This window comes from Pantoea sp. DY-17 (assembly GCF_019795975.1).
Lineage (GTDB): Bacteria > Pseudomonadota > Gammaproteobacteria > Enterobacterales > Enterobacteriaceae > Pantoea > Pantoea leporis.
In genome coordinates this window covers 1,946,211-2,176,896 of record NZ_JAIMIG010000001.1, presented here as the reverse complement: position 1 = coordinate 2,176,896, position 230,686 = coordinate 1,946,211, and the positions used below count along the sequence as shown (strand labels likewise).

Sequence of the window (230,686 nt, the reverse complement as noted above, 5' to 3'; positions counted from 1 at the left end):
TCGGCCTGAAAGTCAATGCCGGCCACGGTTTGACTTACCACAATGTGCAGCCGATTGCTGAATTGCCGGAAATGCACGAGCTGAATATTGGCCATGCGATTATTGGTCGCGCGCTGTTCAGCGGTTTGGCCGATGCGGTCAGCGAAATGAAGCTGCTGATGCGGGAAGCGCGTCGCTAATGGCGATTCTCGGGCTCGGCAGCGATATCGTAGAGATCGAGCGCATTGCTGGCGTCATTGAGCGCTCCGGCGACCGTCTGGCGCGTCGCGTATTAAGCGAAGCCGAGTGGCAGCAATATCAGGCGCACCAGCAACCGGTGCGCTTTCTGGCTAAGCGTTTTGCGGTGAAAGAGGCGGCAGCGAAAGCGTTTGGCACCGGCATCCGCGGTGGCCTGGCCTTCAATCAGTTCGAAGTGTACAACGATGCGCTGGGCAAACCGGGATTACGTTTCTTTGAGCAGGCCAGGGTGATTGCCAGCCAGCTCGGCGTGAAGCATGTGCATGTGACGTTAGCGGATGAACGCCATTACGCCTGCGCAACGGTGATTATCGAGAACTAAGGGTGCAACACCACGAACTTCTCCCACAGCGCCTCGCGGCTTTCCGGGTGCTGTGGATCGGTAATGATGGTGTTATCAATCGGACAGACGCTTTGGCAGGTCGGCACATCATAATGGCCCACGCACTCGGTGCAGCGGTCGACATCAATTTCATAGATCGCGTCGCCTAAGCTGATTGCCTGGTTTGGGCATTCAGGTTCGCACATATCGCAATTGATGCATTTGGTGGTGATGAGCAAGGCCATGGCAGAAGTCCAATAACAGCAGAAAAGGCGCGGGTATTATACGCGCCTGATCTCATCAGACCAGCTTTTTCACCAACGCTTCGCTGTGGCGAATGTGGCTGGAGGCGCGTTCAGGATCGTTTTGTACCAGCGCCATAAACAGCAGATCGGTCAACGCCAGCTGCGCGCTGGTCGACGAGATCGCCGCACTGCGCGTGCTCTGCTCTTCCGCCACGGTGTAGAGGCAAACCGTGGCGCACTGCTGCAGAGCATTCGGCGTAAAGCCGGTAAAGGCCAGCACATCGGCACCGACCTGCGCCGCCTCCTGCGCCGCCAGATTGATTTCGCGACGTTCGCCAGTATAGGAAATCGCCAGCAGTACATCGCCCGGCGCCATCGCTTGCACGCTGGCGAGCAAAGCGTGCATATCCTGCTCCGCCACCGCATTGATGCCGATCTTCATCAGCTTCCACGAAAAATCTTTCGCCACTAAACCGGACGCGCCGATGCCAACCAGCAAAATCCGATTGGCATTTTTCAGCAGCTGCAAGGTTTGCAGCAGCTTCTCTTCGCTGTTGATGTCCAGCGTGGCGCGGATCGCCGAGATCTTTTCGGTCAGCAGCTTTTCGCCGACCACTTTCAGCGGATCGTCGCTGAGAATATGGTTATGCACGGTAATCGCATCGCGATCGGCCATCGATTCGCTCAGCGCTAGCTTCAGCGCTGGAAACCCTTTGTAGCCCAGCTTCTGGGCAAACTTCACCACGCTGGACTGGCTAACGCCCGATTCCTCAGCGAGTTTTTGTGAACTGAGATGCCGTGCACGATCCGGCTGCGACAGCAAAAAATCCGCCAGCCGGCGCTCATTTAGCGCCAGTCGAGGGTAGAGCTGACGAATGCGCAGCAATGAACTCATGGTTCGATCCTTAATTCCTTTATCCGCAAACAGCGCGTAAACGCGAAGAATAAACTATTCAAATGGCATTGTAGTCACTGGAATTAAAAATAGCAGCTTTCGCCCTGAACGCCGAAGCTGGCTACACTGTAGTGCAGAAACCACGAAGGATAGAGAAGGAGTGCTGTTTGACAAAGGGTACACAACGACGCGTGGTATTTTTCGATCTCGATGGCACGCTGCATCAGCAAGACATGTTTGGCACCTTTATGCGCTATCTGCTGCGACGTCAGCCGATCAATCTGCTGCTGGTGGTGCCGCTGTTACCGGTGATTGGTCTTGGCATGCTGATCAAAGGCCGCGCCGCACGCTGGCCAATGAGTTTATTACTGTGGGCGATTACTTTTGGCCACAGCGAAAAACGTCTGCGCCAACGCGAGGCGGAATTCGCTGAGTGGTTCCGCCAGCGTGTTACTGCGTTTCCGGTGGTGCAGCAGCGACTCACCGACTATCTCAGCAGCAGCGATGCCGATGTCTGGCTAATTACCGGTTCGCCGCAGTCGCTGGTGGAGCAAGTCTATTTCGACTCGGCCTTCCTGCCGCGCGTACAGTTGATTGCCAGCCAGATGAAACCGGGCCGCGGCGGACGTTTGCTGTCGATGCGCTGCCTCGGCCATGAAAAGGTGGCACAGCTGGAGGAGAAAATCGGCACGCCGCTGCAACTGTATAGCGGCTACAGCGACAGCAAACAGGACAACCCGCTGCTGTTCTTCTGTCAGCACCGCTGGCGCGTCACGCCGCGCGGTGAGCTGCAACAACTGGAATAACGCTTCGATTCCGGCAGCAGCATCGCTATAATGCGCCGCCTTTATTGCCCGCAGGAGTTGCCCGGTGAACCCACAAACTGATGAATATTGGATGCGTTATGCGCTGGAACTGGCGAAGCGCGCGTGGGAGCAGGGCGAAGTGCCGGTTGGTGCGGTGCTGGTGCAGGGCGACAAGGTGATTGGCGAAGGCTGGAACCGGCCGATTGGCCAGCACGATCCTACCGCACATGCCGAGATCATGGCGCTGCGTCAGGGCGGCAAAGTACTGGAAAACTATCGTCTGCTGGATACCACGCTGTATGTCACGCTGGAACCCTGCGTGATGTGCGCCGGTGCGATGGTGCACGGCCGCATCACGCGGCTGGTGTACGGCGCTAAAGATGAGAAAACCGGCGCGGCCGGTTCACTGCTGGATGTGATTGGTCATCCCGGCATGAATCATCTAATTCAGATTGATTGCGGTGTGCTGGCGGAAGAGTGTGCCGGGATGCTGAGTGACTTTTTCCGCATGCGTCGCGAACAGAAGAGGGCGCTGCGTCAGGCGCAGCGCACCGGTTAATTCATCGCAATTTTCGGTTCGACCGCCGGGTAACCGGCGCCTAACTCCGCTTCCAGTGCCGACTGCTGCGCTAAACGCTTCTCCTGTTCCTGCAAATATCCCACCAAACTGATCTGATATTTACGGATATTCTCCACGTAGTTATAAGCTTCGTGGCCGCGCGCGTAGCCGTAGGTGGTTTGCATGTAATAGCGCTTCTGGCTCAACATCGGCAAACGCAGCTTCACGTCGGCCCAGCTGTCGGGATTGCCGCCCTGTTTCGCCGTCAGCTTGCGTACGTCCAGCATGTGCGCATAGCCCATGTTATATGCCGCCAGCGCGAACCAGATACGTTCATCTTCAGGAATCGTTTCCGGGACTTTCTCCATCATGCGCTTGAGATATTCGCTGCCGCCGCGAATGCTCTGTTCGGGATCGAGGCGATCGTTGACGTCAAGGCTGTCGGCGGTATTACGCGTCAACATCATCATGCCGCGCACGCCGGTTGGCGATGTGGCCTGCGGATTCCAGTGCGACTCCTGATAAGAGATCGCCGCCAGTAAACGCCAATCCATGCTGGCGGAATATTTCTCAAACAGCGGTTTGATATCCGGCAGCGTGTTATCAATGGCGCGCAGGAAGGTGCGGGTATCAACGTAATCGAAGGTGCCTACGTGGCCGAGATACTTTTCTTCCAGCCGCGCCATCGTGCCTTCCTCGCCCATCTGGCTGTAGAAGTCGAGCATCGCCGCACTCAGGCTGTCGTCTTCGTTACGCGGTAAATACCAGGTGACCGGCTCTTCGTCAGTCACATCAAACGCCACCGCCAGCTGCGGATGAATGCGCTGCAGCAGGCCGATGGTGACCGAATCACCCACCGTGTAATCGAGTTTGCCGTCAGCAACCGCTTCAAGCAGCGCTTTCTGACCCTGATCGGTGGAGATGGCCCAGTCGAGATCGGGATAGCTGTCAGCTTTGGCGGAACGTAAAGTTGACAGATATGCCGAACCGGACTGCACAATCAGGCGGCCTTTGAGATCGCCGAGATTCTTCGGACGAGGCTTATCGATGCGGTACACCAGCTGCTGCGACACCGAATAGTAGCTCGGGCCACTTTGGTAGTGCGCGAGGCGCTCGCTGTTGTAGATCAAGCCGGCCGCCAGCAAATCCGCTTTACCGTCATCGAGGTCGTCAAACAGATCGCCGAGATTAGGACGCACCTCAACTTCCAGTTTTACGCCAAGGTAATCGGCGAAGCGCTTCGCCAGCTCGTAATCCATACCGGCTGGTGCATTGTTAATGGTGTAGTAAGTCAGCGGAGAGTTAACGGTACTGATGCGCAGCACTCCGCGTGATTTGATCTGTGATAGCGCGTCTGTTCCGCCCCCGTACCACGGGATTGAAGGCCACAATGCTAGCGCAAGTAGCACGGTGATCAGACCGATAAACAGATAGTTTATTTTTAGGCGTTTCAAATAGTTGTCTCGTAATGGCTCACAGGCCTCTGTCTTTTAAAGGCAGTATTTATGTTGTTTTAACTCCCAGAGCGAGGGGCATTTTGCGCAACAAAAAGGGGCAGGGCAACTTTTATAGCAAGAATTGTGCAAAATTCAGCCAAACGCCAGGCGCCAGAATTTATGCGCAAACGGTTTCGTAACCCGAGCTGTTTCTCTATAATACCGCCCGTTTTCCCCCTGTTGCGCCCAATGAAGCGTCGCCCGGCACTTCAAAGACGAGAGATCTTTAATGATGGAAATTCTGCGTGGTTCGCCCGCTCTGTCGGCATTTCGTGTAAACAAACTGCTGACCCGCTTTCAGGACGCTCACCTTCCGGTGAGTGATATTTACGCCGAGTACGTCCATTTTGCCGATGTTAGTGCACCGCTCAGCGCGGATGAGCAAGCCCGCCTGCAACGCCTGCTGAAATACGGTCCTTCTCTCGCCGAACATGCGCCACAAGGGCGTCTGTTGCTGGTAACGCCGCGTCCCGGTACCATTTCACCGTGGTCATCGAAAGCCACCGACATCGCCCATAACTGCGATCTGCCACAGGTCTTGCGTCTTGAACGCGGTATGGCCTTCTATGTGCAGGCACCTGAGCTGACGGAAGCACAGTGGCAGCAGCTGGCGAGCCTGTTGCATGACCGCATGATGGAAACGGTGTTCGCTGATCTCAACGATGCGCAGCAGCTGTTTGCTCACCATCAGCCGCAGCCGCTGAAAAGCGTTGACGTGCTGGGCGCAGGCCGCAGCGCGCTGGAGCAGGCCAACACCACGCTGGGTCTGGCGCTGGCCGATGATGAGATCGATTACCTGCTTGATGCCTTTACTAAGCTGGGCCGCAATCCAAACGACATCGAGCTCTACATGTTTGCGCAGGCAAACTCCGAGCACTGTCGTCACAAGATCTTCAATGCCGACTGGATTATCGACGGCGAAAAGCAGCCGAAGTCGCTGTTTAAAATGATCAAGAACACCTTTGAACACAATCCTGAGCACGTGCTGTCTGCCTATAAAGACAACGCTGCGGTAATGGAAGGTTCTGAGGTTGGCCGCTTCTACGCCGATGCGCAGAGGGGCGAATATGAGTTCCATCAGGAAGCCGCACATATCCTGATGAAGGTCGAAACCCATAACCACCCAACTGCCATCTCTCCATGGCCGGGTGCCGCGACCGGTTCCGGTGGCGAAATTCGTGACGAAGGCGCAACCGGACGTGGCGCGAAGCCCAAAGCCGGTTTGGTCGGTTTTTCGGTATCGAACCTGCGTATTCCAGGCTTTGAACAGCCGTGGGAAGAGGATTTCGGTAAGCCGGATCGCATCGTCACCGCGCTGGATATCATGACCGAAGGCCCATTGGGCGGCGCGGCGTTCAACAACGAATTTGGTCGTCCAGCCCTGAACGGCTACTTCCGTACCTACGAAGAGCGCGTCAACAGCCACAATGGCGTAGAGCTGCGCGGCTATCACAAGCCCATCATGCTGGCGGGCGGCATCGGTAACATCCGTGCCGATCACGTGCAGAAAGGCGAAATCGTGGTCGGTGCCAAACTGATCGTGCTGGGTGGCCCGGCCATGAACATCGGTCTGGGCGGCGGCGCGGCATCGTCAATGGCGTCAGGCCAATCGGATGCCGATCTCGACTTTGCGTCAGTACAGCGCGACAACCCAGAGATGGAACGTCGTTGCCAGGAAGTGATTGACCGCTGCTGGCAGCTGGGCGAAGCCAACCCGATTCTGTTCATCCACGACGTCGGCGCGGGCGGCCTTTCGAACGCCATGCCAGAGCTGGTGAGCGACGGTAATCGTGGCGGTAACTTCAACCTGCGCGACATCCTCAGCGATGAGCCAGGCATGAGTCCGCTGGAAGTATGGTGTAACGAGTCGCAGGAACGTTATGTGCTGGCGGTCGCGCCGGAGAAACTGGCGCTGTTCGACGAGCTGTGCCAGCGTGAACGCGCGCCATATGCGGTCATCGGTGAAGCCACCGAAGAGCTGCATCTGAACCTCGCCGACAGCCATTTCGACAATAAGCCAATCGACATGCCGCTCGACGTGCTGCTGGGCAAAACACCGAAGATGACGCGTGATGTTGCCAGCCAGCAGGCCAACGGCGAAGCGCTGCAGCGTGACGGGATTAGCGTAGCGGATGCGGTGAATCGCGTGCTGCACCTGCCGACCGTGGCGGAAAAAACCTTCCTGATCACCATCGGTGACCGCAGCGTAACCGGCATGGTGGCGCGCGATCAGATGGTAGGACCGTGGCAGATTCCGGTCGCGAACTGCGCCGTCACCACCGCCAGCCTCGATAGCTATCACGGTGAAGCATTCTCGCTTGGTGAACGTGCACCCGTCGCATTGCTCGACTTCGCGGCTTCAGGTCGCCTCGCCGTCGGTGAAGCGCTGACCAACATCGCCGCAACCTCCATTGGTTCGCTGCAACGCGTTAAGCTCTCTGCGAACTGGATGGCCGCCGCCGGTCATCCAGGCGAAGACGCGGGCTTGTACGCGGCGGTTAAAGCGGTCGGCGAAGAGTTGTGTCCCGCGCTGGGTATCACCATTCCGGTGGGCAAAGACTCGATGTCGATGAAAACCCGCTGGCAGCAAGGTACTGAGCAGCGCGAAATGACCTCGCCGCTGTCGCTGGTGATCACCGCCTTTGCGCGCGTGGAAGATGTGCGTCGCACCGTGACGCCGCAGCTGCAGGCGGATCAAGACAACCTGCTGCTGCTGGTGGATCTCGGCAACGGCGCGAACACCCTTGGCGCGACTGCGCTTTCACAGGTTTATCGTCAGCTGGGCGACAAGCCTGCCGACGTGCGTGATGCTACGCAGCTGGCGGGCTTCTTCAACGCCATTCAGGCGCTGGTGGCCGAGCAGAAACTGCTGGCTTACCACGACCGTTCCGACGGCGGCCTGCTGGTCACGCTGGCGGAGATGGCCTTCACTGGTCATTGCGGTATCGAAGCCGATATCGCCGCGCTAGGCAGCGATGCGTTAGCCGCATTGTTCACCGAAGAGCTGGGCGCGGTGCTGCAGATCAACGCAGCGGATCGTGCAGCCGTCGAGAAGGTGTTCGCTGACCACGGTCTGAGCGCTAACCTGCACGTGATTGGTAAAGCCCTGCCAGGCGATCGCTTCGTGATCCGCTCTGGCGACAGCGCGGTGTACAGCGAAAGCCGTAGCACGCTGCGCACCTGGTGGGCAGAAACCACCTGGCAGATGCAGCGTCTGCGTGATAACCCAGCCTGTGCCGATCAGGAGCATGAAGCGAAGAAAGACGATAACGACCCAGGTCTGAACGTCCATCTGACCTTCAAGCCAGAAGAAGATGTTGCGGCACCGATGATTGCGACGGGCGCACGTCCGCGTGTGGCAGTGCTGCGTGAGCAGGGCGTTAACTCACACGTAGAGATGGCCGCCGCCTTCCATCGTGCGGGCTTTACTGCAGTTGACGTGCATATGAGCGATCTGCTGGCGGGCCGTCGCGGTCTGGAAGAGTTCCAGGCGCTGGTCGCCTGCGGTGGCTTCTCGTACGGTGACGTGCTGGGCGCGGGTGAAGGCTGGGCGAAATCCATCCTGTTCAACGGTCGCGTGCGTGATGAGTTCGAAAACTTCTTCCATCGTCCACAAACGCTGGCACTTGGCGTGTGTAACGGTTGCCAGATGATGTCGAACCTGCGCGAGCTGATTCCAGGAAGCGAGCTGTGGCCACGCTTTGTGCGCAACCAGTCCGAGCGTTTCGAAGCGCGTTTCAGCCTGGTTGAAGTGGCGGCGAGTCCATCGCTGCTGCTGGATGGCATGGTCGGATCGCATATGCCAATCGCCGTATCACACGGTGAAGGTTTTGTCGAAGTGCGTGACGGCGCGCATCTGGCACAGCTGGAGAGCAAAGGTTTGGTGGCGCTGCGCTTCGTCGATAACTTCGGCAAAGTGACAGAAAGCTATCCGGCTAACCCGAACGGATCGCCTAACGGCATCACTGCGGTAACCAACGAGAGCGGACGCGTCACCATTATGATGCCGCACCCAGAGCGTGTGTTCCGTACCGTGAGCAACTCCTGGCATCCGGCAGAGTGGGACGAAGACAGCCCGTGGATGCGTATCTTCCGCAACGCGCGTAAGCAGTTGGGATAAGCAAAACAAAGGCCGCTAAATAGCGGCCTTTTTTATTCTGCGCTTTTTGCAGGTCCACCATTCATGGCGACCTTACTGAAATCCGCATAATCTTCAAACTGTCGGAAAATAACGACAATCCCGCCAATACGTTGTCGTCAAAAGGTGACATTTAACCCATTGATTTATATAGCCAGTAAATTACCACGACAAACACGTTGCTAATCAGCGACACTTTTCACAGACCGTCCGGTCCGCTTTTCTCTGGGAGAGCGCTTCATCTCAGGCATTTCTCTGATAATAAACGCTATTTATTTATTGGCACGATACTTGCTATAATCCCTACGTGGCTCATTCACCTGTTTATGATTGCCCCGCTTCAGCGGCTGAGCTCATAAAAACCGAATGACGCACCAAACGGAGCCTGTCGTCCACCTCACCGATAATCGTTTGCTTTGCAACGTTATCAAACATCGGGCGCAACGTTGAGTTAGGCTCCACCTATTTTGCAAGCGATGCTGCGGCGTCGCTCTCACGGCAGGCCAAAAGGCCTGCCGTTTTCATATCTGGCCTTTCTTCCGTTTTGATACTTCGCTAGCATGCCTGCAGCTCACATTTAAGGAAGCGCGGTTGTGATGAAATGGCGTCTGTTTCCCCGATCCCTGCGGCAGTTAGTGTTAATGGCTTTCCTGCTGGTACTGCTACCGTTGCTGGTGCTGGCGTGGCAAGCGTGGGAAAGTCTTTCGGCGTTAAGCAACCAGGCGGCGGATACCAACCGCAATACCTTTACCGATGTGCGTCGCAGCGAAGCGATGGCGCGTACCGCGCTGGAGCTGGAGCGCAGCTACCGCCAATATTGCGTGCTCGGCGATGCGTCGCTGGCGAAGCTGTATCAAACGCAGTGGACGCGCTACGGCCAAATGCTCAGCAGTCACGCCGCCAGTTTGCCCGATCTGCCTTCCTTCAAAGTGCTGCAAACCACCTTGCCTTCACTGCAGCAACTGCAGTGCGATAACGGCAATCCCGAGGCGCAAGCCGCCAGCGCGCTGGAGCGCTTTTCCGATACCAACACGCAAATGGTGCAGGCAACGCGTGAAGTGGTGTTTTCGCGCGGCTTACAGCTGCAGCGTGAAATCGCCGATCGCGGTCAGTTTTTTGGCTGGCAGGCGCTGATTCTGTTCCTGATTAGCCTGGTGCTGGTTTTGCTGTTCACGGGGATGATCATCGGTCCGGTGAAGCGGGTTGAACGCATGATTAATCGATTGGGCGAAGGTAAGGCGCTGGGCGATAGCGGCAGTTTCCGTGGTCCGCGTGAGATTCGTTCGCTGGGGCAGCGCATTGTCTGGCTGAGTGAGCGATTAAGCTGGCTGGAAGAGCAGCGCCACGAATTTTTGCGCCACCTGTCGCATGAGCTGAAAACGCCGCTTGCCAGCCTGCGTGAAGGCACTGAACTGCTGGCCGATCAGGTCGCTGGGCCACTCAATGCCGAGCAGCAGGAAGTGGTGGCGATTCTCGATACCAGCAGCCGTCATTTACAGCGGCTGATTGAGCAGTTGCTCGATTATAACCGCAAGCTGGCCGATGGACCGATGGCGCTGAAGCCTGTGGCGCTAAATGAGATCATTGATTCGGTAGTAAAAGTGCACTCGTTGCCAGCCAATGCGCGTGAGATGACCACCCACGTTGATCTGCAAGTGCATCACTGTCTGGCGGAAGCGACGCTGCTGCAGCGGGTGATCGATAACCTCTATTCGAACGCCGTGAACTACGGCAGCGAATCCGGTAACATCTGGCTGCAGAGCCAGCAGAAGGGCAACCAGGTGTGGATTGAGGTGGCAAACACCGGCACACCGATTCCGGCTGAAGAGCAGGCGATGATTTTTGAGCCCTTTTATCAGGGCAGCCAACAGCGCAAAGGGCCGGTCAAAGGCAGCGGGCTGGGCTTAAGCATCGCCAAAGATTGTCTGCGCAGGATGCACGGCGATCTGCAGTTGGTAACGCGCAAGGATGCGGATGTCTGTTTTCGTATCATTCTGACGACCAGCGCCGGGAATGCCTGATTAATGAAATTAACCCTATTCAAACTTGTGGCCAGTGCAGTGCTGGTTTTCGGCCTCAGCGCCTGCCAGGCACCGTCACAAGATCGTATGCAGCATAATGGCGTTAGCGTGCCTGAACCGGAGGTACGCCTGCCGGATTATCTGGCGACCGATTGCCAAAACGTGTGGCAAATCGAAACGCCAGCCGCCGCAGGCAATCCGCTCTATTGGCAGCGCGCCATGGATTGCGCCGAGCGCTTATCGCCGGCCGAAGCGCGTGCAGAAGCGCGTCGTTGGCCGGTGCAAGGCTGGGCGCGCGCCTTCAAGCAGGGCATCTTGCTCGCGAACGGTAACGTCACGCCAGTTGAGCGTCGTGATTTCGTCACCACTTTAGACGGTTACAGCGCGGCTTATCCGGCATCGGTGCGTCCGCTGCTCCAGCTGTGGCGCAGCAATCAGGCGGCCCAACTGGAGCTGAGCGAAGCGCGTGGACGCTACGCCGCTTTGCAGCAGAGTAATGACGCGGAGATGGATAACCTGCGCCAGCAGCAAACCAAAATGCGTCAGTCGCTGGCCGATACCCAACGCAAGTTAGAGCGTTTAACCGACATTGAACGCCAGCTGTCGTCGCGTAAAGCGCCTGATAGCAGCGACACATCGCACGGCGGCAGCGATGTGCAAAGTGAGGATCAGTAACCATGAAACAAGCCGCACGTTTATTGCTGGTGGATGATGATCCGGGCTTATTGAAACTGCTCGGCATGCGTCTGAGCAGCGAAGGCTATCAGGTGGCGACGGCCGCCAGCGGGCCGGAAGCCCTGCGCCATCTGCAGAAAGAGAAAGTCGACTTGGTGATCAGCGACCTGCGCATGGACGAAATGGATGGTCTGGCGCTGTTCGGCGAAGTGCAGAAACGTCATGCGGGCTTGCCGGTGATCATTCTCACCGCGCACGGTTCGATCCCGGAAGCGGTATCCGCCACGCAACAAGGCGTGTTTAGCTTTCTGACCAAACCGGTCGATCGTGACGCTTTGTATAAAGCGATAGATGAAGCGCTGGCCCAGCGCGCACCGATCAGCGATGACGGCTGGCGCGAAGCGATTGTGACGCGCAATCCACAGATGCTGCGGTTGCTGGAGCAGTCGCACATGGTGGCGCAATCTGACGTCAGCGTATTGATTAACGGCCAAAGTGGCACCGGTAAAGAGGTGCTGGCGCAGGCGATTCACGCCGCCAGCCCGCGCGCCACCAAGCCGTTCATCGCCATCAACTGTGGTGCGCTGCCGGAACAACTTTTAGAGTCCGAACTGTTTGGCCACGCTAAAGGCGCCTTTACCGGCGCGGTCAGCGCACGTGAAGGTCTGTTCCAGGCGGCGGAAGGCGGCACGCTGTTTCTTGATGAGATTGGCGACATGCCTCAGGCGCTGCAGGTGAAACTGCTGCGTGTGCTGCAGGAGCGCAAAGTGCGGCCGTTAGGCAGCAACCGCGATCTGGATATCAACGTGCGGATTATTTCCGCGACGCACCGCGATTTGCCCAAAGCGATGGAGAAGAAGAGTTTCCGCGAAGATCTCTACTATCGTCTTAACGTGGTGAATCTGAAAATTCCCGCGCTGCACGAGCGCGCTGAAGATATCCCGCTGCTGGCGAATCATCTGCTGCGCCAATCCGCCGATCGCCATAAACCTTTCGTGCGTAGCTTTTCGGTGGATGCGATGAAGCGGCTGGTCAGCGCCGCCTGGCCGGGCAATGTACGTCAGCTGGTCAACGTGATTGAACAGTGCGTCGCCTTGAGTACCGCGCCGGTCATCGGTGATGCCCTGGTTGAACAGGCGCTGGCGGGGGAAAATACCGCGCTGCCGACTTTCGTCGAAGCGCGTAATCAATTTGAGCTGAACTATCTGCGTAAACTGCTGCAGATGACCAAAGGAAATGTCACCAACGCTGCGCGTCTGGCTGGACGTAACCGCACTGAATTCTATAAGCTGCTGTCGCGACATGAATTGGACGCCAGCGAATTTAAAGAGTAGCTTGCTGCGGCAGCGTCAGGAACAATTATACTAACGGTATCCGTCCATCATGGAAGGAGTAAAAAAGGATCTGTCATGAAAAAGATCGATGCAATTATCAAACCATTCAAACTCGATGATGTACGTGAAGCCTTAGCTGAAGTGGGCATCACCGGGATGACCGTCAGTGAAGTGAAAGGCTTTGGTCGTCAGAAAGGTCACACTGAGCTGTATCGCGGCGCTGAGTACATGGTCGATTTTCTGCCAAAAGTGAAAATCGAAATGGTGGTAGGTGACGATATCGTCGATACCTGCGTAGAAACCATTATGAAAACCGCGCAGACCGGCAAAATCGGCGACGGCAAAATCTTTGTCTTTGACGTGGCGCGCGTAGTGCGTATCCGTACCGGTGAAGAGGACGAAGAGGCGATTTAAGCCCCTTCGCGCATTGCCTGTAAAAGCCTGCCTTGCGCAGGCTTTTTTGTTTTACAGCACCTTGTGCGGGCCAAATACTTCGTAGTGGATGCGATCGGCATTGATGCCGGCATCGACCAGTTGACGTGCGACAAACTGCATAAACGGCAGCGGACCACAGATCCAGAACTGACGATCGGACTGGTTCAGCGCGGAGGACACGCTCGCCAAATCCATCAAGCCCTGCGCGTCGTAACGCCCGGCATCGGCACTTTCTGGTTGCCGATACCAAACGTGGCTGGTGAAGTTTGGCAGGCGCGCGCCAAGGGATTTCACCTCTTCAGCAAACGCATGCTGCGAACCGGCTTCCGCAGCGTGTAGCCAGTTAACCGCCGCCGGATGTTGCTGCTGCGCCAGAGTAGCCAGCATCGCCAGCATGGGAGTTTGGCCGACGCCAGCAGAGATCAGCGTAATCGGCGTAGCGGCTTCAGCCTGCAGGATGAAATCACCGGCTGGTGCCGCGCATTGCACGATATCGCCCACCTGCGCACGATCATGCAGCCAGCCCGATACGCTGCCCAGCGCTTCGCGTTTAACCGCGATGCGATAAAATTGCCCATTTGGCTGGTGCGTCAGCGAATACTGGCGATGCTGAATATTTTCACAGCCTGCCGGTTGTAGGCTGATGGCCAGATACTGCCCTGGCAGAAAGGTTGCCACCGGCTTACCGTCGTTTGGCACCAGTTCAAAACTCTTGATCACCGAACTCTCCTGATTGATAGCGCGAATACGGAAATCACGCGCACCGCGCCAGCCGCCGGTTTTCTCTTCGGAGGCCGAATAGATGGCTTCTTCACGCTGGATAAACACATCGGCCAGCACGCCGTACGCTTTGCCCCATGCGGTCAGCACTTCTTCACCCGGATGCAGCAGCTCATCAATCGTCGCCAGCAGGTTTTCACCCACAATCGCATACTGCTCGGGCTGAATGTTCAGGCTGGCATGCTTCTGCGCGATTTTCTCCACCGCCGGCAACAGTACGGCCAAATTTTCCAGGTTGCTGCCATAAGCCACAATGGCGTTAAACAACGCTTCCCGCTGATTGCCGCTGCGCTGATTGTTCATGTTGAATACGTTTTTCAGTTCAGGATGTTGCGTCAGTAAACGTTGGTAGAAATGGCCGGTCAGCTGCGGTCCAACCTGGGCAATGGCGGGCAAAGTCGATTTGATGGTAGCGATGGTTTGCGCGTCGAGCATGGTGAAATCCTCAGAGTGAATTTAAACATGTATTTTAAATGCATCTTATGGGTAATCGAAGCGCCTGTAAATCCCTTGTTGTGATTAAGGATTAAGCAAGAAAGGTGCGGGCTGGCGCGCAAAGCTGAAATTCTTTCGCCATGAAAGTGAGCAAATTTCGTGATTTTCTGGCTTGCAAAAAAGCGTAAAAAACCCGTTCCAGCGCCATGCCAATCGTTTGCGCAAAAAGAGGGGATTGACGCTACCGTCACCTGTCAAAACCGTTTACACTGTTCGCCTTCGCCCCCTAGCCGGGGCCTAAACTGCCGTTAAAAAGTTAGCTGAGTCAGGAGAGTCCGGATGTTAAAGCGTGATATGAACATTGCCGATTATGATGCCGCGTTGTGGCAGGCTATGGAGCAAGAGAAAGTGCGTCAGGAAGAGCACATTGAACTGATTGCTTCTGAAAACTACACCAGCCCACGCGTAATGCAGGCCCAAGGTTCACAGCTCACCAACAAATATGCCGAAGGCTATCCGGGCAAACGCTATTACGGCGGATGTGAATACGTCGATATCGTTGAGCAACTGGCGATCGATCGCGCTAAAGAGCTGTTCGGCGCAGATTTCGCTAACGTACAGCCGCACTCCGGTTCTCAGGCCAACTTCGCGGTTTACACCGCGCTACTGCTGCCAGGCGACACCATTCTGGGTATGAACCTGGCGCACGGTGGTCACCTGACGCACGGTTCCCCGGTAAACCTGTCGGGTAAGCTGTACAACGTTATCCCTTACGGCATCGATGAAACCGGCAAAATCAACTACGAAGAGCTGGCTGAGCTGGCACAAACCCACAAGCCAAAAATGATCGTCGGCGGCTTCTCTGCTTACTCTGGCGTGTGCGACTGGGCCAAAATGCGTGAAATCGCAGACAGCGTTGGCGCCTACCTGTTCGTCGATATGGCACACGTTGCGGGCCTGATCGCCGCAGACGTCTATCCGAACCCAGTTCCTCATGCCCACATCGTGACTTCAACCACCCATAAAACCCTGGCGGGTCCGCGCGGCGGCCTGATCCTGGCGAAAAACGGTGACGAAGAGCTGTATAAAAAACTGAACTCCGCGGTGTTCCCGGGTGGTCAGGGCGGTCCTCTGATGCACGTGATCGCCGGTAAAGCGGTGGCGTTCAAAGAAGCGATGGAGCCAGAGTTCAAGACTTATCAGCAGCAGGTGGCTAAGAACGCGAAAGCGATGGTGGAAGTTCTGCTGGAGCGCGGTTACAACATCGTTTCCGGTGGTACACACAACCACTTGTTCCTGATCGATCTGGTCAGCAAAAACCTGACCGGTAAAGAAGCCGATGCCGCTCTGGGCCGCGCCAACATTACCGTGAACAAAAACAGCGTACCTAACGATCCGAAGAGCCCGTTCGTGACCTCTGGCGTGCGTATCGGTACCCCAGCGGTGACGCGTCGTGGCTTCAAAGAAGCTGACGTTCGCGAGCTGGCTGGCTGGATCGCTGACGTGCTGGACAACATCAACGACGAAGCGACCATCGAACGTACCAAACAGAAAGTGCTGGAAATCTGCAGCCGTCTGCCGGTGTACGCGTAAGCTTTACGCTTCTCGATGCAGTGCAAAAAAGGATGGTGCAAGCCATCCTTTTTTATTGCCGTCGCAGCAGTGCTCTGACAAAGTAGCGCCCACTCGTGCTGCTCAGCAGCATTTTTGCTGGAGGGAATATGGCAATCGGCTCCGCCAAATGGCTCGGTTTGGGCTACTTCACTTACTTCTTCTGTTACGGCATTTACCTTCCTTTCTGGAGCGTGTGGCTCAAAGGCACCGGACTCGATGCAGAAAAAATCGGTCTGCTGCTGGGGTGCGGCATGGTGGCGCGCTTTGTCGGCAGTTTGCTGATTGCCTCGCAGGTAAAAAACCCCTCACAGCTGATCACCGCGCTGCGCCTGCTGGCGCTGATGACATGCCTGTTCGCTATCGGTTATTGGCTGGGACAACAGTGGATGTGGCTGCTGTTCGTGATGATCGGCTTCAACCTGTTTTTCTCACCGCTGGTACCGCTGAGTGATGCGCTGGCCGCCACCTGGACGCAGCAAATTGGTCTGACATATGGCCCGGTTCGTTTGTGGGGCTCGCTGGCGTTTGTCATCAGCTCTGCCTTAACCGGGATGCTTGTCACGGCGTTCTCATCGCAGGCGATTCTGGTGCTGCTGTCACTGGGCGCGATCGGCATGTTAGGTGGGATGATGTTAACGCCAGCGACGAAGCCGCAGGGTAGTGAACGTCAGACGTCAACCGATGGTGGCTGGCAGGCATGGCGTGATTTGCTGCGCGAAAATGCGGTGTGGCGTTTCATGTTATGCGTGACATTGTTGCAGGGCGCGCATGCGGCTTACTACAGCTTCAGCGCGATCTGGTGGCAGGAGAGCGGTTATTCCGCGTCGATTATTGGCTACTTGTGGTCGCTGGGCGTGGTGGCTGAAATCATCATTTTTGCTCTCAGCAGCCGACTGTTCCGCCGCTGGAGTGCGCGCGATCTCCTGCTGTTATCAGGCGTGTGCGCCATTATCCGCTGGACAATGCTGGGATCCAGCACCGCGTTGCCGTTGCTGATCGTGGCGCAAATTCTGCACTGCGGCAGCTTTACCGTCTGCCATTTAGCGGCGATGCGGTTTATTGCCGCGCGCAAAGGCGCGGAAGTGATTCGTCTGCAATCGCTCTATTCGGCGCTGGCCATGGGCGGCGGTATTGCGGTGATGACTATGATTTGCGGCGTGCTGTTTACGCATCTGCAAGGACATCTGTTCTGGGTGATGGCGTTAGTGGCGTTGCCGGCGCTGTTCCTGCGTCCGCGCGCCGCTTAACTCTCCAGCAACTGGAGAATACGCTGCTGCTGATGACGACTCAGCGGCAGCTCCGCCTGTATTAGCGGCGGTGAGAACAGCGGCAATGAAATGGCATACGGCGTGATCACCAGCGCGATGTCGCGCGGCGCGCCTTCACGCTGAAAATGCACGATGTCCTGATAGCTGATGTTAATTGGTAGCAGCGTCATTTCCCGCAGCTGCTGCTCCAGCAACTGCTCAAGCGCCGCATCCGCGCCCGTCAGCAGCAGCACCTGCTTTTCCTGCAATGCACTCTCCTGCATCAACCAGGCACCAAATAACACCGCCACCAGACTTATCTCTTCAGCACTAAAGCGCGTGGCAAAGTTACGGCTGAAATGCTCAAGTGCGCGTTCCGTGGTACGCAGCAGACGCGGGTAGAGTCGTGCGACATCCAGCGCCACGCTGTTATCGATGCCGATGGCAAAATGGCTGCGATCCAGCGCCTGCGCCAGATGCGTAAAGAGTTGCTGAGTGAGTTCGGCGCGATTTCTGAAGGTGGTTTGTGCCAACTGCTCAAAGCGCGCAATCAGCGCTTCCACGGACTGCATCAGTTTTACCGCCTGCGGATGCTCCAGCTGCGTAGCGGTTGGCGCGTGAATCAGGCTAAATAGCAGCGTCCAGAAGTCGGTCTCGCTTACATCCGGCGCTAAGTGGCAGCGCTTCTGCCAGTGATGGATGACGTCGTCGGCGGCAGCTCGTTCGACTTTTTCCGCCAGCCACGCGCGCTGTCCGTCATTGAACAAGGCGTTTTGGCGCTGGCACAGCGCATACTTCATGAAGATTTGCAGAAACAGGCGGTCGCGCGCGCTGAAGTCGCGCGCCAGACGCAGGCTGCAGTGCTGAATCAGCGCCTGCAGGTTGGTTTCATCCCACAGCGCTTTCTCGATTTTCAGAACTTTCAGGCGCTGACGCAGCACCGGGGCAAAATGCTCGCAGACAAAATCCTGCGACAAACGCAGCGCGCGTCGCAGCCAATGGATCAGGCACAGCCGCCTGTCCAGTTCCGTCCCGTGAATGCGGAAGCTGCCATCGACCATCTGGTGTAGCTCCAGTTGATGGTAACGCTGTATCTCCTCTCCCACATCCGCGATATCCTGTCGGGCGACAACAGGCGCCACGCCATTCAACTGGCAGAGCTTTTCAAGCGTCAACGCGGGAGCGGGCAGAAATAGCAGCAGTAACAGATGACAACGACGCTGGGAACGGCTGAAGAGTGGTGCAGAGGAGGGTGCAGAACTCATCAATGGTTTATCCGCAGGTCACTTTTGAGCTAAGAATAGCTAACTCCACGCGGTAACCTTGCACTTTGTCGTGACTTTTGTTCAGAGCTTTAGGGCGGGTCACAATTTTTCTGGGCCACTCTACACTTCACTTTAAAATTGTTACTTTATAACACATGAAAATTGCACTCATTACGTTTACGCTGTTGTTCAGCACCGCAGCCTGGTCACATCCGCATAGCTTCATTGACATGAAAACCGAATTCATCAGTGACAACCAACATCTTAGCGGCATGAAAATGGTGTGGACCATGGATGAGATAACCTCCGCCGATCTGTTATACGACGCAGGTAAAGCCAAGCCCGGCGATGTGGTGTGGAAAAAGCTGGCGGCGCAGGTGATGGCAAATGTGCTCGGTCAGCACTATTTCACCGAAATATGGCAGGACAGAAATCGGGTCAAGTTTCTCAATCTGCCGAAAGAGTACAACTTATCGCGCAACGGCAACAAAGCGGTGCTGGAGTTTATCGTGCCGTTTGGCGAGCCGCAGTTATTGAGCGCGAAGCAGTATCGCATTCAGACTTTTGATCCCAGCTACTTTGTTGATATGTATTACGATAATCCACAGGCATTAACCATGGACGACACCGTTAAATCGCATTGCCAGATCGATCTGCATACGCCGAAACCGGATGACTCGCTGAAGCAATATGCGCTGTCGCTGGATAAAGCCGATGCGCCGCCAGAGGATATGGATCTTGGCCAGCAATTCGCCCAAACGGTGACACTGACATGTCACTGATTTCGCTTCCCTCCCGTTCACGTCGTTTATGGCCGCTGTGGCTGATGGCGGCGTTATTGCTGCTAGCGGGCGTGCTGCTGTGGCAGCACTGGTCGCAGATTTTGCTGCAAAGCGTGCTGTGGCAAAAAATCCTCAATCGCGAAATGACGCAGCTTTTGCAGCAGGTGGCTGAACAACCGCAGCATGCGGGCGTGACGCTGATGCTGTTCAGCCTCGCTTACGGCGTGCTGCATGCGCTGGGGCCGGGACACGGCAAAGTGGTGATCACTACCTTTCTTGCCACCCATCCGGCAAAGTTGAAAACCAGCATGAAGCTAACGTTGTTGGCTGCTTTGCTGCAGGGCGGCGTGGCGATTGGTTTGGTGACGCTAATGCTGGTGGTGCTGCAAACCTCGTCGCGTCAGATGCATCTCGGCAGTTACTGGCTGGAGAAGGGCAGTTATCTGTTAGTCGTCGCGCTGGGTATTTGGGTCGGTTGGCGTGCATTGCGATCGCTGCGTCAGCAATGGCGTCCTCAGCCAAAGTTGCAGATCCACGCTATTCGCCCAGCGCATCAGCACGATGAACACTGCGGCTGCGGACATGCGCATCTGCCCAGCGCTGCGCAGATGGACCAGGCGGTTAGCGCTAAAACGCAGACGCTGGTGGTGTTTTCCATGGGGTTGCGGCCCTGTTCCGGCGCCATCATGATGCTGCTGTTTGCCAAAGTGATTGGTGTGTATGCGTGGGGCGTCGCCTCTGCCGTGGCGATGGCGGTGGGCACTGCTGTGACGGTTTCGGCGCTCGGCTTGTTAGTGCAGCGCTCCCGTCTGCTGGCTCAGCGCTTAGGGCAGGCCGGCGGTGCTCATCCTGCGACCAGGCTGCTGGTGCCGCTGCTCGCCATGTTAGGTAGCGTGCTGTTAATCGTTGCGGGCGTTGCATTATGGCAAAGTGCCGCGCCGGGCATCGGCGGTGGAATTCGTCCTTTCTGACATTAAGGATATTTGGGTAGTGTAAATATTCCACTGTTGCAAGTATTCTCCCCCTCAACAGTTAATTAAATATCTCCGCTTAGCGCGCTGGTGAAAATAGATTTCTCTGTCTAAGCTCAATTACACCAGTCAATATCCTGGTGGATTAGCAATTATAAAATTTCAGCGAAATATTCTGCGAGGAGAAAACGATGCCTGAAACTCGGATTAATAATGGCAGCGTAGATACGGTGCACGACGTGCATGGCGGCCTACCATTAAAACGTATTTCATGGAGCGCAGTATTTGCCGGCGTTATCGCTGCGCTAATCATTCATATTTTATTGGGGATATTGGGTACAGCGATTGGTGCAACAACCATTGATCCACAACAGGAACAAAATCCGCTGCAGCATCTGGGAACCGGCGCGTTAATCTGGACCGGCGTGAGTATGCTGATTGCCATGGGCGTAGGTAGCTACGTTGCGGGGCGTCTGGCGCAGCGCGAAGGGGCGATGCATGGTTTGTTGATGTTTGGTGTTAGCACCATTTTGACATTATGGCTCGCGATTACCCTGGCGACTGGCGTTATTGGCGGTGCGTTTAATATTTTAGGCGCCGGCGTAAATGCTGTTGGTAATGGAATTTCCGCAGCGGCGCCATCACTGACCAATATGGCAAAAGAGAAGCTGCAGGAAAGTAATATCAATTTAGATGATTTAAAAAACGAATTACAAACTACGCTGCGTCAAACCGGCAAGACAGAATTACAACCTGAGAATCTGCAAAAGGATGTAAATAACGAAGCCAATAACGCGCAAAATCAAGCAGAGCAAACGGCACAAAATCCACAGAATGCTGATAATGATCTGGCTAATTGGTTGAAAGGCGTTATGAATCGTCACTCAGATACATTGCAAGCTGCCGATCGTGATGCGCTGAAAAATATTATCAAAGCGCGCACCGGTAAAAGCGATCAAGAGGTTGAGCAGATTGTGACTCAAACCGAGGAGAGCTATAAAAAAGCCGTGCAACAGTACCAGGAGTTGAAACAGCAGGCGGAGCAAAAAGCCCGTGAAGTGGCTGAGCAAGCGGCGGCCGCAACGGCGAAAGCGAGCTGGTTCACCTTCTTTATGCTGGTGATTGAAGCGGTATTGGCAGCATTGCTGGGGCGCGTGGGTCGCAGGACGCAACCGCGTCAGGTATTAAGCCACGAACGTCGGTAACAAAAAAAGGCGGCTGATTCAGCCGCCTTCTCGCTTCTAGCGCTTCAGCGCTTCACTCAACTCTTCACGCATCGATGCCAGCATTGCTTTCACTACGCGTGGGTTACCCGCAACGATGTTACCTGACATCACGTAGCCGTGGTTGCCGGTAAAGTCAGTCACCAGGCCGCCCGCTTCACGCACCAGCAGCTCGCCCGCCGCAAAATCCCACGGCTTCAGGCCAATCTCAAAGAAACCATCAACGCGACCTGCAGCGGTGTACGCCAGATCCAGCGCCGCCGAACCGGTGCGACGGAAATCAGCGCACTGGGTGAACAGTTTGCCAACGATGTTGATGTAAGGCGTTGCGTGCTGCTTCAACTTGAACGGGAAGCCGGTCGCCAGGATGGTGCCATCCAGATCGCGCGCCGTGCTGCCGCGCAGGCGATAGCCATTCAGCTGAGCGCCCTGACCGCGTACGGCGGTAAAGAGTTCGTTGCGCATTGGATCGTAAACCACAGCCACTTCGGTGCGGCCTTTGATGCGCACAGCGATAGAAACGGAGAAGTGTGGTAAACGTTTGATGAAGTTGGTGGTGCCATCCAGCGGATCGATTACCCATTGAATGTCTTGATCTTCGCCCGCCAGCTCACCGCTTTCTTCGGTGATGATGGTGTGTTTCGGGTACGATTTACGAATTACTTCGATAATCAAACGTTCTGCGTCACGGTCAACATTGGTAACGAAGTCGTTGCTGCCTTTCTGGCTGGCTTCGACAGCGTCCGGGGTTTCATAATTCTTGGCAATTAAATTTCCGGCCTTGCGCGCGGCGCGCACGGCTATGTTGAGCATCGGATGCATCGGTATCTCTCGCTGGATGTTAAAGAACGGGGAAAACGGCGCGGAGTATATCAGCGTGTTCAGCAAATGTCCTCTTTTTATGTTAGGATGCGCGCCATCATTTCCCTGACCGCCTCTAATTATGCTGCAGAATATCCGAATCGTACTGGTAGAAACGTCGCACACCGGCAACATGGGCTCCGTCGCACGCGCGATGAAAACCATGGGCTTAACCAACCTTTATCTGGTCAATCCGCTGGTGAAACCCGATTCACAGGCCATTTCCCTCGCCGCCGGTGCCAGCGATGTCATTGGTAATGCGCGCATTGTCGATACCATGGATGAAGCCATTGCCGGTTGTAGTTTGGTGGTTGGCACCAGCGCACGTTCACGTTCACTGCCGTGGCCCATGTTGGATTCACGCGAGTGCGGCATTAAAAGCGTGGAAGAGGGCCAGCAGGCGCCGGTGGCGTTGGTGTTTGGCCGCGAGCGCGTGGGCCTGACTAACGAAGAGTTGCAGAAATGTCACTATCACGTCGCGATTCAGGCGAACCCGGAATACAGCTCACTGAATCTGGCGATGGCGGTGCAGATCATCGCTTACGAAGTGCGCATGGCCTGGCTGGACGCGCAGGAAAAAGCCGCGCCGACGGAAGAGCCTGTCGAATCACCGTATCCGCTGGTTGACGATCTGGAGCGCTTCTATCAGCACATCGAACAGATGATGCTGAACAGCGGCTTTATCCGTGAAGGCACGCCAAGCCAGGTGATGAGCAAGCTGCGTCGTTTATATACACGTGCGCGCCCCGAACGCGACGAACTGAACATCCTGCGCGGCATGATGGCATCGTTCGAAAAGCGCAAAGGTAATGTGGATAATAGTTGAGTAAAACAGTTGGTTAAATAGTTGAGCAATTTACTTGGTTAAATAGTTGACCGTTTTACTCAGGAATGTCAGACTGGCGTCAATTCTTCAGATAACCCGCCGATAACCGGACGGACGCTTACGAGGTTGTATGCTATGAGACTGACATCCAAAGGACGTTATGCCGTAACCGCTATGCTGGACGTTGCACTGCACTCCAATGAGGGCCCGGTGCCGCTAGCTGACATTTCTGAGCGTCAGGGCATCTCTTTGTCCTATCTGGAGCAGTTATTCTCACGTCTGCGTAAGCACGGCTTAGTGGCCAGCGTTCGTGGTCCAGGCGGCGGTTATCTGTTAGGCAAAGATTCAAGCGCGATTGCTGTGGGCGCGGTTATTACCGCCGTTGACGAATCTGTCGATGCCACTAAATGCCAGGGCAAAGAGGGCTGCCAGGGCGGCGAGCGTTGCCTGACCCACGTTTTGTGGCGTGATCTGAGTGAGCGCATCAGCGACTTCCTCAACAACATCACGTTGGCGGAATTGGTGAATAATCAGGAAATCCTCGAAGTGGCCGATCGTCAGAATACCGTCGACAATCGTCGTTTCCAGCAGCATCGTGTGCAAGAAACCATCAACGTTAATCTGCGCGCTTAATCAGTTCTCCTTCGGCCTTTCCTGTTCATACGGGCGAGGCCGAATGTGCTATAAAGACGTATGATTTTTTATACGGAGTTTTAGCGCAATGAAATTACCGATTTACCTGGATTACGCAGCCACTACGCCTGCGGATCCGCGTGTTGCCACCAAAATGATGCAGTTCCTCACAATGGATGGCACTTTCGGTAACCCCGCGTCCCGTTCCCACCGTTTTGGCTGGCAGGCTGAAGAAGCTGTTGATGTGGCTCGCAATCAAGTTGCTGAGCTGGTCAATGCCGATCCCCGTGAAATCGTTTTTACCTCCGGCGCGACCGAAGCGGACAACCTTGCGATCAAAGGTGCCGCGCAATTCCATCAGGCGCGCGGCAAACACATTATTACCAGCCAAACCGAACACAAAGCGGTGCTTGACAGTTGCCAGCAACTGGCGCACGAAGGCTTTGATGTCACCTTCTTACAGCCGGGCAGCGACGGTATCGTTACGCCGCAGATGCTCGAATCTGCACTGCGTGACGACACGGTGCTGGTATCGCTGATGCACGTCAATAATGAAACCGGTGTGATTCAGGACATCGCCGCACTCGGCGCGCTGTGCCGTGCGCGTGACATCCTGTTTCACGTTGATGCCACGCAAAGCGTCGGCAAATTGCCGATTGACGTCACTGAACTGCCGGTGGATTTGATGTCGTTCTCAGCGCACAAGCTGTATGGACCGAAAGGCATCGGCGCGCTGTGGGTGCGTCGTAAACCGCGTCTGCAAATTGATGCACAGATGCACGGTGGCGGTCACGAGCGCGGCATGCGTTCGGGCACGTTGCCGGTGCATCAGATTGTCGGCATGGGCGAAGCCTACCGTATTGCGCGTGAAGAGATGGGCAGCGAAATGGCGCGTCTGGCCGAGCTGCGCCAGCGTCTGTGGCGCGGTATTAGTCAATTGGGTAACGTGAACCTCAACGGTTCGCTGGAGCAGGGCGCTCCGAACATCCTCAATATTAGTTTTGCCCACGTCGATGGCGAATCGCTGATTATGGCGCTGAAAGATTTGGCGCTGTCATCCGGTTCCGCCTGTACCTCGGCCAGTCTCGAACCTTCCTATGTGCTGCGCGCGATGGGCGTTGAGCAGGAGCTGGCACACAGCTCGCTGCGTTTTTCGCTCGGACGCTTCACCAGCGCAGAGGAAATTGAGTACGCTATCGAGCTGGTTAACAAAGCGGTAACACTCTTGCGGGCACTTTCGCCTGCGGCAAACGCCCGCTAATTCATGCACCCCTTGCGCCGGTTCTGGCGCAAGGTGACACCTAACGCAAACGGAGCCACGCGATGACAACACAACCGATGATAATTACGCTCAGCTCCCAGGCCGCCGATGCGCGCTGGGGTGACAAAGCGCTGCTGAGCAGCAACGAAAGTGGCATGACCGTACACCTGACTGGCGCAGACGCGCTGATGAGCATCCAGCGCGCGGGGCGCAAGCTGGACGGCCAGGGCATTCGTCACGTCTCGCTGCAGGGCGAAGGCTGGGATGTGGAAAAGTGCTGGGCGTTCTGGCAAGGCTATCGCAGCCCGAAAGGCAAACGTCAGGTCGAGTGGCCGGAATTCAATGAAGACGATCAGGCTGAATTTGCACGTCGTCTGAAGATTGTTGACTGGGTGCGCGACACCATCAACCTGCCGGCGGAAGATCTTAGCCCGGAACAGCTGGCGCACAACGCGGTTGATCTGATCAACGAAGTGGGCGGCAAAGCAGTCAGCTATCGCATCACCAAAGGTGACGATTTGCGTGTTCAGGGTTACGCCGGTATCCACACCGTGGGCCGCGGCTCCACGCGCGCACCGGTGTTGCTGGCGCTGGATTTCAATCCAACTGGCGATGAAGATGCGCCGGTTTACGCCTGTCTGGTCGGTAAAGGCATCACCTTTGATACCGGCGGTTACAGCCTGAAGCAGAGCGCTTTCATGGACTCAATGAAGTCTGATATGGGCGGCGCGGCAACGCTGACTGGCGCACTGGCGCTGGCGATTTCACGCGGTCTGAATAAGCGTGTGAAGCTGTATCTATGCTGCGCAGACAACATGGTCAGCGGCAACGCGTTCCGTCTGGGCGACATCATTCGCTATCGCAACGGTAAAACCGTGGAAGTGATGAACACCGATGCGGAAGGTCGTCTGGTGTTGGCCGATGGCCTGATCGATGCCAGCGAGCAAAATCCTGAACTGCTAATCGATGCGGCAACGCTGACCGGCGCGGCGAAAACCGCGCTGGGTAACGATTATCACGCGCTTTTTACCTTTGACGATGTGCTGGCGGAATCGCTGCTTGGCAGCGCAACCGGCGAAAACGAAGCCTTCTGGCGTCTGCCTCTGGCCGAGTTCCATCGCAGCCATCTGCCTTCAAACTTTGCCGATCTGAATAACATCGCTAGTCCGTCACATGCGGCAGGTGCCAGCAGTGCGGCGGCGTTTCTGTCGCATTTCGTCAGCAAATATCAGCAAGGCTGGCTGCACATTGACTGCTCCGCGACGTACCGCAAAAGCGCGGTGGATCAGTGGTCCGCGGGTGCGACCGGTTTGGGTGTGCGCACCGTCGCCAATCTGTTACTGAAATAATCCTCATCACGGCAGGCGCAAGCTTGCCGTCTTTTTTGGAATACGATAAATGAGTAACCGTCTTGAAGAGGTGCTGAAGCTGGCGGCCACTGAGCCTGCGCACCGTCCGGAATTTTTCCAGCTGCTGCTGGAAGCCGATGTGTGGGTGCCAGGCGAAAGTCCCGCCGAACAGTTTGATGCGACTTCGCCGGTCGAATTACAGCATTGGGAAAAAGAGGGTGGCGGCAGCGTGATCCCGTTCTTCACCTCGGAAGAGGCGATGGGCGAGGCCATCAAAGATGAACAGCCTTATCTGCGCATGCCGGTGCGCACGCTGTTTGAAATCACGCAAGGCGAAACGCTGTTCCTCAATCCGAAACTGCCTGCGGGTAAAGAGTTTTCGCCGGGTGAAATCGCCCATTTGATTGGCGAAGAGGGCAGTGCGCTGAGCCAGCAAACCGTGCTGGAAGGTGGTCATGCGTTGCTGTTGTCCGAAGTGGCCGAGCCGCCAGCGCAGATGATTGATTCGTTAACGCAACTGTTTGCCAAGTACAAACAGGTACGCCGTGCTTACATCGCCAGCATTCGTGAAAGCGCCAGCGAAGCACCGAACCTGCTGATTGGTATCGAAGCTGATAGCGATATCGATGAGATTATTCAGGCGGCGGGCGGTGTAGCGACGGATACGCTTGCGGATGATGCGCCCATTGATATCTGTGAAGTGGTTAATGAAGATCGCGGCGTGAGCCACTTCTTTACTGCCCACATCACGCCGTTCTATGAACGTCGCTGGGGCAGTTTCCTGCGCGATTTTAAGGGCAGTCAGCGGATTATATAATGCGTGGTCGCCATTGATGGCGACCTGCTATCACTTCTCGATCGGTAAATCGTCGCGGCTGCCCCATTCGCCCCACGAACCGTCGTACAGCGTCACATCCCGCACACCCAGCGAGGTGAGCGCCAGAATCACCACCACCGCCGTGACACCCGAACCGCAGCTGGCAATCACCGGCTGATCCAGTTTTACCCCCGCCTGAGCAAACAGATCGCGCAGTTCCGCTGCCGGTTTCAATTCACCATTTACCACTAAACTGTTCCACGGCACGTTCAGGCTGTTGGGAATATGCCCGCGCAGCAAGCCCGGACGCGGTTCATCCACTTCGGCGTTAAAACGGTTCGCCGCACGGGCATCGACAATCTGCGCACCGCCTTCGTGGCTGATCAGCAGCACATCGGTCAGACGTTTCACCTGTGCGCTATCATAAGTCGCTTCGAATTCACCCTCCGGCAAACTAACCGGTCCGGTGGCGACATCGAAACCGGCTGCCTTCCAGCCCTGTAATCCTCCGGCCAGAATCGACACGTTTTCGCAGCCAAAGGCGCGCAGCATCCACCACGCACGCGGAGCCGAAAACAGGTTGCCTTCGTCATACACCACCAGATGTTTGTCCTGGCTGACGCCCAATTCGCGCATTGCCACCGCAAAGGATTCGGCGCGGGGCATCATGTGTGGATAAGCACTGGTGTGATCGGACAAGGCTTCAATATCGAAGAACGGCGCATTCGGCAGATGACCAGCCAGATATTCAGCCTGCACATCACGTACGGCTTCCTGGCCAGGCGGTAACATGCGGGCATCAAGCACCTGCAATGTTTCCTCGGTGTAATGTTCTTTCAACCAATCAGCGGACACAAATATGGCTGTCATAGCAACCTCTTCTCAGCAAACGGGAAACGACCAGTCTCCGGGAATGTGAACGCTATCTCAAGGGTGTGATTGCTAAAGTTGGCGGGTTGATGTGAAATTGCGCGGAATGACGTTTTCTTAACTTCTGGGACTGGTGAGGGAATTACCATGGCAAAACGTTTTAACCGGCTGCTGCTCAGCGCGCTGATCGGTGCTGGATTACTGGGCGGCGGGACCTTGACGAGTCACGCGGAGGAAGCGGCAGCCGCAACAGCAACGCAGAAATCGCTGTCGGTTATCGATCTCTCCGAGCTGCAACTTGACGGCGCCGCCGCGCTGGTGTTGACCTTCAACACGCCGCTTGAAGCGAAGCAGAATTTCGCTGCGCGCGTGCAGATTATCGATGAGAAAAGCGGCAAGGTTGATGGCGGCTGGGAGCTGGCGCCAAACGGTAAAGCGTTGCGTTTTCGTCATCCTGAACCGTCGCGCAAGTTGACGGTTAATGTCGATGCCGGTCTCAAAGCAGCCGATGGCAGCACCTTATCGAAATCTTTTAGCCAATCGCTCACCACGCGCGATATCCAGCCGATGGTGGGTTTTGCCAGTCGCGGATCGCTGCTGCCGCTGCGTCTGACGCAGGGATTGCCGGTGCTGGCGCTGAATGTGAATAACGTCGACGTCGATTTCTTCCGCGTGAAAAGTGCCTCGCTGGCCGATTTTCTGGCGCAGTGGAATTACGGCAACAATATGTCGTACTGGGAATCACGCGAGCTGCTGAAAAATGCCGATCTGGTTTACGGCGCCCGCTTCGATCTTAATCCGGCACGCAACACGCGCGAGAAAATGCAGCTGCCGCTGGGCGATGTCGATGCGCTGAAGCAGCCGGGCGTTTATCTGGCGGTGATGAAACAGGCCGGAACCTACAACTACACGCAACCGGCGACACTGTTTACGTTGAGCGACATCGGTTTGTCGCTGCACCAATTCCCTGAACAGCTGGAACTGTTTGCCCAAAGCCTGACCAATGGCGCGCCACTTGATGACGTTAGCGTGCAGCTGCTGGATGAGAAAGGCAAACAACTCGCCAGTGGCACCAGCGACAGCTACGGTCATTTGCGTTTACCGGCGAATGCTAAAGGCAAGCTGCTGCTGGCGACACAAAAGGACCAAACCTCGCTGATCGATCTTAATCGTCCGGCGCTGGATCTGGCGGAGTTCCCGATTGATGGACCGCAAGGCTACGACAAACAGTTGTTCGTATTTGGTCCGCGCGATCTCTATCGTCCGGGTGAAACGGTGATCGTCAACGCGCTGCTGCGTGATGCTGATGGCAAACCGTTGCCGCCGCAGCCGGTGAAAGCCGACGTGGTGCAGCCGAATGGCGAAGTGTCGCAGACCTTTGTCTGGCAGCCGGAGAACGGCATCTATCAACATCGCTTCGCGATACCGGCTTCCGCAATGACCGGCGAATGGACGCTGCGTATCAACAGTGGCGACAACCAGCCGCGCAGCTGGCCGTTCCACGTCGAAGATTTCCTGCCGGAGCGCATGGCGCTGGATTTGACCAACAGCGCGCAGCCGGTGGCGCCGGATGAGGACGTCACCTTTGTTGTTGAAGGCCGCTATCTGTACGGCGCGCCGGCTGCGGGTAACGAGCTGCAAGGGCTGCTGTTCCTGCGTCCCGCGCGTGAAGCGGTGGCCGCGCTGCCCGGCTATCAATTTGGCGACATCACTGAAGAGCTGAAACGTTCGCTCGATGATGTGGATGAGAAGCTGGATGAGAGCGGCAAGCTGCAGCTTAACGTTGAGAGCAGCTGGAAAGAGATCCATTCACCGCTCAATCTGATTCTGCAAGCCAGCCTGCTGGAAACCGGCGGCCGTCCGGTGACGCGCCGCGCGACTCAGGCGATTTGGCCGGCAGCGGCGCTGCCCGGCATCCGTCCGCTGTTTAGCAGTGAATCGGTATATGACTATCGCAGCGATCGTTATCACGATGAGCCGACCGTGGCAGAAAACAGCCTCGCGGAATTCGACGTGGTCTACGCCAATCCGCAGGGCGAAAAACTGGCGGCGTCAGATCTTGATGTGCGCCTGATCCACGAACGCCGCGACTATTACTGGAGCTTCTCTGACAGCGAAGGCTGGCAATCGCGCTTCGATCAAAAGGATCTGCAGGAGGATCAGCAGCGCATCTCTATTGCGGCGGGCGGCAGCCAGAAAGTGAGTTTCCCGGTGGAGTGGGGCACCTATCGCCTGGAAGTGCATGCCGGCGACAACATCATTAGCAGCGTACGCTTCCAGGCCGGATATGGGTGGCAGGACAATACCAACGGCACCGGCGCGCTGCGTCCGGATCAGGTCAAACTGAAAATTGATAAAACCGCCTATCAGGCGGGCGACATCGCACACGTACAGGTGGAGTCGCCTGCTGCCGGCAAAGGCTATCTGATGGTGGAATCCAGCAGCGGCACGCTGTGGTGGCAACCGCTGGAGGTTCCGGCGGGCGGCGCAACCATTGATGTACCGATTAGCGACAGCTGGAAGCGACACGATCTTTATCTCAGCGCCATCGTGGTGCGCGACGGCGACAAGGCCAGCGGCGTCACGCCGAAGCGCGCGGTGGGGTTACTGCATCTGCCGATGGCGACCGAAGCGCGCCGCCTCAGCTTAGCGCTCGACGCGCCGGATAAGATCCGTCCTGAGCAGACGCTAAAAGTGCAGATCAAAGCCAGTCGTGAAGGTGGCGCATTGCCGAAGCAGGTTCAGGTATTACTCTCGGCGGTGGACAGCGGCGTGCTTAACATCACTGACTACAAAACCCCGAATCCGTGGGAAGCGTTCTTTGGCCGCAAGCGTTATAACGCCGATCAATACGATGTGTTTGGTCAACTGATTGAAGGCGGTGGCAAACTGGCCGCGCTGCGCTTTGGTGGTGACGGCGACGATGCGGATGCGCTGTCGCGCGGCGGCAAAAAACCGGTCACTGACGTGCATATTGTGGCGCAGCAGTTGCAGCCCGTAACGCTGGATGCCAATGGCGAAGGTACGCTGGAACTGCCGATTCCGGCGTTTAATGGCGAACTGCGTTTGATGGCGCAGGTGTGGAGCGACGACAGCTTCGGGTCGGCCGATCGTAAGCTGGTGGTTGCCGCGCCATTGATCAGTGAACTGGCGACGCCGCGCTTCCTGGCCAGCGGCGATCAATCTACGCTGGCGCTGGATCTCACTAACCTCACCGATCAACCGCAAACGCTGAAAATCAACATCAGCGCCAGCGGCCAGATCGCCCTGAACGGCAACATCCCTGCCAGCGTGCAGCTGGCGCAAGGCGCGCGCACCACCTTGCAAATTCCGGTCAGAGCGCTGGGCGGCTTCGGTGAAGGCGAGGTACAGGTCAGGGTTTCCGGCATGAGTTTGCCGGGCGAAACGCTGGCAGCGAGCGAGCGTAAATGGAAAATTGGCGTGCGTCCGGCCTATCCGGCACAAACGCTGAGTTTCGATAACGTGATGCAAACCGGTCAGAACTGGCAGGTGATGGCCAGCGCCTTCAATGGCTTGCAGCAGGATACCTTGAGCGGACAGCTGTCGCTCAGTAACCGTCCACCGCTGAATATCGCCAGCTATATCCGTTCGCTGTACGCCTATCCTTATGGCTGCCTTGAACAGACCGCCAGCGGCATTTGGCCGTCGGTGTTCACCAATCATGCGCAGCTGACGGCGATGGGCATCAAAACCAGTAACGATGAAGCGCGTCGCGCCTCAATTGATACCGGCATCGCGCGTCTTGCCGGCATGCAGCGCGGCAACGGCAGCTTTGGTTTGTGGAGCAAAGAGAGTCAGGAAGAGTTCTGGCTGACGGCTTACGTCACCGATTTCCTGCTGCGCGCCAGCGAAGCCGGTTACGGCGTACCGGATGGCGTGATTACCCGTGCCGACGAACGTCTGCTGCGCTATCTGCAGGATCCCGCGCAGATCGAAACCAGCTGGAGCAGCGATGCCGATGGCTTGCGTTTCAGCGTGCAGGCTTATGCCGGATTGGTGCTGGCGCGTCAGCAGCAGGCGCCGCTCGGTGCGTTGCGTGCGCTGTATGAAAAGCGCGATCGGGCTAAATCGGGCCTGGCGATGGTGCAGCTTGGCGTGGCATTGAAGCTGATGGGCGATCAACAGCGCGCACAACTGGCGCTGGCGCAGGGCATTGGCCTGGAACGTAAACCCAACAGCTGGCTCGGCGATTACGGCAGCCCGGTGCGCGATCGCGCGCTGATTCTGTCGCTGCTGACAGAAAACCAGCTGCTGCCGGAGATGCAAGGTCCGTTGTTGATCGAGCTGGCAAAAGCCGTGCATGGACAGCGCTGGTTCTCGACCCAGGAAAACAACGCGTTGTTCCTCGCCGCTCGCACCTTGCAGCAGCACAAAGGTGAAAGCTGGCAGGCGACCCTGCAGGGTAAAGCGGAACCGCTCAGCAGTGATCAGCCGCTCAATATTGGCATGACGGAAGATCAGCTGCGTCAGGGCGTGTCGGTGAAAAGCGACAACACGTCGCCGCTTTACGGCACGCTGAATGTGGTGGGGTATCCGCGCACCGCACCGTCGCCGATGAGCAACGTGCTGCAGATCCGTCGTGAGTACTTCACGCTGGAGGGTAAGCCGGCGGATCTCACCAACCTGAAAAGTGGCGAGCTGCTGGTGGTGCGGCTTAACGTCGCGGCCAGCGAGCGCGTCAGTGATGCGCTGGTGGTGGATCTGCTGCCTGCCGGACTGGAGCTGGAAAACCAGAACCTGAGCGACAGCAGCGCCAGTTTAGGCGACAGTGCCGACGCGCTGAAAGAGAGCATGATGGATATGCAGCAAGCCAACATCAAGCACATCGAATTCCGTGACGACCGCTTTGTCGCCGCGCTGGCGCTCGATGGCTACACGCCGGGCACGCTGCTGTATCTGGCGCGAGCGGTGACGCCGGGCAGCTATCGCCTGCCGCCGCCGCAGGTGGAATCGATGTATGTGCCGGAATGGCGCGCGATTGGCAGCACGCCGGAAAAACTCAATGTGCGTTAAGCATTGATGTCTGGAAGTAAGCGACTAAAGCGGTGGCGCTGGCTGCCGCTTTTTTTACTGCTGCTGCTGGCCGCGCTGTGGCTGCTGGATCGCCTTACACCGCTACCGCTGCATGAGTTACAGCCGGCGCGCGTGGTGGTGGCTGAGGACGGTACGCCGCTGTGGCGCTTTGCTGACCCGCAAGGCATTTGGCGCTATCCGGTGACGCTGGAGGATGTCTCGCCTTCCTATATTGAGGCGCTGCTGACCTACGAAGATCGCTGGTTCTGGCATCATCCCGGCATCAATCCGATGGCGATTATGCGTGCAGTCGGGCAGAACGTGCTGCATCACGGCGTGGTCTCCGGCGGTAGCACGCTCACCATGCAGGTGGCGCGGCTTATTGATCCGCAACCGCGCACCCTGCGCGGCAAAGTGGTGCAGGCGTGGCGCGCGCTGCAGCTTGAATATCATCTCTCAAAACGCGACATCCTCACGCTGTATCTCAATCGCGCCCCTTTTGGCGGCACGGTTGAGGGCGTTGGCGCGGCGAGCTGGATGTGGCTGGGGAAACCGCCTTCGCAACTTACCCAAGGTGAAGCGGCGCTGCTGGCGGTGTTGCCTCAGGCACCAAGCCGCCTGCGTCCGGACCGCTGGCCTCAGCGCGCCGAAGCAGCACGCAATAAAGTGCTGGATCGCCTCGCGCAATATCACGTCTGGTCAGCGCAGGATGTCGCCGATATCAAACAAGAAGCGGTGTGGCTGCCGCCGCGCCAAATGCCGCAACGTGCGCCGCTGCTGGCCCGGCGCCTATTGTCGCTGTCACCCGACAACAAAATCACCTCAACCATTGATGTGTCGCTGCAGCGCGAACTGGAGAATCTGGCGACGTCGCTGAAAAACAACTTACCGCCGCGCACCTCGCTGGCGCTGCTGGTGGTGGATCACCAAAACATGAAAGTGCGCGGCTATGTCGGATCGGTGGATTTCAATGACGACAGCCGTTTTGGTCATGTCGATATGATCTCCAGCGTGCGATCGCCGGGATCGGTGCTGAAGCCTTTTGTCTATGGCATGGCGCTGGATGATGGGCTGATTCATGGCGAATCACTGCTGCAGGATGTGCCGCGCCGCTTCGGTGACTATCGTCCCGGCAACTTTGACTCGGGCTTTCACGGGCCGGTGAGCGCCAGCGCTGCGCTGGAGCGGTCGCTCAATCTCCCGGCGGTGCAGTTGCTGGATGCGCTGGGGCCAAAAAGTGTCGCCGCGCGCTTGCGTAACGTGGAATTGAATCTGCGCTTTCCCGCTGGCGCAGAGCCCAATCTGTCGCTGGTGCTGGGCGGCACCGGCGCGCGCATGGATGAGATTGTGGCGGCCTACAGCGCCTTTGCCCGTCACGGCAATGCGGCGCAGTTGCGCTGGCTGACAACACAGCCGCTGCAGGAGAGGCCGCTGTTGTCGCCGGGCGCGGCATGGATTGTGCGGCGCATTCTGGCTGGCGCGGCGCAACCTCCGGCCAGCGGCGCGGTGGCGGAGATTGCGCCTTTGGCGTGGAAAACCGGTACCAGTTACGGCTACCGTGATGCATGGACGATTGGCATCACGCCGCGCTATCTGATTGGCGTGTGGGTTGGGCGGCCGGATGCCACGCCGGTCGCCGGGCAATTTGGTTTTGCCTCGGCGGTGCCGGTGATGAATCAGGTCAATAATGTGCTGGCGGGACATATGCCGGTGAGCGGTGCGCCGCGCGATCCGCGTCCGCTTTCGGTCAGCGCCATGAGCATTTGCTGGCCTGGCGGTCAGCCATTGCCTCCCGGCGACGAAAACTGTCGCCAGCGTCGTCAGAGTTGGGTGTTGAATCAAACTGTGCCACCGACGCTGCTGGCGCCGGGGCAGGAAGGCGTCAATGGCTTGCGTCAGCGCTACTGGCAGAACAGCCGGGGATGGCGTGTGGCGGCCGATTGCCCGGATGCACAAAGTCGGGAGCGCCTGATGTGGCCGCTGCCGCTTGAACCCTGGCTGCCGGTTGCTGAACGCCGTGCGCAGCGCTTGCCGCCGATCGATCCCGCTTGTCCGCCGCGCAATCAGGGCAATGCGCCACCGATGGTGATTACTGGTGTGATCAACGGCCAGCGCGTACAGCCGCTGCCGGGTAAAGTAGTGCTGGTGATGCCGGTTGCGGTGCAGGGCGGGCAAGGTGAGCAGCGCTGGTGGTTCTTAAACGGAGAGCCGCTGGAGCGGGACGCGAATGATAAGAGTGCGGCGCTGGTGCTGGATGAGCCGGGCAGTTATCAATTGGTGGTGATGGATGAAGCGGGGCAACTCTCATCGGTGGCCTTTACGCGCGGTTGAGTGCATGGATATGGCATACTTTTTGCCTGCGCGCCCCGACAAAAATCAATTATTTTCAATAATTCCGCCAATCGCTAATAGGCAACGCGCTGCGATATCCCTATAATCGGCGCGTTTTCTTACCGGGAGGAGCTCCCGGATTCTTCAGGATGCTAACTAGAGGTCAACATGGCAATCGAACGTACTTTCTCAATCGTGAAACCAAACGCCGTCGCTAAGAACGTGATTGGTGCAATTTATAACCGTTTTGAAAGCGCGGGCTTCAAAATCGTTGGCGCAAAAATGCTGCACCTGACCAAAGAGCAGGCTGAAGGCTTCTACGCTGAGCACAAAGGCCGTCCATTCTTTGATGGTCTGGTTGAATTCATGACTTCTGGTCCGGTTGTGGTTTCTGTACTGGAAGGCGAAAACGCCGTTCAGCGTCACCGCGATCTGATGGGTGCAACTAACCCAGACAACGCGCTGGCAGGGACTCTGCGTGCGGATTACGCGGACAGCTTCACCGAGAACGCGACCCACGGTTCTGACTCTGCTGAATCTGCAGCACGCGAAATCGCGTACTTCTTCGCAGAAAACGAAGTCTGCCCACGCACTCGCTAAGTGCGTTGATGGCCTGAGCGGACACCCGTCTTTACAGCTGTTCAACCTCTGTAAAACGGTTCCCCTGGCATCATGCAGCAGATGTAGTACAATTATGCGCCCTTGTTGAGCCAGCCTCAGCGAGGGCGCTGTTTTTTTCCTACTATTAACCAGAGCCGTAACGTGTAACAACGAGGCCAGAGAACATTATGTCCGAACAGATTGTGACGCCGTCGTCCGCTTCCCCCGTGGTTGTTTCCCCAAAAAATGAAAAAATTAACCTGCTGGATCTTAACCGTCAGCAGATGCGCGAATTCTTTCTTGAGATGGGCGAAAAGCCGTTCCGTGCCGATCAGGTCATGAAGTGGATGTACCACTACTGCTGCGATGATTTCGAGCAGATGACCGACATCAACAAAGTGCTGCGCGGTAAGCTGATGCAGCGCGCTGAAATCCGTGCGCCGGAAGTGGCGGAAGAGATGCGTTCCACCGATGGCACCATTAAATGGGCGATTCGCGTGGGCGACCAACTGGTTGAAACCGTCTATATCCCGGAAGCGGATCGCGCAACCCTGTGCGTCTCCTCGCAGGTAGGCTGCGCGCTGGAGTGCAAATTCTGTTCGACGGCGCAGCAGGGCTTTAACCGCAACCTGCGCGTATCAGAAATTATCGGCCAGGTATGGCGCGCCGCGAAAATCATCGGTGCTGCGAAAATTACCGGTCAGCGCCCGATCACCAACGTGGTGATGATGGGCATGGGCGAGCCGCTGCTGAATCTGAACAACGTGGTGCCGGCGATGGATATCATGCTGGACGACTTCGGTTTCGGCCTGTCAAAACGTCGCGTTACGCTGTCAACCTCAGGTGTGGTGCCGGCGCTGGATAAGCTGGGCGATATGATCGACGTAGCGCTGGCGATTTCACTGCACGCGCCGAACGATGCAATTCGTGATGAGATCGTGCCGATCAACAAAAAGTACAACATCGAGACTTTCCTTGCGGCGGTCAAACGCTACATCGGCAAGTCCAACGCCAATCAGGGCCGTGTGACCATCGAGTATGTGATGTTGGATCACGTCAATGACAGCACCGACAACGCGCATGAACTGGCGGCACTGCTGAAAGAGACGCCGTGCAAAATCAACCTGATTCCGTGGAACCCGTTCCCGGGCGCGCCGTATGGCCGTAGCTCCAATAGCCGTATTGACCGCTTCTCCAAAGTACTGATGGATTATGGTTTCACCACCATCGTGCGTAAAACCCGTGGTGATGATATCGACGCCGCTTGTGGTCAGCTGGCGGGCGATGTGATTGACCGTACCAAGCGCACGCTACGTAAGAAAATGGCGGGCGAAGCCATCTCTGTGAAGGCGCTCTGAAAGCCAGCGCCTGCTGATATTCAGCGGGCGTAACTCATGTCAGTCTCTCCACATATTTTTCATGGAGAGACTGAAATGCGTAAAGGATTACCCGCCGCGATTCTGGCTGGCTTTGTTGTAACCGGTTGTGTCAATCACCCTGCAAAGCAGAGTGCAGCGGATATCCGTTTGCAGCTCGGATTGCATTATCTGGCGGTGAAGGATTATGCCGCTGCACAGCGCAATTTATTGCGTGCTCAGCAGGCAGCGCCGAAAGATTATCGCGTGCCGTTGGCCCTGGCCCGTGTGGCGCAGGCGCAGCAGAACAGCGCACAAACCCGCTGGCACTATCAGCGGGCGCAGCAGTTAGCGCCGCTGAATGGTTATGTGGCTAACAATTACGGTGCGTTTCTCTGCGGTTTAAGGCAGTATGACGAAGCGCATCAACAGTTTAAGCTGGCAATTGAGGCGCAGGAAATCGATGCTCGTCAGGATGCATTCCTGTTTTCGGGCTATTGTTACCTGCAGGCTGATGAGAGTGCCGCAGCGCGCGAGCAGTTAGGTTACGCGCTGGATGCCGCACCGGAGCAGGGCAGTCAACTGCTGAGGGAAGTGGAAAGGCGGCTTGAACAGCAGGAACAGCAGTCGGTTCCGCTGCTTTTAGAAGTGTACCACCAGCGTTTGCCCGCAACGGCAGAGAGCCTGTGGTTACAGATACGTTTCGCCGCGCAACAGGGAAACGCTGCTGACGTTACACGTTATGGCGACCGGTTGGCGCGAAGTTTTCCACAATCGATACAGTACCAGCGTTATTTAGCTAATGAATACTGAAGCCACTCAAGAGAATTCTGCAGTACATTCCACAGGTGAACGCCTGCGTCTGGCCCGTGAGCAGATGGGGCTGACCCAGCAAAACGTCGCTGAACGCCTGTGCCTGAAACTTACTACCGTGCGTGATATTGAAGAGGATAAGTCACCTGCTGATTTGGCTTCGACATTCCTGCGCGGTTACATTCGCTCCTATGCCCGTCTGGTGCATGTGCCGGAAGATGACCTGCTGCCGATGATGGCAAAACAGGCTCCGGTGCGCGCTGCCAGGATCGAGCCGATGCAGAGCTTCTCATTGGGTAAGCGTCGTAAAAAGCGCGATGGCTGGCTGATGATCTTCACCTGGTTGGTGATTTTCGTTGTAGTCGGTTTGACCGGTGCGTGGTGGTGGCAGAACCATAAAGCGTCACAGGCTGATTTGGTGTCGATGGCCGATCAAAACGGCAGCGGCGACAATAGCCAGTCCATTCCGTTGGGCGACAACAGCACCGACAGCAATGCCGATGCGGATACTAATGCTGCCGGTACGCCAGTCGATAACGGTGCTGGCGCAGTGACCACGCCTGAAAGCAACGCCGCTGCACCTGCGTCGAGCATGAGCAACAATGCGCAAACCACCGGCAGCGACAACGCCGTGGTTTCGCCAAGCCAGGCTCCAATTGATACAGCGCCGCCAGCAGCGACCTCTCCGGCGCCAGCCAACAGCGTTCCTGCTGGTCAAATGCCTACCGCGAATGCGGCAGTCAGCCAACCGGCAGGCGATCCGAATGCCATCGTAATGAACTTCAAAGCCGACTGCTGGCTGGAAGTCAGCGATGCGACCGGCAAGAAGTTGTTCAGCGGTTTGCAACGTAGCGGCGGTAAGCTGAGTTTGTCCGGAACGGCTCCGTATCGTCTGAAAATTGGCGCACCGGGTGCGGTTGACGTGCAATATCAGAATCAGCCCGTTGATTTAAGTCGTTTTATCCGTAATAACCAGGTTGCCCGTCTGACGCTGGGTGCGCAATAACGCGCAGCGCGCTTTCCGGGTAATTGTGGAGAGAGAATATGCATAACGAAGCACCCATCATCCGTCGCAAATCAACACGGATTTACGTCGGCAAGGTGCCAGTTGGCGATGGTGCGCCCATCGCCGTTCAGTCAATGACCAACACCCGCACCACTGACGTGGACGCCACCGTTAACCAGATTCGCCAGCTTGAGCGCGTCGGGGTTGATATCGTGCGCGTCTCCGTTCCCACTATGGATGCGGCTGAAGCCTTCAAACTGATTAAGCAACAGGTCAACGTGCCGCTGGTCGCGGACATTCACTTTGACTATCGCATCGCACTGAAAGTCGCTGAATATGGCGTGGATTGTTTACGTATCAATCCAGGCAATATCGGTAACAATGAGCGTATTCGCCAGGTGGTGGATTGTGCGCGTCATTACAATATTCCGATCCGTATCGGCGTTAATGCCGGTTCGCTGGAAAAAGATCTGCAGGAAAAATATGGCGAGCCAACGCCGCAGGCGCTGCTCGAATCCGCGATGCGCCATGTGGATCACCTTGATCGCCTCAATTTTGATCAGTTCAAAGTGAGCGTCAAAGCCTCTGACGTCTTCCTTGCCGTTGAATCCTATCGTTTGCTGGCGAAAGCCATCGATCAGCCGCTGCATCTCGGTATCACCGAAGCGGGCGGCGCGCGTGCGGGTTCCGTGAAATCGGCGATCGGTTTAGGTTTACTGCTGGCCGAAGGCATCGGCGATACGCTGCGTATTTCGCTGGCGGCCGATCCGGTTGAAGAAGTGAAAGTCGGCTACGATATCCTCAAATCTCTGCGCATCCGCTCCCGCGGCATCAACTTTATTGCCTGCCCGACCTGTTCGCGTCAGGAGTTTGATGTCATCGGTACGGTCAATGCGCTGGAAGAGCGGCTGGAAGACATCATCACACCGATGGATATTTCCATTATCGGTTGCGTGGTGAACGGTCCGGGTGAAGCGACAGTTTCTACCCTCGGCGTGACCGGCGGAGCCAAGAAAAGCGGCTTCTACGAAGATGGTGTGCGCCAGCGCGATCGTCTCGATAACAACGACATGATCGACCAGCTGGAAGCGCGTATTCGCGCTAAAGCCAGCATGCTGGATGAAAGCCGCCGTATCAACGTGCAGCAGCTGGAAAAATAATCGTGGCGCGCGCCAGTCGCGTGCCAGTTTGTGATTGAACCTGTGCGGTTTCATCCTCATAAGGTATGATGCCGCTCAGGTTTTTTTGTCTTAAGAGATTCTAACGTGGCGAAGAATATTCAAGCGATTCGCGGGATGAACGATTACCTGCCGGCGGATACCGCGATTTGGCAGCGTATTGAAGGCACCCTTAAGCAGGTGCTGGCCAGCTATGGTTACAGTGAAATCCGTCTGCCAATCGTTGAGCACACCCCGTTGTTCAGCCGCGCGATCGGTGAAGTCACCGACGTGGTTGAGAAAGAGATGTACACCTTTGAAGACCGCAACGGCGAAAGCCTGACGCTGCGTCCGGAAGGCACAGCAGGTTGCGTGCGCGCCGGTATCGAGCACGGTCTGCTGTACAATCAGGAACAGCGTCTGTGGTACACCGGCCCGATGTTCCGCTACGAGCGCCCACAGAAAGGTCGTTATCGCCAGTTCCACCAGATGGGTGTCGAAGTCTTCGGCCTGCAAGGCCCGGACGTAGATGCTGAGCTGATCATGATGACCGCGCGTTGGTGGAAAGCGTTAGGTATTGCCGAGCACGTTGAGCTGGAGCTGAACTCTATCGGTTCGCTGGACGCGCGTGCCAACTATCGCAGCGCGCTGGTAGCATTCCTTGAGCAACATCAGGACGTACTCGACGAAGATTGCAAACGCCGCATGTACACCAATCCACTGCGCGTGCTCGACAGCAAAAATCCTGACATCCAGAAACTGTTAAACGATGCGCCAACGCTAGGCGAATTCCTTGATGAGGAGTCACGCGAGCACTTCAGCGGCCTGTGCGCCTTGCTGGACGACGCGGGCATTAACTATCGCATTAACCAGCGCCTGGTGCGCGGCCTCGATTACTATAACCGTACCGTGTTTGAATGGGTGACCAGCAGCCTCGGTTCGCAGGGCACCGTGTGCGGCGGCGGACGTTACGATGGTTTAGTTGAACAGCTGGGTGGACGTGCCACGCCAGCGGTCGGTTTTGCCATGGGTATGGAGCGTCTGGTGTTGCTGGTGCAAGCAGTTAATCCAGAATTTGAACCGACGCGCATTGTTGATGTCTATGTTATCGCTTCGGGGCAGGGCGTTCAGTCCGCCGCGATGCAACTGGCGGAAAAACTGCGTGATGCTGATCCGGCACTGAAGATGATGACCAACTTTGGTGGCGGTAACTTCAAGAAGCAGTTTGCCCGTGCAGACAAGTGGGGCGCACGCATTGCGCTGGTGCTGGGCGAAGATGAAGTGAAAGCGGGCCAGGTTGTGGTGAAAGACTTGCGTACCGGCGATCAACAGACGCTGGCTCAGAGCGACGCCGCTGCGACGTTGCGCACACTGCTGCAGTAAGCGCAGCACTGCAACAGCCATTTTAAAGAGAGGGATTGCGTGGAAGTTTACAGCAACGAAAACGAACAAGTTGACGCGCTGCGTCAGTTCTTTGCCAACAATGGCAAATTTCTGGCCGTTGGCGTAATCATCGGTATCGCTGCGCTGGGTGGCTGGCGTTTCTGGTCCAGTCATCAGGAAGGCACCGATAAAGCGGCATCAGCAGAATATCAACAGCTGACCAGCGCGATGCAAGCGGACAAGCCTGATTCGCTGGAAGCGGTCGCCACTTTCGCCAGCGAAAACAACAACACCTATGGTGCGTTGGCTTCGTTGGATCTGGCTAAGCAGTATGTTGAAACCAATCAGCTCGATAAAGCTATCACTCTGTTACAGAGTGGGCTGAAAGATACCAAAGATGCCAACCTGCAGGCGGTGATTAACCTGCGTCTGGCTCGCATTCAGTTGCAGCAAAGTCAGGCCGATGCCGCACTTTCTACCCTTAACAATGTTAAAGGTGATGGCTGGACAGCCATTGTGGCGGACATTCGTGGCGAAGCACTGCTGAGCAAAGGCGATAAGCAGGGCGCGCGTGATGCCTGGAGCAAAGGTGCTGAATCGCAGGCCTCTCCTGCGCTGAAGCAAATGCTGCAGATGAAGATGAATAACTTAAGTTAAGCCAGTCAAGAGAGCGCACATGGAATTACGTAAATACCTGCTGCCAGGGCTGATTTCAGTCACTCTGCTCAGCGGTTGCTCGCTGTTCAGCGGCGAAGAAGATGTAGTGAAAATGGCCCCGCTGCCTAAAGTGGAAAACCAGTTTACGCCGCAGACCGCGTGGAGCACCTCGGTTGGCGATGGCGTTGGTGATTTCTATTCCAATCTGCATCCAGCCTGGCTGGACGGTACCGTGTATGCTGCGGATCGTTTTGGTGTGGTTAAAGCGCTTGATGCCAGCAATGGTAAAGAGAAATGGAAAGTCGATCTCTCTGAGAAAACCGGCTTCTTCTCGAAAAACATCTCGGCACTGCTCTCTGGCGGCGTCACCGCCAGCGGCGATCGCATCTACATCGGTAGCGAACGTGGTCAGGTATTTGCGTTGAATACCAGCGATGGTGGCATTGCCTGGCAGACCAAGGTCGCCGGTGAAGCGCTGTCGCGTCCGGTGGTGAGCGACGGTTTAGTGCTGGTTCACACCAGCAACGGTATGTTGCAAGGCCTTGATCAGAGCACTGGCGTGATCAAATGGACTGTTAACCTTGATATGCCTGCGCTGTCACTGCGCGGTGAATCAGCCCCGACCGTGGCCTTTGGTGGCGCAATTGTGGGTGGCGATAATGGCCGCGTGAGCGCAGTCATCGTCAATCAAGGTCAGCTGATTTGGCAGCAGCGTATTTCGCAGCCAAGCGGCGCCACGGAAATCGATCGCCTGAGCGACGTCGATACTACGCCAGTCGTGGTAAACGGTGTAGTTTATGCGCTGGCGTATAACGGTAACCTCACCGCGCTGGAACTGCGTTCTGGTCAGGTGCTGTGGAAACGTGAGATTGGCGGCGTGAAAGACATGGTGGTGGATGCGGGTCGTATCTACCTGGTCGATCAGGATGACCGTGTGATTGCCCTGAATGCTGACGGTGGCGTAGCCATTTGGCGTCAAAGCGATCTGCTGCATCGTAATCTGACCTCGCCGGTGCTGTTCAACGGTTATCTGGTTGTCGGTGATAGCGAAGGTTATCTGCACTGGATTAACACCCTTGACGGCCGCTTCGTGGCGCAGCAGAAACTGGACAGCGATGGCTTCCAGACTGAACCGGTGGTTGCCGGTGACAAGCTGCTGATCCAGGCGAAAGGCGGAGAAGTTTACGCCATCACCCGTTAAGGATTTGGCTCTGCGGGAACCCGTTTCCCGCTCGCTTACACGGCTCCTGATTCGTCAGGGGCCGTTTCGTTTTTAGTCAGGCATGGTATTCTTTGCGCTTCAGCCTGACGCCTGGCGTCAAATGTCGTTATAATCACGCCATTCGGGCGAATTATTTTAAAAACTGAGGCAAGTGTTATGGTACCTGTGGTCGCGCTGGTTGGGCGTCCCAATGTGGGAAAATCTACGCTATTTAACCGTTTAACACGCACACGTGATGCGCTGGTGGCGGATTTTCCTGGACTGACTCGCGATCGCAAATATGGTCGCGCCGAAGTGGAAGGGCGCGAATTCATTGTTATTGATACCGGCGGTATTGATGGCACCGAAGAGGGCGTAGAAAACCGCATGGCGGAGCAGTCGCTGCTGGCGATTGAAGAAGCCGATGTGGTGCTGTTTATGGTGGATGCGCGCGCGGGCGTGATGCCGGCGGATCAGCAAATCGCTAATCATCTGCGTGCCCGTGAAAAAGCCACTTTTGTTGTCGCCAACAAAACTGACGGTATCGACCCGGAAGCGGCGGTGCTCGATTTCTATGCGCTGGGCTTAGGCGAGATTCACGCCATTGCAGCTTCGCATGGCCGCGGCGTTAACAGCCTGCTGGAAACCGCACTGTTGCCGTGGATGGAAGAAATCGTTCCAGAAGTCGAGCTCACTGAAGAAGAAGAGAACGCTGCTTATTGGGCCGATTTAGAAGAAGAGAGTGAGAAGGCGCTGGAGGAAGAGGAAGAAGAAGATTTCGACCCAACCACACTGCCAATCAAACTCGCTATCGTTGGCCGCCCGAACGTGGGCAAGTCAACGCTAACTAACCGCATTCTTGGCGAAGACCGTGTCGTGGTCTTCGACATGCCGGGCACCACGCGCGACAGCATCTATATTCCGATGGAACGTGACGGACGTGAGTATGTCCTGATTGATACCGCTGGCGTACGTAAGCGCGGTAAAATCACCGAAACCGTCGAAAAATTCTCAGTTATCAAAACGTTGCAAGCTATCGAAGATGCTAACGTGGTGATGCTGGTGATTGATGCGCGTGCCGGAATCTCCGATCAGGATCTCTCGCTGCTCGGCTTTATCCTGAACAGTGGGCGCTCACTGGTGATCGTGGTCAACAAGTGGGATGGCATGACGCAGGAAGCCAGAGATGAAGTCAAAGAGATGTTGGACTTCCGCCTGGGCTTTATCGATTTTGCGCGCATCCACTTTATTTCCGCCCTGCACGGCAGCGGCGTCGGCAACCTGTTCGAATCGGTGACCGAAGCGTACGACTGCTCCACCAAGCGTGTGGGCACCGCAATGCTGACGCGCATCATGACTATGGCCGCCGACGATCACCAACCGCCGTTGGTACGGGGTCGCCGCGTGAAGCTGAAGTATGCGCACGCCGGTGGTTATAACCCGCCAATTGTGGTGATTCACGGCAACCAGGTGAAAGATCTGGCTGATTCCTATAAGCGTTACCTGATGAACTACTTCCGTCGTTCACTCAACGTTATGGGGACGCCGATTCGCATTCAGTTCAAAGAAGGCGATAACCCGTACGCGGGCAAACGCAACCTGTTGACGCCAACGCAGCAGCGTAAACGTCAGCGTCTGATGTCGCATCTGAAGAAGAACAAGCGTTAAGATGAGAAGGGCCCAACAGGGCCCTTTTTTTTCACCTGTAACTTGCAGTGGCGCCATTTATGGCGACCGCCATCCAAAGCGCAGAGGATAATGGATGAACTTTTCCTGCCCAACCTGTCAGCAACCACTCACTCTTAGTGAAACCGGTTTTGACTGCCCCAATTGTGAACGTCATTTCGATCGTATCGCCTTATGCCCGGATTGCCATCGGCCGTTACAAGTGCTGAAAGCCTGTGGCGCTGTCGACTACTTTTGTCAGCACGGCGACGGTCTAATCTCGAAAAAGCGCGTCGAATTTACGCCTGCCTTCATCGCAGATTAAAAACTCCGGATTCCACGCCTAGAGTTATTAACAAGTTACGCCTGGATTTGTAGCAAAAATGCTATTAACCAGTGACTGCTGCGTTATGGATATTCACTTTTTATTGTACCAGGTGGTACAATTCTGCCGCCTTGTCGCGAGAATCACTCTCACCTACGTTGTGTCCTCGCTCACAAGCGCCGAATCACGGGCATTGCACCCGTATCAATAGATATAAAATAAAGCGTAACGGAATAGTTCCTGTCTCCCGCTGCGGCTGGGGCCTTGTCATCGGCTGCCACAGATTTATCGGCGCCAGCGCTTTATTTTTTCAGGAGAGTTTTTGTTATGGCAGAAAATTCCGCTCGTCCCGGCAAAGGGCTGAGCATCTGGTCCGTACTGTTTGGCCTGGTTTTGCTGGCAATCGGCTTGTTCTTCGCAATCGGCGGCGGCAAGCTGGTCGCGCTGGGCGGCAGCTGGTACTTCCTCATCGCCGGTATCGTTATGTTGCTGTCGGCCATTCAGTTCTTCCGTCGCAAATCATCCGCCGTCACCCTGTTTATTCTGGTGTTTGCTGGCACGCTGATTTGGTCACTGTTTGATGCAGGCCTGCATTTCTGGCCGCTGGTCTCGCGCTTGATGGTGCCGGCCGGCTTGATGCTGTTTGCATTCCTCACCTGGCCAGCCCTGCGTAAAAGCGAAGGCAAAAGCTCCCTGGCAAAAGTCTCTTATGTGCTGTCTGCGGTGATCGTGGTGGGCATGGTGGCGACTTTCGTGCAGATGTTCCAGCCGCATCCTACCGTGGCATTTGACGGTAAACAGCTGCCGCTGATTCCGGTCGATAAATCAAAACCTCAGCAAGACTGGAGCAGCTACGGCCGTACGCCGGGTGGCGACCGCTTCGCTGCCATCGATCAGATTACCCGCGACAACGTGAAAGACCTGCAGGTTGCCTGGACTTTCCACACTGGCGATACGCCAATCAGCCCAACCGGTAACGGTGCGGAAGATCAGCAAACCCCGCTGCAGGTAGGCAACACGCTGTTCCTGTGCACCCCGCATAACAATGTGATTGCGGTTGCCGCAGACAGCGGTAAGGAAATCTGGAAACGCGAAATCAACGCGCAGGCAGAAGTGTGGAACCGCTGCCGTGGCTTAGCCTATTTCGATGCGACTAAACCGCTGCAGCAGCCAACCGAGCCGGGTTCAACGCCGGTTACTGCCGCTGTGCTGCCTGCTGGCGACACCTGTCAGCGTCGTATTCTGATGAACACCATTGATGCGCGTCTGATTGCTATCAACGCCGACAACGGTGAGCTGTGCGACACCTTCGGTACGCACGGTGTGGTTGACCTGAAAACCGGTCTGGGCAGTGCGCCAGATCCGCAATATCAGCTGACGTCACCGCCAGCGATGGCCGGTACCACTGTTGTTGTGGGTGGTCGTGTCGCCGATAACGTACAGACCGACATGCCTGGCGGCGTGCTGCGTGGTTTTGACGTCATCACCGGTCAGATGCGTTGGGCGTTTGATCCAGGCAATGACGACCCCAATGCGGTGCTGATGCCGGGTAAAAATTACACCCGCAGTACGCCAAACTCGTGGGCGCCAATGTCTTACGATCCGGCAATGAACACCGTGTTCCTGCCGATGGGTAGCTCGTCAGTGGATCTGTGGGGTGCGAACCGTACCAAACTGGATCACACTTACGGCGCATCAATTCTGGCGTTGGATGCCACCACCGGTAAGCAGAAGTGGGTTTATCAGACCGTGCATAACGATCTGTGGGACTTCGACCTGCCAATGCAGCCGAGCCTGGTCGACTTCCCGATGAAGGACGGCACTAACAAGCCAGCCGTCGTTATCGGCGCGAAAACCGGCATGATCTGGGTGCTGGACCGCTTGACCGGCAAGCCTTTGACCAAAGTTGAAGAGCTGCCGATGCCGCAGGGTCACATCCCGAACGAGCAGTACACCAAAACTCAGCCGCACTCTGTGGAAATGCCAAATATCGGCAACCAGAAAATGACGGAGTCGGATATGTGGGGTGCAACACCGTTTGATCAGCTGGCGTGTCGTATTGCCTTTAAAGGTATGCGTTACGATGGTCTGTTCACCGTGCCGGATACCGATAAATCCCTCAGCTTCCCAGGTTCACTGGGCGGTATGAACTGGGGCGGTATCTCGTTTGACCCGAACAACCAGTACATGTTCGTTAACGACATGCGTCTGGGCCTGTGGGTACAGATGATCCCACAAGACACCAGCAAAACGGCGGCCAGCAACGGCGGTGAAGCCATCAACACCGGTATGGGTGCGGTTCCGCTGAAAGGCACACCGTACGCGGTGAACAAAAACCGCTTCATGTCGCCGCTGGGCATTCCGTGCCAGGCTCCGCCGTTCGGTACGCTGTCAGCGATTGATATGAAAACCCGTCAGATCGTGTGGCAGGTGCCGGTGGGTACGGTAGAAGATACCGGTCCGTTTGGTATCAAAATGCGCGCGAAAATGCCAATTGGTATGCCGACCTTAGGCGGCACGCTGGCAACGCAGGGTGGCCTGGTGTTCATCGCGGGTACGCAGGATTACTATCTGCGCGCTTTCGATAGCTCAACCGGTAAAGAAGTGTGGAAAGCACGTCTGCCAGTCGGCAGCCAAGGCGGTCCAATCAGCTACGTTTCGCCGAAAACCGGCAAACAGTACATCCTGATCTCCGCAGGCGGTGCACGTCAGTCGCCAGACCGTGGTGATTACGTGATTGCTTACGCGCTGCCAGACAGCAAGTAAGTTAAAAAAGGAGAAAGGCCGACATCATGATGTCGGCCTTTTTTTTATCACCCTCCGTGGCACATCTCTTCCTTTAAGGCACCTTAATTACTGCTGCTTAGAAGGGCGACGGCTTTTTTGACCTCCTTTTCTTCCAGCTTCCCTGGCTCTTTCAGGATCGTTTCTGAAATTACCCCCACTGACTTTGCCGCCAGCGCTACCGGCTTCCCTGGCGCGCTCCGGGTCCTCTGCAAAGTTCCCGGCACCACCTCGTTGCTTTTTTTGTGTCATAGCAGAGACCTCATCTAAGGGTGTTTTCTTCGACGTGGACTAGCTAGCCACATAATGAGTATAGTCAATCAGTTACGCTCTGCCTTGAGAGATCTCCGATAACCTATTCACCGTCTCGCCACAGCGATTGCAGCTCGGGGGGCGCCAGTTGTTCGGGAATTAAAATCACGAAACTTCCCGCTTCGCGATGGGTAGCATAGGTGATTTGAATGCGGTAGTAGCGCTGATCGCCACGACCGACATTTGCCGCCTGATCTTCCGTTTCTCCCAAGGGCATTACCTGTTCCAGCACCTCGCAGACGCGCTGCTTTTGCGGTTCCGGCAGTTCCCCCAGCGCAAAGCGCCGTTCGCCGCGCAGTTTAGGGATAAAAGCGATTCCGCCTTCCCGCGCCAGCTCGATGATTGCGTCATCGGTCAGTTGGATGTCCATGTTACGCCTACCTGCTGCCAGGCGGATTGGATCTTTTCCGCCACTGAGCTGTTGAATCGTTGATTGGCGTGCTGCACGGTAAAGCGCGCAAAGGTGCTGAAATCGGCATCCTGTGGCAGCGTTTTGTCGCACAGCGTGTCGTACCAGACTTGACCGGCCTGTTCCCACGCAAAGCCGCCCAGCGCTTTGGCGGCGAGGTAAAAAGCGCGATTGGGAATGCCAGAATTGAGGTGCACGCCGCCGTTGTCGTCACGCGTTTCGATATAGTGCGCCATATCGGCCGGTTGCGGATCTTTACCCAGCACCGGCTCATCGTAGGCCGTTCCCGGTGACGACATCGAGCGCAATCCGCGCCCGTTGATGCCCTGCGCCAGTAAACCTTCGCCGATAATCCAGTCGGCCTGATCGGCGCTCTGCTTGAGGTGAAATTGCTTCACCAGCGAACCAAACACGTCAGACATCGATTCATTCAGCGCGCCTGCCTGTTGGAAATAGATCAATCCCGCTTCGGTTTCTGTCACGCCGTGCGTCAGCTCGTGCGCCACCACATCCAGCGCGATAGTAAAGCGATTGAAAATCTCGCCGTCGCCGTCACCAAACACCATCTGCTGCCCGTTCCAAAAGGCGTTCTGATACTCCTTGCCGTAATGCACGGTGCCATCGAGCTTCAGGCCTTTATTGTCCAGCGAGTTGCGTTGGTAGATTTGCCAGAAGAAATCGTAGGTAATGCCGAGATAGTTCCAGGCTTCTTCGGCTGCAACATCACCATTTCCCGGCTGGCCTTCTTCGCGCACCAACGTGCCGGGCAGATTTTGCGTTCCTTCGGCGTCATAGATAGCACGCAGCACCGTGCCTGGCTGAGCGGTGGCGGTGCTTGCTGGTTTAGCGTTATGTTCGCCCATCAGGTGCTGGACGTGGGTGAGGGTGCGGCGCGCGTAGTCTTGTTGCGCGCCGGAGCAGTTATCAATGATATTGCGCAGAATGTAGGGAGGAATAACGCTGTAAGACATAAAAAAACTCCTGGCCATTGAGGTACATGCCAGAAGTATAGTTTTCCCGCTATGAACGCGCTTTGCGGCTCCGGGATTTCTGCGGTTCGAGTGCGGTAACCTGGCTTTCCACCCAGCCATCGTCCAGCCGGGTGCGCAGCAAGTCGCCTTTGCTCAGCTGTTGGGTTTTCTTCACCACCTGACCCTGGGTGTCGGTGGTTACGCTGAAGCCACGCGCCAGCGTCGCCAGCGGGCTCACGCCTTCCAGCTGTGCCGCCAGCGTGCCAAAGCGCTGACGATTGTGATTGAGCTGCTTCTCCATGCCCTGCTGTAAGCGATAGTGCCATTGCTGGAGCTGCTGCTGAGCGCGCAGAATACGTCCCTGCGGCTGCTGGGCGTTAAGGCGTTGCAGCAGGCGATCCTGCTGACGATTGGCCACGCGCATGCGCTGGTCCATTGCTTCACCGAGACGGCGCTGCAGCTGGAAGAGCGCGGTTTGCTGGCGTGCCAGACGCAGCTGCGGATGCTGCTGCTGTAAGCGGTGCTGAATGCGCGTGAAGCGACGCTGCTGCTGAGCCAGATAGAAATCCATCGCCATCTCCATGCGCTGCTGCTGCGACTGCAAACGGCGCAACAGTTCAAGCTGATTACGGCTCACCAGTTCTGCCGCAGCAGATGGCGTTGGCGCACGTAAATCCGCTACGAAGTCAGCGATAGTGACATCGGTTTCATGCCCAACGGCGCTGACAATCGGCAGGTGGCTGGCAAAAATCGCCCGCGCCACGCGCTCGTCATTGAAGCTCCACAAATCTTCCAGCGAACCGCCGCCACGACCGACAATCAGCACGTCACACTCATCGCGCTGGTTAGCCAGCTCAATGGCACGCACAATGCCAGCCGGCGCATCCACGCCTTGCACCGCGGTGGGATAGATAATCACCGGCAGTGAAGGATCGCGTCGATGCAGCACGCGCAGCACGTCGTGCAGCGCCGCGCCGGTGGCGGAGGTAATCACGCCCACCTGACGCGCCGGATCCGGCAGCGGCTGTTTGAACTGTTGATCGAATAAGCCTTCCGCGGCTAAACGCGCTTTCAGCTGCTCGAATTGCTGCTGCAGCAAGCCTTCACCGGCCGGATGCATGCTTTCGATAATCAGCTGATAATCGCCGCGCGGCTCATACAGCGTGATGCTGGCGCGCACTAACACTTGCTGGCCATGTTGAGGACGGAAGGTGACGCGACGATTGCTGTTGCGGAACATCGCGCAGCGCACTTGTGCGCCATCATCCTTCAACGTGAAGTACCAATGACCGGAAGAGGGCTGAGTGAAATTTGAAATTTCAGCGCTGAGCCACACCAGGCCCATCTCATTTTCCAGCAGTTGGCGCACCGTGGTGTTCAGGCGGCTGACGGTAAAAATATTGGCGGTTGGCGGTAGCGACATGTGATGTAGATCAAATTTTAAATCAGAGGGTTAATCGACTGATACTACATTGCTTGCCCCGAGGATCAAGACTTTTTCTGAAAAAACACTGGAGGCAATCGGTTTCGGCCTGTATAATGCCGCGGCAATATTTTATCTGTTTTAATCGCCCCCAGGTGGAGATATTGCAATGTTAAGAATCGCTAAAGAAGCCCTCACATTTGACGACGTTCTGCTCGTTCCCGCTCACTCCACTGTCTTACCGAACACCGCTGATCTCAGCACTCAACTGACGAAAAACATCCGTCTGAACATCCCCATGCTCTCCGCTGCAATGGACACCGTGACCGAAGCCGGTCTGGCAATTGCGCTGGCGCAGGAAGGTGGTTTGGGCTTTATTCACAAAAACATGTCAATTGAGCGCCAGGCGGATGAAGTTCGTAAGGTGAAAAAACACGAAAGCGGCGTCGTTACCGATCCACAAACCGTGCTGCCAACCACCGCGCTGGCGGCGGTGAAAGAGCTGACCGAACGTAACGGCTTCGCCGGCTACCCGGTCGTGAACACCGACAACGAGCTGGTAGGCATCATCACGGGCCGTGACGTGCGTTTTGTTACCGACCTGACCTTGCCGGTTTCCGCGGTGATGACCCCGAAAGAGCGCCTGGTAACGGTGAAAGAGGGTGAAGCGCGCGAAGTTGTGCTGCACAAAATGCATGAAAAACGTGTTGAGAAAGCGCTGGTTGTTGATGACAGCTTCCACCTGCTGGGCATGATCACCGTTAAAGACTTCCAAAAAGCCGAACGTAAACCTAACGCGTGTAAAGATGCGGAAGGCCGTCTGCGCGTAGGCGCTGCGGTTGGTGCCGGTGCGGGCAATGAAGAGCGCGTTGATGCGCTGGTTGCTGCCGGTGTTGACGTGCTGCTGATTGACTCATCACACGGTCACTCTGAAGGCGTGCTGCAGCGTATTCGTGAAACCCGTGCAAAATACCCGAACCTGGAAATCATCGGCGGCAACGTTGCCACCGGCGCAGGCGCATTGGCGCTGGCGCAGGCCGGCGTGAGCGCGGTGAAAGTGGGGATCGGTCCTGGCTCAATCTGTACCACGCGTATCGTCACTGGTGTTGGCGTGCCACAGATCACCGCGGTATCTGATGCAGTTGCCGCGCTGGAAGGCACCGGCATTCCGGTTATCGCTGATGGCGGTATTCGCTTCTCTGGCGACATCGCTAAAGCGATTGCAGCAGGCGCAGCGGCCGTCATGGTCGGTTCTATGCTGGCCGGTACCGAAGAGTCTCCGGGCGAAATCGAGCTGTATCAAGGCCGTTCGTTCAAGTCTTATCGCGGTATGGGTTCACTGGGCGCGATGTCTAAAGGCTCTTCAGATCGTTACTTCCAGAGCGATAACGCCGCTGACAAACTGGTACCGGAAGGTATCGAAGGCCGCGTGGCCTATAAAGGCCGCCTGAAAGAGATCGTGCACCAGCAGATGGGCGGCTTACGCTCTTGCATGGGCCTGACGGGTTGCCAGACCATTGACGATCTGCGCACCAAAGCGGAGTTCGTGCGTATCAGCGGCGCGGGCATCAACGAAAGCCACGTGCATGACGTGACCATCACCAAAGAGTCACCAAACTACCGCATGGGTTCATAATCCCGTAAAATTTAGCGCCCGGCACCCGCCGGGCGCTTTTATTATTAAGTCCATCCCAATGGAAACGCCTCAATGACGACTGAAAATATTCATAAACATCGCATTTTGATCCTCGATTTTGGTTCTCAGTATACGCAGCTGGTTGCGCGCCGCGTGCGCGAGCTGGGTGTTTACTGCGAACTCTGGGCGTGGGATGTCACCGAAGAGCAAATTCGCCAGTTTAACCCGAACGGCATCATTCTCTCTGGCGGTCCGGAGAGCACCACCGAGCTGAACAGCCCGCGTGCGCCGGAATACGTGTTTAACGCGGGTGTGCCAGTGTTGGGCGTCTGCTACGGCATGCAGACCATGGCGATGCAGTTGGGCGGCAAGGTTGAAGGCTCTAACGAGCGCGAATTTGGTTATGCGCAGGTTGAAGTGCTGACTCAGAGCGCGCTGGTGCGTGACATCGAAGATGCGATTAGCGCAGCAGGTAAACCGCTGCTGGACGTTTGGATGAGCCACGGCGACAAAGTCACCGCCATCCCAGCCGGTTTCGAAACCGTTGCCAGCACCGAAACCTGTCCGTTTGCCATCATGGCTAACGAAGAGAAGAAATTCTACGGCGTGCAGTTCCACCCGGAAGTGACGCACACGCGTCAGGGCCTGCGCATGCTTGAGCGTTTCATTCGTGACATCTGCGGCTGTGAAGCGCTGTGGACGCCAGCCAAAATCATCGAAGATGCGGTTGAGCGTATTCGTCAGCAGGTTGGCGATGACAAAGTGATTCTCGGTCTGTCTGGCGGCGTGGACTCTTCTGTGACCGCGATGCTGCTGCATCGCGCCATCGGCGAGCGTCTGACCTGCGTGTTCGTGGATAACGGCCTGCTGCGTCTGAATGAAGCTGAGCAGGTGCTGGAAATGTTCGGTGACCACTTCGGTCTGAACATCGTGCACGTTGCGGCAGAAGCGCGCTTCCTCGATGCGCTGGCAGGCGAGAACGATCCCGAAGCCAAACGTAAAATCATCGGCCGCGTATTCGTAGAGGTGTTTGACGAGCAGGCGCTGCGTCTGGAAGACGTGAAGTGGCTGGCACAAGGCACCATCTATCCTGACGTGATCGAATCGGCGGCTTCTGCCACCGGTAAAGCGCACGTGATCAAATCGCACCACAACGTGGGCGGTTTGCCGAAAGAGATGAAGATGGGCCTGGTGGAGCCGCTGAAAGAGCTGTTCAAAGACGAAGTGCGTAAAATCGGTCTGGAACTCGGCCTGCCGTACGACATGCTGTATCGACATCCGTTCCCAGGTCCAGGTTTGGGCGTGCGCGTGCTGGGCGAAGTGAAGAAAGAGTACTGCGACCTGCTGCGCCGTGCAGACGCTATCTTCATCGAAGAGCTGCATAAAGCTGACCTGTACAACAAAGTCAGCCAGGCGTTCACCGTGTTCCTGCCAGTACGTTCTGTTGGCGTGATGGGCGATGGTCGTAAATATGATTGGGTGGTTTCACTGCGTGCGGTGGAAACCATCGACTTCATGACAGCGCACTGGGCGCACCTGCCGTACGATTTCCTCGGCCGCGTCTCTAACCGCATCATCAACGAAGTGAACGGCATTTCCCGCGTGGTTTATGATATTTCAGGTAAACCACCTGCGACGATTGAGTGGGAATAACCCCGCGTCCGGCATAGACCGGCAGCGAGTGGCAAGAAATACCCGGAAGCCCGCGTAATTGCGGGCTTTTTGCGTTTTCAACCTCGCACTATCTGGCAAGTTTTCACATCGCCAGGCCCCGTTTTAATGGCATGGTAGATGGTACAATCTGTAACCTAATACCATGTTAGGCACTCGATACCATGTCGTTCCTAACCAGTTAGACATGGTATCTATTTAAATTAATATATTGATTTATATTATTTGTATTGGTTTGGTGCAATGAGGGGGGAGTATGGTGTTTTCTAGATGAAACTCGACCGTGATCATGCTGACCGATACCAAGCTGCGTACATCAAGCCGAAAGACAAACTCTACAAAGTGAACGACCATGACGGCCTCTATGATGCCAGCACGCCTGCGGGGTCGATTTCATTCCGCTACAACTATTCGATCCACGGTAGGCTGGATACTATCAAGCGAAGGCCATTGCTTTATTTCAGCATGCTGCCATGAATACAGGAAATTCGACCATGAGTGAAGAGTGGATTCTCCAAACCAAGGAAACCCGCAGGGTATTTTCTAACGCGGCGTGGGTTCCTTTAAGAGCGTCAGTTGAGAGCAAGAAAGGGGATCTAAAAGAAGTAGGCTATGTCAGTGAATATTTCGGCTGTGGTTCTGTTGCATTCCCGTCAGAGCATCGCCAGCTAGTTGAGGAACGTCTTGGATGGAGCGACATAGGTATTGGGCACACAGTCGCGCCTTATGCATACGAAGATGGATATTATGTGTCCATTGAGCAATATCAATACAACGATAAAGAGCCAATAGGTGTCAATCTAGTTTTTGAACACCCGCAACCTGTTGTTGGTGGTAGAAAATGGATACTAAGCCCTGATTTGGTAGTCGCGCTGCACTTGATCAAAGAGGGGGGCAACTGGGTCAGGCCTGAAGAAAATTTCGTTGTGGTAGCTCGCGAGACAGTTAGTGAAGATGGCGACCATTGTCAGATAGAAATAAAACGAGAATTTTTACTCGACTATCTAGCGGCCAGAAATCTGTCGCTCCGCCTTTCATACTACCGACAACGGGTAGAAAATGTCCCCGTATTTGAGGACAGCGCATATTCAAATTTGCAGCCTCACGATGAGGAAAGAGATAACGGTAAATTCACCCTAATCGTTCGCAAGCTTGATGAAGTCTTTGGGGGAAGCTGGGCGATGTTTCGAGCCTGGCGAACGGACGTAGATGAGGGAGAAGACGCCCCTGTGATGGGCCCTGAGAATGACTCGAACACAGACTATGAAAGTTCAAAGGGGCATCGTGGAGGATATAAAGGTGTACGGGTAGAAGGGGAGTTTTGGCGTGAGGAATGGATAGACCACCAATCAAAAAGCCCACGCGTTCGTGGAGATGCAGATCCGAACCTCCCGCAATTCATCGTGGAAACCGATGGAACGCGAATGAGATCAGCAGAGCTTGATAACGAGGACATAGGCCGCTGGCTATGGTTTCGGGTCAGCGTCGTGAATGAGCTTCTCAATAGTCGAGGATTTAAGTTGGCGTGGTATACGGCTGAAACTGGAGCTATTAATTCCACATCAGGATATAAAACGCATTTCGGGATAAACAGTTCGGATCTTATCACCGTATATGCTTATGACATCGCACGACTCGCCCCATGGGAGCAGCATGTTTGGGCGGGGCATAATGTAGCTCCTGAAGGGAAGGTTTCAAGCGAGCTACTGGACGCGCATGTGAGGGCGAAACCGGCACCCACATATGCGGTTGAAGAAATGTTTTTTGGAAGCATGAGGCTTTTGGAAGATGGCTTCAGGCATAAATACGAAATATCGCCGTTCACCCATGATATTGATGACTCCGAAGTAGGGCAGCAAATATCCAGGTTTGCAAGCAAAGACAGAGCGACCCTACTCAGATTAGCCAAGGACATCATTCGCGTATTCTCGGACAGGCTCAACGTAACCGAGCTACGCAAGCTTTCTACACACCAAGATAAAGGCAAGCTCGGCTCAAACAAGTTACTCCAAAGTATTTTGGCTGAGAAAATTGGAGACGACAAAGCCAAAAGAGTATTTGCTGAGATTGCCGGTGTATATGATATGCGAGTGGGAGATGCACACCCTACAGGCTCAAAGATAACAGACGCGATCAAGCTCGCGGGCGTCGATGAAGAAGACTCGCCATTGCGGCAGGGAGAGCAACTCATTCACAACGTTGGGCGATCGATCTGGCACATAGGGAAATTCTTGTTCGGCGAGACTGATGAGTCGGACAAGTAGCAATGACTGCTTCTGGCAGTTTTCTGTCAGTCCTGACAAGCGGTACTGCCAGAAACGGAAGGATTTTAGTGGCTGAGCAAGCTATTCTCCAGGCTGAGGGCATCCGTGAACTATAGGTGATTGATGAAAGACCGTAGTCACGACGGGGCAATGGTCGAACTTTTCCAGACCGATCCATCTTATGCGGCGTAGTTGCTGGCGGGAAATGTTCAGGATGGTAGCCCGGATGAGTTGTCCACCTTGAAGGGGCAACTATCGGTTGCGTTCGCCGCGAGAGAGGTTAATTCGACTTTTTGAATTTACTGGGTATGGTATTTCTCATGGTGTTTAGATTCTTTCTTGTATTAACTCCTTGCTATATAAATGTTTTAATTTTTTAATAATGATCGAGTGAGGGTAAGGTTATTATTTAATATTCTGATTTTCATGTGTTTTTTGGATGCCATTAATGATGTTTCCTGCATTATCAATGGCATTTTTCATGGTATAAGGCCGACGCTGAATCGAAGATATAGCAAATACCATTTGACCGTACCAGCAAATGCCATGGTATCGACAACCGGGTGCATTTCAGCGCTGTGCTAATGCCATCGATGCCCGCTTTTGGTCAGAACCGCTCTCTAGACCCAAGCCTTCTGATCGTTAAATATGCGCCAGAGGAGCACCTCGTGATCGAAATTGTGAACAAGACAGCCGCCGCTTGGAATCGAAGTCTCCATATGGGTGAATAAAGTTTGCGGAAAACACGCTGAGAAAATAGAAAAGCTTCAATGACGGAACATAGCAATGGCGATTAACGGAGAGCACGGTGTTAGTGCAGTCACCGTGGATGAACTACTCAAGCAAGGCCTTCGGATACCGAACTATCAACGTCCATACAGTTGGGAAGTATCGACCGCTCTACAACTGGTGGATGATCTCAGCGAAGCTCTTCAAGATACCAAACGAAAAGAGATTCCCTATGTTTTGGGTGCAATCATTCTTCACGATGATGGTGAGTATCTCAATGTAGTCGACGGACAGCAACGTCTGCTGACTTTGCGAATGATTCTTGCGGCCTTAGATCCGATAAATCATCAGATTTCGGTGTCTGGTAACAGCGAAACCCCTGTCTCTTTGGTTTGGATGGAGCTTCAAAGGCGCCTGTCGCATTTGGAAGATAAAAAAGAATTTTTGGATTTTACCTGTCACAAATGTCAGTTGGTGCGCATTGTGACGGACGATATTGATGAGGCATTTCGTGTCTTTGATTCCCAGAACTATCGCGGCAAACCGCTTGCCCCTCACGACTTACTCAAAGCACACCACCTGCGCGAAATGCACGATGAGTCCGCTGCTATGAAAGTGGCTGTCGTTGAGGCTTGGGAAGCCGTAAAAGATGAGGACCTGGACAGGCTTTTTTCTACTTTTTTATACCGGATATCCAAGTGGTCACGAGGCGAAAGCTCGCTCGAATTTGCTATTCGGGACATCGGCATGTTCAAGGGAATTTCATCACGATCCCTCAGATCATTTTCGCCAAATCTGCGATATCACCTTGCAGCACAAGCCGCTATGCCACTTCTAAGTGCATGGGCATTGTCCTCTACACATGATGTACGAAATGCCGGGCGCAGCCGCTTTCAGCTTGATGCCCCGATAATCGCTGGGCGCTCATTTTTCGAGATGGTGACATTCATGCTTGACGAATTGAAGATACTGGAGAAAGAGGTTATCGATAGAGGTTTCAAAAACTTTGGCCCATCTCAAAGTCGCTACCGCTATGTGTACGAATTGTTCATTGCCGCATTGCTTTGCTATACAAACAAGTTTGGCGATGAAGATGTGGATGAAGTGCGAAATAGGTTATTCGCATGGGCATATGCCTTACGGGTCGAGTTACTTCGTGTGCAATTTGTATCTGCTGACAACCGAGCGCGAGGTAAAAACGATGCAAATAAATCGCCTTTTGTTTTGCTACGCAACGCGATGACTGGAAGTGTTGTCCGCAAACTTTCAATAACAAGTCAGCCATACAGCGATAACCACGAACAGGAACTCGTTGCTTTTATTAAGGGGCTGCAATGAGCAAGAATGAGTTGAAACCCGAACTGCTAACTGTCGGCAAGCTATTCACGGACAATTATCTAATTCCTGTTTATCAACGGAACTATGCTTGGCGGGCCGAACAGATTGAGCAACTTATCAGCGATATTCAAGACTCGGTGGTTGGGGGCCAGGACGACTATTTTCTTGGGAACCTTGTTGTAATCAAGCGGGGTAGAGAGGACGAGTTCGAAGTCATAGATGGACAACAACGACTTACAACCCTCTATCTGCTTCTGACCTTCCTGGAGCAAGACGGTGAGGGTGAGAAGCCGTCGGTTGGCCATGCAGGCCACTTGCAATATGAGTCGCGCGCACGGGCAACAGAAGCCTTGCGGCAAGTAGCACAGGAGGCGGCTAAGGAGCACGTCCGACCGCATGGCTCCACGAGTAATGCAGATGCTGGCATCCATGAAGGCTACAGCATCATCAATCAGTTCTTCAAACAAAATGAAGCCCTTAATCGCTCACGCGAAAAATTCTACGATTTCTTGCTAACGAAGGTGACTGTCGTTCGTGCCTCGCTGCCACCCAATACCGACCTCAATCGCTACTTCGAGATCATGAACACTCGTGGGCAGCAACTCAAGCAGGTTGATATTGTTAAGGCTCGCCTGATGAGCAAGCTGCCCAATCAATATGAACGCGAATGCTTCGCATGGATTTGGGATGCCTGTGCTGACATGGATTCTTATGTCCAGATGTCTCTGACCCGTGGTGACACCAGTTTGCGAAACAAAGTATTTGGCGATGAATGGTCCTGGCTGGAGATGACTAGCTTCGCGTCGCTAATGGAAAGTCGTCCGCAATCCGGCATCAATTCATCAAGGCAATCCTCCGAAGGGGTATCGTTGTCCTTGGATGAGGCGTTGTTAAAATACGCTAAAGAGATCGAGTCAAATTCCACTGAAGACGAGGGCAACGAGCGGTTTCGTTCGACTATTGAGTTTCCGGCCTTTCTGCTACACGTTCTAAGAATTATGAAAGGCGATGAGGTCGAAAATGAAGGCCAGCTTGACGACAAGCGCCTCATCAAGTCATTTGACGACGCCGTAAATAATGTACCCGATGCTAAAGCCGATTGGGTGCGTAGCTTTGCATTCATGCTTCTCAAGTGCCGCAACCTCTTCGATGGCTTCATCTTGAAGCGTCAATTCACGGCGAACAACGGTGACGATGGCGATTGGTCTCTCCAGCGATTGAAGAAAGGCGGCGCGGACAAGAAGCCAACCCCGACGTACATCCATGTTTTCTCGGCCAGTAATAGAAACTTAGAGGAGGACGGCGGTGCTGACCCACATACCCGAGATGTGTTGCTGCTTCAGTCCATGCTTCGGATTACCTACACTTCTCCGCGAACAATGCACTGGATTACTAAAGTTCTTCTCTGGCTATCCGTTAAAGCCCCTCAAGACGCGAAACATGCGGATCTTGCCGATTTGTTGAAGGGGTATGCCCGTAGTAAGGTCAAAGAGACATTCCCCTTCGAGGAAGATCAGCAACCAGAAGGGTTTGGTATCAGCCGTATCGTCTTTTCGTATCTTGACTATCTTCTGTTGAGCGATTCCTCAAAACGAGATTTCAAATTTCAGTTCAGAACTTCCATTGAGCACTTTTATCCACAGAATCCGGACAAAGAACAGTCTGGCGCGGTTGTTTCAGGTTCTAGCCTTAACCTGCTTGGCAACCTCGCGCTCGTAAGCGTCAGCGCTAACTCAAAATTCAGCAATAGCCTTCCCAGAGTGAAGGCCGAAAGCTTCAAGGATACGATTGAACTTCAAAGTCCCAAGCTTAAGAGAATGGCGGAAATCACTCGAAATACAAGCTGGGACGATCAGCAGATAACAGCACATCATGAAGAGATGGTGACATTGCTTCGTGATGATGTAATTCTGGTGGAGGCAAGCGGAAGATCCTACCCGGGACGTTGACTTCTATGAATAACCGCTTTTGGACGAATGTCCCTTGTGGAGTGCAAGTTGTCAGTCTAAAAGCGTTTTGCGTCGGGCGACACGATCAGTACAGCTCCAAGGTTTTCTTACCATGGTATTTTGTGTGATATCGACATGCAGTGAAAATGCTATTCTATTGATTTTATAGTGCTTTAATGTGGCATTGATCATCGAGTGGGATAAATCCTGCTTTGATTACTGCGTAAAAACGAAGCCCGCTTAATTGCGGGCTTTTTTTTCAAACCTTCTGATGGCAAATCATGCGGCTAAATGTATCGCATAGTTCGTGAATACAAACGCCCCCGTTTCGATGCAAGATAGCGAGTAATTTTTACTCATCAGGATGCCGTCGATGTTGCCTTTCAAAGCCGTACTGATCTCTTTTCTTTGCATCATCTTGCTTTCATTAGGCGCGAGCTTGGCGCAGGCAACGCGAAGCGGTGAGCTCACCTCTGAACGCGGTGGCTGGGCATCAGCAAGGCGCGATTCGGCCGGTATCGCACCGGATCCGCAGCGTTATGCGGCAGAAGCTATCGTGCAGGTTTATGCTGCGCCGACTTATGGCTGGAAGGGCGCGGTGGCGGTGCATCCGTGGATTATCTTCAAGCGCGCCGGTGAAACCCGCTATAACCGTTACGAAGTGATTAGCTGGGGCAGCGGCGATAAAGTGCGTCGTAACAGCAATCTTCCCGATGGTTATTGGTACGGTGCGAAGCCGCGTCTGCTGGTTGACCATCGCGGCAGTAGCGCAGAAGCGATGATTCCGCAGATCGAAGCGGCCATTAAATCCTATCCCTGGCCGACCACGTATCACGCCTGGCCGGGACCCAACAGCAATACTTTTATGGCGCATATAGGCCGCGAGGTTCCGGCGTTGAAGTTGGATCTACCGGCTAACGCGCTCGGCAAAGATTATCGCTCGCTGCTTAATCCGGTAGGTTTACCACCTTCAGGTCGCGGCGTGCAGCTTTCCCTGCTGGGCGTGTTGGGTGTGACGGTTGGCGCGGAAGAGGGGCTGGAAGTGAACTTGCTGGGATTAAACATGGGGCTGGATTTCACACCATTTAGGCTGCGTCTGCCGTTTATCGGCGGCATCGGTCAGAATAATGTGCAGCGAGACAATCCCTAAAAATGGCCCCGATTTGGGGCCATTTTTTTAACAGACGCCGAAATCGCCGTCTTCGTGATACAGATTCACGCTATCGGCTCTGACTTCAATTTCACGCTTGATGTGATCGTCAACGCGAGCGCACCACAGCATATCGCCTTCCACGCGCAGCACCTGCATCTTTGGGCCACCGGTCTTAGACTGCACAAAATCATCCACGTTAAACATGCTTCTTCTCCGTCAGGTCAGTGATAACAACAGAGTCTATATGCACTTCAGGCGCTGTGCGCTTGATTTTGTGCGCTGTCTTCCAGCACAAAACTGAATCAAAGCGCGTTGAGACCGTTCTAGTTATTTTCTGCAGCATTCGCCGCTGAAATAGTATCGAAACACTTCGCGGTTGTCAGTTGACAACTTATTGCGGTGAGCATAAGGTAGCCAGCGATGTCAGAGAGGAAGCGGCATCCGCATAAAGCGGTCGAAGGAGCTTTGCGATATGCAGAAGCGAGAGGTTGGAAGATTGCAGTTGGCGGTCACCATGCGTGGGGCAAGATGTACTGCCCAGATAATTCGACAGAGTGTCGATGTGGGGATTACTGCATTACCTGCATCTGGAGTACGCCAAAAAATCCCGAAACGCATGCCAAACTGTTACGGCGCGTGGTGGATAACTGCAGTGAAAGCCCTCAGCGGGTTAAGTGACGAGGAGTGAAACATGGAATTTGAGTTTACGCTGCGTTTTCAGCTCAATGATGAGAGCGACATCGATGAAGTGATCGAACGGCTCGGTTCGCAAGGCTGCACTGATGCGTTAATTGGCGCGGGTGTGGCGGGAAAATTAAGCATGACGTTCTGCCGCGAAGCCAGCACTGCACAGGACGCGGTGCGCAGCGCGTTGGAGGATGTTTTTGAGGCATTGCCAGATGCGGAACTGATTGAAGCCGCGCCAGATTTAGTCGGGCTGACGGATATCGCAGAGTTGATAGGAGTTTCGCGGCAGAACATGCGTAAGCTGATGCTCAGCCATAGCCCGCAGTTTCCGCGCCCGATTCATGATGGAAAAACAGCCATATGGCATTTAATCGATGTGCTGGAGTGGTTAAATCAGCGTGGTTCAACGCGGGTCAATCCAGCAATGAGTGAACTGGCGCGCGCAACGTTGCAACTCAATTTACAGCAGATGCTGCAACGTTACGCACACTGTTTAAAGCCTTAATGATGCAGCAAAAATATCGTCGCCAGACCAAGGAAGATAAAGAATCCGCCGGTATCGGTGATCGCGGTGATCAGCACGCTAGAGCCAACGGCGGGATCGCGTTTCATTTTGGTCATGATTAACGGAATCAGCACGCCCATCAGCGCGGCCAGCAGCAGGTTCAGCACCATCGCCAGCATCATCACGCCGCCGAGTTGCAGGTTGTCGTACATCAGCCAGGTGACGCCGCCCATAATGCCGCCCCAGAACAGGCCGTTAATCAATGCCACGCCGAGTTCACGCATGATCAGAAACGAGAAGTTACCCGGTTCAACCTGATGCAGCGCCAGCGCACGCACAATCATGGTAATGGTTTGATTGCCGGTGTTGCCGCCGATGCCGGCGACGATTGGCATCAGCGCCGCCAGCGCAACCAGCTGCGATATGGTGGCTTCAAACAGGCCAATCACGCGCGAAGCGACAAATGCGGTACACAGGTTAACCGCCAGCCAGGCCCAGCGTTTGCCCACCGCTTTGCGCACCGGCGCAAACACGTCTTCGCCCTGGCTGATACCCCCCATTTTACGGATGTTGCTTTCGTTCTCTTCGTTCACCAAATCGACCACGTCTTCAATGGTGATACGGCCAATCAGTTTGCCTTGAGCATCGGTGACCGCAGCGGAGATCAGGTTATAACGTTCAAACGCGCTGGCAGCGTCTTCCGCTTTATCGTTGAGCTGAAACGTGGTGGGATGCGAATTCATCACTTCTGCGACCAGCATCTTCGGTTTGTTGAGCAGAATATCAGTGAGCGTTAACTCACCTACCAGTTGATTCTGTTCGTCGGTGATAAAGATCTTATCGGTGCCGTCAGGCATTTTTTTGCCTTTACGCAGATAGCGCTGCACCGTGGCTAAGGTCACGTCAGAGCGCACCGTCAGGATATTGAAATCCATGATCTGCCCGACGCGATCGCGATCCAGCTCGATCACGCTCATCAGTCGCGCGCGCAGGCTAGGTTCAAGGGTGGTGAGCAGACGTCCGGTTAAATCGCGCGGCAGGTAGCGCGCCAGATATACCTGATCGTCGATATCCAGCGGCTCGATGGCGTGCAGAATATCGCGATCAGACATTTCTTCCGTCAGGCTGGCCCAAACGGTTTCTGAAGCCTCAACCAGGACGTGACCTCGCTGTGCCGTCGGCACTAAACGCCACAGCGCCTGACGCTCTTCTTCCGGCAAGGCTTCGAGGATGTCGGCTAAATCCGCGGCGTGCAATTGCTGCAGCTCAAGCTCTAATTCATGACGCCAGTCGGTGATATCACGCAGTTCGGCGGCATTCAGATCGACGGATTTATCCAGCAGAACATCAACCAGATCGTGCTCGTTGAGGAGCAGGTTGAGAATGTGATGACGGGTTTCAGCTAATTTTTGTGAATGCGAAGCAGACATAACGCGTTCCTTGTGTCTGTAAAGTCAGCTCACAGTGTAGCGCGTTGCGGGTAACAGGACGTAAAAAGCAGCATTGTCTCAAAGGACAATGTTTAGCAGCGACAGCCGACCCGCAAATTATTTAGCGCGAATCACTGGTGCTCAGCGTGACCGGTTCAGGGATGGCTTTCTTTTGCTGATGATGCTCGATGGCACCGGGAATGATGAAAAGCAGGCGGCCGAACAAAATTAAGAAGCTGACCAGTAAAACAATGCGGGTCATGGTGCCAGTTTTGGGACGTCTTCGTGCAGAGATAGCGCTGTTCACGCGGGGTGGTTCCTGTAAATGCCCGATGGGCGGAGGCAATATTTAGTCACACTTAGATCGCTAAAGCAATCGCTGTGTGAAAAATGAGCGAAAAAGGTTCAGCGCACTGATCGACATCAGACAATCGAATGGCCGCACAAAGCGGCCGTTAATTCAGTAACTGGCTTTCTGCGCCAGCAGCGTGGCGAAACGGGTTTTAATGCGGTTACCGTTTTCATCACGACGATGCAGTTCACCGACCTCTTCGTTGTATTTCACAATATGCCAGTTGCGGTAATAGTGGCTGAGTTCACCGGATTTAAACGCAAATGGGAAGTTTTGCGTATTGGGATAATCATCGGTATCCATCGCCGCCACAATCAGGTTGTAGCCATATTTACGCGTGCTGGCCTGCATATCGGCAATCAGCTGCGGAATGGTTGCCGGCTGCAGGAACATCATCACCACGGTCGACAGCACAAACTGATAGCTGCCGTTGAAGCGCACGCTATTCAGATCGCACAGCTCGGTGTGAATGTTCTGTAGATTCTCTTCCGCGATGATGCTGTTCAGGCGCTCCAGACTGGCGGGATTGCTGTCCCAGGCCGTCACGTCAAAGCCATGCTGATTGAGAAACAGACTATTGCGGCCCTGGCCGCAGCCCAAATCCAGTGCTTTCCCTACTTCAAGATGAGGCAGGGCCGCCAGCACTTCAGAATGGGTCGGCGTGAGGCCGTATTTTTCAGCGTAATAATTATCGGGGCGTGTCGTCATAACCAGATTGCGGGCCAGCTGCCCGCATTACTCCTCTTCTTCCAGCATCAGTTTCCAGCCGGTGACATCATTCCAGTAAGCTTGCTCGCGCTCCAGATCCAGCTGCACCAGCGTATTCTGGCTCAGGAAGCCGGCAGGGAAGGTCAGCGTCCAGTGGCCGTCGTCGGTGCTGAGCTTGAGCGAATCCGGTTTGGTGGTCGCCTGGCGCTGATTATTCAGCAGCGTGCCAAGACGCAGCAGGAATACCATCGGCAGAAACTGTTTCTTTTTAAACAAGGTGAAACGCGGCATCTCATCCTGCTTCACCGCTTTGCGGTGATAACGTACCAGCGTGGCCAACAGCATCTGTTGATCCTGATTAAAGCCCGGCATGTTGGAGTTCTGCAGGATGTAAGCCGAATGGCGCTGCATGCCGCTGTGATTGATGGTCAATCCCACTTCATGCAGCAGCGCGGCCCATTTCAGCAGCGCCGACAGTTGTGGATTGGCTTGCTTGGGATTCTGCTCCTGCCACTGCAAATAGAGCTTCTCGGTGGTTTCCAGCACACGGCGCGCCTGATCGCTATCAATCGCATAGTGATTTGCCAGACTTTGCGCGGTGCGGCTGCGAATGTCCTGATGACGGAAACGGCCTTCCATCTCATACAGCACGCCTTCACGCAGTGCGCCGTCAGAGAGACGCAGTTCGCGAATCGCTAACGCATCAAACACGCCACACAAAATCGCTAAGCCCGGCACAAACACCGCTTTACGCTCTTCCGACAAGCCCGGCAGGCTCAGCGCATTAAACGACTTATGCTTCAGCACTTCGCTGGTCAGCAATTCCAGCGTTTCTGGCGTAATCAGCTTTTCTTTTTCGCCCATCGCTAGCAGCACTTCGCAGGCCGCTTTAATGGAGCCCGACGCGCCCAGCGCATATTGCCAGCCGTGCAAACGATATTGCCACGCCATGGTTTCCAGCTTTTGCGCAGCGGAGAGGCGCGCGCGGCGGAAGTTTTCTGGCGTAATTTCGCCTTTGGGGAAGAAGAGATTGGCGAAGCTGACGCAGCCCATGCGGCGGCTCTCTACCAGCTGCGGCTCAAAGTCTTCCCCAATCACCAGTTCGGTGGAGCCGCCGCCGATATCGATCACCAGCTTGCGGCCTTTTTCCGGCTGCGTGTGCTCCACGCCCATAAAAATCAGACGCGCTTCTTCGTTGCCGGAGATCACTTCGATCGGATAGGGAATCACCTCGGCCGCGCGCTGCAGAAACTCCTCCGCATTGCTGGCGATACGCAGCGTGTGCGTGCCGACGATCGTCACGTTGGCGGAACTGAAGCCCTGCAAACGTTCGGCGAACAACGCCAGACAGCTCAGCCCGCGCTCGATCGCTTCTTCGCTCAGGCGATTATGCGCATCCAGTCCATCGGCGAGATGCACGCGCTGTTTCAGGCGTCCCAGCACTTGCAAAGCGCCATCCACCACGCGGGCAATGACCATATGGAAGCTGTTCGAGCCGAGGTCGATTGCCGCGAATTCCTGAGGTTTCGGCGTACTTTTATGTGAGATTGGCATAGGCGTTATTCGGGTTGTTCCAGTTTCTTGATGTAGTCATAAATGGCCAGTTGCGAACGCACCTTTTTACGGTTGCCGCGCGGCACATAACGATTACTCAGCTCTTTATCGACGATGCGGGCTTTCACCGTATCACTAAACAGAATGGCGATGATGTCCAATATGCGCTGCTTCACGCGGGGATCAAGAATCGCCACGGCAACTTCAATGCGGTGATCAATGTTACGCGTCATCCAGTCCGCGGAAGAGAGGAACACCTTTTTCTCACCGCCGTTCTCAAAAATATAGACGCGGTCGTGCTCGAGATAGCGGTCAACGATGCTGGTAATGCGAATATTTTCACTGATGCCCGGTAAATCGGGGATCAGCGAACACATGCCGCGCACCAGCAGATTCACTTTCACGCCTGCCGACGAAGCAGCGTAAAGTCGATCAACTAAACCATTATCCACCAGGTTGTTGATCTTCAAAGTAATGCCAGCAGGATTGCCTTGCTGCGCGTTGGCGATCTCGGCATCAATGAACTTATACAGCACGTCGCGCGAGTTCTGCGGTGACACCAGCAAATGCTCGAAAGTGACCGGACGATACGGATTCTCAATGAAGTTGAACACGCGACGCACTTCATTGGTGATGCGCGCATCGGCGGTCAGCAATGAATAGTCAGTATAAATGCGCGCGGTTTTTTCGTTGAAGTTCCCGGTACCGATATGCGCATAACGCACCACTTCTTCGCCTTCACGGCGCGAAATCAGGAACAGCTTGGCGTGAATTTTCAGACCCGGCGCGGAGAAGATCACATGCACGCCCGCTTCGGTCAGGCGTTTCGCCCAGCGGATGTTGGCCTCTTCATCGAAGCGCGCCTGCAGTTCCACCACCACCGTGACTTTCTTACCGTTATAGGCGGCGTGAATCATCGCATCCATGATGCGCGAGTTTTTCGCTACGCGGTAAATATTGATCTTAATCGCCAGCACGTTCGGGTCGAACGAGGCCTGACGCAGCAGCTCCAGCACATGCTCAAAGGTGTGATACGGATAGTAGAGCAGCACATCACGATTGCGGATGGCGTCGAAGCCGTTGCGGAAGCCGTCAAAGCCGATGTGGCGAATTTGCGGCAGCGGACGGTTCTCCAGATTGCTTTTACCAACGTTCGGGAAGCCGATGAAATCTTTGAAGTTATGGTAGCGGCCGCCGGGCACTATCGAATCGTAGTTCGAAATCGACAACTTATGGCGCAGCATTTCCACCATCGCATCCGGCATATCGCGCTGATAAACAAAACGGACCGGCTCGGCATTGAGACGCTGCTTCAGGCTCGACGACATCAGCTCCAGCAGGCTCGATTCCATCTCTGTAACCAGATCGTATTCGGCGTCGCGCGTCATCTTCATCGAATAGGCGTTCAGCGTATCGTAATCGAAGAAGCCTTTGAAAATTTCATCGAGGCAATAGCGCAGGATGTTATCCAGCAGAATCATTGGCTTGCGCCGACGTGGCGACTCAGCCGGCAAGTTTATAAAGCGCGGCACTTTATCAGACGGGATCTCCAGCAGCGCATAACGAATATCGTCGCCGCGAATGATCTCCACCGCCAGATAGGTGTAATCGTCTTTCAGGAATTCGATCAGATCGGTGTCATGGTTAATCAGAATCGGCGTAACGTGCTGGCGTAATTGATGTTTGAAGTAGTAGCGCAGCCACTCTTGCTGATTCGGTGACAGTTGACGTTCGTTAATCAGGAAGATCTGATTACGCGCCATTTCCAGCAGCAGATCGTTGTAGAGCGCATCAAACTCCTGATCCGATTTCTGCACCCGCAGCTGAATTTTCTTTAACAGATGCCGCAAAGAGGTCGGTTTGCCTTGCTCTTCGCTGATCAGAATTCGCCGCTTGAGATCGGCAAAGCGCACTTTATAGAACTCTTCGAGGTTATTGGAGTAAATCCCGAGGAAGCGCATGCGTTCAATCAGCGGATTACTTTTATCCGAGGCTTCCTGTAACACACGTTCATTGAAGCTTAACCAGCTTAATTCTTTTTCTATATACAGCTTATCCTGACCCATTCTGACTCCGAGATGCTGATGCTGGACGGAATGTCCGGCGGAAAAGACGCAAAAATGCGTTACCGCTCAGTGTCCGTCACCATTATGGCGAGAGTATGGCAGGCTTGTCCAACGTCAAAGGTTGTCTTATCAATCAGCTACGGGCAACATAGCGACTTGTTTCCACCGGTAACCTGGCCTGCATGAGCATAAATCGTATTCCCGTCCACTTTAGCGACCGTCGTCGACGCGCCACTGATAATTTAGTGCGCCGCGTCGTCACAGCTTGCGGCGTGGGAATTTTGCTGCTGATGTTACTGCTGTTCTTCTGGTTGATCTGGGTGGTGTTGCCGCTGTTTAGCGCGCCGGGAATGCATGCCACCACCAATATTCAGCTGTGGGACAAAAACCCAATGCTGGCGATGGGCAGCGACGGCCATTTAGGCTGGCGCATCAGCCGCAACGAAGCGCGCTTTATTCCGCTTGATGGTCAACCTGCCGCACCCGCACTGGCGCTGAATGGCAAGCCCGATGCGGCGATCGCAAGCTTTGATAACCGCAGCGTGCTGCTCAATATGCAGGGCGAACTGCTGTTAATGCAACCGGTTATCCGCAACGGCAGCGGCGAATGGGGCTTCCCGCTCGGCGATCGTCCACTGCGCTTACCGCAAGGCCCGGTCAGTAACATGGCGTTGACGTCGCTCAACGACCATCAATGGTTGATCGCGGCGCAAACCGCAGCTGGCATCAGCTTGCTGACGCTGGAAAATCAGCAAAAGGTGAATCAGATCCTGTTACCGCAGCAGCAGGCCGATCATCTGCTGTTGTCACCGGATGGCTCTTTGCTTTACGCCAGCAGCGGGCGTTTGCTGCGCGTGTGGCAAATCACATCTGATGGCGCACAGTTACGTGAAACGCAAACCCTCAATCTGCCGCCGCAAAGCCTGCATATGCTGGCCGGTGGACGCACCTTGCTGATTCAGGATGCGCAAGGCGTACAGCAATGGTTCGCTATCGCCAGTGATCAAGGGCCGCGCTTACAACAGATTCACACCTTCAACGGTAGCCAGCAGGTGCGCGGCATTACGCCGGAGCCGCAGCGCCGCGTGTTTGCCACTTACGATGCGCAGGGCAAGGTTCAGCTGTTCGCCAGCAAGCAGCAGGGCGCGATTTTAACGCGTCAGCTGGCACCGGGCATTCAGGCACTGGCCTTCGCGCCGCACGGTGATGCCTTGATCATTGAACGCGCCGGGGAATGGCAACAGTTTGCGCTGGATAACCCGTGGCCGGACTTCACCTGGCGCAACCTGTGGCAAAAAATCTGGTACGAAAACTATCCGCAGGCCGATTGGGTATGGCAATCCACCGCGGCGGGCGACAGCTATCAAGCCAAGTTCAGCCTGATGCCGCTGGTACTGGGCACGCTGAAAGCCGCCTGTCTGGCGCTGCTGTTTGCCACGCCGCTGGCGCTGGCCGCCGCGATGTACACCGCGTGGTTTATGTCGCCGGGTTTACGTCGCTGGGTGAAACCGGCGATCGAAATGATGGGCGCGCTGCCCAGCGTGGTGATTGGTTTAATCGCTGGCGTGTGGCTGGCGCCGCACATCAGCACCGCGCTGGTTGGCGTGCTGCTGCTGCCGCCGGTGTTGGCCGCGACCTTATTATTGTGCGGCGTGCTGAGTCCGCGTTTGCCGGCCAGCTGGCGACGTCCTGGTTTTGAAGTGATTCTGCTGCTGCCACTACTGTTAGTGGTGACCTTGCTGACGCTGTGGCTGCCGACGCTGTTCTGGCCGGAGATTGGCGAGCGTTTAGCGCATTACGAACAGCGCAACTTATTAGTTGCTGCGCTGGCGATGGGTTTTGCACTGGTGCCGCTGATTTTCACCCTATCGGAAGATGCGCTGTTCAGCGTGCCGGGCGCGCTGGGGCAGGGCTCGCTGGCGCTGGGCGCCACGCCGTGGCAAACCCTGACGCGTGTAGTGCTGCCGGGTGCCTCGGCGGGCATCTTCGCTGCCTTGATGATTGGCTTTGGCCGCGCCGTCGGCGAGACGATGATTGTGCTGATGGCCACCGGCAACACGCCGGTTAGTGAAGGCGGCTTATTTGCTGGCCTGCGTGCACTCTCCGCCAACATTGCCATTGAGATGCCCGAAGCCGCAGCGGGCAGCGCGCATTATCGCATTCTGTTCCTCAGTGCGTTGTTGCTGTTGATCTTCACCTTGGTGATCAACACCATCGCCGAGTTGATTCGTCAGCGCTTGCGCCAACGCTATAGCCAGCATGAGGGCCACGGATGACGGCGATAAAACAAAACGATCGCTGGCGCTGGCTCACCGCCGGCGCCGTCGCGGTTTGCCTGCTGGCGTTTACCTTGCTGATTGGTTTGCTCGGCTGGCAGGGCGTGCGTGCCTTCTGGCCGCAGCCGGTCGATCAATATCAGTTCCAGCCGCCGCAAGGCAGCCCGGTGATGGTGCTGGGTGAAACCTTGCAAAAGCAGCAGCAGGGCGAACAGTGGCGCTATGTGGTGAAAACCGGCAACCGTGATTTTGCCGCGCCGGATTTCCGCGTGCTCTACAGTCAGAGCGAGGCGAAAACCCGTCGTCCTGCTGATGTGTTGGTGCTGCAGCGCCGCAACGGCGGCAACGCCTATGGTTGGCTGGTGGAGCTGCGCCAGGATAACGAAGTCATGACCGCTCAAAGCCGCGATGCCTTGCTGCATCAGCGTTTGCAGCAGGTACATGAGCAGCTGCGCCAGGCGAGTAACATCCGCCGCATTGAGATGGCGCGCCTTAATGCACAGCTGGAAAGCCTGCAGCAGCAGGCCGATGAGCAGCAGCGTAACGGCCGTTTCAGCCTGGAGGTGCAGTCTGAGTTTGATGCCAATCGCACGGCGTTACAGCGCCGCTTTAACGCGCTGGCGCAGCAGTTAACTCATCTGCAGCACGAAAGTCAGCGCGATACGCTGGTGCTGCGCGATGTGAACGGCGTGGATCACACCATCCTATTGGCGCAGGTGGTGGATGCGTGGTATCCGAATGCCATGACCTTAACCAACAAAACGCTGCACTTCTTCGGTCAGATTTGGCAATTCGTCAGCGATTCACCGACTTCCGGTGGCGGCGAGAGCGGGGCGTTTCCGGCGATTTTTGGCACTGTGCTGATGGTGCTGTTGATGTCGATCATCGTCATGCCGCTCGGCGTCATCGCGGCGGTATGGCTGCACGAATACGCCGGACGCAATGCGTTGACGCGGCTGGTGCGCATCGCGGTGGTGAATCTTGCGGGCGTGCCGTCAATTGTCTACGGCGTGTTTGGCCTCGGTTTCTTTGTCTGGCTGATTGGCGGCACCCTCGACCAGCTGTTTTTCTCCAGCGCCTTACCCAATCCGACTTTTGGTACGCCGGGATTGCTGTGGGCCGCGCTGACGCTGGCGCTGCTGACGCTGCCGGTGGTGATCGTTGCCACCGAAGAGGGATTGTCGCGCATTCCGGATAATCTGCGTCAGGGATCGCTGGCGCTGGGCGCAACGCAGGCGGAAACGCTGTGGCGCGTGGTGCTGCCGCTGGCGGTACCGGCCATGCTCACCGGCTTGATTCTGGCGGTGGCGCGTGCGGCTGGAGAAACCGCGCCGCTGATGCTGGTGGGCGTGGTGAAGATGGTGCCTGAGCTGCCGGTTGATGCGGTGTTCCCTTATCTGCACCTCGATCGCAAATTCATGCACCTCGGTTTTCAGATCTACGATTTGGCGTTCCAGAGCCCCAACATCGATGCTGATCGACCGCTGGTTTACGCCACCGCTTTGCTGCTGGTGGTGATCATCCTGTCGCTCAATCTGCTGGCGATGGCGTTGCGCCATCGGCTGCGTGAGCGTTACCGGATTATGACGCACTAAAAAGGTTTCTGATGACGCCCGATTACGACATTGCCCTTAGCGTTAATCAGCTGTCGCTGTGGTATGGCGAACGCCAGGCGCTGAATAACATTGATCTGCAGATTCCGAAGAACCGCATCACGGCGTTGATTGGTCCTTCCGGATGTGGCAAATCGACGCTGCTGCGCTGTTTCAATCGCATGAATGATGTGATCGATCGCTGCCGCATTGAAGGCGAGATTCTGCTCGGTGATTACGCGGTGATGCAGGCGAATCAGGATCTTCCCGCGCTGCGTCGCCGCATTGGCATGGTGTTCCAGCGGCCGAATCCGTTTCCTAAATCGATCTACGAAAACGTGGTTTACGGCCTGCGCTTGCAGGGCGTGCGCGATCGTCGCGTGCTGAATGAAGCCTGTGAGCGTGCGCTGCGCGCGGCGGCGTTGTGGGGCGAAGTGAAAGATCAGCTGGGGCAGAACGCGTTAACGCTCTCTAACGGCCAACAGCAGCGTTTGGTGATTGCGCGCGCCATTGCCATCGAGCCGGAAGTGTTGCTGCTGGATGAGCCCACTTCGGCACTTGATCCGATCTCAACGCTGGTGATCGAGGAGTTGATGACCACGCTGAAGCAGCATTTCACGCTGGTGCTGGTGACGCACAATATGCAGCAGGCGGCACGCGTGTCGGATTACACCGCGTTTATGCACAACGGTCAGTTGGTAGAGTTTGACGAAACCGACAGAATCTTCACCTCACCGAAAGCGCGGCGAACCGAAGATTATATTACGGGAAGATTTGGTTAAAAAAGTCTGCGATTTGTAGCGGCGCAATTTATTGCGCAATGCCCGGATGGGCACGATGTTGCCATCGAAATGCGCGATAAATCGCGCCGCTACGGAATATGCATAACATTCAATCGTGAGCATAGCCTTGCGTCGGTAATAACTGACCATCCAGCCATGCTTTACCTTCACGCATCTGCAAACGCCCATCAACAAACCAGCTGATCACCAGCGGATAGATCGCGTGTTCCTGATGCTGCACGCGCGCGCTGATCTCGTCTTCGCTGTCGCCAGCAAACACCGGCACACGCGCTTGCAAAATAATGGGTCCGCCATCCAGCTCGTCAGTGACAAAATGCACTGAGGTGCCATGCTCCTCGTCGCCGTTTTCCAGTGCCTGACGATGTGTGTGTAAGCCCGGATATTTCGGCAACAGCGACGGATGAATATTCACCAGACGATCGTGATAGTGCGCGACAAAAGCGCTGCTGAGGATGCGCATATAACCGGCCAGCACCACCAGATCCGGCGCGTAAGCATCAATCTCCTGCATCAGCTGGCGATCAAAGGCTTCGCGGTCGGCAAAATCACTGGCGGCTAACGCAAGTGACGGGACATTGGCTTCCCGCGCGCGCGTTAAACCAAACGCGCTGGCTTTATTACTGAAAACGGCAGCGACGCTGCCGTTGATACGCCCGCTTGCGCAGGCGTCGAGGATGGACTGAAGATTGCTTCCGTTGCCGGAGATCAGTACAACCAGTTTTTTCATGGATTGATAACCACACGCTCTTCGGAATCAGATGCTTTAATCACACCGATTTTCCACGCTTTTTCGCCTGCGTCGGTCATCAGCTGTACCGCTTTATCGGCTTCTGCCGGGCTCAGCGCAATCACCATGCCCACGCCGCAGTTAAAGGTGCGGTACATTTCGTGACGGCTAACGTTGCCTGCCTGCTGCAACCAGCTGAACACTGACGGCCACTGCCAGCTGCTCTCTTCCAGCACCGCCTGGGTGTTATCTGGCAACACGCGCGGGATGTTTTCCCAGAAGCCGCCGCCGGTCAGATGCGAAATCGCATGCACATCAACCTGTTCGATCAGGCTAAGGATGTTTTTCACATAGATGCGGGTTGGCGCCAGCAGGTGATCGGCCAGTGATTTGCCATCCAGCTGTTTGGTGGCCGGATCGGTCTGGCTGACTTCAAGAATCTTGCGCACCAGTGAATAACCGTTCGAGTGTGGGCCGCTGGAACCCAGCGCGATCAGCACGTCGCCGTCCTGCACTTTCGAACCGTCAATGATCTCTGATTTTTCCACCACGCCGACGCAGAAACCCGCCACGTCGTAATCTTCGCCGTGGTACATGCCCGGCATTTCAGCGGTTTCACCGCCGACCAGCGCACAACCCGACTGCAAGCAACCTTCGGCGATGCCGGTGATCACCGATGACGCGGTATCCACATCCAGCTTGCCGGTCGCGTAATAATCGAGGAAGAACAGCGGCTCAGCACCCTGAACAATCAGGTCGTTAACACACATCGCGACCAGATCAATGCCGATGCTGTCGTGGCGTTTGAGATCCATCGCCAGACGCAGCTTGGTGCCGACGCCATCGGTTCCGGAGACCAGCACCGGCTCGCGGTACTTCTGCGGCAGCGCACAGAGCGCGCCGAATCCGCCCAATCCACCCATGACTTCCGGGCGGCGGGTTTTTTTCACTACGCCTTTAATACGGTCAACCAGATCGTTACCAGCATCGATATCAACACCGGCGTCTTTGTAGCTGAGAGAGGTTTTGTCGGTCACTGCGGAATCCCCACGCGAGTTGCGGTTGGTGGCAAAAATTAAGCGCGGCAATTCTAACAGCGCAGGCAAACGTTTGCGAGTCCCATCTCATGCTGCCTTTGCATCGCCTCAGATTTTCGCCAATCCTTAGATGACGCAGGCTATTGACCGATGACAAGTGGCGCAGCAGCGAAAAGGCGGTATAATCCGGCGATTTTTTTTTAGCTCAACTCAATTCCGGGAGAACAATCATGAAGATCGTGGAAGTCAAACACCCGCTGGTCAAACATAAACTGGGCCTGATGCGTGAGCATGATATCAGCACCAAGCGTTTCCGCGAGCTGGCCTCGGAAGTGGGCAGCTTGCTGACCTATGAAGCCACCGCCGATCTGGAAACCGAGCGCGTCACCATCGAAGGCTGGAATGGTCCGGTTGAAATCGATCAGATCAAAGGTAAAAAAATCACCGTGGTTCCGATTCTGCGTGCGGGTCTTGGCATGATGGAAGGCGTGCTCGAGCACGTTCCCAGCGCGCGCATCAGCGTGGTTGGCGTGTATCGTGATGAAGAGACGCTGGAGCCGGTTCCTTATTTCCAGAAGCTGGTTTCGAACATCGAAGAGCGCCTGGCGCTGGTGGTCGACCCGATGCTGGCAACCGGCGGTTCGATGATCGCCACCATCGATCTGCTGAAAAAAGCCGGTTGTACCAGCATTAAAGTGCTGGTGCTGGTGGCCGCACCTGAAGGTATTGCCGCGCTGGAGAAAGCGCATCCGGATGTGGAGCTCTACACCGCATCTATCGATCAGGGATTGAACGAGAAAGGCTACATCATTCCTGGACTCGGTGATGCCGGGGACAAGATTTTCGGAACCAAATAAAAGAAACCAGCCGGCCAGAGAGTCGGCTTTTTTTTGGCAGAAACACAACATTGTCATCCTCGAGTTATTCGAGCCAACGCAGCCATGGCTCGAAGAACGAAGAGGATAGGGGAAAATAATGACTCGTCGTGCAATCGGCGTTAGCGAACGCCCACCGCTGTTACAAACCATTCCACTCAGCCTACAGCACCTGTTCGCCATGTTCGGCGCAACCGTGCTGGTGCCGATTCTGTTCCACATCAACCCGGCCACGGTGTTGCTGTTTAACGGCGTCGGAACGCTGCTCTATCTGTTTATCTGTAAAGGCAAAATCCCCGCTTATCTCGGATCGAGCTTTGCCTTTATTTCGCCGGTGCTGCTGCTATTGCCGCTGGGTTATGAAGTGGCGCTGGGCGGCTTTATTCTCTGCGGTTTGCTGTTCTGTATGGTGGCGCTGATCGTCAAGAAAGCCGGTACCGGCTGGCTGGACGTGATGTTCCCACCGGCAGCGATGGGCGCGATTGTCGCGGTTATCGGTCTGGAACTGGCGGGCGTGGCGGCGAATATGGCCGGCCTGCTGCCTGCTGACGGCACATCGCCAGACAGCAAAACCGTAATCATCTCAATGGTGACGCTGGCGGTCACCGTGTTTGGTTCGGTGCTGTTCCGTGGTTTCCTCGCCATCATCCCGATTTTAGTCGGCGTATTGGTCGGCTATGCGCTCTCTTACGCGATGGGCATTGTGGACTGGACCGCGGTGGAAAATGCGCCGTGGTTTGCGCTGCCAACCTTCTACACGCCGCGTTTTGAATGGGTGGCGATGCTGACTATTCTGCCAGCCGCGCTGGTGGTGATTGCCGAGCACGTGGGTCACTTGGTGGTCACCGCGAATATCGTGAAGAAAGATCTGATCCGCGATCCGGGTCTGCACCGCTCGATGTTCGCTAACGGTTTATCCACCATGATCTCCGGTTTCTTCGGCTCCACGCCGAACACCACTTACGGCGAGAACATCGGTGTAATGGCGATTACCCGCGTGTACAGCACCTGGGTAATTGGCGGCGCGGCGATCTTTGCCATTCTGCTTTCGTGCGTCGGCAAGCTGGCGGCGGCGATTCAGGCGGTTCCTGTGCCGGTGATGGGCGGCGTATCGCTGCTGCTGTACGGCGTAATTGGCGCGTCCGGTATTCGTGTGCTGATCGAGTCTAAAGTGGATTACAACAAAGCGCAGAACCTGATCCTGACCTCGGTGATCCTGATCATCGGCGTGAGCGGTGCCAAAGTGCATATCGGCGCGGCCGAGCTGAAAGGCATGGCGTTGGCGACTATTGTAGGCGTCAGCCTGGCGCTGATCTTCCGTTTAATCAGCGTATTGCGCCCGGAAGAGGTGGTGCTGGACGCTGAAGAGAAGCGCGAAAGTTAAGGCTGCAAGCCGGGCAGGGAAGCCCGGTTCATCTCCGGCAAAGATCGTGATAAACTTGCGCGGTTTTCTGCCCGCTCATCCGTTGAGGTACTTCTGAACACGCCGGCACAGCTCTCATTGCCACTCTATTTACCCGATGATGAAACCTTCGCCAGTTTCTGGCCGGGGGAAAACACGTCTCTGCTGGCGGCGCTGCAAGGCGCACTCTCTCAGCAACACGGTAGCTATCTCTATTTCTGGTCGCGCGAAGGCGGTGGCCGTAGTCATCTGCTGCATGCCGCCTGTGCGGAGCTCTCGGCGCGCGGCGAAGCGGTGGGCTATGTGCCGCTGGATAAGCGCACCTGGTTTGTGCCGGAAGTTCTGGAAGGCATGGAGAATCTGGCGCTGGTGTGCATTGATAATATCGAGTGCATCGCGGGCGATCCGGAGTGGGAAATGGCGATCTTTGATCTCTACAACCGCATTCTGGAAATCGGTAAAACGCGTTTGCTGATAACCGGCGATCGACCGCCGCGCCAGCTCAATCTTGGCTTACCGGATCTGGCTTCACGTCTCGACTGGGGACAGATTTACCGTTTGCAGCCGCTTTCTGATGACGACAAATTACAGGCGATGCAGCTGCGTGCCGGATTGCGTGGTTTTGAGTTGCCGGAAGATGTCGGGCGCTTCCTGTTGAAACGCCTCGACCGTGAGATGCGCACGCTGTTTGATACGCTGGATCGTCTCGATCGCGCCTCCATCAGCGCCCAGCGCAAACTCACCATTCCTTTTGTTAAAGAAGCGCTGGAGCTTTAGATAATCTCCAGCACCGCTTCGGGTGGACGACCAATACGCGCCTGTTCGCCCTTGATCACAATCGGGCGTTCGATCAGTTTCGGATGATCCACCATCGCTTGCAGCAGATGAGCCTCGCTTAACGCGCTATCCGCTAAAGCCAACTCTTGATACAAATCCTCTTTACGACGCATCAGTTCGCGCGCGCTGTGCATGCCGAGCTGTTTCAACAGACGTTTTAGCGTGGGGACATCGGGCGGCGTCTCAAGATAAAGCACCACATCGGGCTTGACACCTCGCTCCTGCAACAGCGCCAGCGTTTCGCGGCTCTTGCTGCAGCGCGGGTTGTGATAAATGCTGACCATCTTCTTATCCTTTTTGATAAACCTTAAAACGCTTCTGCAGTTCACGGAACTGGTCGATACGTGCGTCATAGCGCGCTTGTTTCAGGCTGCCGAGCGGCACCTGCGCGCTGGCGCTGCTCAAGGTGGAGATCGCCTGATCGAGCTGGCCGTTGAGTGCCAAACCTTCCGCGCGCGCCGAAAGTTCTTCATCGCGCAAACCCTGCGCCGCAGAGGCCTGCGCCAACAGATCAAAGGCGTTAACATCGTCTGGATGGGCAAAGGTGTAGCGATTGAGGATGCGGCTGGCGTTGGCGGGCTGCTTTGCTTCGACATAGGCATTAGCCAGATTCAACTGCAACACCGGATTGCTGTTGCTGCCTTTGGCGCTGCTGAGCATGGCGATCGCCTGCTGCGGCTGATTCAGGCCGATGTCGATGTCGGTCATGATATCAAGGAACCAGACGTTATCCGGCTGCTTCGCCAGCAGCGGGGCGATCACCCGTTTGGCGCTATCAAAGCTTTTGGCCTGCAGGAACTGTATCGCTTTGCCGTACTGTGCCGCCTGCTGCTCGCGCACGTTGCCTTTGGCGTATTCGTTCAGCAGGTCATCGGTCAGCTGATTGCGGCCAGTGGCGTACATGCCGAGCGAGCGCACTTTCGCCATGTAGAAATCCTGCGACGACTGCACCACCACCGGACGCATCTGGTTGGCGCGGTTACGCGCATCGGCAAGTCGGCTGTCGGGTAACGGGTGCGTCAGCAAAATTTCCGGCGGCTTGGAGGAGAAGCGGCTCTGATCCGCCAGCTTCTGCAGAAAAGTCGGCATCGCTTGCGGATCGAATCCAGCGCGTTGCAGAACCTGAATACCGATGCGGTCAGCTTCCTGCTCGTTGCCCTGGGTAAAGCTGATAATGCCTTGCTGCGCACCCGCCAGCGTACCGGTCAACGCCGCCATGCCGGCTTGCGGGCTGGCCATTGCCAGCAGAATCGATCCCAATGCGCCGACCCAGGTCAGCGGCGCATTGCGTCGCTGCTCTTCCATGGCGCGCGCCAGATGACGCTGCGTGACGTGCGAGATTTCGTGCGCCATCACCGACGCCAGCTGGCTTTCGTTATCGGTATAGCGGAACAGCGATGAATGCAGCACCACGTTGCCGCCAAAGAAGGCGAAGGCGTTGAGTTCGTCGTTCTGGATCAAAAAGAAGTGGAATGGCGTGCGCACCGAGTTGGCATGCGCCACCAGTCGCTGACCAAGCTCGTTAATGTATTGATTCAACAGCGGATCGTTAATCAGAGGCGCACTGGCGCGCAGCTGGCGCACGTAGAAGTCGCCCATCTGCAGTTCCTGATTAATCGAAAGCGTTGAACCTGCTGTGGTGCCCATGTCGGGCAGCGTATCACTAACGTCAGCGCGCGAACTCAGCGCAGGCGTCAGCAGCAGCGTAGGAATAAGGGCCGCCAGCACTGATTTTTTCAACCGGTTAAACATGCCTTGATCCTGTAAAAGTCACCCGAAATTGGACAGGTAAGTGGTTCAAATGTTCTGCACTATTTTTCCCTTTGCGGAACGCGCTCTATCTTAACCAGACTGCGGCGACAAGCAAACGATGAAGATTCATGCGCTTTAAATGAAAAAAGGGTTACAGCATGACGAAATTGCAGCAAAAAATTGAATAGCACGCCGCGATTTAAACAGGCTTCTTCACTCGTAAAAGTTAAAGTTACGTAAAGTTGCTCAAAATTATTGAATTTGGCATGAACTTTTCCAGGTTTACTCTGAAAAGCGGCGGCAAATGAGCGGTGTTGGCCCGCTTTATCCATCAGCGTTTTTAATCGTGAAGGCGACGCGCAGAGCATGCTACACAGTTATCATCGGACGGATTTTAAACGCACGTAAACTTATTCCCCCTGTATTAGGATAACAATTTCACGGCCACGCATTTCTCAACTCCTGCCAAAGCGACAATCGAAACCCTTTTTCAATTAACCTTGCTAATTATTTTTCACGCAATGAAAACGTCGGACAGCCCGTCACTACAGGACTTTTGCCTTGCTCACGCTGTGGTATAGATAAGGCACTTTATTCAAACGGACTGTGAATTGACGCGCAGTGTAAGCCGGAGAGTTTTTATGCGTTCTGTAGTTTCATACGCCCTTATCGCAATTGTCGGTGGCTTTGTTGGCGCCACCGTGAGTAAAGGTGATGACCTGTATCAGCGTGTTGTCAGCCATTTCTCCTCTGCACCCGCCGATCCCGACGGCTTCTGGAGCACGCCCGCCGTCGACGGCTACGGCAAAATCCATTACGAACCGGATGCGGCTTTCAAACCGGTGGTCGGTTTAAGCAACAAAGTGGTGTTTCAAATTACCCGCAGTGAAGGGGAGATGACGCGCCCAAATCTTGGATTGGAGCGCGTAGCGCGCGTGGTCAATCTCTATATCGCTTCGGGCGTGCCCGCTGACGACCTGCACTTTGTGGTATCGGTCACCGGTGATGCCACGCCAGCGATGCTGGATAACGCACATTTCCAGCAGTTCTACCAAGCGGACAACCCCAATCTGGCGCTGATCGGCGCACTGAATAAGTTGGGCGTGAAGGTTTCCGTATGCGATCAGTCGGTGGCGTTCCATCACTTCCCGAGAGAGTGGATTGACCCATCGGTGATTCATGCACTCTCCAGCCCGACGACCGTGTCGACGCTGGAAAATCAGGGTTATGCACTCTTACAGATGTAAATTTCAGGCACAGGAGAAGTGAAATGCGTCCAGCATCCTATATCGTTATTGCGGCTCTGGCAGGGTTTGTCGGCGGCAATGTATTACAGCTCCCCGATTTGGTCGACAAGGTTAGCGACAAATTTGCTGACAAGAAAAGTGAACCGGCTGATTTCTGGAGCACGCCGGCGATCGACGGTTACGGCAAAATCCACTTTGTGAATGTGCCGGACTACAATCCGGCCACCACGCCAGGGTTGAGCAATAAAATCGTCTTCCAGATCAACCGTAATGAAGGCGATGTGCGTCAGCCGAACCTTGGGCTGGAGCGCGTGGCACGCGTCACCAACCTCTATTACGCGGCGGGCGTACCGCTCGATCAGCTGAAATTTGTGGTGTCGATTAACAGCGATGCGGTTCCTGCGGCGTTGAATAATGAGCAATTCCGCAAAACCTACGGCACCGATAACCCCAATCTCAAGCTGATTGATGAGTTGAAAAAAGCTGGCGTGAAGGTGACCATTTGCGATCAGTCGGTGGCTTTCCATCAGCTGGAGCGCAACTGGATCGATACGCGCGTCACCCACACGCTGTCGAGCGGCACCACCGTGGCGTCGCTGCAGAACGAAGGTTACGCCTTCCTGATGCTCTGATTTCTGCCTGACAGCAGTTCGCGCTGCTGTCATCCCGCTGTCATTTATCCGCGATGTTGCTGTCACAGTTCGCCGCTACTTTAAGCGCCAATGAGATCGATCTCATTGGCACTTTACGAGGCGAACATGTCCGATTTAATCAGCGTGGCCAAACTGGCTGGCGTTTCTCGCGCTACCGCCGCCCGCGCATTCTCTGATCCGCATCTGCTGCGGGCTGACACGCTGGAAAAGGTGTTGAGCGCCTCTGAGCAGCTCGGCTTTCGCCCCAATCACATTGCCCGCCAACTGCGTACCCAAAGTTCAACCACCTTCGGCGTGCTGCTGCCGTCGCTGCTGAATCCGATCTTCGCCCGTCAACTGCAAGCGATGGAGCGTCAGGCGCGTGCCGCCGGTTACGGTCTGCTGGTGGCAACCAGCGATTATCAGCCCGAGCGGGAAGCGGCGATGGTGGAGCACATGCTGAACCAGCGCGTTGCCGGTTTGGTTCTTACCGTCGCCGACGCCGACAACAGCGCCATCCTGCATACGCTGCATCAAGCCAGCATGCCGTTTGTCCTGACGCATAACGTGCCGCAAGCCACGCACTGGCCCGCGATTTGCGTCGATAACCGCCAGGCGATGCAGCAAGCCACCGAACATCTGCTGCAGCTCGGACATCGCCACATCGGTATGGTGGCCGGTCCTATGCTGCAATCGGATCGCGCCCGTCTGCGCTATCAGGGCTATTGCGATGCCATGCAGCAGGCCGGATTGCGCGCGCTGCCGGTACTCGAAATGCCCAGCCATACCCAATCTGATTTCGCGCTGCTGCAGCCGCAGCTGAGTGGCGACACGCCGCTCAGCGCGGTGATCTGCACCAACGATCTGCTCGCCATCAGCCTGATTGGTGCTGCGGCGCGCGCCGGAGTGCGCATTCCGCAGCAGCTGTCGGTGATGGGTTTTGATGGCATCGATATCGGCGAGCAGATCGCGCCGTCGCTGGCGAGCGTAAGCCAGCCAGCTGACATGCTCGGCGCCGGGGCGATCGACATGCTGTTACAACAAGCCAGCCGCGGCACGCGCGTGCTGCCACATCGATTAAGGCTCGGCGCCAGTATCGCCGCGCCAGCAACCTCTTTTTCTTCCATTGCCAATATCAGGGAACCATCATGAAAAAAGTCACAATGATTGCCGGGGCGCTCGCACTGTCCGCCGGTTCGCTGTTCAGTTCGCTGGCGCAGGCCGCCGATACGGCGATTTGCTACAACTGTCCTCCCGAATGGGCGGACTGGGGAACCCAGCTTAACGCTATTGCTAAAGACACTGGCATTCAGGTGCCGCAGGACAATAAAAACTCCGGCCAGGCGCTGGCGCAGCTGGTGGCGGAGCAGGGCAATCCGGTGGCAGATGTGGTGTATTACGGCGTCAGTTTTGGCATCCAGGCGGATAGCGCCGGTGTCATCAGCGCCTATAAGCCCGCGCATTGGGACGAGATCCCAGCGGGAATGAAAGATCCCGACGGCAAATGGGTGGCGCTGCACTCCGGCACCATGGGCTTTATGGTTAACCTTGATGCGCTGGGCGGCGCGCCGGTGCCGCAATCCTGGGACGATCTGCTGAAGCCTGAATACAAAGGCATGATCGGCTACCTCGATCCGGCTAGCGCCTTTGTCGGTTACGTGGCGGCCGTGGCGGTCAACCAGGCGAAGGGCGGCAACATGCAGGACTTCACACCCGCGCTGACATGGTTCAAAAAACTCCAGGCTAACCAGCCGATCGTACCGAAGCAGACCGCCTACGCGCGCCTGATCTCCGGTGAGATTCCGATCCTGCTCGACTACGACTTCAACGCCTACCGCGCCAAATATAAAGATCACGCCAATGTCGCCTTTGTGATCCCGAAAGAGGGCACGGTTACGGTGCCGTACGTCATCAGCCTGGTGAAGAACGCGCCGCACGCAGACAACGGCAAGAAAGTGATCGACTACGTATTGTCGGATAAAGGTCAGGCGATTTGGGCTAATGCCTTCCTGCGTCCGGTACGCACCTCGGCGATGTCCGCTGACGCTAAGAAATTCTTCCTGCCAGACAGCGACTATGCGCGTGCGCAAACCGTGAACTATCAGCAGATGGCCGATGCGCAGAAGGCCTTCTCGGCGACATACCTGAGCGAGATGCGTTAATGTCGATGGCTGACACGCTGGCGGCCTCGCGCCGCCAGATACCGACGCAACCGGGCAGCCGCTGGTTGTGGCTGACGCTGCCCGCGCTGCTGTTCTTTTGCGCTTTCTGGCTGCTGCCGTTTGCCCGCCTGCTGCAAATCGGCATGCAGAACGATCGCAGCACCCAGCACAGCGGTTACTGGACGGTGATCACGCAGCCGCACTATCTGCTGAGCCTGCTGAACACCGTGCTGCTGTCGCTGGCGGTGACGCTGGTGACGTTACTCATCGCCGCTATCGTCGGCTGCTTTCTGGCACGCCAGCGCTTTGCCGGGCGCGGCACCTTGCTGGCGTTGCTGACCTTTCCGCTGGCGTTTCCCGGCGTGGTGGTGGGTTTTCTGGTGGTGATGCTGGCTGGACGTCAGGGATTGCTGGCGCAAATCAGCATGAGTTTGCTGCATGAACGCTGGACGTTGGCCTATTCGCTGGCGGGCCTGTTTATCGGTTACCTCTATTTCTCACTGCCGCGCGCCATCCTCACGCTGGTAGCAGCCAGTGAAAAACTCGATCGCTCGCTGGAAGAAGCAGCGCGTTCGCTCGGTGCCAGCCAGTGGCGCATCACCTGGGACGTGATTGTGCCCGGCCTGCAACCGGCGCTGCTCTCTACCGGCGCGCTGTGCTTCGCTACCAGCATGGGCGCTTTTGGCACCGCCTTTACGCTCGGCACCGATTTGGCGGTGCTACCACTGACCATTTACGGCGAGTTCACCAACTACGCCAACTTCGCCACCGCCGCCGCGCTGTCAGTGTTGATGGGCGGATTCGCCTGGCTGGCGCTGATGCTGGCGCGCCGTCTGGCGCAGGCTAAGGAGGCGCAATCATGAAACGTCGTGGACTGTTTAGCCTGCAACTGCTGATCACCGCCATCACCGCGCTGTTTATGATCGTGCCGGTGGTGCTGTCGATGCTGGCGGGCGTCACCAATAACTATTTCATCGGCCTGCGCAGCGGCTTCACGCTGAAGTGGGTGGAGCAAGTGTGGCAGATGTACGCCGATACTTTCTGGCTGTCGCTGCTGGTCGCGCTGTTCTGCCTGCTGGTTACCTTGGTGATTGGCGTTCCCGCTGCGTGGGGATTGCTGAAAGCGCCGGGCCGCTGGGCGGCGCGTATTGAAGAGTGCTTGATGCTGCCGGTGGCGCTGCCCGGTCTGGCAACCGCGCTCGGCATCATTCTGCTCTACGGCCAGTTTTCCGGCTTGCGTGATAGCTGGCTGTTCATCCTGATTGGTCACGTGCTGTTTACCTTGCCGTTTATGATGCGGCCAGTGCTGGCGGTGATGCAGGCGGTGGATATGCCGCGCCTGGAAGAAGCCTCGGCCAGCCTCGGTGCCAGCTTGTGGCAGCGCTTCTTTACCGTGGTGGTGCCAAACTGCCGCAACGGCATTCTTGCTGGCGCGTTTATGGTGATCACGCTGTCGGTGGGTGAATTCAACATTACATGGATGCTGCACACGCCGCTGACCAAAACCTTGCCGGTTGGCCTTGCCGACAGCTATGCCTCAATGCGGCTGGAAGTGGGCTCCGCCTACACGCTGATTTTCATTCTGATGATTCTGCCGCTGCTGCTGATGCTCAATGCCGTGAATCACTGGCTTAACCGCGCGGTTTCGCGCCAACACAAGGAGGTAGCATGAACCCTGCGGCCGTTACCGTGACGCTGCGCGGCTGCGCACGTCACTTTAATCATCATCAGGCGCTGCAACCGCTTGATCTCACGGTGCATGCCGGCGAAACGCTGGTGCTGCTGGGGCCGTCCGGCTGCGGCAAAACCACTACGCTGCGCATTATCAGCGGGCTGGAGAGCTGCGATGTCGGCGGCGAAGTGTGGTTTGACGATCGCAACGTTACCGCTTTACCGATTGAAAAACGCAACGTCGGCATGGTGTTCCAGAACTACGCGCTGTTCCCGAATCTCAATGTGGCCGGGAACGTAGCGTACGGCCTGAAAGTGCAGGGCGTGGCGCGTGCCGAACGGGAAGCGCGCGTACAGGAGATGCTGGCGCTGGTGGATCTCACCGCGCTGGCGCAGCGTAGCATCGACAAACTCTCCGGCGGCCAGAAGCAGCGTGTGGCGCTGGCGCGCGCGTTAGCCGCGCAGCCCAAAGTGCTGCTGTTTGATGAGCCGCTGGCGGCGCTGGATGCGCGCCTGCGCGATCGTCTGCGTCTGGAGATCGGCGCGCTACTGAAGAAGCTGGCGATCACCGCCGTTTACGTAACGCACGATCAGCAGGAAGCGATGGCGCTCGGCGACCGTATTGCGGTGATGGAGCAGGGACGTTTGGTGCAGATCGATACGCCGCAGAAAATTTATCAGCATCCGGCGTCAAAATTTGTCGCCGATTTTGTGGGCGCGATTAACTGCGTAGATGTGGATACACGCGGCCATCCGCAGCGCTTTTGCCGCCCGGAAGATGTACTGCTGGCCAGCGATGAGCGTTATCCGCGCCAGGGTTTTATTGTTGCCAGCACCTTTCTGGGCGCGTCGCAGCGGTTGATGATCGACATCGGGCTGGCGACGCCCATTCAGGTGGATCGCCACGCGCGTGAAGCCTGGCATGCCGGACAAGCGGTGAGCTGGACGCTGGCGCAGGACGCCGCGCTGCAGTTTTCTTAATGTCATTGACTCAGCGCTGGAATCAATTGCCGCACAATTCGTAGCGGCGCGATTCATCGCGCAATAAATTGCGCCGCTACGAACCGTAAGCGTTGTGATAGCCGTGGTTGACAAATATTACGCTGCAATTTTTGCAGCCGGAGAAACTTTATTGTGTCTGAAACATTGACGCTCATCGCGCAAATCAGCGATTTACACATTAAGGCCAACGGCCGTTTATCCTACAAAAAAGTCGACACTCAAGCCGCGCTACTGCGGGTGATTGAGACGCTAAACCGCCTTGCGTCGCGCCCCGACATGGTGGTGATTACCGGCGATCTGGTCGATTTCGGCACCGCGGCAGAGTATCAAACGTTAAAGCAGGCGCTGCGCCAACTGCAGCTGCCGTTTCTGCTGATGCCGGGCAACCACGACGATCGCCAGGCGCTGCGTGCGGCGTTTCCGGATCATTACTATCTGCAGCACGGAGCAACCCTGAACTGGCAGATGCAGGTGAAAGGCGTGCAGCTGCTGGCGCTCGATTCCAGCGTGCCACAGCAGCCGTGGGGCTATGTGGATGAAGCGCAGTTGCGCTGGCTTGATGAGCAGTTGCAGCGCCAGCCGCAGTTGCCGACGCTGGTGATGCTGCATCATCCGCCGTTTCTTTGCGGCATCGAACATATGGATAACCAGCCGCTGCGCAATCCGGCGGCGCTGGCGGCGATTATTCAGCGCCATCCACAGGTGGAACGCGTGCTGAGCGGCCATCTGCACCGCTCGGTGCAGGCGCGCTTTGCCGGTACGCTGGCGTGCGTGGCGCCGGGTGTATCGCATCAGGTGGCGTTTGATCTCGCGGAAAATGCACCGGCGAATTTTGTGCTGGAGCCGCCCGGTTTTCTGCTGCATCGCTGGCATGCGCAGCAGGGCATGAGCACGCATTTGTGTGCTATCGGCGATTATCCCGGTCCGTGGCCGTTTTACGATGCCAACGGTTTGATCGATTAGCGCCAGCGTAGAGAAAGAATTGTGTGTGGCTGACAGGATGCTTCGTGCTCAATTTGCGTTGTGGGTGTACAATCGCCCGTTAGCTCACCAGGGCAAGTGCATCCAACTATAACAAGACTGTCAGGCACACATATCGATGAATCTATTCACTAAGGTCGTTGCGCTATGCTAACGCGCCTGCGGCCAAAAACTGACCTGCGCACGCTGATCGCGCTGTTGGCGATCACCAGCATCGTCATCACACTTGCCAACACGCTGTACGCCACCTGGCGCGTACAACGTATGGTCCTGATCGAAAGCACCCTCGAAGCCAATCGCGCTTACGCCACTAAACTGGCGGCGACGACGGAGGTCTTCTTTCAGCTGGCTCAGTCGCAGCTGCACTACAGCGCGACGCAGCTGGGCAATGATTTTGATGATGCCGATTTGGCGCAGCAGGAAGTCAATCGCCTGCGTGAGCAAACTAATAGCTTTAACTCGGTGGCGGTGGTGGACAGCAACGGCATCGTGAAAGCCATTTCACCCGAATCGCTGATGCTGAAAGGCATGCAGCTCACCAGCCAGGCTTCGCGTGAAGCGCTGGCGCAGCGTCAGCCGATGGTCAGCAAACCCAGCATCTCCGCCGCCAATAATCTGATTGTGTTTGTCTCCTGGCCGATCTGGAGCAAAGACGGACGTTACCTTGGCTACGTCGGCGGCACCATCTATCTGAAGAAGAAAAGCATCCTCAACGCGCTGCTCGGCGAGCAGTTCTATCGCGATGGCACGCATGTTTACGTGCTGGATCGCAATAATCAGGTGCTGTACCACCAGAATACCCAGCTGATTGGTAAAAGCGTGCCGGGCATCGTTAGCGATCGCCAACGCGAGGAGAAAACCAACGGTGAAGTGCAACTGACGGAAGAGAACGTGCCTAAGCTGGCCGGTTACGCCATCGTACCCACCACCGGCTGGATGGTGGTGGCGTTGAAACCCACCGATGTGACGCTGGCGCCGCTCACCGGCTTGCTGCTGAAAGTGTTGAAAAACTCGGTGCCATTTGCGCTGCTGACCTTGCTGGTGGCGGTGATTCTGGCGCGTCTGATTGCGCTGCCGCTGTGGCAACTGGCGCGCAAAGCCAGCCAGATGGATTCCCAGGGCGTGTCGAACGAGATTGGCGGCATTCGCGCCTGGTATTTCGAAGCGGCGCAGGTCAAACGCGCGCTGCTCACCGGTATTGGTTTAGTGCAGGATAAGATTGGTCGCCTGAAATCGGAAGTGCAGAGCGATCCCATGACCAATCTGCTTAACCGTCGAGGCCTGAGCGCGGTGCTCGACTACTTCGCCACCATGCGCCAACCGTTCTCGGTGCTGGCGCTGGATATCGATCATTTCAAACGGGTCAACGATACCTTCGGTCATGATGTCGGCGATGAGGTGATTAAACATGTGGCGCGAACCTTACGCAGCAGCGCCCGTCAAACCGATGTGGTGTGCCGTAACGGCGGGGAAGAGTTCCTGATGTTGCTGCCTGCGACGTCGGTGGAAGACGCACGCATTCTGGCCGAGCGCGTGCGCATCAGCATTGCAGAAAACTGGATTGATCAGGTTGGCAATGTCACGCTGTCGGTGGGCATTGCCGACTGGCAGCCGGAAAGTGGTTCGCAGGAGCAGAGCCTCAAGCAGGCCGATGCCGCGCTTTATCAGGCGAAAAATGCCGGACGCAACTGCGTGATGATCTCCGGTCAGGATGCATTGGTCAGCAGCATTACGCATTAACGCTCCGGGTGCGGCCTGCGCACCCGTTTATCTCAGGCTGACTTCAGATAATCCAGCACGATGTCGTGGTGATTGGAGGTTTTGAAATCGTCGAACACTTTCTCAACTTTGCCGTTGGCATCAATCAGGAAGCTGATGCGGTGAATGCCGTCATAGGTTTTGCCCATAAAGGTTTTCTCGCCCCAGACGCCAAACTGCTCGCACACCTGATGATCTTCATCCGATAACAGCGTGAAGTTCAGCAGCTCTTTATCGGCAAAGCGTGACAGCTTCTCCGCTTTGTCGGTGCTGATACCCAGCACAACAACGCCTTCAGTTTTCAACTCATCCATGTTGTCGCGCAGACCGCAAGCCTGCACGGTGCAACCCGGCGTCATGGCTTTCGGATAGAAATAGACCAGAACGCGCTGTCCCTGGAAGTCGGCCAAATTTACTTGTTCGCCGTCCTGATCGGGCAAACTAAATTTCGGTGCGGTATCACCGGCTTTCAGTGGATTCATCACAACTCTCCATTTTTTTACATGCTGTGGGTAATACACCATCAAGAGCAAAAGTGCCAGGTGGTGTTTACCGTCAGGGTTATTTCACCACACGGTTTGCCGCAGCGGCAGAGTGTGTGGCGAAATAACCCGGAGCCTGATTAAACGGTGCTATTAGCATCGTCGGTGACACTATAAAGACGAATTGAGCCTTGTGCATGCAGTTCTTCGCACAGCTGATTGAAAGCCTGCTCGATGGGCGCACTGAATTGATTGGCCGGGCTGTGCGCCGTTATTTGAATATAGAGCGTCGGTGCCACGCCATCCTGCGCCGGTTTAATTCTGGACACCAGTTCGGCAATATTCATCTGATGTTTATCGAACAGATCGGTGAAGCGCTCAATGATATGCGGTGAATCCGGCACTTCGATTTGCACCCATACGGTGGCGGGCATCGGTGGCGTGGCGCGCGCATTGGTACGCTTCATTACAATCAGCAACTCCAGCTCGGCACCTTTCATCGGCAGCGTTGATTCAATCAGGGTGATCGCGTTCCAGCTACCGGACAGCAGCATGATAAAAGTGAACTCATCGCCCAGCATCGCTAAACGGCTGTCCTCGATATTGCAGCCGCAGCTGCTAACGTGACGGGTGATGGTATTGACGATACCCGGACGATCAACGCCCAATGCGGTGATCACCAGATGGTGAGGCTGTGACTGCGACAAAATGGCATTTCCTGTACGTTCGCTAATAACTATAAGGTAAACATAAAAAAAACTGCTGACAAGCGCGGGAATGGCGTGGCTCGCTTGCTTTTCTTTCAATGTAAAACGTAACATGAGGCACTTGTTTGTCGAGGGGATAGCCCATGTTCACCGGAAGTATTGTTGCGCTCATTACGCCAATGAATGAAAAAGGTAATGTCTGCCGCGAAAGTTTGAAAAAACTGATTGATTATCATGTTGCCAGCGGCACCGCGGCGATTGTTTCTGTTGGCACCACCGGCGAATCAGCCACGCTCAGCCATGACGAGCACGGTGATGTGGTTATGCAAACCCTGGAACTGGCGGATGGCCGTATTCCGGTTATCGCCGGCACCGGCGCAAATGCCACGGCTGAAGGCATCTCTCTGACCAAACGCTTTACCGGCAGCGGTGTGGTGGGCTGTTTAACGGTCACGCCTTATTACAACCGTCCGACGCAGGAAGGTCTGTTCCAGCACTTTAAAGCTATTGCGGAAAGTACCGATCTGCCGCAGATGCTGTATAACGTTCCTTCGCGTACCGGTTGCGACATGCTGCCGGAAACCGTCGCGCGTCTGGCCGAAATTAAAAATATTATCGGAATCAAAGAGGCCACCGGGAACTTATCGCGTGTCTCACAGATCCAAGAGCTGGTTAATGATGAGTTCATCATCGTCAGCGGCGATGACGCTACGGCGCTGGACTCCATGCAACTGGGCGGCAAAGGCGTAATTTCGGTCACGGCTAACATTGCAGCGCGTGAAATGGTTGAACTCTGTGCCTTAGCGCAACAGGGCAAATTCGCCGAAGCGCGTCGCCTGAATCAGCGTCTGATGCACCTGCACCAGACGCTTTTCTGTGAACCCAATCCAATCCCGGTGAAATGGGCAGCAAAACAGCTAGGATTAATCGCGGATGACACGCTGCGCTTGCCAATGACGCCACTGACCGAAGCCGGTCAGACGAAAACGGCGCAAGCGCTGATTAAAGCAGGTCTGCGATAATTTAGGGAGAATCAATGAGTTATTCAGTTAAGCGCTCGACGCTGGCAACGGTAGTGGGCCTTTCCACCCTGATGCTGCTCACAGCGTGTTCCAACGATCAGCGTTATAAGCGCCAGGTCAGCGGGGATGAATCTTACCTGCAGGCGCCTGAGCTGCATGATTTAAAAGCCCCAGCGGGCATGATTCTGCCGTTGCAGAATGGCGATTACGATGTTCCGCACAGCGTGGCGAAAGGCGCGGTTGGCAAAGAGCTGGATATTCGTCCGCCAGCCCAGCCGCTGGCGCTGCTGAACGGCACGCGTGCGCAGTTCACCGGTAACACGGGCGTGCTGGCCGTGGAAAGCAGCCGCGGTTCTATCTGGTCGCAGGTTGTGGGTGTGATTCAGTCTTACAAGTTCCCGATTGCCCAGCGTGATGACGCTTCGCAACAGCTGACCACCGATTGGGTGCAGTGGAACCGTGCTGACGAAGATAACCAGTATCGCGGTCGCTATCAGATCAGCGTGCAGAATCAGAGCTATCAGCAAGTGCTGACCGTACGTTTGCTGGAACTGCAGCAGTCTGGTCAAGCCGTTACTTCTCCGGCACAGATTCAACGCTATACCGGCCAGATGTTGAACGACATCAGCACCGGTCTGGATAAAGTGGATTCTGCCAGCCAGGATGCGGCGGCCAACCGTGCCACCGGACAGATTGATGTGCAGAGCGGCGCGGATGACACCGGTTTACCGCTGTTGATTCTGCGCGCACCGTTTAACGTCACCTGGCAGCGTTTGCCAGCGGCGTTGAAACGCGTGGGCATGGAAATCACAGATGACAACCGTTCGCAGGGCAGCCTGAAAGTGACCTACAAACAGCCGGGCAGCGGCGTTTGGGATCAGATTGGCGCCAAAGATCCAGAACTGCCCAACGGCGATTACAAGTTGCAGGTTGGCGATCTGGATAACCGCAGCAGTCTGCAGTTCATCGATCCGAAAGGTCACGTGCTAACCCAGGCGCAGAACGACGCGCTGGTGCAGGTGATTCAAGGCGCGCTGAAATAAATTGCCAAAGGGCCGGAGATTCTCCGGCCTTTTTGTTTTGGATTTGGCATAATAGCGCCCGGCGAAGTAAACGATTGCGTCACGCAATCGGCGCGCGGTGAAACACCGCTGAACACGGGTTCTTTCATGTTTGGAGTTAACAAGATGCAAAAGCGAGCTGAGTTGTATCGCGGTAAAGCGAAAACCGTATACAGCACCGATAATCCGGATCTGCTGGTACTTGAATTCCGCAACGATACGTCAGCAGGAGACGGTGCACGAATCGAGCAGTTTGATCGCAAAGGAATGGTAAACAACAAGTTTAACCATTTCATCATGACCAAATTGCAGGAAGCGGGCATTCCGACCCAGATGGAAGCGCTGCTGTCGGATAATGAAGCGCTGGTGAAAAAGCTGGAGATGGTGCCGGTGGAGTGCGTGGTGCGCAACCGAGCGGCAGGATCGCTGGTAAAACGTCTGGGTGTGGAAGAGGGCATTGTGCTCAATCCACCGCTGTTTGATCTCTTCCTGAAAGATGACGCCAAACACGACCCGATGGTCAACGAATCCTATTGCGAAACCTTCGGCTGGGTGAGCAAAGCGAATCTGGCACGCATGCAAGAGCTGACCTTCAAAGCCAATGATGTGCTGAGTAAACTGTTTGATGACGCAGGTTTGATCCTGGTCGACTTCAAGCTGGAGTTTGGTCTGTTCAACGGCGAAGTGGTGCTGGGTGATGAGTTCTCGCCAGATGGCGCGCGTCTGTGGGACAAAAACACCATGGATAAAATGGACAAAGACCGTTTCCGTCAGAGCCTTGGCGGCCTGGTTGAAGCTTACGAAGAAGTTGCACAGCGTTTGGGTGTGAAGCTGGATTAAGTCCTATTTGCACCGGCCCGTAGCGGCGCGATTTATCGCGCTCTTTTACGGTCGGTGCACCTTCCAGACATTGCGCGATAAATCGCGCCGCTACAAATTCCTTCCTCCTTTATCACACCATTTCTCTCATTCTTACCGTGCTGTCACTACAACACTGGTGCTTACCGCTGCCGCCAACTAAAATCATGCCAAACATGTTTAAAGGAGTTAGACCATGCGCTGGCAAGGGCGTCGTGAAAGCGACAATGTAGAAGATCGACGCAATGATTCACCTGGCCTTGGCGGCGGCGGGGGACGGCAAATCCGCATTCCACGCGGCAAAGGCGGCCTTATCTTGCTGGTGGTGGTCGCTGTTGCCGGCTATTACGGCTACGACCTCACCGCGTTATTGGAAGGCGGCGGCAGTGTCGCGCCAACGTCGCAGCAGCGTCAGGTAAACACCGCACAGAGCAACGAAGATGCCAAATTCACTTCGGTGATTTTGGCGACCACCGAAGATACCTGGAGCAAGCTGTTCCAGCAGATGAACAAACAGTATGTGCCGCCGAAGCTGGTGATGTATCGCGGGGCAACGCGCACCAACTGCGGCACTGGCCAATCGGCGATGGGGCCGTTTTACTGTCCTGCCGATCAAACTGTGTATATCGATTTGTCATTCTACGATGACATGAAAACCAAACTCGGCGCCGGTGGCGACTTTGCGCAAGGCTATGTGATTGCGCATGAAGTGGGGCATCACGTACAAAAGCTGCTGGGCATTGAGCCAAAAGTGCGTCAGATGCAGCAGGGCGCGAGCCAGGCGCAGGCGAATCAGCTGTCGGTGAAAATGGAGCTGCAGGCGGATTGCTTCGCCGGCGTTTGGGGCCATTACATGGAGCAGCAAAACGTTCTGGAAGTGGGCGATCTGCAGGAAGCACTCAACGCGGCTGAAGCGATTGGCGACGATCGTCTGCAGCAGAAAGGTCAGGGCCGCGTAGTGCCGGATAGCTTCACCCATGGCACCTCTCAGCAGCGTTACACCTGGCTGAAACGCGGTTTCGATAGCGGCGATCCTGGCCAGTGCAACACCTTCGCTAGCAAGTGATCTTCCTGGTTGAACAAACGGCGGCGATGCAGCGTGCAGGCATTCGCCGCCTTTGCGTGATAGCGGGTGATGCGGAGTGGGCGCAGCAGCAGGCCACAGGTTGGCACACCGCGCTGCCCGGCGACTGGCTGACGGTGAGCGACAGCACCGATTTCTCGCACGCCGTTGCGCCCGCGGCTTTACGCACCTTGCTGGGGCGTGAATTCCAGCATGCGATATTTGATGCCCGCCGCGGTTTTCACGCCGAAGCTTTTGCAGCACTGGCTGGAACCTTACGCGCGGGCAGCTGGTTATTGCTGTTAACGCCTGATTGGGAAAGCTGGCCCAGGCAGACCGATGCCGACAGCCTGCGCTGGGCGGATGTCGCTGAACCGATCGCCACGCCGCACTTTATCCACCATCTGCAATCGCTGATGCGGCAAGACGCGCAGGTGATGTTGCAATGTCAGCATCAAGCGGTGCGTTATCCTGTGGAAACGCATCTGCCCAACTGGCGCTGTCAGGCGCCGCAGCAGCAGATGCAAATCCTTGAACAGCTTGAAGCGATGCCGCCGGGCGTGGCAGTGATCACCGCCGCGCGCGGTCGCGGCAAATCGGCGTTGGCCGGCATGCTGGCGCAGCGCAATCAACACTGTTTAGTCACGGCGCCGGCCAAAGTCTCCACGGCGGTGCTGGCAGAATTCGCTGGTGAGCATTTCAGTTTCATGGCTCCCGATGCCGTTCTCGCGCAGGAAGCGACGCCTCAGGCGCAGTGGCTGATTGTCGATGAAGCGGCCGCCATTCCCGCGCCCATCCTGCAACAGCTGGTGCAACGTTTCCCGCGCGTGCTACTTATCACCACCGTGCAAGGTTACGAAGGCACCGGACGCGGCTTTATGCTGCGCTTCTGCGCCACCTTGCCGGATGTGCGCCTCTTCCAGCTCGACGAGCCGTTGCGCTGGTCGCCGAACGATCCGCTGGAGCAATGGCTCAGCCAGGCATTGCTGTTTGAAGAGGCGCAGGAGAGCCGCGCAAGCGGTGAGATCGCGATTTATCCGGCAACGCCGGAACACAACATAACGGCGCTGGAAGCGGGCTATCGCCTGCTTGCCAGCGCGCACTATCGCACCTCGCCACTGGATTTGCGGCGCATGCTGGATGCGCCCGGCATGCGTTTTTGGTTGGCGGGTGCAGCCGAACAGGTAACCGGCGCGTTGTGGCTGGTGGAAGAGGGCGGATTGGATCAACCATTGGCTGACGCGGTGTGGGCCGGTCATCGTCGGCCGCGTGGCAATCTGGTGGCGCAATCGCTGGCGGCCCATGCCGGTTTCGCGCAGGCGGCAACGCTGCGCTCACTGCGCATTAGCCGGATTGCGGTGCAGGCGTTACAGCGTCAGCGTGGGATCGGCAAAGCGCTGGTGGCCACCGCACGACAGCAGGCGCAGAATTGTGATTATCTCTCGGTGAGTTTTGGCTACACCGAATCTTTGTGGCGCTTCTGGCGCGCCTGCGGTTTTACGCTGGTGCGGATTGGCTCGCAGCGCGAAGCCAGCAGCGGCTGCTATGCCGCGATGGCGCTGCTGGCAATCTCTGCGGCAGGTGAAGCGCTACAACAGCAGGCAGCGCAGCGCCTGGCGCGTGATTGGCCGTGGCTGCAAGCGATTATAGATTTACCGTTAACGCTGGTAAGCGATGCCAGCCAGCAGCTAAACGAGGATGACTGGGCGCTGCTGGCCGGCTTTGCCTGGGCGCAGCGCCCGTTCGAAGCCAGCTACGCGGCGCTACAGCGGCTGGTGCGCCAGTCTCCTTCACCGTTGTTGAATGCCATCCTGCTGCAAAAACAGACGCTAACCGATGCCGCGCAACATGCCGGTCTCAGCGGGCGTAAAGCCTTGATATACCAGCTGCGATCGGAAGCTGGCGCAGCACTGATTCGCCTCAATCCCGACGCGGCGCAGCGGCTGCGTTCATTGCAATAAATCCATTATCTCGTTCAAATTTTCCCGATATCTCTGTGCCAGCAGCGGCGTATAGTGATTTGAGGAGGATCTTATGGCACTACGATATGTAATTGTTCAGCAACCCAGCAGTGCAGCACAGCTGTTTCTGCTGTATCACGGCATCAACGACAACCCGGATTCGATGGCGCAGATTGGTAGCTGGTTCGCGAAAGCGTTCCCGCAAGCGCTGGTGGTGTCGGTCGGCGCACCTTACGCGGGCAGCGTGCCGCAAGGACGTCAGTGGTTTGCCGATATTCCGCCGCACGATCGTTCGGAACAGCAGGGCGTGGATGCGATCATGCCAGAGTTCGTGGCATCGGTGCGTCACTGGCAGCAAGAGAGCGGCGTGCGTGCCGAAGCCACGGCGCTGGTGGGCTTTTCCCAGGGCGGCATCATGGTGCTGGAAGGCATGAAAGCGCAGCCGGATTTGGCGGGACGCGCGATTGTGTTTAGCGGCCGCTATGCCACGCTGCCGTTGCGGGCCAGCACGCGTAACACCATTCATCTGATTCATGGCGATTACGACGAACAGATCCCGCTGCAGCACGCCGAAGAGGCGAAGCAACGTCTGATTTCGTTGGGCGGCGATGTCACGCTGGATGTGGTGGAAGATTTACCGCACGCGATTAACGATCGCAGCATGGAGCTGGCGCTGAATCATCTGCGTTATACCGTGCCGCGTCGTTACTTCGATGAGGCGCTGAGCGGTGCGAAGCCGGGCGATGATGATGTGGTGATGATGATGTAGCAGGATGCATAACGGCGCGAGTTATCGCGCCGTTTGCGATATGACGATTATTTCTTTTTCGGCCAGTCGTCCTCGTCATCCCATTTATCGTTGAAATCACGATGCGGCGGTAACGTCGGTTTGTTGTCCATGAATTTTTTATGGTCGATACGTTTTAGGTCTTTGTAAACGTTCATCAAAATACCAACCATCAGCAGGATCACCAGGATCCACCAGTACTCTTTAAAGAATTCCATCCCCTTTCTCCTTCGCGCTTAGGCGATCAGCTGTTCCATGATGCGCTGATACATACGGCTCAGCATCTGCAAATCTGACGCTTTCACGCACTCATTGATCTTATGAATGGTGGCGTTCACCGGGCCCAGTTCCACCACCTGCGCACCCATGCGCGCAATGAAGCGCCCATCGGAGGTGCCGCCGGTAGTCAGCAACTGCGGCTTAATTTCATTATAGTGCGCCACAGCGTTCACCACGGCATCCACCAGCTTACCGCGTGATGTCAGGAATGGCTGGCCGGAAACATTCCACTCCAGCGTATAGCGCAGCTGATGACGATCGAGCAGCTCCGCCACGCGATCTTTAATCATCTGATCGGTCAACTGCGTGCTGAAACGGAAGTTGAACTGCACAAAGAATTCGCCAGGAATTACGTTGTTGCTGCCGGTTCCGGCCTGCACGTTGGCGATCTGCATGCTGGTCGGCGGGAAGAATTCGTTGCCTTCATCCCACACGGTTTCTACCAGCTCATTCAGCGCCGGCATGGCGCGATGCACCGGATTATCCGCCAGATGCGGATAGGCTACGTGACCCTGCACGCCGTGAAGGGTGAGATTCGCGGTCATCGAGCCGCGACGGCCATTCTTCACCACGTCACCCACAATCTCGGTGCTCGACGGTTCGCCGACCAGGCAATAATCCATGCGTTCGTTGCGCGCCATCAAGCGCTCAACCACTTTCACCGTTCCGTTAACCGCGCTGGCTTCTTCATCGGAGGTAATCAGAAACGCCAGACGACCTTTATGCTGCGGATTAGCGGCCACAAAGCGTTCCGCTGCCACCACCATCGCCGCCAGCGAACCTTTCATATCGGCGGCACCGCGGCCAAAAAGCATGCCGTCGCGGATGCTGGGTTCAAACGGCGGGCTGATCCAGCGGTTGGCGTCGCCCGGCGGCACCACATCGGTATGACCGGCAAACGCCAGCGTTTCGCCCTGGCCGCGCGTTGCCCAAAAGTTCAGCGTATCGCCAATGTGCATTGGCTCAACCGTGAAGCCAATGGCTTCCAGACGCGTAATCAGCAGCGCCTGACAACCGGCATCATCCGGGCTGAGTGACGGGCGACGGATAAGCTGCTGAGCCAGCTCAATAACCGGACAGAACATGTTATGACTTCTCCTGGATAAAGGCGGAATAAAGGGAATCTTTGAAGCCGACCAGCAGATCGCCATTCGGCGCGGCTAACACCGGACGCTTGATGATGGCAGGCTGCGCCAGCATCACCGCTTTGGCGCTGGCGGCATCGTTTACCGCGTCGCGTTCGGCTTCCGGCAGCTTGCGCCAGGTGGTACCGCGCGTATTCAGCAGCGCCTCATAACCGAGTTGATCGATAAACGATTGCAGCAGCGCGTCGTCAATGCCCTCCACGCGATAGTCGTGAAAACAGTAGTTGATACCGGAAGACGCCAAATAGTTGCGTGCTTTTTTAATCGTGTCGCAATTTTTAATTCCGTACATCACCCACTGCGCTGTCATCGCTTATTCCCGTTGAGTAAAAAATAAAGCGCGAGTTTACCACAGCGCTCTAAGGGCTGTGAGCGCTGACGGTGAAAGCCGGCCTTATTCACCCATTTTTCATGACCCTTAAGCCGTTATAAATTTTATTACTTAGGGCCAGGAAGCGCTTTCACTTACGCACTTAATAATTGCCTGCGACATCATTAAGCTACTAAGGATTATCCTAAACGCAGATTTCTGCTACCCGATTTAAGTCAGCCATTTTTCCTGCCGCATTATAGAGTTGCTGAAATGTGCGTCAGTACGCAATTTCAAAAGATTGAAGCTTTTCTACGCTTTTGCCGATAGTGATAACAGGTGGAAACGTATTCACCACCAGAAAAAAACGGCGTAGAATTGCCGCTACAATAAGAGAGGGTTTTATGGTCGACACCGAAATGGGAAACTGGAAAGAATTCATCGAAGCGATGTTACGTAAGTAACGCGTGAAGAGAAAAGCATGGCACTTCCCAACTTGCTGTAATTCTTACCACACACAACAATAAAGCCGCCATGGATGTTCATGGCGGCTTTTTTATTCATTTAACCGCGCGCGATGAATCACGCCGCGACAAGTGTGTGCACTTGATATGCGCGGAACCTGATGTCCGCACAAGCCTTAGCGGCGCAATAGCATGCTCAATCGTGTGGCTTCTCTTTTAGCGGGAAGCGGCGGCGTACCACCACAAAGAACAGCGGCACAAAGAAAATCGCCAGCACGGTGGCAGAAATCATCCCGCCCATCACGCCGGTACCCACCGCGTGCTGGCTGCCGGAACCGGCACCGCTGCTAATGGCCATCGGCAGCACGCCGAAGATAAACGCCAGCGAAGTCATCAGAATCGGGCGCAGACGCTGACGCGAGGCTTCCAGCGTCGACTCCATCAGCTCGCGGCCTTTACTGTTGATCTCATTGGCGAACTCGACAATCAAAATGGCATTCTTCGCCGACAAGCCAATCACCGTGAGCAAGCCCGCCTGGAAATAGACATCGTTCTCCAGCCCGCGCATCCAGGTTGCCACCAGCGCGCCCACCACGCCGAGCGGCACCACCAGCATCACTGAGAATGGAATTGACCAGCTCTCATACAACGCCGCCAGACACAGGAATACCACTAGCAGCGAAATCGCATACAGCGCCGGCGCCTGCGAACCGGATAAGCGCTCCTGATAGGAGGCGCCGGTCCACTGGAAGCCTACGCCCAGCGGCAGCTGCCCAACCAGTTTCTCCATCTCGTCCATCGCGGTACCGCTGCTGACGCCGTTCGCCGCTTCACCGACAATCTCCAGCGCAGAGTAACCGTTGTAGCGCTCCAGACGCGGTGAACCGGTTTGCCAATGGCTGGTGGCGAAGGCGGAGAAGGGCACCATGCTGCCGCTGTTGTTACGCACATACCACTTATTCACGTCTTCCGGCAGCATGCGGAACTCTGCCGCCGCCTGCACGTAGACTTTCTTCACGCGACCGCGATCGAGGAAGTCATTAACGTAGGTTGAGCCCCACGCGGTGGTTAAGGTGTCATTGATGGTGTCCAGCGACACACCAAGCGCCTGCGCTTTGCGCTGGTCGACATCAATCTGCAACTGCGGACTGTCGTCGAGGCCGTTGTGACGTACCCGCGACAGCGCCGGATTGCTGTCAGCCATCTCCAGTAACTTATCGCGCATTGCCATTAGTCGCGTGTGGCCGATGCCACCGTGATCCTGCAACTCCATATCGAAGCCCGACGAACTGCCCATGCCGGTAATCGCGGGCGGGCTGCTGGCGATAACGCGCGCTTCGTTGATCTTGTGGAAGGCTTTTGTCGCACGCTCGATGATGGCGAAAGAGGTGCGATCGCTGCCCGGACGCTCCTCCCAATCTTTCAAGCGAACGAACAGGCGCGCGACGTTTTGACCGTTACCGCCAGGACCCGCTCCGATGGTGGAGAACACCGAAACCACATTGTCTTTCTCCTGGGTCATATAATAATTCTCGACCTTCGCCACCACGTTCGAGGTTTGTTGCAGCGTCGAACCGGCCGGCAATTGCACCTGCGTCAGGAACACGCCGCGATCTTCCAGCGGCAGGAACGAGGTGGGCAGACGAATAAACAGGAACGCCATCACGCCGATAATCGCCAGATAGAGCAGCAGCCAGCGGCCGCCTTTACGCAGAATTTTGGCGACGCCGCGCTCGTAACGTTCCGCGCTGGCGTTGAAGGTGCGGTTAAACCAGCCGAAGAAGCCACGACGACCGTGATAATGGCCTTGCTCCAGCGGTTTCAGCAGCGTGGAACAGAGCGCGGGCGTCAGAATCATCGCCACCAATACCGACAGCACCATCGCCGAAACGATAGTGATTGAAAACTGGCGATAGATGGCGCCGACGGTGCCGCCGAAGAACGCCATCGGCACAAACACCGCCGACAGCACCAGCGCAATGCCGACCAGCGCGCCCTGAATCTGGCCCATCGATTTACGCGTAGCGGCGCGCGGCGACAGACCTTCCTCGCTCATGATGCGCTCGACGTTTTCCACCACCACGATAGCGTCATCCACCAGCAAGCCGATGGCGAGCACCATGGCGAACATCGTCAGGGTGTTGATGCTGTAGCCGAAGGCGTAGAGCACCGCAAAGGTGCCGAGCAGCACCACCGGCACGGCGATAGTTGGAATTAGCGTGGCACGAAAGTTTTGCAGGAACAGATACATCACAAGGAACACCAGCAGGATCGCTTCCAGCAGGGTCTTCACCACGTCTTTAATCGAGGCCTTAACGAACGGCGTGGTTTCGTAAGCGACTTTGGCTTCCAGCCCGTGCGGGAAGTAGTGCGACAGCTCAGCAATACGCTCACGCACCAGTTTGTCGGTGTTCATCTCATTGGCGCCGGAAGCCAGCTTAATGCCGAGCCCCGATGCCGCCTGACCATTGTAGCGGCTGAGGAAGTCATATTTTTCCGCGCCCATCGCCACATCCGCCACATCGCCGAGCGTCACCACCGAGCCGTCGCTGTTGGTTTTCAGCGTCACTGCTTTGAACTGCGCCGGGGTTTGCAGCATCGACTGCGCATTCACCGTGGCGTTGAGCGCTTGCTTGTCCACCGACGGCAATCCGCCTACCTGACCCACCGCTACCTGCGCATTTTGCGATTCAATCGCGCTCACCACGTCTTCGGTGGTCAGCGCGTAGGCAATCAGCTTGTTGGGATCGAGCCAGATACGCATCGCATATTGCGAGCCGTAAGCATCCACCTGGCCGACGCCATCAACACGGCTGAGCGGATCCTGAATGTTACTGGCGACGTAATCTGAAATATCCTGTTTGTCCATGCTTCCGTCGGTAGAGACGAAGGCAATCATCAGGATATTGCTGTCACCGGTTTTATTCACCGTCACACCTTGTGACTGTACCGCCGCAGGCAATTTACGCAGCGCACTTTGCAATTGGTTTTGCACCTGCTGGCGCGCTTCGTCGGGGTTGGTGCCAGCGGTAAAGGTGAGGGTGATCTGGGCCTGGCCGGTGTTGCTGCTGTTGGAGGACATGTACATCAAATTATCGATGCCGGTCATGTTCTGTTCGATAACTTGCGTAACGGTGTTTTCCAGCGTTTCCGCGGATGCGCCGGGATAGTTGGCGGTGATACGCACGTTAGGCGGCGCGAGGTCGGGATATTGCTCAACCGGTAGCGAGACGATCGCCAACGTACCGCACAGGCAGAGCAGAATAGACAGAACCCAGGCAAAAATGGGCCGGTCGATAAAGAAATTCGACATGAAACCGACACTCCTCAACTGCGTATTTTTTACTTTTATTATGATGAGCGCGATGCGCGGACGGCGTCACGCTGGCGGAGTGCAAACTGCTCTCTCGAAAGACTCCTGCTGCAGACACTCTACGCGGCACAAATTAGAGAATCGTGAGTAAATTATGGAGAAAGTGTAAATATAGTGACGGTTTTTTGTGCGCGACTACAGATGTCGGCTTTCGAGCCACAGTACCGTAGCGGCAACGCGCGAACGGACATCCAGCTTACGCAGCAAGTTGCGAATGTGCACTTTTACCGTCTCTTCGGAGATATGCAAGGTGGCAGCAATTTCCTTATTCGATAAGCCACGCGCCACTTCCTGCAGCACATCCAGTTCGCGTTCGGTGAGCTGTTTGAACGGATTTGTCGTCGGCTGGCGCGTCGCCAGATAATCGGCCACCACCTCGCTAAACACGTTTTCACCTTTAGCGCCGCGCATCACTTGCGCCAGCAGTAGTTCGGGTTCGCTGTCCTTGAGCAGATAGCCATCGGCACCAGCATCCACCATCGCATAAATATCACTGCGCGCATCGGAAACCGTCAGCACCAGAATCCGTGCGGCGATGCCTTCGTTACGCAGCGCTTTCAGCGTGTCCAGCCCGGACATGCCTTTCATGTTGAGATCCAGCAGAATGACATCCGGCGACAAACGGCGTGCTTCGGCCAGCGCTTCAGTGCCATTATTGGCTTCCGCTACCACGTCTAGCCGGGGCTCCAGCGCCAGCAACTGGCGAATACCACGGCGCATCAGTGGATGATCGTCAACGATCATAATAGTCAGGGAAGGGTTAGCCATAATATCTCCAGTATCAAAGGCAACTTTTTTTCATTAACGCATCTGCCGTAGCGGCGCAGTTTATTGCGCGATGAATCGCGCCGCTACAGCAGGTGCGCTCTATAATCTGTCAGCTCAACCGGTGCGTCGGGCGCGGTGGAAAACGCAGCGTGACGCGCGTGCCTTGCGCCTGCGGGGTGATCATCAGCGTGCCGGATAATCGCGCGGCGCGCTCCGCCATGATGGTGAGACCATAATGTCCTGGCGGCTCTTCGAGGCTGCTGATGCCGCAGCCATCGTCTTCGATGGTCAGTAAGTGGTCCTCATCAGCGACACGCTGATAGTGAATCTGAATATTGTGCGCCTGCGCATGGCGAATCGCGTTGAGCAGCGCTTCGCGCGCAATCTGCAGCACATGCACTTGCTGCTGCGCATCCAGCATCTGCAAGCCGGGCTGATAATCGAAGTCGATTGCCGCCTGCGATTGCTCCTGCAGCGGCGCAATCATCGCCTGCATCGCCTGCACCAAATCAGCCTGTTCGATGGTCAGACGGAAGGTGGTCAGCAGTTCGCGCAGCTGCTGATAGGCTTCGGCCAGCGCGCGATCAAAATCAGCGATAATCGCCAGCGCCTGCGGTTGCGACCCATCGACATTGCGTCGCAGCAGCGCCAGCTGGATGCGCAGGAAAGAGAGCGACTGCGCCAGCGAATCGTGCAATTCCCGCGCAATGGTGGCGCGCTCTTCTATTAATAGCATCTGCTGATACTGCTTTTGCGTCTGCCAAATCCACAGTGCGCGCGCCAGCATGTTCGCCAGGCTCTGCATCAGTTCGTCGGCGGGCGGTGCGCGGTGGGTTTGCCAGCACAGTTCGCCCAGCCGCTGCTCTTCCTGCATCAACGGCAAATGCTGCCAGCTCACCTCATCCGCCGCCACACCGGCCTGAAACTCAATCCCTTCGCTGACAATTTTCAGCACCGTCAGCGCTTCACGGCGCTGTACCAGACGCAGCAATCCCTGAAACAGTTCGGGATTGGGTGGGCTGCTGGTGAGAATTTGTGAGCTTTCATACAGTAGAGAAAGTGTGCGATTGGCCTGGGTGAGATCTTCGGTTTTATCACGCACCGCGCACTCCAGCAGGCGATAGTGCGAATGCAGCCGTTCGGCCATGGTAGTAAAAGCCTGCGCCAGCACGCCCAGTTCATTCGGCTGTTGCACCGGCAGCGGCGGAAAAGCGAAATTCGCCTGCTCAACATATTGGCTGGCGGTCACCAGCGCGTTGAGCGGTCGCACCACGTTGCGGCGGATAAAGCGAATCGTCCACAACGCCAGCGCCACAATCGCCAGAAAACCGAACAGGCTGCTGGCGGCCACCAGATGCATCTTCAGTTCAGCATAATGCTGTAATGCCAGCACGAAGCGGTCGATCTCGCTGACGTAGCCCGCGACACGCTGCTGGTAGATTTGTGCTCGCCTGGGCTGCAACGTTTCCTGCAGCATCGGCCAGCTGTGACGCAGATAGCGATAGCGGCTACTCACTTCAAGCGGTACCCACGCGCGCTCCAGATGCTGCAGCGCCGGGGATTCCAGCGTTTGCCGGTAGAGTTGGATGTGATGATCCAATTGCTGCGGATCGCGCGTGCTGTCCCACGCCAGACGATATATCTGCATGCGCAGCGATCCGGCGACATTCACCGCTTCGGCATCGCGCAGGCTGCTGGAGAGCGTCATCAGCGCCAGCCCGGTGGTCAACAGCGACAGCAGCACAATCACGCTGAGTGCGCGCGCAATGGTACGAGTAACGGGACGTTTCACAATCACAGTAATAACCCTTGTAAGAGCGGGGGATTATAGGGCAGCCGTGCGGTGACGGCGAGTGAGATCTCGTCACATCAGGTTACTTTTAACAGAGAAAACCCTTTCTCTTTACCTTTCTCTAAATAACCCGCGCTAAGCTGGCGAATTATTAAACGGCTTTACGGCTTGCTCAACCTGGTTTTCATTCCCTGCGTGATAATAAGTCCTGTAACGCTTAACCCTTAACGGAAGACAACAGGAGCATCACATGAAGAGACGTTATGCCGTTCTGACTGCTGCACTGCTTGCCACCGCAAGTTTCTCGACGCTGGCGGCCCAGCCCGTAAGCGCCACGCAAGCGCAAAACCTGCAAAGCGCGGGCACCGTTTCCATCAGCGGCGTACGCGGCTCGCTGGATGACGCAACGCGCCATCTGTCGCAAAAAGCGCAAGAGGAAGGTGCCAGCGGCTATCGTGTTATTGGTGTACAAACTCCGGGCGACTCCAGCCTGTGGAGCGGCACCGCAGAGATTTATCGTTAATTCCCTCCAGTAGTTATCCCTGTAGCCATCCCTTTACCGGTCAGCCCTCTGGCCGGTTTTTTTGTGCACCGCGACGGATTATTACAATTCATCTTGTGCAGCCTGGCGGTATTTTTTGCTTCGTTCTTGCAGAACGGGTAGGATTCATCGCCGTAAATTCCCAGCCCGCCACGCGACATCGTTCCGCCGCTGTGACACCGGGTTTTTACCCCATTTCGCACCGCCATACGCAATCGTTTGGTTACGCGGTGATTGATGGTCAGGACAAACAGGATAGCTATGAAATCAACTAAAAAAACCGCAGCCGAACAACGCGCTGCGAAAAGACGCTGGCTCAACTCGCATGACAGCGGTTACCACAAAGCAATGGGTAACCGCCAGGTACAAATGATCGCCATCGGCGGTGCTATCGGTACCGGTCTGTTCCTCGGTGCTGGCGCGCGCCTGCAAATGGCCGGTCCTGCACTGGCGCTGGTTTATCTGGTGTGCGGTATCTTCTCCTTCTTTATCCTCCGAGCGTTGGGCGAACTGGTGTTACATCGTCCTTCCAGCGGCAGCTTTGTTTCTTATGCGCGTGAATTCCTTGGGGAAAAAGCGTCTTACGTTGCGGGCTGGATGTATTTCGTTAACTGGGCGATGACCGGTATCGTCGATATCACCGCAGTCGCGCTTTATATGCACTATTGGGGCGCGTTTGGCGATGTGCCGCAGTGGGTGTTTGCGCTAGGCGCGCTGGCGATTGTCGGCACCATGAACATGATCGGCGTGAAGTGGTTCGCCGAGATGGAGTTCTGGTTCGCGCTGGTGAAAGTGCTGGCTATCGTGGTGTTCCTGATTGTCGGCGTGGTGTTCCTCGGCAGCGGTAAACCGCTGGACGGCAATACCACCGGCTTCCATCTGATCACCGATAACGGCGGTTTCTTCCCGCACGGCTTGCTGCCAGCGCTGGTGTTGGTGCAGGGCGTCGTGTTCGCCTTCGCCTCGATTGAGCTGGTAGGTACCGCAGCAGGCGAATGTAAAGATCCCAAGACCATGCTGCCAAAAGCCATCAACAGCGTGATCTGGCGTATCGGCCTGTTCTACGTCGGTTCCGTGGTGCTGCTGGTACTGCTGCTGCCGTGGAATGCCTATCAGGCGGGGCAAAGTCCGTTCGTGACCTTCTTCTCCAAACTGGGCGTGCCTTATATCGGTAGCGTAATGAACATCGTGGTGCTGAGCGCCGCGCTGTCGAGCCTCAACTCGGGTCTCTATTCCACCGGCCGTATTCTGCGCTCCATGTCGATGGGCGGTTCTGCGCCACAGTTTATGTCGAAGATGAGCAAGCAGCAGGTGCCGTATGCCGGCATTCTGGTCACCGTTGCCGTTTACATCATCGGCGTGGTGCTGAACTACTATGTGCCGTCGCAGGTGTTTGAAATCGTTCTGAACGTGGCGTCACTCGGCATCATCTCGTCGTGGGCCTTTATCGTGGTGTGCCAGATGCGTCTGCGCAAAGCGATCAAAGAGGGTAAAGCTGAAGATGTCAGCTTCAAGCTGCCGTGGGCGCCGTTCACCTCCTGGTTGACGCTGCTGTTCCTGGTGAGCGTGCTGGTGCTGATGGCGTTCGACTATCCGAACGGCACGTACACCATCGCCTCTATTCCCCTGATTGCCGTGGTGCTCGTGTTGGGTTGGTTTGGCGTGCGCAAACGCGTTAATGCCGAAGCGATGAAAGAGCACGAACATCATGCTGACGACCAGGATGATGTATCGCCGAAACTGGCGGACGATAACGCGCGTTAATCGTAGCGATTCTCATCTACGGGGGCCTTTTGGCCCCCGTTTATATTTCAATTCCCCTTCACTTGATCCCACGTCGGGATTTACCCCTTTGGGGTGATATAGCCCTCTTTAGCGTCAGGTTATTTTACGCACCATCTCTCTTTCCCCCGTTTAAGGTGAACCGATGGCGCTGTCGCGACGTGAACTCTTTACCGGGCAGCGCGTAGCGTCTGCTGACGGCATCGCTTTGCCATGGTGGCGGGGAGAGAAGGGTTGTGATGGCTGCGGCACATGCGTCTCGGCCTGCGAAACCCGCATCATCCGTCTGGCTGTCGGTGAAGTGCCGCACCTCGATTTTCTGCAGGGCGAATGCACGTTTTGCGCCGCGTGCGTGGACGCTTGCCCGCAGCCGCTGTTCCACGCGCGTGAAACCGAGCCGTTTCCACAGCGCATTCGCATCGACAACCGCTGCATCACCTTCCTTGGCGTGAACTGCCGCAGCTGTCAGGAGAGTTGTGAACAGCAAGCCATCCGTTTCCACCTGATGCCGAACGGCATCGCACAGCCTGAAACCCTTCCGCAGCATTGCACCGGTTGCGGCGCCTGCATCGCGCCTTGCCCGGTCTCAGCCACAGGATTACATCATGAACCATGAAAACAGTTGGCACGTCTGCGGCCTGGTGATTCAGGCGCGGCCGGCGTCGATTCCCGCCGTAAAAAGTGCGCTGCTGGCCTTTGCCGATTGCGACATCGCCGCGGAAGACGCCGCGCGCGGCACGCTGGCGGTGACGCTGGGTGCGACGGATAGCGCCGCGCTGCTGCGCAATATTGAAGAGAGCCGCAACATCGCTGGCGTGTTGGCGGTATCGCTGGTCTATCACCAGCAAGACGAAATTGAAGAACCTTGTAAGGAAGCATCATGAGCATAAGTCGTCGTGATTTTATGAAGGCCAATGCGGCGGCTGCTGCTGCAACGGCTGCAGGACTCACCATTCCCACCGTCGCCAAAGCCGCGACCTCATTGGCTGCGCCAATTCGCTGGGAAAAAGCGCCGTGCCGATTCTGCGGCACCGGCTGTGGCGTGCTGGTTGGCACCCAGGATGGCCGCGTAGTGGCGTCGCAGGGCGATCCGCAGGCAGAAGTGAACCGCGGTCTCAACTGTATCAAAGGCTATTTCCTGCCGAAGATCATGTACGGGAAAGATCGTCTGACCCAGCCGCTGCTGCGCATGACCGACGGTAAATATGCTAAAGAGGGCGAGTTCACCCCGGTCAGCTGGGATCAAGCCTTCGACATCATGGAAGAGAAGTTCAAAGCGGCGCTGAAAGCCAACGGCCCGGATTCGGTTGGCATGTTCGGTTCCGGTCAGTGGACGGTGTGGGAAGGTTACGCGGCCTCCAAGCTGATGAAAGCCGGTTTCCGCACCAACAATCTCGACCCTAATGCGCGTCACTGCATGGCTTCAGCGGTGGTTGGCTTTATGCGCACCTTCGGCATGGACGAACCGATGGGCTGCTACGACGACATCGAGCAGGCCGACGCCTTTGTGCTGTGGGGCTCGAACATGGCGGAGATGCATCCGATTCTCTGGTCACGTATTACCGCGCGTCGTCTCAGCAGTGAGAACGTCAAAGTGGCGGTGCTTTCCACCTATCGTCATCGCAGTTTTGAGCTGGCCGACAACGCGATGGTGTTCACACCGCAGAGCGATCTGGCGATCCTCAACTTCATCGCCAACTACATTATTCAGAACAACAAGGTCGATAAAACCTTCCTGCAGAACCACGTGACGCTGCGCAAAGGCGTGACCGACATCGGTTACGGTTTGCGCCCCACCGATCCGCGTCAGGCTTCAGCGAAGAACCCGGACAGCGGCGAATCCACGCCGATGAGCTTTGACGAGTTTGCGAAGTTTGTCTCTGAGTACACGGTGGAAAAAGCCAGCGTAATGAGCGGTGTGGAGAAAGATCAACTCATCGCCCTCGCCGAGCTGTATGCCGATCCGAAAGTCAACGTGGTGTCGTACTGGACCATGGGCTTCAACCAGCATACGCGCGGCGTGTGGGCCAATAACCTGTGCTACAACCTGCACTTATTGACCGGCAAAATTTCACGTCCGGGCACCGGTCCGTTCTCGCTCACCGGCCAGCCGTCGGCGTGCGGCACGGCGCGTGAAGTCGGCACCTTCTCACACCGTTTACCGGCGGACATGGTGGTTAATAATGACAAACACCGCGCTACCGCCGAGAAGCTGTGGAAGCTGCCGCAGGGCACGGTGCCGGCCAAAATTGGTTTGCATGCCGTGGCGCAGGATCGCGCGCTGAAAGATGGCAAGCTCAACGCCTACTGGGTGATGTGTAACAACAACATGCAGGCCGGTCCCAACCTGACGCAGGAGCGTATGCCGGGCTGGCGCGATGAGCGCAACTTCATCGTGGTTTCCGATCCCTATCCCACCGTCAGCGCCTTGTCGGCTGACCTGATTCTGCCCACTGCGATGTGGGTGGAGAAAGAGGGCGCGTATGGCAACGCCGAGCGTCGTACTCAGTTCTGGCATCAGCAGGTGAAAGCGCCGGGGGACGCGAAATCCGATTTGTGGCAGCTGGTGAACTTCTCTAAACGTTTCAAGGTAGCGGAAGTGTGGCCGGAAGCGCTGCTGGCGCAGAATCCGGAGCTGCGCGACAAAACGCTGTTTGATGTGCTGTACGCCAATGGCCAGGTCAACCAATTCCCACTGAGTGAAGTGGCAGATGACCAGTTGAATGATGAAGCGCGCGAGTTTGGCTTCTACATCCAGAAAGGCTTGTTCGAGGAGTACGCCAGCTTTGGACGCGGTCACGGCCACGATCTTGCGCCGTTCGATGCTTACCATCAGGCGCGCGGCCTGCGCTGGCCGGTGGTGGATGGCAAAGAGACGCGCTGGCGCTATCGCGAAGGTTACGACAGCTACGTCAAAGCCGGTGAAGGCGTGCGTTTCTACGGTAAGCCGGATGGTAAAGCCACCATTTTCGCGCTGCCCTACGAAGCGCCAGCCGAATCGCCGGATGAAGAGTACGACCTGTGGTTCTGTACCGGTCGCGTGCTGGAACACTGGCACACCGGCACAATGACGCGTCGCGTGCCGGAGCTGCACCGCGCAGTGCCGCAGGCGCTACTCTATATACATCCGCTGGATGCCAAAGAGCGCAATTTCCGTCGCGGCGAGAAAGTCCGCGTGGTGTCGCGTCGTGGCGAAACCCTTGCCACCGTGGAAACGCGCGGTCGCAATCAGCCGCCCAAAGGTCTGGTATTTATGCCGTTCTTTGATGCGGGCGTGCTGGCCAACAATGTCACGCTGGACGCCACCGATCCGCTGTCGAAGCAGACCGATTACAAAAAATGCGCCGTCAAGCTGGTTAAAATTTAAGGCAGGATGCAATGAAACCCTTAATCACACTTGTTACTTTGGCCGCCCTGATGCTGGGCGGCACGGTTTACGCCAACAACGGCGTCGATCTCAATCAGTCACCGGAAGTGACGGCCACGCAGCAGGGCACCATTCATCAGCCCAAAGAGCAGAGCCGCAAGCCGTTGAACTACGTGAATCAGCCGCCGGTGATCCCGCATAGCGTCGATGGCTATCAGGTGACGAAAAACGTGAACCGTTGTCTGCAGTGTCACGGCACGCAGAGCTATCTCACCACCGGCGCGCCTCGCGTTAGTCCAACGCACTTCACCGATCGCGATGGACTGGTGAGCAGCACCGTGTCGCCGCGTCGCTACTTCTGCCTGCAGTGTCACGTACCGCAAACCGATGCCAAACCGGTGGTGGAAAACACCTTCAAACCGGCTGACGGCTTCGTTAAGTGAGGACATGATGAAAGAGAAACTTCTGCGCATCTGGTGCTGGTGGCGGCGTCCGAGCCGTCTGGCGCTCGGTACGCTACTGATTCTGGGCTTTGCTGGCGGCATCATTTTCTGGGGCGGCTTCAACACCGCAATGGAGATGACCAACCGCGAGCAGTTCTGTATCGGCTGCCATGAGATGCGTAATAACGTCTATCAGGAATATATGCAGACGGTGCACTACAACAACCGCAGCGGCGTGCGCGCCACCTGTCCGGATTGTCACGTGCCGCACGAGTGGGGCCCGAAAATGCTGCGTAAGATCCAGGCGAGCAAAGAGGTGTATGCCAAGATTTTTGGCATCATCGATACGCCGCAAAAGTTCGAGGATCATCGCATCAAGCTGGCGCAAAACGAGTGGCGCAGGATGAAAAACAACAATTCGCAGGAGTGTCGTAACTGCCACAACTTCGATTATATGGATTTCACCGCGCAGAAGACCGTGGCCGCGAAGATGCACAGCAAAGCAGTTGAGGAAGGGAAAACCTGTATCGATTGCCACAAAGGTATCGCGCACCATCTGCCCGATATGAAAGACCAACCCAACGGTTTTTGAGGCCTAACAACGCGGCATGAATTGGCGTAATGCCGATCACTACCGCAGCGCATCAAACCACTGCACAATCCGTAGCGGCGCGATTTAACGCGCAACCCATTGCGCCGCTACAATCTCTGTGCACTGAGCCAGGAGCGCCCATCACGGCGACCGGCCTCACAATTCAGATAGTTTTCCCCGCCGCTTCGGCCTATCATCTCAGGCTCCCTCAATTTAGCAGTGGAGTGGTTATGTCGTTAAAGATCAACATCATCAAAGACAAGTTGCTGTCAGAAAACTGGTTTGTGCTGCGCAACTTCACCTACGAACTCACCCGCAACAACGGCGAAGTCGTGCGTCACAAGCGCGAAGTGTACGATCGCGGTAACGGCGCCACCATCCTGCTGTACAACACTAAAAAAAATAGCGTGCTGCTGGTGCGTCAGTTCCGCATTGCCACTTATGTCAATGGCAATGAAAGTGGCGAGTTGATTGAGACCTGCGCCGGGCTGCTGGATGACGACTCGCCGGAAGATTGCATCCGCAAAGAAGCGATAGAAGAGACCGGCTATCAGGTGGGTAAGGTCGATAAAGTTTTTGAAGCCTACATGTCGCCGGGCGGCGTGACTGAACTGATCCACTTCTTCGCCGCGGAATACAGCGATGCACAGCGCGCAAACAAGGGCGGTGGCGTTGAGGATGAAGAGATTACCCTGCTGGAGCTGAGTTTCCCGGAGGCGCTGGCGATGGTGAAAGATGGCCGCATTCGTGACGGTAAAGCCATTATGCTGCTGCAGCATGCGCAGATTGCCGGTTGGTTGCAGGCGTAAACATAATCTCCTAATCGCACAGTTTCGTAGCGGCGCGATTCATCGCGCAATAAATTGCGCCGCTACAGCAATGTGTGGCCATTTTGCCTTACACACACTCTCCCAACGTTTCCGGGACACATTGCGGATACGCCTGCAATCTTGCCAGCGCTTCGGCATACGAAGGCATCGAGTGCGCTGCACCGGAGCGTTCCACACACAGCGAAGCATAAGCTGAAGCAAACAGCGCCGCCTGCGGCAGTTCATCGCCGGAAGCCAGCCGCGCCGCCAGTGCGCCATTAAACGCATCGCCCGCGCCGGTGGTATCCAGCGGCTGAGCCGGGAACAGCGGAATACGCAGTGGCGGCTGGTCTGCTACTGACAGCAACGCACCGCAAACCCCCAACGTAATAATCACCTGACGCGCCCCTTTGCGATGCAGCTTCTCTGCCGCTTGCTGCGCGCTGGCGAAGTCGGTGACCTTCACGCCGGTCAGCTGCATCGCTTCGGTGCTGTTAGGCGTCAGCAAATCCACTTTTGCCAGCAGCGCATCGGTGACCTTCTGCCACGGCGCAGGATTCATAATCACAAAGGTGCCACCGGCGCGCGCGTTGTCGATCATGCGCTGAATGGCGCTGAGATTATTCTCCAGCTGCACCAGCAGAATATCGGCTGCCGCAACGGTGGGTTGGCAGCGCGTCACCTCGGCGGCAGTTACGGTGGTGTTCGCGCCGGGATAGACCGAAATCATGTTCTCGGCATCATCACCGGCGACATAAATCAGCGCATTGCCGGTCGGTTTCTCCTTGCAGGTAAACAAGGTAATGGCATCGAAACCGGTCTTTTCCAGATGGCGACGCGCAAACATGCCGAAGTCATCATTACCAATCTTACCGATGTAGTGCACGCGCGCGCCGGCGCGCAGCGCGGCAGTTGCCTGGTTGGCGCCTTTGCCGCCCGGTCCCATCATGCTGGTATGGGCGGTGAGCGATTCGCCCGGCATTGGAAAGCGGTTCATCACCGCGACTACGTCGAGATTGAACGAGCCAAACACACACACTTTTCCTTTCATCATGCACTCCTGAACAGACGTTCGGCGGCTAAACAGGCACCGCGACAACCGGTGTGATCGGTGGATTGGCTAAACACGATCTTCAAACCCTCACGCGTGGCGGGAGGACGAAGATGCTGCTGAATCTGGCTGCGCAGCTGTGCCAGCGGGAAGTCCGCCATCGCCAGCACGCCGCCGCCCAGAATCAGGTATTCCGGATCGAGGATGTTCATCTCGGTGGCAATCAGTTGCGCCAGCCGCTGTACAAAAGCCTGCAGCTCCGGATGCTCACGATGCTGGGTAAACAGCGCCGACATGTTGGTATCCGGCACATGGGCGCTCGCCCAGCGACTCAGCCAATGGCCCGACGTCACGGTTTCCGCACAGCCACGATTGCCGCACGGGCAGGGCAGATCGTTGCCGGCAACAGGCACATGACCCAACTCTCCCGCGCCACCGTGTTGACCATGATAAAACTGGCCGTTAAGCCACAGGCTGTTGCCCATGCCGGTGCCGGGATACAAACCCACCGCGCTGTCGGGCAGCTGCTCCAGCTGCAGTAAATCCCATAGCATCAGATGGTTAACATCTTTGTCCATCGCCACCGGTACGCCAAGGCGTTCGGTGAGCCGCGCGGCAACCGGTTGCTGGTCCAGCGCCTGAATAAACGGCAGCGAAATCACCTGCTGGCGGTCGCGGCTGAGAATGCCGGGTAATCCGAGCATCACGCCGCTAACTGGCTGCTGCTCCAGCGTTTCGCTGATTAACTGGCCCAACGCGTTAAGCGCATCAGGCTGCTGCGCCCAGCTGGCCGTCGGCACTTTACGGAAGCTCGACCAAACGCGCTCCTCTTCCATCAGCTGCAGACGTGTGCCGGTGCCGCCAATGTCGATACCGAGCCAGCATTTTTTCATGCGGATACCTGCGCCAATCCCTGAGCCTCATCAATGCTTTCGCGCATCATATTCCAGGCGGTTTCCAGATCGTCGTGAATATTGAACAGACCGGAGGTGCCGACAATCAGCACTTCTGCGCCCGCACCAACCAGCGTGTTGTAGGTGCGGGTATTGCAGGAACCGTCAATCTCAATCAGATATTGATAGCCGTTGGCCTGCTTCAGCGCTTTCAGCTCCTGTACCTTCTGCACCATTTCCGGAATAAACGGTTGTCCAGCGTAGCCGGGATCCACCGTCATCACGGTGATCTTATCCACCAAATGAATGTAGTGGTGGATAAAGGAGACCGGCGTGGCGGGGTTGAGCACCACACCCACTTTCTTGCCGAAGCTGCGGATCATATTGATCACCCGGAATGCATCGCGGTTGATGGTTTCAGCGTGCGGGCAGATGTAATCGGCGCCCGCTTTGGCAATCACTTCAATGAAATCGGTGGGCTGCTCGACCATCAAATGCACATCCAGCGCCACTTTGGTGAACGGGCGAATCTGCTCAATAAAGAACGGTGACAGCGTGATATTTTTCACGTAATGACCATCCATAATGTCGATATGCAGGAAGTCGGCGCGGGAGTCCAGCACGGCGAGCTGGTGCTTGATCTCCATCAGATTCATACACATCAACGACGGGGAGACTTGAATACGCATCATACTTCCTTTTTTTCGGTCAAAGGGTTAAGCGCCGCCGCCAGTTTGCTGAGCTTGACGGCACGATGTTCGTTAAAGCGAGTTTTGAATTGTTTGAAGGCCAACACCACAATCAGCACCGCGCCCCACATTGCCAGGCTAACGTGCTGGCTGATGTTCATCAGGTTGAAGCCGGTGGAGAGCACTTGCAGGGCGATCAGCGCCAGCACCACGCCGGTCACGCGACCAAAGCCGCCATTCGGGTCGGTGCCGCCAAGGATGATGGCCAGCACCGTCAGCAGCAGATACGCATCGCCGTAACCCATACGCGCCGAGTTGAAGCGCGCCATCATGATCAAACCGGCCAACACGCACAGCAGGCTGGAGATGACGTACACCAGAATCACCATGCGATGCGTATTGATGCCGCTAAACCAGGTGGCGTTGATGTTGCTGCCGCCCATGTAGATGCATTTACCGGCGCGGGTTTTGCCGAGGAACAGCGCCAGCAGCGCGGCGGCAAACAGGAACACCCACAGCGGCAGTGGAACGCCGAGCAGCGTGTTGGAACCGAGCGCCTGCACCACCGACGGCATGCCGCTGACGGCCGCGCCTTTGGTCAGCCAGATGCCGATGCCGTTCAGCGTCATCATGGTCGCCAGCGTCACCAGAATCGGGTGCGCACCGATGCGCGTTACCATCACGCCGGTAATCACGCCAATCAGCGCGGCAATCAGCATCGCGCCGATGATGGCGATGAACAGCCACAACAGTTGCATACCGGTTCCCGCATCGGCGGGCAGGGCGCGCATCAGCGTCCAGGCGATAAACAGCGCCGTCAGGTTGGCGGTGGCGATGATTGCCAGATTCAGTCCGCCGCTGAGAATGGCGATAAACATCGCCAGCGTCAGCAAGCCCAGTTCGGGCAGCTGAAATGCCATGCTCATAAAGGTCGAATCAGTGAGAAAGCGGCCCGGCAACATGACGGTAAAGATCGCCAGCGCCAGCGCGATTAACAGCATCAGGCCGATATTGGTGCCGTCCGGACGCAGAGCAGAGAGTGATTTCATGTTGATGCGGCTCCCGTTAGACGAAACTGACATCAGTTTCTTTACGTTTTTTGTAGTGAGTCACGGCAATAGCCACCATGATCACGCCGCCCACCACGATGTTCATGAAGTAGTTGGAGACGCCAATCAGGTTGAGGCCGTTCTTCAGGATGGCGATAAGAAAGACACCCATCAGCGTGCCGCTGACCGTGCCTTTGCCGCCCATCAGACTGGCACCGCCCAGCACCGTGGCGGCCAGCACATCCAGCTCGCCGCCGACCAGCGCATTTGGCACCACTTCACCCATGCGATAGACCTGCACCAAGCCGCCAATCGCCGCCATGGCACCCAGCCAGCCGTAGGCGAAGACATGAATCAGACCGACGCGAATACCGATGCGGCGCGCCGATTCCGCATCGCCGCCCACCGCATATAGTTGGCGACCGAGATTGGTTTTGTTCAGCAGCAGCGCGGTGAGTCCGGCAATCACCAGCATGGTCACCAGCGGCAAGCCAATCTGGAAGCTGTTGCCTTGCCAGGTGAACGGCAGCACGCTGCGCAGCGTGATCCACCAGTCCGGCAGCGAATAGAGGCTTTTGCCGCCGGTTACCCACATCAACAGGCCAAACAGCAGCGACTGCATGCTGATGGTGATGATGATCGAGACGACGCGCAGCGTGGTGATCAGCAGGGCGTTGATCACGCCAAACAGCGTGCCGCACACCACCGCCAGCAGGATGCTGAGCAGGGCGTTATCAAACTGGAACTGCACAAACAGCGAGGCGATCAGGTATTGCACCACCGACGCCACCGCAGCAAAGGAGATATCGATGCCGCCGGTCACCAGCACCACAAACAGGCCGAGGGCAAAGATGCCGGTCACGGCGTAGCTTTCTGCCAGATCCAGCAGGTTTTGCACCGTCAGGAACTGATCGCTGGCGGCAGAGAAAAACACAATGAACGCCAGCAAAACCCAGGCCAGCCAGCCCTGGCTGGAGCTCGGACGTAAACGAGAAAAATCAGGCATTAATCACCTCCGCCAGCTGCTGTTGCTCAACGGTATCGGGTTGGTATTCGGCATGAACGGTGCCATCACGGAAGTGCAGGATGCGGTCGCAGTTGTACCAAACCTCCGGCACTTCGTCGGAAATCAGGATGATCGACAAACCCTCTTTCGCCAGCAGATGAATTAGCTGATAGATGCTGGCTTTAGCGCCGACATCCACGCCAACGGTGGGCGAATCGAGGATCAGGATGCGCGGCTGGGTCAACACCCATTTCGCCAGCACGATTTTCTGCTGGTTGCCGCCGGAGAGCGTGGAGATGGCCAGATTGGGATCGGCAACACGCACGCCAAGCTGCTGAATCCACTGCAGGATCAGCTTGTTCTTGCGGTATTCATCAATCAGGTGGAAACGGTTTTGCAGCTTGTCGAGGATCGGCAGCACCATGTTGTCGGCCACCGATTGTTGCTGCACCAAACCCAGGGTTAAGCGATCTTCGGAGACGTAGCCGATGCCGGCTTTGATCGCATCTTCGTGCCCACGGAAGCGCACCGGTTTGCTGTCGAGCCAGATCTTGCCGCTGTCCGGTTTGGTCATGCCAAACAGCGACAGCGCCAGTTCGGTACGGCCAGAGCCGAGCAGGCCGCACAGGCCCAGCACTTCGCCCTGATAGAGTTTGAAATTAACGTCATGGTATTGTCCGGCGCGCGTCAGTTTTTCGACTTCGAGGATCAGGCGATCGTCATGGCGCGTCGGCGTTTTCAGCTGATAGTCGAGTTTCAGGCCGGTCATCAGCTCGGTCAGATGGTGCGGCGTCATCGCTTTGGCGGGCCAGCAGCCCATTTTGCGGCCGTCGCGGATCACCGTCACGCGATCTGAGATCTCCAGCACTTCATCCAGTCGATGGCTGACAAACACCACGCAGATGTTTTTGTCTTTCAGGTAACGTACGGTGCGCAGCAGCTGATTCACTTCGGTGCGCGTCAGCGACGCCGTCGGCTCATCCATGATCACCAGCCGCGCATCGGCGACCAGCGCGCGGCAGATCGCCACCTGCTGACGCTGCGCAATCGACAGCGACGCCACTTTCTCATCGAGATCGAGTTCAAACTTCAGTTCATCAATGATGCGCTGCGCGGTTTCACGCAGTTTGGCTTTGCGGTGCCAGCCGAGCAGGCTATTTAGGTTGTGCTCGAAGGCGATGTTTTCCGCCACGCTGAGGTTGGGGAACAGCGACAGATCCTGATAAATCACCTGGATACCGAAGTCACGCGCCTGGCGAGTGGTCAGACGCGGAAAGCTCGGGCCTTCGCCCAGCGTGATGCGGCTGCCGCTATCCGGGGCGTGCACCCCGGAAATGACTTTGATTAAGGTGCTCTTGCCACAGCCGTTGGTGCCAGCGAGACAGTGCACTTCGCCAGCCAGTAAGGTCAGCGAGATATCGCTCAGTGCGCGGTTGCCACCAAATGTTTTCGACAAGTTGTCGAGCGCGATCAGCGTCTGTGGGATCACCTCATTCATCATTACAGCCCCATTTTCACCAGTTTTGGCAGGTTCTCTTTGTCCAGGCTTTCGGTGTTGTTGCCGAGGATGGTGTGGGTCGCCTCGTCAACTTTCACTTTGCCCAAACCCTCGATAGTCATTCCGTCGGTGATTGGCTCTTTCTTCTGCATCATGTCGGCGATACGTACGAACACTTCGCCTGCGGTTTGTGGATTCCAGATGTAGCCGCCTTTGATCGCGCCACGCTGCACCAGCGATGCGCCCTGGCCAGGACTAAAGGCGCCAATTACGCAGACCTGATCGATCTTGTTACGGTTCATCACCGCGCGACCGGCGCCAATCGGACCTTGTGAACCAAAGGCCATAATCCCTTTCAAATCCGGATATTTGGACATCAGTTCGTTAGTGGTGCGAATCGAGTCATCCAGCGACTCGCCGACGCCAAACTTGTCGGTGACCATCTGCATCTTCGGATAGTGTTCTTTTTGATAATTCAGCGCGGCGTCGGTCCACTGCTGGTGCAGCGGCACGGTCAGGCTGCCGACGTACATGGCGTATTTGCCCTCTTCATGCATGCATTTCGCCAGCGCTTTCATATGGTTGATGCCGTGCGTCGGCGCATCCACCAGTTCGAAGTCCCAGTTAGCGCCTTTCTGATCCGGCGATTCGTGGGTGATTACTTCAATGCCGGCATCACGGGCGCGCTTCAGCACCGGTTCCAGCACTTTCGGGTCATTCGGCACCACGCCAATGATGTCGACCTTCTGGGCAATCAAATCTTCGATAGCGCGCACCTGCAGAGCCGGATCGGCCGCCGTTGGTCCCACCATCCACGCGTCAATGCCGCGTTTCGCTGCTTCACTCTTGATGCCCGCTTCCATGGCGTTGAACCACGGAATACCGCCAATTTTCACCACGATGCCCATGCGTAATTTGTCAGCAGCCTGCGCGCCGGAGGCGGCAAACAGGGCGAGCAGAGAACAGGCGATAAGATGTTTTTTCATAAAGACTCCGATTTAATTTTTTATTAGCTGCATCGAATGGCTGCGCTGGGAGCAATCAATAATATTGACGCCGTTCCACGCTAATTCTTGTTCCAGCTCTTTGTCTTTTAATTGGTCAGTAATGAGAAAGTCCACATCGCGATAATGACAAATACGCGCGAATGAGGGCCGCAGGAATTTACTTCCGTCCAGCAGCAGATGTTTTCTTTCCGCTGCTAATAACATTTGCTGTTTTAAATGTGCGTTGTTTTCGTTACCTTCACGTAAATAACCGTCATTGCCTAAACTGCTACAGGAGAAAAAGATCTTATTGATCTGAAATTCCCTGAGCGGTTGCTCGGCGACGACGCCGTGGAAATCTTCATAACGGTCAGAATATTCTCCCCCCAGACAGATGGTGCGGATGCTGCCGCGCGCCGCAAGGGTTTGCACAATCCTGATGGAATTGGTTAATACCGTTAATTCAATATCCGGCAGCTGTCGCGCTAAATACCAGCAAGTGGTGCTGCTATCGAGTAATATACAATCGCCGGGGCTAATGAAATCGAGTGCGCGTTTGGCAATAGCCATTTTTGCATCAACATGTTCATTGACTCTCTGGCGGAAAGATAATTCATACTCGTTAACACCTCGCGTATTTCCCTGAATGTTGGCGGCCTGTCGTTTTGCGGGTACCGCACCACCGTGACTGCGTTGTAACAGACCACGTTTCTCCAGCTGCGTTAAATCACGCCGAATAGTTTCTTGTGAAACCTGACATAACGTGACTAATTCAGCGACAATGACCCGACCATTTAAATTTAATTCGTCAATAATTCGCTGCTGTCTTTCAATCGGCAACATAACTAACCTCCGATGGCTATAAATTACTGGATAGCGCATTTGGAAAGTGTGGGCCGCGCACGAGTCCACAGTCACCAAAACGCCTTAACTGATTAGAGTGATCTGGATCTGTCTTATATGTAAATGAGATGTCTGGTTATCAAAATTAAGTGATATGTATCACATAAATAAGCCTAATGGCGCGAAATCCGCGTTCTACGCGCGTTGCAAATCCAAAACATGGATTTAACCTAACATGACCGCTTATGACCGTTTGTGTGTATTTGACCGTTTTGTGATGAGTTAACAAGAGTCCGACGAATCCGATTGAGCAGTAATCGGTCAAAACGGATGATGAGCGCTTGCCCCATCCAGTACCCGTTCGCCACAGGTGACGGCTTTTTCAGCGGTTAACCTCGCTTTTAGGGCCGGCTCACAATTTAGGCCTGCTGACAGCGTTCCCGTTGCGCTATTATTTTCTTTCAAGGAATTTGGGGACCGATTTTTTGATGTCGTATTGGATGAATTTACTGCTTTTATTGCCCTTTCTTTTTGTCGCGTGCGTTCAGGCTCAGCCACTGCAAAAGTCATTTTCCGACTGGCAACTGACCTGTAACAACGCGGCTTTTTGCGTGGCACGCAGTTTTCCCGGTGACAACGGCTTAGTAATGACGCTCTCACGTCATGCTGGCGTCAACGATCGTCCCTTGCTGCGTATTGATTACGGCAGCGCCTACAGCGGTGAGCTGCCGGGCGGCCCGCTCAAGGATAACCTGCTACTCGATCAACGCCGTCTCACACCAGACCTTAAACACTGGACGGTGGAACCGCATCATCTGGCGACCAGTAATGCTATCGCCATCGACGAGTTTCTGGCGCAGACGCTGGATGCGCAAAATCTGCAGCTGACCTATAAAGCCAACGCCACCATTCCGCTCAGCGGTATGAAGGCGGCATTACTGTTGATGGATGACGTGCAGGGCCGCGTCAACGGTGCCAGCGCCTGGGTGAAGCGTGGCGACCGCGTGCAGTGGGATGTACCGCCGCAGCCAGCGTTGCCGGCGTTACCTTCGCCATTACCGCCGCCGCCGCCGCTGACGCAGGAAGAGACCAGCGGTTTAATTGATTTTGGTACCTGGCGGGTGAATACCGATAACTGCTCGCTCGATCCACTGCGGCGTGAAGTGAGCGTGTCGCCGCTGACCGACAGCAAAGCGCTGCTGCTGATCAGCTGCGAAACCGGTGCGTATAACGTGATCGATCTGGCCTTTGAAGTGACGCGCACGCAGCCTTATGTGTCGCGCGGTCTGAGCTTAACGCTGCCGTTTACGCCGCCGTCACGCGGGGATAATCAGCTGGAGTTGGTGAACGCGGAATTTGATGCCAGCCATGGATTGCTCTACACCTTCAGTAAAGGACGTGGTTTGGGGGATTGCGGCGTGGCAACGCGCTGGCAGTATGACGGCAACGAGTTTGTGCTGGCGGAGTATGCGGAAGAGAAGACCTGCGATGCGTGGCACAGCAGTGAGGATTGGCCAACACTCTGGGTCACTGAATCGCAAAATCCGGCGCAGTCGCGTTAATACCACGTGCAGCATTAAATCATTGCACATTCCGTAGCGGCGCGATTTATCGCGCAATGAATTGCGCCGCTACAGCCTGCACCACAACCCAGTTAGCGGATGGCTTGCACCGTCATCGGTGAACCCGATTGATTGCCCACCAGCTCGGTCAGCATATTATTCACGCCATCGCTCATCGGGGTGAAACGCGTTAACGGCGAGCGAGTCACCACCACAAACACGCCGACGTTGTGCTGCGGCACCATCGCCATATAGGTAATGAAGCCGCCGCCGCCACCGGTTTTCTGAATAATCCCCGGACGACCTTCCTTCGGCCCCATATAGACCCAACCCATGCCCAGCGCATCGGCGCGGCCCGGCACATCCATGCCTTCCACTTTGGTTAGCTGGTCACGACGATAAATCAGCGTTTGCAGGCGATCAATTTGCGGCGTGCGGTGATTCACCGCCGAGTTAAGGAACTGCTGCATCCAGCGGCCCATATCGTCTGGCGTTGAGTAAACGCCGCCGCTGCCGATGGCCGCCAGCGTGTTGTTACACGGACTGGCACCTTTCTCGGCAATCATCAGACGCTGACACTGATCCGGTGACGGCGTAAAGGTGGTGTCTTTCATGCCCAGCGGACGCGTTATCAACTGCTGGAACAGTGCTGGATAGGGCATGCCCGCCGCTTTGGCGAGCGCATCGCTCAGCAGATCAAAGCCCAGGTTTGAATAGGCGGCATTGGTGCCTGGCGCGGCCTTTAATGCCGCTCCGCTCAGCCACTGCCAGCGATCGGACCTGGTCGGCCAGACAAACACCGGACGATGCGGTTTACCGCCGGGCTGCTCGCGCGGCAGGCCGCTGGTGTGGGTGGAGAGGTTAATCAGGCGAATCGGCTGGCCGTTATAGCTTGGCACGCGCGCGCCAGGCGGCGCGTATTTGCTCAGCGGATCGTCAAGACGCAGTTGACCGCGTTCGGCCATCTTCACCATCACTTCGCTGGTCATCAGCTTGCTGAGCGAGGCAATACGAATCACCGAATCGGGCTGCGGACGCACGTTGTTGCCGGGGCGCGTATCACCAAAGCTGGCGAAAACCCGCTGATTGCCATCAATCGCCACCAGCGCCATGCCGGTTGCGCCGCTGCCATAGAAAATGTGCTCGGCGTAGCGATCAACAATTTGCGATGCCAACAGCGGATCGGGCGACGACTGCGCCATGCTTTTTAATGGAAGCACAGTAACCATTAAGGCCAGTAAAAAAGGAGTACGTTTTTTCAACGGGAAAGCGTCCGCTATAAGAATCGGAGGAAAGCTTATAGTAATCAGTTTGCGCGAGGCGTGAAGGGGGCAGGGCGGATTTTTTTCTGTTTCAGGCTGTGATCAAAAAATGGCCCTTACGCCAAAAAGACGCAGGGCCAGATCGATTAGTGCGGCTTGAGTAAAGCTTCAGTATGGCTGACGATGTTCTCGACGGTGAAACCGAATTCCGGGAACAGTTTGCCGGCGGGGGCTGACTCACCAAAGGTGGTCATACCGACAATCGCGCCATCCAGACCAACATACTTGTACCAGTAATCAGCAATACCGGCTTCGACCGCCACGCGCGCTTTCACGCCGGATGGCAGCACCGATTCGCGATACGCGACATCCTGCTTATCAAACACGTCGGTGCTCGGCAGCGAAACCACGCGAATCTTATGGCCAGCAGCGGTGAGTTTATCCGCCGCGCCCAGCGCGATTTCAATCTCCGAACCGGTGGCGATGATGATCGCATCCGGCGTGCCGTTGCTGTCCTGCAGCACATAGCCACCGCGTGCAATATTCGCCACCTGCTCTTTGCTACGCTCTGGCTGCAGCAGGTTCTGACGCGACAGGATCAGCGCGGTTGGCCCATGATGGCGCTCAACGGCGGCTTGCCACGCCACGGCGGTTTCCACCTGATCGCACGGACGCCACACACTCATGTTTGGCGTAACGCGCAGGCTGGCAATCTGCTCAACTGGCTGGTGTGTCGGACCATCTTCGCCGAGGCCGATGGAGTCATGCGTATACACCAGCACCTGACGCGCCTTCATCAGCGCCGCCATGCGCACCGCATTACGCGCGTACTCGACGAACATCAGGAAGGTAGCGGTGTATGGCACGAAGCCGCCGTGATGCGCGATGCCGTTGCCGATCGCCGTCATACCAAATTCACGTACGCCGTAGTGAATGTAGTTACCGGCAGTATCCTCTTTGATCGATTTTGAGCCCGACCAGATGGTGAGGTTACTGGGTGCCAGATCCGCTGAGCCGCCGAGGAATTCCGGCAGCAGCTTGCCAAACACTTCCAGCGTATTTTGTGAGGCTTTACGGCTGGCGATTTTCTGTGGATTAGCCTGCAGCTCTTCAACAAACTTCTGCACTTCGCTACTCCAGTTAGCCGGCATTTCACCGCTCAGACGACGGGTAAACTCCTGCGCCAACTCGGGGTGTGCCTCTTTATAAGCTGCAAACTTATCATCCCAGGATTTCTCGCGCTGCGCGCCCGCTTCTTTGGCATCCCACTGCTGATAAATCTCTTTCGGGATCTCAAACGGCGGATAGTGCCAGCCCAGTTTCTGCCGCGTCAACGCCACTTCTTCTTCGCCCAGCGCCGCGCCGTGCGACTCCTCTTTACCGGCTTTGTTCGGCGAGCCGAAACCAATAGTGGTGCGACAGATAATCAGTGACGGCTTGTCGGTAACGCTTTGCGCCTCTTTAATCGCCGCAGCGATCGCTGCCGAATCGTGGCCGTCGATACCTTCGGCGCTACCGATGACGTGCCAGTTGTAGGCTTCGAAACGTTTGTGCGTGTCGTCGGTGAACCAGCCTTCGGTTTCACCATCGATGGAGATGCCGTTGTGATCGTAGAAGCCAATCAGTTTGCCGAGGCCGAGCGTACCGGCCAGCGAGCTCACTTCGTGCGAGATGCCTTCCATCAAACAGCCATCGCCCATAAACACGTAGGTGTGGTGATCGACGATGTCGTGGCCGGGACGGTTAAACTGCGCCGCCAGCGTGCGTTCGGCAATCGCTAAACCTACCGCGTTGGCCAGGCCCTGGCCGAGCGGTCCGGTGGTGGTTTCCACGCCTGGCGTGTAACCGAGTTCGGGATGCCCCGGCGTTTTAGAGTGCAGCTGACGGAAGTTTTTCAACTCTTCCATCGGCAGGTCGTAGCCGGTGAGATGCAGCAGGCTGTAGAGCAGCATCGAGCCGTGACCGTTGGAAAGAATAAAGCGGTCACGATCGGCCCACGCCGGATTGTTGGGATTGTGTTTCAACACATCGCGCCATAACACTTCGGCGATATCTGCCATGCCCATCGGCATACCTGGGTGCCCGGAATTTGCTTTTTGTACCGCATCCATGCTGAGTGCACGAATTGCGTTAGCCAACTCTCTGCGTGAAGACATAAGGTTCTCCCTTGTGATTTGGCGATAGCGGATGAGCCAATGCCCATCCGCCATAAGAGTGAGTGCGGATTACAGACGAGAAGAGAGCACGTCTTCCAGCTTCTGCTGGTCGACGGCGAACTGACGGATGCCGTCTGACAGTTTTTCTACCGCCATCGGATCCTGATTGTGTTCCCAGCGGAATTCTGCTTCTGAAAGTGAAGCCGGCTGATGGAAACCTTCGGTTGATGGCTCCAGCTTACGCTCCAGCGGCGCGTCGCTATTGGCCAGCTCTTCCAGCAGGTTAGGGGAAATGGTCAAACGGTCGCAGCCGGCCAGCGCCTGAATCTGTTCCACTTTGCGGAAGCTGGCGCCCATGATGACGGTGCTGTAACGGTGCTTCTTGTAGTAATCGTAGATACGGCGCACAGATTTCACGCCCGGATCTTCATCAACCACATACGGATCCATCGGTTTGCGGGTGTTGTACCAGTCGTAAATACGGCCAACAAACGGCGAAATCAGGAACACACCGGCTTCGGCACAGGCTCGCGCCTGAGCGAAGGAGAACAGCAGCGTCAGGTTGCACTGAATGCCGTTTTTCTCCAGCTCTTCAGCGGCTTTGATGCCTTCCCAGGTTGACGCCAGTTTGATCAGAATGCGTGAGCGGTCGATGCCGTGCTCTTCGTACAGACGCACCAGCTTCTCGGCTTTGGTGACACACATGCCACGATCGAAGGAGAGGCGCGCATCCACTTCGGTCGAAACACGGCCCGGTATGCTTTTCAGAATTTCCATACCGAGGTTGATCGCCACTTTGTCGCTGGCGTTGATGATTTGCGTCTCTTTGCTGCCGCCCTGTTTTTTCGCGTAGTCGATGGCGTCATCAATCAGATGTTTATAACCCTCAAGACCGGCGGCTTTCAGAATCAATGAGGGGTTGGTGGTCGCGTCTTCTGGATTGTAATGGCGAATGGATTCGATATCGCCGCTGTCCGCCACCACGGTGGTGTATTGTTTCAATGCATCTAGCTGGTTCATCACTTAACTCCTTGATTAGCAATAATGTGGGCAAAGGTGTTGCACCCATTCCTGTTAAGTATTGGTCCAACACAGTGCTACAGACGTTACACGAAGAAAATGCGTTTTCTCTGATTGTGGCGTCGTGGCGCTTAAGAGGTGCGATAGTGAAAGGAGGACTGGCCTAAACGGTTCAGCTACGCTTTTTGCCATCAATAAGGATAGCAGGCTGTGCCGATCCCGCAGGCGAAGCGGTGGCAATCCGTGCCTTTCAGTCTGTGCGTTCTTTGAGCGCCTTCACCCTCTTTTGTGCCGCACATTCCTATACTGAATGCCTATTTAGCGATGCCAAAGGATGCCCAATGGACGATCAACTCAAGCAAAGCGCGCTCGATTTTCATCAATTTCCCACGCCCGGAAAAATTCAGGTTTCACCCACCAAACCGTTAGCCACGCAGCGCGATCTGGCGCTGGCCTATTCGCCCGGCGTCGCTGCGCCATGTCTGGAAATTGCCGCCGATCCGCTGGCGGCGCGCAAATACACCGCGCGTGGCAATCTGGTGGCGGTGATCTCCAACGGCACTGCGGTGCTGGGGCTGGGTAACATTGGCGCGCTGGCGAGTAAGCCGGTGATGGAAGGCAAGGGCGTGCTGTTTAAAAAGTTCGCCGGCATTGACGTGTTTGATATCGAAATCGATGAGCGCGATCCCGATAAGTTGATAGAGGTGATTGCCGCGCTGGAACCCACTTTTGGTGGCATCAATCTGGAAGATATCAAAGCGCCCGAGTGTTTCTATATTGAGCAACAGCTGCGTGAGCGCATGCAGATTCCGGTGTTCCACGACGATCAACACGGCACGGCGATCATCTGTACCGCGGCGGTGCTCAACGGCTTAACCATCGTCAAAAAAGCCATTGGCGATGTGCGGCTGGTGGTCTCCGGCGCGGGCGCTTCGGCGATTGCCTGTCTGAATCTGCTGGTGGCGCTCGGCATGCAGCAGCACAACATCGTGGTGTGCGATTCCAAAGGCGTGATCTATCGCGATCGCGAGCCGAATATGACGCCGACCAAAGCCGCATATGCGGTGGCCGATAGCGGCGCACGCACGCTGGACGAGGTGATTGGCGGCGCGGATATCTTCCTTGGCTGTTCCGGCCCCAAAGCGCTGACGCCAGAGATGGTGCAGAAGATGGCGCAGGATCCGCTGATTCTGGCGCTGGCCAATCCCGAACCGGAAATCATGCCGCCGCTGGCAAAACAGGTGCGGCCCGACGCGATTATCTGCACCGGCCGCTCTGATTTCCCCAATCAGGTGAACAACGTGCTGTGCTTCCCATTTATCTTTCGCGGCGCGCTGGATGTGGGTGCCACGGCGATCAATGAAGAGATGAAACTGGCGGCGGTCCATGCGATTGCAGCGCTGGCACAGGCGGAACAGAGCGATGTGGTGGCATCGGCGTATGACGATCAGGATTTGAGCTTCGGCCCGGAATACCTGATCCCCAAACCTTTTGATCCGCGTTTGATTGTGCAGATTGCGCCTGCGGTGGCGAAAGCGGCGATGGAATCCGGCGTTGCCACACGACCGATTAAAGACTTTGATGCTTATCGTGAGCAGCTCACCGAGTTCGTCTACAAAACCAACCTGTTCATGAAACCGATCTTCTCGCAGGCGCGCAAAGATCCAAAACGCGTGGTGCTGGCCGAAGGCGAAGAGGTGCGCGTGCTGCACGCCACGCAGGAGTTGGTGACGTTAGGGCTGGCGAAGCCGATTCTGATTGGCCGGCCGAATGTCATCGCCATGCGCCTGCAAAAGCAGGGTTTAAAGATCGAGGCCGGTAAAGATTTTGAGATCGTCAATAACGAGTCCGATCCACGTTTCAAAGCGTACTGGAACGAGTATTACCAGATCATGAAACGGCGCGGCGTGACACCGGAAACCGCCCAGCGCGCGGTGATCGGCAACCCCACGTTGATTGGCGCGATCATGGTACATCGCGGTGAAGCCGACGCGCTGATCTGCGGCACCATCGGCGATTATCAGGAACATTATGATGTGGTGGAGAAAGTGTTTGGGCTGCGAGAGGACGTAAAGGTGGCGGGCGCGATGAATGCGCTGCTGCTGCCGAGCGGCAATACCTTTATTGCTGACACGTACGTCAATGAAGATCCCAGCGCGCAACAGCTGGCGGATATCACGCTGCTGGCGGCGGAAACGGTGCGGCGCTTTGGCATTGAACCGCGCGTGGCGCTGCTGTCGCACTCCAGCTTTGGCACCTCAAATGCGCCGGGCGCGCGCAAAATGCGTGACGTACTCGCGTTGATTCAGCAACGCGCCCCGGACCTGGAGATTGACGGCGAAATGCACGGTGATGCGGCGCTGGTCGAGAGCATTCGCCGTGAACTGATGCCGGACAGCCCGCTAAAAGGCACCGCGAATTTGCTGATTATGCCGAACGTCGAAGCGGCGCGTATCAGCTATAACCTGCTGCGCGTTTCCTGCTCCGAAGGTGTCACGGTGGGACCGGTGTTGATGGGGATCAGCAAGCCGGTACATGTTTTGACGCGTATCGCCTCGGTGCGGCGCATCGTGAATATGGTGGCGTTAGCGGTGGTGGAGGCGCAGACCGAGCCGTTGTAAATGAGGTTTTTTTGAACAGCCCGGAGCGGAAATCAATTGTGCTCCGGGCATGAAAACGTTTTAACGCCGTTTTACCGATGCAACAATCCGCTCTGCCATTTTCTCAATTTCTTTTTTATCCATCGGTGGTCGATCTTTTGCCTGTACGCTGTACTGCATCACATAAACCAGCAAGTCTGGCTGAACGTTTCTGGCATTATGATCCCCGCGTACATACGCGACATAACCATAATCAACCCGGCCATCTTCAAATTCGGCTTTAGCAAATGTTCCTAATCCTTTGCGTCCATCCATTTCAATGGTGCGCCACTTAGGGCTGATTAATTCTTTATTGATGGAACGCCATTGATACTGCCAGTTCCATAGCCAGGTCACATATTCTTTGGCATCCAGCTTAGCCTCTTCTCCCGCATCAGGTGTCATACCAAGATCTTGGATAAATATTGAAATATCTTGATGATCTTTTAGCCGATAGGTGACGGCCATATTGTGCGGTTCCTGACCAGAATCATCAGCAATAAAACCGTAGGGAATACAAAAACCTTGTTTATTTGGGACTTCATATAGCTCACGAGGGCTAAAACGGCTTAGCAGAGATTTAACCTCAGGCTCTTTTTTATGCCACTGATTTTCTGCAGTTTGTGATTTATCCTCTTTATATTTGTCTTTTAAGACCAGAATTGATACAGGCGATTTCCACTATTGGCCTGTATGGTATAACCTCTAATTTGATAAATAGCAAATGCATGATTATAGTCATTTATTAAAAAACCATATAGACGGTGAAACTCATCATCAGGCGTGAGTGGTTCATTAAGGACTCTTAAGTCCTCTTTCTCTCATTCTCTCTTTCCCTTCTTGATATGGCAAGGAATTCATAATCACTTCGGACTTTGTCTTTGTAAGCTGAAAAATCAATTGATTCATGAGACTTAGAAGAAATACCTAGCTTATATTTACCATAATAAAATTCTGAAAACTGTGCCTGAACTCTATCATTACCATTTTCATAAACAGCATCACCGAATGTGATTACAGGCTTTCGTGTTCGCTGGATTAAAATACCATAATCACTTTTAAGCTCTCTGGGAGGGTGGGTGAGATTTTTAACAGCATACAAAGCAACTTCCAATCCTTCGGGAAGCTCCACCTGATAATAGCCAACACATTCCTTCATCCACTCCTGTCCCACAGCATTATTTGAAACCAAGGAGCATAGTACCAATAACGGGTAATATATTTTTCTCACGAAAGCCTCTCTTCACTTTCAACTATTTCATTCATGGTAATTTTCTGTTCATTACTTCCTGAATCATCCCTCTGAGAAATGAGCCTCATATTGTAAGGGATAAGGTTATCTTCACCGGTAGTCCAACCTGTTGACAGGGCAGCGAAGTATCCCTTTATTTCATCAAGTCGATATCGATTCAGGAATATATTTTTTTGTATGAAAGCCAAAATATTTCTGAAAATGGCATGTTTTCTCTATTAGATAGACTGTTTTTTTGATTGGCTTTCATTACTGGCCAGATTGACGCTGGAACGTCACCGTCTTCTTGCGCAGGTCTGTTATCATCAGAATAGTTTTCTCCGGTGCCCTTTTCTGGCTTAGGCATATTACAGGGAATAAAATTGAACACAGCATTAAAAATCCTGGCATTATCTTTCGCTATCGCTTGAATCTTTTCCCATATCGCTTTCAGCGCCGGTTTATCCAGTGCTTTTTCACACTCAGCAGCCGCGCTGCCCATCCACTTACGCCACGCTTTCTGGCGCAATTCCCTGGCAAACGTGCGGCACGGCTCAGGTGTGCCGCTGCCATCGAGATCGTGAACGCTGTGATCCATATCGGCTATCGTCACCGCCAGCTCAGAATCGCCATCGCCCAGCAGGCTGCGGTCGTTGATGCTGGCGCTGCCCACCAGCACCCATCGATCGTCTACGATCATCAGCTTGCTGTGCACGTAAATTTGCTCGGTGACTGGCTGGCCGTTCAGCTCACCGTGATCGCGCATATTCAGTAGGGTGACAAATTCGTAGCAAGCCTCAATGTCGATATCCAGATAGCCGTCGCCGCACACCTCTTCCAGCTTAGGTATTTGCAGGTGCCACTGTTTTAGTGGCACCTGCATTTCTTCTAGTTGTTGTTTCACCCACAGGGTGCGGCGGATGCGGTTTATTAGGCTATGCGAGCCAAACACCAGTGACTGCCGCGTCAGGTGAATCTGCGCCACGATGGTGGGATCGTCCAGCCGGCCTTCCGGATAGACCGGTAGCATAATGTAGACGTGAAACGGCATCGGATTGAACGAGATAATGTGGCACTTTATCTTGTTGTCTAACCACTCAGCCACCTGATTTTCGGGGGCGGGCTTGTCAGGAAATCTGCGCGTAATAAAAGCTCCGGCAGAGGGTGTTATGCTTTTTGCCACCGGACTTAGCGCCTTCGGGCCCTTTATCGAAGACTCGCCAAATGCCGAAACGAAAAACTGGTTCTCGATATAAATATAATGATCAGCCTTGTCGATCAGCAGCTTCATCGCCTCCATTACGTCATGCTGCGTTTTGCTCTCCGGCGGCTGCCCGCGCAGCGGCCGTTTCTGCTCGCTCCGACACATCTCCTGCGATGCGCTGCGTAATACCTGAACGTGGCAGGAGCCGACTCTCTCAGGTCGCGTGGCCGGGATGTGCAGTTCTGGAGTCTGTGTCAGCAGTAACGATTTGGGATAGTTCGGTGGATAGCTGTTCCAGCGCAGAACAAAGTTGGCTATCAGGTCATACACAGCTGGGCCTTCAATCTCCACCTGATAATCCTGCCACGGCATGCGCGGCTGGATTTTTGCGTCCAGATAGGTGCTTTCTTTAGCCTTGCCTGGCGACTGGCTTTCACGCCGCGTTAGTACCGCGTCAATGATACGCGTCACGCTAACGGCCTCGCGCTTTTTCGCCTGTTCGCGTGCATTGGGATCGCGATCTAATCGCGGATCCGCATGTGGCGTCGCGTACTCTTCCATCGGGTTATAGCCCCGGCCCGCAGCCATCACGGGGACACAGGGATTGTACATGTTCATCCCCTTACGGCCTGCCGCATCAGCCTGCATGCCATAGTTGTCATCGTATCGACCGTAGGCAAGGTCGATGCCGCCGACAAACGCCAGTCGCTCATCAACAATGACGCATTTCTGATGATGAGAGAAAAACTTGCCGGATTTTGAACCGGCGCGCAGCAACATGCTGTTGACGGAAAATATCTATTAGCGCTTTTTAATCGACGCAACTATATGTTCTGCCATTTTCTCCAGTTCTTCGTGATCGAATGGGGGATGGACTGTAGCCTGAGTACCCTTACGCATGACGAAAAACATAATGGTTGGTTCATCCGGGGTTTTGCCTTTGACGTAAGCAACGTAGCCATAATCGACAGATTTATCGTAACGGGTGAATTTTGCAAAAGCGGCTACGGCTTTGCGACCATCAATTTTTGGATAGCTAAACCCTTTCCCATAAAGCTTTATATCCCGGAATTTTACCCCATAAATACGGTTCCAGAACTCAGTAACATATTCTTTCTCGTTCATATCAAATTTTGGCCGATTATTACCTGGGCCAGGATCTGATGTCAGAGTTTGAAAGAGGATCGTCACATCAGGATGATCTTTTAACCGGTAGGTAACAGCCATATTGTGTGACTCATGACCGGAATCATTAGCTATGAATCCGTAAGGGATGCAGAAGCCTTGTTTAGCTGGGACTTCGTATAAATCGCGAGTGCTGAAGCGGCTTAGCAAAGATTTAACTTCAGGCTCTTTTTTATGCCACTGGTTTTCTGCCTTTTGAGATTTATCTTCGAGATAATTATCTCTTTTTGACCAGAACTGATAAAGTCTTTTTCCACTGCTAATGTGAAGGATATAGTCTCTGAATTCATAGGCAGAGAATGCATTATTATAGTCTTTAATTAAAAAGCCATGGAGTCTGTTGAATTCATTTTCTAGTGTGAGTGGTTCATCGAGAACTCTCAACCTTCTTTTTTCAATCTGTCTTCTGGAGTTAATATTAAAATCATAATCACTTATAACCTTTTTTTTATATTCAGAGAGATTTATTAGATTTGATTCTTCAGAAAAAATAACTAGATCATAATTATCATAATTAAAATATGAAAATTGAGCCTGGACTCTATCATCACCAGACTCACGGGCTTTAACGCCAAAAGTAATTACTGGATTACGTGTGCGTTGTACTAAAATGCCAGAGCGACTTACAGGTTCTTTGGGAGGATGAGTAATATTTGTTATTACGTAAAGCGCTGTTTCAAGCCCGGCAGGAAGTTCCAGTTGATAATAGCCAACACATTCATTTTTCCATTCTTGCCCAGCTGCATTAGTAGAAACTAAAAGGCACAATGAAAATAAATAGACGTAAAGAAATTTCATGAGGCCACCTCATCACTCTCATCATTTTTATTTATGGCAACCGATCGGTTTTCGTAGTCCTGCGTGTAATGCTTGGCAATTAATCGCATATTATAAGGGATTAGATTGTCCTCTCCTGATGTCCAGGCAACTGCAAGTTCTGTGAAGTAGCCTTTTATTTTTTGTAACCGATGATTGTTTCCAAATCGTTTTTTATTGTATTCTCGCCAAAAAAAATCAGAAAATGGCATTTTTTCACTGTCAGTAATTGAAATTTTTTTATTGGCGGCTTGCGTCGGCCAAATTGGAACAGGAGTTTTATCGACTATTACTCTCGATTCCATTCTTTCTAAATAATTGTTTTTTTCGAGGTTTTTGATTCGAATTCATTGCGGGGAATAAAATTAAAAACATCTTCATAAATATCTGAATTGTCTCGAGCTATAGACTGCATTTTTTCCCAGCTTGCTTTCAGCGCTGGTTTATCCAGTGCTTCTTCACATTCAGCCGCCGCGCTTCCCATCCACTTACGCCACGCTTTCTGACGCAGATCTCTGGCAAATGTACGGCATGGCTCAGATGTGCCGCTGCCATCGAGGTCATGAACACTGTGATCCATATCGGCTATCGTCACCGCCAGCTCAGAATCGCCATCGCCCAGCAGGCTGCGGTCGTTAATGTTGGCGCTGCCCACCAGTACCCAGCGATCGTCAATGATCATCAGCTTGCTGTGCACGTAAATCTGCTCGGTGACTGGCTGGCCGTTCAGCTCACCGTGGTCGCGCATATTCAGCAGCGTAACGAACTCATAGCAAGCCTCAATATCGATATCCAGATAGCCGTCGCCGCACGCTTCTTCAAGTTTAGGTATCTGCCTATGCCACTCTTTTCGTGGCACTGCCATCTCTTCCAGTTGCTGCTTCACCCACAGGGTGCGGCGGATGCGGTTTATCAGGCTGTGTGAGCCAAACACCAGCGACTGCCGCGTCAAATGAATCTGCGCCACGATGGAGGGATCGTCCAGTCGGCCTTCCGGATAGACCGGTAGCATAATGTAGACGTGAAACGGCATCGGATTGAACGAGATAATGTGGCCTTCAATCTTATCTGCCAGCCACTCCGCTATCCGATTTTCAGGCGCGGGTTTGTCCGGAAATCTGCGTGTTACGAACGCGCTGGCTGAGGGATTTATGCTCTCAGCCACCGGGCTCAGCTTACTATCCGGAGGAATTGAAGACTTCCCAAACGCCGAAACGAAAAACTGGTTCTCGATATAAATATAATGATCAGCCTTGTCGATTAGCAGCTTCATTGCATCCATCACGTCATGTTGCGTTTTGCTCTCCGGCGGCTGCTCGCGCAGCGGCCGTTTCTGCTCGCTCCGACACATCTTCTGCGATGCGCTGCGTAATACCTGAACGTGGCAGGAGCCGACTCTCTCAGGTCGCGTCGCCGGGATGTGCAGTTCTGGAGTCTGTGTCTGCAGTAACGATTTGGGATAGTCCGGTGGATAGCTGTTCCAGCGCAGAACAAAGTTGGCTATCAGGTCATACACAGCTGGGCCTTCAATCTCCACCTGATAATCCTGCCACGGCATGCGCGGCTGGATTTTTGCGTCCAGATAGGTGCTTTCTTTAGCCTTGCCCGGCGACTGGCTTTCACGCCGCGTCAGTACCGCGTCAATAATGCGTGTCACGCTAACGGCCTCGCGCTTTTTAGCCTGTTCGCGTGCATTGGGATCGCGATCTAATCGCGGATCCGCATGTGGCGTCGCGTACTCTTCCATCGGGTTATAGCCCCGGCCCGCAGCCATCACGGGGACACAGGGATTGTACATGTTCATCCCCTTACGGCCTGCCGCATCAGCCTGCATGCCATAGTTGTCATCGTAACGACCGTAGGCAAGGTCGATGCCGCCGACAAAAGCCAGTCGCTCATCAACAATGACGCATTTCTGATGATGAGAGAAAAACTTGCCGGATTTTGAACCGGCGCGCAGCACGTGAAATGCCCGACGTCCGACATGACTGTTAAGAGCAGCAAAAACGCGTTCGGTGGCGGCCGAGTAAGTTTCCATTGGGTAGGGATCTTTCCAGGGCATGATGTACACCTTGAGCGACGGTGCGGCCATCACCGCCGCCAGTAGTGAATCGACTAGCCTCACACCGTCAGCCAACTGGGCATCCCAGTTGACTTGCCAGCCAGTGATGTAAATGGTTTTCTGCGCCTGTGTAAAAGCTTCCAGCAGCGCAGCAAAATACTCTTTGCCGCCGAGGTGCGCTTTCACACGATTGCCAGCTGTGAACTGTGCAAAACCATTGTGCACCCAGTGATTCATCGTCGCCGTGGCGATGTGGCTGGTATCCTTGTCTTCATCGAAGTAGACCGCACAGCTGTGCGGATAATCGTTAAAACTGTCGCCTGACATATTATTTCTCCTCCTTGAGGACCGACGGTGAAGCCTCTGTTTGCTGTTCTTTGCGAATGCATTGCGTGAACGCTGAGAAGGGAACCTCGCTGCCGCTAGCCCGGTTAAACGCACGGTGATAACCCAGTGCATCCAGTGCGCAGGCCTCTTTCACCGCCTCGTCTGCCGTAGATGGGATGATGCTTAGCCGTACGCGCAGCACGCGCTGTCCACTCACTAGCCATAACCGATCTGCATGTTGTTTCGCCAATTCAGCCAGATGCGTTTGTTGCTCCGCGGATAGCAAACGGCCCTGAGAGTCGGACTCTCCACGCATAACAATTTCATCGGTGCTCATCGCCTCACTTTTAGACTGCGCGATGACAATTTGCCAACTACGCTGAGCATGGGCATGACCAGCCGAACCCGGTGCATCGCCCAAATAAATTAACGGGTTAAGCGCGCGGCGACCTGCTTGTTCTGCAAACCGGTCTGCCAGCGGCATCACCGGCATTTCGACCGGCATCTTCCGCGCCACCGCCTTGTGCGTGCGCATAGTCTTGCGCGCATACTTTGCCTCGGTGCCGTACTCAATCCGCCCGGCTTCCAGCTTCAGGTAACTGCCGCCGCCTATCAGCACGATGCGTTTCTTGCTGGCGAACAGTATGTCCTGCTCCGCGCTCATGCTCAGCTTCTTCGCTGCCATGATTTTCATCGCCGCATTCTGCGCTTCAACCTTTATCGGCCCTTCACCCGCAATCAGACTCAGCTTATCTTGGTGCGCAAACAGCCCGACTTTTTCGCCCGCCATCAGGTTGACGTTGCCCATCGCCCCGGCGCTGATGTCACCGCCCGCGTTGATGTGGATGTTCTCCGCCGCCGCCATCTGCAGGTGCTCGCCACTGGTGAATGCCACGCCTTCGGGAGCCGAGAAGTGAATCAGCTCGTTCAGCGGCTGCAGGCGCTTGCTGAACATCTCACGCTGCACGTTGATATCGACAATCAGCGCGTCAACCTGCTCCTGCACCAGCTTCAGCTGCTCGATTTGTTTAATCGCAATCTCGATTTCGCGCAGCGTGGTCGCCATGTCCAGCACCTCGCCCACGCCTTTGGTCTGGCCATCGGCGGTGACGAATAAACCTTTCGCCACGCGTATCACACCGTGTTCGTCGGTGTGCAACTCAAAGCCGCTGCCACGCGGTTTGTCCTGCTTATCGGTGATGTGGCCCTGATTAAGCTGGGTTTTACCATATTCAGTAGTGAGCGCGATGTGTTCCGCGCCGCGCTTGTCTTCCATGCGCAGTTCATTTCCGGCGGGAGTGCGCAGAATGTTCTGGCTGCGGTTGTCGCGGCTGACGACGTCGGGATGTTCGGAATCGTGAAAGGCGTGCGCGATGTACGGGCGGTCCGGGTCGCCGCCGTCAAAGGCGATGCCAACTTCGGTGCCCTGAATCAGCGGCGCGTGGAAGCCATAATCTCGTCCGGCATAGGGTTTTGCCAGCCGCACCCACAGGTAGCTGTAGCCTGATTCGCTGAACAGGCGGTCAACGTCCAGCTTCACCCGGTAGCGTCCCGTCTCGTCGAGATGGGCGTAGATATCATCGGCGTTGCGGCTTTCAACACGAGCCGGATGGGTGCCGACAATTTCAGGACGCGGCACAGTCGCCGGGCGGAAGCAGAAAGCCTCGGTGTACGGCATGCCCCAGACGGAAACGTGCAGGCGCGAATCGCGCGACGCGATGAAGGTGACCAGCGTCATCACCACACCGTTTTGCAGCGCGCGGATAACCTTGCCCTGCGGCTCCAGCACCGCGCCCGGCGTCAGGTGCGAGGCGTTGCTGAACAGGTGCACGTAGTCGGCACGCTTCAGCTCGCGCTCGTGGGCGATGCGCGCGTAAAACCGTCCTGACTCGGTTTCGTCCTCTTCACCGGGATTCAGATATGGGCCGATATAGCGATAGTGCTCGCCAGTGGTAGTGGCACCGCTGCTGACAGCCGCATCAGCGTCGCCGGGCTCGCCCGCCTGACGATAGTTGTAGTCGCGCACGCGCACGCTGCCGGTGACCACGTTATGCCAGGTGCGCACGCCCCACACCGACTCACGTGCGCCGTCGTGCAGGCCCGAAAGCTCGGCGTACGGCAGCGCCACGTCAAACTGATAGCCCTGCTGCGAATCGGCGAAAATCAGCGTTTCCTGTTCGGTGACCGCGTTCATCTCCGAACGGAACCAGATGCCGACTTCAGACAAAATGCGCTGCAGGAATTGCAAATCACTCTCCTGCCACTGGGTAATCAGCTCGCGCGCCGGGTACTCGCGCGTCAGGCGGAAATCAAAGTCCGGCCCTTCAAAACCGTGCTGGCGCAGCAACTGTTCCGCCAGCTCCGGCACGCTGAGGTTCTGAAACACCCGGCTCTCGCAGGTGAGCTTCATCAGCGCAAGGCGCGATTCAAGAATGACGCGATAGTGCGTCTGGTCAGCGCTCTGGCTCAGCCACTCCATGCGGGTGATGACGCCGTGCACCACCTTGCCGCTGCGCATCCTCAGGTTGGCGAATTTGTTCAGCAGCTCGTCTTTAACCGGCAAATCGGTGGTGAACTCAATGTCCCAGCGGAAGGGCTCGCTCAGCGCCTCGCGGCCGCGAAAGCGCAGCACGTCAGGGCGCACTGACGTGTTGTTGATGGTAAGGGTGTAAAGCGAGAGTGAAGCCGTGGCAATGAAATCTTTCAACGTGGCACCTTCCTGGTTCCGTTTAGCCGTCAGATGACGGTTAATCCACAAATTGAGAAGGGTGATTCTGTGGTAAATAATCAGGATGGGCAACTACTTTATTGTGTCTTTTGTGCGCAATGAGTAGATGTAATAAGTTGATTCGATAAGAAGTATGGGATTTAACAGCGCGAGATATCGCGCTGTTAAAGGCAGGTCGATTTTATTATTTTGATGTTGGCTTCAACCACTCTTTCACCGGCAGGAAATCGCGGTACAAGGCGGCTTCGGGGGAATCGGCTTCTGGCTGATAATCGTATTCCCAGCGCACCAGCGGTGGCATCGACATCAAAATGGATTCGGTGCGACCGCCGGTTTGCAGGCCAAACAGCGTGCCGCGATCCCACACCAGATTGAACTCGACGTAGCGACCACGACGATAGAGCTGGAACTGGCGCTCGCGATCGCGCCACGGCAGCGCTTTGCGTCTGGCCACAATCGGCAGGTAGGCGTTGGCGAAACCGTTGCCGACTGCCTGCATGAAATCGAAGCAGTAATCGAAATCGGGCGTGTTCAGGTCGTCATAAAACAGGCCGCCGATGCCGCGCTGCTCGTCGCGATGCTTGAGGTAGAAGTAATCGTCGCACCACTTTTTGTAGCGCGGATAAACCTCCTCACCAAACGGCTGGCACAGATCGTGTGCGGTTTGATGCCAGTGCAGCGCATCCTGTTCGAAGCCGTAATATGGCGTGAGATCGAAACCACCGCCAAACCACCACACCGGATCGGCGCCCGGTTTTTCCGCGATAAAGAAGCGCACGTTGGCGTGGCTGGTTGGCACGTAAGGATTGGATGGATGCACCACCAGCGACACGCCCATCGCTTCAAAGCTGCGGCCAGCCAGTTCGGGACGATGCGCGGTGGCGGATGCGGGCATTTGATCGCCGTGCACGTGCGAGAAGTTTACGCCGGCCTGTTCAAATACCGCGCCATCACGCAATACGCGACTGCGTCCGCCGCCGCCGCCGGGACGTTGCCACTCATCTTCGGCAAAGCTCGCCTTGCCATCTTCCGCCGCTAATTGGGCGCAAATATCATCTTGCAGCGCCAGCAAAAAGGCTTTGACGCGGGAAATATCGGGATTGCTCATCAGTCACTCGTTCCGGAAATTTGCCGCGATTCTACCACAGGATGAAGGCTATGCTTCGCGACGATCGACCTCATCGAAGTAGCGGGCGATGCCGTCGGCAATGGCGCTGGCAATTTTCTGGCGGAACGCCTGCGTGCCAAGCAGCTGCTCTTCACGCGGATTGGTAATGAAGGAGGTTTCCACCAGCACCGAAGGAATCGACGGCGATTTCAGCACCGCAAATGCAGCCTGTTCGGTGTGCTGGCTGTGCAGATGATGCACCGGGCGAATCTGATCGAGGACGTGTTTACCCAGCGTCAGGCTGTTGCGAATGGTATCGGTCTGCACCAGATCGAACAGAATCTGGTTGAGGTAATGATCTTTATCCTGCACCTCAGCGCCGCCCACTTTGTCGGCATCGTTTTCACGCTGCGAAAGGTAACGCGCCATCGCGCTGCTGGCACCGCGATTGGAAAGGGCAAACACCGATGCGCCGTTAGCATCCGGGCTGGTGTAGCCATCGGCGTGAATCGACATAAACAGGTTAGCGCCGTGCTGGTGGGCGATTTCGACGCGCTGATAGAGCGGAATAAAGTGGTCGCTGTCGCGCGTCAGGCGCACTTCGATGCGTGGATGCGATTGCAGCAGCGTCTTTACGGTATTGGCGATCGCCAGCACAATGTGTTTCTCTTCCGAGCCCTCTTCGCCGACGGCGCCGGAATCGATGCCGCCGTGGCCGGGATCGATCATCACGATGCGTTTGCCGTTGCTGGCAGGTTTCGGTGGCGTATGACGCGGACTAACGCGCAAATCGCTGTTCTGTTCTTTGGCCTGCACCGCACGCGGTGATAACACCGCCAGCGCTAAACCGGAAAGTATCAGTTGGCGACGATTGGTAAGGCGCTTAAGCAGTGAAATCTTCTTCATTTACGGGTCCATGGCAGGTAAATCCTGCCCCGTGTTATAGCGTAACAATTGCCAGGCGGCGACCTCGCAACTATTTCAAGTGTTTACTTTCTATTGCAACGCACTAACAACGATGTCGCGCTTTTTTTGCTCCGTTGTCACGCGTGAGGGTTGCGCCTGGCAAAGAATGCGTGATAATCAGCGAATTGTGCCTAACAGCAGGGTAACGTCGATGGAAATCCGTTCTTTCCGCCAGGAAGATTTTGAAGAAGTGATCACGCTCTGGGAGCGTTGCGATTTGTTACGCCCATGGAACGATCCGGAGCTGGACATTGAACGCAAAATGAACCACGACGCGGAACTGTTTCTGGTCGCGGAAGTCGGTGGCGAAGTGGTCGGTACGGTGATGGGCGGCTACGACGGCCATCGCGGCTCCGTCTACTATCTGGCGGTGCATCCTGATTATCAGGGCCGTGGCTTTGCCAATGCGTTGATGAATCGTCTTGAGAAGAAGCTGATTGCGCGCGGTTGCCCAAAAATCAATTTGATGGTGCGCGAAGAGAACGATCAGGTGGTGGCGTTTTACGAAAAGCTCGAATACGAGCCGGTGGACTCGCTGCTGCTGGGCAAGCGTTTGATTGAAGATCGCGAGTATTGAGGGTCGGTTTGAAATACCTTCCCGAAGAGTACGATGCGAAAGGGCAGCTGCGGCTGCCGTTTCTTTTCTGGCTGATCCTGTTATTGCAGGCGCGCACCTGGCTGCTGCTGGTGATGGCGGGCGCATCACGCCAGCAGGGCAATGATTTGCTGGCGCTGTTCTATCCCGACCGCCAAAGCTTCTGGCTGGGGCTGGCGTTAGGCATTCCGGCGGCTATCGGCTTATTGCTGACCGGCTATCGCCAGCGCTGGCCGCGCCTGTGGCAAAGCTGGCGTCATGTATTGAGCGCATCGCTATTTGTCAGCCTGCTGTGGCAGGGTTCCAGCCTGCTGCAAGGCGCCTTTCCCGACTCGCCGCTGCCGCTGTTATTGACGCTGTTTGACCTGCTGGCGTTGTTCTGGCTGCAAACGCAACCTCGCCTGCGCGACTGCTTTCTGCCGGAACATCAGCAGGTCGAATAAACTTTTTGCCGGTTTGTGACTCCAACAGGCACGCCAATCGGCTTAGCAGATCAAGGAGTTTTCATGAAAGTTGTTCGTCACGCACTGCTGGTTAGCAGCATGGTTCTGGCCGGCTGCGCCAGTTCGGGTTCCTCTGGCAGCGCGAGCGATAGCGAAAGCCATTGGTACAATCCGCTTAGCTATCACTGGTCGGCGCTCAATCCACTCGGCTGGTTTGGTGGATCGCTGGAGGTCACAGAGCAAGGCGTTGCGGGCCTGACGAGCACCACTTCAATGTCGGAAGACGCCATCCATAAAGCGCTGAACGGCGATTACAAACTGCGTCAGGGCATGCGCACGCAGAATGGTCAGGTGGTGGATTTCTGGCAGGCGCTGGATGGCGACAACGTTAAATTGGTGATTAACGGCAGCAGCAGCGTGGAGCGCATCGAAGTGCAGGATGCCGATGCCAAAGCGGCGGACGGCAGCAAGATCGGCGATCTGTTCAGCGACAAGTTCAGCAAAGCCTTTAACAACTGCAAAATGGCCACCGGTCTTGATGCACGCGATGTTGAGTGCCGTGCGCCGGGCAGCCAGCACATCTCCTACATTTACAGCGGTGAATGGCATGGCCCGGAAGGCTTGATGCCGTCGGACGATACCCTGAAAAGCTGGAAAATCAGCAAGATCGTTTGGCAGCGTTAAACCAGATAAAACTTGCTTAAAAACCCGCTCAAAGAGTGTGGCTTTCCGGTATGATGCGGGCGAAAAAATATCGTCTAACCTTCATGCCGGAGAGCATAGCAATGTCTCAGTTTCAGAGCGGGATCCTGTTGGAGCACCGCCGTTTCGCCATTTGGCTCGAAGCCCGCGTCATGGGCGATCTTGACGCGCTGCGCCAGGGCAGCAAATTCTTCTTACAGCAGCTTGCAGCGCTGCAGACGCAATTCAGTGATGCCGGATTGGGCGCGGTGATCGCCTTTGGTGATGCGCTGTGGCGCGATCTGCAAGGCAACGCTTCTGCACCTGAACTCAAAGCTTTCGCCGCGCTTGGTAAAGGCATTGCGCCTGCCACGCAGCGCGATTTGCTGATCCATATTCAATCTCAACGACACGACGTGAACTTCGCGCTGGCTCAGGCGGCACTTAGCGCCTTTGCCGCTGCGGTCAATATCGAAGAAGAGACGCACGGTTTCCGCTGGATTGAAAATCGCGATCTGTCGGGCTTCGTTGATGGCACGGAAAATCCGCAGGGCGAAGCGCGCAAGGAGGTAGCGATTATCAGCGCAGGCGCGGATGCGGGCGGCAGCTATGTGTTTACCCAGCGCTGGGAGCACAACCTTAAGCTTTGGAACCGCATGGCGGTGGAGAAACAGGAAGCGATTATTGGCCGTACTAAAGAGACGGATGAAGAGTTGCCGGGCGATCAGCGTCCTGCGACATCGCATCTCAGCCGTGTCGATCTGAAAGAAGAGGGCAAAGGGCTAAAGATTCTGCGCCAGAGCCTGCCATACGGCAGCGCCAGTGGCACGCATGGGCTGTACTTCATCTCTTACTGTCATCGTCTCTACAATATTGAGCAGCAATTGCTGAGCATGTTCGGCGAGCGCGACGGCAAGATGGACGCCATGCTGCGCTTCACCAAACCGGTTAGCGGCAGCTACTTTTTTGCGCCGTCGCTGGATGCTTTGCAAGCGCTGTAACCTCTATGTATTAAGGTCAACCTGGCGCGATTCATCGCGCCGCTACGGATATCAGCCCTTATTTGTCGCGGCGCCATTTATTGCGCAATGAATCGCTTAATGCCGATTTACATTTCCATTCGCCGCATAAACTCTCCCGCCGTCTTATGCCTTTTTAGACTTTGAAATCCCTAAACGATATATAAAACCGTTACAGCTTTCCCCTGAGTTATAAATACACTGACAGCATCTAATGGCATTGGCTTAACTGTCGTCTTTCAGGGTGCAGCATGACACTTCCGATTTCGAAAAAATGGCTTGGCGGTATCGCGCTGTCGTGTGCTTTAGCCGGTGCGGCGCAAGCGACCGAGTTGCTGAATAGCTCTTACGACGTTTCGCGCGAACTGTTCGTTGCCCTGAATGCACCCTTTGAAAAACAGTGGGACGCTGCCCATCCTAATGACAAGCTGACCATCAAGCAGTCGCACGCCGGTTCTTCTAAGCAGGCGCTGGCGATTCTGCAAGGGCTGCGCGCCGATGTGGTGACCTACAATCAGGTGACCGATGTGCAGGTGCTGCACGACAAAGGCCAACTGATTCCCGCTGACTGGCAACAACGTCTGCCAAACAGCAGCTCACCGTTTTACTCCACCATGGCGTTTCTGGTGCGTAAAGGTAACCCAAAGCAGATTCACAGCTGGGCCGATCTGGCGCGCGATAACGTGAAGCTGATTTTCCCTAACCCAAAAACCTCGGGTAACGGCCGTTACACTTATCTCGCCGCGTGGGGCGCTGCCGATCAGGCGGATGGCAAAGATAAAGCCAAAACTGAAGCCTTTATGGCGAAGTTCCTCAAGAACGTGGAAGTGTTTGATACCGGCGGTCGCGGTGCGACCACCACCTTTGCCGAGCGCGGTCTGGGCGATGTGCTGATCAGCTTTGAATCGGAAGTGAATAACATCCGTAATCAGTACGGCAAAGACGACTACGAAGTGATCGTGCCAAAAACCAATATTCTGGCGGAGTTCCCGGTGGCGTGGGTCGACAAAAATGTCGAGCACAACGGCACCGCAGACGCGGCCAAAGCCTATCTGAATTATCTCTACACGCCCGAAGCACAGAAAATCATCACCACTTACTACTATCGCGTGAATAACCCGCAGCTGATGGCGGAGCAGAAAGATCGCTTCCCGCAGACAGAACTGTTCAACGTCAAAGACGCCTTTGGCGGCTGGGATAACGTGATGAAAGTCCATTTTGCCAATGATGGCGAGCTGGACAAATTACTGGCAGCGGGGCGCGGTTAATGTTCGCGCTCGCTCAAAAACGTGTTTTGCCGGGCTTTGGATTGAGCCTCGGCACCAGCTTACTCTTCACCTGTCTGATTCTGCTGCTGCCGATCAGCGCGCTGCTGATGCAGCTGTCGCAGATGACGCTGGCGCAATATTGGGCGGTGATTAGCCATCCACAGCTGATCGCCGCGTATAAAGTGACGATTCTGGCGGCGGGCGTGGCCTCGCTGTTCAACGCCGTATTCGGCATGCTGATGGCGTGGATTTTGACGCGTTATCGCTTCCCCGGCCGCACGCTGCTGGATGGTTTGATGGATCTGCCGTTTGCGCTGCCGACTGCGGTGGCAGGTTTAACGCTGGCGGGCCTGTTCTCGGTCAACGGCTGGTACGGTCAGTGGCTGGCGCATTTTGATATCAAAGTCTCTTACACCTGGCTCGGCATCGCTGTGGCGATGGCCTTTACCAGCATTCCGTTTGTGGTGCGTACCGTGCAGCCGGTGCTGGAAGAGTTAGGTCCGGAATATGAAGAAGCCGCGGAAACGCTGGGCGCAACGCGCTGGCAGAGCTTCCGTCGCGTGGTGCTGCCAGAAGTGGCGCCGGCATTGCTTGCCGGCACTGCGCTGTCGTTTACCCGCAGCATCGGTGAGTTTGGCGCGGTAATCTTTATCGCCGGCAACATCGCCTGGAAAACGGAAGTGACCTCGCTGATGATTTTCGTGCGTCTGCAGGAGTTTGATTATCCGGCGGCGAGTGCCATCGCCTCGGTGATCATGGCGGCTTCTTTGCTGCTGCTGTTCGCGATTAACACCTTGCAGAGCCGCTTTGGCCGTCGCTTAGGAGGCCACTGATGGCGGAGATTTCACACATCAATCACGCCGACCGCCAGCCAATCAACTGGGGCAAGTGGCTGCTGATTGGCATCGGTGCGCTAGTTTCCATCCTGCTGCTGGTGGTGCCGATGGTTTCCATCTTCTGGGAAGCGCTTAACCAGGGTTTGGTTGCCTCGCTGAGTAACCTGAAAGATGGCGACATGCTGCACGCCATCTGGCTGACCCTTTTAGTGGCGCTAATTACCGTACCGGTCAATATGGTGTTCGGTACGCTGCTGGCGTGGCTGGTGACGCGCTTCACCTTTCCCGGCCGCCAGCTGCTGTTGACGCTGTTTGATATCCCGTTTGCGGTGTCGCCGGTGGTTGCCGGGTTGATGTATCTGCTGTTCTGGGGCGTCAACGGTCCTGCCGGTGGCTGGCTGGATGCGCATAATATTCAGATTATGTTCTCCTGGCCGGGCATGGTGCTGGCCACCATCTTCGTTACCTGTCCTTTTGTGGTGCGTGAGTTGGTGCCGGTGATGCTGAGCCAGGGCAGTCACGAAGATGAAGCGGCGGTGTTGCTCGGCGCATCCGGCTGGCAGATGTTCCGCCGCGTGACGTTGCCGAATATCCGCTGGGCGCTGATGTACGGCGTGGTGCTAACCAACGCACGTGCGATTGGCGAATTTGGTGCGGTCTCGGTGGTTTCGGGATCAATTCGCGGCGAAACCTATACCTTGCCGCTTCAGGTTGAATTACTGCATCAGGATTACAACACCGTGGGCGCCTTTACTGCCGCCGCGCTGCTGACCCTGATGGCAATCGTAACGCTGTTTCTGAAAAGCGTGGTGCAGTGGCGATTAGAGCATCAGCAGAAGCGCCTACAGGAGGAAAATCATGAGCATTGAGATTAAACAAATCAACAAATCGTTTGACCGCACGTCGGTTCTTAACGACATCTCTCTGGATATTCCTTCCGGCAAGATGGTGGGGCTGCTGGGGCCATCCGGTTCCGGTAAAACCACGCTGCTCCGTATCATCGCTGGGCTGGAACATCAGAATAGCGGACAGATCCATTTCAATGGCAAAGACGTCAGCCGCATCCATGCGCGCGATCGTCAGGTGGGCTTTGTGTTCCAGCACTACGCGCTGTTCCGCCACATGACGGTGTTCGACAATATCGCCTTTGGCCTTACCGTTCTGCCACGTCGCGAACGTCCAGGTGCTGCTGAGATCAAACAGCGCGTTACGCGTCTGCTTGAGATGGTACAACTTTCCCATCTGGGCAACCGCTTCCCGGCGCAGTTGTCGGGTGGACAGAAGCAGCGTGTAGCGCTGGCGCGTGCACTGGCGGTAGAACCGCAAATCCTGCTGCTGGATGAGCCGTTTGGCGCGTTGGATGCGCAGGTGCGTAAAGAGTTGCGTCGCTGGCTGCGTCAGTTGCATGAAGAGTTGAAATTCACCAGCGTATTCGTGACCCACGACCAGGAAGAAGCGATGGAAGTGGCGGACACCGTGGTGGTGATGAGCCAGGGCAACATCGAACAGGTTGGCACGCCAGATGACGTATGGCGCGATCCATCGACGCGCTTTGTGCTGGAATTCCTTGGCGAAGTGAATCGCTTTACAGGCGAAGTACATGGCTCTCAGTTCCATGTGGCCGCGCATCGCTGGCCGCTGGGCTACACGCCTGCGCATCAGGGCGAAGTTGAACTGTTCCTGCGTCCGTGGGAAATCGATATTTCACGCCAGAGCAGCCTGGAAACGCCTTTGCCGGTGCAGGTGCTGGAGATCAGCCCGCGCGGCCACTTCTGGCAGTTGGTCGTTCAGCCGAGCGGCTGGCAGGGCGAGGTGTTCTCCGTGGTGTTCGACGGCGATCACCATGCGCCGATGCGTGGTGAACGCCTGTTCGTTGGCCTGCAACAGGCGCGAATTTACCATGGCACTACGCCGCTGCGCCCGGTTGCCTTTGCCGAGAGCGCCTGATATTTTTGACACTCCTTCGGGCGGGACTTTCCCGCCCGTTTTATTTGCCCCTCTTTCGTCTGGAATTAAACCGTGACCACACTGGAAAATACCATCGGCAATACGCCGTTGATAAAGTTGCAGCGGCTGACGCCTGATAACGGCAGCGAGATCTGGCTAAAGCTGGAAGGCAACAATCCAGCCGGTTCCGTCAAAGATCGTGCGGCCTGGTCGATGATTCATCAGGCGGAGTTGCGCGGTGACATCAAACCGGGCGATACCTTAATTGAAGCCACCAGCGGCAACACCGGCATTGCGCTGGCGATGATCACCGCGATGAAGGGCTACAAGCTGCGCCTGCTGATGCCCGATAACATGAGCCAGGAACGCCAGGATGCGATGCGCGCCTACGGCGCTGAATTGCTGCTGGTATCGCGCGAGCAGGGCATGGAAGGGGCACGCGATTTGGCACAGGCGATGGCCGATCGCGGCGAAGGACGCGTGCTGGATCAGTTCAACAATCCCGATAATCCGCTGGGCCACTATCTCACCACGGGCCCGGAAATCTGGCAGCAAAGCGCTGGCCGCATGACGCATTTTGTCTCCAGCATGGGCACCACCGGCACCATTACCGGCGTTGGGCGTTACCTGAAAGAGTTCGCGCCGGCGGTGCAGATAATTGGCCTGCAGCCGCAAGAGGGCAGCAGCATTCCCGGTATACGTCGCTGGCCTGAAGCCTATCTGCCCGGCATTTTCCGCCCGGAGTTAGTGGATGAGGTAATAGATATGGCGCAGCGCGAGGCGGAAGAGACCATGCGCGCGCTGGCGCAGCGTGAAGGGATCTTCTGTGGCGTCAGCTCTGGCGGTGCGGTGGCGGGCGCATTGCGTATCGCCACGGCGCAGCCAGGCAGCGTGGTGGTGGCGATTGTGTGCGATCGCGGCGACCGCTATCTCTCCACCGGCGTTTTCCACTGATCCCACTTTCCCACCGATGATTTGGCCTGCGCGTACTGTGATGGTGCGTCCAGGCCATTTTTGTCTATAGTCTTCGTAATAATCGTCTGACGTAAGCAACGTAAGGATCGCGTAAAACCGGCTGCGTTCGTTGTAGACTCAGGACAAAATAGCGGCAATTTACACGAGAGATAACGATGAAAATTCTGCTGGTTGATGATGATGTAGAACTTGGCACCATGTTGAGCCAATACCTGATTGCTGAAGGTTTTGAAACACAACTGGTTTTAACCGGTAGCGCCGGTGTGGAAGGCGCGTTATCGGGCAACTATACCGCAATGATTCTCGACATCATGCTGCCTGATATGAGCGGCATCGATGTTCTGCGCCAGGTGCGGCAGAACAGCCGGTTACCGGTGATTATGCTGACGGCGAAAGGCGACAATATTGATCGGGTGATCGGCCTGGAAATGGGTGCGGATGATTACATGCCGAAACCGTGCTATCCGCGTGAACTGGTGGCCCGTCTGCGCGCCGTGCTGCGTCGCTTTGAAGATCAGACTCCGCTGCCGGATAAGAAAGAGCTGCTACGCTGGGGCGATCTCAGCCTCAATCCCGCCACGCGTATCACCGAATGGCAGGGCAAAGCGTTCGATCTGACGGCTTCAGAGTTTAACTTGCTGGATCTGCTGCTGCGTGCGCCGGATCGCGTGGTGTCGAAAGATGAGCTGTCGGAAAAAGGCCTTGGCCGTCCGCGCGAAGCTTACGATCGTAGCGTTGATGTGCATATCAGCAACATCCGTCAAAAGCTGGCTGCCTTAACCGCCGACAGCGTCAACATTGAAACTGTGCGCAGTATTGGTTATCGCATTCGATGAAACACAGCTATCGCGGCCGCATGTTCTGGAAGATTTTGCTGGGCTTCTGGATTGTGTTTGTCATCATCAGCCAACTGTTGTGGCTAGGCTTTACGCTCTCCGGTAATCGACATGAGCCGCCAGAGCTGGTGGCGATTCGGCGTATCGTTAATCTGCAAATGGCGTCAGCGGTTTCAGTACTGGAGCGCGGTGGTCCCAGCTCGCTTGATGACATGATGGCCGACTGGGAACCGAACGATCGGCAATTCTTCTCGGTGATCCAGCACGAAAAGCCCGCTGCGACGCCCAACAATGCGCCGCCAGAAAGCATCAACGAACCCTTTCAGGGACCGTTTCCTGATGTGATTGTGCGCTGGGTAAAAGGGCAGGATGGCAAACAGTACGAGCTGCGTTACGACGTTAAAGGTCTGCGCGAAGACAGCTCAATGGGCGGCGGCCGCCCGCGCCGCATCCTGAATATCCCCGAACCGATGTTTACCTTCGCTGGCGCATTGGGGCTGCTGTTTAGCCTGTTGCTGGCGTGGAACCTGACGCGACCAATGCGGCAGCTGCGTGAGGGCTTTGCGCGCGTCTCCAGCGGTGATTTGTCGGTACGGCTCTATCCGGTGATGCGCAAACGCCATGATGAGCTCTCGAACGTTGCGCAGGATTTTGATGCGATGGTCGAGCGCCTCGATACGCTGGTGAAAGCGCGCGAGGAGCTGCTGCATGATATCTCCCACGAGCTGCGTTCACCGCTGGCGCGCTTGCAGCTGGCGACAGGCCTGGCGCGGCAGACGCCGGAATCCGTCGAATCCTCGCTCAATCGCATTGATGAGGAAGCCCGACGCCTCGACAAGATGATTGGCGAGCTGCTGACGCTTTCGCGTGCTGAGCACGAAAGCATGCCGGGGGAACAATATTTCGACCTTACCGGCCTGCTGCATGCGGTGGTGACGGATGTGCGCTACGAAGCGCAGATTCCCGGCGTGATTGTCGATTTTCAGGTGGATGAGAATGCGGATTACACCGTTCACGGCAATGCGGAACTGATTCGTCGTGGTGTGGAGAATGTGCTGCGCAATGCGCTGCGATTCTCGCACAAAGGGCAGCACATCAATGTGCGGCTGCAGGCGGAAAATCAGTGGCTGGCAATTAGCGTGCGCGATCAAGGGCCGGGCGTGGACGATGAGAAGCTTTCGAGCATCTTCGATCCTTTTGTACGGGTTAATTCTCCGCTGATGGGCAAAGGCTACGGTTTGGGGCTATCGATTGTGCGTAAGGTGATTCTGGCGCATCACGGTGAAGTTCAGGCGGTAAATCGCCCGGAAGGTGGTCTGGAGTTAACGTTAAGGTTACCGCGCTGGAAGCAGGAATAAGGCTTAGTGCAGTCGGTCAGGACAACGGGGCAGATCGTAAAGACGGCATAAACCGTCCCTGGGCCTCGGCTCGCGCCTTCCCTGGCGCGAGACGCTTTACTCCTCTGCCCCGTCGTCCCGACCTCTTCCCGCATTGTGCGCGTTGAAAGATGCAAGAGTAGGGCAGACTGAAACAAAAAACGGCACCCTTTGGGTGCCGTTTTGCAATTCTCACGAATCAGCCGAAGCTTACTTTTTAATGCGGATAACCGGAGTCTCGCCCACAGTTACCTGACCGGAGAGTTTGATCAGGTCTTTAATCTCGTCCATGTTCGAGATTACAACCGGCGTCAGCGTGGATTTCGCTTTCTCTTCCAGCAGTGCCAGATCAAACTCGATCACCACGTCGCCTTTCTTAACCTTCTGGCCTTCTTCAGCGATGCGTTTGAAACCTTCACCTTTGAGCTCAACCGTGTCGATACCGAAGTGAACAAACAGTTCGATACCGTTATCAGACTCGATTGAAAATGCGTGGTTAGTTTCGAAAATCTTGCCGATAGTACCATCAACCGGTGCAACCATTTTGTTGCCGGTTGGTTTGATTGCGATACCGTCACCCACGATTTTCTCAGCGAATACCACATCAGGTACGTCTTCGATATTTACGATTTCGCCTGACAGAGGCGCAACGATATCAATAGTGCCTGACGCGCTCTCTGATTTTTCGCCAAAAAGTTTAGAAAACAAACCCATGATCTTCTCCTAAGCAGTAATTTGAGGCTAGCGTCCGTGGATCAGCAGAGCGTTTTTTCTTTAATGAACTTGTTGACCAAATTCATCAAATCATCCGCTGTTGGTTGATCCAGAGCCTGCTCCGCCAATGCCTTCGCATCTTCGAAATTAGTATTACGAATGATTTTCTTGATGCTTGGGATTGAAATGGCGCTCATGCTGAATTCGTCCAGCCCCATTCCCAGTAACAGTAGTGTAGCACGTTCATCACCAGCCAGCTCACCACACATGCCGGTCCATTTCCCTTCGGCATGTGATGCGTCGATCACTTGCTTAATGAGGCCAAGAACAGACGGCGTCATTGGGTTATAGAGGTGTGAAATCAAATCATTACCACGATCGACCGCCAGAGTATACTGCGTCAGGTCATTTGTCCCAATACTAAAGAAGTCGACTTCTTTCGCCAGATGGCGAGCAATCACTGCGGATGCTGGCGTTTCAACCATGATGCCGACTTCGATGGTCTCATCAAAGGATTTGCCTTCTTCACGCAGTTGCGCTTTCAACAGCTCCAGTTCGCCTTTCAGAATGCGAACTTCTTCTACTGAGATGATCATTGGGAACATGATGCGCAGTTTACCGAATGAGGATGCACGCAGAATCGCGCGCAGCTGCGCATGCAGAATCTCTTTACGGTCCATGGCGATACGAATCGCGCGCCAGCCGAGGAACGGGTTGTCTTCTTTCGGCAGGTTCATGTAAGGCAGATCTTTGTCGCCGCCGATGTCCATGGTACGCACGATAACCGCCTGCGAACCCACGGCTTCAGCCACGGCTTTATACGCCTGGAATTGTTCTTCTTCGGTTGGCAGTGAATCACGGTCCATAAACAGGAACTCGGTACGATACAGGCCAACACCTTCCGCACCGTTGCGTTCAGCACCGGCAACATCACGCACGGTACCGATGTTAGCGCAGACTTCAACCTGATGGCCGTCCAGCGTAATGGCTGGCAGATCTTTCAGTTTCGCCAGTTCATGCTTTTCAGACAGATATTGAGTCTGAATTGCTTTCAGTTCTTCCTGCACGTCATCAGTTGGATTGACGTAAATTTTGTTGTTCACGCCATCAATGATCAGGAAATCACCGTTTTTCACGGTGGCAGTCACGTTGCCGGTGCCGACAATCGCAGGCAGCTCAAGCGAACGCGCCATGATCGAGGTGTGAGATGTACGCCCACCCAGATCGGTAATAAAGCCCAGCACCTTTTTCAGGTTCAGCTGTGCGGTTTCTGACGGCGTTAAATCTTTCGCCACCAGAATAGATTCGTCAGCAATCGCACTCAGGTCGACAATGTGCAGACCGAGAATGTTCTGCAGCAGACGCTTACCAATATCACGTACGTCAGCCGCACGCTCTTTCAGGTATTCGTCATCCAGCTCTTCCAGTGCAACGGCCTGGCCTTCAATCACGGTGTGAGCAGCGGCGTCCGCGGTAGCATGGTCTTTCTTGATGAGGTCGATGATTTCCTGCTCAAGCTCTTCGTCTTCGAGCAGCATGATGTGACCTTCAAAGATCGCCGCTTTCTCTTCACCGAAGGTTTCACCGGCTTTAATGCGAATGGCTTCGAGCTGTGAAGCAGCTTTGCTGCGTCCATCGAGGAAGCGCTGGACTTCCTGCTCAACCTGATCGTCAGTAATTTTTTTACGGCTGATGACGATCTCATCTTCCTTCAGCAAAAGTGCGTTGCCGAAAGCGATACCCGGTGATGCTAAAATGCCTGAAATCATAACCCTACCTTTTAATCACGATGGCTCATTGACCCGATGCGTCGCCACTGTCGCGGAGCAGTACTCTAAAGATGCAATAACGCGGACAGATTGTCCGCGATCAAGATATTTGCACTCAATGGGGCAAAGGGGTCGGTTTAGTTGCGAACTGAGCCGGTTACTCCAGCTCAGCCATCAGCTTGACCAGGTGCTCAACCGCTTGCTGCTCGTCTTCACCTTCAGCAGACAGCGTAACAACCGTACCTTGAGTCAGACCCAAAGTCTGCAGTTTAAACAGGCTTTTCGCGCTGGCAGATTTGCCATTAGAGGTCACATTGATTTCTGACTTAAAAGCCTTTGCTTCTTTGACGAACTGGGCTGCAGGACGAGTATGAAGGCCGTTAGGTGCGGTAATGGTAACTTCTTGCTGGAACATTCTATTTCCCCAACTTTATCAGGTTTGGTGTTATGGATCTAAAGTCTAGCCTGGAGCCGTAACTTTAGCCTGTGTAGGTGCGCTGGTATGGCTTTAAGCTCACCATAAAATGCGCTCGAATGAGTACGTCATTAACAGTGACAGATCAAAAACTGCACGAATGCGTCACTCTTCTCATTATGCCGTGATTCGCCGTTTCGCCAAATCAGTAAATCGATTCAGCTTGATCCACTTCAAAGGCGGATTAATTTCAGGCACCGAAATAATTGGAAGCTTAAATACCAGAGCCGCATCACTGAAAGCAATCTGTCGGGTGATAAAAGTGAGATCTGCACCACAAAAAAGCACCCATTCGGGTGCTTTTTTCGTCAGTTTCAGACTTTCAGCATCACTGCTGGAGTTCTTTCTCAGTGAAGAGATCGGCAAACAGCGCGGTACTTAAATAACGTTCGCCGGAGGAGGGCAGAATCACCACGATGTTCTTATTGGCGAAGGCTTCATCTTCTTGCAGCTTCAGCGCGGCAGCAACGGCAGCACCTGAAGAGATACCTGCTAAAATACCTTCTTCTTCCATCAGCTTACGGGCGGTGCTAATGGCTTCTTCATTGGTGATCGCCACTACGCGGTCGATCAATTCCAGATCAAGGTTGCCTGGAATGAAGCCGGCACCGATGCCCTGAATTTTATGTGGGCCTGGTTTGATCTCTTCACCCGCCAGTGCCTGAGCAATAACCGGTGAATCGGTTGGCTCAACGGCAACGGTAATCAACTCGGTCTTGCCTTTGGTATTCTTGATGTAGCGGCTCACGCCTGTCAGCGTACCGCCGGTGCCCACGCCCGCAATAAACACGTCCACTTCGCCGTCGGTGTCTTCCCAAATTTCTGGACCGGTGGTTTTTTCGTGGATTTCCGGGTTGGCTGGGTTGCTGAACTGCTGCAACAGCACATATTTGTCCGGATCGCTGGCGACAATCTCTTCCGCCTTCGCGATGGCACCTTTCATGCCTTTAGGACCTTCGGTTAGCACCAGGTTAGCTCCCAGCGCTTTCAGCAGCTTGCGGCGCTCAATTGACATGGTTTCTGGCATGGTTAGCGTCAGCTTGTAACCGCGCGCTGCGGCGACGTAAGCCAGCGCAATACCGGTGTTACCGCTGGTTGGTTCAACCAGCTCAACGCCCGGCTTCAAAATACCGCGTTTTTCCGCGTCCCAAATCATATTGGCACCGATACGGCATTTGATGCTGAAGCTCGGGTTGCGCGACTCGACCTTAGTCAGAATGCGGCCGTTACCGATGCGGTTCAGTCGAACCAGCGGCGTATGACCAATTGTCAGAGAGTTGTCTTCATAGATCTTACTCATAGCTCGTCCTTAACTGTATGAAATATTGGGAACCCTCAGAGCATACCTTTTCTAATGATGTGCGGAAGGAAAGAAATCGCATATCTATATAGCGCACAACCATAAGCCTTACGCAAAAATGCATAAGACGATTTAAAGCTTTAGCGGCGCGCATGTTGTGCATGATAACGATCCACCCACATGGCCGTTGCACCGCATACCGCAACCGGCAGAATCGCCAGATTGATAATCGGGATCATGGTGAACAGGCTAACCAGCGCACCAAATTGCATATTTGCGCTTTTGTGCTGGCGCAACGCCTGGCGCATCTGCTGGAAACTCACCTTGTGGTTATCAAATGGGTAGTCGCAATACTGCACGGACAGCATCCACGCACTGAATAAAAACCATAGAACGGGCGCCACCGTTTGTCCAAAGCCGGGGATAAAGTGCAGCAACAGCAAACCAAGCGCACGCGGCAAATAGTAGCCGAGCTTCTGAAACTCTCGCTTCATGATGCGCGGTATGTCTTTTATCAGGCCCACCCAACCGCTATCTGGTAATGGCGTTCCGGTCAATCGCCCTTCAAGCTGCTCGGCGAGCAAGCCACAGAAGGGCGCGGCAATCAGATTTGCCAGAGTCGAAAAGAAGTAACTGAATACCAACACAATCGAAATCACTGAGAGCGGCCATAGCAGATAACTCAGCCACTGCAGCCAGTCGGGGATATGTGACATTAAAGCCGGGATCCACTGCCCCAAGCGCTGAAACAACCAGATAAAGGCACCGCCAAGTAGCACGATGTTGATCAGTAGCGGCATGATGACATAGCGACGAATGCCGGGCAGGCGCACCAGTTTCCATCCTTCAGCGAAGTAGTGAACACCATTAAATGTTGAGACCGAATTTCCTGCGGGCATAGCGAGGCTTTCTCCTAAATATAGCGGCGCGACCATCATAACCTGGCTTTTTATCGGCTTCAGGCAGTGTTTGCGCGAAAAAACAGCAAAAAAGCGTGGGGCAGCTATCTAATTTGTCAGAAAATACTGCACAGACTTGCACTTGTTTAGCTGGGCAAATACAGTTAGAGGATAAAGTTTGCCGTGGTGGCAAGGTATTGGAACAACAGAGAATACAATGATGCAGGATTTGCGTCTGATATTAATCGTTGTTGGCGCGATCGCCATAATAGCGCTGCTACTTCATGGACTGTGGACCAGCCGTAAAGAGCGCTCCTCCGTGTTTCGTGATCGCCCGCACAAACGTCTGAAACAGCGCGAAGAAGCCGATGAAGATCAGCTGAGCGAAGAAGATGATGGCGTCGGCGAAGTCCGTGTACGTCGTCATCGTGATGCGGATGAAGAACCTGAATTCACTGCACGTCCAGCGAGCGCGCCGCGTGCCCCTGAACCTGTACGTCAACCGGCATCACGTCAGGCTGACCCATTATTAGGCGATCCGCTGCTGGATGACGAGCCAGACGTGCGTAAGCCGGCTGCGCCGCAAGCGCCAGTGGCGAAGCCAACGGCAACGCCTGCACCACTACCGATTCAGGCCGATCCTTTGCTGGATAACGAACCGCTTTCCGCGACTCAACCTGCACCTGAATTCCTCGCCGCAGAAGAGCCAGAATTCGAACCTGAAGCGCCAGTTGCACATCAACCAGAAGCGCCACAGCCAGCGGCTGCTGCGCCTGGCAGTAAAAAAGAGGCCGTATTAGTGCTGCACGTCGCTGCACATGCGGGCGGCGAACTGAACGGTGAAGCGCTGTTGCAGGGCATCCTGCAAGCCGGATTCCAGTTTGGTGAAATGAACATTTTCCATCGCCATCTCAGCCCAGCCGGTAGCGGTCCGGTGCTGTTTAGCCTGGCGAACATGGTGAAGCCGGGTTCATTCGATCCGGATCAAATGGGGAATTTCTCTACGCCTGGCGTCTCGATCTTCATGATGGTGCCGTCGTACGGCGATGCGAATCAGAACTTCAAGCTGATGCTGCAATCCGCGCAGCGTATCGCTGATGATGTAGGCGGCGTGGTGCTGGATGATGAGCGTCGCATGATGACGCCGCAGAAGCTGGAAACCTACAAAACGCGTATTCGCGAAGTTATCGGTTAATCGCCGCTAGCTGAGTCAAAACAAATATAACCCCCGCCTGTCGGGGGTTTTTTATCGGATAAGAGACTATGAAATCGGTTCAGGAGCAGATCACCGCGCTGCGCACCACGTTACGTCACCACGAATATCTCTACCACGTGATGGATACGCCGGAAATTCCGGATGCAGAGTATGACCGATTGATGGTTCAGCTGCGCGAGCTGGAAAGCGCACATCCTGATTTGATTACCCCTGATTCACCCACCCAACGCGTGGGCGCGGCACCGCTGGCCACTTTTGAGCAAGTGCGTCATGAAGTGCCGATGTTATCGCTGGACAACACCTTTGATGAAGCGGGCTTCCTTGCCTTTAATAAACGCGTGCAGGATCGCCTTAAAAGCACTGACGAATTGACTTACTGCTGCGAGCTCAAACTGGATGGTCTAGCCGTGAGCTTGCTGTATGAAGATGGCCTGCTGGTGCGTGCGGCGACACGCGGAGATGGCACCACCGGCGAGAACATCACGGCGAATGTGCGCACAATTCACGCCATTCCGCTGCGTCTGCATGGCGATAACATTCCCGCACGCGTTGAAGTGCGTGGCGAAGTGTTTATCACCGAAAGCGGTTTTGAAAAGCTGAATGAAGAAGCGCGTCGCACCGGCGCGAAAGTCTTTGCTAACCCACGCAACGCCGCCGCCGGTTCACTGCGCCAGCTCGATCCACGCATCACCGCTAAACGTCCACTGACCTTCTTCTGCTACGGCTTTGGCCTGCTGGAAGGCGGTGAAATGCCTGCCAGCCATTGGCAACGTCTGCAACAGTTTAAAGCGTGGGGATTGCCAGTCACCGATCGTATTCGTCTGGCTCACAGCGCTGATGAGGTGCTGGCGTTTTATCGTCAGATTGAGCAGGAGCGCCCGTCGCTTGGCTTCGATATCGATGGCGTGGTTATCAAGGTCGATTCTCAGGCGCTGCAGGAGCAGCTCGGCTTTGTGGCGCGTGCGCCGCGCTGGGCTGTGGCCTTTAAATTCCCGGCGCAGGAACAGATGACGTTCGTGCGCGATGTCGAATTCCAGGTGGGCCGCACCGGCGCGATTACGCCCGTCGCGCGTCTGGAGCCGGTTCAGGTTGCGGGCGTTGTGGTAAGTAATGCAACGCTGCACAACGCCGATGAAATTGCCCGACTGGGTTTGCGCATTGGCGACAAGGTGGTGATTCGCCGCGCTGGTGACGTGATTCCGCAAGTGGTCAACGTGGTGGAATCGGAGCGCCCGACAGAGACGCGTGAAATCGTCTTCCCAGGTCATTGCCCGGTGTGCGGTTCAGACGTTGAACGCGTGGAAGGTGAAGTCGTGACGCGCTGCACCGGCGGCCTGATTTGTGGCGCGCAGCGTAAAGAAGCGCTTAAACACTTCGTTTCGCGTCGTGCGATGGATGTCGATGGCATGGGCGATAAGATCATCGATCAGTTGGTGGAGAAAGAGTACGTCTTAACGCCAGCCGATCTGTTCCGCCTTACTGCCGGTAAGCTAACCGGACTCGATCGCATGGGCCCTAAATCGGCTCAGAACGTGGTTGATGCGCTGGAAAAGGCCAAATCCACCACGCTGGCACGTTTCCTCTATGCGCTGGGTATTCGCGAAGTGGGCGAAGCCACTGCCGCCAACCTTGCCAATCACTTTGGCGAGCTGGAAAAGGTGATGAACGCCGATCTCGATGCGCTGATTGAAGTGCAGGATGTCGGCAAAGTGGTAGCGACGCATGTGCGTAACTTTATGGATGAAGAGAGCAACCGCGCCGTTATTCGCGATCTTACTGAAGAGATTGGCGTGCACTGGCCGCAGGTTGAAGTGGTCAATGTCGAAGAAATTGATAGTCCATTTGCCGGTAAAACCGTGGTACTGACCGGCTCTCTGTCGCAGATGAATCGCGATGATGCCAAAGAGCGTCTGGTAGCGTTGGGCGCTAAAGTGAGCGGTAGCGTGTCGAAGAAAACCGATTTGCTGATTGCGGGTGAAGCGGCCGGTTCCAAGCTGGCGAAAGCGCAGGAGCTCGGCATTTCGGTGATCGACGAAGCGGAAATGATTCGCCTGCTCGGAGCGTAACGTGGATAAACAGCAACTGGTTGAAATCGCCAACACCGTGATGCCGTTCGGCAAGTACAAGGGCAGAGCGCTGATTGATGTGCCGGAGGAGTATTTGCTGTGGTTCGCTCGCAAAGATGAATTCCCGGCCGGTAAGTTAGGCGAATTGATGCAGCTGACGCTGACCATCAAGATCGAAGGGCTGGAAGGTTTAATCAAACCGCTCAAGCGCAATGAATAACAAAACGGCCCGCTTTTGCGGGCCGTAATATTTAGGACTTCTGCGCTTCTACTTGCTGCTGCGCCAGCTGTTTTTCATTGCCGGCTTTATAGCGCTGGGCAATGAAAGAACACACCATTAACTGCACCTGATGGAAAATCATCAGCGGCAGCACGATTATCCCCACGGAACTGGCTGGGAACAGGATGTTGGCCATCGGGACACCGTTCGCCAGACTCTTTTTCGAGCCACAGAACAGCACCACAATCTCGTCCGCACGGCTGAAGCCAAACAGGCGCGATGCCGCCAGGTTAATCGCCAGTGCGATAAACAGCACCAGCACGCTGCCAACCAGAATCCACAGCAAGGTATCCACGCCCACGCGATGCCAAATGCCGTTCACCACCGCTTCGCTGAAGGCGGAGTAAACCACCAGCAGAATCGAGGTTTGGTCGGTTTTACCAATCAGGCTGCGATGCTTCTCGACCCACGCGCCAATCCAGCGACGCGACAGATGTCCTAAAACAAACGGCACCAGCAGTTGCAGCATAATTTTGCCAATCTGCTCCAGACCGTTGCCCGGCATTTCGCTATGCACATTCATCACCAAATTCACCAGCAGCGGCGAGACAAATACGCCGAGCAGGCTGGAGGCTGAAGCCGCACAGACCGCAGCGGCGACGTTGCCGCCCGCCATTGAGGTGAAGGCGATTGAGGATTGCACGGTCGCTGGCAGAATACACAGATAGATAAAGCCGGTGTAAATCTCCGGGCTGACGTTAACCGGATGCCACCAGACAATCAGCAAACCAATAATCGGGAAAATCACAAAGGTGCTGCACATAATCCACAAGTGCAAACGCCAGTGGCTGCTGCCGGCAATGATCTTCTCGCGCGACAGTTTGGCGCCATGCATAAAGAACAGCAGGGCGATGGCGGCGGTGGTCAGATATTCGAAGATATCGACAAAGACGCCTTTGGCAGGAATAAAGCTGGCCAGCAGCACGGTAATGATGAGTTTAATCATCATCGGATCGAGGCGTAAAAATCCCATTGTTAAAATCCGGTTAAATTTAGAAAAATGATGGTGCTGATTGTGCGCCTGCTGGGTTTAGAAATAAAATTGATTTATTGCATCAATCTATGAGCGATATCGATGAATTACACCTTACGTCAGTTGCGTACCTTTGTCGCGGTGGCGCATCACGGCAGCTTCAGTCTGGCCGGCCAAGCGATTGGTTTAAGTCAGTCGGCGGTCAGCCATAGCATTAAAGAGCTGGAAGCGGAAATGGGCGTGCGCTTACTCGATCGCACTACGCGGGAAGTAATGCTGACCGAGGCGGGGCAGCAGCTGGCCACACGGCTTAATCGTCTGCTGGACGACCTCAATACCACCGTGTTGGATGTGCGCAGCTATGGCGAACAGCGCAGCGGCACGGTGCGTGTTGCCGCCAGCCAAACGCCTTCTGCCCATCTGATGCCGCAGTGCCTGGCCAGCAGCCAGCAGCGCTATCCGGATATCCGCGTCATCCTGCATGACCGCGTACAGCAATGGGTGCTGCAAAGCGTACGCAATGCGGAGGTTGATTTTGGCATTGTAATTGGCCCGCTCAACGACACTGATTTCGACAGCGAAGAGATTCTGCAGGAGCCTTTTTTACTGCTGTGTCATGAAGATGACGAGCTGGCGCAAATTGAACAGGCGCAATGGTCGATGCTGGCCGGACGCAATATGGTGCTACAGGATTATGCTTCCGGCAGTCGCGTGTTAGTTGATGCCGCGCTGCAACAGCTGGCGTTGAGTGTGCATGTGGTGCAGGAAATCGGTCATCCCGCTACGCTTTATCCGATGGTGGAAGCGGGAATTGGCATCAGCATTCTGCCTGCGCTGGCCTTGCCGTTGCCGTCAGGACGCAAACTCACGGTGCGGCGTCTTTATCCGGAAATTAATCGCAGCCTGATGCTGATAAAGCGCAAAAACCGCTCGCTGACACCCGCCGCAGAAGCGATCTGGCAGGAAGTGCGCCAGCAGGCAGCCCTGCTGACGCAACAACGCATGCTAAAGCCGGCGTTTTAAACGTACACGTTGATTTGATTGGTATCAGTTGGGCGGTTAATACCATCAGCTTTGGTGGCCGCAGGTTGCTGTGCTTCCTGTTTCTGTTGCGCTTTCTCAGCTTGCTGCTGCTCAATTTGCGCGATTTGCGCTTCAATCATTTGAATCTGTGATTGCAGCATCTGCTCCTGTTCAGACTTTTGCTCATCGGTGAGCGTATCGTCGCTGGAAAGATCTTTCAGCTGCTTAGTGATGGATTGAATCTGTTTATAGAGGCTGGCGATTTCTGAGGTAGAACCGCCGCCGCTACTTGCGGTGCTGACACTACCTACGCTGGATATAGACATGGTTTTCTCCTTGCAATAGACCATTATCGTTATCGGTCAGAGTATAAGGTGGCTTGAGGGCAGGGAATGTTAAACTTGCGAAAAGGGTTCGTTGGGATTTAGCGCATTAACCACAGATTTAACGCATAGCAAAAAGGCGCCTTTAGGGCGCCTTTCTACATTGGTGGGTCGTGCAGGATTCGAACCTGCGACCAATTGATTAAAAGTCAACTGCTCTACCAACTGAGCTAACGACCCGAAGTGGTGGGTGATGACGGGCTCGAACCGCCGACCCCCTCCTTGTAAGGGAGATGCTCTACCAACTGAGCTAATCACCCACTTCGGTACTGCTTAACAAGAGTGTCATCTGACTAAGATATGGTGGGTGATGACGGGCTCGAACCGCCGACCCCCTCCTTGTAAGGGAGATGCTCTACCAACTGAGCTAATCACCCATATCTTATCTCTTGTTCACTGCGGGCCATCTTTAAACCTTCTAAAGAGTGGTGGGTGATGACGGGCTCGAACCGCCGACCCCCTCCTTGTAAGGGAGATGCTCTACCAACTGAGCTAATCACCCCCGCTGTGTGGAGTCGCATTATAGGGATCCTTCAAAGTGAGTCAACGGTTTTTAAAACTTAAATGTGCGTTCGCTTTAAAAATAATCATCGTGGGGCGCTTTTCGCCAATGTGCTGGTTTTATTAGCAGAAAAGCGCACAGCAAACCGGGATGCCACCGCGACAATCATTGAGGAATCAGCCTCACCTGCTAGAATGTGCGCACTGTTTTTTCGCGTTAACCCGTTTTTTTGTCATCCAGACAATGAAACCTGCGCATTTAAGGCAATGCTGAATGAAAATCAAAACTCGCTTCGCACCCAGCCCAACGGGCTATCTGCACGTAGGCGGTGCTCGTACTGCTCTTTACTCCTGGCTTTATGCTCGCCATAACAAAGGCGAATTCGTTCTGCGTATCGAAGATACCGATCTGGAGCGTTCCACACCGGAAGCCATTGAAGCCATCATGGATGGTATGAACTGGCTGAGCCTTAACTGGGATGAAGGTCCGTATTATCAGACCAAGCGTTTTGATCGCTACAACGCGGTGATCGACGACATGCTGGAAGCGGGCACGGCCTATAAATGCTACTGCAGCAAAGAACGTCTCGATGCGCTGCGTGAAGAGCAGATGGAAAAAGGCGAAAAACCGCGTTATGACGGTCGCTGCCGCGACAGCCATGAACATCACGCCGCTGATGAGCCGTGCGTGGTGCGCTTCCGCAACCCGCAGGACGGTTCTGTCATCTTTGACGATCAGATTCGTGGTCCGATTGAATTCAGTAATCAGGAACTGGATGACCTGATCATTCGTCGTACCGACGGTTCACCCACCTATAACTTCTGTGTGGTGGTGGATGACTGGGATATGGGCATCACTCACGTGATTCGTGGTGAAGACCATATCAACAACACGCCACGCCAGATCAATATCCTGAAAGCGATCGGTGCAGAAGTGCCAACTTACGCGCACGTATCAATGATCCTCGGCGATGACAGTAAGAAGTTGTCCAAACGTCATGGCGCTGTTGGCGTGATGCAGTATCGTGATGACGGTTATTTGCCGGAAGCGCTGCTCAACTATCTGGTACGTCTTGGCTGGTCACATGGCGATCAGGAGATTTTCAGCGTGCCGGAAATGGCAGAGCTGTTCACTCTGGATGCCGTGAGTAAGTCGGCCAGTGCTTTCAATACTGAAAAACTGCAGTGGCTAAATCATCACTACATTAATACGCTGCCGCCGGAGTACGTTGCTACGCAGCTGCAATGGCATATTGAGCAGCAGAAGATTGATACCCGCACCGGTCCGGAGTTGGCAAAGCTGGTTACCTTACTGGGCGAGCGTTGCAAAACCCTGGTAGAGATTGCGGCATCTTGCCGTTACTTCTATGAAGAGTTTGAAGCCTTTGATGCTGACGCGGCGAAGAAGCATCTGCGTCCGGTCGCGCGTCAGCCGCTGGAAGTGGTGCGCGACAAACTGGCTGCAATCAGCGACAGCAACTGGAACGCAGAGAATGTGCATCATGCAATTCAGTCTGCGGCAGATGAGCTGGAGCTGGGGATGGGCAAAGTCGGTATGCCACTGCGTGTAGCGGTGACCGGTTCTGGTCAGTCACCGGCGCTGGATGTGACGGTGGAAGCGATTGGTCGCAGCCGCAGCGTTGCGCGAATCGAAAAAGCGCTGGCATTCATCGCGGAGCGCGAAGCAAACGCATAATGTGAAAAAGCCGGAAGCATCTGCTTCCGGCTTATTTATTCTTCCTGAATCCCCAGACGTTCCAGTACGCCTCGAATTCCCTCCCGCAACAACAACGCCGCAAATTGCTCTTGCTCCGCTGCCGTCATTTGCTGGACAGAATTTATTAATAACGCAGGTAACGTATTTTGTTGTGCACCGTAATTAGCCGCCGGTTCGTTCGCGTGGCGGGTGGATTGAACAAAGCTCTTTACGCGCTCATCTATATGGATCAATCGCGCTTTACCGCCCTGAACACCGGGCTTTGGCGTGGTTGTCCAGTTTTCACGCTTGATCCATTTATTCACCGTTTGCCGACTGTAGCCCGTTTCCTGCGCGAGCTCCTCGGGGGTAAGCCATTCCTTTTTCACGATGCTGTCCCTGTTAAATACATTAGTTCTACATATTACAACAAAACGTAACGGGGAAAAGTAACCTGAACAGAAAATGCCTTCTGCTCTCCAACAAAAGGCAAAATTCGGTTATTGCGCCTGGCTCACTGCGGGTTGTTCCGGACGGAAAGCGATGAAATAGGTGAGGCCAACAAAAACTGCACCGCCCACGCCGTTACCGAGGAACACCGCGATCACGTTTGGCGCAAATTCCGCCCAGCTCATCTGGCCGGCAAAAATTGCCGCCGGAACAATAAACATGTTTGCGACGACGTGCTGGAAGCCAATCGCCACGAACGCCATCACCGGGAACCACATACCGAAGATTTTACCTACTACATCTTTACTGGCGAAGGCGAGCCATACCGCCAGACACACCAGCCAGTTGCAGCCCACGCCGGAAATAAAGGCATGCAGGAAATCGGCATTCACTTTTGCGTGCGCAATCGCCACGGTTTTTTTCAGGTAATCGCCTTCGGTCATGCCCAGCATGTGACCAAAGAACCATGCAACCGCAACGCTGCCAATGAAATTGGCGAGGGTAACCCAAAACCAGTTACGCAAAACGCTGAAGCCACTGATGCGACGAGCGAACCAGGCGATGGGCATCGTCATCATATTGCCGGTCAGCAGCTCACCGCCCGCCAGTACCGTCATGATCAACCCGACCGGGAACACCGCAGCGCCGAGTAGCACGCCGAATGAACCCCATTCAGCAGGCAGTTGGTTAATGACATGCAGATCGAGCAGGAAGCCAGTGGCGATAAACGCACCGGCCATAAAGCCAAGAATCAACAAGGTTGAGATAGGCAGGCGGCTTTTAGCCACGCCAGCTTGAATCGCCAGTTGGGCGATCTCTTTAGGTGTATGCAGCGACATAGTTCACTTTTCTTTTATGGATTAATGGGGACGTTGCTGGCCGGTCATTGAGAGAACACCCTGGTAGGATGACCGGTTAATTAGCGCGCTAAGTTTTACACGCACTTTTAACGAAAACAAGACTGCTTCTAACATCTTTAACCTAAAGTTAACGCTGGGTTGAGGTTGGAGTGGGGAAGCATTGCCGGAGGTTGCATATAAATAGTCGCGCAGCGGGATGGCGTGTTGAAAAAAAAACCATGCTGACGCGGGGTTGACGCCTTTTTCAGCGATCAAACACAGAACGAGAATTTGACGTTGACACTCAAGGGGCGGTTTCATATTATCCCGTCCGTCGAGTTTACTCGGCAGTTTTTCGGTTCGGGGGTATAGCTCAGCTGGGAGAGCGCTTGCATGGCATGCAAGAGGTCAGCGGTTCGATCCCGCTTATCTCCACCAAACCGCTCCCAACGGTTTGACCGAAAAATGATTTCCAGATGTGGGGGTATAGCTCAGCTGGGAGAGCGCTTGCATGGCATGCAAGAGGTCAGCGGTTCGATCCCGCTTATCTCCACCAAATCTCTGTTCTTTCTGAACACATTCAAAAAAATCACCTTCTTAAACGCAACGCAATAAATTGCGATTTTGTCGTTTGAAGGGCCGCCATTTTGGCGACCTCATCACTCACCACGCAAATTATCATCAGGCCGTAACAGCCTGCGGCTGCAATTGCAGCACCCGGAAACCGTGCGTGCCATCGCGATCCAGCTGCGCCACTAAACCGTATTCCCAGTCCAGATACGCCTGCATCACGCCCGCTTCAATATCGGTGCCTTCATATGGGCGGCGATAGCGATCAATGGCCGGGGACAACAGTTGCTGCTCTCCCTGCTCCGTTGGCAAACCCGCTTCGCGCCAGGCAGCGTTACCGCCCTCCAGCACAAACACCGGCTTGCCGGTCAGCTCAGCCACTTGTTGCACCGCAAAACCCGCTAGCAGGCTGCTGCCGCAGGTCAGAACATAGCGACGTGCCTCCGGCAACAATGCTTTGCCTTGCTGCTGCAGGGTAGAGCGCAGCAACCAGGCCGCGCCCGGAATATGGCTGTTGAGATGGTTCGCGCGCGTGGTGAAATCCAGTACCTGCGTTTGTCCTTCCTGCAACCATTCCGCTAACTGCTGCGGTGAGATGAATTCGGGTTGAGCGACGGGCGGCACCTGCGCTTTCCAGTTACCGCGTTCACTGAAATCACTGGCCTGCAGCTCCTCCAGCACCGAAACCTGCCAGCCAAGCTGCGCCAGCCAGGATGCGGTCATATTGGCACGCACGCCGTCATCATCAATTAGCACAATGCGCGCACCGCGCACGCTGGCGTAATGATCGGTCTCCTGCACCAGTTGACCTCCCGGCACATGGCGGCTACCAGGCAGATGCCCGGCGGCGTATTCGTCGGCATCACGCACATCAAACAGATAAGTGGTGCGCGTCTCCTGCTGCCAGCGTTTCAGCGTGGCGAGTGGGATACGTTCCACACCGGCGCGATCGGCGATGATGCGCGCATTGTTCGCCGCCTGATGCTGTGCGGTTTCGCTGGCCTCGCCGTAGCGGCGCGACTGGCCTTTATCCAGCGCATGCCCGGCCAGCGTCCAGCCGATGGTACCATTACGCAGTGCGAACACCGGATTGCGAATCCCGGCGTTCACCAGCGATTGCGTACCAATGATACTGCGCGTGCGGCCGGCGCAGTTCACTATCACCGTGGTCTCCGGCGATGGCGCGATGTCACGTACGCGCAGCACCAGTTCACCGCCCGGCACACTGGTGGCGCCTGGAATACTCATGGTTTGATATTCATCGAAACGACGCGCATCGAGCACCACCACGTTAGCATCGCTGTTAATCAGCTGATGCACCTCGTCCGCAGATAAAGAAGGTGTGTGATTGTGATGCTCAACCAGTTCGCCAAACGCTTTGCTGGGTGAATTCACGTCGATAAACAGTTCGCCGCCCGCCGCTTGCCAGCCGGCCAAATCATCTGCCAGCAGCGCGACATTGCTGTAACCCAGCGCGGCAATCCGTTCGGCAGCGGTTTGCGCCAGGCCTTCGTTACCGTCATACAGCGTGATCGCGGTGGTGCGCTGCGGAATGCGGTCCAGCAGCTCAAGCTCCAGTTTTGACAGTGGAATATTCACGGCAAACAACGGATGCGCGGTGGCAAACAGCGCTTCATCGCGCACATCGACAATCGCCACTTCCTGCTGCTGACGCAGGGCCTCAATAATTTCCGCCGCCTGGCGTAAAGGGAAAACCGGGTTAGTCATGTGAAAGGTCCCAAATGTTCGGTAAGTAACGGTTGCTGTAACCGGAGATAAACGTTTTTTCACTGCCGTCTTCGCGGTAGACCGCGCGTTTGACCGCGCCAATGTTGGCGCCATAAACGTGAATGCTGATGGAGACGCGGTCGTCATAGGCGTTGCTGACGCGATGAATATCGCCTACCGTCGGCGACACCGCTTCAACGCTGCCGGGATCGAGTCGGACTGGCGCGCCTTCCGGCTGCAATCCGTTTGGCCCCGGCTGCCAGGATTGTGAAATCTCTGCGCCGCGCAGCATGCCAATCAGTCCCCATACGCGATGGTCGTGAATCGGCGTTTGCTGGCCTGGCCCCCAGACGAAACTCACCACCGAAAAGCGCTGCTGCGCATCGGCATACAACAAATATTGTTGATAGTGTTCGGGATGAGGTTGGGTAAAGGCGTCGTCCAGCCAGTCGTCGTGGCGAATCAACTCGCCAAGCCACGCGCTGCCACGTTGCAACACCGTGGCCTCCTCCGGCTGCGCATCCAGCAAGTTGGCAAGATTGGCGACAAAATCACGCAGGCGCTGGTGCTGATACTGCCTCATAAGCTTCAGGCGCTCCTTTTCTCGGCGGCTGAGAGCGCATCGACTTTCTCGCGCGTCAGCGGAATCAGCTCGCGACCATATTCCACCGCATCGTTAAGCGGATCGAAGCCGCGAATCAGCACGCTATGAATGCCAAGGCGATAATATTCCAGCAGTGCATCAGAAACTTGCTCCGGCGTTCCCACCAGCGCAGTGGAGTTGTAGCCGCCCTGAACCAGCTTTGCGACGCCGGTCCACAGCACTTTATCCAGACGATCGCCTTCATTGGCGGCGGCGAGTAAACGCTGCGCGCCAACGCTCTGCGGCTTCGCCTTACCAAAGGCAAAGCCACTTTCGTTAAGCTGTTTTTCGGCCGTGGCGCGGATGTGCTCCGCACGTTCCCAGGCTTCTTTTTCAGTTGTACCAAGAATCGGCCGGAACGAGATGTTGAAGTTAATTTCGCGGCCCTGTCTGGCGGCAGCGACACGCACGTTGCGTACCGTCTCTTCCGCGCCTTTCAGCGGCTCGCCCCACAGCGCAAACACATCGGCATGGCGTGCTGCAACATCAATCGCCTCCTGCGACGATCCGCCAAAATAGATGGGCAGTTTATTCTGCAGCGGTTTGATGGCTGAGAACGCCTGCTCGGCCTGATAAAACCGGCCTTGATGATCGTACGGCTGCGCGGATTCGAGACTCTGCTTCAATACGGTGAGGAACTCATCGCTACGCGCATAGCGCTCGGCTTTATTGAGGAAGTCACCGTCGCGGCGCTGCTCGGCATCGCTGCCGCCGCTGATGATGTGCACCGCTAAGCGACCGTCGGTGAGGTGATCAAGCGAAGCCAGTTTGCGCGCCGCCAGCGTCGGCGAGACAAAGCCGGGACGATGCGCCAGCAAAAATTTCAGCGTCGAGGTGTGCGCCGCCGCGTGCGCGGTGACCAGAAAACCATCCGGCTGATCCGACCAATAGCCCACCAGAATGCGATCAAAACCGGCGTCTTCGTGCGCCCGCGCAAAACGCGCAATGTACTCTTTATCGAATAGCGGGCCGCTAGCCGGAATGATTTCGGAAGCGAGGCGGTGGCCAATCATGCCAAGGAATTGAATGCTCATGCGGTTCTCCTGAAGTGACGTCATGGAGAAAAACTACGGGCGCAGGCGGTGTGAACGGAAATTCAATATTGTGCAAAGGTTTTGCATTTAACAGTGAAGCGGGTGATAGCGGGGGAAAAGCGGAAGCGACGCGGATTAGAACCGATGGAAATAATTAAGAAGAGAAGGGCGAGCCGCAGCTCGCCCCGTATATCAGAAGGCCAATACCAGACCAGCGATAGCGGCTGACAGCACGCTCACCAGCGTTGAACCGTACAGCAGTTTCAGGCCGAAGCGTGAAACCACGTTACCTTGCTCTTCGTGCAGACCTTTAATCGCGCCCGCCACAATCCCGATAGAGGAGAAGTTAGCAAAGGAGACCAGGAACACAGAAAGAATACCTTCCGAGTGTGGCGACAGCTGACCGGCGATTTTCTGCAGATCCATCATTGCCACGAATTCGTTGGAAACCAGTTTGGTGGCCATGATGCTGCCTACTTGCAGCGCTTCGTGTGAAGGAACGCCCATCACCCACGCAAATGGATAGAACACATAACCCAGCACGCCCTGGAAGCTGATGCCGAAAATCAGATCGAACAGCGCGTTCAGACCGGTAATCAAGGCGATAAAACCAATCAGCATTGCGGCAACAATCATCGCAACTTTAAAACCGGCGAGGATGTATTCGCCCAGCATTTCGAAGAAGCTCTGGCCTTTATGCAGGTCCTGCAATTGCAGATCTTCTTCACTATCCACGCGGTACGGGTTAATAAGCGACAGCACAATAAAGGTGCTGAACATGTTCAATACCAGCGCGGCCACCACATATTTTGGCTGCAGCATGGTCATGTAGGCGCCGACAATCGACATCGAAACCGTCGACATGGCAGTCGCTGCCATAGTGTACATACGGCGCTGTGACATTTTGCCAAGGATATCTTTATAGGCGATGAAGTTTTCTGACTGTCCCAAAATCAGAGAGCTCACGGCGTTAAAGGATTCCAATTTGCCCATACCGTTTACTTTGGACAGCACGGTACCAATGCCGCGAATCACCCACGGCAAGATGCGGAAATGCTGCAAAATACCGATTAACGCAGAGATGAAAATGATGGGGCAAAGCACGTTGAGGAAGAAGAAAGCGAGACCTTTTTCGCTCATATTGCCAAACACGAAGTTGGTGCCTTCGGCGGCATATTTGAGCAGATGATCAAAGAATCCTGCGAAGCCCTGCACAAAGCCGAGACCGATGGAGGAGTTCAGGAAGAACCAGGCCAGCAGAATTTCGATTACCAGAAGTTGAACGATATAACGAAGACGGATGCTTTTACGATCGTGGCTGACCAGCAAGGCCAGCACCGCTACCACCACTAGTGCTAAAAGAAAATGCAAAACATGGGACATGTCGGCTCCAAATTTGAGGAGGGTTGTATTTTGTTGCGTATTCTATGTAACGCGTTACTTAAAAACGAGATCAAAACCACATTATAAGTATTCGCTATCGCGTTTTTTCTCGGATAAGTCTGACCGCTCACAACCCTATTACAAATTCATCACAAGAAATATCCACAAAAACATTGTCTATAAAATAACCCAAGAGTAGAGTCTTTTGCGTTGCACTTGTTTTTAGCAAGAACTGACTTTACCGCAATGTATAGCAATGGCTATACTTTATAGCACCATCTATTACTACAATAACTATAACCAAATTTCATCTGCCTTGAATGACCCTTAATCTGGACAGGTCAACAAGCATTAGGACAGGGTAAAACTATGCTAGAAAGCCGCACCGCCGAGCGCGCCGCTCGCGGAGCCAGAAAGATCAAACTCGCGCTGCTGGGCCCCGCCTTTATTGCGGCGATTGGCTACATCGATCCCGGCAACTTCGCGACCAACATTCAGGCCGGCGCCGCCTACGGCTACAAGCTGTTATGGGTGGTGGTGTGGGCCAACGTCATGGCGATGCTGATCCAGCTGATGTCCGCCAAACTGGGCATTGCTACTGGCAAAAATCTTGCAGAACACATCCGCGATCGCTTCCCGCGCCCGGCGGTGTGGTTCTATTGGGTGCAGGCGGAAATCATCGCCATGGCCACCGATCTCGCTGAATTTATCGGCGCGGCGCTCGGCTTCAAGCTATTACTTGGCATTTCCCTGCTGCAGGGTGCGGTGTTAACCGGTATCGCGACCTACCTGATTCTGATGCTGCAAAGTCGCGGGCAGAAGCCGCTGGAACTGGTGATTGGCGGTCTGCTGCTGTTTGTAGCGGCGGCTTATATTGTGGAGCTGTTTTTCTCCCAGCCCAAAGTGAGTGAGCTGGTGGTTGGCATGGCGCTGCCATCGCTGCCAACATCGGATGCGGTATTCCTCGCTGCTGGTGTGTTAGGCGCCACCATTATGCCGCACGTGATTTATCTGCACTCGGCGCTGACGCAGCACGGCAATAAAGGCAGCAAGGCGCAACGTTACAGTTCAACCAAGCTGGATGTGGCTATCGCCATGACCATCGCTGGCTTTGTGAATCTGGCGATGATGGCCACCGCCGCCGCGGCGTTTCACTTTAGCGGTCACTCCAGCATCGTCGATCTCGATCAGGCATACCTAACGCTGCAACCGCTGTTGGGTGAAGCGGCAGCAATTGTGTTTGGTTTGAGTCTGGTGGCTGCCGGTCTCTCCTCAACCGTGGTTGGCACGCTGGCGGGACAAGTGGTGATGCAGGGCTTTATCCGTTTCCACATTCCGCTGTGGTTCCGCCGCACCATCACCATGTTGCCTTCCTTCATAGTGATTTGGGCGGGCTGGGATCCCACGCGCATCCTGGTAATGAGTCAGGTGCTGTTGAGTTTCGGTATCGCGCTGGCGCTGATTCCGCTGCTCTCCTTTACCGGCAACCGCGAATTGATGGGCGATGAGATGGTGAACTCGCGCCTGATGCAAAATGCCGGGCGGCTGATTGTGGTGCTGGTGATCGCCCTCAATCTCTATTTGCTGGTCGGCGAAGCGCTCGGTTGGTAACTGCCAAAGAAAAGAAAAATCCCGCCATTGTGCGGGATTTTATGTTTAGTGATGATGGTGATCGTGGTGACCTCGACGATCATCATGGCGATGATCGTGGCGGTGATGTTCACGACGTTCACGCTCATGCCAGCGGCGTTCGCGCTCACGTTCATAGGCGCGATGACGTTTCCACTCTTCGTGACGCCACCAGCGATGATCATTGTACTGATAACGATCGTTCCACCAGCGCGGCTCGCGCCAGCGCCCCCCGTCCCAGTAATTACCGTGACGATCGCGATCGCCGAGATGCAGCGTAACGCCCGGACCCAAATTGATGGTGGCGCTGTCGGCTTGTGCTGTGCTGATAGCCAATGGGGATAAGGTTGCCAGCAAGGCGGCAAACAAAATGGCACGTTTCATAACTTCTCCTTTTCAGTAGCTTATAACTGCCACCGTTGCGCTAGTTTGCCACATCGGACCAGGGAAGCCTTGAGAATCCGTCTGAAAACGCTGAGGGAAATCTGAAATGAGAATTTTCTGCTGCGGAAAACGCCCGACCAATGCCGGGCGGTAAACGTTTACACTAGGATATTGTGGATAGCGTCGATCTCATCCTGGCTTAGTTCCGGCTGGCTCAACATCTCAACCGCATCATCAATTTGCGCGGTTTTACTGGCGCCAATCAGCACCGAGGTAACACGCGCATCGCGCAACACCCAGCTCAGCGCCATCTGCGCCAGCTTCTGGCCGCGCTGTTGGGCAATCGCCTGCAGCTGACGCACTTTTTCCATCTTCTCTTGCGTCAGCTGGTTTTCATTCAGGAACTTGCTGCCGCTGGCGATGCGCGAGTCTTGTGGAATACCCTGCAAATAGCGGTCGGTTAACACGCCACCCGCCAGCGGCGAGAAGGCGATGCAACCAACGCCGTTGTCGCCCAGCACATCCAGTAAACCCTGCTCAGGCATACGTTCAAACATCGAATAACGCGGCTGGTGGATCAGGCAAGGCGTGCCGAGGTCGCGCAGAATCGCAATCGCTTCGGCAGCTTTGTCTGCCGGATAGTTGGAGATGGCGGCATACAGCGCTTTGCCCTGACGCACCACCTGATCCAGCGCACGCATGGTCTCTTCCAGCGGCGTTTCGGGATCGGGGCGGTGATGATAGAAGATATCAACGTACTCCAATCCCATGCGCTTCAGGCTTTGATCGAGACTGGAAATCAGATACTTGCGCGAACCCCAATCGCCGTATGGGCCGTCCCACATGGTGTAACCGGCTTTAGTTGAAATCACCAGCTCGTCACGCAGTCCCTGAAAATCCTCGCGCAGAATGCGACCAAAGTTGGATTCCGCCGATCCCGGCGGCGGGCCGTAATTATTGGCGAGATCGAAATGGGTAATGCCGCGCTCAAAGGCATGGCGCAGCAGTTCACGGCTGTTATCGACGCGCGTACTGTCGCCAAAGTTATGCCACAAACCCAGTGAAATCGCCGGTAACTTCAGGCCGCTACGGCCACTGCGGCGGTATTGCATTTGTTGATAACGTTCGGGATGGGGAAAAGCACTCATGCAGCGTTCCTGTCTCATAGGGGAGAAAGTGACATCAGCATATCAGTGTATGCGTTTACACTAAGGCGAAACGCGCCGAAGATCGCAACTTACAGAATTATCTGTCGTCGTAACGAATGCTTGCCACAAATCACCACGCCACGATGATGAATATCTCGCCAATTCAGCCACATCGCTAATACTCCTGATTATCCCCTTAACAAGGAGCTGTCGATGAAAAACCCGAACGTTGGCGATTATTTACTGCACCGATTACAGCAAGCTGGCATCCGTCATCTGTTCGGCGTGCCCGGCGATTACAACCTGCAATTTCTCGACAGCGTGATTGCGCATCCCGACATTGCCTGGGTTGGCTGTGCCAATGAACTGAATGCGGCGTATGCGGCGGATGGTTACGGGCGCTGCAACGGTGCGGCGGCACTGCTGACCACCTTTGGCGTCGGCGAGCTAAGCGCGATTAACGGCATCGCCGGCAGCTATGCCGAATATGTGCCGGTGATTCATATCGTTGGCGCGCCCGCCAGTCAGGCGCAACAGCAGGGCGATTGTGTGCACCATTCGCTGGGCGACGGCGATTTTGGTCACTTCCTGCGTATGGCGCAGGAAGTAAGTGTGGCATCGGCGGTGCTGACGGCGGAAAACGCAGTGACTGAGATTGATCGCGTTATCAGCGAGGCGCTAACGCAACATCGTCCCGGCTATTTATTGCTGGCGGTGGATGTGGCGGCGGCTGAGATTTCGCTACCAGAGGAAAAAGCCACAGCCGCAGATAACCATCAGCAGGTTGCCGTGGCCTTTGCCGATGCGGCAGAACGCTTGCTGGCACCAGCACAGCGCGTGGCGCTGTTGGCCGATTTCCTGGCCTCACGCTGGCAGTTGCAGCCACAGCTTGAGGTGTTGCGCCAGCTGCGTGCGATTCCTGCCGCCACCTTGTTGATGGGCAAGGGCGTGCTGAACGAGCAGCAGCCGGGCTTCGTCGGTACGTACGCCGCGCAAGGCGGCAGCGATGCGGTGCGTCAGGCCATCGAAGATACCGACGTTACGCTGTGCATCGGCGTGCGGTTTACCGACACCTTAACCGCCGGCTTCACACAAAATCTGCCCGCCGAGCGCGCGATCGATCTGCAGCCGTTTCAGGCCACGGTCGCTGGCGAGGTGTTTGCGCCGTTGAGCATGCAGCAGGCGCTGGCGGCGCTGACGCCGATTTATCAGCGTCACTGCGCGCACTGGCGGCTGGCAGATGCGCCTGAGTGCGAGGAAAGTGAGCAAATTGCTGCGGCGGTAATCAGTCAGCAGGCATTCTGGCAGGCGATGCAGCGCTTCCTGCAACCCGGTGATATTATCCTTGCCGATCAAGGTACTGCGGCCTTTGGTGCGGCGGCGCTGCGTTTACCGCAGGATGCGCAACTGCTGGTGCAACCGCTGTGGGGATCGATTGGCTATACTTTACCCGCCACTTTTGGTGCGCAAACCGCGCAGCCAGATCGGCGGGTCATCCTGATCATTGGCGATGGCTCTGCGCAGCTGACGATTCAGGAGTTAAGTTCGATGCTACGCGACGGCCAGCAGCCGATTATCTTCTTGATTAATAACGATGGTTATACCGTTGAGCGCGCGATTCACGGTGCTGAGCAACGTTACAATGATATCGCGCAATGGAACTGGACCGTGCTACCGCAGGCGCTGAGCCAGCACTGTGCGGCGCAAAGCTGGCGCGTCAGCGAAACGGTGCAACTCGACGCGGTGATGGAACAATTAATGCGGAATCGACGTCTGTCGCTGGTGGAAGTGGTGATGGACAAACAGGACTTGCCGCCGCTGCTGCGTAAGGTCACCGCCGCACTGCATCAGCGTAATAGTGGCTAAATTTCGGAAAGTTGCCGCTGGGAAGTCGGGCAGGTGATCGGTAGGCTGTGCAGCATCTTTGAATGGATTACGCCCATCGTGCAGGTGGGCGTTGTTGTTTTATTGGCAGGCTTTTATAGTGTCCTGCAATTGTTTATGACCCAAGCGGAGCAGCAGAAGAATGACAACATACGCCCTGGTCGGCGATGTGGGCGGTACCAATGCCCGTCTCGCATTGTGTGAGGTAGAAAACGGCGCTATCTCGCAAGCCCAAACTTTCTCAACATCAGACTACGACAATCTCGAAGCGGTGATTCGCCACTATCTGGACGAGCAAAAACAGGACATTAAGCACGCCTGTATCGCCATTGCCTGTCCGATTACCGGCGATTGGGTGGAGATGACCAACCACGATTGGGCGTTCTCGACCAAAGTGATGAAAGAGCATCTGGCGCTGGAAAGCCTGGAAATCATCAATGATTTCACCGCCGTTTCGATGGCGATTCCGATGCTGAGCGAACAGGAAGTGATTCAGTTCGGCGGTAGAGCGCCGGTTGAAGGCAAGCCTATCGCGATTTATGGTGCGGGTACCGGCCTCGGCGTCAGCCATTTAGTGCACGTGGATAAGCGCTGGATCAGCTTGCCGGGCGAGGGCGGTCACGTTGACTTCGCGCCAAATAGCGAAGAAGAGGGTGAAATTCTCGAAGTGCTGCGCGCGGAGATTGGCCACGTTTCGGCGGAACGCGTGCTGTCCGGTGCCGGTTTGGTCAATCTGTATCGCGCCATCGTGAAGTCTGATGAGCGTGAGCCAGAAAACCTCAAGCCTAAAGATGTTACCGAACGCGCATTAAAAGATACCTGCATTGATTGCCGTCGCGCGCTGTCGCTGTTCTGCGTGATTATGGGCCGTTTTGGCGGCAACCTGGCGCTGAATCTGGGCACCTTCGGCGGCGTTTATATCGCGGGCGGTATTGTGCCGCGCTTCCTCGATTTCTTTAAAGCCTCCGGTTTCCGCGCGGCATTTGAAGATAAAGGTCGCTTCCGCGATTACCTGGTCGATATTCCGGTATATATGATTACTCACGATCAGCCGGGCTTACTCGGCGCCGGTGCGCACTTGCGTCAGGTGTTGGGCCGCGAGCTGTAAGCATGCAGGCGAGCGGCATCCGCCGTTCGCCTTATAATCTCATTAACTGCCTAAAGGCTTTCACCTTGCTGCGACTCACCGGCACCTGCGCATCCAAATCACGCAACTTCACCAAATAGGTATTGTTAAACCACGGCTCGATTTCACGAATCTTGCTCAGATTGACGCAGTAAGAGCGATGGCAGCGGAAGAACTGCTGTTCCGGCAAACGGCTGCAAAACTCACTAATCACCATCGACATCACATAGGCTTCGCGCCGCGTATACACAAACGTCAACTTCTCATGCGCCTCAACGTAATAGATCTCGTTGATATCGGTGACGATAATGCGTTCATCTTTCACCAGATTGACGGTTTGTGGCGAGCTAGTGGCTGCGTTTTGTGGTTGCAACTGCTGTTGCGCGCTGGCTTCCAGTTTCTGCAGCATCGTCATGATGCGCGACTCATGATACGGCTTGAGAATGTAGTCAAACGCGTCCAGCTCAAACGCTTCAACCGCATGCTCTTTCCACGCGGTGATAAACACAATCAGCGGTTTGTGGGCAAACTGATTGATGTTTTGCGCCAGCAGCATGCCATCGAGCGAAGGAATGTTGATATCGAGGAAAATCACATCCACCCGATGGTTCTGCAGATATTTCAGCACTTCCAGCCCATCATCAAAGCAGGCCTCAACGCTGATTTGGCTGTGTTGCTGAATCATCCAGCCTAACTCTTGCTGGGCGAGAAATTCGTCTTCAACGATGATGGCTTTCACGTGGCGGTTTCCGTGGTGGGGCGCAGCGGGGCAGGCAGCCGCTGGCCATTCTTGCTAAGCGTAAAGGCGATTTCCGTGCCGGGATGATGGCGGGTGATGACCAAACCCTGGCCGGAGAGCAGCTTAACGCGATGATGCACATTCAGCAGACCAATTTTGTTGCCGGGCATCTCGTTTCGCGCCACGCGGCTCATCACATCATCGCTGATGCCATCACCGGTATCGCGCACCGCAACGCGCACCCGATCGCCTAAATCCTTCACGCTCAGCGTCACTACGCCTTTGCCGCGGCAAGGCTGAATGCCGTGCACAATCGCGTTCTCTACCAGCGGCTGAATCAGCAGGCTGGGCAGCGTGAAGTGCAGATCTTCATCCACGTCATAAATCATCGACAGCTTATCGCCGAAACGCGCCTGCTCAATCGCGATGTAATCCTTCACCTGCCACAACTCTTTCTTGATATCGATAAGCTCGTCATCGTTGAGTTCGAGGTTGTAACGCAGATAACGTGACAAATTGATCACCAACTGGCGCGCGGTGTCCGGATTAAGGCGAATCGAAGAGGAAATAGCATTCAGGGCGTTAAACAGGAAATGCGGGTTAATTTTGCTCTGCAGTGCGCGCAATTCTGCCTTGTTCGCCATCTCACGCAGCTGTTCAGCCCGCGAGACTTCCAGCTGGGTGGAGATGATTTGCGACAGCCCAATCGCCATCTCTTTCAGCGACCCGGTGATGCGATGCGCTCGGCGATAATAGATTTTTAGCGTGCCTGTCACTTCCCCTTTTTCCCAAAGGGGAATAACCAGTATCGAGTGAATATCTTTGGTGCGATGCGCCTCGTCGTTGTTCTTAATAATGATTTTACCGCTGGCGATCGCCTGCGCGGTGGTCGGGCTGATGGCATCATCGCCGTTGTGATAGTTCTGCTCGCCGTAACCGACATAGGCGAGAATCTGTTTGTTATTGGTGATGGCGACCGCATCGGCGTGAATGTCGGTGCGGATGATATCGCACACTTTATGCAGCGACTGGCTATCAACCTGGCGAAACAGCGGCAATGTTTTGTTGGCGATCTCCAGTGCGAGCTTGGCCTGACGCGCCGCAATCGCCTCTTTTTCACCTTCGACGCTCTGCACCAGCAGCACGATTAAACCGATGCTTGAGGCACCCAGAATCATCGGCAGCGCAATCTCGGACACAATCGCCAAGCCCAGCGTCATTGGCTTGGCCCACAGCACAATCAGCAGCATGGTCAGGCTTTCGCACAACATACCGCCGAGAATACCGGCGCGCCAGCGCTGCTCTTTATTCACCCGGCGGTTGATCACGCCCGAAGCGATGCCAGCAATGATGCTGGTGATCAGGCAAGGCACCGCCGTGACGCCATCCATATCAATCAGATAGCGATGTAAACCGGCAATCACGCCGGTGGCGATGCCCACCCACGGACCAAACAGAATGCCGCCGGACATCACCGCAATCACGCGCACATTGAGCAGAGATCCGTCGACGTTAATGCCTGACCAGGTGCTGAACAGCGCAAACAGCGAGAATATTGCCGTCACCACCAGTTTTTCTCGCACCGAATGCTCATCTTTTTGCAACAGCTGACGAAACACCCGCGTGCGCGTGAGGAAGAACAGACAGATCAGCATCAGCGCCGCGCGGTCAAAAACCGCCAGCAGCATGTCGAAGTGGGAAGGCAAGGGCATCTCTCAGGCAAGAAACGGGAGGCTATGATAAAAAATGTGGTCACGATCCGCCAGCCTCACGGCAATCTGCAGACCTTTCTCGTAGCCGGGATCAATTTTGAGCATGCCTGATCGCCATAAATAGCGACATCCGCCAAAAGAGGAAAACTTGAGTAACAAAAAGAGGATTAGCGAAAGCGTGCGCCGATCGCTGGTTGTCAATACGCCGGTTTGCTATGTTGCCGGATAAAAAGGGGAGCTTAGCCATGCAATTACTCACGCCACGTTTGTCCCTCAGTCGACTTCAACCTGAAGACTGGCGGATTTTCAAAGCGGTACATCAGGACCGCGCGACCATGACGTGGGTCAGTGAAATCCCGGATGAAAACGATATTCGTCAACGCTTTACTGAGCGTCTGGCGCCGTGGCAGGCGAGCAGTTTTCATATGCTGTGTCTGGTGGCGCGCATCCGGGAAACCGGCGAGCCGATTGGCCTGTTTGGCTGCAGCGCCGAGTGGCATCCTTATCGTCAGGCCGAAGTGGGTTACATGCTGCGCGCGGCGTTTACCGGAATGGGTTATGGCAGTGAAGCGCTCGACGCGCTGTGCCAGTTTTTGCTGCAGGCAGAATTTCATAAGCTGAAAGCGATGGTGATTGAGGGGAATTGGCCGTCACGCCGCATTCTGGAGAAGAATGGTTTCGTCCTTGAGGGTACGCTGCGGGATAATTATCTGCTAAACGGCCAATGGGTAAGCGATTGGGTGTTTGGCCGCCTGAATCCGCAACATTAAAAAAATTTCCGTCTGCTCTCGACAATCTTGTTATCAGCGCGTTATGTTCTTGGTGCGGTCACCACAGTGACCCACGTCGCTCGGACGGTCCGGGCGCTTACGTAAACCAGAGGACATCATGGCTGATAACAGCACACCCCGTCGTTTCTCGCGTATTGAACGCCTTCCCCCGTATGTTTTTAACATTACCGCTGAATTGAAGATGGCTGCGCGTCGGCGCGGCGAAGACATCATCGATTTTTCGATGGGCAATCCGGATGGCCCCACGCCGCCGCACATCGTCGAAAAGCTCTGCCAGGTAGCGCAGCGCGAAGACACGCACGGTTACTCAACCTCGAAAGGTATTCCCCGTTTGCGTCGCGCGATTTCGCGCTGGTACGCAGACCGTTATCAGGTAGAGATCGATCCGGAATCGGAAGCGATTGTCACCATCGGCTCCAAAGAGGGTTTGGCGCATTTGATGCTGGCCACGCTCGACCACGGCGACACCGTGCTGGTGCCGAATCCCAGCTATCCAATTCACATTTACGGCGCGGTCATTGCGGGTGCGCAGGTGCGTTCTGTTCCGCTGGTAGCGGGCGTTGATTTCTTCAACGAGCTGGAGCGGGCGATTCGCGAAAGCTATCCCAAACCGAAAATGATGATTCTCGGCTTCCCGTCGAACCCTACAGCGCAATGCGTTGAGCTCGACTTCTTCGAGCGCGTCATCGCGCTGGCGAAGCAGTACAACGTGCTGGTCATCCACGATCTCGCCTACGCTGATATCACCTACGATGGCTGGAAAGCGCCGTCGATTATGCAGGTGCCAGGCGCGCGTGATGTGGCGGTAGAATTCTTTACCCTGTCGAAAAGCTACAACATGGCGGGCTGGCGCATCGGCTTTATGGTCGGTAACAAAGAGCTGGTCTCCGCGCTGGCGCGCATCAAAAGTTATCACGATTACGGCACCTTCACGCCACTGCAGGTCGCAGCGATTGCGGCGCTGGAAGGCGATCAACAGTGCGTGCGCGATATTGCTGAACAGTACAAACGCCGTCGTGATGTGCTGGTGAAAGGCCTGCACGAAGCGGGCTGGATGGTCGATCTGCCGAAGGCGTCGATGTACGTCTGGGCGAAAATTCCCGATCACTACGCGCATCTTGGCTCACTGGAGTTTGCCAAATTACTGATGCAGGAGGCCAAAGTGTGCGTCTCGCCGGGCATCGGTTTCGGTGATTACGGGGATACCCACGTGCGTTTCGCGCTGATTGAAAACAGCGATCGTATTCGTCAGGCGGTGCGGGGGATTAAATCGATGTTCCGTGCCGATGGCATTTTGCCGGGAACGGTGAAAGCGCTGGAAGAAGAAGAGGAATAACCATTAAGTGGGGCGACTCAGCGTCGCCCCGCCTGGCGGCTCTACAGCATCAGTACAAAAGTACCGACCCAAAGCAACAGGAAGAAAGAAATTCCCATCAAAGCGTATCTCACAAAACAACTCCTCTGAGCGGCTACCCGGCGGGCGATCCCAAACCCGCGTAACCCGAACAGAATAAGAGAAAGGTGGAGTTCATCATCGCTACACGCTTTCTTCTCAGGTCGCTCCAGGCAAGCCCGAAACAGGATCGAGGGCTAATTTACGCGGATTTGTCCCAAAAATAAATAGGCCACTTCTGAGATATTGCTCACATTTTCAGCGGGTCTCAATCTCCGGTATCGCCGACATTCCCACGCGCAGTTTTGCCAGATCCGGCTGGTTCTCATCGAGCACAATTTTCACCGGTAAACGCTGTACCACTTTGGTGTAATTGCCGGTGGCGTTGTCCGGCGAAATGGCGGAAAAGGTCGCGCCCGTCGCCGGAGCAATGCTGTCGACGCGGCCGCTAAATACCTTGCCTGGCAAGGCATCCACCTTCACGCTCACTTTCTGCCCTTGCTGCACATCCGCCAGCTGGGTTTCCAGATAATTAGCGGTGATATAGGTTTGCTGCAGCGGCACCACCGCCAGCAAACGCGTGCCTGCGCTAACGTAGGCGCCGAGGCGCACCGAACGCTGACCGACCATGCCATCCACCGGCGCCACAATCCGCGTGTAGGAAAGATTGAGCTGCGCCTGATCGACGCTGGCCTGCGCGGCAGCGACATCGGCAGCGGCCTGACGCACCGCAGCTTGTAGCACGCCAACTTGCTTGACGGCGGAAGCTAGCGCCGCTTCGCTCTGGCGGACGGTAGCCGAAGCGGATCGCTGCGTTGAGTTGGCTTTTTGCTGATCGTCTGCGGCGATGGTGCCACTTTTATACAGCTGGTTGTAACGCGCGGCGCTCTGTCCGGCGTACTGCGCGGAAGCCTGGCTCGCCGCTAACGTGGCCTTCGCCTGGTCGATAGTGGATTGCTGCTGTTCCAGCTGCGCCTGGCTACTCAAACGCTTCGCCTCGCTGACCTGCAAATTGGCCTGCGCGGTCTCTAACGCCACACGGAAATCGCGATCGTCGAGTGTCGCCAGCAGTTCGCCGGCCTTCACGCGCTGGTTGTCTTGCACGTTGACGCTGGCGATGTAGCCGGAAACTTTCGGTGCAACCAGCGTGTAATCGGCATTCACGTAGGCATCGGTGGTGCGGTGATCGTTGCCGGTCATTGATGACCAGACAAAAAAAGCCATCGCTAATAACACCAGTAATAAGGTGCTCAACAGCACCGTTCTCTTCAAAGCAAAAGCTTGCATATCAATTATCTCGACGTCGTCGTAACAGGTTGAATCAGTGTTTGTGGTGGCCACACGCGTTTTGGCAACCAGGCGGTTAACAGTAAAAGCAGGGCGGCGAAGGCAATCAGCATCTGGTAGCAATCACTCAGGCTCAGCACCATCGCCTGCTGTTTCAGCAAGGTGGCGAAGCCGCTGAGGTTTTCCGCGCTGCTGACGCTGCCGTCCGGCAGCAACGGCACGCTGCTGCTGGATTGTGCGCTGTTCGGCGCCGTCATCAGCCATGAACGGCTGGCGGCGCTATCGACCAGCACGTTGGAGTGGAATTTTTCACGGTGGCTGATAAACCATTCCACCAGCGTGCTGGCGGCGATGCTGGAGAAACCGCGCACCGTGTTGAACATCGCCGAGGCAAAGGGGCCTTCTGGTGGTGCAACCACGCTGGTGGCACTCATCAGCACCGGCAAAATCACCATGGGCTGGCCGAACGCCTGCAAAATCTGAATCAGCCAGAAATTCTGCCGCGCCCAATCGGTGGTGATGTGCATGCCCATCAGGCAGGACGTCACCAACAGCGCTACGCCCGCCGTCAACATCCAGCGGCAATCCACCCAGCGAATATTCAGCAGCGCGGCAACAAAAGGCGCGATCAGCAATTGCGGCAATCCGATGGTCAACGCCAGCGGGGCGAACTGCAGCGTGCGGAAGCCTTGCACCTGCGCCAGATAGGCCGACGGCAGCGCCGAACCTGACAGCGACAGAATCAGCACGCCCGCCAGCACCAGCAAGCCGTGCGCGAGATTGCGCCGCCCCAGCATCTGCAATTTGAACAGCGGCAGCGGGTGAAACCATTCATTAATAAAGAACACAGTCAGCAACGCCAGTGCGCTGAATAATAGGCCGCAAAATAACGGCGATTCGAGCCAGTCGAGTCGTTCGCCCTGCGTCAGCGCCAGAATCAACAGCGCCATACCGGAGCAGCCGGTCAGCATGCCGAACAGATCGATCTGTTTAAAACGCTCAAGGCGCAGCGGATCCTGCGGCAAACCCCAGCTAATCAGCAGCATGGCAATCAGCATGGCGGGCACCACTTGCCAGAAGACAAACAGCCAGCTGACGTCATCGGTCCAGAACGCCGCCAGCGAAGCGGCCATATTCGGACCGAAGGTGGCGGTCAGCGCATATCCGGCTAAACCGTATAATTTGATCGGCGGCGGCAGAAAGCGCAGCGCAACGGTCATCAGCATTGGCGGCAGCGCGCCGCCAAATAACCCCTGCACCACGCGCAAGGCGATAAACAGCGTGGCGTTAGGCATCAGCGGCAGCAGCAGACCGCTCAGCATAAAACCAGCGGAGACGGTGAGCGCAAAGCGGCGCAGCGAAAAGGTGACGGCGAACCAGGGCGCAATCATCATTGCCGCCACTTCAGCGGCCTGATACGCGGAGATGATCCAGCTGCCTTGATCGAAACTGATGCCGATGGCAGCGCGGATATCGGCTAACGCGATATCGGTGACGCGATCGTTTAATCCTGATGTGAGCGCGGCAATCAGCACGCCAACCAATCCCAGCGCCAGGCGCAGAGTAAACGGATGGGGGGCCGGAGCCGCAATGGGCTGGGCGTTCATAGCAGGCTTCTCGTTATATTGTTGATGCAGTGTATTGCAATGTGATACAGATGGCATCTTACATATCGATATGCTGTATTGCAATGTGATACAGGGTGTAAAAGTGCGATCATTCGCGTTAAAGTAGGGCAGGCCAAAAAGGAACGCATCATGGTTGAACTTCCCTCAAGCCGTGAGGATGAAAAAGCGGGTGGCATTCAGGTCATCGCGCGTGCGGCAAAAATTCTGAACGCGCTGGGTGAGCATCCCGGCGGCATGAGTTTGGGTGAAATTGCGCAGGTGGTTGATCTGCCGCGCTCGACGGTGCAGCGCATTATTGGTGCGCTGGACAGCGCACAGCTGGTGCGCAGCAGCGGTGCCGGCGGGTTACGTCTTGGTCCGGCGCTGCTCAAGCTGATCTCCAGCGTGCACAGCGACGTGGTGGAAATCGTGCGTCCATTCCTCGAACAACTCTCTGCAGAGATTAATGAAACGGTATCGCTGGCGCGGGCCAGCGGCACGCAGCTGGCTATCGTGCATTATGTGGTGGCCTCGCGCGAACTGCGCGTGGTGCCGCGCATCGGGCTGAATTTGCCGCTTTACAGCACATCGGGCGGCCGCGCGTTGCTGGCGCTGGAGAGCGATGAAGATGTGCGCGTGATGGTGGGCGAAGCCTATAAAGAGTTAACCGAGATGACGGTGAAAACGCTGCCGCAATTGCTGGAGCTGATTGCCGAGGTACGCGCTAGCGGATTGGCGATCGATCGCGGTGAGACGCTGGAGGGCATTTCGACCATGGCGGTCGCCATTGATACGCTGTTTGGCCGCTTCTCCATCTCATTATTGGTGCCGACCGCGCGTTTTCATAAGCAGGAAGCGCATTATCGTGACCAAATCATCAAGTGCAAAGACGCCTTGATTCGTGAAATTGGCAAAATGACCGCTGTGGAAGGATAACCAACTGATGAAAACCTTGCTGATGGCCATCGATAACTCTCCGGTGGCGGAAAAAGTGATTGCGTTGACTATTGAACAAGCGCTGGCGCATCAGGCACAGGTCACGGTGCTGTGCTGCGTTGATCCCGCATACTCCTCCTGCAATCAACCGATTGAGATTGATGCCGGTGAAGATCCGGATGATTTTGTGGCGGCGAAAGATGAGCAGAACACCGCCGAAATGGTGGTGCGTCACGCGCTGGCGCCGCTTTTACGCGCGGGCGTGGCGGCAAAGGGTTTGATTCTGGCGGGGGAAGCAGCGGAAACCATTGTGGCGCAATCCACATTTTTGCATGCCAGCATGATCATCATGGGACGCCGTCATCTGTCGCCGTTTAATCGTCTGCTGAAAGGTTCGGTCAGCGCTGCGGTGATTGAACGCGCCAATTGCCCCGTTTTAATTGATGTGCGTAAGGATTAACCCCGCTCGATGCTCTCGCTTTTTCCGATTACGCTAGCGGCGTTCGCGCTGCTGGCGATCATTATTATTCTGCTGGTGCGCACCACCTCGCTGCGACAGTGGCAAGGCGTGCTGTTATTTATCTTGCCGCTAATACTGGCGAATTTACTGTGGTTCAGCTGGCTTCATCCACGTCAGGAGCGGCAGGCGCTGATGGAAGAGGTCGCAACCCAACTCAGCCTTGCGCCCGGTTATCGCCTGCTAAAAATTCAGGAACCCGCATTGTGGCAGTTGCTTAATCGCGAGCTGCTGCATAAACGGCTGGAAGGTGTTCCCGCCAATCAGGCGCTGGGGGATATGCGCGGCTGGTTGATGGATCTGGTTAATCAGCGTCTGACGCGCGCCAGCGATGCGGCGATCATTGATTACATCCGCGTCTCGGTCGAGGAGATGCAGGCGTTGCAGCAGCAGGAACCGCAGCGCTGCTTCCGTTTCCTCTATCCGCAGGTTAATGGCGGCGTCAATTTGCAACAGGTGCTGTCACCGGAACTGAATCAGCGCGATGCGCAAGCACTCGAAACGCTGCTGCAGCAAAGTACCGGCAATGAACAGCCGCTGGATCAGGCTGCGGCGCAGCGCGATTTACAAAGTGTGGTGGAAAAGCTGTATGGCAAGTGGGGCGATCGGCTGCAACAGCTGAATATGCCGGCGGACACCGCGGTTGATCGCGGCGCCATGTGCGCGATGTCGATTGATCTATACAGCGGCATTCTCGCATTGCCTGACAAACAAGCGGCCAATCTTTTACGTAAGATGGTCAGCCTTACCGGTTAGCAGGCAAAAAAAAGCCCGCTCAGCGCGGGCATGAAGGTCATTATCAGTATGTTTATTATTAATTCACCTGGTGTGGTGCAGACTTCGTTTTGTCTGAACAGATAATCGCACCCTTACCTTGATAAGTGAAACCGTTTGGTTTTATCGATTTGATTGGCGAAAGCTTCACTAATCCCGGACATTTCGCGCTTTATTCCTATAGATAAGCGCGGCGTTGCCTTTTAGACTGCAACGCTCAAGAGGAAACCCTAATGAAAAAAATGCTTATTAGCGCATTGGCGCTTTTTATGTTGGCGGGTTGTAGCGTCAGCAAACCAGGAGGATTTGAGCGTGTCGATGAAGATACCAGCTCAAATACCGTGCAGTATCGTTACGATCCGCACACGCTGAATAAAGACGCAATGGAGATCGACCTTGCGAATTATTGCAGTCAGCGTGGATTTGATAAGGTGGAATCACTGCCGTCGCAAAATAGCCATTTGCCCGGACTAAAGAAAGCCTGGTATCAATGTAATTACACGGTAAAAAGCTAAAAAAATAGGGCGGGATAATTTCCCGCCCTTTTTATTTTCTTATTATTTGCTGTGTGTGCTTTGCCCAACTATCTGCGGTGTCCATAACCGCCGTGCCCATGATGCCAGCCGCCGCCACCACCATGATGGCCCCAGCCTGGGCCGCCGCCTCCACGATGATGATCGATAATACAGCCACTCAACATCGTCATAATGGCTACAACCGATGCAAGCTTAATCACTTTCTTCATGGAGAGTCCTCCTCTGTTCCAATGACGCCAGATTACAGGGGAATAGTGGAGTGAAGATGCAGGAAATGTAGAGTTATTACGGAATGTATTACGGAGTGTGTCAATTAAATGCTAAAAAAGTCGCGGGGTAAAATAAACCAATCGGAATAAGCTGAATGCCTGATAATAATAACGAGATTACTCCGAAAGGCAAGGCTTAATAATAGTGGTTCTCAATTAACGTTTTATTGTGGAATAATTGTGGAGAAATGGGATGCCGCGTATTAATGCGGCATCCCAGCGAACTTAATTATGCAGTAAAGGTTCTGCCACGTTTTGGCGATTTGGCAGACGGATGCTCAGCGACAACACCAGCGAAATCACCAGCAAGGTCATAATCAGGCTGAAGGTGACGGTGAAGCCGCCAAAGGCGGAAGCAACCAGCGAACCCAGCACGCTGCCGATACCGAAGCCCAGGTAAATCAGACCATAGTTTTTGGTCAGGTTGTTCAGGCCAAAGAAATCGCTGACCAGCGATGGGAACACGGTAATGGTGCCGCCGAAGCTGAAGGCCACGCAGGCTAAGGAGAGGAAGAAGGTCGATTCACTCATATGGGTGAATAGCAAAATGCTCATGCCCACCAGCGAGACGATTTGCGCCAGCGTAATCACGCGGATGCGCGCCATTTTATCCGAGAGCACGCCAAGAATCAGACGGCCGCTGAGGTTGGCAATCGCAATCACCGTGACCGCATTGGCGGCGGTTTGCGCGCTCAGATGCACCATGCCTTCACCGATATCTTTCGCCACGCCAATCACGTACAGGCCGCTCATGCAGGCAGTGAGGAACATCAGCGCCAGCATCCAGTACTGCGGTAAACGCACCGATTGCGCCAGCGTGTAATCTTTGGCTTCCAGCTGCGTATTACCTCTGTTCTTCTGCATCGGTGCGTCACGCATCAGCAACGCGCCGACAATGATCATGCTCATCGCCAGCACGCCCCAGATCATGAAGGTATTCTCCAGACCTTGTGCGCTCAGCAGTGCGCCGCAGATGAATTTAAAGCCGAGGCTACCCAAACCGTACGCACCAATCGAGCAGGCGGAAATGAGCCCTTTGCGCTCCGGGAACCACTTCACGCAGTTAGAGAGCGTCATCAGATAACCGGCGCCATCGGCCAATCCCACCAGAATCCCTGCGCTGAGGTAGAGCATCATCAGATTATCGGCATGCGCGGTCAGCCAGAAACCTACCGCCATCAGCATGCCCGCACCGATGGTGACGTTGCGCACGCCAAAGCGCTCCTGCAATTTCCCGGCAAGCGATGACGCAATCGCCAGGCCAAGACTGAGTAAACCGAACGAGAAAGCCACTTCACTGATCGGCGCATTCAGCTTATTTGCCAGCGGGCCGTTAAACAGGCTCCAGGTATAAACCGAGCCCAAAGCGAACTGGGTGATAATAGTGCCGATAAGGGTGAGCATGCGGGTACGTTGGTCATTCGCGGGGGTTGCTGTTGTCATTTTTATCTCTCACTCGAGAAAGCGGAATCTGTGGAGATAATAAATTGCTCTCGCGCGTGCGGGGGATGCAGAGGCGTGAATGAACCGGATGGTGGAACGAAATGCAGTAAAGCGGGTATGAATGGCATTGTGATGACAGTAAGTGATGTCATTTAAGCCGTAGCGGTTGCTACGGGTAACCATCTGTAAGTGTTTGTATCGATCGCGCCATATCGCCTGCAAAGTTGTGGATGTTTGCCAGGCTTAGAATTCATTCAAAAGGAGGAAATATGAAAGACCGAACATATGAATCCGCGTCAAATGAGGATGAGGTTTGCTGCATTATCGGTCAGGCGGTGATCGAGTTAAGCGATGAGCATCAACCAGTGAATAAATCCACGTTGTCGTTGAAATTACTGGCAATGGCCGACCGCGACAAAGATGATGAACGCGTCCTGCTTTACTGGATTGCCAGAAAAGCCATAACTAAACCTCACCAGCTCAATATCGGCGTTCAGGGCTGGCGCTAGAGGAACAAAAGAGCGGGCGCAATGCCCGCTCTCGTTATTTATGCAGTCCGTAATCGGCCCATCGTTGGCCAGCGTACAAACATCACCATGTTCCCCGCCAGAATCATCACCAATCCGACAATCGCATTACTGTGCCAGTGATAACCTTCGTAAAGCGTGGAGAGCGTTAGCGCCACCAGCGGGAACAGCAAAGTACTGTAAGCGGCCTGACTGGCACCAATACGGCCCACCAGCGTGAAGTAGGCCCCAAATCCCACGACCGAACCAAATATCACCAGGTAGCTCATCGCGCCTAACCATTGCATATTCAGCGCTGGCGCCAGCGAATCGCCGTTAATTAATGCCAGTGCGGCCATCACCAAAGCGCCATACAGCATCGCGTAGCTGTTGGTGGTCAGCACATCACGCTGACGGCGTTGATGGCGCAGCGAAATCATATTGCCGAAAGAGAAGCCCAGCGTGCCAAGCGCGCTGAGGCCCACGCCCCACAGCAACTGTGGAGCCGGATGCGCCGCCTGAATATCATTCCAGAACAGTGCGACAATACCGCCCAGGCCAAGCACCGCCGCTGGCACCAGGCGAAACGATGGGCGCTGACGGAAGAAGATCCAGCCGTTAAGCGCGTTATACAGCACGGCCATCGAGAATATCACCGACTCGAGTCCGCTGCTGATCCACGCGGCAGCATGATAGAAGCAGACAAAGTTGAAGCCAAACACGCAGCAGCCCTGCAGCAGACAAAACAGATGATCGCGCTTATCCAGCATTCGCAGGCGACGCAGCAGTTTTAGGATCACCAGCATCACCAGCGACGCCAGTAAGAAACGCCAAAATACCGCCACCAAAACGGGCGTATCGGCCGCTTCCTGCTGCAGGAAAATGGCAATCCATGTGGTTCCCCAAATCATCACCACGGCAAGGTATAACATCACATTCATAGCGCACTCTCCGACATAATCTGGCCCGCAGTGTGGCGTGAAAAGCAACCTGCGGCTTGCACGTTTTTGCGCGGCAATTGCAAAATCTTGCGCTTTTTACTTCTGTGTCCGGCTGTGACCTGTTTTCTGTCTGCGGAGATCCGTAAACTGGGCGCTCATGAACTTCGAGTGATATGAACCATGGCCGATTACCAGACCTTCAACATGCTGCAGCGCCACAAAGCGCAGCTGCGCGACAGTGTGCAGTTGTCGAGCGGCATTAAGCTGGCGGCCTGGTTTAACAGCGGCGATCGCGTCACCAATCTTAGCGATCATCATACGCTGAGCCTGTATACCGCAGACGGCTATGAAACCTGGCATAAAACCCAAAACGGCTGGCGCAACGGCGGCGGCCCGGATCGCTTTTGCCTGATGCCCAGCGGGGTAGAATCGGTGTGGGATATTCGCGCCGATTTGTCGTTTGTGCATCTCTATTGCACCGACGAACATCTGCGGCATTTGGGCGAGCAGATTTGGGATCGCAGTCCGTCGCAGCTCAATCTGCATGAAAAGATCTTCGCGGCGGACGATCGCATCACCCAACTTTATCGCCACTTCTTGCTGAGCACCGACTGGCAACAGCCGGCGAACCAATTGGTGCTCAGCAGCGCATCAACGTTGCTGATGACGCATCTGCTGCAACGCTACAGCGATGTGCAATGGCAAGCGCCGCAGGTGCGTGGCGGACTGGCGCCCGCCGTGTTGCGGCGAGTCATGGCGTATATTGATGCGCAGCTCGATCAGCCATTAACGCTGGCGCAACTTGCAGCTGAAGCGGCGCTGAGCGAATACCATTTTGCCCGCATGTTCCGCAGCAGCGTTGGCGAGGCCCCGCATCAATATGTGATGCGCCGCCGCATGGATGCTGCGCTGCGGCTGCTGAAATTCAGCCGTTTACCGCTAACAGAAATCGCATTGCGCTGCGGTTTTCACTCCTCAAGTCACTTCAGTAACCGCTTCCGTCAGCTGCATGGCGTGACGCCATCGGCATGGCGCCACGATCACGTCTGATTACGATCTCACTTTTAAAACGTTGTAATCGGCTGCAAGAACCCCTTTTTTTTTCTGAACACATCTCTCAATTAGGCATTCTCAAACTCAGTGAGGCATTTTTTCCATGGATTTTGGAGTAGGATGCTTTGCAGGAATATTAATCTATCACATTGATTACTATGACAAGTTACAAGAGGCCGTAATTATGGAAAAGCGTGTTTCAAAGCTGGAAGCGGATATTGACGATATCAAAACCGATATGGCAGTAATGAAAACGGATATCGCGGTGATCAAATCGAATTACGTCACCAAAAGCGATCTTTATCAGGAGATCGGCAAAGTGCATCAGGATATTGGGAGAATTCATCAGGAGTTAAGTAAGCAGACAAAATGGATAATCGCTGGGATGCTGAGTACTGCGGGCATGACGTTGGCACTGGCTCGCTGGTTGTTTTAAGTGAATAACTAATCAAGGAGTGAACATGGAAAAGCGCGTATCAAAGCTGGAAGCGGATATTCATGAAATGAAAACGGATATCGCGGTGATCAAATCGAACTACGCCACTAAAAGCGATCTTCATCAGGCGATAAATCAACAAACGAAATGGATTGTGGCGGGAATAATGAGCACCGCTGGACTGACACTTGCTCTGGCAAGATGGCTGTTTTAAGCGGGAGAACGATGAAAATCTGGTGTCCCCTGCAGGAATCGAACCTGCAACTAGCCCTTAGGAGGGGCTCGTTATATCCATTTAACTAAGGAGACGCCGGGCGCGCAGTATAGCGCACCGCGAACCTGATTTTAACTATGCAGCGGTTGTTTGCTCAATCTATCAGCAATTTAAGACCAGGCTTACGCCTGTTTTTGCTTCTCTTTCCGCTTCTGTTCCGCACGCGCTTTGGCTTTCGCCGCTTCACTCATATCGTTACGAATCTGCGCATGGCTGATCAACGCAAATATCAGCGTACCGCCCGTGATGTTGCCAAGCAGCGTAGGCAGGGCAAATGGCCAAAAGAATTCGTACCACGGCAGCGTGCCCGCAAACACCAGATATAGCACCTCGACCGAACCGACCACGATATGCGCTAAATCACCTAACGCCACCAGCCAGGTCATCATCACAATCACTACAATCTTTGCGCCACCCGCATACGGGAACATCCACACCATGGTGGCGATAATCCAGCCTGATATCACCGCATTAGCGAACATTTCGCTTGGTGAGTTCACCATCACTTTTTCACTGATGGCGGTAAAGGCCTGACGCGTCGCATCGTCGAATATTGGCATATGATTAAAGGCCAGCGCCCCCAATGCGGTGCCAATCAGATTGCCGAGTAGCACCACGCACCAGAGCCGTAACAGCAGCGCAAAGTTGCTGCCGGTCGGTTTGTGCATCACTGGCAAAACGGCGGTAACGGTATTCTCGGTAAACAGTTGCTGGCGCGCCATAATCACAATCACAAAGCCAAAGGTATAACCCAAATTTTCCAGTAAAAATGCGCCCGGCACGCCTTTAAGATGGACCTGAAAAATGCCTTTCGCCATCAGCGAAGCGCTCATTGACAGTCCCGCCGCAACCGCGGACCAGAGCAGCGCCATGCCGTCACGTTCGAGTTCTTTTTCCCCATCCTGGCGTATCTCTTCATGAATCGCCGCAGCCTGCGAGGGCAGGGCATCTTCATCGACTTCTATCTCCTTGCCTTGCTCCTTCTCATCACTCTCTACATCGTTGTCACTGTTTGAAATCGATGGTGATTGTTTCATGTTTTCCTCAGGTGATAATGCCATTGCGTCATAAGCGTAGCTGGTTTTTGCAAGTTCGATTTGTTACGAAGATTCAAATTAAGAGTAACGAAATTTTAACCGAGTTGGATTTTTGAGCAATTTGTTGATCTGGGGCGCACGAATACCCCATTTGGGGTAAGTGGGAGCCAGCTCACAGACTTCGGCCCACAGATTCAATGTGGTATTATCCCCGCCTCATTCATTGCCGCGATTCTCCCTTCTATGCTCGAAGTCATTAATCTCTCATGCGTTCGTGATGAGCGAACCTTGTTTCATGGGTTGAGCTTCCGCGTGCAACCGGGTGACATTGTGCAAATCGAAGGGCCAAACGGAGCCGGGAAAACTTCGCTGTTGCGCCTGCTGGCCGGATTAAGCCGGGCGGAAGAGGGCGACGTGATGTGGCAGTCACAGCCCCTTCGTCAACAGCGCGAAGTATGGCAACAAAATCTGCTCTATCTTGGCCATCACCCCGGCGTGAAATCGGTACTCTCACCGCTAGAGAACCTGCATTTCTGGCACGGTAGCAGCAAAGAAGACGCGATTTTTGCTGCGCTTGAGCAGGTCGATCTGCTGGGCTTTGAAGAGGTGCCGGTGGCACAACTCTCCGCCGGACAGCAGCGGCGCGTGGCATTAGCACGCTTATGGCTTAGCCCAGCGTCGATATGGATCCTTGATGAACCCTTAACCGCCATTGATAAAGGCGGTGTGGAAAAATTAATGACGCGATTCGTCAGCCATGCCGATAACGGCGGAGCGGTGATTCTGACCACGCATCAGGATCTGCCCGATCACAGCGCGCGCGTGCGTAAAATTCGTCTTACTTCGGAGTGGGCTTGATGTTAGGCAGGGTCATTCAGCGTGAATTAAAAATCGCCTTTCGTAGCGGCGGGGAAGTGATCAATCCGCTGTGGTTTTTCCTGATTGTTATCACGCTGTTTCCGTTAGGTATCGGACCGGAGCCACAGCAGCTGGCGCGGATTGCGCCGGGCGTGGCGTGGGTTGCCGCGTTACTGGCCTCATTGCTGGCGCTGGAACGGCTGTTTCGTGACGATTTTCTTGATGGTTCGCTTGAGCAACTACTTCTGTTGCCGACGCCGCTACCGATCACGGTGCTGGGCAAAGTGATTGCGCACTGGCTGATTACCGGGCTACCGCTGATTTTATTGTCGCCGCTGGCGGCATTGTTGCTGTCGCTGGATTTTGCCGGCTGGCGCGCGATGGCATTGACGTTATTACTTGGCACGCCAACGCTGAGTTTTCTCGGCGCGATTGGGACCGGATTAACCGTTGGGTTGCGGCGCGGCGGCGTATTACTGAGTTTGCTGGTATTGCCGTTGTCGATACCGGTTTTGATATTTGCCAGCGCGGCGATTGATGCCGCCGGAATGGGATTGCCGATCGGGGGTTATCTGGCGATTCTTGGCGCGATGCTGGCGGTAAGCGCAACGCTGTCGCCGTTCGCGACGGCAGCGGCCTTGCGTATCAGTCTGCATTAATTCGTGCCGCCCCAGAGCGGTCGAAACCTGAATTCTCTTTATTGTGAGCTATGCAAAATGTGGAAATGGTTACACCAGTGGGCAAAGCCTGAGCGGCTTTACCAGCTATGCGGTCGCTTGATTCCGTGGTTCGCGGTGCTGGGTGTTGGCACGCTGTTACTCGGCTGGGTCTGGGGCTTCGGCTTTGCACCGGCGGATTATCAGCAGGGCAACAGCTTCCGGATTATGTACATTCACGTGCCTGCAGCGATGTGGTCGATGGGCGTGTACGCGTCAATGGCAATCGCGGCGTTTATCGGCCTGGTGTGGCAGATGAAGATGGCCGATCTGGTCTCGGCGGCGATGGCGCCGATTGGCGCGGTGTTCACCTTTATCGCGCTGATTACCGGCTCCGCCTGGGGTAAACCGATGTGGGGAACCTGGTGGATCTGGGATGCACGCCTGACATCTGAGCTGGTGCTGCTGTTCCTCTATATGGGCGTTATCGCGCTGTATCACTCCTTTGAAGACCGCCGCACCGCCGGGCGCGCCGCCGGCATTTTGATTCTGGTTGGCGTAGTTAATCTGCCGATCATTCACTTCTCGGTGCAATGGTGGAACACGCTGCATCAGGGCTCATCAGGCATTCTGCAGCAGGCTATCGATCCAAGCATGCGCACACCGCTGCGCTGGTCCATTCTCGGTTACCTGCTGGTGTTTGGTGCGCTGACCTTAATGCGCCTGCGCAATTTGATTCTATTCACCGAGCGTCATCGTCCGTGGGCGATTGATGTGGCGCAGGGAGGAAGCAAATCATGACGCCAGCCTTTGCATCGTGGAGCGATTTCTTCGCCATGGGCGGCTATGCCTTTTACGTCTGGCTCGCCGTTATCCTCACGTTGATCCCGTTATTCGGTCTGGTGCTGCACACCGTGCTGTTCCGCCGCCGTTTGCTGGCGGAAATTCGCCAGAGTCAGTCCAGGGAGCGCCGCATTCGCGCGGCTAAATCGAAAAAAGCTGCCAGTGGAGCAGCGGGAGAATCCGTGTGAATATCCGTCGTCGTAATCGCCTCTATGTGGCGATCGCGGTGTTGATCGGGCTTGGCCTGGCGACTGCGCTGGTGATGTACGCGCTGCGTTCCAACATCGACCTGTTTTATACCCCGAGTGAAATTATCAACGGCAAAGGTGAAGATCATCAGAAGCCTGAGCCAGGCCAGCGCTTGCGCATTGGCGGCATGGTGATGCCGGGCAGCGTAAAGCGCGATCCGAAAACCCTCGCCGTCTCTTTCAAACTGTATGACGCCAACGGCGTGGTCAGTGTTACCTATGAAGGCATTCTGCCGGACCTGTTCCGTGAAGGGCAGGGCGTGGTAGCGCAAGGCGTGCTGGAAGAGGGCAATCTGGTGAACGCCAAAGAAGTGCTGGCGAAACACGATGAAAAATATACGCCTCCCGAAATTGAAGATGCCATGAAGAAGAATCACACAGGACCTGCGGCAGCGTATCAGCAGTCGGGTGCGCAATCATGATGCCGGAAATTGGTAGCTTTCTGCTGTGTCTGGCGCTGGCTTTAGCGCTCCTGTTGAGCGTCTATCCGTTGTGGGGCGCTGCGCGGCAGGATGCGCGTTTGATGGCCATGGCGCGCCCGTTGACCTGGGGCATGTTTATCTGTGTCGCCGCCTCTTTTGTGGTGTTGGTGCACGCCTTTGTGGTGAATGACTTTACGGTTGGCTATGTCGCCACCAACTCCAACACCTTGCTGCCGGTCTATTATCGCATCGCGGCAACCTGGGGTGCGCACGAAGGTTCACTGCTGTTGTGGGTGCTGTTGCTCAGCACCTGGACGCTGGCGGTGGCGATCTTCAGTCGCGGGATGCCGCAGGATGCGCTAGCACGCGTGCTGGCGGTGATGGGCATGATTAACCTTGGTTTCCTGCTGTTTATCATTCTCACCTCGAATCCATTTACCCGCACCTTACCAAACTTCCCGATTGACGGGCGCGATCTCAACCCGATGCTGCAGGATATCGGGCTGATCTTCCATCCGCCGCTGCTGTACATGGGTTATGTCGGCTTCTCGGTGGCCTTTGCGTTTGCCATTGCCTCGCTGATGGCCGGACGTCTGGATACCGCATGGGCGCGCTGGTCACGTCCGTGGACCACCGCCGCGTGGGTGTTCCTGACTATCGGTATCGTGCTCGGTTCGGCGTGGGCTTATTACGAACTCGGCTGGGGCGGCTGGTGGTTCTGGGACCCGGTCGAAAACGCCTCCTTTATGCCGTGGCTGGCCGGAACAGCGCTGATGCACTCGCTGGCGGTGACGGAAAAGCGCGGCAGCTTCAAGTCGTGGACGGTGTTACTGGCGATCACCGCGTTCTCGTTAAGCCTGCTTGGCACTTTCCTCGTGCGCTCCGGCGTGCTGGTTTCCGTGCACTCGTTCGCCTCCGATCCGGCGCGCGGCATGTTTATTCTCGCCTTCCTGGTGATTGTGATTGGCAGTTCGCTGCTGCTGTACGCGCTGAAAGGTGGTCAGGTGCGCAGCCGCGTACAGAGCGAAGCCTGGTCACGCGAATCCTTCCTGCTGGGTAATAACGTGCTGCTGATCGCCGCGATGCTGGTGGTATTACTCGGTACGCTGCTGCCGCTGGTGCATAAACAGCTCGGTCTCGGCAGCATCTCGGTGGGCGAGCCGTTCTTCAACACCATGTTTACCTGGCTGATGGCACCGTTCGCGCTGATGCTCGGTATCGGTCCGCTGGTGCGCTGGCGTCGTGACCAACCACAGAAACTGTGGAAACGCCTTGGCGTGGGCCTGTTAGTGACGCTGATTCTGTCGATCGCCCTGCCGTGGCTGCTGCAGGATCGCATTGAGGCGATGACGGTTATCGGCCTGCTGATGTCGATCTGGGTGATTATGTTGACGTTGATGGAACTGCACGAGCGCGCCACCCATCGCCACTCTTTCTTCAAAGGTTTACGACATCTATCGCGCAGCCATTGGGGCATGGTGCTGGGGCATTTAGGCGTGGCGGTGACCGTGGTCGGTATCGCCTTTAGCACCCAATACAGCGTTGAGCGTGATGTGCGCATGAAGGCGGGCGATACCGTAGATATTCACAATTATCACTTTACCTTCCACGGCGTGCGCAACCTGCAAGGGCCGAACTACAGCGGCGGCGTGGCGGTGATTGAAGTGACGCGCAACGGCAAGCTGGAGGCGGTGATGCAGGCGGAAAAACGCTTCTATGCAGCCGCGCGCACCATGATGACCGAAGCGGCGATCAGCGGCGGTTTCACCCGCGATCTGTATGCGGCGCTGGGCGAAGAGCTGGATGACGGTTCGTGGGCGGTGCGGATTTACTACAAACCGTTTGTGCGCTGGATCTGGTACGGCGGCGTGTTTATGGCGGTGGGCGGCTTGTTCTGCCTGTTCGATCCGCGCTATCGCTCACGCAAAAAAGAGCAGCGCGAGGAGCTGGCATGAACAAAAAAATCCTGTTTATCCCGTTAGTTCTGTTTTTGCTGCTGGCCGCGGCGCTGCTGTGGCAGCTGTCGCGCAACGCCAACGGCGATGATCCAACGCGTCTCGAATCAGCGTTGATCGGCAAACCGGTACCCGTATTCAAACTGGAAGCGCTGGATCAGCCCGGCAAAATCTACGATCAGCAGGTGCTGACCGACGGCAAACCGATTCTGCTCAACGTCTGGGCAACCTGGTGCCCAACCTGCCGCGCGGAGCATCAATACCTCAACACGCTGGCGGAAAAAGGCATTCGCGTGGTTGGCCTCAACTATAAAGACGATCGCACCAAAGCGGTGACCTGGCTGAACACGCTGGGCAATCCTTATGCGCTCAGCCTGTATGACGGCAACGGGATGCTCGGTCTCGATCTCGGCGTTTACGGCGCACCGGAAACCTTCCTGATCGACGGCAAAGGGATCATTCGTTATCGCCACGCAGGCGACATGAACGATCGCGTCTGGCTCGAAGAAGTGAAACCGCTGTGGGACAAATACAACAAGGAGGCGGGCGTATGAAACGGCTGCTTCTATTGTTAGCGGGCATTCTGCTCAGCACCAGCCTATGGGCGGCGATTGATACTTATCAGTTCGATTCGGTGCAGCAGGAAGAACAATACCGCGATCTCACCGCATCGCTGCGTTGCCCGAAATGCCAGAACAACAGCATTGCCGATTCCAATGCGATGATCGCGTCGGATATGCGTCTTAAAGTCTACGAGTTGATGAAGCAGGGCGAAAGCCGCCAGCAGATCATTGATTACATGGTGGCGCGTTACGGTAATTTCGTGACGTATGAGCCGCCGGTAACGCCTTCTACGCTGATTTTGTGGGTGGGGCCAGCGCTGTTTGTGGTGCTGGGCGCGCTGATCATTATTCTGCGTAATCGTCGTGGCAAAGCGCGTAGCGAACTCGACGACAGTGAACAACAGCGCCTTGCGGCGTTACTCAAGCGTGACGGGAAGCCGTAATGACTGGATTCTGGATTACCCTGATTATCTTACTGCTGGCGGCTATCGCGCTGTTTCTGCGTGCCGGCTGGCGTCAGCGCGAGGCTAGCAGTGGCGATCGCGATCGTCTCAACACCGATTTCTATCAGCAACGCCTACGCGAGCTGGAGCGTGATGAAGAAGAGGGCGTGGTGGCTGAGCGCCCGGAAATGGTGCGCGAACTGCAACAAACGCTGTTAACCGATGTGCCGCAGCAGGATGCCGCGACCATTCATCGCAGCAGCCGCTGGGTGTTGCTGCCGGGCGTGATTGTGCTGCTGGTGGTATCGGTTGGCATGTATCTGAAAACCGGCGGACTTACGCAGCAAACCGCGTTTGTCAGCGTACAGCAGGAGTATCCTGCGTTACGCGCGCGCGTGATGGATCCTAAAGCTCAGCCGCTAACCATGGAAGAGCTGGCGCGTCTGCAGCTGGGTCTGCGCAGCTCGCTGCAGCACGACGCAACGAACCTCAACGATTGGGCGATGTTGGGCCGCTTAGGCATGGTGCTGAATAACGCCACCGATGCCAGCCAGGCATTTGAACATGCGCTACAGCTGGCGCCAGACAACATCGAACTGCAGCAGGATTATGCCGAAGTGCTGACGCGCTCCAGCGATCCGCAGGATAACCGTCAGGCCAACGTGTTGCTGAAAGCGCTGCTTAAACGCGATCACAGCGATGTGCGCACGCTGAGTCTGCTGGCGTTTAATGCCTTTGAGCAGCAGCAGTACAATGAGGCGATTGGTGCATGGCAGGTGATGTTGAAACTGTTACCGGCAGGCGATCGTCGCATCACCATGATCGAGCGCAGCATTGAACAAGCGAAAACCGACGCGGGACAGCAAAATAGCAGCCTGGCATTGACGGTGAGTTTGACGCCGCAGGCAGAAAAAATGTTACCGCAAGGCGGAGTGTTGTATATTTCTGTGTCTGACGGTGTTTCACCGGTGCCTGTGGCTGTGAAGCGTTTACCGCTGAGCCACTTCCCGTTATCGCTCACGCTCGATGACAGCAATGCCATGATGCCCGATCGCCTGCTTTCGGCACAGCATCAGGTGCAAGTCAGGGTGCGCATTTCGCGCGATGGCAGTGCCAATCCACAGTCTGGCGACTGGTTGGGTTTAAGCGCGGTCACACCTTGGGATGGTCATCAGCAACTGGCTGTGGAAATTAATCAACAGCAGCCCTGAAGCGATACCTTACTGATCCGCACAGGGAGAGAAGAATGAATAACCGCCTGACCGGTTTGGCGCTAGCCAGCTTACTGCTGGTGGGTTGTGCCAGCTCAAAACCGGCTGAAAATACGGAACCTGCGCAGCGCAGCGATCCGCTGGAAGGCTTTAACCGCACGATGTTTAACTTCAACTACAACGTGCTGGATCCGTATGTTCTGCGTCCGGTGGCAGTCGCCTGGCGCGATTATGTGCCGGTGCCGGCACGTAGCGGCATCAGTAATGTGTTATCCAACGTTGAAGAGCCCGCCAGCATGGTCAACGCCATTCTGGTGGGTGAACCGCGCCAGGCAGGCATCCACTTCACCCGCTTCTTCCTGAACACCGTGTTAGGGCTGGGTGGCTTTATCGACGTGGCGGGCAAAGCCAATCCGGCACTGGCGCGTGAAGTGCCGCATCGCTTTGGTAGCACGCTGGGACGTTATGGCGTCGGTTACGGCCCGTATGTTGAATTGCCGGCCTACGGTAGCTTCACCATCCGTGAAGATGGCGGTGACTTCGTTGATACGCTCTATCCGGTCTTAAGCTGGTTGAGCTGGCCGATCTCGGTAGGTAAATGGACGCTGGAAGGGATTGAAACCCGTGCGCAGTTGCTGGATTCGGACGCCATTTTGCGTCAGCAGCAAGATCCGTACGCCTTTATTCGTAATGCCTACTTCCAGCGACATGACTTTATTGCCAACGGCGGTAAGCTGAAGCCGGAAGATAATCCGAACGCCAGTGCGATTCAGGACGATCTGAAAGATATTGATTCTGAATAAAACAAAAAGGCGACTCAATGAGTCGCCTTTTTTTATCAAGCTACGTATCAGAACTTGTAGTTAAAGTTCGCGCCGTACAGCCAGGCTTTACCTTCAGAGTTAAAGGTATACGGGCCTTCTTTCACGGTGACTTTCTGACCGTGCATGTAAGAAATACCCAAGTCGACAGAAGCATCCTCATTGAAGGCGTAAGACGCACCGGCACTCAGCCACAGACGATCCTGATCCGGGATAGAGATAGAACGCTTGTCGGCTGGAACCGGGCTGTCATCAAAGGCGATACCGGTACGGAAGGTCCAGTTATCGTCGTAGAAGTAAGTGGTACCCAACGCGATACGGTAGGCATCGTGGAAACTTTCATCCTTATAGAACAGCGTCTGGCCATTGCTGCCGGTGGCTTTCAACTCCTGGAATTGACTCCAGCTGGTATAAGTCAGGCTATAGTGAACTGCCCATTGCGGCGCCACTTTATGCCAGCCTGACACTTCCCACATCTCTGGCAGATTCAAAGTCAGAGAACCCGGAATTGTGGTGCCGCTGGTGCCGTAAGGCAGGCCTAAAGCCAGTGCCTGCGGTGTACCGTTAAAGGCGGTGGGGATGTTGCTCTTGTAGTCGCCGTCAAAGTCGACTTTTACTTCTGAGCGGTAGGTAAAGCCAAAGCGGTTATTTTTATCCACTTCGTACAGGATGCCGGCGTTCCAGCCGTAGCCCCATTCATCACCTTTTAAATGCGCAATCTGGGTATCGGCTGGCAATCCTGCCACGGCACCTGCTTCACCGGCATAGCGCTCAATTTTCGCTTTTGCGTAGACCGCATCAAAGCCGATACCGAAGCTGAAATTCTCATTCAGTCGATAAGCGGTGCTGATATTAAAATTACCGGTCATCAGGTCGGTTTTGCCGCCATAACCACCTGCGGTATAGCCGTCATTAAATTCGGTTGCTAAACCATAGTTTGAGGTCGCAGATGCACCAATCCACCACTGATCGTTAATTGGGTGCACATAGTGAAGATTAGGGATCCACTGATTTGGGGCGATATTTTTGGCATCGAGGCTGCGACCTGTCGGGCTCTGACCGCTAATATCCACTTCGGGATCAATATAAACCGCGCCGATAGAGAAAGAAGGGCGATCCATTAATGCCATGGTTGCCGGGTTACGGCTGGCAGAGGCGGCGGTATCACCCATCGCACCTTCGCCGGAATATGCACGACCTAAACCAATTGCTGAGAATTCATTCAGTTGAAAGCCCGCGGCGTAAACATGAGAACAGACGAGCGTTACTGCAGCTGCCACAGCTGACTTTGCAAACAGGTTTTTATGGTTCATGACCACAACCTCATCCAGATTTATTATTTAACGTTGTTACGTCGCGTAACAAAGAGCGGCGAATTGTAGGGACTGATGGCAAAACCACATATCAGACCAGTGCGACGAGTATAGGTCCGACCTGTGTATTTGTTGCAATATTGTTTTTTAAATATTTCTGATTTGATCGATAAAATCAGATCTGCTTAACAAAATCTTAGCGGTTCGACTTAAACATAACGTTCAATTTTGCTGTGGATCAATTTTTAGTGTGATATTCGTCACTTAGCGGCTTGAGCGTGGATGTGAAAACGCAGCAGGCGTACACTTTGCGGCAGAAAATAATCCGATTATGTTGAAATTATCGTCAGGAGAGAATCATGACTGATGCCATTAAAAAGTGTAATGCCAACGAAACGGCGGCCTGCTGCTGTGTCGATGTGGGAACCGTGATGGATAACACCGATTGCACCGCAAGCTGGTCTGGCGTATTTGCCGACCGTCATGCGGCGGAAGCGATGCTGGCGCATTTGACTGAGCGCGCGCGTCAGGTGGAATCCGATCCTTGCGATATTCGCGCGGATTTTGCCAATGAAGGCGACGCGGTGCGCCTGTCTATCGACTTCACCTTTGCCTGCCAGGCCGAAACCCTGATTTTCCAGCTCGGCCTACGCTAATCATGCCGCTGCCGAAACCCCTTCGGCAGCCTTAACTCATTTTCGTGTATTCCCTCGCACTTTTTTCCTCTGCTTATTGGCTACTTAGCAACACTTAGTTAACACTGATGATCAGGTCAGACCTGTTTGGCAATGATGCCCCGGTCGAAAATTACAGGTGATTGCAATGAGCAAAGCGCAGCCGCTGCTGACGCGTCAGGGCGAACGTATCGCCATAACCCACGGATTACGCACCCCTTTTACCCGTCAGGCGACCGATTTCCACGGCATTCCCGCGCTGGAGCTGGGACGCATGGTGATCAGCGAACTGATGGCGCGCAGCGAATTACCGGTCGACGTTATCGATCAGCTGGTGTTTGGTCAGGTGGTGCAGATGCCGGAAGCGCCCAACATTGCACGTGAAATTGTTCTGAGCAGCGGATTAGGCGTGCATACCGATGCGTATAGCGTTAGTCGCGCCTGCGCCACCAGTTTTCAGGCGGTGGCAAACGTGGCGGAAAGTTTAATGGCGGGCACCATCGATGCCGGCATTGCCGGTGGCGCGGATTCATCCTCGGTGCTGCCGATTGGCGTCAGTAAAACTCTGGCGCGTGCGCTGGTGGATCTCAACAAAGCGCGCAGCTTTAGTCAAAAACTCAGCATCCTGCGTCGTTTGCGTCCGCGCGATCTGTTGCCGGTGCCACCGGCGGTAGCGGAGTATTCCACCGGATTACGCATGGGCGATACCGCCGAGCAGATGGCGAAAAGTCACGGCATCACGCGTGAACAGCAGGACGCGTTAGCGCTGCGTTCGCACCAGCATGCGGCGCACGCCTGGCAATCGGGCGTGTTAAGCCAGGAAGTGATGCCCGCATTTGTGCCGCCGTGGAAAGCGCCCATCGAGCAGGACAACAATATTCGCTTCAACGCCAGCGCCGCCGATTACGCCAAACTGCGCCCGGCGTTCGATCGTCGCCACGGTTCGGTGACCGCCGCCAACAGCACGCCGCTGACCGATGGTGCCGCAGCGGTGATCCTGATGCGTGAAGGGCGCGCGCGCGAACTCGGCATTCAGCCGCTCGGCTATCTGCGCAGCTATGCTTTTACGGCGATTGATGTCTGGCAGGATATGCTGCTTGGACCGGCCTACGCCTCGCCGCTGGCGCTGGAGCGCGCCGGCATAATGCTCAACGATCTGACGCTGATTGATATGCACGAAGCCTTTGCCGCACAAACCTTAGCCAACCTGAAAATGTTCCGTGACGAACGCTTTGCGCGCGAGGTGCTGAATCGTCCGCATGCGTTAGGTGAAGTCAATGAAGAGCGCTTTAACGTGCTTGGCGGATCGATTGCTTATGGTCATCCGTTTGCCGCCACTGGCGCACGCATGATCACGCAAACGCTGCAGGAACTGCGGCGGCGCGGTGGCGGATTGGGATTGGTCACCGCCTGCGCGGCGGGCGGCCTGGGCACGGCAATGGTTTTGGAGGCCGAATAATGAGCGAATCCGCCTTTCATTTACACATGCGCCTCGACCACGTCGGTGTGATCACCATCGATGTGCCGGGCGAGAAGATGAACACGCTGAAGGCCGAGTTTGTGCCGCAGATCAAAGCGGTGCTGGACGAAGCGCGCAGCCATCAGCAGTTGGCTGGATTAGTGTTGATCTCCGGCAAGCCAGACAACTTTGTTGCTGGTGCGGATATCAGCATGATCGCCAACTGCAAAACGGCGCAGGAAGCTGAGGCGCTGGCAAAGCAGGGACAAGATGTGATGGCGATGATTGCCGCGCTGCCGTTTCCGGTAGTGGCGGCGATTCACGGTGCCTGCCTCGGCGGCGGTCTGGAACTGGCGCTGGCCTGCGATGCGCGCATCTGTTCGCTGGATGACAAAACGCGCCTCGGTTTGCCGGAAGTACAGCTCGGTCTGCTGCCGGGTTCTGGCGGTACGCAACGTTTGCCGCGCCTGATTGGCGCGCAGCAGGCACTGCCGCTGATCCTCACCGGCAAACAGCTGCGCGCTAAACAGGCGCTCAAGCTGGGGATTGTCGATGACGCGGTGCCGCAATCAATTCTGCTGGAAACGGCGATTGCGCGCGTACACAAAGGAAAAGGCGCACGGCGGGAGCTTTCGCGCCGCGATCGTTTTCTGCAGGGACCAATCGCGCGTCAGGTGCTGTTCTCGCTGGCGCAGCGGCAAACCCACAGCAAAACCCAGGGCAACTATCCAGCGGCCCAGCGCATTCTTGACGTGGTGCGCATCGGTCTGGAGCAGGGCAGTAGCGCCGGACACGAAGCGGAGGCGCGCGCCTTTGGCCAACTGGCGATGACGCCAGAATCGGCCGCGCTGCGCAGTTTGTTCTTCGCCTCAACTGCCTTAAAGAAAGAGTCGATGGCCAGTGTCGAGCCGCAAGTGCTGAAGCAGATTGGCGTGCTCGGCGGCGGTTTGATGGGCGGCGGCATCGCCAGCGTTACGGCGCTGAAAGCCGGTTTGCCAGTGCGCATTAAAGACATCAATCTGGTCGGCGTGAATCATGCGCTGCAATACAGCTGGGATCTGCTGAGCAACAAGGTGAAGCGGCGTCAGCTAAAAGCCGCCGAACGCCAGCAGCAGATGGCGCGCATCAGCGGTGGCACCGATTACCAGGGATTTAGCCAGCGCGATCTGGTGATTGAAGCGGTATTTGAGGATCTGGCGCTCAAGCAACAGATGGTCAGCGAAATAGAAAGTCATTGCCAGCCGCACACCATTTTCGCCTCCAATACTTCGTCGCTGCCAATTGCTGATATCGCAGCCAAAGCCCAGCGGCCTGAAAACGTGATCGGTCTGCATTTCTTCAGTCCTGTGGACAAAATGCCGCTGGTGGAGGTGATTCCTCACGCCAATACCTCGGCGCAAACGCTGGCAAATACGGTGCAGCTGGCGCGTCAGCAGGGCAAAACGGCGGTGGTGGTGGCGGATCGTCCCGGCTTTTACGTTAACCGCATTCTCGCGCCCTATATAAATGAAGCGATGCACTGCTTGCAGGAAGGTGAGCCGATTGAGCATATCGATCGCGCTCTGGTGAAGTTTGGTTTCCCGGTTGGGCCGCTGCAGCTGCTGGATGAAGTGGGCATTGATGTCGGCAGCAAGATCAGCCCGATTCTCGAGCAGGCTTACGGTTTACGTTTCAGCGCCCCCAACGCCGCGAACGCCATTCTGGCCGACGGCAGAAAAGGGCGCAAAAATCACAAAGGGTTTTACCTCTATCAACGTTCGCGCTGGCCGGGAAAACGCAAAGTCGATGCTTCCCTTTATTCACTGCTGAATATCAAACCGCAGGCGAGGCAGAGCGCAGCGCAGATCGCTGAGCGCTGCGTATTGATGATGCTGAACGAAGCGGCACGCTGTCTGGATGAAGCGGTGATCCGCAACGCGCGGGATGGCGATATTGCGGCGGTATTTGGCATCGGTTTTCCGCCGTTCCTTGGCGGTCCGTTCCGCTATATGGATCAGCGCGGCATTGGCGATATCGTCAAAGCATTAAGGTCATTAATGCAGCAACATGGCGAGCGTTTTGCGCCGAGTGAGGCGCTGATCGCAATGTCAGAACAGCAAACGAATTTTTACACTTCTGCACAATCGTGAATAGGCGCACAGATTCAGCGGGTTAGTCAGCGGGCCGTGCAGCGGTAAGCGCGGCACCATTCTGAGATATGCTTATTTAATAAACAACCGGTTGACTATACTGAAGCCATTGGGGTAAAACACACCGTTCATTCGCAGAATGAAGCGTCTGGTGCTGTGGTACCGGCCGATATCGACAAACAACAGCGGTGCTTTATGCAAGTTTTTATCATGCGTCATGGCGATGCAGCTCTGGAAGCAGCGAGTGATTCCGTTCGACCTCTCACACTCTGTGGCTGTGATGAATCGAGAGCGATGGCGAGCTGGCTCAACGGCAAAACGCCAGAAATTGATCGGGTATTAGTCAGTCCTTACCTGCGTGCCGAGCAAACGCTCGCCACGGTGCGCGAAACCCTGAAATTGCCAGAAGGGCAGGATGTTTTGCCGGAACTGACGCCGGGCGGCGATCCAGGCATGGTGGCTTGCTATCTGCAGGCGCTGGCACAAAAAGGGGTTAAATCGGCGCTGGTGATTTCGCATCTGCCGCTGGTGGGTTATCTGGTGTCTGAACTCTGCCCGCAGGAAGCGCCGCCGATGTTCGCGACCTCGGCAATAGCCTGCGTAAACTTTGATGCAGAGGCCTGCGAAGGCAATCTGGAGTGGCAGGTCAGCCCGTCAAAATTGGCTAAAGCGATTTAATTCCCTAAAGTTATACATTTCTCTGTGGGCCGCAAACGCGGCCCTATCCTTTTGTAGCGCGGCATGTCACGGCAATTCAGGCGGCTGCCACTCCTCTACCTCTATCAGCACCAGCAGTGCGGCATCGCCGCCAAACATTTTCGGTGCCTGATGAAACGCCATCACATGCGGATGTTGTGCCAGCCACAGCGGTGTTTGCTGCTTGAGGATGTGTTTGCCGTGCCCGGTCATCACGCTGGCGCAGAACAGATGTTCACGACGACAGGCGGCAATCAACGCGCCGAGTTCCTGCTTGGCCTGCATCTGCGTTAAGCCATGCAGATCGAGAAAAATTTCCGGCGTGTAATCGCCACGACGCAATTTCTTCTGCTCGTAATGGCTGACATCTGCCCGCACGTAGCGCACCGGACCTTCGCTCGACAGCAACGGCTGAAACTCGTCTGAAAAATAATGGCTGTTATCGACCTGTTCTGAAAGCAGGCGTTTAAGCGGTACTTCGCGCGTTTTCACTACCGGTTTATGCACGATAGTGTCCTGTTTCAGCTTGCGGGTTCCACTCATTAACTGGCGGAACATCTCCTGATCGTCCTGGCTTAGCGGCGTTTTCTTACTCATGGCTCTGTGATTGGGTCAGAAAAGGCTGGTTAAACAGCCGGTGGCATACCTTAACCGTTACTGTTAACAAATGTCAGCTTTTTCGCCTCGCTGCGCTGAATTCTGCCCGGCTTCGTGGCACACTATCGGCCGATTGATTTTATGGCCTGCGGAGGGCTACGTGGACAAGATATTCGTCGATGAGGCAGTGAATGAACTGCACACCATTCAGGACATGCTGCGCTGGGCTGTCAGCCGTTTTTCGGCGGCAGGCATTTGGTACGGCCACGGCACGGATAATCCCTGGGACGAAGCAGTCCAACTGGTTCTGCCAACGCTATGGCTGCCGCTGGATATTCCAGAAGATATGCGCAATGCGCGCCTGACTGCCAGCGAGCGTCATCGCATTGTTGAGCGCGTGATTCGCCGCGTCAACGAGCGCATTCCGGTGGCGTATCTCACCAACAAAGCCTGGTTCTGTGGCCACGAATTTTACGTTGATGAGCGCGTATTAGTGCCGCGTTCACCGATTGGTGAACTGATTGAGAACCGCTTTGCTGGTTTGATCAGCGATTCGCCTCATCACATTCTGGATATGTGTACCGGCAGCGGCTGCATCGCCATTGCCTGCGCTTACGCCTTCCCGGAAGCGGAAGTGGATGCAGTCGATATCTCCACCGATGCACTGGCTGTCGCCGAGCAGAACATTGAAGAGCACGGCCTGCTGAACCACGTCACGCCAATCCGCGCCGATCTGTTCCGCAACTTGCCGCCGGTGAAATACGATCTGATCGTCACCAATCCACCGTACGTGGATGCGGAAGATATGGACGATCTGCCGAACGAATATCGCCACGAGCCGGAACTCGGTCTGGCGGCGGGCAGCGACGGCCTGAAACTGGTGCGTCGCATTCTGGCCTGTGCGCCGGATTACCTCACTGAGCAAGGCGTGCTGATTTGCGAAGTGGGTAACAGCATGGTGCACATGATCGATCAGTATCCAGACGTGCCGTTTACCTGGCTGGAATTTGATAACGGCGGTGACGGCGTGTTTATGCTGACGCGCGAGCAAATCGTGGCGGCACAGCATCACTTCTCATTTTACAAAGACTAAATAAGAGGGCGAGCGCTCGCCCGCAACATCGCAACAAGGAACCAGCATGGCCGGAAACAGCATCGGACAAGTTTTTCGCGTAACCACTTTTGGCGAGTCGCATGGTATTGCGCTGGGCTGCATCGTTGACGGTGTGCCACCCGGCATTCCGCTGACGGAAGCCGACATCCAGCACGATCTCGATCGTCGTCGTCCTGGCACTTCGCGCTATACCACGCAGCGCCGCGAGCCGGATCAGGTGAAAATTTTGTCTGGCGTGTTTGAGGGCGTGACGACGGGAACCTCAATCGGTTTGCTGATTGAGAACACCGACCAGCGTTCACAGGATTACGGCACCATCAAAGATCTGTTCCGTCCTGGCCATGCCGATTATACCTACGAGCAGAAATACGGCCTGCGCGACTACCGTGGCGGCGGCCGCTCTTCGGCGCGTGAAACCGCGATGCGCGTGGCGGCAGGGGCGATTGCCAAGAAGTATCTGCAGATGAAGCACGGCATCGTGGTGCGCGGCTATCTGGCGCAGATTGGCGATGTGGCCTGCGAGCTGAAAGACTGGAGCATCGTGGAAGAGAACCCGTTCTTCTGCCCGGATGCCTCCAAACTGGAAGCGCTGGATGAGCTGATGCGCGGCCTGAAAAAAGAGGGCGATTCCATCGGCGCCAAGGTTACCGTGCTGGCAGAGAACGTGCCGCCGGGCCTGGGCGAGCCGGTATTTGATCGTCTGGATGCGGATTTAGCGCATGCGCTGATGAGCATCAACGCGGTGAAAGGCGTGGAGATCGGTGACGGTTTTGCGGTGATCAATCAGCGCGGCAGTCAACATCGCGATGAGATCCGTGCCAACGGTTTCCAGAGCAATCACGCGGGCGGCATTCTGGGCGGCATCAGCAGCGGCCAAACCATTAGCGCCAATCTGGCGATGAAACCGACCTCCAGCATCACCGTGCCAGGCAACACCATCACCCGCGAGGGTGAAGAAGTCGAGATGATCACCAAAGGTCGTCACGATCCCTGCGTCGGCATTCGCGCCGTGCCGATTGCCGAAGCGATGATGGCGATTGTGTTGATGGATCACCTGCTGCGCCAGCGTGCGCAAAACGGTGACGTCAACAGCAGCGTTCCGCGCTGGTAAACCCGATGATGCGCCGTCTGCTCATTATCTGTGCCGCGCTGCTATGCAGTGCGGCCGCCGTTGCTGCCACGCCGTGGCAGCAAATTCATCAGCCGATTGCCGGCAGCCCGCAGTCGATTGGCGGTTTCGCCAACGGCTGTATTATGGGTGCGCAGCAGTTGCCGCTTAACTCACCCAATTATCAGGTGATGCGCCAGGATCAGCGCCGCTATTTCGGCCATCCCGATCTGATCGCCTTTATTCAGCGTCTCAGCACCCAGGTTCATCAGCTTCAGCTGGGACAAGTGCTGATTGGCGATATGGGCATGGCGGCGGGTGGACGCTTTAGCAGCGGCCACGCCAGCCATCAAACTGGTTTAGACGTCGATATCTGGCTGCAGCTGCCGAAAACCCGCTGGACGGCGCAGCAATTGCTCAAGCCGCAGCCGCTCGATCTGGTTTCTGCCGATGACAAACAGGTGATTGCGCGTCACTGGCAGCCGCAAATCGATAGCCTGATTAAACTGGCGGCGAAAGATGATGAAGTGACGCGTATCTTCGTCAATCCGGCAATCAAAAGGCAGCTTTGCGCCGATGCTGGCAGCGATCGCGCGTGGTTGAATAAAGTGCGTCCGTGGTTCGCCCATCGCGCGCACATGCACGTGCGTCTGCGGTGCCCGGCGGGCAGTCTGGAGTGTGAAGACCAGGCACCTCAACCGGCGGGTGATGGCTGTGGCGCTGAGCTGGACAGCTGGTTCCTGCCGAAAAAACCAGGCAGCACGCCGCCGATGAAGAAAACGCCGCCATTGCCGCCGTCTTGCCAGGCTTTACTTGATAAGCATCTTCTGTAGGTATTTCAATGGATTGGTTCGTTGTCAGCCCACTCATCCTTTGTGTGCTGTTTTTTGTGGCGGTGCTGGCGGCGTTTATCGACTCCATTGCCGGTGGCGGTGGTTTACTCACCGTGCCTTCCTTATTGGCTGCCGGGCTGTCGCCTGCACAGGCGTTAGCCACCAATAAGCTGCAATCGGTCGGCGGATCGTTCTCCGCCAGCCTCTATTTCATCCGACGTGGTGCGGTGAATCTGAGCGAGCAGTGGCTGAATATCGCCATGACTTTCCTTGGCGCGATTGCTGGCACCATTCTGATTCAGCACTTACAAGCGGATGTGCTGCGCCAAATCTTACCGCTGCTGCTGATCTGCATCGGTTTGTGGTTCCTGCTGATGCCGCGTTTGGGTGAAGCCGATCGCGAACGTCGTCTGCACGGTTTGCCCTATGCGCTGGTGGGCGGCGGCTGCGTCGGCTTCTACGATGGCTTCTTTGGTCCCGGCGCCGGCTCGTTCTATGCGCTGGCCTTTGTTACGCTGTGCGGCTTCAATCTGGCGAAAGCCACCGCCCACGCCAAAATCCTAAATTTCACCTCGAATTTTGGCAGTTTGCTGTTCTTTATGTTCGGCGGAAAAGTGGTGTGGGGCACCGGCGCGATTATGTTGCTCGGCGCCTTTATCGGCGCGCGCCTCGGCGCCAGGCTGGTATTGAGCCGTGGTCAGAAACTGATTCGCCCCATGGTAGTGATCGTTTCTGCGGTAATGAGCGCTAAATTGTTATGGGACAGTCATGGCGCAGAACTGATGGCCTGGCTGGCCACGCTGTAATCCAACACTCGTCAAGACCGGCTGCCAATGCGACAATGGCGCCGGTTTTTTTAAAGATTAAAAATTATGAGTACAACACACCATTACGATCAGCTGATTGCCATCTTTGATGGCTGCTTCGTTGACGATTTTCAGACCCGTCTAATTAAAGGCGACGACGAACCTATTTATCTTCCAGCGGATGAAACCTCACCGTGGAATCGCGTGGTGTTCGCGCACGGCTACTACGCCAGCGGACTGCATGAAATTTCCCACTGGTGCATTGCCGGTGAAGCGCGCCGCAAGCTGGTGGATTTTGGTTATTGGTATTGTCCGGACGGACGCGATGCGCAAACGCAGAGCCAGTTCGAATCGGTTGAGGTAAAACCGCAGGCGCTGGAGTGGTTATTCTGCGTGGCGGCGGGCTTTCCCTTCAACGTAAGTTGTGACAATCTCGAAGGCGATTGTGAGCCAGATCGCATAGCGTTTCAGCGCAAAGTGCATGCACAGGTGATGACGTATCTGCAGCAGGGCATTCCGGCACGACCAGCTCGCTTCATCGATGCACTGACGAATTATTACGGCACGCCGCCACTGACGGCGGCACAATTCCCCTGGCCGGAAGATCTGTAATCCGCGAAGGTTATAAGAAGAGAGGAAGAGATGATCGTAGAATTTGAAACCCGCATTCTGGCCCTGATTGATGACATGGTCGATCACGCCAGCGATGACGAGCTGTTTGCAGGCGGCTATCTGCGTGGTCATCTGACCCTGGCAGTGGCGGAGATAGAGCTGAGCGGTGAACACACGCCGGAAGCGCTGCAAACTCACGTCACCAACAGCCTGCAAAAAGCCATTGCTGCTGGCGAACTGTCACCACGCGATCAGGCGCTGGTCACCGGCATGTGGGACAATCTGTTCCTGCAGGCCCGTCAAACCGCTTAACGTCTCGGGGCGATCGCTCGCCCCGCAGATTATCGACCCGCTTTTTTACCCTTCAGCAGTTTTCGCACCCAATAGCGATTTGGACTCATCGCCGCCAGCGTGGCTGCATCCAGCGGCTGCGGTTCGCCGCTCATCTGCGCCGCCAGCACTTCGGCCGCCAGCGGTGCGCTGCACAAACCACGCGAACCTAATGCGCCCAACACAAACAAACCGTTATGCACCGGCGCATCGGCTACGCTTGCACCGCGCGCACGCTGTTCTGGCAGATCGGCGTATTGCGTGAGTGTCGCTTCATAATCTGGCGCGCTGCCGCTCATCGGCAGATGATCGCGCGTGGCACAGCGCACGCCGTTGCGCGCCTGGTTATCGGACACATCAACCTGTTGCGGCCATTGGCTCTGCGGCAGACAGTTAATCAGCCGTTGGCGATTCTCCTGCTGATCGTCGGCGCGGAAATCTGTGGCGGTATCGCCACGATGATAGCTGGCGCCGATGCAATGGGTGGCGAAGTTCGGGCTGACCGGCGTGAGATAGCCGTCGTAACACAGCACGGTGCGCAGCGCGCCCAACGACGGATTAGTCGGCGCGTGGCTCACTTGTCCCGCCACCGCGTACACCGGCAGCGTTTTACTGTGCTCAAGTTCCAGCAACGCGTGACCATTCGCCAGCACCACTTGGGAATGCTGCACCAGCGGCTGCTCGCTAAAGTGCAGCGTCCAGCGATCTTCATCGCGCGTTAATTGCGTGACGCGATGCAGCCAGTGCAGGTGTAATCCCCGCGATTGCGCGTACTCCAGCAGATTGCTGGTCAGCTGTGCAGGCGACAGCCAGCCGCCTTGCGGATAAAAAATCCCGCCGACATCAAGTTCAACGCCCGCCAGCTGTTGCGCTTCTTCTTTATTAACACCGTACGCGATGTCATGCGGCAGTGCCATGTTGAGCATCTGCGCAATTTTCTCCGCGCTTTTATCATCCCAGCCCAGCTGCAACACGCCGCTCCAGTCATGCTCAAACTCCACTGGCAGCCGATCGTACAGACGTCGGGCAAAACCAAAAGCCGCCGGGAAGAAGGTGGCCAGCGCGGGATCGTGCTGATTCAGCAGCGGATAGAGCGCGCCCTGACGATTGCCGGATGCGCCCAGCGCGGGCGCGTCATCGGCGCAGTAGAGCGTTACGCGCCAACCGCGTCGCAGCAGCGCCAGCGCCAATACTGCGCTGGCGATGCCGCCGCCAATCAGCGCCACTTCATTGCTGCCTGCCGGCGGGCGCGCATACCACGGCTGGCTGTGCGGCAATGCAGCGGCTTGCTCCAGCACGCCGACCAGCATTTCACGTTTGTGACCAAAGCCTTTGCGCTTCTGCATATTGAAACCGGCGTCCTGCAACCCGCGTCGCACAAACCCCGACGCGGTAAAAGTCGCCAGCGTGCCGCCCGGCCGGGCGAGGCGCGTCATCGCGGCGAACAGATCTGGCGTCCACATCTCAGGGTTTTTTGCCGGCGCGAAGCCATCAAGGAACCACGCATCCACCTGACGATTGAGGCTGTCATCAAAGGTGTGAATTAGCGCGTTAATATCACCAAGCCAGAGGTCCAGCGTGACTTCGCCGCCGTTAAACAGCAGGCGCTGACAACCCGGCAACGCCTGCGGCCACTGCTGTTGCAGCTGTTCGGCCCACGGCTTAAGCTCCGGCCAATGGGCATGTGCAGCCACCAGATCGGCGTGCGTCAGCGGGAATTTCTCGCAGCTGATAAAGTGCAGACGCTGCAAAGTGGCGTTGGGTTGCTCATTGCGGAAGCGATCGAAGGCTTGCCACAGGGTAAGAAAGTTCAGACCAGTCCCAAAACCGCTTTCGGCGACAATAAATAAATCGCGTGAATGTACAGCAAAACGGTGCGGAATATGGTTGCCATCAAGGAACACATAGCGCGTTTCCTCCAGTCCATTATCGTTGGAGAAATAGACGTCGCCGAACGCTCGGGACACAGGTGTACCCTGTTCATTCCAGTTTATTTGGGCGTGTTCAACCGGGGTTAATTTCACGGGAAAGGCTCATATTTCAGGCAGTGGCGCGAGTTTAGCGATAGACGTCACATGACGCAAATTTACAAAGGGAAATGGCTGATCGGACTTGTTCGGCTTACAACTGTACGCTAGAGTGCACCACATCCAAATATGTGGAACGAGGATTATTGAATGAAACGTGCAGTGATTACTGGCCTGGGTATTGTTTCCAGCATTGGTAATAACCAGCAAGAAGTGCTGGCTTCTCTGCGTGAAGGCCGTTCCGGTATTACTTTCTCTGAAGAGATGAGAGATGCCGGTATGCGCAGCCACGTATGGGGCAACGTCAAACTGGATACCAACGGGCTCATCGATCGCAAAATCGTGCGTTTTATGAGTGATGCCTCTATTTATGCCTACCTTTCAATGGCCGAAGCGATCAAAGACTCAGGCCTGACTGACGAACAGTATCAGCAAAACCCACGTGTGGGTTTGATTGCCGGTTCTGGCGGCGGTTCTCCGCGTTATCAGGTATTTGGTGCTGACGCCATGCGTAGCCCACGCGGCCTGAAAGCGGTCGGTCCTTATGTGGTGACCAAGGCGATGGGTTCAGGCGTTTCTGCTTGCCTGGCAACCCCGTTCAAAATTCACGGCGTGAACTACTCCATCAGTTCAGCCTGTGCTACTTCTGCACACTGCATCGGTAATGCGGTTGAGCAGATTCAGCTGGGTAAACAGGACATTGTATTTGCTGGCGGCGGTGAAGAGCTGAGCTGGGAAATGGCCTGTGAGTTCGATGCGATGGGCGCACTGTCGACCAAATACAACGAAACGCCAGAAAAAGCCTCACGTACTTACGATGCCAACCGTGACGGCTTCGTTATCGCTGGCGGCGGCGGTATGGTGGTGGTTGAAGAGCTGGAGCACGCTCTGGCACGTGGTGCACACATTTATGCTGAGATCGTGGGCTACGGCGCAACCTCAGATGGCGCAGACATGGTAGCTCCTTCAGGCGAAGGCGCAGTGCGCTGCATGAAGATGGCGATGCAAGGTCTGGATACCCCAATCGATTACCTCAATACCCACGGCACTTCTACGCCGGTTGGTGATGTGAAAGAGCTGGGTGCGATTCGCGAAGTGTTCGGCGATAACTGCCCATCACTGTCTGCTACCAAAGCCATGACCGGTCATTCACTGGGTGCGGCGGGCGTGCAGGAAGCGATCTACACTTTGCTGATGCTGGAGCACGGTTTCATCGCGCCAAGCATCAACGTGGAAGAGCTGGATGAAGCGGGCAAAGGTCTGAACATCGTGACCAAACCGACTGATAAAGCGCTGACCACCGTGATGTCGAACAGCTTTGGCTTCGGCGGGACTAACGCCACTCTGACCATGCGTAAGTTGCCAGCATAATCCCGTAGGATCGCCATTCATGGCGACCTAATTATGCTAGCAATATCACAAGGGCCGGTTATCCGGCCCTTGTTGTTTTGACATTCCACCTTCAGCTTGCCTACACTCCCACTCCATCCGAAACAAAATTATCACTTTTAGCTTAGTGTGAACCAAATATCCCGTTTCTGTTTTGGCAGCAAGCGCGTGTCTGGTTATTACAAGGAGTTCGACCCACCATGACCACGACTGCTGACGCGCAGACGCAATCCGTTATGCCGCTGGCCTGCACCTCCTTTGCGGTATTCCTCACCTATCTGACCGCTGGCCTCGCGCTGCCGGTCATCCCGCTGTATGTCCATCATGAACTCGGTATGAGTAACCTGATGGTTGGCGTGGCGGTGGGGATTCAGTTCTTCGCCACGCTGTTGACGCGCAGCTTTGCCGGGCGTCGAGCCGATCAACACGGTGCGAAACTCACCACTCAGCACGGCATGCTGGCCATCGCGCTGGTGGGCGTGGCGTATCTGGCGGCCGCGTTGTTACCGGTTTCTCCGTGGATGAAGTTTGGTTTGTTGGCAGTGGGGCGCTTGCTGTTAGGATTCGGCGAAAGCCTGCTGCTGACCGGCAATCTGACCTGGGGCATGGGATTGGTGGGCAGCAAACGTTCTGGATTAGTGATGTCATGGAACGGCATGGCGATTTATGGATCGCTGGCGGCTGGCGCACCGCTCGGCTTGCTGATCAATCAGCACGGCGGCTTTGCTGCTCTCGGTGCGGTTGCGCTGCTGTTGCCGCTGCTGTCGCTGGCGATAAATGGCTGGATCCGCAAAGTGCAGGTGGTGGGCGGCGAGCGGCCATCGCTGCTTAGCGTAGTGAAAACCATCTTTCAGCCGGGACTGGCGCTGGCGCTGCAGGGCACCGGTTTTGCGGTGATCGGCACCTTTACATCACTCTATTTTGCTGCGGAAAACTGGGGCAACGCCGGTTTTGCGCTGACCGCCTTCGGCTGTGCGTTTGTGCTGGTGCGCGTGTTCTTTGGCGGCTTGCCGGATCGTCACGGCGGCGTAAAAGTAGCGATGATCTCTTTGCTGGTGGAAACCGCCGGTCTGCTGCTACTGGCGTTCGCCACTTCTGGCTGGATGGCGCTGATTGGCGCGGCTTTGACCGGCTGCGGCTGCTCGCTGATCTTCCCGGCGCTGGGCGTTGAAGTGATTAAACGCGTATCGCCACAGATTCGCGGCACCGCGCTTGGCGGTTTCTCTGCATTTCAGGATATCGCGTACGGTGCCAGCGGCCCGTTGACCGGCTTACTGGCGACGGCGCTGGGTTACGGCTCGGTCTATGTCGCGGGAGCCTGTTGTGCGGCGCTGGGCATTCTGGTTACCTGGAGGTTTGCGCGGGCTGCGACAACAGCGTAACCAGCTTATCGCAGGCGCTGACAATCTCCCCCGGGTGTCAGCGCCGCAAAGCCCAGTCGCTGGCTGACTGGCAGCTGGACCGCAATTCTCGCCACGCCCGCTGCCAACTGCGGCTGCTAGATAAACAGCCACAGTAGGAAGATAAACAGGAAGATACCGGCAATCAGCGTGAGTGCCGGGCGCTGCGCCAGCGGTTGCGGCAACATCTGAATAAACGGCGACCAGATTGGCTGCGGCCGAATTTCGCTATCGGCCAGCGGCTGTTCGTGCAGTTTCTCGGCGCGGCGGCTAAACAGCAGATTCAGCAGATCCTGCGTCTGCGCTGGCGTCAGCACGGTGGTCGGCAGCGCCTGGAAACGTTGCTGGCTGTAATCTTCCAGCAGTCGCTGCTCATCATGGGTTAACGGCTGGCGCAGTGAGGTTTCCAGCATCTGCAAGGTTGGCGCACTGTGCTGAGCCAGCGTCTGGCGCACCTGCAAATATTGCGTCAGCAGCGGGAAGTGGCGTGAGGGAATCGGATCGCCGCTTTTCAGATTCACCAGCTTCAGCGTATCGGCCAGCAGTTTCACCGGCGATTCACCGGTTTTCGCCGCAAGGCGCGTCACCTGCTGATTCAGCGACTGCTGTTCTGCCGGCAACAAGCTGCGATCGGAGACGCGCGTTTGCTGCGGCTGCGGGATCGCCATCTGACCGTTTTGCAACATCGTCAGCACCTGACGCAGCTGGTCCTGCGACAACGCGCTCAACACCGTTTGGTTAAACTGCTGACGAATAAAATCGCTCACCGCCTGGCGATTATTGCCCTGCGGCAATTTTTCCAGCAGCTGTTGCAGCAGCTGGCGCGTAGCAAGACTGTTTTGCACCTGGGTTAAGCGACCGTTGAGATGCTGCTCCGCCGCCGGGAAGTGGCGCGATTGCAGCTCCGCCTCACTCTTCACCCCGACTTCATGCCGCACGCCAGCCCAGAGTTCCGGCGCTTTCAGCGTACTCAAAGACATAATGCGAACAATCAGACGTTCCAGCGTGGTGCGCTGGGCAGGAGAAAGCGGCTGCTCACCGGCTGGACCGCCAGGTCGCGTTGGGCCAGTGGCCTGAGATAAAGGGGAACGATCGCCCGCGGGCACACCGGGACCGCTGAGAGGTTGCATGGCGGAATCCTTGAAAACGGGTCAGATCCGGGTGCGCCGGAAAAAAGAGGCCACATCATAGCAAAAGCCCCCAGGAAATCCACGGGGGCTGCGGCCTTTCCGGATAATAAAATCAGGCGGCGGGATCGGGAAGGGTCGCGCTGCGCGGCTTACGCAGCGGGGTTTTCAGCCGTTGCGCCAGAATAACACCGACTAACGTCATGCCGCCGCCAATCCAGTGATAGCCATGCAGCTGCTCATGCAGGAACATCACGGCAATAATGGCCGTAAACGCCGGCACGAAGTTCATGAATATGCTGGTGGTGCTGGCGCCCAAACGCTGCACGCCAAGGATCCACAGGAACGGCGCGATGATCGACGCAAACAGCCCGGCATACAGCACCAGCGGCAGATTGTGCATGTTGAGCGTGACATCCGGCGCGCGCAGGAAGCCAGGCAGCAATAGCAGCACGCCAAAGAAAATCTGCACATACAGGCTTTGCCAGGTCGGCAGCGGAATCGCCCAGCGCTTGGTCAGCACGCCGTACAAGGCGTACGAGGTCGATGCTGCCAGCATCATCAATTCGCCATTGCCGAGCCGTTGATTCAGCAGCTGCGCCGGATTGCCTTCGCTCACCAGCCATACCAAACCGGCGAACGACAACACGCCGCCAATTAGAATGCCGCGCGTCGGCGCGAGGCGCAGCACAACCAGACTGAGCAGGATGGTCAGCAGCGGAATGGTCGCGCCGAGAATTCCCATCATCACCGCAGAAACGCTGTGCGCCGCGTAATAGGCGAGACTTTGATACAGCACCATGCCAAGCAGACCCAGGAACAGTAATCGCCAGCCGTTGGCTTTAATGGTGTGACGATGGCGCCACACGCCCGGCAGGCAAAACGGTGTCAGCACTATCAGCGCCAGCAGCCAGCGATAGAAGGAGATCGCCGCAGGATCGATACTTCCCGCCGAGAGTTTGCTGACGATAGTGTTGATCGACCAGATCAGCACCGCGATCAGCGGAAACAGTAAATTCATGATACAGCTCCTCAGATAATCGCGAATAGTTTACGTTTGACCGGTTTAAAGCAGATAGTTAAAATCGGACAATATTTGTTAGTGACCGGACAGAATGAATCTACAAGTCGAATACCAGCCGCCGATTGATGCGCCTTTGCTGCGCTTCTTCATGCGTTATGACGAGGTCAACGCCAAAACCGAATACCTCACCCATGCGCATGATTGGGGTCAGGTGATTTTCGTCACCAGCCACGTGCTGGAGATGGAAGTGGAGGGCGAACGTCTGCTGACGCCCGCAGATATCCCGATCTGGATTCCGGCCGGCCATCGTCACAGCAGCTACAACCACAACGAAGCGCGTTTTCGCACCTTTAATCTCGCCGCCGATCTCTGCGCGGGCCTGCCGGATAAAGCCTGTTTATTGCATGTCGATGCCATTGGGCATGCCATCATGAATGATTTTGCCCGCCGTGAACTGGAGCAGCCGCAAACGCAAGCCGACTGGCGCATGTGTGAAGTGTTGATCGATCGCCTGCGTCTGGCGCCGGTGCATAACAGCTATTTGCCGATGTCAGATGACAAATTCCTCGCGCCGATTCTGCGCGCGCTTGAAGCGCATCCCGGCGATAACACCACGCTGGCACAATGGGCGAAGCGCGTGTTCACCACCGAGCGTACGCTAGCGCGACGCTGTCAGCAGCAGTTGAATATGTCATTCAGCGAGTGGCGGCAGCGTTTACGCTTTCTGCGTGCTATCGCGCTGCTGGAGCAGGGTTGCAGCGTGCAGGGCATCGCTCACGAGCTGGGTTACAGCTCGGCGTCGGCGCTCATTGTGATGTTCCAGCAGCAGGCCGGTACCACGCCCGATCGCTATCGCAGTCGGTTAGGTTAATCCCCGGCTTTATGGCAAAATACGCGCCTTAAATTTTTGCAGACAGGACCGCCGCAGTGAAAATTCTCGTCGATGAAAATATGCCTTATGCCCGTGAACTCTTCAGCCGCACCGGCGATGTGCTCGCGGTGCCCGGCCGTCCGTTGCCGGAAGCTGAGCTGCAGGACGCCAGCGGATTGATGGTGCGTTCCGTCACCAAAGTGAATGCGGCACTGCTGGCCGGTACGCCGGTGAAGTTTGTCGGCACCGCGACCGCCGGCACCGATCATATTGATGAAGCATCACTGGCGGCGGCAGGCATCAGCTTCTCTGCGGCGCCTGGCTGTAATGCCATTGCGGTGGTGGAGTATGTGTTCTCCTCGCTGCTGCTGCTGGCGGAGCGCGATGGTTTTGAATTGCGCGATCGCACCGTGGGCATTGTTGGCGTGGGGAATGTTGGCGGCCGCCTGCAGAAGCGTCTGCAAGCCTGGGGCGTGAAAACGCTGCTGTGCGATCCACCGCGCGCCGATCGTGGCGATCAGGAAACCTTCCATTCGCTGGATGATCTGGTGGCGCAGGCCGACATCCTGACCTTCCACACGCCGCTGTTTAAAGATGGCCCGTATAAAAGCTGGCATTTGGCCGATGCGGCGCTGCTGATGGCGCTCAAACCCAACACTATTCTGATCAACGCCTGCCGCGGTGCGGTGGTAGATAACGCGGCGCTGCTGGCAGTGCTGAAGATGCGCCACGATCTTAGCGTGGTATTGGATGTGTGGGAGCCGGAGCCGGATCTGTCGCTCGATCTGCTGGATAAAGTGGATATCGCCACCGCCCATATCGCTGGCTACACGCTGGAAGGTAAAGCGCGCGGCACCACGCAAGTGTTTGAAGCCTGGTGCGACTTTATCGGCCAGCCGCAGCAGGTGGCGGTGGAAAGCCTGCTGCCGGCACCTGAATTCGGTTCTGTCACTTTACGCGGCAAGCTCGATCAGCCAACGCTAAAACGCTTAGTGCATCTGGTGTATGATGTGCGCCGCGACGATGCGCCACTGCGTAAAGTGGCGGCAAAGCCAGGCGAGTTTGATCGCCTGCGCAAGCAATATCAAGAGCGTCGTGAATGGTCATCGCTGCAGGTGCATTGCGATGATGCGGAGACGGCTGCGATGCTCAATCAGCTTGGCTTCCGCGCCAGTTTGTAAAGAAATTTCAATCACCTGCACTATTGCGGGGGATAATTCCTAAATCTCGGGCGATGTTTTCATCGCCTTCTGTTTTTGTGTCAATCTCTGGAGTAACCAACATGTCTGACGGCTGGAATATCGCGCTTTTGGGCGCAACAGGCGCAGTAGGGAACGCTGTACTGGAACTGCTGGCTGAACGCCAGTTCCCGGTTGGTGAGTTGTATTTGCTGGCGAGTGAAAACGGTGCCGGTGAGAACAAACGTTTTGAGGGACGTACCGTGCTGGTGCAGGACGTGGCCGAATTTGACTGGACGCAAGTGCAGCTGGCGTTCTTCACTGCGGGTCGTGAAGCCTCGGCGCGCTATGCCGAAGAAGCCGCCAGCCAGGGTTGTCTGGTGATCGATAGCAGCGATCTGTTTGCGCTCGAACCGGATGTGCCGCTGGTGGTGCCGGATGTGAATCCACAGGTGCTGGCGGATTACCGCAATCGCAACATCATTACCGTTGCCGACAGCCTGGTAAGCCAGCTGCTGTGCTCAATCAAACCGCTGGTGGATCTGGCCGGTCTGAGCCGTTTGCAGGTTACCAACCTGATTGCGGCCTCAAGCCATGGTAAAGCGGCGGTTGATGGTTTGGCCGGTGAAAGTGCGCGTTTGCTGAACGGCGTGCCGGCGGAAACGCACTATTTTGGCCGCCAGCTGGCGTTCAACATTTTGCCGCTGCTGGCGGACAGCAATGGCAGCGTCGAGAGCGAACGTCGCGTGGTTGAGCAGGTACGTAAAGTGCTGCAGGACGAAGGTTTGCCGATCGCGGTAAGCAGCGTGCAGGCGCCGGTGTTCTACGGCAATGCGCAGATCGTACACGTGGAGAATCTGCGTCCGCTCTCTGCAGAAGAAGCGCGCGATGAACTGGGCCGCTCCGGTGATATCAACCTGACTGAAGAGAGCGATTACCCCACGCAGGTGGGCGATGCGTCCGGCAGCGACGTGCTGAGCATTGGCTGCGTGCGCAATGATTACGGCATCCCAGAGCTGCTGCAGTTCTGGTCTGTGGCAGACAACATCCGTTTCGGCGGTGCACTGATGGCGGTGAAAACCGCTGAGAAACTGGTGCAGGAGTATTTCTATTAATGTTGCCTGAAGGGAAAACGCTTAAGCTGGCGTTGGGTATTGAATACGATGGCAGCCGTTATTACGGCTGGCAGCGGCAAAATGAAGTGCGCAGCGTGCAGGAAAAGCTGGAAAAGGCGTTGTCGAAAGTGGCCGATCATCCGGTGGTGGTGTTCTGCGCGGGCCGTACCGATGCTGGTGTGCATGGCACCGGACAAGTGGTGCATTTCGAAACCACCTCACCGCGTGCTGACGCGGCCTGGACGTTGGGTGTGAATGCCAATCTGCCTGATGACATCGCGGTGCGCTGGGTGAAAGCGGTGCCGGACGAGTTCCATGCGCGTTTTAGCGCCACGGCACGCCGCTATCGCTACGTGATTTACAACCATCGGCTGCGTCCGGCGATTCTGGGCAATGGCATTACCCATTATTACCATCCGCTGGATGCAGAGAAGATGCAGCGCGCTGGTCAGGCGCTGATTGGCGAGAATGACTTCACTTCGTTCCGCGCGGTGCAGTGTCAGTCACGCACGCCGTGGCGCAACGTGATGCATCTCAACGTCACGCGTCATGGGCCGTATGTGGTGGTGGATATCAAAGCCAATGCATTTGTACATCACATGGTGCGTAATATTGTCGGCAGCCTGATGGAAATCGGCACCGGCAACCAGCCGGAAGAGTGGATGGCGACGCTGCTCGCGGCCAAAGATCGTAAGCTGGCGGCGGCGACCGCCAAAGCCGAGGGGCTTTATTTGGTAGCGGTGGATTATCCATCCCACTTTGCATTACCTCAGCCTGCGTTGGGACCGTTGTTCCTCGCAGATTAACCGTTAATTGTTGGGTGTTAGGGGAGTTGTGGTTATATGGATTTCATCCACTTTTTAGTCGATTTTATTCTGCATATTGATGTGCATTTGGCCGAGCTGGTGGCGCAGTACGGCATCTGGATTTACGCCATTCTGTTCCTGATTCTGTTCTGTGAAACCGGTTTGGTGGTCACGCCGTTCCTGCCAGGTGATTCCCTGCTGTTTGTTGCCGGTGCGCTGGCGGCCTTGCCGGGGAACGATCTCAACGTACACCTGATGGTAACGCTGTTGGTGATCGCCGCCATCCTCGGTGATGCGGTGAACTACACGATTGGGCGTCTGTTCGGTGAGAAGCTGTTCAGCAACCCGAACTCGAAAATTTTCCGTCGCAGTTACCTGGATAAAACCCACGCGTTCTACGATCGCCACGGCGGCAAGACCATTATACTTGCGCGCTTTGTACCAATCGTGCGAACCTTTGCCCCCTTTGTGGCGGGGATGGGACACATGTCTTATCGCCACTTCGCGCTCTACAATGTGACGGGCGCACTGCTGTGGGTGCTGCTGTTCTCTTACGCCGGTTATCTGTTTGGCGACCTGCCGGTTGTGCAGGAGAACCTGAAGCTGCTGATCGTCGGCATCATCGTGGTTTCTATACTGCCAGGCGTAATTGAAGTGTGGCGTCATCGCCGCCAGCAGAAGTCGCAGTAAGCTCGTTACCAGATTTTTATCCACAGCGTGAACGGGTTGTGGTTTAATGAGCGACATTTACGGCCTGCTGAAGGTGATTTCAGCAGCAATGAGAAGACTGGACCAGGTCAGCATTAAATAGAAAGGTCATCAATGAGCTGGATTGAACGCATACTGAATAAAAGCACTGCCACGCCAACGCGCAAAGCCAGCATCCCGGAAGGGGTGTGGACCAAGTGCGATAGTTGTGGGCAGGTGCTGTACCGCGCCGAGCTGGAGCGTAACCTCGAGGTCTGCCCGAAGTGCGACCATCACATGCGCATGCACGCCCGTGAGCGTCTGCATAGCATGCTGGATGAAGGTTCGCTGGTTGAGCTGGGCAGCGAGCTGGAACCGAAAGATCTACTGAAGTTCCGCGACTCGAAGAAGTATAAAGACCGTTTGGTCGCCGCACAGAAAGACACCGGTGAGAAAGATGCGCTGGTGGCGATGAAAGGCACGCTGCACGGCATGCCAATTGTTGCTGTGGCCTTTGAGTTCTCCTTTATGGGCGGCTCAATGGGTTCAGTGGTTGGCGCGCGCTTTGTGCGTGGCGTTGAGCAGGCGTTGGAAGACAACTGCCCACTGATCTGCTTCTCCGCGTCAGGCGGTGCACGTATGCAGGAAGCGCTGCAGTCGCTGATGCAGATGGCGAAAACCAGTGCGGCACTGGCGAAAATGCAGGAGCGCGGCTTGCCGTACATCTCCGTGCTGACTGACCCAACCATGGGCGGCGTTTCAGCCAGCTTCGCGATGCTGGGCGATCTCAACGTGGCGGAACCGAAAGCGCTGATTGGCTTTGCCGGTCCACGTGTTATCGAGCAGACCGTGCGTGAAAAACTGCCGCCGGGTTTCCAGCGCAGTGAGTTCCTGATCGAGAAAGGCGCGATCGACATGATCATCCGTCGTCCGGAAATGCGCTTTAAGCTGGCAAGCCTGCTGGCGAAAATGATGAACCTGCCAGCGCCGCAGCTGGATGGTGATCAGCCAAATGTGGCTGAGCCGGAGAGCAACGAAGCCTGACAGGCAACGGAATGAGGCAGTAATGTTTCCTTCCTCCAATGCACCGTCTACATTGAATACTTAAGGTTGCATCCAACGTGGTCCGCGACCTTAAGTTACTCGATGTATTGATTTTGAACGGGACACATGGACAAATCTCTTCCTCAAGCCACGTCGCCTTTGGCCACGTGGCTTCATTATCTTGAGCATCTGCATTCGCAGGCCATTGAACTGGGTCTGGATCGTATTCAACGCGTCGCCGCACGCCTCGACCTGCTCAAACCCGCTCCTTTTGTCTTCACCGTCGCCGGTACCAACGGCAAAGGCACCACCTGCCGCACGCTGGAAACGCTATTGATGGCCGCGGGCTATCGCGTGGGCGTTTACAGCTCGCCACATCTGGTGCGTTACACCGAACGTGTACGTGTGCAGGGCGCTGAACTGGATGAAGCGCAGCACAGCGCCAGTTTTGCCGCGATTGAAGCCGGGCGCGGTGACACTTCACTGACCTATTTTGAGTTCGGCACCTTGTCGGCCTTCAATCTGTTCCGCGCGGCGAATCTCGACGTGGTGATCCTTGAAGTCGGCCTGGGCGGACGTCTTGATGCCACCAATATTGTCGATGCCGACGTGGCAGTGATCACCAGCATCGCGCTCGACCACACCGATTGGCTGGGTCCGGATCGTGAAAGTATCGGTCGGGAAAAAGCCGGCGTGTTCCGCGCAGGTAAACCAGCAATTGTCGGTGAAGCCGATATGCCGGGCACCATCGCCGACGTCGCAGCGGAGAAGGGTGCGGTGTTGCTGCAGCGCAATCGCGACTGGCAGTGGCAGCAAACGGGTACCAGCTGGACGTTGCAGGATGCGCACGGCGAGCTGCGCGATTTACCGCTGCCGCAGGTGCCGTTACCCAATGCCGCCACCGCGCTGACCGCGCTGCGTGCGTCGGGTTTAACGGTAAGCGAAGCGATTATTCGTCAGCATCTGCCGCTGGCGATTTTGCCGGGACGCTTCCAGACCGTCAGCGAAGCGCCGCGCGTCATTCTTGATGTGGCGCACAATCCGCATGCCGCTTATTATCTGGCTTCGCGTCTGGCTGAAGAGCCGCACAGCGGTGAAGTGCATGCGGTGGTCGGCATGCTGCACGACAAAGATATCGCGGGCACGCTGGCGGCGCTGGCACCACAGGTTGATCGCTGGTACTGCGCGCCGCTCGACGGTCCGCGCGGTGCCTCCGCCGATGAGCTGCTGGCTCATCTGGATGGCGGTGTGGCTTACAGCAACGTTGATGCAGCCTGGCAAGCGGCGCGTCAGCAGGCGCGTCCCGAAGATGTGATTCTGGTGTGTGGCTCTTTCCACACCGTAGCGCAGGTTATGGAATCGATGGCAGCGGAGAACGGCAGTGGCAAGTAAGTTCCAAAATCGCTTAGTCGGTACGGTCATTCTGGTGGCGATTGGTGTCATCGTCTTGCCCGGCCTACTGGACGGTAAGAAGAAACATTATAAAGAAGAGTTCGCCGCCATTCCGCTGGTGCCAAAACCGGACGATCAGCAGGATAGCGAAATGGTGCCGCCGGTGACGCAACCTTTACCAGCGCAGCCGCCGGAAGGGGCGGGCGCGGCCCAGAATCAGAACGGTGGTAAAACCGCCACTAACGGCAGCGCGCAGCCCACGCAGAATAGCGAGCCCAGCGTGGTCACGCCGCCGCCGGTGCATCAGCAAGTGCAGCCGAAACCGGTGGAACAGTCGAAGCCAAAAGCGGTCGAGCAGCCGAAACCGAAGCCGGCTGAACAGCCGAAGCCAAAACCGGTGGAGCAACCGAAGCCGAAGCCCGTCGAGCAGCCGAAGCCGGTAGAGCAGCCGAAACCGGTGGAAACGCCGAAGCAGAGCGAACCCGCAGCGCCAGCTGGTCAGGCATTTGTGGTGCAGCTCGGAGCGCTGAAGAATGCGGCGAAAGTGAGCGAGATTGTGGCGCAGCTGCGTCTTTCCGGTTATCGCGCCTTTACCGTGCCGTCTACGCCGGTGCAGGGACAAATCACCCGCATTTACGTCGGTCCGGATGCCAATAAAGCGAAGCTGCAAGGCTCGCTGAGTGAGTTGCAAAGCATCTCCGGCCTCGGTGGCGTGGTGAAACCGTATAGCGCGCGATAACGCGCTGATAAGCCGCGCCAATAGCAGAAAAAGGCGCGGCTTTACAAAATTTTTGTAGCGAAGCGCGACAGGAAAATCATTGAATATCAGTGGATTAAATCACTGATAATACACAGGGCGAGGAAAGTTTTTTTCATCGCCCTTTTTGCGGAAACAGAACCGGAAAACCCTACGCAAACGTTTTCTTTTTCTGTTAGAATGCGCCCCGAACTGGATGCAGGGGTGCGATAGCACTGGGCTGGAAGAGTTCATGATCTGGATTGATTACGTCATTATTGCGGTAGTTGGTTTTTCGGCTCTGGTCAGCCTGATTCGCGGGTTTGTCCGGGAAGCCTTATCTCTCGTTACCTGGGGATGCGCGTTTTTTGTCGCCAGTCATTATTACGCCTACCTTGCAGTCTGGTTTACAGGTTTTGACGACGAACTGGTTCGCAACGGCATCGCTATCGCGGTGTTGTTTGTTGCCACCCTGATTGTGGGTGCCATCGTGAACTATGTGATCGGCTCGCTGGTTGAAAAAACCGGCTTGTCGGGAACCGACAGGGTGTTGGGTGTCTGTTTCGGGGCGTTGCGCGGTGTGCTGATCGTGTCTGCTATGCTGTTCTTTCTCGATACATTCACCGGCTTTTCTAAAAGCCCGGACTGGCAACAGTCGCAACTCATTCCCCAGTTCAGTTACATCATCAGGTGGTTTTTCGATTACCTGAAAAGCACGTCGAGTTTTTTACCCCGGTGACACCATCGGGAGTGCGGCTAATGAGGAAATGACAATATGTGCGGTATTGTTGGTATCACCGGTTTCATGCCAGTAAACCAGTCAATCTATGACGCGTTAACGGTGCTTCAGCACCGCGGGCAGGATGCCGCCGGCATTTGTACCATCGATGCTATTAACTGCTTCCGTTTGCGTAAAGCCAACGGCCTGGTCAGCGATGTGTTCGAAGCGCGCCATATGCAGCGTTTGCAGGGCAACATCGGGATTGGTCATGTGCGCTACCCAACGGCAGGCAGCTCCAGCGCCTCTGAAGCGCAACCTTTCTACGTGAACTCCCCTTATGGCATCACGTTGGCGCATAACGGCAACCTGACCAACGCCCACGAACTGCGTAAACAGCTGTTCGAAACGGGTCGCCGTCACGTTAATACCACCTCAGATTCCGAAATCCTGCTGAACATCTTCGCGCAGGAGCTGGACCGTTTTCAGCACTATCCGCTGGAAGCTGACAACATTTTTGCTGCGGTGGCGGCTGTGCATCAGCAGGTGCGCGGCGCTTACGCAGTGGTTTCAATGATTATCGGACACGGGATGGTCGCCTTCCGCGATCCTAACGGTATTCGTCCGCTGGTGCTGGGCAAGCGCGTTATCGCCGATGGCCGCACCGAATACATGGTGGCGTCAGAGAGCGTCGCGCTGGATACGCTGGGCTTCGAGTTCATTCGTGACGTAGCGCCTGGCGAAGCCGTATACATCACCGAGCAGGGCCAGCTCTCTACGCGTCAATGCGCTGAGAACCCGAAAACCAATCCGTGCCTGTTTGAATACGTCTACTTTGCGCGCCCGGACTCGTTCCTCGACAAAATCTCGGTGTACAGCGCACGCGTGCGTATGGGCACCAAGTTGGGTAACAAAATTGCCCGCGAGTGGGAAGA

Annotated in this window: 211 protein-coding genes, 7 tRNA genes and 1 pseudogene (2 of these 219 only partly in view); 136 read left to right on the top strand and 83 right to left on the bottom strand. The window is 55.6% G+C overall.

The features are described from left to right. Together pdxJ and acpS are read left to right on the top strand one after the other, a co-directional pair. Positions 1-179, top strand: the final stretch of a protein-coding gene (pdxJ, locus tag K5Y33_RS10165) for a pyridoxine 5'-phosphate synthase (protein WP_210081456.1). Its footprint begins 553 nt before the window's first position; the window shows 179 of its 732 coding nt (coding positions 554-732); its start codon lies off the left edge, out of view; it ends in the stop codon at positions 177-179. Continuing rightward, the gene (gene acpS / locus K5Y33_RS10160) at positions 179-559 is read left to right on the top strand and encodes a holo-ACP synthase (RefSeq protein WP_101763460.1); all 381 of its coding nucleotides are present in this window, start codon (positions 179-181) and stop codon (positions 557-559) included. Before pdxJ ends, acpS begins: the two co-directional genes overlap by 1 nt. On the opposite strand, the gene K5Y33_RS10155 is transcribed toward acpS, so the two are convergent. Next, positions 556-804 (bottom strand): YfhL family 4Fe-4S dicluster ferredoxin, encoded by a 249-nt coding sequence (locus K5Y33_RS10155; RefSeq protein WP_101763461.1) that lies wholly within the window; start codon positions 802-804, stop codon positions 556-558. The two genes, acpS and K5Y33_RS10155, sit on opposite strands and share 4 nt — an antisense overlap. A gap of 55 nt (positions 805-859) precedes the next feature. Beyond that, positions 860-1,699 carry a MurR/RpiR family transcriptional regulator gene (locus tag K5Y33_RS10150; protein WP_101763462.1) on the bottom strand — a complete coding sequence of 280 codons (840 nt, stop codon included), beginning with the start codon at positions 1,697-1,699 and terminating at the stop codon, positions 860-862. Positions 1,700-1,866: 167 nt separating this feature from the next. Between K5Y33_RS10150 and yfhb the strand changes: the two genes are divergently transcribed. Together yfhb and tadA are read left to right on the top strand one after the other, a co-directional pair. After that, positions 1,867-2,505 (top strand): phosphatidylglycerophosphatase C, encoded by a 639-nt coding sequence (gene yfhb, locus K5Y33_RS10145; RefSeq protein WP_192232985.1) that lies wholly within the window; start codon positions 1,867-1,869, stop codon positions 2,503-2,505. Between the two features lie 64 nt (positions 2,506-2,569). Further along, on the top strand, positions 2,570-3,064 hold the full coding sequence (tadA, locus tag K5Y33_RS10140) for a tRNA adenosine(34) deaminase TadA (protein ID WP_222233816.1): 495 nt from the start codon (positions 2,570-2,572) through the stop codon (positions 3,062-3,064). Here the strand turns inward: tadA and mltF are convergent. Next, positions 3,061-4,518, bottom strand: a complete 1,458-nt coding sequence (mltF, locus tag K5Y33_RS10135; protein ID WP_222233815.1) for a membrane-bound lytic murein transglycosylase MltF — start codon at positions 4,516-4,518, stop codon at positions 3,061-3,063. The genes tadA and mltF overlap by 4 nt on opposite strands. Positions 4,519-4,789: 271 nt before the next feature. Between mltF and purL the strand changes: the two genes are divergently transcribed. The 5 genes from purL (at position 4,790) to glnB (ending at position 13,142) form a co-directional block, all read left to right on the top strand. Continuing rightward, positions 4,790-8,680: a phosphoribosylformylglycinamidine synthase gene (gene purL, locus K5Y33_RS10130; RefSeq protein WP_222233814.1), complete on the top strand. Its 3,891-nt coding sequence runs from the start codon at positions 4,790-4,792 to the stop codon at positions 8,678-8,680. 611 nt (positions 8,681-9,291) lie between these two features. Beyond that, on the top strand, positions 9,292-10,719 hold the full coding sequence (locus K5Y33_RS10125; RefSeq protein ID WP_101763467.1) for a HAMP domain-containing sensor histidine kinase: 1,428 nt from the start codon (positions 9,292-9,294) through the stop codon (positions 10,717-10,719). Between the two features lie 3 nt (positions 10,720-10,722). Next, positions 10,723-11,394 (top strand): two-component system QseEF-associated lipoprotein QseG, encoded by a 672-nt coding sequence (gene qseG / locus K5Y33_RS10120; protein WP_192232989.1) that lies wholly within the window; start codon positions 10,723-10,725, stop codon positions 11,392-11,394. A 2-nt stretch (positions 11,395-11,396) separates the two neighbouring features. Further along, a complete protein-coding gene (glrR, locus tag K5Y33_RS10115; protein WP_101763469.1) occupies positions 11,397-12,728 on the top strand; it encodes a two-component system response regulator GlrR in 1,332 nt (443 codons plus the stop codon). A gap of 75 nt (positions 12,729-12,803) precedes the next feature. Continuing rightward, positions 12,804-13,142 carry a nitrogen regulatory protein P-II gene (glnB, locus tag K5Y33_RS10110; protein ID WP_007886217.1) on the top strand — a complete coding sequence of 113 codons (339 nt, stop codon included), beginning with the start codon at positions 12,804-12,806 and terminating at the stop codon, positions 13,140-13,142. Positions 13,143-13,193: 51 nt separating this feature from the next. Here glnB and hmpA read toward each other — a convergent pair whose 3' ends face one another. Beyond that, positions 13,194-14,378 carry an NO-inducible flavohemoprotein gene (gene hmpA, locus K5Y33_RS10105; RefSeq protein WP_222233813.1) on the bottom strand — a complete coding sequence of 395 codons (1,185 nt, stop codon included), beginning with the start codon at positions 14,376-14,378 and terminating at the stop codon, positions 13,194-13,196. A gap of 339 nt (positions 14,379-14,717) precedes the next feature. On the opposite strand from hmpA, the gene glyA reads away from it, so the two are divergent. Both glyA and K5Y33_RS10095 read left to right on the top strand, forming a co-directional pair. Further along, positions 14,718-15,971, top strand: a complete 1,254-nt coding sequence (gene glyA / locus K5Y33_RS10100) for a serine hydroxymethyltransferase (protein ID WP_222233812.1) — start codon at positions 14,718-14,720, stop codon at positions 15,969-15,971. Positions 15,972-16,099: 128 nt separating this feature from the next. Beyond that, on the top strand, positions 16,100-17,239 hold the full coding sequence (locus K5Y33_RS10095) for a 3-phenylpropionate MFS transporter (protein ID WP_222233811.1): 1,140 nt from the start codon (positions 16,100-16,102) through the stop codon (positions 17,237-17,239). On the opposite strand, the gene csiE is transcribed toward K5Y33_RS10095, so the two are convergent. Then, positions 17,236-18,504: a stationary phase inducible protein CsiE gene (gene csiE, locus K5Y33_RS10090; protein ID WP_222233810.1), complete on the bottom strand. Its 1,269-nt coding sequence runs from the start codon at positions 18,502-18,504 to the stop codon at positions 17,236-17,238. The genes K5Y33_RS10095 and csiE overlap by 4 nt on opposite strands. 155 nt (positions 18,505-18,659) lie before the next feature. Between csiE and K5Y33_RS10085 the strand changes: the two genes are divergently transcribed. From K5Y33_RS10085 to K5Y33_RS10075, 3 genes are all read left to right on the top strand, one after another. Next, on the top strand, positions 18,660-19,286 hold the full coding sequence (locus tag K5Y33_RS10085; protein WP_222233809.1) for a DUF1007 family protein: 627 nt from the start codon (positions 18,660-18,662) through the stop codon (positions 19,284-19,286). Continuing rightward, positions 19,277-20,257, top strand: coding sequence for a nickel/cobalt transporter (locus K5Y33_RS10080; protein ID WP_222233808.1), 981 nt, complete (start codon positions 19,277-19,279; stop codon positions 20,255-20,257). The genes K5Y33_RS10085 and K5Y33_RS10080 overlap by 10 nt, the downstream gene beginning before the upstream one ends. Positions 20,258-20,448: 191 nt before the next feature. Further along, positions 20,449-21,462: a hypothetical protein gene (locus K5Y33_RS10075; protein ID WP_101763476.1), complete on the top strand. Its 1,014-nt coding sequence runs from the start codon at positions 20,449-20,451 to the stop codon at positions 21,460-21,462. A gap of 36 nt (positions 21,463-21,498) precedes the next feature. On the opposite strand, the gene suhB is transcribed toward K5Y33_RS10075, so the two are convergent. Continuing rightward, positions 21,499-22,302, bottom strand: coding sequence for an inositol-1-monophosphatase (gene suhB / locus K5Y33_RS10070; protein ID WP_008108283.1), 804 nt, complete (start codon positions 22,300-22,302; stop codon positions 21,499-21,501). A gap of 121 nt (positions 22,303-22,423) precedes the next feature. Here suhB and trmJ point away from each other — a divergent pair, with 121 nt between their 5' ends. The 5 genes from trmJ (at position 22,424) to sseB (ending at position 27,227) form a co-directional block, all read left to right on the top strand. Then, complete coding sequence (gene trmJ / locus K5Y33_RS10065) at positions 22,424-23,167, top strand: tRNA (cytosine(32)/uridine(32)-2'-O)-methyltransferase TrmJ (RefSeq protein ID WP_110868266.1); 744 nt, start codon at positions 22,424-22,426, stop codon at positions 23,165-23,167. A gap of 135 nt (positions 23,168-23,302) precedes the next feature. After that, positions 23,303-23,800, top strand: coding sequence for a Fe-S cluster assembly transcriptional regulator IscR (gene iscR, locus K5Y33_RS10060; protein WP_008108287.1), 498 nt, complete (start codon positions 23,303-23,305; stop codon positions 23,798-23,800). An 88-nt stretch (positions 23,801-23,888) separates the two neighbouring features. Next, on the top strand, positions 23,889-25,061 hold the full coding sequence (locus K5Y33_RS10055; protein WP_222233807.1) for an IscS subfamily cysteine desulfurase: 1,173 nt from the start codon (positions 23,889-23,891) through the stop codon (positions 25,059-25,061). 62 nt (positions 25,062-25,123) lie between these two features. Continuing rightward, positions 25,124-26,410, top strand: a complete 1,287-nt coding sequence (gene pepB / locus K5Y33_RS10050; protein WP_101763480.1) for an aminopeptidase PepB — start codon at positions 25,124-25,126, stop codon at positions 26,408-26,410. Positions 26,411-26,459: 49 nt separating this feature from the next. After that, positions 26,460-27,227 carry an enhanced serine sensitivity protein SseB gene (sseB, locus tag K5Y33_RS10045; protein ID WP_101763481.1) on the top strand — a complete coding sequence of 256 codons (768 nt, stop codon included), beginning with the start codon at positions 26,460-26,462 and terminating at the stop codon, positions 27,225-27,227. Between the two features lie 30 nt (positions 27,228-27,257). On the opposite strand, the gene sseA is transcribed toward sseB, so the two are convergent. Next, positions 27,258-28,097, bottom strand: a complete 840-nt coding sequence (sseA, locus tag K5Y33_RS10040) for a 3-mercaptopyruvate sulfurtransferase (RefSeq protein ID WP_222233806.1) — start codon at positions 28,095-28,097, stop codon at positions 27,258-27,260. Positions 28,098-28,244: 147 nt separating this feature from the next. Here sseA and K5Y33_RS10035 point away from each other — a divergent pair, with 147 nt between their 5' ends. From K5Y33_RS10035 to K5Y33_RS09975, 13 genes are all read left to right on the top strand, one after another. After that, positions 28,245-33,131 (top strand): alpha-2-macroglobulin, encoded by a 4,887-nt coding sequence (locus K5Y33_RS10035; RefSeq protein ID WP_222233805.1) that lies wholly within the window; start codon positions 28,245-28,247, stop codon positions 33,129-33,131. 6 nt (positions 33,132-33,137) lie between these two features. Beyond that, positions 33,138-35,462 (top strand): peptidoglycan glycosyltransferase PbpC, encoded by a 2,325-nt coding sequence (gene pbpC, locus K5Y33_RS10030; RefSeq protein ID WP_222233804.1) that lies wholly within the window; start codon positions 33,138-33,140, stop codon positions 35,460-35,462. A gap of 168 nt (positions 35,463-35,630) precedes the next feature. Further along, positions 35,631-36,062: a nucleoside-diphosphate kinase gene (gene ndk / locus K5Y33_RS10025; RefSeq protein ID WP_007884899.1), complete on the top strand. Its 432-nt coding sequence runs from the start codon at positions 35,631-35,633 to the stop codon at positions 36,060-36,062. 188 nt (positions 36,063-36,250) lie between these two features. Continuing rightward, positions 36,251-37,420 (top strand): bifunctional tRNA (adenosine(37)-C2)-methyltransferase TrmG/ribosomal RNA large subunit methyltransferase RlmN, encoded by a 1,170-nt coding sequence (locus K5Y33_RS10020; RefSeq protein ID WP_007884898.1) that lies wholly within the window; start codon positions 36,251-36,253, stop codon positions 37,418-37,420. 75 nt (positions 37,421-37,495) lie between these two features. Continuing rightward, complete coding sequence (gene pilW / locus K5Y33_RS10015) at positions 37,496-38,230, top strand: type IV pilus biogenesis/stability protein PilW (protein ID WP_110866462.1); 735 nt, start codon at positions 37,496-37,498, stop codon at positions 38,228-38,230. Beyond that, positions 38,220-39,236: a cytoskeleton protein RodZ gene (rodZ, locus tag K5Y33_RS10010; protein WP_222233803.1), complete on the top strand. Its 1,017-nt coding sequence runs from the start codon at positions 38,220-38,222 to the stop codon at positions 39,234-39,236. Before pilW ends, rodZ begins: the two co-directional genes overlap by 11 nt. Positions 39,237-39,274: 38 nt before the next feature. After that, positions 39,275-40,396 carry a flavodoxin-dependent (E)-4-hydroxy-3-methylbut-2-enyl-diphosphate synthase gene (gene ispG / locus K5Y33_RS10005; protein WP_101763487.1) on the top strand — a complete coding sequence of 374 codons (1,122 nt, stop codon included), beginning with the start codon at positions 39,275-39,277 and terminating at the stop codon, positions 40,394-40,396. 105 nt (positions 40,397-40,501) lie between these two features. Beyond that, the gene (hisS, locus tag K5Y33_RS10000; RefSeq protein WP_192233011.1) at positions 40,502-41,776 is read left to right on the top strand and encodes a histidine--tRNA ligase; all 1,275 of its coding nucleotides are present in this window, start codon (positions 40,502-40,504) and stop codon (positions 41,774-41,776) included. Between the two features lie 39 nt (positions 41,777-41,815). Then, entirely contained in the window at positions 41,816-42,433 is a 618-nt protein-coding gene (locus K5Y33_RS09995; RefSeq protein WP_101763489.1) for a YfgM family protein, read from the top strand. A 19-nt stretch (positions 42,434-42,452) separates the two neighbouring features. Then, positions 42,453-43,634, top strand: a complete 1,182-nt coding sequence (bamB, locus tag K5Y33_RS09990) for an outer membrane protein assembly factor BamB (protein ID WP_110866466.1) — start codon at positions 42,453-42,455, stop codon at positions 43,632-43,634. Between the two features lie 177 nt (positions 43,635-43,811). Next, complete coding sequence (gene der / locus K5Y33_RS09985) at positions 43,812-45,302, top strand: ribosome biogenesis GTPase Der (protein WP_101763491.1); 1,491 nt, start codon at positions 43,812-43,814, stop codon at positions 45,300-45,302. 94 nt (positions 45,303-45,396) lie between these two features. Beyond that, positions 45,397-45,624, top strand: coding sequence for a zinc ribbon domain-containing protein (locus tag K5Y33_RS09980; protein ID WP_110866467.1), 228 nt, complete (start codon positions 45,397-45,399; stop codon positions 45,622-45,624). A 327-nt stretch (positions 45,625-45,951) separates the two neighbouring features. Continuing rightward, a complete protein-coding gene (locus K5Y33_RS09975) occupies positions 45,952-48,390 on the top strand; it encodes a glucose/quinate/shikimate family membrane-bound PQQ-dependent dehydrogenase (protein WP_222233802.1) in 2,439 nt (812 codons plus the stop codon). Positions 48,391-48,477: 87 nt separating this feature from the next. On the opposite strand, the gene K5Y33_RS09970 is transcribed toward K5Y33_RS09975, so the two are convergent. The 4 genes from K5Y33_RS09970 to xseA form a co-directional block, all read right to left on the bottom strand. Next, positions 48,478-48,660 (bottom strand): general stress protein, encoded by a 183-nt coding sequence (locus K5Y33_RS09970; RefSeq protein WP_045814915.1) that lies wholly within the window; start codon positions 48,658-48,660, stop codon positions 48,478-48,480. A 103-nt stretch (positions 48,661-48,763) separates the two neighbouring features. Beyond that, on the bottom strand, positions 48,764-49,090 hold the full coding sequence (locus K5Y33_RS09965) for a protealysin inhibitor emfourin (RefSeq protein WP_222233801.1): 327 nt from the start codon (positions 49,088-49,090) through the stop codon (positions 48,764-48,766). Next, positions 49,075-50,100 carry a M4 family metallopeptidase gene (locus tag K5Y33_RS09960; RefSeq protein ID WP_222233800.1) on the bottom strand — a complete coding sequence of 342 codons (1,026 nt, stop codon included), beginning with the start codon at positions 50,098-50,100 and terminating at the stop codon, positions 49,075-49,077. Before K5Y33_RS09960 ends, K5Y33_RS09965 begins: the two co-directional genes overlap by 16 nt. Positions 50,101-50,149: 49 nt before the next feature. Then, on the bottom strand, positions 50,150-51,523 hold the full coding sequence (gene xseA / locus K5Y33_RS09955; protein WP_222233799.1) for an exodeoxyribonuclease VII large subunit: 1,374 nt from the start codon (positions 51,521-51,523) through the stop codon (positions 50,150-50,152). Between the two features lie 169 nt (positions 51,524-51,692). Between xseA and guaB the strand changes: the two genes are divergently transcribed. The 7 genes and pseudogenes from guaB to K5Y33_RS09920 all read left to right on the top strand — a co-directional run bounded on the left by guaB (position 51,693) and on the right by K5Y33_RS09920 (position 62,260). Continuing rightward, positions 51,693-53,159: an IMP dehydrogenase gene (gene guaB, locus K5Y33_RS09950; protein ID WP_101763497.1), complete on the top strand. Its 1,467-nt coding sequence runs from the start codon at positions 51,693-51,695 to the stop codon at positions 53,157-53,159. A 72-nt stretch (positions 53,160-53,231) separates the two neighbouring features. Then, positions 53,232-54,812: a glutamine-hydrolyzing GMP synthase gene (guaA, locus tag K5Y33_RS09945; protein ID WP_101763498.1), complete on the top strand. Its 1,581-nt coding sequence runs from the start codon at positions 53,232-53,234 to the stop codon at positions 54,810-54,812. Positions 54,813-55,119: 307 nt separating this feature from the next. After that, positions 55,120-55,268, top strand: a pseudogene (locus tag K5Y33_RS09940) (Arm DNA-binding domain-containing protein); the annotation flags it as partial. 56 nt (positions 55,269-55,324) lie between these two features. Further along, positions 55,325-57,094: a hypothetical protein gene (locus K5Y33_RS09935; RefSeq protein ID WP_222233798.1), complete on the top strand. Its 1,770-nt coding sequence runs from the start codon at positions 55,325-55,327 to the stop codon at positions 57,092-57,094. Between the two features lie 786 nt (positions 57,095-57,880). Then, positions 57,881-59,161 (top strand): DUF262 domain-containing protein, encoded by a 1,281-nt coding sequence (locus K5Y33_RS09930; RefSeq protein WP_222233797.1) that lies wholly within the window; start codon positions 57,881-57,883, stop codon positions 59,159-59,161. Further along, positions 59,158-61,110 carry a DUF262 domain-containing protein gene (locus tag K5Y33_RS09925; protein ID WP_222233796.1) on the top strand — a complete coding sequence of 651 codons (1,953 nt, stop codon included), beginning with the start codon at positions 59,158-59,160 and terminating at the stop codon, positions 61,108-61,110. The genes K5Y33_RS09930 and K5Y33_RS09925 overlap by 4 nt, the downstream gene beginning before the upstream one ends. A gap of 373 nt (positions 61,111-61,483) precedes the next feature. Next, positions 61,484-62,260, top strand: coding sequence for a DUF3750 domain-containing protein (locus K5Y33_RS09920; protein WP_008108318.1), 777 nt, complete (start codon positions 61,484-61,486; stop codon positions 62,258-62,260). A gap of 27 nt (positions 62,261-62,287) precedes the next feature. Here K5Y33_RS09920 and K5Y33_RS09915 read toward each other — a convergent pair whose 3' ends face one another. After that, positions 62,288-62,467, bottom strand: coding sequence for a DUF2158 domain-containing protein (locus K5Y33_RS09915; protein ID WP_101763499.1), 180 nt, complete (start codon positions 62,465-62,467; stop codon positions 62,288-62,290). A 216-nt stretch (positions 62,468-62,683) separates the two neighbouring features. Here K5Y33_RS09915 and K5Y33_RS23670 point away from each other — a divergent pair, with 216 nt between their 5' ends. Both K5Y33_RS23670 and K5Y33_RS09910 read left to right on the top strand, forming a co-directional pair. Beyond that, on the top strand, positions 62,684-62,941 hold the full coding sequence (locus K5Y33_RS23670; RefSeq protein WP_255606666.1) for a hypothetical protein: 258 nt from the start codon (positions 62,684-62,686) through the stop codon (positions 62,939-62,941). A gap of 13 nt (positions 62,942-62,954) precedes the next feature. Beyond that, the gene (locus K5Y33_RS09910) at positions 62,955-63,455 is read left to right on the top strand and encodes an AlpA family transcriptional regulator (protein ID WP_222233795.1); all 501 of its coding nucleotides are present in this window, start codon (positions 62,955-62,957) and stop codon (positions 63,453-63,455) included. Here K5Y33_RS09910 and mgtE read toward each other — a convergent pair. From mgtE to ppk1, 5 genes are all read right to left on the bottom strand, one after another. Then, a complete protein-coding gene (gene mgtE / locus K5Y33_RS09905) occupies positions 63,452-64,885 on the bottom strand; it encodes a magnesium transporter (RefSeq protein ID WP_110866477.1) in 1,434 nt (477 codons plus the stop codon). The genes K5Y33_RS09910 and mgtE overlap by 4 nt on opposite strands. 121 nt (positions 64,886-65,006) lie before the next feature. After that, complete coding sequence (locus K5Y33_RS09900) at positions 65,007-65,192, bottom strand: YfgG family protein (RefSeq protein WP_110866478.1); 186 nt, start codon at positions 65,190-65,192, stop codon at positions 65,007-65,009. Between the two features lie 153 nt (positions 65,193-65,345). After that, a complete protein-coding gene (gene tehB / locus K5Y33_RS09895) occupies positions 65,346-65,951 on the bottom strand; it encodes a tellurite resistance methyltransferase TehB (RefSeq protein ID WP_137386274.1) in 606 nt (201 codons plus the stop codon). A 21-nt stretch (positions 65,952-65,972) separates the two neighbouring features. Next, positions 65,973-67,499 carry an exopolyphosphatase gene (gene ppx / locus K5Y33_RS09890; RefSeq protein ID WP_101763505.1) on the bottom strand — a complete coding sequence of 509 codons (1,527 nt, stop codon included), beginning with the start codon at positions 67,497-67,499 and terminating at the stop codon, positions 65,973-65,975. Positions 67,500-67,504: 5 nt separating this feature from the next. Beyond that, positions 67,505-69,565 carry a polyphosphate kinase 1 gene (gene ppk1, locus K5Y33_RS09885; RefSeq protein WP_101763506.1) on the bottom strand — a complete coding sequence of 687 codons (2,061 nt, stop codon included), beginning with the start codon at positions 69,563-69,565 and terminating at the stop codon, positions 67,505-67,507. A gap of 182 nt (positions 69,566-69,747) precedes the next feature. Between ppk1 and K5Y33_RS09880 the strand changes: the two genes are divergently transcribed. Genes K5Y33_RS09880 through pstB form a run of 3 tightly spaced genes read left to right on the top strand, consistent with a single transcriptional unit; the run spans position 69,748 to position 74,215 of the window. Further along, positions 69,748-71,841, top strand: coding sequence for an ABC transporter permease subunit (locus K5Y33_RS09880; protein WP_222233794.1), 2,094 nt, complete (start codon positions 69,748-69,750; stop codon positions 71,839-71,841). Continuing rightward, positions 71,838-73,436, top strand: coding sequence for a phosphate ABC transporter permease PstA (gene pstA / locus K5Y33_RS09875; RefSeq protein WP_222233793.1), 1,599 nt, complete (start codon positions 71,838-71,840; stop codon positions 73,434-73,436). Before K5Y33_RS09880 ends, pstA begins: the two co-directional genes overlap by 4 nt. Before the next feature lie 11 nt (positions 73,437-73,447). Then, a complete protein-coding gene (gene pstB, locus K5Y33_RS09870) occupies positions 73,448-74,215 on the top strand; it encodes a phosphate ABC transporter ATP-binding protein PstB (RefSeq protein ID WP_101763509.1) in 768 nt (255 codons plus the stop codon). 109 nt (positions 74,216-74,324) lie between these two features. Here the strand turns inward: pstB and purN are convergent, their stop codons facing one another. Both purN and purM read right to left on the bottom strand, forming a co-directional pair. After that, the gene (gene purN / locus K5Y33_RS09865; RefSeq protein ID WP_192411398.1) at positions 74,325-74,963 is read right to left on the bottom strand and encodes a phosphoribosylglycinamide formyltransferase; all 639 of its coding nucleotides are present in this window, start codon (positions 74,961-74,963) and stop codon (positions 74,325-74,327) included. Continuing rightward, the gene (gene purM, locus K5Y33_RS09860) at positions 74,960-76,000 is read right to left on the bottom strand and encodes a phosphoribosylformylglycinamidine cyclo-ligase (RefSeq protein ID WP_008108330.1); all 1,041 of its coding nucleotides are present in this window, start codon (positions 75,998-76,000) and stop codon (positions 74,960-74,962) included. The genes purN and purM overlap by 4 nt, the downstream gene beginning before the upstream one ends. Before the next feature lie 230 nt (positions 76,001-76,230). Between purM and upp the strand changes: the two genes are divergently transcribed. From upp to hda, 3 genes are all read left to right on the top strand, one after another. Beyond that, on the top strand, positions 76,231-76,857 hold the full coding sequence (gene upp / locus K5Y33_RS09855; RefSeq protein ID WP_008108331.1) for a uracil phosphoribosyltransferase: 627 nt from the start codon (positions 76,231-76,233) through the stop codon (positions 76,855-76,857). A 118-nt stretch (positions 76,858-76,975) separates the two neighbouring features. Continuing rightward, complete coding sequence (gene uraA, locus K5Y33_RS09850) at positions 76,976-78,259, top strand: uracil permease (protein WP_137386270.1); 1,284 nt, start codon at positions 76,976-76,978, stop codon at positions 78,257-78,259. A 93-nt stretch (positions 78,260-78,352) separates the two neighbouring features. Then, complete coding sequence (gene hda / locus K5Y33_RS09845; RefSeq protein ID WP_036649513.1) at positions 78,353-79,054, top strand: DnaA inactivator Hda; 702 nt, start codon at positions 78,353-78,355, stop codon at positions 79,052-79,054. Here hda and arsC read toward each other — a convergent pair. The 3 genes from arsC to K5Y33_RS09830 are packed head-to-tail and all read right to left on the bottom strand — an operon-like array spanning position 79,051 to position 81,198. Further along, on the bottom strand, positions 79,051-79,398 hold the full coding sequence (gene arsC / locus K5Y33_RS09840; RefSeq protein ID WP_222233792.1) for an arsenate reductase (glutaredoxin): 348 nt from the start codon (positions 79,396-79,398) through the stop codon (positions 79,051-79,053). The two genes, hda and arsC, sit on opposite strands and share 4 nt — an antisense overlap. Positions 79,399-79,402: 4 nt before the next feature. Continuing rightward, positions 79,403-80,866 carry a M48 family metallopeptidase gene (locus K5Y33_RS09835; RefSeq protein WP_222233791.1) on the bottom strand — a complete coding sequence of 488 codons (1,464 nt, stop codon included), beginning with the start codon at positions 80,864-80,866 and terminating at the stop codon, positions 79,403-79,405. 59 nt (positions 80,867-80,925) lie between these two features. Continuing rightward, complete coding sequence (locus tag K5Y33_RS09830; RefSeq protein WP_192233033.1) at positions 80,926-81,198, bottom strand: hypothetical protein; 273 nt, start codon at positions 81,196-81,198, stop codon at positions 80,926-80,928. Between the two features lie 309 nt (positions 81,199-81,507). On the opposite strand from K5Y33_RS09830, the gene K5Y33_RS09825 reads away from it, so the two are divergent. The 9 genes from K5Y33_RS09825 to K5Y33_RS09785 all read left to right on the top strand — a co-directional run bounded on the left by K5Y33_RS09825 (position 81,508) and on the right by K5Y33_RS09785 (position 90,301). After that, positions 81,508-82,113 (top strand): DsrE family protein, encoded by a 606-nt coding sequence (locus K5Y33_RS09825; RefSeq protein WP_101763514.1) that lies wholly within the window; start codon positions 81,508-81,510, stop codon positions 82,111-82,113. 23 nt (positions 82,114-82,136) lie between these two features. After that, positions 82,137-82,745: a DsrE family protein gene (locus tag K5Y33_RS09820; protein ID WP_137386267.1), complete on the top strand. Its 609-nt coding sequence runs from the start codon at positions 82,137-82,139 to the stop codon at positions 82,743-82,745. Between the two features lie 126 nt (positions 82,746-82,871). Next, positions 82,872-83,897, top strand: coding sequence for a substrate-binding domain-containing protein (locus tag K5Y33_RS09815; RefSeq protein ID WP_192233037.1), 1,026 nt, complete (start codon positions 82,872-82,874; stop codon positions 83,895-83,897). Next, positions 83,894-84,907, top strand: coding sequence for an ABC transporter substrate-binding protein (locus tag K5Y33_RS09810; RefSeq protein WP_192233039.1), 1,014 nt, complete (start codon positions 83,894-83,896; stop codon positions 84,905-84,907). The genes K5Y33_RS09815 and K5Y33_RS09810 overlap by 4 nt, the downstream gene beginning before the upstream one ends. Continuing rightward, positions 84,907-85,770 carry an ABC transporter permease gene (locus K5Y33_RS09805; protein ID WP_192233041.1) on the top strand — a complete coding sequence of 288 codons (864 nt, stop codon included), beginning with the start codon at positions 84,907-84,909 and terminating at the stop codon, positions 85,768-85,770. The genes K5Y33_RS09810 and K5Y33_RS09805 overlap by 1 nt, the downstream gene beginning before the upstream one ends. After that, complete coding sequence (locus K5Y33_RS09800; RefSeq protein WP_192233043.1) at positions 85,767-86,579, top strand: ABC transporter permease; 813 nt, start codon at positions 85,767-85,769, stop codon at positions 86,577-86,579. The genes K5Y33_RS09805 and K5Y33_RS09800 overlap by 4 nt, the downstream gene beginning before the upstream one ends. Next, positions 86,576-87,559, top strand: coding sequence for an ABC transporter ATP-binding protein (locus K5Y33_RS09795; protein ID WP_192233045.1), 984 nt, complete (start codon positions 86,576-86,578; stop codon positions 87,557-87,559). The genes K5Y33_RS09800 and K5Y33_RS09795 overlap by 4 nt, the downstream gene beginning before the upstream one ends. A gap of 153 nt (positions 87,560-87,712) precedes the next feature. Beyond that, positions 87,713-88,543, top strand: coding sequence for a phosphodiesterase (locus K5Y33_RS09790; RefSeq protein WP_222233790.1), 831 nt, complete (start codon positions 87,713-87,715; stop codon positions 88,541-88,543). Positions 88,544-88,708: 165 nt separating this feature from the next. Next, positions 88,709-90,301, top strand: coding sequence for a sensor domain-containing diguanylate cyclase (locus K5Y33_RS09785; protein WP_101763522.1), 1,593 nt, complete (start codon positions 88,709-88,711; stop codon positions 90,299-90,301). Positions 90,302-90,333: 32 nt separating this feature from the next. Here the strand turns inward: K5Y33_RS09785 and bcp are convergent, their stop codons facing one another. Together bcp and K5Y33_RS09775 are read right to left on the bottom strand one after the other, a co-directional pair. Further along, on the bottom strand, positions 90,334-90,801 hold the full coding sequence (bcp, locus tag K5Y33_RS09780; protein ID WP_101763523.1) for a thioredoxin-dependent thiol peroxidase: 468 nt from the start codon (positions 90,799-90,801) through the stop codon (positions 90,334-90,336). A gap of 140 nt (positions 90,802-90,941) precedes the next feature. After that, the gene (locus K5Y33_RS09775) at positions 90,942-91,508 is read right to left on the bottom strand and encodes a glycine cleavage system transcriptional repressor (RefSeq protein ID WP_101763524.1); all 567 of its coding nucleotides are present in this window, start codon (positions 91,506-91,508) and stop codon (positions 90,942-90,944) included. Positions 91,509-91,651: 143 nt separating this feature from the next. On the opposite strand from K5Y33_RS09775, the gene dapA reads away from it, so the two are divergent. From dapA to ypfH, 6 genes are all read left to right on the top strand, one after another. Next, positions 91,652-92,530 carry a 4-hydroxy-tetrahydrodipicolinate synthase gene (gene dapA / locus K5Y33_RS09770; protein ID WP_101763525.1) on the top strand — a complete coding sequence of 293 codons (879 nt, stop codon included), beginning with the start codon at positions 91,652-91,654 and terminating at the stop codon, positions 92,528-92,530. A 14-nt stretch (positions 92,531-92,544) separates the two neighbouring features. Continuing rightward, positions 92,545-93,573 carry an outer membrane protein assembly factor BamC gene (gene bamC, locus K5Y33_RS09765; protein WP_101763526.1) on the top strand — a complete coding sequence of 343 codons (1,029 nt, stop codon included), beginning with the start codon at positions 92,545-92,547 and terminating at the stop codon, positions 93,571-93,573. A 144-nt stretch (positions 93,574-93,717) separates the two neighbouring features. After that, positions 93,718-94,431 (top strand): phosphoribosylaminoimidazolesuccinocarboxamide synthase, encoded by a 714-nt coding sequence (purC, locus tag K5Y33_RS09760; RefSeq protein ID WP_007884822.1) that lies wholly within the window; start codon positions 93,718-93,720, stop codon positions 94,429-94,431. 214 nt (positions 94,432-94,645) lie between these two features. Next, entirely contained in the window at positions 94,646-95,515 is an 870-nt protein-coding gene (locus K5Y33_RS09755) for a neutral zinc metallopeptidase (protein ID WP_110866495.1), read from the top strand. Positions 95,516-95,541: 26 nt separating this feature from the next. Further along, complete coding sequence (locus K5Y33_RS09750; protein WP_222233789.1) at positions 95,542-97,473, top strand: tRNA(Met) cytidine acetyltransferase TmcA; 1,932 nt, start codon at positions 95,542-95,544, stop codon at positions 97,471-97,473. 73 nt (positions 97,474-97,546) lie between these two features. Continuing rightward, positions 97,547-98,242 carry an esterase gene (ypfH, locus tag K5Y33_RS09745; protein ID WP_101763528.1) on the top strand — a complete coding sequence of 232 codons (696 nt, stop codon included), beginning with the start codon at positions 97,547-97,549 and terminating at the stop codon, positions 98,240-98,242. 47 nt (positions 98,243-98,289) lie between these two features. Here the strand turns inward: ypfH and K5Y33_RS09740 are convergent, their stop codons facing one another. The 3 genes from K5Y33_RS09740 to K5Y33_RS09730 are packed head-to-tail and all read right to left on the bottom strand — an operon-like array spanning position 98,290 to position 99,994. After that, complete coding sequence (locus K5Y33_RS09740) at positions 98,290-98,478, bottom strand: YpfN family protein (RefSeq protein WP_008108368.1); 189 nt, start codon at positions 98,476-98,478, stop codon at positions 98,290-98,292. Positions 98,479-98,496: 18 nt separating this feature from the next. Beyond that, a complete protein-coding gene (gene dapE, locus K5Y33_RS09735) occupies positions 98,497-99,624 on the bottom strand; it encodes a succinyl-diaminopimelate desuccinylase (protein WP_222233788.1) in 1,128 nt (375 codons plus the stop codon). A 1-nt stretch (position 99,625) separates the two neighbouring features. Further along, the gene (locus K5Y33_RS09730) at positions 99,626-99,994 is read right to left on the bottom strand and encodes an ArsC family reductase (RefSeq protein WP_222233787.1); all 369 of its coding nucleotides are present in this window, start codon (positions 99,992-99,994) and stop codon (positions 99,626-99,628) included. Positions 99,995-100,398: 404 nt separating this feature from the next. On the opposite strand from K5Y33_RS09730, the gene ypfM reads away from it, so the two are divergent. Then, a complete protein-coding gene (gene ypfM, locus K5Y33_RS23790) occupies positions 100,399-100,458 on the top strand; it encodes a protein YpfM (RefSeq protein WP_137386901.1) in 60 nt (19 codons plus the stop codon). 196 nt (positions 100,459-100,654) lie between these two features. Here the strand turns inward: ypfM and acrD are convergent, their stop codons facing one another. From acrD to narQ, 3 genes are all read right to left on the bottom strand, one after another. Next, the gene (acrD, locus tag K5Y33_RS09720; RefSeq protein ID WP_222233786.1) at positions 100,655-103,771 is read right to left on the bottom strand and encodes a multidrug efflux RND transporter permease AcrD; all 3,117 of its coding nucleotides are present in this window, start codon (positions 103,769-103,771) and stop codon (positions 100,655-100,657) included. 195 nt (positions 103,772-103,966) lie between these two features. Further along, complete coding sequence (locus K5Y33_RS09715; protein WP_101763532.1) at positions 103,967-104,599, bottom strand: response regulator; 633 nt, start codon at positions 104,597-104,599, stop codon at positions 103,967-103,969. A gap of 109 nt (positions 104,600-104,708) precedes the next feature. Further along, positions 104,709-106,397, bottom strand: coding sequence for a nitrate/nitrite two-component system sensor histidine kinase NarQ (gene narQ, locus K5Y33_RS09710; protein WP_222233785.1), 1,689 nt, complete (start codon positions 106,395-106,397; stop codon positions 104,709-104,711). Positions 106,398-106,641: 244 nt separating this feature from the next. Here narQ and K5Y33_RS09705 point away from each other — a divergent pair, with 244 nt between their 5' ends. The 8 genes from K5Y33_RS09705 (at position 106,642) to nudK (ending at position 113,925) form a co-directional block, all read left to right on the top strand. After that, the gene (locus K5Y33_RS09705) at positions 106,642-106,914 is read left to right on the top strand and encodes a YdgH/BhsA/McbA-like domain containing protein (RefSeq protein WP_101763534.1); all 273 of its coding nucleotides are present in this window, start codon (positions 106,642-106,644) and stop codon (positions 106,912-106,914) included. A gap of 279 nt (positions 106,915-107,193) precedes the next feature. Next, positions 107,194-108,696 carry an L-asparagine permease gene (gene ansP / locus K5Y33_RS09700; RefSeq protein ID WP_101763535.1) on the top strand — a complete coding sequence of 501 codons (1,503 nt, stop codon included), beginning with the start codon at positions 107,194-107,196 and terminating at the stop codon, positions 108,694-108,696. 163 nt (positions 108,697-108,859) lie between these two features. Then, the gene (gene napF / locus K5Y33_RS09695; protein ID WP_222233784.1) at positions 108,860-109,330 is read left to right on the top strand and encodes a ferredoxin-type protein NapF; all 471 of its coding nucleotides are present in this window, start codon (positions 108,860-108,862) and stop codon (positions 109,328-109,330) included. After that, on the top strand, positions 109,320-109,598 hold the full coding sequence (locus tag K5Y33_RS09690) for a chaperone NapD (protein ID WP_101763537.1): 279 nt from the start codon (positions 109,320-109,322) through the stop codon (positions 109,596-109,598). The genes napF and K5Y33_RS09690 overlap by 11 nt, the downstream gene beginning before the upstream one ends. Further along, positions 109,595-112,081: a nitrate reductase catalytic subunit NapA gene (napA, locus tag K5Y33_RS09685; RefSeq protein ID WP_222233783.1), complete on the top strand. Its 2,487-nt coding sequence runs from the start codon at positions 109,595-109,597 to the stop codon at positions 112,079-112,081. Before K5Y33_RS09690 ends, napA begins: the two co-directional genes overlap by 4 nt. An 11-nt stretch (positions 112,082-112,092) precedes the next feature. Further along, complete coding sequence (gene napB / locus K5Y33_RS09680; protein WP_222233782.1) at positions 112,093-112,524, top strand: nitrate reductase cytochrome c-type subunit; 432 nt, start codon at positions 112,093-112,095, stop codon at positions 112,522-112,524. 7 nt (positions 112,525-112,531) lie between these two features. After that, positions 112,532-113,116, top strand: a complete 585-nt coding sequence (gene napC / locus K5Y33_RS09675) for a cytochrome c-type protein NapC (protein ID WP_222233781.1) — start codon at positions 112,532-112,534, stop codon at positions 113,114-113,116. Positions 113,117-113,346: 230 nt separating this feature from the next. Further along, positions 113,347-113,925, top strand: a complete 579-nt coding sequence (nudK, locus tag K5Y33_RS09670) for a GDP-mannose pyrophosphatase NudK (RefSeq protein WP_222233780.1) — start codon at positions 113,347-113,349, stop codon at positions 113,923-113,925. A gap of 88 nt (positions 113,926-114,013) precedes the next feature. Here nudK and K5Y33_RS09665 read toward each other — a convergent pair whose 3' ends face one another. The 8 genes from K5Y33_RS09665 to K5Y33_RS09630 are packed head-to-tail and all read right to left on the bottom strand — an operon-like array spanning position 114,014 to position 121,940. After that, positions 114,014-114,976: a ribokinase gene (locus K5Y33_RS09665; protein ID WP_101763542.1), complete on the bottom strand. Its 963-nt coding sequence runs from the start codon at positions 114,974-114,976 to the stop codon at positions 114,014-114,016. Next, positions 114,976-115,869, bottom strand: a complete 894-nt coding sequence (alsK, locus tag K5Y33_RS09660) for an allose kinase (protein WP_222233779.1) — start codon at positions 115,867-115,869, stop codon at positions 114,976-114,978. The genes K5Y33_RS09665 and alsK overlap by 1 nt, the downstream gene beginning before the upstream one ends. After that, on the bottom strand, positions 115,866-116,558 hold the full coding sequence (alsE, locus tag K5Y33_RS09655) for a D-allulose 6-phosphate 3-epimerase (RefSeq protein WP_061717928.1): 693 nt from the start codon (positions 116,556-116,558) through the stop codon (positions 115,866-115,868). Before alsE ends, alsK begins: the two co-directional genes overlap by 4 nt. Further along, positions 116,558-117,607 (bottom strand): ABC transporter permease, encoded by a 1,050-nt coding sequence (locus K5Y33_RS09650; RefSeq protein ID WP_110866505.1) that lies wholly within the window; start codon positions 117,605-117,607, stop codon positions 116,558-116,560. The genes alsE and K5Y33_RS09650 overlap by 1 nt, the downstream gene beginning before the upstream one ends. Positions 117,608-117,623: 16 nt before the next feature. Beyond that, complete coding sequence (locus tag K5Y33_RS09645; RefSeq protein ID WP_101763545.1) at positions 117,624-118,613, bottom strand: ABC transporter permease; 990 nt, start codon at positions 118,611-118,613, stop codon at positions 117,624-117,626. Beyond that, positions 118,606-120,111, bottom strand: coding sequence for a sugar ABC transporter ATP-binding protein (locus K5Y33_RS09640; protein WP_192411950.1), 1,506 nt, complete (start codon positions 120,109-120,111; stop codon positions 118,606-118,608). Before K5Y33_RS09640 ends, K5Y33_RS09645 begins: the two co-directional genes overlap by 8 nt. A 2-nt stretch (positions 120,112-120,113) precedes the next feature. Continuing rightward, positions 120,114-121,097 carry a substrate-binding domain-containing protein gene (locus K5Y33_RS09635; RefSeq protein ID WP_110866506.1) on the bottom strand — a complete coding sequence of 328 codons (984 nt, stop codon included), beginning with the start codon at positions 121,095-121,097 and terminating at the stop codon, positions 120,114-120,116. A 12-nt stretch (positions 121,098-121,109) separates the two neighbouring features. Next, positions 121,110-121,940 (bottom strand): DeoR/GlpR family DNA-binding transcription regulator, encoded by an 831-nt coding sequence (locus K5Y33_RS09630; RefSeq protein WP_101763547.1) that lies wholly within the window; start codon positions 121,938-121,940, stop codon positions 121,110-121,112. 488 nt (positions 121,941-122,428) lie between these two features. On the opposite strand from K5Y33_RS09630, the gene K5Y33_RS09625 reads away from it, so the two are divergent. Continuing rightward, complete coding sequence (locus K5Y33_RS09625) at positions 122,429-123,502, top strand: DUF1176 domain-containing protein (protein ID WP_222233778.1); 1,074 nt, start codon at positions 122,429-122,431, stop codon at positions 123,500-123,502. A gap of 92 nt (positions 123,503-123,594) precedes the next feature. Here K5Y33_RS09625 and ampH read toward each other — a convergent pair whose 3' ends face one another. The 3 genes from ampH to tal all read right to left on the bottom strand — a co-directional run bounded on the left by ampH (position 123,595) and on the right by tal (position 127,940). Further along, positions 123,595-124,764, bottom strand: coding sequence for a D-alanyl-D-alanine-carboxypeptidase/endopeptidase AmpH (ampH, locus tag K5Y33_RS09620; protein WP_137386250.1), 1,170 nt, complete (start codon positions 124,762-124,764; stop codon positions 123,595-123,597). 146 nt (positions 124,765-124,910) lie between these two features. After that, positions 124,911-126,920 carry a transketolase gene (gene tkt, locus K5Y33_RS09615; RefSeq protein WP_101763550.1) on the bottom strand — a complete coding sequence of 670 codons (2,010 nt, stop codon included), beginning with the start codon at positions 126,918-126,920 and terminating at the stop codon, positions 124,911-124,913. 69 nt (positions 126,921-126,989) lie between these two features. Next, entirely contained in the window at positions 126,990-127,940 is a 951-nt protein-coding gene (tal, locus tag K5Y33_RS09610; protein WP_101763551.1) for a transaldolase, read from the bottom strand. Positions 127,941-128,281: 341 nt separating this feature from the next. On the opposite strand from tal, the gene maeB reads away from it, so the two are divergent. Next, complete coding sequence (maeB, locus tag K5Y33_RS09605; RefSeq protein ID WP_222233777.1) at positions 128,282-130,561, top strand: NADP-dependent oxaloacetate-decarboxylating malate dehydrogenase; 2,280 nt, start codon at positions 128,282-128,284, stop codon at positions 130,559-130,561. Positions 130,562-130,621: 60 nt separating this feature from the next. Here maeB and K5Y33_RS23665 read toward each other — a convergent pair whose 3' ends face one another. The 9 genes from K5Y33_RS23665 to amiA all read right to left on the bottom strand — a co-directional run bounded on the left by K5Y33_RS23665 (position 130,622) and on the right by amiA (position 142,146). Then, positions 130,622-131,080, bottom strand: coding sequence for a hypothetical protein (locus tag K5Y33_RS23665; protein ID WP_370634111.1), 459 nt, complete (start codon positions 131,078-131,080; stop codon positions 130,622-130,624). 304 nt (positions 131,081-131,384) lie between these two features. Further along, positions 131,385-131,738 carry a hypothetical protein gene (locus K5Y33_RS23660; RefSeq protein ID WP_255610249.1) on the bottom strand — a complete coding sequence of 118 codons (354 nt, stop codon included), beginning with the start codon at positions 131,736-131,738 and terminating at the stop codon, positions 131,385-131,387. A 250-nt stretch (positions 131,739-131,988) separates the two neighbouring features. Then, a complete protein-coding gene (locus K5Y33_RS09595) occupies positions 131,989-133,794 on the bottom strand; it encodes a phospholipase (RefSeq protein WP_222233776.1) in 1,806 nt (601 codons plus the stop codon). 21 nt (positions 133,795-133,815) lie between these two features. After that, positions 133,816-134,997, bottom strand: coding sequence for a T6SS immunity protein Tli4 family protein (locus K5Y33_RS09590; RefSeq protein WP_222233775.1), 1,182 nt, complete (start codon positions 134,995-134,997; stop codon positions 133,816-133,818). Continuing rightward, on the bottom strand, positions 134,994-135,320 hold the full coding sequence (locus tag K5Y33_RS09585; protein WP_222233774.1) for a hypothetical protein: 327 nt from the start codon (positions 135,318-135,320) through the stop codon (positions 134,994-134,996). Before K5Y33_RS09585 ends, K5Y33_RS09590 begins: the two co-directional genes overlap by 4 nt. A 5-nt stretch (positions 135,321-135,325) precedes the next feature. After that, positions 135,326-137,404, bottom strand: a complete 2,079-nt coding sequence (locus K5Y33_RS09580) for a phospholipase D-like domain-containing protein (RefSeq protein ID WP_222233773.1) — start codon at positions 137,402-137,404, stop codon at positions 135,326-135,328. 1 nt (position 137,405) lies between these two features. Beyond that, complete coding sequence (locus K5Y33_RS09575) at positions 137,406-140,111, bottom strand: type VI secretion system Vgr family protein (protein ID WP_255610248.1); 2,706 nt, start codon at positions 140,109-140,111, stop codon at positions 137,406-137,408. Between the two features lie 205 nt (positions 140,112-140,316). Further along, positions 140,317-141,240, bottom strand: a complete 924-nt coding sequence (gene hemF / locus K5Y33_RS09570; protein WP_222233772.1) for an oxygen-dependent coproporphyrinogen oxidase — start codon at positions 141,238-141,240, stop codon at positions 140,317-140,319. Between the two features lie 48 nt (positions 141,241-141,288). Beyond that, entirely contained in the window at positions 141,289-142,146 is an 858-nt protein-coding gene (gene amiA, locus K5Y33_RS09565) for an N-acetylmuramoyl-L-alanine amidase AmiA (RefSeq protein ID WP_008107837.1), read from the bottom strand. A gap of 211 nt (positions 142,147-142,357) precedes the next feature. Between amiA and K5Y33_RS09560 the strand changes: the two genes are divergently transcribed. The 11 genes from K5Y33_RS09560 to K5Y33_RS09510 all read left to right on the top strand — a co-directional run bounded on the left by K5Y33_RS09560 (position 142,358) and on the right by K5Y33_RS09510 (position 152,164). Continuing rightward, a complete protein-coding gene (locus K5Y33_RS09560) occupies positions 142,358-142,783 on the top strand; it encodes a GNAT family acetyltransferase (RefSeq protein WP_061717913.1) in 426 nt (141 codons plus the stop codon). Between the two features lie 8 nt (positions 142,784-142,791). Beyond that, positions 142,792-143,244 carry a DUF2919 domain-containing protein gene (locus K5Y33_RS09555; RefSeq protein ID WP_255602661.1) on the top strand — a complete coding sequence of 151 codons (453 nt, stop codon included), beginning with the start codon at positions 142,792-142,794 and terminating at the stop codon, positions 143,242-143,244. 63 nt (positions 143,245-143,307) lie between these two features. Next, positions 143,308-143,928 carry an RpoE-regulated lipoprotein gene (locus K5Y33_RS09550; RefSeq protein WP_210081293.1) on the top strand — a complete coding sequence of 207 codons (621 nt, stop codon included), beginning with the start codon at positions 143,308-143,310 and terminating at the stop codon, positions 143,926-143,928. A gap of 101 nt (positions 143,929-144,029) precedes the next feature. Further along, complete coding sequence (locus tag K5Y33_RS09545) at positions 144,030-144,926, top strand: Dyp-type peroxidase (protein WP_222233771.1); 897 nt, start codon at positions 144,030-144,032, stop codon at positions 144,924-144,926. Positions 144,927-145,195: 269 nt separating this feature from the next. Then, positions 145,196-146,212, top strand: a complete 1,017-nt coding sequence (locus K5Y33_RS09540; RefSeq protein ID WP_192233084.1) for a sulfate ABC transporter substrate-binding protein — start codon at positions 145,196-145,198, stop codon at positions 146,210-146,212. Beyond that, positions 146,212-147,045 carry a sulfate/thiosulfate ABC transporter permease CysT gene (gene cysT, locus K5Y33_RS09535; RefSeq protein WP_064739484.1) on the top strand — a complete coding sequence of 278 codons (834 nt, stop codon included), beginning with the start codon at positions 146,212-146,214 and terminating at the stop codon, positions 147,043-147,045. The genes K5Y33_RS09540 and cysT overlap by 1 nt, the downstream gene beginning before the upstream one ends. Next, complete coding sequence (cysW, locus tag K5Y33_RS09530; RefSeq protein WP_101763571.1) at positions 147,045-147,917, top strand: sulfate/thiosulfate ABC transporter permease CysW; 873 nt, start codon at positions 147,045-147,047, stop codon at positions 147,915-147,917. Before cysT ends, cysW begins: the two co-directional genes overlap by 1 nt. Beyond that, a complete protein-coding gene (cysA, locus tag K5Y33_RS09525) occupies positions 147,907-148,995 on the top strand; it encodes a sulfate/thiosulfate ABC transporter ATP-binding protein CysA (RefSeq protein WP_101763572.1) in 1,089 nt (362 codons plus the stop codon). Before cysW ends, cysA begins: the two co-directional genes overlap by 11 nt. Before the next feature lie 72 nt (positions 148,996-149,067). Next, positions 149,068-149,949 carry a cysteine synthase CysM gene (gene cysM, locus K5Y33_RS09520; protein WP_222233770.1) on the top strand — a complete coding sequence of 294 codons (882 nt, stop codon included), beginning with the start codon at positions 149,068-149,070 and terminating at the stop codon, positions 149,947-149,949. Between the two features lie 176 nt (positions 149,950-150,125). Continuing rightward, positions 150,126-150,806 carry a response regulator transcription factor gene (locus K5Y33_RS09515; protein WP_008107810.1) on the top strand — a complete coding sequence of 227 codons (681 nt, stop codon included), beginning with the start codon at positions 150,126-150,128 and terminating at the stop codon, positions 150,804-150,806. Next, a complete protein-coding gene (locus tag K5Y33_RS09510; RefSeq protein WP_101763574.1) occupies positions 150,803-152,164 on the top strand; it encodes an ATP-binding protein in 1,362 nt (453 codons plus the stop codon). Before K5Y33_RS09515 ends, K5Y33_RS09510 begins: the two co-directional genes overlap by 4 nt. 228 nt (positions 152,165-152,392) lie before the next feature. On the opposite strand, the gene crr is transcribed toward K5Y33_RS09510, so the two are convergent. The 5 genes from crr to cysZ form a co-directional block, all read right to left on the bottom strand. After that, positions 152,393-152,896: a PTS glucose transporter subunit IIA gene (gene crr / locus K5Y33_RS09505; protein ID WP_008107804.1), complete on the bottom strand. Its 504-nt coding sequence runs from the start codon at positions 152,894-152,896 to the stop codon at positions 152,393-152,395. A gap of 41 nt (positions 152,897-152,937) precedes the next feature. Next, a complete protein-coding gene (gene ptsI, locus K5Y33_RS09500; RefSeq protein WP_110866519.1) occupies positions 152,938-154,665 on the bottom strand; it encodes a phosphoenolpyruvate-protein phosphotransferase PtsI in 1,728 nt (575 codons plus the stop codon). A 157-nt stretch (positions 154,666-154,822) separates the two neighbouring features. Beyond that, on the bottom strand, positions 154,823-155,080 hold the full coding sequence (gene ptsH, locus K5Y33_RS09495; protein ID WP_101763576.1) for a phosphocarrier protein Hpr: 258 nt from the start codon (positions 155,078-155,080) through the stop codon (positions 154,823-154,825). Positions 155,081-155,468: 388 nt separating this feature from the next. Continuing rightward, positions 155,469-156,440 carry a cysteine synthase A gene (cysK, locus tag K5Y33_RS09490; RefSeq protein ID WP_222233769.1) on the bottom strand — a complete coding sequence of 324 codons (972 nt, stop codon included), beginning with the start codon at positions 156,438-156,440 and terminating at the stop codon, positions 155,469-155,471. A 140-nt stretch (positions 156,441-156,580) separates the two neighbouring features. Then, entirely contained in the window at positions 156,581-157,339 is a 759-nt protein-coding gene (gene cysZ / locus K5Y33_RS09485) for a sulfate transporter CysZ (protein ID WP_101763578.1), read from the bottom strand. Positions 157,340-157,556: 217 nt separating this feature from the next. On the opposite strand from cysZ, the gene zipA reads away from it, so the two are divergent. The 3 genes from zipA (at position 157,557) to K5Y33_RS09470 (ending at position 160,841) form a co-directional block, all read left to right on the top strand. Continuing rightward, positions 157,557-158,534, top strand: coding sequence for a cell division protein ZipA (gene zipA, locus K5Y33_RS09480; RefSeq protein WP_222233768.1), 978 nt, complete (start codon positions 157,557-157,559; stop codon positions 158,532-158,534). Positions 158,535-158,602: 68 nt separating this feature from the next. Beyond that, positions 158,603-160,621: an NAD-dependent DNA ligase LigA gene (gene ligA, locus K5Y33_RS09475; RefSeq protein WP_222233767.1), complete on the top strand. Its 2,019-nt coding sequence runs from the start codon at positions 158,603-158,605 to the stop codon at positions 160,619-160,621. A gap of 1 nt (position 160,622) precedes the next feature. Beyond that, the gene (locus tag K5Y33_RS09470) at positions 160,623-160,841 is read left to right on the top strand and encodes a DUF3820 family protein (protein WP_101763581.1); all 219 of its coding nucleotides are present in this window, start codon (positions 160,623-160,625) and stop codon (positions 160,839-160,841) included. A gap of 31 nt (positions 160,842-160,872) precedes the next feature. On the opposite strand, the gene K5Y33_RS09465 is transcribed toward K5Y33_RS09470, so the two are convergent. After that, on the bottom strand, positions 160,873-161,874 hold the full coding sequence (locus K5Y33_RS09465) for a bile acid:sodium symporter family protein (protein ID WP_222233766.1): 1,002 nt from the start codon (positions 161,872-161,874) through the stop codon (positions 160,873-160,875). A gap of 102 nt (positions 161,875-161,976) precedes the next feature. Here K5Y33_RS09465 and K5Y33_RS09460 point away from each other — a divergent pair, with 102 nt between their 5' ends. Next, positions 161,977-162,897: a LysR family transcriptional regulator gene (locus K5Y33_RS09460; protein ID WP_101763583.1), complete on the top strand. Its 921-nt coding sequence runs from the start codon at positions 161,977-161,979 to the stop codon at positions 162,895-162,897. On the opposite strand, the gene K5Y33_RS09455 is transcribed toward K5Y33_RS09460, so the two are convergent. The 5 genes from K5Y33_RS09455 to K5Y33_RS09435 all read right to left on the bottom strand — a co-directional run bounded on the left by K5Y33_RS09455 (position 162,894) and on the right by K5Y33_RS09435 (position 163,782). Then, complete coding sequence (locus K5Y33_RS09455) at positions 162,894-163,223, bottom strand: FlxA-like family protein (protein WP_101763584.1); 330 nt, start codon at positions 163,221-163,223, stop codon at positions 162,894-162,896. The two genes, K5Y33_RS09460 and K5Y33_RS09455, sit on opposite strands and share 4 nt — an antisense overlap. A gap of 161 nt (positions 163,224-163,384) precedes the next feature. Then, positions 163,385-163,460, bottom strand: a tRNA-Lys gene (locus tag K5Y33_RS09450). Positions 163,461-163,464: 4 nt separating this feature from the next. Beyond that, positions 163,465-163,540 (bottom strand) — tRNA-Val (locus tag K5Y33_RS09445). Between the two features lie 41 nt (positions 163,541-163,581). Beyond that, positions 163,582-163,657 (bottom strand) — tRNA-Val (locus K5Y33_RS09440). Positions 163,658-163,706: 49 nt separating this feature from the next. Continuing rightward, positions 163,707-163,782, bottom strand: a tRNA-Val gene (locus K5Y33_RS09435). Positions 163,783-164,055: 273 nt separating this feature from the next. Between K5Y33_RS09435 and gltX the strand changes: the two genes are divergently transcribed. Continuing rightward, positions 164,056-165,477: a glutamate--tRNA ligase gene (gene gltX, locus K5Y33_RS09430; protein WP_101763585.1), complete on the top strand. Its 1,422-nt coding sequence runs from the start codon at positions 164,056-164,058 to the stop codon at positions 165,475-165,477. 35 nt (positions 165,478-165,512) lie between these two features. Here the strand turns inward: gltX and K5Y33_RS09425 are convergent, their stop codons facing one another. Then, positions 165,513-165,866: a YfeC-like transcriptional regulator gene (locus K5Y33_RS09425; protein WP_110866524.1), complete on the bottom strand. Its 354-nt coding sequence runs from the start codon at positions 165,864-165,866 to the stop codon at positions 165,513-165,515. 111 nt (positions 165,867-165,977) lie between these two features. After that, positions 165,978-166,766 carry a formate/nitrite transporter family protein gene (locus tag K5Y33_RS09420; RefSeq protein ID WP_222233765.1) on the bottom strand — a complete coding sequence of 263 codons (789 nt, stop codon included), beginning with the start codon at positions 166,764-166,766 and terminating at the stop codon, positions 165,978-165,980. Between the two features lie 362 nt (positions 166,767-167,128). Between K5Y33_RS09420 and K5Y33_RS09415 the strand changes: the two genes are divergently transcribed. Then, positions 167,129-167,204 (top strand) — tRNA-Ala (locus tag K5Y33_RS09415). Positions 167,205-167,246: 42 nt separating this feature from the next. After that, a tRNA-Ala gene (locus K5Y33_RS09410) sits at positions 167,247-167,322 on the top strand. 125 nt (positions 167,323-167,447) lie between these two features. Here K5Y33_RS09410 and K5Y33_RS09405 read toward each other — a convergent pair. The 4 genes from K5Y33_RS09405 to K5Y33_RS09390 all read right to left on the bottom strand — a co-directional run bounded on the left by K5Y33_RS09405 (position 167,448) and on the right by K5Y33_RS09390 (position 172,124). Next, a complete protein-coding gene (locus K5Y33_RS09405; protein ID WP_222233764.1) occupies positions 167,448-169,064 on the bottom strand; it encodes a rhodanese homology domain-containing protein in 1,617 nt (538 codons plus the stop codon). Then, positions 169,057-169,647 carry a cysteine dioxygenase gene (locus tag K5Y33_RS09400; RefSeq protein ID WP_222233763.1) on the bottom strand — a complete coding sequence of 197 codons (591 nt, stop codon included), beginning with the start codon at positions 169,645-169,647 and terminating at the stop codon, positions 169,057-169,059. Before K5Y33_RS09400 ends, K5Y33_RS09405 begins: the two co-directional genes overlap by 8 nt. 5 nt (positions 169,648-169,652) lie before the next feature. Continuing rightward, positions 169,653-170,741, bottom strand: a complete 1,089-nt coding sequence (locus tag K5Y33_RS09395) for an LLM class flavin-dependent oxidoreductase (RefSeq protein WP_222233762.1) — start codon at positions 170,739-170,741, stop codon at positions 169,653-169,655. A 192-nt stretch (positions 170,742-170,933) separates the two neighbouring features. Beyond that, positions 170,934-172,124 carry a NupC/NupG family nucleoside CNT transporter gene (locus K5Y33_RS09390; protein WP_101763591.1) on the bottom strand — a complete coding sequence of 397 codons (1,191 nt, stop codon included), beginning with the start codon at positions 172,122-172,124 and terminating at the stop codon, positions 170,934-170,936. Between the two features lie 369 nt (positions 172,125-172,493). Between K5Y33_RS09390 and K5Y33_RS09385 the strand changes: the two genes are divergently transcribed. Then, positions 172,494-173,735, top strand: a complete 1,242-nt coding sequence (locus tag K5Y33_RS09385) for an Nramp family divalent metal transporter (protein ID WP_008101352.1) — start codon at positions 172,494-172,496, stop codon at positions 173,733-173,735. Positions 173,736-173,780: 45 nt separating this feature from the next. On the opposite strand, the gene K5Y33_RS09380 is transcribed toward K5Y33_RS09385, so the two are convergent. Then, positions 173,781-174,137: a DUF2502 domain-containing protein gene (locus tag K5Y33_RS09380; protein WP_101763592.1), complete on the bottom strand. Its 357-nt coding sequence runs from the start codon at positions 174,135-174,137 to the stop codon at positions 173,781-173,783. Between the two features lie 158 nt (positions 174,138-174,295). After that, a complete protein-coding gene (gene mgrA, locus K5Y33_RS09375; protein ID WP_222233761.1) occupies positions 174,296-175,285 on the bottom strand; it encodes an L-glyceraldehyde 3-phosphate reductase in 990 nt (329 codons plus the stop codon). 213 nt (positions 175,286-175,498) lie between these two features. On the opposite strand from mgrA, the gene K5Y33_RS09370 reads away from it, so the two are divergent. Both K5Y33_RS09370 and glk read left to right on the top strand, forming a co-directional pair. Further along, positions 175,499-177,151, top strand: a complete 1,653-nt coding sequence (locus K5Y33_RS09370; RefSeq protein WP_222233760.1) for an alpha-keto acid decarboxylase family protein — start codon at positions 175,499-175,501, stop codon at positions 177,149-177,151. Between the two features lie 160 nt (positions 177,152-177,311). Then, a complete protein-coding gene (gene glk, locus K5Y33_RS09365) occupies positions 177,312-178,277 on the top strand; it encodes a glucokinase (RefSeq protein ID WP_101763595.1) in 966 nt (321 codons plus the stop codon). A 31-nt stretch (positions 178,278-178,308) separates the two neighbouring features. Here the strand turns inward: glk and K5Y33_RS09360 are convergent, their stop codons facing one another. Both K5Y33_RS09360 and K5Y33_RS09355 read right to left on the bottom strand, forming a co-directional pair. Further along, positions 178,309-179,034: a LytTR family DNA-binding domain-containing protein gene (locus K5Y33_RS09360; protein ID WP_222233759.1), complete on the bottom strand. Its 726-nt coding sequence runs from the start codon at positions 179,032-179,034 to the stop codon at positions 178,309-178,311. Then, complete coding sequence (locus K5Y33_RS09355) at positions 179,031-180,722, bottom strand: sensor histidine kinase (RefSeq protein ID WP_304624137.1); 1,692 nt, start codon at positions 180,720-180,722, stop codon at positions 179,031-179,033. Before K5Y33_RS09355 ends, K5Y33_RS09360 begins: the two co-directional genes overlap by 4 nt. 269 nt (positions 180,723-180,991) lie before the next feature. Here K5Y33_RS09355 and K5Y33_RS09350 point away from each other — a divergent pair, with 269 nt between their 5' ends. After that, positions 180,992-181,516 carry a GNAT family N-acetyltransferase gene (locus K5Y33_RS09350; RefSeq protein ID WP_101763598.1) on the top strand — a complete coding sequence of 175 codons (525 nt, stop codon included), beginning with the start codon at positions 180,992-180,994 and terminating at the stop codon, positions 181,514-181,516. 118 nt (positions 181,517-181,634) lie between these two features. Next, a complete protein-coding gene (alaC, locus tag K5Y33_RS09345; protein WP_008101332.1) occupies positions 181,635-182,873 on the top strand; it encodes an alanine transaminase in 1,239 nt (412 codons plus the stop codon). Positions 182,874-182,914: 41 nt separating this feature from the next. Here the strand turns inward: alaC and ypdK are convergent, their stop codons facing one another. The 3 genes from ypdK to K5Y33_RS09330 all read right to left on the bottom strand — a co-directional run bounded on the left by ypdK (position 182,915) and on the right by K5Y33_RS09330 (position 185,824). After that, positions 182,915-182,986: a membrane protein YpdK gene (gene ypdK / locus K5Y33_RS09340; protein ID WP_099686956.1), complete on the bottom strand. Its 72-nt coding sequence runs from the start codon at positions 182,984-182,986 to the stop codon at positions 182,915-182,917. A gap of 202 nt (positions 182,987-183,188) precedes the next feature. Continuing rightward, positions 183,189-184,217 (bottom strand): HlyD family secretion protein, encoded by a 1,029-nt coding sequence (locus tag K5Y33_RS09335; protein WP_192233105.1) that lies wholly within the window; start codon positions 184,215-184,217, stop codon positions 183,189-183,191. A gap of 5 nt (positions 184,218-184,222) precedes the next feature. Next, positions 184,223-185,824: an MFS transporter gene (locus K5Y33_RS09330; RefSeq protein ID WP_110866532.1), complete on the bottom strand. Its 1,602-nt coding sequence runs from the start codon at positions 185,822-185,824 to the stop codon at positions 184,223-184,225. Positions 185,825-185,974: 150 nt separating this feature from the next. Between K5Y33_RS09330 and K5Y33_RS09325 the strand changes: the two genes are divergently transcribed. The 4 genes from K5Y33_RS09325 (at position 185,975) to K5Y33_RS09310 (ending at position 188,566) form a co-directional block, all read left to right on the top strand. Then, complete coding sequence (locus K5Y33_RS09325; protein WP_222233758.1) at positions 185,975-186,760, top strand: IclR family transcriptional regulator; 786 nt, start codon at positions 185,975-185,977, stop codon at positions 186,758-186,760. 7 nt (positions 186,761-186,767) lie between these two features. Next, positions 186,768-187,220, top strand: coding sequence for a universal stress protein (locus tag K5Y33_RS09320; RefSeq protein ID WP_222233757.1), 453 nt, complete (start codon positions 186,768-186,770; stop codon positions 187,218-187,220). Between the two features lie 9 nt (positions 187,221-187,229). Further along, entirely contained in the window at positions 187,230-188,033 is an 804-nt protein-coding gene (locus tag K5Y33_RS09315; protein WP_192233107.1) for a hypothetical protein, read from the top strand. Between the two features lie 251 nt (positions 188,034-188,284). Further along, complete coding sequence (locus K5Y33_RS09310) at positions 188,285-188,566, top strand: membrane lipoprotein lipid attachment site-containing protein (protein WP_222233756.1); 282 nt, start codon at positions 188,285-188,287, stop codon at positions 188,564-188,566. 515 nt (positions 188,567-189,081) lie between these two features. Here K5Y33_RS09310 and K5Y33_RS09305 read toward each other — a convergent pair. After that, positions 189,082-190,299, bottom strand: coding sequence for an MFS transporter (locus K5Y33_RS09305; protein WP_101763604.1), 1,218 nt, complete (start codon positions 190,297-190,299; stop codon positions 189,082-189,084). Positions 190,300-190,568: 269 nt separating this feature from the next. Between K5Y33_RS09305 and K5Y33_RS09300 the strand changes: the two genes are divergently transcribed. After that, the gene (locus tag K5Y33_RS09300) at positions 190,569-190,808 is read left to right on the top strand and encodes a hypothetical protein (protein WP_008101313.1); all 240 of its coding nucleotides are present in this window, start codon (positions 190,569-190,571) and stop codon (positions 190,806-190,808) included. Positions 190,809-190,846: 38 nt separating this feature from the next. On the opposite strand, the gene K5Y33_RS09295 is transcribed toward K5Y33_RS09300, so the two are convergent. After that, complete coding sequence (locus K5Y33_RS09295) at positions 190,847-191,746, bottom strand: DMT family transporter (RefSeq protein ID WP_222233755.1); 900 nt, start codon at positions 191,744-191,746, stop codon at positions 190,847-190,849. 180 nt (positions 191,747-191,926) lie between these two features. Between K5Y33_RS09295 and K5Y33_RS09290 the strand changes: the two genes are divergently transcribed. The 3 genes from K5Y33_RS09290 to K5Y33_RS09280 all read left to right on the top strand — a co-directional run bounded on the left by K5Y33_RS09290 (position 191,927) and on the right by K5Y33_RS09280 (position 193,449). Next, a complete protein-coding gene (locus tag K5Y33_RS09290) occupies positions 191,927-192,796 on the top strand; it encodes an AraC family transcriptional regulator (RefSeq protein WP_222233754.1) in 870 nt (289 codons plus the stop codon). Between the two features lie 106 nt (positions 192,797-192,902). Continuing rightward, complete coding sequence (locus K5Y33_RS09285; protein WP_255610247.1) at positions 192,903-193,235, top strand: hypothetical protein; 333 nt, start codon at positions 192,903-192,905, stop codon at positions 193,233-193,235. A 25-nt stretch (positions 193,236-193,260) separates the two neighbouring features. Continuing rightward, the gene (locus K5Y33_RS09280; protein ID WP_110866538.1) at positions 193,261-193,449 is read left to right on the top strand and encodes a hypothetical protein; all 189 of its coding nucleotides are present in this window, start codon (positions 193,261-193,263) and stop codon (positions 193,447-193,449) included. 20 nt (positions 193,450-193,469) lie between these two features. Here K5Y33_RS09280 and K5Y33_RS09275 read toward each other — a convergent pair. Beyond that, positions 193,470-193,544, bottom strand: a tRNA-Arg gene (locus K5Y33_RS09275). 87 nt (positions 193,545-193,631) lie between these two features. Further along, positions 193,632-194,546, bottom strand: coding sequence for a formate/nitrite transporter family protein (locus K5Y33_RS09270; RefSeq protein ID WP_137386225.1), 915 nt, complete (start codon positions 194,544-194,546; stop codon positions 193,632-193,634). Positions 194,547-194,789: 243 nt separating this feature from the next. On the opposite strand from K5Y33_RS09270, the gene ccmA reads away from it, so the two are divergent. From ccmA to mlaA, 10 genes are read left to right on the top strand one after another with little or no spacing between them, the layout of a single operon-like run. After that, the gene (gene ccmA, locus K5Y33_RS09265) at positions 194,790-195,404 is read left to right on the top strand and encodes a cytochrome c biogenesis heme-transporting ATPase CcmA (protein ID WP_222233753.1); all 615 of its coding nucleotides are present in this window, start codon (positions 194,790-194,792) and stop codon (positions 195,402-195,404) included. Next, positions 195,404-196,063, top strand: a complete 660-nt coding sequence (ccmB, locus tag K5Y33_RS09260; protein ID WP_101763610.1) for a heme exporter protein CcmB — start codon at positions 195,404-195,406, stop codon at positions 196,061-196,063. The genes ccmA and ccmB overlap by 1 nt, the downstream gene beginning before the upstream one ends. Before the next feature lie 57 nt (positions 196,064-196,120). Further along, positions 196,121-196,861, top strand: a complete 741-nt coding sequence (locus K5Y33_RS09255; protein WP_110866541.1) for a heme ABC transporter permease — start codon at positions 196,121-196,123, stop codon at positions 196,859-196,861. Next, positions 196,858-197,091, top strand: a complete 234-nt coding sequence (gene ccmD / locus K5Y33_RS09250; protein ID WP_222233752.1) for a heme exporter protein CcmD — start codon at positions 196,858-196,860, stop codon at positions 197,089-197,091. Before K5Y33_RS09255 ends, ccmD begins: the two co-directional genes overlap by 4 nt. Beyond that, positions 197,088-197,573: a cytochrome c maturation protein CcmE gene (gene ccmE, locus K5Y33_RS09245; protein WP_008101293.1), complete on the top strand. Its 486-nt coding sequence runs from the start codon at positions 197,088-197,090 to the stop codon at positions 197,571-197,573. The genes ccmD and ccmE overlap by 4 nt, the downstream gene beginning before the upstream one ends. Continuing rightward, a complete protein-coding gene (locus K5Y33_RS09240; protein ID WP_192233233.1) occupies positions 197,570-199,528 on the top strand; it encodes a heme lyase CcmF/NrfE family subunit in 1,959 nt (652 codons plus the stop codon). Before ccmE ends, K5Y33_RS09240 begins: the two co-directional genes overlap by 4 nt. Further along, positions 199,525-200,082, top strand: coding sequence for a DsbE family thiol:disulfide interchange protein (locus K5Y33_RS09235; RefSeq protein ID WP_101763614.1), 558 nt, complete (start codon positions 199,525-199,527; stop codon positions 200,080-200,082). The genes K5Y33_RS09240 and K5Y33_RS09235 overlap by 4 nt, the downstream gene beginning before the upstream one ends. Then, positions 200,079-200,534 (top strand): cytochrome c-type biogenesis protein, encoded by a 456-nt coding sequence (locus K5Y33_RS09230; protein WP_101763615.1) that lies wholly within the window; start codon positions 200,079-200,081, stop codon positions 200,532-200,534. The genes K5Y33_RS09235 and K5Y33_RS09230 overlap by 4 nt, the downstream gene beginning before the upstream one ends. Beyond that, a complete protein-coding gene (gene ccmI / locus K5Y33_RS09225) occupies positions 200,534-201,745 on the top strand; it encodes a c-type cytochrome biogenesis protein CcmI (protein ID WP_222233751.1) in 1,212 nt (403 codons plus the stop codon). The genes K5Y33_RS09230 and ccmI overlap by 1 nt, the downstream gene beginning before the upstream one ends. Positions 201,746-201,780: 35 nt before the next feature. Further along, a complete protein-coding gene (gene mlaA, locus K5Y33_RS09220) occupies positions 201,781-202,548 on the top strand; it encodes a phospholipid-binding lipoprotein MlaA (RefSeq protein ID WP_101763617.1) in 768 nt (255 codons plus the stop codon). Positions 202,549-202,595: 47 nt separating this feature from the next. On the opposite strand, the gene fadL is transcribed toward mlaA, so the two are convergent. Next, positions 202,596-203,879 carry a long-chain fatty acid transporter FadL gene (gene fadL / locus K5Y33_RS09215; protein WP_101763618.1) on the bottom strand — a complete coding sequence of 428 codons (1,284 nt, stop codon included), beginning with the start codon at positions 203,877-203,879 and terminating at the stop codon, positions 202,596-202,598. Between the two features lie 359 nt (positions 203,880-204,238). Between fadL and K5Y33_RS09210 the strand changes: the two genes are divergently transcribed. The 4 genes from K5Y33_RS09210 to sixA all read left to right on the top strand — a co-directional run bounded on the left by K5Y33_RS09210 (position 204,239) and on the right by sixA (position 208,819). Beyond that, positions 204,239-204,535 carry a YfcZ/YiiS family protein gene (locus tag K5Y33_RS09210; RefSeq protein ID WP_101763619.1) on the top strand — a complete coding sequence of 99 codons (297 nt, stop codon included), beginning with the start codon at positions 204,239-204,241 and terminating at the stop codon, positions 204,533-204,535. A gap of 166 nt (positions 204,536-204,701) precedes the next feature. Beyond that, positions 204,702-206,012 carry an acetyl-CoA C-acyltransferase FadI gene (fadI, locus tag K5Y33_RS09205; protein ID WP_222233750.1) on the top strand — a complete coding sequence of 437 codons (1,311 nt, stop codon included), beginning with the start codon at positions 204,702-204,704 and terminating at the stop codon, positions 206,010-206,012. After that, positions 206,012-208,141 (top strand): fatty acid oxidation complex subunit alpha FadJ, encoded by a 2,130-nt coding sequence (gene fadJ / locus K5Y33_RS09200; protein WP_222233749.1) that lies wholly within the window; start codon positions 206,012-206,014, stop codon positions 208,139-208,141. Before fadI ends, fadJ begins: the two co-directional genes overlap by 1 nt. Positions 208,142-208,336: 195 nt before the next feature. Beyond that, on the top strand, positions 208,337-208,819 hold the full coding sequence (gene sixA, locus K5Y33_RS09195) for a phosphohistidine phosphatase SixA (RefSeq protein ID WP_222233748.1): 483 nt from the start codon (positions 208,337-208,339) through the stop codon (positions 208,817-208,819). A 66-nt stretch (positions 208,820-208,885) separates the two neighbouring features. On the opposite strand, the gene smrB is transcribed toward sixA, so the two are convergent. Next, positions 208,886-209,434, bottom strand: a complete 549-nt coding sequence (gene smrB, locus K5Y33_RS09190) for an endonuclease SmrB (protein ID WP_101763622.1) — start codon at positions 209,432-209,434, stop codon at positions 208,886-208,888. A 160-nt stretch (positions 209,435-209,594) separates the two neighbouring features. Here smrB and prmB point away from each other — a divergent pair, with 160 nt between their 5' ends. The 6 genes from prmB (at position 209,595) to K5Y33_RS09160 (ending at position 214,219) form a co-directional block, all read left to right on the top strand. Beyond that, positions 209,595-210,527 (top strand): 50S ribosomal protein L3 N(5)-glutamine methyltransferase, encoded by a 933-nt coding sequence (gene prmB, locus K5Y33_RS09185; protein ID WP_110866547.1) that lies wholly within the window; start codon positions 209,595-209,597, stop codon positions 210,525-210,527. A gap of 46 nt (positions 210,528-210,573) precedes the next feature. Then, positions 210,574-211,659 carry a chorismate synthase gene (gene aroC / locus K5Y33_RS09180; protein ID WP_101763624.1) on the top strand — a complete coding sequence of 362 codons (1,086 nt, stop codon included), beginning with the start codon at positions 210,574-210,576 and terminating at the stop codon, positions 211,657-211,659. Between the two features lie 5 nt (positions 211,660-211,664). Further along, positions 211,665-212,489 carry a penicillin-insensitive murein endopeptidase gene (mepA, locus tag K5Y33_RS09175; protein ID WP_370634104.1) on the top strand — a complete coding sequence of 275 codons (825 nt, stop codon included), beginning with the start codon at positions 211,665-211,667 and terminating at the stop codon, positions 212,487-212,489. Positions 212,490-212,497: 8 nt separating this feature from the next. After that, positions 212,498-213,295 (top strand): sulfite exporter TauE/SafE family protein, encoded by a 798-nt coding sequence (locus K5Y33_RS09170; RefSeq protein ID WP_101763625.1) that lies wholly within the window; start codon positions 212,498-212,500, stop codon positions 213,293-213,295. A gap of 66 nt (positions 213,296-213,361) precedes the next feature. Then, entirely contained in the window at positions 213,362-213,907 is a 546-nt protein-coding gene (locus K5Y33_RS09165; protein ID WP_110866550.1) for an elongation factor P hydroxylase, read from the top strand. 30 nt (positions 213,908-213,937) lie between these two features. Beyond that, positions 213,938-214,219, top strand: a complete 282-nt coding sequence (locus K5Y33_RS09160; protein WP_008101252.1) for a YfcL family protein — start codon at positions 213,938-213,940, stop codon at positions 214,217-214,219. 29 nt (positions 214,220-214,248) lie between these two features. On the opposite strand, the gene mnmC is transcribed toward K5Y33_RS09160, so the two are convergent. Next, entirely contained in the window at positions 214,249-216,261 is a 2,013-nt protein-coding gene (gene mnmC, locus K5Y33_RS09155; protein WP_222233747.1) for a bifunctional tRNA (5-methylaminomethyl-2-thiouridine)(34)-methyltransferase MnmD/FAD-dependent 5-carboxymethylaminomethyl-2-thiouridine(34) oxidoreductase MnmC, read from the bottom strand. A gap of 153 nt (positions 216,262-216,414) precedes the next feature. Here mnmC and fabB point away from each other — a divergent pair, with 153 nt between their 5' ends. Continuing rightward, entirely contained in the window at positions 216,415-217,635 is a 1,221-nt protein-coding gene (gene fabB / locus K5Y33_RS09150) for a beta-ketoacyl-ACP synthase I (protein WP_110866552.1), read from the top strand. Positions 217,636-217,853: 218 nt separating this feature from the next. Beyond that, positions 217,854-219,035 carry an MFS transporter gene (locus K5Y33_RS09145; RefSeq protein ID WP_222233746.1) on the top strand — a complete coding sequence of 394 codons (1,182 nt, stop codon included), beginning with the start codon at positions 217,854-217,856 and terminating at the stop codon, positions 219,033-219,035. A 116-nt stretch (positions 219,036-219,151) separates the two neighbouring features. Here the strand turns inward: K5Y33_RS09145 and flk are convergent, their stop codons facing one another. Further along, the gene (flk, locus tag K5Y33_RS09140) at positions 219,152-220,183 is read right to left on the bottom strand and encodes a flagella biosynthesis regulator Flk (protein WP_210081324.1); all 1,032 of its coding nucleotides are present in this window, start codon (positions 220,181-220,183) and stop codon (positions 219,152-219,154) included. Between the two features lie 112 nt (positions 220,184-220,295). Continuing rightward, complete coding sequence (locus K5Y33_RS09135; RefSeq protein ID WP_222233745.1) at positions 220,296-221,201, bottom strand: DMT family transporter; 906 nt, start codon at positions 221,199-221,201, stop codon at positions 220,296-220,298. A 94-nt stretch (positions 221,202-221,295) separates the two neighbouring features. Between K5Y33_RS09135 and K5Y33_RS09130 the strand changes: the two genes are divergently transcribed. The 10 genes from K5Y33_RS09130 to purF all read left to right on the top strand — a co-directional run. Beyond that, entirely contained in the window at positions 221,296-222,075 is a 780-nt protein-coding gene (locus K5Y33_RS09130; protein WP_192411461.1) for a helix-turn-helix domain-containing protein, read from the top strand. Between the two features lie 56 nt (positions 222,076-222,131). Continuing rightward, positions 222,132-223,256, top strand: coding sequence for a 4-phosphoerythronate dehydrogenase PdxB (gene pdxB, locus K5Y33_RS09125; protein ID WP_222233744.1), 1,125 nt, complete (start codon positions 222,132-222,134; stop codon positions 223,254-223,256). Positions 223,257-223,357: 101 nt separating this feature from the next. Further along, positions 223,358-224,368: an aspartate-semialdehyde dehydrogenase gene (locus K5Y33_RS09120; RefSeq protein WP_101763634.1), complete on the top strand. Its 1,011-nt coding sequence runs from the start codon at positions 223,358-223,360 to the stop codon at positions 224,366-224,368. Next, complete coding sequence (gene truA, locus K5Y33_RS09115) at positions 224,368-225,174, top strand: tRNA pseudouridine(38-40) synthase TruA (RefSeq protein WP_101763635.1); 807 nt, start codon at positions 224,368-224,370, stop codon at positions 225,172-225,174. Before K5Y33_RS09120 ends, truA begins: the two co-directional genes overlap by 1 nt. Before the next feature lie 36 nt (positions 225,175-225,210). Further along, positions 225,211-225,864: a DedA family protein gene (locus tag K5Y33_RS09110; RefSeq protein ID WP_101763636.1), complete on the top strand. Its 654-nt coding sequence runs from the start codon at positions 225,211-225,213 to the stop codon at positions 225,862-225,864. Positions 225,865-225,996: 132 nt separating this feature from the next. Further along, entirely contained in the window at positions 225,997-226,905 is a 909-nt protein-coding gene (gene accD / locus K5Y33_RS09105; RefSeq protein ID WP_008105205.1) for an acetyl-CoA carboxylase, carboxyltransferase subunit beta, read from the top strand. 126 nt (positions 226,906-227,031) lie between these two features. After that, positions 227,032-228,297, top strand: a complete 1,266-nt coding sequence (gene folC / locus K5Y33_RS09100; RefSeq protein ID WP_222233743.1) for a bifunctional tetrahydrofolate synthase/dihydrofolate synthase — start codon at positions 227,032-227,034, stop codon at positions 228,295-228,297. Then, the gene (gene dedD / locus K5Y33_RS09095; RefSeq protein ID WP_222233742.1) at positions 228,287-229,036 is read left to right on the top strand and encodes a cell division protein DedD; all 750 of its coding nucleotides are present in this window, start codon (positions 228,287-228,289) and stop codon (positions 229,034-229,036) included. Before folC ends, dedD begins: the two co-directional genes overlap by 11 nt. A gap of 250 nt (positions 229,037-229,286) precedes the next feature. Continuing rightward, positions 229,287-229,772, top strand: a complete 486-nt coding sequence (cvpA, locus tag K5Y33_RS09090) for a colicin V production protein (protein WP_064739347.1) — start codon at positions 229,287-229,289, stop codon at positions 229,770-229,772. Positions 229,773-229,808: 36 nt separating this feature from the next. Next, on the top strand, positions 229,809-230,686 hold the 5' portion of the coding sequence (gene purF, locus K5Y33_RS09085) for an amidophosphoribosyltransferase (RefSeq protein ID WP_101763639.1). 640 nt of this gene lie beyond the right edge of the window; 878 of the gene's 1,518 nt are visible here — the first part of the coding sequence; the start codon lies at positions 229,809-229,811; its stop codon lies off the right edge, out of view.

What these genes read in the sequence shown, in the direction of transcription:
- K5Y33_RS09930 (WP_222233797.1), top strand. Translation starts at nt 57,881, where the DNA reads ATGGCGATTAACGGAGAGCACGGTGTTAGTGCAGTCACCGTGGATGAA.
- K5Y33_RS09310 (WP_222233756.1), top strand. Translation starts at nt 188,285, where the DNA reads ATGAAAAAAATGCTTATTAGCGCATTGGCGCTTTTTATGTTGGCGGGT.
- K5Y33_RS09285 (WP_255610247.1), top strand. Translation starts at nt 192,903, where the DNA reads ATGGATTTTGGAGTAGGATGCTTTGCAGGAATATTAATCTATCACATT.
- gltX (WP_101763585.1), top strand. Translation starts at nt 164,056, where the DNA reads ATGAAAATCAAAACTCGCTTCGCACCCAGCCCAACGGGCTATCTGCAC.
- cysW (WP_101763571.1), top strand. Translation starts at nt 147,045, where the DNA reads ATGGCGGAGATTTCACACATCAATCACGCCGACCGCCAGCCAATCAAC.
- acrD (WP_222233786.1), bottom strand. Translation starts at nt 103,771, where the DNA reads ATGTCGAATTTCTTTATCGACCGGCCCATTTTTGCCTGGGTTCTGTCT.
- K5Y33_RS09755 (WP_110866495.1), top strand. Translation starts at nt 94,646, where the DNA reads ATGCGCTGGCAAGGGCGTCGTGAAAGCGACAATGTAGAAGATCGACGC.
- K5Y33_RS09315 (WP_192233107.1), top strand. Translation starts at nt 187,230, where the DNA reads ATGCTCTCGCTTTTTCCGATTACGCTAGCGGCGTTCGCGCTGCTGGCG.
- trmJ (WP_110868266.1), top strand. Translation starts at nt 22,424, where the DNA reads ATGCTGCAGAATATCCGAATCGTACTGGTAGAAACGTCGCACACCGGC.
- bamB (WP_110866466.1), top strand. Translation starts at nt 42,453, where the DNA reads ATGGAATTACGTAAATACCTGCTGCCAGGGCTGATTTCAGTCACTCTG.
- K5Y33_RS09130 (WP_192411461.1), top strand. Translation starts at nt 221,296, where the DNA reads ATGAATCTACAAGTCGAATACCAGCCGCCGATTGATGCGCCTTTGCTG.
- sseB (WP_101763481.1), top strand. Translation starts at nt 26,460, where the DNA reads ATGAGTAACCGTCTTGAAGAGGTGCTGAAGCTGGCGGCCACTGAGCCT.
- K5Y33_RS09880 (WP_222233794.1), top strand. Translation starts at nt 69,748, where the DNA reads ATGAGCATAAATCGTATTCCCGTCCACTTTAGCGACCGTCGTCGACGC.
- glnB (WP_007886217.1), top strand. Translation starts at nt 12,804, where the DNA reads ATGAAAAAGATCGATGCAATTATCAAACCATTCAAACTCGATGATGTA.
- K5Y33_RS09730 (WP_222233787.1), bottom strand. Translation starts at nt 99,994, where the DNA reads ATGACAGCGCAGTGGGTGATGTACGGAATTAAAAATTGCGACACGATT.
- uraA (WP_137386270.1), top strand. Translation starts at nt 76,976, where the DNA reads ATGACTCGTCGTGCAATCGGCGTTAGCGAACGCCCACCGCTGTTACAA.
- K5Y33_RS09460 (WP_101763583.1), top strand. Translation starts at nt 161,977, where the DNA reads ATGAATTACACCTTACGTCAGTTGCGTACCTTTGTCGCGGTGGCGCAT.
- mlaA (WP_101763617.1), top strand. Translation starts at nt 201,781, where the DNA reads ATGAATAACCGCCTGACCGGTTTGGCGCTAGCCAGCTTACTGCTGGTG.
- sixA (WP_222233748.1), top strand. Translation starts at nt 208,337, where the DNA reads ATGCAAGTTTTTATCATGCGTCATGGCGATGCAGCTCTGGAAGCAGCG.
- ppk1 (WP_101763506.1), bottom strand. Translation starts at nt 69,565, where the DNA reads ATGGGTCAGGATAAGCTGTATATAGAAAAAGAATTAAGCTGGTTAAGC.
- K5Y33_RS09300 (WP_008101313.1), top strand. Translation starts at nt 190,569, where the DNA reads ATGAAAGACCGAACATATGAATCCGCGTCAAATGAGGATGAGGTTTGC.
- pstB (WP_101763509.1), top strand. Translation starts at nt 73,448, where the DNA reads ATGACGCCCGATTACGACATTGCCCTTAGCGTTAATCAGCTGTCGCTG.
- csiE (WP_222233810.1), bottom strand. Translation starts at nt 18,504, where the DNA reads ATGAGTTCTGCACCCTCCTCTGCACCACTCTTCAGCCGTTCCCAGCGT.
- K5Y33_RS09240 (WP_192233233.1), top strand. Translation starts at nt 197,570, where the DNA reads ATGATGCCGGAAATTGGTAGCTTTCTGCTGTGTCTGGCGCTGGCTTTA.
- K5Y33_RS09795 (WP_192233045.1), top strand. Translation starts at nt 86,576, where the DNA reads ATGAACCCTGCGGCCGTTACCGTGACGCTGCGCGGCTGCGCACGTCAC.
- K5Y33_RS09400 (WP_222233763.1), bottom strand. Translation starts at nt 169,647, where the DNA reads ATGAGGCAGTATCAGCACCAGCGCCTGCGTGATTTTGTCGCCAATCTT.
- guaB (WP_101763497.1), top strand. Translation starts at nt 51,693, where the DNA reads ATGTTAAGAATCGCTAAAGAAGCCCTCACATTTGACGACGTTCTGCTC.
- K5Y33_RS10155 (WP_101763461.1), bottom strand. Translation starts at nt 804, where the DNA reads ATGGCCTTGCTCATCACCACCAAATGCATCAATTGCGATATGTGCGAA.
- K5Y33_RS09740 (WP_008108368.1), bottom strand. Translation starts at nt 98,478, where the DNA reads ATGGAATTCTTTAAAGAGTACTGGTGGATCCTGGTGATCCTGCTGATG.
- ptsI (WP_110866519.1), bottom strand. Translation starts at nt 154,665, where the DNA reads ATGATTTCAGGCATTTTAGCATCACCGGGTATCGCTTTCGGCAACGCA.
- K5Y33_RS09650 (WP_110866505.1), bottom strand. Translation starts at nt 117,607, where the DNA reads ATGAAATCACTCTCTGCTCTGCGTCCGGACGGCACCAATATCGGCCTG.
- upp (WP_008108331.1), top strand. Translation starts at nt 76,231, where the DNA reads ATGAAGATCGTGGAAGTCAAACACCCGCTGGTCAAACATAAACTGGGC.
- glrR (WP_101763469.1), top strand. Translation starts at nt 11,397, where the DNA reads ATGAAACAAGCCGCACGTTTATTGCTGGTGGATGATGATCCGGGCTTA.
- K5Y33_RS09820 (WP_137386267.1), top strand. Translation starts at nt 82,137, where the DNA reads ATGCGTCCAGCATCCTATATCGTTATTGCGGCTCTGGCAGGGTTTGTC.
- rodZ (WP_222233803.1), top strand. Translation starts at nt 38,220, where the DNA reads ATGAATACTGAAGCCACTCAAGAGAATTCTGCAGTACATTCCACAGGT.
- flk (WP_210081324.1), bottom strand. Translation starts at nt 220,183, where the DNA reads ATGCAACCTCTCAGCGGTCCCGGTGTGCCCGCGGGCGATCGTTCCCCT.
- ppx (WP_101763505.1), bottom strand. Translation starts at nt 67,499, where the DNA reads ATGCCAATCTCACATAAAAGTACGCCGAAACCTCAGGAATTCGCGGCA.
- K5Y33_RS09405 (WP_222233764.1), bottom strand. Translation starts at nt 169,064, where the DNA reads ATGACTAACCCGGTTTTCCCTTTACGCCAGGCGGCGGAAATTATTGAG.
- cysA (WP_101763572.1), top strand. Translation starts at nt 147,907, where the DNA reads ATGAGCATTGAGATTAAACAAATCAACAAATCGTTTGACCGCACGTCG.
- alaC (WP_008101332.1), top strand. Translation starts at nt 181,635, where the DNA reads ATGGCTGATAACAGCACACCCCGTCGTTTCTCGCGTATTGAACGCCTT.
- K5Y33_RS09810 (WP_192233039.1), top strand. Translation starts at nt 83,894, where the DNA reads ATGAAAAAAGTCACAATGATTGCCGGGGCGCTCGCACTGTCCGCCGGT.
- K5Y33_RS09785 (WP_101763522.1), top strand. Translation starts at nt 88,709, where the DNA reads ATGCTAACGCGCCTGCGGCCAAAAACTGACCTGCGCACGCTGATCGCG.
- K5Y33_RS09915 (WP_101763499.1), bottom strand. Translation starts at nt 62,467, where the DNA reads ATGTTTAACGTGGATGATTTTGTGCAGTCTAAGACCGGTGGCCCAAAG.
- K5Y33_RS09370 (WP_222233760.1), top strand. Translation starts at nt 175,499, where the DNA reads ATGAAAAACCCGAACGTTGGCGATTATTTACTGCACCGATTACAGCAA.
- K5Y33_RS09305 (WP_101763604.1), bottom strand. Translation starts at nt 190,299, where the DNA reads ATGACAACAGCAACCCCCGCGAATGACCAACGTACCCGCATGCTCACC.
- K5Y33_RS10095 (WP_222233811.1), top strand. Translation starts at nt 16,100, where the DNA reads ATGGCAATCGGCTCCGCCAAATGGCTCGGTTTGGGCTACTTCACTTAC.
- K5Y33_RS23660 (WP_255610249.1), bottom strand. Translation starts at nt 131,738, where the DNA reads ATGAAGGAATGTGTTGGCTATTATCAGGTGGAGCTTCCCGAAGGATTG.
- sseA (WP_222233806.1), bottom strand. Translation starts at nt 28,097, where the DNA reads ATGACAGCCATATTTGTGTCCGCTGATTGGTTGAAAGAACATTACACC.
- napB (WP_222233782.1), top strand. Translation starts at nt 112,093, where the DNA reads ATGAAACCCTTAATCACACTTGTTACTTTGGCCGCCCTGATGCTGGGC.
- K5Y33_RS09465 (WP_222233766.1), bottom strand. Translation starts at nt 161,874, where the DNA reads ATGGGATTTTTACGCCTCGATCCGATGATGATTAAACTCATCATTACC.
- K5Y33_RS10020 (WP_007884898.1), top strand. Translation starts at nt 36,251, where the DNA reads ATGTCCGAACAGATTGTGACGCCGTCGTCCGCTTCCCCCGTGGTTGTT.
- ispG (WP_101763487.1), top strand. Translation starts at nt 39,275, where the DNA reads ATGCATAACGAAGCACCCATCATCCGTCGCAAATCAACACGGATTTAC.
- K5Y33_RS10075 (WP_101763476.1), top strand. Translation starts at nt 20,449, where the DNA reads ATGCCTGAAACTCGGATTAATAATGGCAGCGTAGATACGGTGCACGAC.
- K5Y33_RS09390 (WP_101763591.1), bottom strand. Translation starts at nt 172,124, where the DNA reads ATGTCCCATGTTTTGCATTTTCTTTTAGCACTAGTGGTGGTAGCGGTG.
- K5Y33_RS10080 (WP_222233808.1), top strand. Translation starts at nt 19,277, where the DNA reads ATGTCACTGATTTCGCTTCCCTCCCGTTCACGTCGTTTATGGCCGCTG.
- K5Y33_RS09235 (WP_101763614.1), top strand. Translation starts at nt 199,525, where the DNA reads ATGAACAAAAAAATCCTGTTTATCCCGTTAGTTCTGTTTTTGCTGCTG.
- K5Y33_RS09625 (WP_222233778.1), top strand. Translation starts at nt 122,429, where the DNA reads ATGTCGTATTGGATGAATTTACTGCTTTTATTGCCCTTTCTTTTTGTC.
- pepB (WP_101763480.1), top strand. Translation starts at nt 25,124, where the DNA reads ATGACAACACAACCGATGATAATTACGCTCAGCTCCCAGGCCGCCGAT.
- cysZ (WP_101763578.1), bottom strand. Translation starts at nt 157,339, where the DNA reads ATGCCCGCAGGAAATTCGGTCTCAACATTTAATGGTGTTCACTACTTC.
- K5Y33_RS10085 (WP_222233809.1), top strand. Translation starts at nt 18,660, where the DNA reads ATGAAAATTGCACTCATTACGTTTACGCTGTTGTTCAGCACCGCAGCC.
- K5Y33_RS10035 (WP_222233805.1), top strand. Translation starts at nt 28,245, where the DNA reads ATGGCAAAACGTTTTAACCGGCTGCTGCTCAGCGCGCTGATCGGTGCT.
- fadJ (WP_222233749.1), top strand. Translation starts at nt 206,012, where the DNA reads ATGAGCGAATCCGCCTTTCATTTACACATGCGCCTCGACCACGTCGGT.
- ccmD (WP_222233752.1), top strand. Translation starts at nt 196,858, where the DNA reads ATGACGCCAGCCTTTGCATCGTGGAGCGATTTCTTCGCCATGGGCGGC.
- K5Y33_RS09385 (WP_008101352.1), top strand. Translation starts at nt 172,494, where the DNA reads ATGCTAGAAAGCCGCACCGCCGAGCGCGCCGCTCGCGGAGCCAGAAAG.
- K5Y33_RS09925 (WP_222233796.1), top strand. Translation starts at nt 59,158, where the DNA reads ATGAGCAAGAATGAGTTGAAACCCGAACTGCTAACTGTCGGCAAGCTA.
- K5Y33_RS09350 (WP_101763598.1), top strand. Translation starts at nt 180,992, where the DNA reads ATGCAATTACTCACGCCACGTTTGTCCCTCAGTCGACTTCAACCTGAA.
- purN (WP_192411398.1), bottom strand. Translation starts at nt 74,963, where the DNA reads ATGAAAAAACTGGTTGTACTGATCTCCGGCAACGGAAGCAATCTTCAG.
- amiA (WP_008107837.1), bottom strand. Translation starts at nt 142,146, where the DNA reads ATGAAGAAGATTTCACTGCTTAAGCGCCTTACCAATCGTCGCCAACTG.
- guaA (WP_101763498.1), top strand. Translation starts at nt 53,232, where the DNA reads ATGACGACTGAAAATATTCATAAACATCGCATTTTGATCCTCGATTTT.
- K5Y33_RS09705 (WP_101763534.1), top strand. Translation starts at nt 106,642, where the DNA reads ATGAAGAGACGTTATGCCGTTCTGACTGCTGCACTGCTTGCCACCGCA.
- K5Y33_RS09395 (WP_222233762.1), bottom strand. Translation starts at nt 170,741, where the DNA reads ATGAGCATTCAATTCCTTGGCATGATTGGCCACCGCCTCGCTTCCGAA.
- ptsH (WP_101763576.1), bottom strand. Translation starts at nt 155,080, where the DNA reads ATGTTCCAGCAAGAAGTTACCATTACCGCACCTAACGGCCTTCATACT.
- arsC (WP_222233792.1), bottom strand. Translation starts at nt 79,398, where the DNA reads ATGGTCAGCATTTATCACAACCCGCGCTGCAGCAAGAGCCGCGAAACG.
- K5Y33_RS09690 (WP_101763537.1), top strand. Translation starts at nt 109,320, where the DNA reads ATGAACCATGAAAACAGTTGGCACGTCTGCGGCCTGGTGATTCAGGCG.
- K5Y33_RS09545 (WP_222233771.1), top strand. Translation starts at nt 144,030, where the DNA reads ATGTCTCAGTTTCAGAGCGGGATCCTGTTGGAGCACCGCCGTTTCGCC.
- K5Y33_RS09320 (WP_222233757.1), top strand. Translation starts at nt 186,768, where the DNA reads ATGAAAACCTTGCTGATGGCCATCGATAACTCTCCGGTGGCGGAAAAA.
- nudK (WP_222233780.1), top strand. Translation starts at nt 113,347, where the DNA reads ATGTCGTTAAAGATCAACATCATCAAAGACAAGTTGCTGTCAGAAAAC.
- mepA (WP_370634104.1), top strand. Translation starts at nt 211,665, where the DNA reads ATGATGCGCCGTCTGCTCATTATCTGTGCCGCGCTGCTATGCAGTGCG.
- K5Y33_RS09980 (WP_110866467.1), top strand. Translation starts at nt 45,397, where the DNA reads ATGAACTTTTCCTGCCCAACCTGTCAGCAACCACTCACTCTTAGTGAA.
- glyA (WP_222233812.1), top strand. Translation starts at nt 14,718, where the DNA reads ATGTTAAAGCGTGATATGAACATTGCCGATTATGATGCCGCGTTGTGG.
- K5Y33_RS09975 (WP_222233802.1), top strand. Translation starts at nt 45,952, where the DNA reads ATGGCAGAAAATTCCGCTCGTCCCGGCAAAGGGCTGAGCATCTGGTCC.
- K5Y33_RS09110 (WP_101763636.1), top strand. Translation starts at nt 225,211, where the DNA reads ATGGATTTCATCCACTTTTTAGTCGATTTTATTCTGCATATTGATGTG.
- ansP (WP_101763535.1), top strand. Translation starts at nt 107,194, where the DNA reads ATGAAATCAACTAAAAAAACCGCAGCCGAACAACGCGCTGCGAAAAGA.
- K5Y33_RS09420 (WP_222233765.1), bottom strand. Translation starts at nt 166,766, where the DNA reads ATGTCGCTGCATACACCTAAAGAGATCGCCCAACTGGCGATTCAAGCT.
- aroC (WP_101763624.1), top strand. Translation starts at nt 210,574, where the DNA reads ATGGCCGGAAACAGCATCGGACAAGTTTTTCGCGTAACCACTTTTGGC.
- folC (WP_222233743.1), top strand. Translation starts at nt 227,032, where the DNA reads ATGGACAAATCTCTTCCTCAAGCCACGTCGCCTTTGGCCACGTGGCTT.
- K5Y33_RS09665 (WP_101763542.1), bottom strand. Translation starts at nt 114,976, where the DNA reads ATGAAAGGAAAAGTGTGTGTGTTTGGCTCGTTCAATCTCGACGTAGTC.
- K5Y33_RS09830 (WP_192233033.1), bottom strand. Translation starts at nt 81,198, where the DNA reads ATGGATAAAGCGGGCCAACACCGCTCATTTGCCGCCGCTTTTCAGAGT.
- maeB (WP_222233777.1), top strand. Translation starts at nt 128,282, where the DNA reads ATGGACGATCAACTCAAGCAAAGCGCGCTCGATTTTCATCAATTTCCC.
- K5Y33_RS09325 (WP_222233758.1), top strand. Translation starts at nt 185,975, where the DNA reads ATGGTTGAACTTCCCTCAAGCCGTGAGGATGAAAAAGCGGGTGGCATT.
- napF (WP_222233784.1), top strand. Translation starts at nt 108,860, where the DNA reads ATGGCGCTGTCGCGACGTGAACTCTTTACCGGGCAGCGCGTAGCGTCT.
- K5Y33_RS09590 (WP_222233775.1), bottom strand. Translation starts at nt 134,997, where the DNA reads ATGAAATTTCTTTACGTCTATTTATTTTCATTGTGCCTTTTAGTTTCT.
- mgrA (WP_222233761.1), bottom strand. Translation starts at nt 175,285, where the DNA reads ATGAGTGCTTTTCCCCATCCCGAACGTTATCAACAAATGCAATACCGC.
- K5Y33_RS09255 (WP_110866541.1), top strand. Translation starts at nt 196,121, where the DNA reads ATGTGGAAATGGTTACACCAGTGGGCAAAGCCTGAGCGGCTTTACCAG.
- K5Y33_RS09120 (WP_101763634.1), top strand. Translation starts at nt 223,358, where the DNA reads ATGTCTGACGGCTGGAATATCGCGCTTTTGGGCGCAACAGGCGCAGTA.
- K5Y33_RS09510 (WP_101763574.1), top strand. Translation starts at nt 150,803, where the DNA reads ATGAAACACAGCTATCGCGGCCGCATGTTCTGGAAGATTTTGCTGGGC.
- K5Y33_RS09580 (WP_222233773.1), bottom strand. Translation starts at nt 137,404, where the DNA reads ATGTCAGGCGACAGTTTTAACGATTATCCGCACAGCTGTGCGGTCTAC.
- K5Y33_RS09280 (WP_110866538.1), top strand. Translation starts at nt 193,261, where the DNA reads ATGGAAAAGCGCGTATCAAAGCTGGAAGCGGATATTCATGAAATGAAA.
- suhB (WP_008108283.1), bottom strand. Translation starts at nt 22,302, where the DNA reads ATGCATCCGATGCTCAACATAGCCGTGCGCGCCGCGCGCAAGGCCGGA.
- qseG (WP_192232989.1), top strand. Translation starts at nt 10,723, where the DNA reads ATGAAATTAACCCTATTCAAACTTGTGGCCAGTGCAGTGCTGGTTTTC.
- alsK (WP_222233779.1), bottom strand. Translation starts at nt 115,869, where the DNA reads ATGAAAAAATGCTGGCTCGGTATCGACATTGGCGGCACCGGCACACGT.
- ccmI (WP_222233751.1), top strand. Translation starts at nt 200,534, where the DNA reads ATGACTGGATTCTGGATTACCCTGATTATCTTACTGCTGGCGGCTATC.
- K5Y33_RS09935 (WP_222233798.1), top strand. Translation starts at nt 55,325, where the DNA reads ATGAGTGAAGAGTGGATTCTCCAAACCAAGGAAACCCGCAGGGTATTT.
- K5Y33_RS10150 (WP_101763462.1), bottom strand. Translation starts at nt 1,699, where the DNA reads ATGAGTTCATTGCTGCGCATTCGTCAGCTCTACCCTCGACTGGCGCTA.
- alsE (WP_061717928.1), bottom strand. Translation starts at nt 116,558, where the DNA reads ATGCGTATTCAAGTCTCCCCGTCGTTGATGTGTATGAATCTGATGGAG.
- K5Y33_RS09455 (WP_101763584.1), bottom strand. Translation starts at nt 163,223, where the DNA reads ATGTCTATATCCAGCGTAGGTAGTGTCAGCACCGCAAGTAGCGGCGGC.
- K5Y33_RS09960 (WP_222233800.1), bottom strand. Translation starts at nt 50,100, where the DNA reads ATGTCTTACAGCGTTATTCCTCCCTACATTCTGCGCAATATCATTGAT.
- pilW (WP_110866462.1), top strand. Translation starts at nt 37,496, where the DNA reads ATGCGTAAAGGATTACCCGCCGCGATTCTGGCTGGCTTTGTTGTAACC.
- napC (WP_222233781.1), top strand. Translation starts at nt 112,532, where the DNA reads ATGAAAGAGAAACTTCTGCGCATCTGGTGCTGGTGGCGGCGTCCGAGC.
- mgtE (WP_110866477.1), bottom strand. Translation starts at nt 64,885, where the DNA reads ATGTCTGCTTCGCATTCACAAAAATTAGCTGAAACCCGTCATCACATT.
- cysK (WP_222233769.1), bottom strand. Translation starts at nt 156,440, where the DNA reads ATGAGTAAGATCTATGAAGACAACTCTCTGACAATTGGTCATACGCCG.
- pstA (WP_222233793.1), top strand. Translation starts at nt 71,838, where the DNA reads ATGACGGCGATAAAACAAAACGATCGCTGGCGCTGGCTCACCGCCGGC.
- K5Y33_RS09145 (WP_222233746.1), top strand. Translation starts at nt 217,854, where the DNA reads ATGACCACGACTGCTGACGCGCAGACGCAATCCGTTATGCCGCTGGCC.
- napA (WP_222233783.1), top strand. Translation starts at nt 109,595, where the DNA reads ATGAGCATAAGTCGTCGTGATTTTATGAAGGCCAATGCGGCGGCTGCT.
- K5Y33_RS09230 (WP_101763615.1), top strand. Translation starts at nt 200,079, where the DNA reads ATGAAACGGCTGCTTCTATTGTTAGCGGGCATTCTGCTCAGCACCAGC.
- K5Y33_RS09335 (WP_192233105.1), bottom strand. Translation starts at nt 184,217, where the DNA reads ATGCAAGCTTTTGCTTTGAAGAGAACGGTGCTGTTGAGCACCTTATTA.
- zipA (WP_222233768.1), top strand. Translation starts at nt 157,557, where the DNA reads ATGATGCAGGATTTGCGTCTGATATTAATCGTTGTTGGCGCGATCGCC.
- K5Y33_RS09635 (WP_110866506.1), bottom strand. Translation starts at nt 121,097, where the DNA reads ATGAAAAAACATCTTATCGCCTGTTCTCTGCTCGCCCTGTTTGCCGCC.
- hemF (WP_222233772.1), bottom strand. Translation starts at nt 141,240, where the DNA reads ATGAGCAATCCCGATATTTCCCGCGTCAAAGCCTTTTTGCTGGCGCTG.
- K5Y33_RS09585 (WP_222233774.1), bottom strand. Translation starts at nt 135,320, where the DNA reads ATGGAATCGAGAGTAATAGTCGATAAAACTCCTGTTCCAATTTGGCCG.
- K5Y33_RS09170 (WP_101763625.1), top strand. Translation starts at nt 212,498, where the DNA reads ATGGATTGGTTCGTTGTCAGCCCACTCATCCTTTGTGTGCTGTTTTTT.
- fadL (WP_101763618.1), bottom strand. Translation starts at nt 203,879, where the DNA reads ATGAACCATAAAAACCTGTTTGCAAAGTCAGCTGTGGCAGCTGCAGTA.
- purL (WP_222233814.1), top strand. Translation starts at nt 4,790, where the DNA reads ATGATGGAAATTCTGCGTGGTTCGCCCGCTCTGTCGGCATTTCGTGTA.
- K5Y33_RS09270 (WP_137386225.1), bottom strand. Translation starts at nt 194,546, where the DNA reads ATGAAACAATCACCATCGATTTCAAACAGTGACAACGATGTAGAGAGT.
- crr (WP_008107804.1), bottom strand. Translation starts at nt 152,896, where the DNA reads ATGGGTTTGTTTTCTAAACTTTTTGGCGAAAAATCAGAGAGCGCGTCA.
- K5Y33_RS09920 (WP_008108318.1), top strand. Translation starts at nt 61,484, where the DNA reads ATGTTGCCTTTCAAAGCCGTACTGATCTCTTTTCTTTGCATCATCTTG.
- acpS (WP_101763460.1), top strand. Translation starts at nt 179, where the DNA reads ATGGCGATTCTCGGGCTCGGCAGCGATATCGTAGAGATCGAGCGCATT.
- purC (WP_007884822.1), top strand. Translation starts at nt 93,718, where the DNA reads ATGCAAAAGCGAGCTGAGTTGTATCGCGGTAAAGCGAAAACCGTATAC.
- ccmA (WP_222233753.1), top strand. Translation starts at nt 194,790, where the DNA reads ATGCTCGAAGTCATTAATCTCTCATGCGTTCGTGATGAGCGAACCTTG.
- K5Y33_RS09210 (WP_101763619.1), top strand. Translation starts at nt 204,239, where the DNA reads ATGACTGATGCCATTAAAAAGTGTAATGCCAACGAAACGGCGGCCTGC.
- bamC (WP_101763526.1), top strand. Translation starts at nt 92,545, where the DNA reads ATGAGTTATTCAGTTAAGCGCTCGACGCTGGCAACGGTAGTGGGCCTT.
- ndk (WP_007884899.1), top strand. Translation starts at nt 35,631, where the DNA reads ATGGCAATCGAACGTACTTTCTCAATCGTGAAACCAAACGCCGTCGCT.
- K5Y33_RS09595 (WP_222233776.1), bottom strand. Translation starts at nt 133,794, where the DNA reads ATGTTGCTGCGCGCCGGTTCAAAATCCGGCAAGTTTTTCTCTCATCAT.
- K5Y33_RS09910 (WP_222233795.1), top strand. Translation starts at nt 62,955, where the DNA reads ATGGAATTTGAGTTTACGCTGCGTTTTCAGCTCAATGATGAGAGCGAC.
- dapA (WP_101763525.1), top strand. Translation starts at nt 91,652, where the DNA reads ATGTTCACCGGAAGTATTGTTGCGCTCATTACGCCAATGAATGAAAAA.
- K5Y33_RS09355 (WP_304624137.1), bottom strand. Translation starts at nt 180,722, where the DNA reads ATGCTGCTGGCGGTTTTTGACCGCGCGGCGCTGATGCTGATCTGTCTG.
- K5Y33_RS23670 (WP_255606666.1), top strand. Translation starts at nt 62,684, where the DNA reads ATGTCAGAGAGGAAGCGGCATCCGCATAAAGCGGTCGAAGGAGCTTTG.
- fabB (WP_110866552.1), top strand. Translation starts at nt 216,415, where the DNA reads ATGAAACGTGCAGTGATTACTGGCCTGGGTATTGTTTCCAGCATTGGT.
- K5Y33_RS09290 (WP_222233754.1), top strand. Translation starts at nt 191,927, where the DNA reads ATGGCCGATTACCAGACCTTCAACATGCTGCAGCGCCACAAAGCGCAG.
- smrB (WP_101763622.1), bottom strand. Translation starts at nt 209,434, where the DNA reads ATGAGTAAGAAAACGCCGCTAAGCCAGGACGATCAGGAGATGTTCCGC.
- K5Y33_RS09835 (WP_222233791.1), bottom strand. Translation starts at nt 80,866, where the DNA reads ATGTTTAACCGGTTGAAAAAATCAGTGCTGGCGGCCCTTATTCCTACG.
- der (WP_101763491.1), top strand. Translation starts at nt 43,812, where the DNA reads ATGGTACCTGTGGTCGCGCTGGTTGGGCGTCCCAATGTGGGAAAATCT.
- truA (WP_101763635.1), top strand. Translation starts at nt 224,368, where the DNA reads ATGTTGCCTGAAGGGAAAACGCTTAAGCTGGCGTTGGGTATTGAATAC.
- tkt (WP_101763550.1), bottom strand. Translation starts at nt 126,920, where the DNA reads ATGTCTTCACGCAGAGAGTTGGCTAACGCAATTCGTGCACTCAGCATG.
- pbpC (WP_222233804.1), top strand. Translation starts at nt 33,138, where the DNA reads ATGTCTGGAAGTAAGCGACTAAAGCGGTGGCGCTGGCTGCCGCTTTTT.
- K5Y33_RS09550 (WP_210081293.1), top strand. Translation starts at nt 143,308, where the DNA reads ATGAAAGTTGTTCGTCACGCACTGCTGGTTAGCAGCATGGTTCTGGCC.
- fadI (WP_222233750.1), top strand. Translation starts at nt 204,702, where the DNA reads ATGAGCAAAGCGCAGCCGCTGCTGACGCGTCAGGGCGAACGTATCGCC.
- ccmB (WP_101763610.1), top strand. Translation starts at nt 195,404, where the DNA reads ATGTTAGGCAGGGTCATTCAGCGTGAATTAAAAATCGCCTTTCGTAGC.
- K5Y33_RS09560 (WP_061717913.1), top strand. Translation starts at nt 142,358, where the DNA reads ATGGAAATCCGTTCTTTCCGCCAGGAAGATTTTGAAGAAGTGATCACG.
- K5Y33_RS09640 (WP_192411950.1), bottom strand. Translation starts at nt 120,111, where the DNA reads ATGAATGAGGTGATCCCACAGACGCTGATCGCGCTCGACAACTTGTCG.
- K5Y33_RS09970 (WP_045814915.1), bottom strand. Translation starts at nt 48,660, where the DNA reads ATGACACAAAAAAAGCAACGAGGTGGTGCCGGGAACTTTGCAGAGGAC.
- K5Y33_RS09750 (WP_222233789.1), top strand. Translation starts at nt 95,542, where the DNA reads ATGCAGCGTGCAGGCATTCGCCGCCTTTGCGTGATAGCGGGTGATGCG.
- bcp (WP_101763523.1), bottom strand. Translation starts at nt 90,801, where the DNA reads ATGAATCCACTGAAAGCCGGTGATACCGCACCGAAATTTAGTTTGCCC.
- K5Y33_RS09800 (WP_192233043.1), top strand. Translation starts at nt 85,767, where the DNA reads ATGAAACGTCGTGGACTGTTTAGCCTGCAACTGCTGATCACCGCCATC.
- K5Y33_RS09135 (WP_222233745.1), bottom strand. Translation starts at nt 221,201, where the DNA reads ATGAATTTACTGTTTCCGCTGATCGCGGTGCTGATCTGGTCGATCAAC.
- accD (WP_008105205.1), top strand. Translation starts at nt 225,997, where the DNA reads ATGAGCTGGATTGAACGCATACTGAATAAAAGCACTGCCACGCCAACG.
- K5Y33_RS09965 (WP_222233801.1), bottom strand. Translation starts at nt 49,090, where the DNA reads ATGGACATCCAACTGACCGATGACGCAATCATCGAGCTGGCGCGGGAA.
- K5Y33_RS09295 (WP_222233755.1), bottom strand. Translation starts at nt 191,746, where the DNA reads ATGAATGTGATGTTATACCTTGCCGTGGTGATGATTTGGGGAACCACA.
- hmpA (WP_222233813.1), bottom strand. Translation starts at nt 14,378, where the DNA reads ATGCTCGACGCGCAAACCATCGCTACCATCAAATCGACTTTGCCCGCC.
- K5Y33_RS09540 (WP_192233084.1), top strand. Translation starts at nt 145,196, where the DNA reads ATGACACTTCCGATTTCGAAAAAATGGCTTGGCGGTATCGCGCTGTCG.
- K5Y33_RS10055 (WP_222233807.1), top strand. Translation starts at nt 23,889, where the DNA reads ATGAAATTACCGATTTACCTGGATTACGCAGCCACTACGCCTGCGGAT.
- cvpA (WP_064739347.1), top strand. Translation starts at nt 229,287, where the DNA reads ATGATCTGGATTGATTACGTCATTATTGCGGTAGTTGGTTTTTCGGCT.
- ligA (WP_222233767.1), top strand. Translation starts at nt 158,603, where the DNA reads ATGAAATCGGTTCAGGAGCAGATCACCGCGCTGCGCACCACGTTACGT.
- iscR (WP_008108287.1), top strand. Translation starts at nt 23,303, where the DNA reads ATGAGACTGACATCCAAAGGACGTTATGCCGTAACCGCTATGCTGGAC.
- dapE (WP_222233788.1), bottom strand. Translation starts at nt 99,624, where the DNA reads ATGTTCTGTCCGGTTATTGAGCTGGCTCAGCAGCTTATCCGTCGCCCG.
- K5Y33_RS09805 (WP_192233041.1), top strand. Translation starts at nt 84,907, where the DNA reads ATGTCGATGGCTGACACGCTGGCGGCCTCGCGCCGCCAGATACCGACG.
- K5Y33_RS09165 (WP_110866550.1), top strand. Translation starts at nt 213,362, where the DNA reads ATGAGTACAACACACCATTACGATCAGCTGATTGCCATCTTTGATGGC.
- K5Y33_RS09160 (WP_008101252.1), top strand. Translation starts at nt 213,938, where the DNA reads ATGATCGTAGAATTTGAAACCCGCATTCTGGCCCTGATTGATGACATG.
- K5Y33_RS09630 (WP_101763547.1), bottom strand. Translation starts at nt 121,940, where the DNA reads ATGTTGCCGATTGAAAGACAGCAGCGAATTATTGACGAATTAAATTTA.
- K5Y33_RS09715 (WP_101763532.1), bottom strand. Translation starts at nt 104,599, where the DNA reads ATGGCTAACCCTTCCCTGACTATTATGATCGTTGACGATCATCCACTG.
- ypfH (WP_101763528.1), top strand. Translation starts at nt 97,547, where the DNA reads ATGGCACTACGATATGTAATTGTTCAGCAACCCAGCAGTGCAGCACAG.
- xseA (WP_222233799.1), bottom strand. Translation starts at nt 51,523, where the DNA reads ATGTCGCTACCGCCAACCGCCAATATTTTTACCGTCAGCCGCCTGAAC.
- cysT (WP_064739484.1), top strand. Translation starts at nt 146,212, where the DNA reads ATGTTCGCGCTCGCTCAAAAACGTGTTTTGCCGGGCTTTGGATTGAGC.
- K5Y33_RS09825 (WP_101763514.1), top strand. Translation starts at nt 81,508, where the DNA reads ATGCGTTCTGTAGTTTCATACGCCCTTATCGCAATTGTCGGTGGCTTT.
- glk (WP_101763595.1), top strand. Translation starts at nt 177,312, where the DNA reads ATGACAACATACGCCCTGGTCGGCGATGTGGGCGGTACCAATGCCCGT.
- K5Y33_RS09815 (WP_192233037.1), top strand. Translation starts at nt 82,872, where the DNA reads ATGTCCGATTTAATCAGCGTGGCCAAACTGGCTGGCGTTTCTCGCGCT.
- K5Y33_RS09515 (WP_008107810.1), top strand. Translation starts at nt 150,126, where the DNA reads ATGAAAATTCTGCTGGTTGATGATGATGTAGAACTTGGCACCATGTTG.
- K5Y33_RS09645 (WP_101763545.1), bottom strand. Translation starts at nt 118,613, where the DNA reads ATGCCTGATTTTTCTCGTTTACGTCCGAGCTCCAGCCAGGGCTGGCTG.
- K5Y33_RS09380 (WP_101763592.1), bottom strand. Translation starts at nt 174,137, where the DNA reads ATGAAACGTGCCATTTTGTTTGCCGCCTTGCTGGCAACCTTATCCCCA.
- K5Y33_RS09330 (WP_110866532.1), bottom strand. Translation starts at nt 185,824, where the DNA reads ATGAACGCCCAGCCCATTGCGGCTCCGGCCCCCCATCCGTTTACTCTG.
- tal (WP_101763551.1), bottom strand. Translation starts at nt 127,940, where the DNA reads ATGAACCAGCTAGATGCATTGAAACAATACACCACCGTGGTGGCGGAC.